The organism is Hymenobacter qilianensis, assembly GCF_014489555.1.
GTDB lineage: Bacteria > Bacteroidota > Bacteroidia > Cytophagales > Hymenobacteraceae > Hymenobacter > Hymenobacter qilianensis.
Genome location: NZ_CP060784.1, coordinates 3,387,954 through 3,618,639 on the forward strand (window position 1 = coordinate 3,387,954; position 230,686 = coordinate 3,618,639).

The 230,686-nt window shown below is 55.7% G+C and carries 176 protein-coding genes, 1 tRNA gene and 13 pseudogenes (2 of these 190 only partly in view); 74 read left to right on the forward strand and 116 right to left on the reverse strand.

What is annotated here, in order from left to right:
* Nucleotides 1-29: the 5' portion of a hypothetical protein gene (locus H9L05_RS15395; RefSeq protein WP_187731688.1), read on the reverse strand. It extends 556 nt beyond the left edge of the window; the window shows 29 of its 585 coding nt (coding positions 1-29); it begins with the start codon at nt 27-29; its stop codon lies beyond the left edge, outside the window.
* A 359-nt stretch (nt 30-388) separates the two neighbouring features.
* Between H9L05_RS15395 and H9L05_RS15400 the strand changes: the two genes are divergently transcribed.
* Entirely contained in the window at nt 389-1,387 is a 999-nt protein-coding gene (locus H9L05_RS15400) for a glycosyltransferase family protein (RefSeq protein ID WP_187731689.1), read from the forward strand.
* Between the two features lie 269 nt (nt 1,388-1,656).
* Nucleotides 1,657-4,443, forward strand: a complete 2,787-nt coding sequence (locus H9L05_RS15405; protein ID WP_187731690.1) for a PAS domain-containing protein — start codon at nt 1,657-1,659, stop codon at nt 4,441-4,443.
* 21 nt (nt 4,444-4,464) lie between these two features.
* On the opposite strand, the gene H9L05_RS15410 is transcribed toward H9L05_RS15405, so the two are convergent.
* A complete protein-coding gene (locus H9L05_RS15410; RefSeq protein ID WP_187731691.1) occupies nt 4,465-5,064 on the reverse strand; it encodes a hypothetical protein in 600 nt (199 codons plus the stop codon).
* Between the two features lie 408 nt (nt 5,065-5,472).
* Here H9L05_RS15410 and H9L05_RS15415 point away from each other — a divergent pair.
* Nucleotides 5,473-6,902, forward strand: a pseudogene (locus H9L05_RS15415) (GH1 family beta-glucosidase).
* Nucleotides 6,903-7,180: 278 nt separating this feature from the next.
* Complete coding sequence (locus tag H9L05_RS23950; protein ID WP_223284486.1) at nt 7,181-8,728, forward strand: 3' terminal RNA ribose 2'-O-methyltransferase Hen1; 1,548 nt, start codon at nt 7,181-7,183, stop codon at nt 8,726-8,728.
* An 18-nt stretch (nt 8,729-8,746) separates the two neighbouring features.
* Here the strand turns inward: H9L05_RS23950 and H9L05_RS15425 are convergent, their stop codons facing one another.
* The 3 genes from H9L05_RS15425 to H9L05_RS15435 form a co-directional block, all read right to left on the reverse strand.
* The gene (locus H9L05_RS15425) at nt 8,747-9,316 is read right to left on the reverse strand and encodes a hypothetical protein (RefSeq protein WP_187731692.1); all 570 of its coding nucleotides are present in this window, start codon (nt 9,314-9,316) and stop codon (nt 8,747-8,749) included.
* 44 nt (nt 9,317-9,360) lie between these two features.
* The gene (locus H9L05_RS15430; protein ID WP_187731693.1) at nt 9,361-11,298 is read right to left on the reverse strand and encodes a glycoside hydrolase family 97 protein; all 1,938 of its coding nucleotides are present in this window, start codon (nt 11,296-11,298) and stop codon (nt 9,361-9,363) included.
* Nucleotides 11,299-11,541: 243 nt separating this feature from the next.
* Nucleotides 11,542-12,765 (reverse strand): putative sensor domain DACNV-containing protein, encoded by a 1,224-nt coding sequence (locus H9L05_RS15435; protein WP_187731694.1) that lies wholly within the window; start codon nt 12,763-12,765, stop codon nt 11,542-11,544.
* A 109-nt stretch (nt 12,766-12,874) separates the two neighbouring features.
* Between H9L05_RS15435 and H9L05_RS15440 the strand changes: the two genes are divergently transcribed.
* On the forward strand, nt 12,875-15,634 hold the full coding sequence (locus H9L05_RS15440) for a polynucleotide kinase-phosphatase (protein WP_187731695.1): 2,760 nt from the start codon (nt 12,875-12,877) through the stop codon (nt 15,632-15,634).
* Between the two features lie 666 nt (nt 15,635-16,300).
* On the opposite strand, the gene H9L05_RS15445 is transcribed toward H9L05_RS15440, so the two are convergent.
* From H9L05_RS15445 to H9L05_RS15455, 3 genes are all read right to left on the reverse strand, one after another.
* On the reverse strand, nt 16,301-18,007 hold the full coding sequence (locus tag H9L05_RS15445; protein ID WP_187731696.1) for a M28 family metallopeptidase: 1,707 nt from the start codon (nt 18,005-18,007) through the stop codon (nt 16,301-16,303).
* 393 nt (nt 18,008-18,400) lie between these two features.
* Entirely contained in the window at nt 18,401-18,682 is a 282-nt protein-coding gene (locus tag H9L05_RS15450; protein ID WP_187731697.1) for a hypothetical protein, read from the reverse strand.
* Entirely contained in the window at nt 18,682-19,641 is a 960-nt protein-coding gene (locus tag H9L05_RS15455; protein ID WP_187731698.1) for a BamA/TamA family outer membrane protein, read from the reverse strand. The genes H9L05_RS15450 and H9L05_RS15455 overlap by 1 nt, the downstream gene beginning before the upstream one ends.
* 575 nt (nt 19,642-20,216) lie before the next feature.
* On the opposite strand from H9L05_RS15455, the gene H9L05_RS15460 reads away from it, so the two are divergent.
* Both H9L05_RS15460 and H9L05_RS15465 read left to right on the forward strand, forming a co-directional pair.
* Entirely contained in the window at nt 20,217-25,850 is a 5,634-nt protein-coding gene (locus tag H9L05_RS15460) for a carboxypeptidase-like regulatory domain-containing protein (protein ID WP_187731699.1), read from the forward strand.
* Nucleotides 25,781-26,212 (forward strand): alpha-2-macroglobulin family protein, encoded by a 432-nt coding sequence (locus tag H9L05_RS15465; RefSeq protein WP_187731700.1) that lies wholly within the window; start codon nt 25,781-25,783, stop codon nt 26,210-26,212. Before H9L05_RS15460 ends, H9L05_RS15465 begins: the two co-directional genes overlap by 70 nt.
* 135 nt (nt 26,213-26,347) lie before the next feature.
* Here H9L05_RS15465 and H9L05_RS15470 read toward each other — a convergent pair whose 3' ends face one another.
* From H9L05_RS15470 to H9L05_RS15495, 7 genes are all read right to left on the reverse strand, one after another.
* Nucleotides 26,348-27,010 (reverse strand): alpha/beta hydrolase, encoded by a 663-nt coding sequence (locus tag H9L05_RS15470; protein WP_187731701.1) that lies wholly within the window; start codon nt 27,008-27,010, stop codon nt 26,348-26,350.
* A 2-nt stretch (nt 27,011-27,012) separates the two neighbouring features.
* Nucleotides 27,013-27,948: a ring-cleaving dioxygenase gene (locus tag H9L05_RS15475; RefSeq protein ID WP_187731702.1), complete on the reverse strand. Its 936-nt coding sequence runs from the start codon at nt 27,946-27,948 to the stop codon at nt 27,013-27,015.
* Nucleotides 27,949-28,255: 307 nt separating this feature from the next.
* Nucleotides 28,256-30,016: an RICIN domain-containing protein gene (locus H9L05_RS25150; RefSeq protein WP_187731703.1), complete on the reverse strand. Its 1,761-nt coding sequence runs from the start codon at nt 30,014-30,016 to the stop codon at nt 28,256-28,258.
* A 1,141-nt stretch (nt 30,017-31,157) separates the two neighbouring features.
* The gene (locus H9L05_RS25155; RefSeq protein WP_262892547.1) at nt 31,158-33,113 is read right to left on the reverse strand and encodes a glycoside hydrolase family 127 protein; all 1,956 of its coding nucleotides are present in this window, start codon (nt 33,111-33,113) and stop codon (nt 31,158-31,160) included.
* Nucleotides 33,098-33,526: a glycoside hydrolase family 127 protein gene (locus H9L05_RS25160; protein ID WP_262892548.1), complete on the reverse strand. Its 429-nt coding sequence runs from the start codon at nt 33,524-33,526 to the stop codon at nt 33,098-33,100. Before H9L05_RS25160 ends, H9L05_RS25155 begins: the two co-directional genes overlap by 16 nt.
* A gap of 170 nt (nt 33,527-33,696) precedes the next feature.
* Entirely contained in the window at nt 33,697-36,141 is a 2,445-nt protein-coding gene (locus tag H9L05_RS15490; protein WP_187731704.1) for a TonB-dependent receptor, read from the reverse strand.
* A gap of 112 nt (nt 36,142-36,253) precedes the next feature.
* On the reverse strand, nt 36,254-37,480 hold the full coding sequence (locus tag H9L05_RS15495) for an NAD(P)/FAD-dependent oxidoreductase (protein WP_394368440.1): 1,227 nt from the start codon (nt 37,478-37,480) through the stop codon (nt 36,254-36,256).
* Between the two features lie 562 nt (nt 37,481-38,042).
* Between H9L05_RS15495 and mmsA the strand changes: the two genes are divergently transcribed.
* The 12 genes from mmsA (at nt 38,043) to H9L05_RS15550 (ending at nt 51,894) form a co-directional block, all read left to right on the forward strand.
* Nucleotides 38,043-39,317 carry a CoA-acylating methylmalonate-semialdehyde dehydrogenase gene (mmsA, locus tag H9L05_RS15500; protein WP_262892550.1) on the forward strand — a complete coding sequence of 425 codons (1,275 nt, stop codon included), beginning with the start codon at nt 38,043-38,045 and terminating at the stop codon, nt 39,315-39,317.
* Between the two features lie 204 nt (nt 39,318-39,521).
* Nucleotides 39,522-39,692, forward strand: coding sequence for a hypothetical protein (locus tag H9L05_RS23970; RefSeq protein ID WP_223285005.1), 171 nt, complete (start codon nt 39,522-39,524; stop codon nt 39,690-39,692).
* Nucleotides 39,644-40,873, forward strand: a complete 1,230-nt coding sequence (locus tag H9L05_RS15505) for an aminotransferase class III-fold pyridoxal phosphate-dependent enzyme (RefSeq protein ID WP_223284488.1) — start codon at nt 39,644-39,646, stop codon at nt 40,871-40,873. The genes H9L05_RS23970 and H9L05_RS15505 overlap by 49 nt, the downstream gene beginning before the upstream one ends.
* A 345-nt stretch (nt 40,874-41,218) precedes the next feature.
* A complete protein-coding gene (gene hydA / locus H9L05_RS15510; protein WP_223284963.1) occupies nt 41,219-42,445 on the forward strand; it encodes a dihydropyrimidinase in 1,227 nt (408 codons plus the stop codon).
* A 273-nt stretch (nt 42,446-42,718) separates the two neighbouring features.
* Entirely contained in the window at nt 42,719-43,576 is an 858-nt protein-coding gene (locus tag H9L05_RS15515; protein WP_223284489.1) for a nitrilase-related carbon-nitrogen hydrolase, read from the forward strand.
* A gap of 236 nt (nt 43,577-43,812) precedes the next feature.
* Nucleotides 43,813-45,141, forward strand: a complete 1,329-nt coding sequence (locus tag H9L05_RS15520; protein WP_187731706.1) for an FAD-dependent oxidoreductase — start codon at nt 43,813-43,815, stop codon at nt 45,139-45,141.
* A gap of 93 nt (nt 45,142-45,234) precedes the next feature.
* A complete protein-coding gene (gene preA / locus H9L05_RS15525) occupies nt 45,235-46,635 on the forward strand; it encodes an NAD-dependent dihydropyrimidine dehydrogenase subunit PreA (protein ID WP_187731707.1) in 1,401 nt (466 codons plus the stop codon).
* A gap of 64 nt (nt 46,636-46,699) precedes the next feature.
* On the forward strand, nt 46,700-48,232 hold the full coding sequence (locus tag H9L05_RS15530; RefSeq protein WP_223284490.1) for an NCS1 family nucleobase:cation symporter-1: 1,533 nt from the start codon (nt 46,700-46,702) through the stop codon (nt 48,230-48,232).
* 144 nt (nt 48,233-48,376) lie between these two features.
* Nucleotides 48,377-49,192 carry an alpha/beta fold hydrolase gene (locus H9L05_RS15535; RefSeq protein ID WP_187731708.1) on the forward strand — a complete coding sequence of 272 codons (816 nt, stop codon included), beginning with the start codon at nt 48,377-48,379 and terminating at the stop codon, nt 49,190-49,192.
* Nucleotides 49,189-50,355 (forward strand): PAS domain-containing sensor histidine kinase, encoded by a 1,167-nt coding sequence (locus H9L05_RS15540; protein WP_187731709.1) that lies wholly within the window; start codon nt 49,189-49,191, stop codon nt 50,353-50,355. Before H9L05_RS15535 ends, H9L05_RS15540 begins: the two co-directional genes overlap by 4 nt.
* A gap of 103 nt (nt 50,356-50,458) precedes the next feature.
* Nucleotides 50,459-51,571 carry an amidohydrolase family protein gene (locus H9L05_RS15545; protein WP_187731710.1) on the forward strand — a complete coding sequence of 371 codons (1,113 nt, stop codon included), beginning with the start codon at nt 50,459-50,461 and terminating at the stop codon, nt 51,569-51,571.
* Nucleotides 51,535-51,894 carry an amidohydrolase family protein gene (locus H9L05_RS15550; protein WP_187731711.1) on the forward strand — a complete coding sequence of 120 codons (360 nt, stop codon included), beginning with the start codon at nt 51,535-51,537 and terminating at the stop codon, nt 51,892-51,894. Before H9L05_RS15545 ends, H9L05_RS15550 begins: the two co-directional genes overlap by 37 nt.
* Nucleotides 51,895-51,965: 71 nt before the next feature.
* Here H9L05_RS15550 and H9L05_RS15555 read toward each other — a convergent pair whose 3' ends face one another.
* The 4 genes from H9L05_RS15555 to H9L05_RS15565 form a co-directional block, all read right to left on the reverse strand.
* Nucleotides 51,966-52,682: a GAF domain-containing protein gene (locus H9L05_RS15555; protein WP_187731712.1), complete on the reverse strand. Its 717-nt coding sequence runs from the start codon at nt 52,680-52,682 to the stop codon at nt 51,966-51,968.
* Nucleotides 52,683-52,756: 74 nt separating this feature from the next.
* Nucleotides 52,757-53,143: a hypothetical protein gene (locus H9L05_RS23975; RefSeq protein WP_223284491.1), complete on the reverse strand. Its 387-nt coding sequence runs from the start codon at nt 53,141-53,143 to the stop codon at nt 52,757-52,759.
* Nucleotides 53,110-53,601 carry a class I SAM-dependent methyltransferase gene (locus H9L05_RS23980; RefSeq protein WP_223284492.1) on the reverse strand — a complete coding sequence of 164 codons (492 nt, stop codon included), beginning with the start codon at nt 53,599-53,601 and terminating at the stop codon, nt 53,110-53,112. Before H9L05_RS23980 ends, H9L05_RS23975 begins: the two co-directional genes overlap by 34 nt.
* Nucleotides 53,602-54,180: 579 nt before the next feature.
* On the reverse strand, nt 54,181-54,474 hold the full coding sequence (locus H9L05_RS15565) for a hypothetical protein (protein WP_187731713.1): 294 nt from the start codon (nt 54,472-54,474) through the stop codon (nt 54,181-54,183).
* 412 nt (nt 54,475-54,886) lie between these two features.
* Here H9L05_RS15565 and H9L05_RS15570 point away from each other — a divergent pair, with 412 nt between their 5' ends.
* The 3 genes from H9L05_RS15570 to H9L05_RS15580 all read left to right on the forward strand — a co-directional run bounded on the left by H9L05_RS15570 (nt 54,887) and on the right by H9L05_RS15580 (nt 57,287).
* On the forward strand, nt 54,887-55,153 hold the full coding sequence (locus H9L05_RS15570; protein WP_187731714.1) for an ArsR/SmtB family transcription factor: 267 nt from the start codon (nt 54,887-54,889) through the stop codon (nt 55,151-55,153).
* A gap of 227 nt (nt 55,154-55,380) precedes the next feature.
* Complete coding sequence (locus H9L05_RS15575; protein ID WP_187731715.1) at nt 55,381-56,175, forward strand: NADPH-dependent F420 reductase; 795 nt, start codon at nt 55,381-55,383, stop codon at nt 56,173-56,175.
* Between the two features lie 65 nt (nt 56,176-56,240).
* Nucleotides 56,241-57,287: an LLM class flavin-dependent oxidoreductase gene (locus tag H9L05_RS15580; protein ID WP_187731716.1), complete on the forward strand. Its 1,047-nt coding sequence runs from the start codon at nt 56,241-56,243 to the stop codon at nt 57,285-57,287.
* A gap of 282 nt (nt 57,288-57,569) precedes the next feature.
* On the opposite strand, the gene H9L05_RS15585 is transcribed toward H9L05_RS15580, so the two are convergent.
* Nucleotides 57,570-58,280, reverse strand: coding sequence for a pirin family protein (locus H9L05_RS15585; protein ID WP_187731717.1), 711 nt, complete (start codon nt 58,278-58,280; stop codon nt 57,570-57,572).
* Nucleotides 58,281-58,284: 4 nt separating this feature from the next.
* A complete protein-coding gene (locus tag H9L05_RS15590; protein WP_223284493.1) occupies nt 58,285-58,860 on the reverse strand; it encodes a nitroreductase family protein in 576 nt (191 codons plus the stop codon).
* Nucleotides 58,861-59,319: 459 nt separating this feature from the next.
* Between H9L05_RS15590 and H9L05_RS15595 the strand changes: the two are divergent.
* From H9L05_RS15595 to H9L05_RS15620, 6 genes and pseudogenes are all read left to right on the forward strand, one after another.
* Nucleotides 59,320-60,335 (forward strand): annotated as a pseudogene (locus tag H9L05_RS15595) (2-hydroxyacid dehydrogenase).
* A gap of 108 nt (nt 60,336-60,443) precedes the next feature.
* Nucleotides 60,444-61,346: a universal stress protein gene (locus H9L05_RS15600; protein ID WP_187731718.1), complete on the forward strand. Its 903-nt coding sequence runs from the start codon at nt 60,444-60,446 to the stop codon at nt 61,344-61,346.
* Between the two features lie 81 nt (nt 61,347-61,427).
* On the forward strand, nt 61,428-62,183 hold the full coding sequence (locus tag H9L05_RS15605; protein ID WP_187731719.1) for an MlaE family ABC transporter permease: 756 nt from the start codon (nt 61,428-61,430) through the stop codon (nt 62,181-62,183).
* Between the two features lie 48 nt (nt 62,184-62,231).
* Nucleotides 62,232-62,570: a hypothetical protein gene (locus H9L05_RS15610; RefSeq protein WP_187731720.1), complete on the forward strand. Its 339-nt coding sequence runs from the start codon at nt 62,232-62,234 to the stop codon at nt 62,568-62,570.
* Between the two features lie 28 nt (nt 62,571-62,598).
* On the forward strand, nt 62,599-63,375 hold the full coding sequence (locus tag H9L05_RS15615) for an ABC transporter ATP-binding protein (protein ID WP_187731721.1): 777 nt from the start codon (nt 62,599-62,601) through the stop codon (nt 63,373-63,375).
* Between the two features lie 79 nt (nt 63,376-63,454).
* Nucleotides 63,455-64,426, forward strand: coding sequence for an MlaD family protein (locus H9L05_RS15620; protein WP_187731722.1), 972 nt, complete (start codon nt 63,455-63,457; stop codon nt 64,424-64,426).
* Nucleotides 64,427-64,482: 56 nt separating this feature from the next.
* On the opposite strand, the gene H9L05_RS15625 is transcribed toward H9L05_RS15620, so the two are convergent.
* Together H9L05_RS15625 and H9L05_RS15630 are read right to left on the reverse strand one after the other, a co-directional pair.
* Nucleotides 64,483-65,991, reverse strand: coding sequence for a L,D-transpeptidase scaffold domain-containing protein (locus H9L05_RS15625; protein ID WP_187731723.1), 1,509 nt, complete (start codon nt 65,989-65,991; stop codon nt 64,483-64,485).
* A 59-nt stretch (nt 65,992-66,050) separates the two neighbouring features.
* Nucleotides 66,051-66,875 (reverse strand): universal stress protein, encoded by an 825-nt coding sequence (locus H9L05_RS15630; protein WP_187731724.1) that lies wholly within the window; start codon nt 66,873-66,875, stop codon nt 66,051-66,053.
* Between the two features lie 472 nt (nt 66,876-67,347).
* Here H9L05_RS15630 and H9L05_RS15635 point away from each other — a divergent pair, with 472 nt between their 5' ends.
* Together H9L05_RS15635 and H9L05_RS15640 are read left to right on the forward strand one after the other, a co-directional pair.
* A complete protein-coding gene (locus H9L05_RS15635; RefSeq protein ID WP_187731725.1) occupies nt 67,348-68,166 on the forward strand; it encodes a universal stress protein in 819 nt (272 codons plus the stop codon).
* Nucleotides 68,167-68,220: 54 nt separating this feature from the next.
* Nucleotides 68,221-69,129, forward strand: a complete 909-nt coding sequence (locus H9L05_RS15640; protein ID WP_187731726.1) for a bestrophin family protein — start codon at nt 68,221-68,223, stop codon at nt 69,127-69,129.
* A gap of 372 nt (nt 69,130-69,501) precedes the next feature.
* Here the strand turns inward: H9L05_RS15640 and H9L05_RS15645 are convergent, their stop codons facing one another.
* From H9L05_RS15645 to H9L05_RS15655, 4 genes and pseudogenes are all read right to left on the reverse strand, one after another.
* Nucleotides 69,502-70,146, reverse strand: coding sequence for a hypothetical protein (locus tag H9L05_RS15645; RefSeq protein ID WP_187731727.1), 645 nt, complete (start codon nt 70,144-70,146; stop codon nt 69,502-69,504).
* A 216-nt stretch (nt 70,147-70,362) separates the two neighbouring features.
* On the reverse strand, nt 70,363-71,529 hold the full coding sequence (locus tag H9L05_RS15650; protein ID WP_187731728.1) for a phage integrase SAM-like domain-containing protein: 1,167 nt from the start codon (nt 71,527-71,529) through the stop codon (nt 70,363-70,365).
* A 39-nt stretch (nt 71,530-71,568) separates the two neighbouring features.
* Nucleotides 71,569-71,787, reverse strand: a pseudogene (locus H9L05_RS26985) (Arm DNA-binding domain-containing protein); the annotation flags it as partial.
* An 86-nt stretch (nt 71,788-71,873) separates the two neighbouring features.
* Nucleotides 71,874-72,371, reverse strand: coding sequence for a hypothetical protein (locus H9L05_RS15655; protein ID WP_187731729.1), 498 nt, complete (start codon nt 72,369-72,371; stop codon nt 71,874-71,876).
* A gap of 472 nt (nt 72,372-72,843) precedes the next feature.
* Here H9L05_RS15655 and H9L05_RS15660 point away from each other — a divergent pair, with 472 nt between their 5' ends.
* From H9L05_RS15660 to H9L05_RS15675, 4 genes are all read left to right on the forward strand, one after another.
* A complete protein-coding gene (locus H9L05_RS15660) occupies nt 72,844-73,260 on the forward strand; it encodes a helix-turn-helix domain-containing protein (protein WP_187731730.1) in 417 nt (138 codons plus the stop codon).
* Between the two features lie 502 nt (nt 73,261-73,762).
* Complete coding sequence (locus tag H9L05_RS15665) at nt 73,763-74,914, forward strand: hypothetical protein (RefSeq protein WP_187731731.1); 1,152 nt, start codon at nt 73,763-73,765, stop codon at nt 74,912-74,914.
* Nucleotides 74,915-75,338: 424 nt separating this feature from the next.
* Nucleotides 75,339-76,046, forward strand: a complete 708-nt coding sequence (locus tag H9L05_RS15670; protein WP_187731732.1) for a hypothetical protein — start codon at nt 75,339-75,341, stop codon at nt 76,044-76,046.
* Between the two features lie 281 nt (nt 76,047-76,327).
* Nucleotides 76,328-76,924 carry a recombinase family protein gene (locus tag H9L05_RS15675; protein WP_187731733.1) on the forward strand — a complete coding sequence of 199 codons (597 nt, stop codon included), beginning with the start codon at nt 76,328-76,330 and terminating at the stop codon, nt 76,922-76,924.
* 143 nt (nt 76,925-77,067) lie between these two features.
* Here H9L05_RS15675 and H9L05_RS15680 read toward each other — a convergent pair whose 3' ends face one another.
* The 6 genes from H9L05_RS15680 to H9L05_RS15705 form a co-directional block, all read right to left on the reverse strand.
* Entirely contained in the window at nt 77,068-78,633 is a 1,566-nt protein-coding gene (locus tag H9L05_RS15680; protein ID WP_187731734.1) for a hypothetical protein, read from the reverse strand.
* Between the two features lie 103 nt (nt 78,634-78,736).
* Complete coding sequence (locus tag H9L05_RS15685) at nt 78,737-79,348, reverse strand: GmrSD restriction endonuclease domain-containing protein (RefSeq protein ID WP_187731735.1); 612 nt, start codon at nt 79,346-79,348, stop codon at nt 78,737-78,739.
* Complete coding sequence (locus tag H9L05_RS15690) at nt 79,345-81,312, reverse strand: DUF262 domain-containing protein (protein ID WP_187731736.1); 1,968 nt, start codon at nt 81,310-81,312, stop codon at nt 79,345-79,347. The genes H9L05_RS15685 and H9L05_RS15690 overlap by 4 nt, the downstream gene beginning before the upstream one ends.
* Nucleotides 81,313-81,998: 686 nt before the next feature.
* Complete coding sequence (locus H9L05_RS15695) at nt 81,999-83,165, reverse strand: HNH endonuclease domain-containing protein (RefSeq protein ID WP_187731737.1); 1,167 nt, start codon at nt 83,163-83,165, stop codon at nt 81,999-82,001.
* Between the two features lie 10 nt (nt 83,166-83,175).
* Nucleotides 83,176-86,121, reverse strand: coding sequence for a DUF3427 domain-containing protein (locus H9L05_RS15700; protein ID WP_187731738.1), 2,946 nt, complete (start codon nt 86,119-86,121; stop codon nt 83,176-83,178).
* Between the two features lie 11 nt (nt 86,122-86,132).
* Complete coding sequence (locus H9L05_RS15705; RefSeq protein ID WP_187731739.1) at nt 86,133-86,522, reverse strand: (deoxy)nucleoside triphosphate pyrophosphohydrolase; 390 nt, start codon at nt 86,520-86,522, stop codon at nt 86,133-86,135.
* A 203-nt stretch (nt 86,523-86,725) separates the two neighbouring features.
* Here H9L05_RS15705 and H9L05_RS15710 point away from each other — a divergent pair, with 203 nt between their 5' ends.
* Together H9L05_RS15710 and H9L05_RS15715 are read left to right on the forward strand one after the other, a co-directional pair.
* A complete protein-coding gene (locus H9L05_RS15710; RefSeq protein WP_187731740.1) occupies nt 86,726-88,312 on the forward strand; it encodes a hypothetical protein in 1,587 nt (528 codons plus the stop codon).
* 11 nt (nt 88,313-88,323) lie between these two features.
* Nucleotides 88,324-91,008, forward strand: coding sequence for a phospholipase D-like domain-containing protein (locus tag H9L05_RS15715; RefSeq protein ID WP_187731741.1), 2,685 nt, complete (start codon nt 88,324-88,326; stop codon nt 91,006-91,008).
* Nucleotides 91,009-91,382: 374 nt separating this feature from the next.
* On the opposite strand, the gene H9L05_RS15720 is transcribed toward H9L05_RS15715, so the two are convergent.
* The 12 genes from H9L05_RS15720 to H9L05_RS15770 all read right to left on the reverse strand — a co-directional run bounded on the left by H9L05_RS15720 (nt 91,383) and on the right by H9L05_RS15770 (nt 113,322).
* Nucleotides 91,383-91,775 carry a hypothetical protein gene (locus tag H9L05_RS15720; protein WP_187731742.1) on the reverse strand — a complete coding sequence of 131 codons (393 nt, stop codon included), beginning with the start codon at nt 91,773-91,775 and terminating at the stop codon, nt 91,383-91,385.
* 179 nt (nt 91,776-91,954) lie between these two features.
* The gene (locus H9L05_RS15725) at nt 91,955-94,639 is read right to left on the reverse strand and encodes an Eco57I restriction-modification methylase domain-containing protein (protein WP_187731743.1); all 2,685 of its coding nucleotides are present in this window, start codon (nt 94,637-94,639) and stop codon (nt 91,955-91,957) included.
* 89 nt (nt 94,640-94,728) lie between these two features.
* Entirely contained in the window at nt 94,729-95,874 is a 1,146-nt protein-coding gene (locus H9L05_RS15730; RefSeq protein ID WP_187731744.1) for a hypothetical protein, read from the reverse strand.
* A 52-nt stretch (nt 95,875-95,926) separates the two neighbouring features.
* Nucleotides 95,927-98,830 carry a helicase-related protein gene (locus H9L05_RS15735; RefSeq protein WP_187731745.1) on the reverse strand — a complete coding sequence of 968 codons (2,904 nt, stop codon included), beginning with the start codon at nt 98,828-98,830 and terminating at the stop codon, nt 95,927-95,929.
* Nucleotides 98,831-98,873: 43 nt separating this feature from the next.
* On the reverse strand, nt 98,874-103,661 hold the full coding sequence (locus H9L05_RS15740; RefSeq protein WP_262892552.1) for a helicase-related protein: 4,788 nt from the start codon (nt 103,659-103,661) through the stop codon (nt 98,874-98,876).
* The gene (locus H9L05_RS23985) at nt 103,658-104,140 is read right to left on the reverse strand and encodes a DEAD/DEAH box helicase family protein (RefSeq protein WP_223284496.1); all 483 of its coding nucleotides are present in this window, start codon (nt 104,138-104,140) and stop codon (nt 103,658-103,660) included. Before H9L05_RS23985 ends, H9L05_RS15740 begins: the two co-directional genes overlap by 4 nt.
* Nucleotides 104,141-104,641: 501 nt before the next feature.
* Nucleotides 104,642-105,340 (reverse strand): macro domain-containing protein, encoded by a 699-nt coding sequence (locus H9L05_RS15745; RefSeq protein WP_187731746.1) that lies wholly within the window; start codon nt 105,338-105,340, stop codon nt 104,642-104,644.
* On the reverse strand, nt 105,337-109,245 hold the full coding sequence (locus H9L05_RS15750) for a DarT ssDNA thymidine ADP-ribosyltransferase family protein (protein ID WP_187731747.1): 3,909 nt from the start codon (nt 109,243-109,245) through the stop codon (nt 105,337-105,339). The genes H9L05_RS15745 and H9L05_RS15750 overlap by 4 nt, the downstream gene beginning before the upstream one ends.
* Nucleotides 109,246-109,343: 98 nt before the next feature.
* The gene (locus H9L05_RS15755) at nt 109,344-109,559 is read right to left on the reverse strand and encodes a hypothetical protein (protein WP_187731748.1); all 216 of its coding nucleotides are present in this window, start codon (nt 109,557-109,559) and stop codon (nt 109,344-109,346) included.
* Nucleotides 109,560-109,609: 50 nt separating this feature from the next.
* Complete coding sequence (locus H9L05_RS15760) at nt 109,610-110,185, reverse strand: hypothetical protein (protein WP_187731749.1); 576 nt, start codon at nt 110,183-110,185, stop codon at nt 109,610-109,612.
* 3 nt (nt 110,186-110,188) lie between these two features.
* Nucleotides 110,189-110,347, reverse strand: a complete 159-nt coding sequence (locus tag H9L05_RS25165) for a hypothetical protein (protein ID WP_187731750.1) — start codon at nt 110,345-110,347, stop codon at nt 110,189-110,191.
* A gap of 2 nt (nt 110,348-110,349) precedes the next feature.
* On the reverse strand, nt 110,350-113,322 hold the full coding sequence (locus H9L05_RS15770; RefSeq protein ID WP_187731751.1) for an AAA domain-containing protein: 2,973 nt from the start codon (nt 113,320-113,322) through the stop codon (nt 110,350-110,352).
* 706 nt (nt 113,323-114,028) lie between these two features.
* Between H9L05_RS15770 and H9L05_RS15775 the strand changes: the two genes are divergently transcribed.
* Nucleotides 114,029-114,463: a hypothetical protein gene (locus H9L05_RS15775; RefSeq protein ID WP_187731752.1), complete on the forward strand. Its 435-nt coding sequence runs from the start codon at nt 114,029-114,031 to the stop codon at nt 114,461-114,463.
* 123 nt (nt 114,464-114,586) lie between these two features.
* Here the strand turns inward: H9L05_RS15775 and H9L05_RS15780 are convergent, their stop codons facing one another.
* The 4 genes from H9L05_RS15780 to H9L05_RS15795 form a co-directional block, all read right to left on the reverse strand.
* Nucleotides 114,587-116,110, reverse strand: coding sequence for an AAA-like domain-containing protein (locus H9L05_RS15780; protein ID WP_187731753.1), 1,524 nt, complete (start codon nt 116,108-116,110; stop codon nt 114,587-114,589).
* Complete coding sequence (locus H9L05_RS15785; RefSeq protein ID WP_187731754.1) at nt 116,107-118,692, reverse strand: DpnII family type II restriction endonuclease; 2,586 nt, start codon at nt 118,690-118,692, stop codon at nt 116,107-116,109. Before H9L05_RS15785 ends, H9L05_RS15780 begins: the two co-directional genes overlap by 4 nt.
* A gap of 208 nt (nt 118,693-118,900) precedes the next feature.
* Nucleotides 118,901-119,224: a site-specific integrase gene (locus tag H9L05_RS15790; RefSeq protein ID WP_187731755.1), complete on the reverse strand. Its 324-nt coding sequence runs from the start codon at nt 119,222-119,224 to the stop codon at nt 118,901-118,903.
* A gap of 846 nt (nt 119,225-120,070) precedes the next feature.
* Nucleotides 120,071-120,144: transfer RNA gene (locus H9L05_RS15795), tRNA-Asp, on the reverse strand.
* Between the two features lie 278 nt (nt 120,145-120,422).
* Here H9L05_RS15795 and H9L05_RS15800 point away from each other — a divergent pair.
* The 5 genes from H9L05_RS15800 (at nt 120,423) to H9L05_RS15820 (ending at nt 124,333) form a co-directional block, all read left to right on the forward strand.
* Nucleotides 120,423-121,370 (forward strand): acetyl-CoA carboxylase carboxyltransferase subunit alpha, encoded by a 948-nt coding sequence (locus H9L05_RS15800; RefSeq protein ID WP_187731756.1) that lies wholly within the window; start codon nt 120,423-120,425, stop codon nt 121,368-121,370.
* 69 nt (nt 121,371-121,439) lie between these two features.
* A complete protein-coding gene (locus H9L05_RS15805; protein ID WP_187731757.1) occupies nt 121,440-122,282 on the forward strand; it encodes an MBL fold metallo-hydrolase in 843 nt (280 codons plus the stop codon).
* Nucleotides 122,283-122,297: 15 nt separating this feature from the next.
* The gene (locus tag H9L05_RS15810; protein WP_187731758.1) at nt 122,298-123,059 is read left to right on the forward strand and encodes a patatin-like phospholipase family protein; all 762 of its coding nucleotides are present in this window, start codon (nt 122,298-122,300) and stop codon (nt 123,057-123,059) included.
* Nucleotides 123,060-123,134: 75 nt separating this feature from the next.
* The gene (locus H9L05_RS15815) at nt 123,135-123,710 is read left to right on the forward strand and encodes a 1-acyl-sn-glycerol-3-phosphate acyltransferase (RefSeq protein ID WP_187309265.1); all 576 of its coding nucleotides are present in this window, start codon (nt 123,135-123,137) and stop codon (nt 123,708-123,710) included.
* Nucleotides 123,711-123,781: 71 nt separating this feature from the next.
* On the forward strand, nt 123,782-124,333 hold the full coding sequence (locus H9L05_RS15820; protein WP_187731759.1) for a hypothetical protein: 552 nt from the start codon (nt 123,782-123,784) through the stop codon (nt 124,331-124,333).
* A gap of 286 nt (nt 124,334-124,619) precedes the next feature.
* Here H9L05_RS15820 and H9L05_RS15825 read toward each other — a convergent pair whose 3' ends face one another.
* From H9L05_RS15825 to pckA, 5 genes and pseudogenes are all read right to left on the reverse strand, one after another.
* Nucleotides 124,620-125,279, reverse strand: a complete 660-nt coding sequence (locus H9L05_RS15825) for a DUF4159 domain-containing protein (RefSeq protein WP_187731760.1) — start codon at nt 125,277-125,279, stop codon at nt 124,620-124,622.
* Nucleotides 125,280-125,368: 89 nt separating this feature from the next.
* Complete coding sequence (locus tag H9L05_RS15830; RefSeq protein WP_223284964.1) at nt 125,369-125,932, reverse strand: RsmE family RNA methyltransferase; 564 nt, start codon at nt 125,930-125,932, stop codon at nt 125,369-125,371.
* Between the two features lie 23 nt (nt 125,933-125,955).
* The gene (locus tag H9L05_RS23990; protein ID WP_223284497.1) at nt 125,956-126,108 is read right to left on the reverse strand and encodes an RNA methyltransferase PUA domain-containing protein; all 153 of its coding nucleotides are present in this window, start codon (nt 126,106-126,108) and stop codon (nt 125,956-125,958) included.
* A gap of 127 nt (nt 126,109-126,235) precedes the next feature.
* Nucleotides 126,236-127,021 carry a S1/P1 nuclease gene (locus H9L05_RS15835; protein WP_187731761.1) on the reverse strand — a complete coding sequence of 262 codons (786 nt, stop codon included), beginning with the start codon at nt 127,019-127,021 and terminating at the stop codon, nt 126,236-126,238.
* A 117-nt stretch (nt 127,022-127,138) separates the two neighbouring features.
* Nucleotides 127,139-128,760 (reverse strand): annotated as a pseudogene (gene pckA, locus H9L05_RS15840) (phosphoenolpyruvate carboxykinase (ATP)).
* A 250-nt stretch (nt 128,761-129,010) separates the two neighbouring features.
* Here pckA and H9L05_RS15845 point away from each other — a divergent pair.
* Nucleotides 129,011-130,441, forward strand: a complete 1,431-nt coding sequence (locus H9L05_RS15845; RefSeq protein ID WP_187731762.1) for a peptide MFS transporter — start codon at nt 129,011-129,013, stop codon at nt 130,439-130,441.
* Between the two features lie 760 nt (nt 130,442-131,201).
* Here H9L05_RS15845 and groL read toward each other — a convergent pair.
* The 11 genes and pseudogenes from groL to H9L05_RS15900 form a co-directional block, all read right to left on the reverse strand.
* Nucleotides 131,202-132,845: a chaperonin GroEL gene (gene groL / locus H9L05_RS15850; protein ID WP_187731763.1), complete on the reverse strand. Its 1,644-nt coding sequence runs from the start codon at nt 132,843-132,845 to the stop codon at nt 131,202-131,204.
* Nucleotides 132,846-132,889: 44 nt separating this feature from the next.
* Nucleotides 132,890-133,179, reverse strand: a pseudogene (gene groES / locus H9L05_RS15855) (co-chaperone GroES).
* Nucleotides 133,180-133,425: 246 nt separating this feature from the next.
* Complete coding sequence (gene secG, locus H9L05_RS15860; protein WP_187731764.1) at nt 133,426-133,875, reverse strand: preprotein translocase subunit SecG; 450 nt, start codon at nt 133,873-133,875, stop codon at nt 133,426-133,428.
* Nucleotides 133,876-134,166: a hypothetical protein gene (locus tag H9L05_RS15865; protein WP_187731765.1), complete on the reverse strand. Its 291-nt coding sequence runs from the start codon at nt 134,164-134,166 to the stop codon at nt 133,876-133,878.
* 14 nt (nt 134,167-134,180) lie between these two features.
* A complete protein-coding gene (locus H9L05_RS15870; protein ID WP_187731766.1) occupies nt 134,181-135,347 on the reverse strand; it encodes a hypothetical protein in 1,167 nt (388 codons plus the stop codon).
* 170 nt (nt 135,348-135,517) lie between these two features.
* Nucleotides 135,518-136,027: an LptE family protein gene (locus H9L05_RS15875; protein ID WP_223284498.1), complete on the reverse strand. Its 510-nt coding sequence runs from the start codon at nt 136,025-136,027 to the stop codon at nt 135,518-135,520.
* Nucleotides 136,028-136,031: 4 nt separating this feature from the next.
* Complete coding sequence (locus tag H9L05_RS15880) at nt 136,032-137,345, reverse strand: sigma 54-interacting transcriptional regulator (RefSeq protein ID WP_394368497.1); 1,314 nt, start codon at nt 137,343-137,345, stop codon at nt 136,032-136,034.
* A gap of 115 nt (nt 137,346-137,460) precedes the next feature.
* On the reverse strand, nt 137,461-138,909 hold the full coding sequence (miaB, locus tag H9L05_RS15885; RefSeq protein ID WP_187731767.1) for a tRNA (N6-isopentenyl adenosine(37)-C2)-methylthiotransferase MiaB: 1,449 nt from the start codon (nt 138,907-138,909) through the stop codon (nt 137,461-137,463).
* A 151-nt stretch (nt 138,910-139,060) separates the two neighbouring features.
* Nucleotides 139,061-139,879, reverse strand: a complete 819-nt coding sequence (locus H9L05_RS15890; protein ID WP_187731768.1) for an anthranilate synthase component I family protein — start codon at nt 139,877-139,879, stop codon at nt 139,061-139,063.
* A gap of 302 nt (nt 139,880-140,181) precedes the next feature.
* Nucleotides 140,182-140,376, reverse strand: coding sequence for a hypothetical protein (locus H9L05_RS15895; RefSeq protein WP_187731769.1), 195 nt, complete (start codon nt 140,374-140,376; stop codon nt 140,182-140,184).
* On the reverse strand, nt 140,369-140,512 hold the full coding sequence (locus tag H9L05_RS15900) for a hypothetical protein (RefSeq protein WP_187731770.1): 144 nt from the start codon (nt 140,510-140,512) through the stop codon (nt 140,369-140,371). The genes H9L05_RS15895 and H9L05_RS15900 overlap by 8 nt, the downstream gene beginning before the upstream one ends.
* Nucleotides 140,513-140,704: 192 nt before the next feature.
* Between H9L05_RS15900 and H9L05_RS15905 the strand changes: the two genes are divergently transcribed.
* The gene (locus H9L05_RS15905; RefSeq protein WP_187731771.1) at nt 140,705-140,887 is read left to right on the forward strand and encodes a hypothetical protein; all 183 of its coding nucleotides are present in this window, start codon (nt 140,705-140,707) and stop codon (nt 140,885-140,887) included.
* Here H9L05_RS15905 and H9L05_RS15910 read toward each other — a convergent pair.
* From H9L05_RS15910 to H9L05_RS15925, 4 genes are all read right to left on the reverse strand, one after another.
* The gene (locus tag H9L05_RS15910; RefSeq protein ID WP_187731772.1) at nt 140,847-141,707 is read right to left on the reverse strand and encodes a hypothetical protein; all 861 of its coding nucleotides are present in this window, start codon (nt 141,705-141,707) and stop codon (nt 140,847-140,849) included. The two genes, H9L05_RS15905 and H9L05_RS15910, sit on opposite strands and share 41 nt — an antisense overlap.
* 257 nt (nt 141,708-141,964) lie before the next feature.
* Nucleotides 141,965-142,714 (reverse strand): zinc ribbon domain-containing protein, encoded by a 750-nt coding sequence (locus H9L05_RS15915; RefSeq protein ID WP_084447055.1) that lies wholly within the window; start codon nt 142,712-142,714, stop codon nt 141,965-141,967.
* Nucleotides 142,704-143,804 (reverse strand): Nif3-like dinuclear metal center hexameric protein, encoded by a 1,101-nt coding sequence (locus H9L05_RS15920; protein ID WP_187731773.1) that lies wholly within the window; start codon nt 143,802-143,804, stop codon nt 142,704-142,706. The genes H9L05_RS15915 and H9L05_RS15920 overlap by 11 nt, the downstream gene beginning before the upstream one ends.
* Before the next feature lie 72 nt (nt 143,805-143,876).
* A complete protein-coding gene (locus H9L05_RS15925; RefSeq protein WP_187731774.1) occupies nt 143,877-144,554 on the reverse strand; it encodes a uracil-DNA glycosylase family protein in 678 nt (225 codons plus the stop codon).
* 106 nt (nt 144,555-144,660) lie between these two features.
* Between H9L05_RS15925 and lpxK the strand changes: the two genes are divergently transcribed.
* The 3 genes from lpxK to miaE all read left to right on the forward strand — a co-directional run bounded on the left by lpxK (nt 144,661) and on the right by miaE (nt 148,425).
* Nucleotides 144,661-145,716: a tetraacyldisaccharide 4'-kinase gene (gene lpxK / locus H9L05_RS15930; protein ID WP_187731775.1), complete on the forward strand. Its 1,056-nt coding sequence runs from the start codon at nt 144,661-144,663 to the stop codon at nt 145,714-145,716.
* 213 nt (nt 145,717-145,929) lie between these two features.
* Complete coding sequence (locus tag H9L05_RS15935; protein ID WP_187731776.1) at nt 145,930-147,717, forward strand: putative porin; 1,788 nt, start codon at nt 145,930-145,932, stop codon at nt 147,715-147,717.
* Nucleotides 147,718-147,816: 99 nt separating this feature from the next.
* Nucleotides 147,817-148,425 (forward strand): tRNA-(ms[2]io[6]A)-hydroxylase, encoded by a 609-nt coding sequence (miaE, locus tag H9L05_RS15940; protein ID WP_223284499.1) that lies wholly within the window; start codon nt 147,817-147,819, stop codon nt 148,423-148,425.
* Nucleotides 148,426-148,703: 278 nt separating this feature from the next.
* On the opposite strand, the gene H9L05_RS15945 is transcribed toward miaE, so the two are convergent.
* Nucleotides 148,704-150,587: a glycoside hydrolase family 2 protein gene (locus H9L05_RS15945; RefSeq protein ID WP_187731778.1), complete on the reverse strand. Its 1,884-nt coding sequence runs from the start codon at nt 150,585-150,587 to the stop codon at nt 148,704-148,706.
* Between the two features lie 562 nt (nt 150,588-151,149).
* Between H9L05_RS15945 and H9L05_RS15950 the strand changes: the two genes are divergently transcribed.
* The gene (locus H9L05_RS15950) at nt 151,150-151,446 is read left to right on the forward strand and encodes a hypothetical protein (protein WP_187731779.1); all 297 of its coding nucleotides are present in this window, start codon (nt 151,150-151,152) and stop codon (nt 151,444-151,446) included.
* A 94-nt stretch (nt 151,447-151,540) separates the two neighbouring features.
* Here H9L05_RS15950 and H9L05_RS15955 read toward each other — a convergent pair whose 3' ends face one another.
* Entirely contained in the window at nt 151,541-152,818 is a 1,278-nt protein-coding gene (locus tag H9L05_RS15955) for an asparagine synthetase B (RefSeq protein ID WP_373285380.1), read from the reverse strand.
* Between the two features lie 275 nt (nt 152,819-153,093).
* On the opposite strand from H9L05_RS15955, the gene H9L05_RS15960 reads away from it, so the two are divergent.
* The 3 genes from H9L05_RS15960 (at nt 153,094) to H9L05_RS15965 (ending at nt 155,703) form a co-directional block, all read left to right on the forward strand.
* Complete coding sequence (locus H9L05_RS15960; protein ID WP_317174988.1) at nt 153,094-153,990, forward strand: ABC transporter permease; 897 nt, start codon at nt 153,094-153,096, stop codon at nt 153,988-153,990.
* Nucleotides 153,969-154,337: an ABC transporter permease gene (locus H9L05_RS26320; protein ID WP_317174989.1), complete on the forward strand. Its 369-nt coding sequence runs from the start codon at nt 153,969-153,971 to the stop codon at nt 154,335-154,337. The genes H9L05_RS15960 and H9L05_RS26320 overlap by 22 nt, the downstream gene beginning before the upstream one ends.
* A gap of 721 nt (nt 154,338-155,058) precedes the next feature.
* A complete protein-coding gene (locus H9L05_RS15965; protein ID WP_187731780.1) occupies nt 155,059-155,703 on the forward strand; it encodes a helix-turn-helix transcriptional regulator in 645 nt (214 codons plus the stop codon).
* 145 nt (nt 155,704-155,848) lie between these two features.
* Here H9L05_RS15965 and mtaB read toward each other — a convergent pair.
* From mtaB to H9L05_RS15980, 3 genes and pseudogenes are all read right to left on the reverse strand, one after another.
* A pseudogene (gene mtaB / locus H9L05_RS15970) lies at nt 155,849-157,170 on the reverse strand (tRNA (N(6)-L-threonylcarbamoyladenosine(37)-C(2))-methylthiotransferase MtaB).
* A gap of 228 nt (nt 157,171-157,398) precedes the next feature.
* Nucleotides 157,399-157,761 carry a hypothetical protein gene (locus H9L05_RS15975; protein WP_187731781.1) on the reverse strand — a complete coding sequence of 121 codons (363 nt, stop codon included), beginning with the start codon at nt 157,759-157,761 and terminating at the stop codon, nt 157,399-157,401.
* A 99-nt stretch (nt 157,762-157,860) separates the two neighbouring features.
* Nucleotides 157,861-159,525 carry an LTA synthase family protein gene (locus H9L05_RS15980; protein ID WP_187731782.1) on the reverse strand — a complete coding sequence of 555 codons (1,665 nt, stop codon included), beginning with the start codon at nt 159,523-159,525 and terminating at the stop codon, nt 157,861-157,863.
* A 420-nt stretch (nt 159,526-159,945) separates the two neighbouring features.
* Here H9L05_RS15980 and H9L05_RS15985 point away from each other — a divergent pair, with 420 nt between their 5' ends.
* On the forward strand, nt 159,946-162,135 hold the full coding sequence (locus H9L05_RS15985) for a glutamine synthetase III family protein (RefSeq protein ID WP_187731783.1): 2,190 nt from the start codon (nt 159,946-159,948) through the stop codon (nt 162,133-162,135).
* Between the two features lie 223 nt (nt 162,136-162,358).
* Here the strand turns inward: H9L05_RS15985 and H9L05_RS15990 are convergent, their stop codons facing one another.
* Nucleotides 162,359-163,012, reverse strand: a complete 654-nt coding sequence (locus H9L05_RS15990) for a TetR/AcrR family transcriptional regulator (protein WP_187731784.1) — start codon at nt 163,010-163,012, stop codon at nt 162,359-162,361.
* 83 nt (nt 163,013-163,095) lie between these two features.
* Between H9L05_RS15990 and H9L05_RS15995 the strand changes: the two genes are divergently transcribed.
* The 6 genes from H9L05_RS15995 (at nt 163,096) to H9L05_RS16020 (ending at nt 167,421) form a co-directional block, all read left to right on the forward strand.
* On the forward strand, nt 163,096-163,527 hold the full coding sequence (locus tag H9L05_RS15995) for a cupin domain-containing protein (protein ID WP_187731785.1): 432 nt from the start codon (nt 163,096-163,098) through the stop codon (nt 163,525-163,527).
* A 121-nt stretch (nt 163,528-163,648) separates the two neighbouring features.
* Nucleotides 163,649-164,077, forward strand: a complete 429-nt coding sequence (locus H9L05_RS16000; protein WP_187731786.1) for a cupin domain-containing protein — start codon at nt 163,649-163,651, stop codon at nt 164,075-164,077.
* A 107-nt stretch (nt 164,078-164,184) separates the two neighbouring features.
* The gene (locus H9L05_RS16005) at nt 164,185-164,508 is read left to right on the forward strand and encodes an ester cyclase (protein ID WP_187731787.1); all 324 of its coding nucleotides are present in this window, start codon (nt 164,185-164,187) and stop codon (nt 164,506-164,508) included.
* Between the two features lie 140 nt (nt 164,509-164,648).
* Nucleotides 164,649-164,984: a hypothetical protein gene (locus H9L05_RS16010; protein ID WP_187731788.1), complete on the forward strand. Its 336-nt coding sequence runs from the start codon at nt 164,649-164,651 to the stop codon at nt 164,982-164,984.
* Entirely contained in the window at nt 164,945-166,687 is a 1,743-nt protein-coding gene (locus tag H9L05_RS16015; RefSeq protein ID WP_187731789.1) for a tetratricopeptide repeat-containing sensor histidine kinase, read from the forward strand. Before H9L05_RS16010 ends, H9L05_RS16015 begins: the two co-directional genes overlap by 40 nt.
* A gap of 206 nt (nt 166,688-166,893) precedes the next feature.
* Nucleotides 166,894-167,421: a ferritin gene (locus tag H9L05_RS16020; protein WP_187731790.1), complete on the forward strand. Its 528-nt coding sequence runs from the start codon at nt 166,894-166,896 to the stop codon at nt 167,419-167,421.
* A gap of 137 nt (nt 167,422-167,558) precedes the next feature.
* On the opposite strand, the gene H9L05_RS16025 is transcribed toward H9L05_RS16020, so the two are convergent.
* From H9L05_RS16025 to H9L05_RS16030, 3 genes are all read right to left on the reverse strand, one after another.
* Entirely contained in the window at nt 167,559-168,173 is a 615-nt protein-coding gene (locus H9L05_RS16025; protein ID WP_262892553.1) for a DNA/RNA non-specific endonuclease, read from the reverse strand.
* Complete coding sequence (locus tag H9L05_RS23995; protein WP_223284500.1) at nt 168,170-168,442, reverse strand: hypothetical protein; 273 nt, start codon at nt 168,440-168,442, stop codon at nt 168,170-168,172. Before H9L05_RS23995 ends, H9L05_RS16025 begins: the two co-directional genes overlap by 4 nt.
* 220 nt (nt 168,443-168,662) lie before the next feature.
* Nucleotides 168,663-169,196, reverse strand: a complete 534-nt coding sequence (locus H9L05_RS16030; protein WP_187731791.1) for a GNAT family N-acetyltransferase — start codon at nt 169,194-169,196, stop codon at nt 168,663-168,665.
* A gap of 368 nt (nt 169,197-169,564) precedes the next feature.
* On the opposite strand from H9L05_RS16030, the gene H9L05_RS24000 reads away from it, so the two are divergent.
* The gene (locus H9L05_RS24000) at nt 169,565-169,894 is read left to right on the forward strand and encodes a hypothetical protein (protein ID WP_223284501.1); all 330 of its coding nucleotides are present in this window, start codon (nt 169,565-169,567) and stop codon (nt 169,892-169,894) included.
* 8 nt (nt 169,895-169,902) lie between these two features.
* A complete protein-coding gene (locus H9L05_RS16035) occupies nt 169,903-171,639 on the forward strand; it encodes a HelD family protein (RefSeq protein ID WP_223284966.1) in 1,737 nt (578 codons plus the stop codon).
* 415 nt (nt 171,640-172,054) lie between these two features.
* Here the strand turns inward: H9L05_RS16035 and H9L05_RS16040 are convergent, their stop codons facing one another.
* The 10 genes and pseudogenes from H9L05_RS16040 to H9L05_RS16080 all read right to left on the reverse strand — a co-directional run bounded on the left by H9L05_RS16040 (nt 172,055) and on the right by H9L05_RS16080 (nt 184,105).
* Complete coding sequence (locus H9L05_RS16040) at nt 172,055-173,044, reverse strand: FG-GAP-like repeat-containing protein (protein ID WP_223284967.1); 990 nt, start codon at nt 173,042-173,044, stop codon at nt 172,055-172,057.
* 146 nt (nt 173,045-173,190) lie between these two features.
* A pseudogene (locus tag H9L05_RS26990) lies at nt 173,191-173,532 on the reverse strand (hypothetical protein); the annotation flags it as partial.
* Between the two features lie 695 nt (nt 173,533-174,227).
* Nucleotides 174,228-176,201 (reverse strand): glycoside hydrolase family 65 protein, encoded by a 1,974-nt coding sequence (locus tag H9L05_RS16050; protein ID WP_223284502.1) that lies wholly within the window; start codon nt 176,199-176,201, stop codon nt 174,228-174,230.
* A 188-nt stretch (nt 176,202-176,389) separates the two neighbouring features.
* Nucleotides 176,390-176,842: an alpha-amylase family glycosyl hydrolase gene (locus H9L05_RS24005; RefSeq protein WP_223284503.1), complete on the reverse strand. Its 453-nt coding sequence runs from the start codon at nt 176,840-176,842 to the stop codon at nt 176,390-176,392.
* Complete coding sequence (locus tag H9L05_RS16055) at nt 176,743-178,155, reverse strand: alpha-glucosidase (RefSeq protein ID WP_223284504.1); 1,413 nt, start codon at nt 178,153-178,155, stop codon at nt 176,743-176,745. The genes H9L05_RS24005 and H9L05_RS16055 overlap by 100 nt, the downstream gene beginning before the upstream one ends.
* 106 nt (nt 178,156-178,261) lie before the next feature.
* On the reverse strand, nt 178,262-179,827 hold the full coding sequence (locus H9L05_RS16060; protein ID WP_187731793.1) for a RagB/SusD family nutrient uptake outer membrane protein: 1,566 nt from the start codon (nt 179,825-179,827) through the stop codon (nt 178,262-178,264).
* Between the two features lie 18 nt (nt 179,828-179,845).
* Entirely contained in the window at nt 179,846-181,924 is a 2,079-nt protein-coding gene (locus H9L05_RS16065; protein ID WP_223284505.1) for a SusC/RagA family TonB-linked outer membrane protein, read from the reverse strand.
* The gene (locus H9L05_RS24010) at nt 181,864-182,892 is read right to left on the reverse strand and encodes a carboxypeptidase-like regulatory domain-containing protein (RefSeq protein ID WP_223284506.1); all 1,029 of its coding nucleotides are present in this window, start codon (nt 182,890-182,892) and stop codon (nt 181,864-181,866) included. The genes H9L05_RS16065 and H9L05_RS24010 overlap by 61 nt, the downstream gene beginning before the upstream one ends.
* Nucleotides 182,893-183,253: 361 nt before the next feature.
* On the reverse strand, nt 183,254-183,607 hold the full coding sequence (locus H9L05_RS16075) for a hypothetical protein (protein ID WP_187731794.1): 354 nt from the start codon (nt 183,605-183,607) through the stop codon (nt 183,254-183,256).
* A gap of 273 nt (nt 183,608-183,880) precedes the next feature.
* A complete protein-coding gene (locus tag H9L05_RS16080; RefSeq protein ID WP_187731795.1) occupies nt 183,881-184,105 on the reverse strand; it encodes a hypothetical protein in 225 nt (74 codons plus the stop codon).
* 97 nt (nt 184,106-184,202) lie between these two features.
* Here H9L05_RS16080 and H9L05_RS16085 point away from each other — a divergent pair, with 97 nt between their 5' ends.
* Both H9L05_RS16085 and H9L05_RS26325 read left to right on the forward strand, forming a co-directional pair.
* Nucleotides 184,203-184,787 (forward strand): MBL fold metallo-hydrolase, encoded by a 585-nt coding sequence (locus H9L05_RS16085; RefSeq protein WP_317174990.1) that lies wholly within the window; start codon nt 184,203-184,205, stop codon nt 184,785-184,787.
* Nucleotides 184,745-184,978 carry an MBL fold metallo-hydrolase gene (locus H9L05_RS26325; RefSeq protein WP_317174991.1) on the forward strand — a complete coding sequence of 78 codons (234 nt, stop codon included), beginning with the start codon at nt 184,745-184,747 and terminating at the stop codon, nt 184,976-184,978. Before H9L05_RS16085 ends, H9L05_RS26325 begins: the two co-directional genes overlap by 43 nt.
* 275 nt (nt 184,979-185,253) lie before the next feature.
* On the opposite strand, the gene H9L05_RS26995 is transcribed toward H9L05_RS26325, so the two are convergent.
* The 8 genes and pseudogenes from H9L05_RS26995 to H9L05_RS16120 all read right to left on the reverse strand — a co-directional run bounded on the left by H9L05_RS26995 (nt 185,254) and on the right by H9L05_RS16120 (nt 194,352).
* The gene (locus H9L05_RS26995; RefSeq protein ID WP_394368498.1) at nt 185,254-187,584 is read right to left on the reverse strand and encodes a WD40/YVTN/BNR-like repeat-containing protein; all 2,331 of its coding nucleotides are present in this window, start codon (nt 187,582-187,584) and stop codon (nt 185,254-185,256) included.
* Nucleotides 187,467-188,477, reverse strand: a complete 1,011-nt coding sequence (locus H9L05_RS26330; protein ID WP_317174992.1) for a WD40/YVTN/BNR-like repeat-containing protein — start codon at nt 188,475-188,477, stop codon at nt 187,467-187,469. The genes H9L05_RS26995 and H9L05_RS26330 overlap by 118 nt, the downstream gene beginning before the upstream one ends.
* Nucleotides 188,478-188,652: 175 nt before the next feature.
* On the reverse strand, nt 188,653-189,540 hold the full coding sequence (locus H9L05_RS16095; protein WP_223284507.1) for a pectinesterase family protein: 888 nt from the start codon (nt 189,538-189,540) through the stop codon (nt 188,653-188,655).
* A 252-nt stretch (nt 189,541-189,792) separates the two neighbouring features.
* Nucleotides 189,793-190,806 carry an alpha/beta hydrolase gene (locus H9L05_RS16100; RefSeq protein WP_187731796.1) on the reverse strand — a complete coding sequence of 338 codons (1,014 nt, stop codon included), beginning with the start codon at nt 190,804-190,806 and terminating at the stop codon, nt 189,793-189,795.
* A gap of 51 nt (nt 190,807-190,857) precedes the next feature.
* Nucleotides 190,858-191,561, reverse strand: a pseudogene (locus H9L05_RS16105) (ABC transporter ATP-binding protein).
* A gap of 1 nt (nt 191,562) precedes the next feature.
* A complete protein-coding gene (locus H9L05_RS16110; protein ID WP_187731797.1) occupies nt 191,563-192,822 on the reverse strand; it encodes an ABC transporter permease in 1,260 nt (419 codons plus the stop codon).
* Nucleotides 192,819-194,000 carry an efflux RND transporter periplasmic adaptor subunit gene (locus tag H9L05_RS16115; protein ID WP_223284508.1) on the reverse strand — a complete coding sequence of 394 codons (1,182 nt, stop codon included), beginning with the start codon at nt 193,998-194,000 and terminating at the stop codon, nt 192,819-192,821. The genes H9L05_RS16110 and H9L05_RS16115 overlap by 4 nt, the downstream gene beginning before the upstream one ends.
* Before the next feature lie 181 nt (nt 194,001-194,181).
* Complete coding sequence (locus H9L05_RS16120; protein WP_187731798.1) at nt 194,182-194,352, reverse strand: hypothetical protein; 171 nt, start codon at nt 194,350-194,352, stop codon at nt 194,182-194,184.
* 264 nt (nt 194,353-194,616) lie between these two features.
* Here H9L05_RS16120 and H9L05_RS16125 point away from each other — a divergent pair, with 264 nt between their 5' ends.
* From H9L05_RS16125 to H9L05_RS16155, 7 genes and pseudogenes are all read left to right on the forward strand, one after another.
* On the forward strand, nt 194,617-195,006 hold the full coding sequence (locus H9L05_RS16125; RefSeq protein ID WP_187731799.1) for a hypothetical protein: 390 nt from the start codon (nt 194,617-194,619) through the stop codon (nt 195,004-195,006).
* A 118-nt stretch (nt 195,007-195,124) separates the two neighbouring features.
* Nucleotides 195,125-195,904 carry a lactonase family protein gene (locus tag H9L05_RS24015; RefSeq protein ID WP_223284509.1) on the forward strand — a complete coding sequence of 260 codons (780 nt, stop codon included), beginning with the start codon at nt 195,125-195,127 and terminating at the stop codon, nt 195,902-195,904.
* Entirely contained in the window at nt 195,856-198,009 is a 2,154-nt protein-coding gene (locus H9L05_RS16130) for a PKD domain-containing protein (protein ID WP_223284968.1), read from the forward strand. Before H9L05_RS24015 ends, H9L05_RS16130 begins: the two co-directional genes overlap by 49 nt.
* A 26-nt stretch (nt 198,010-198,035) precedes the next feature.
* Entirely contained in the window at nt 198,036-199,148 is a 1,113-nt protein-coding gene (locus H9L05_RS16135; protein WP_187731801.1) for a gliding motility-associated C-terminal domain-containing protein, read from the forward strand.
* Nucleotides 199,149-199,314: 166 nt separating this feature from the next.
* Nucleotides 199,315-200,195 (forward strand): annotated as a pseudogene (locus H9L05_RS16145) (PorP/SprF family type IX secretion system membrane protein).
* A 574-nt stretch (nt 200,196-200,769) separates the two neighbouring features.
* A complete protein-coding gene (locus H9L05_RS16150; RefSeq protein ID WP_317175195.1) occupies nt 200,770-202,245 on the forward strand; it encodes a glycerol-3-phosphate dehydrogenase/oxidase in 1,476 nt (491 codons plus the stop codon).
* 5 nt (nt 202,246-202,250) lie between these two features.
* Nucleotides 202,251-202,865, forward strand: coding sequence for a trimeric intracellular cation channel family protein (locus H9L05_RS16155; RefSeq protein WP_187731804.1), 615 nt, complete (start codon nt 202,251-202,253; stop codon nt 202,863-202,865).
* 178 nt (nt 202,866-203,043) lie between these two features.
* Here H9L05_RS16155 and H9L05_RS16160 read toward each other — a convergent pair whose 3' ends face one another.
* The 15 genes and pseudogenes from H9L05_RS16160 to H9L05_RS16225 form a co-directional block, all read right to left on the reverse strand.
* Nucleotides 203,044-203,265, reverse strand: a complete 222-nt coding sequence (locus H9L05_RS16160) for a hypothetical protein (protein ID WP_187731805.1) — start codon at nt 203,263-203,265, stop codon at nt 203,044-203,046.
* A 48-nt stretch (nt 203,266-203,313) separates the two neighbouring features.
* Nucleotides 203,314-204,858 carry a SulP family inorganic anion transporter gene (locus tag H9L05_RS16165; protein WP_187731806.1) on the reverse strand — a complete coding sequence of 515 codons (1,545 nt, stop codon included), beginning with the start codon at nt 204,856-204,858 and terminating at the stop codon, nt 203,314-203,316.
* A 223-nt stretch (nt 204,859-205,081) separates the two neighbouring features.
* A complete protein-coding gene (locus H9L05_RS16170; protein WP_187731807.1) occupies nt 205,082-205,879 on the reverse strand; it encodes a hypothetical protein in 798 nt (265 codons plus the stop codon).
* Nucleotides 205,880-206,015: 136 nt separating this feature from the next.
* Nucleotides 206,016-206,513: an MBOAT family O-acyltransferase gene (locus tag H9L05_RS25175; protein ID WP_262892555.1), complete on the reverse strand. Its 498-nt coding sequence runs from the start codon at nt 206,511-206,513 to the stop codon at nt 206,016-206,018.
* Nucleotides 206,507-207,448, reverse strand: coding sequence for an MBOAT family O-acyltransferase (locus tag H9L05_RS25180; RefSeq protein WP_262892556.1), 942 nt, complete (start codon nt 207,446-207,448; stop codon nt 206,507-206,509). The genes H9L05_RS25175 and H9L05_RS25180 overlap by 7 nt, the downstream gene beginning before the upstream one ends.
* A gap of 367 nt (nt 207,449-207,815) precedes the next feature.
* Nucleotides 207,816-209,009 (reverse strand): GDSL-type esterase/lipase family protein, encoded by a 1,194-nt coding sequence (locus H9L05_RS16180; RefSeq protein ID WP_187731808.1) that lies wholly within the window; start codon nt 209,007-209,009, stop codon nt 207,816-207,818.
* A gap of 555 nt (nt 209,010-209,564) precedes the next feature.
* Nucleotides 209,565-209,804 (reverse strand): hypothetical protein, encoded by a 240-nt coding sequence (locus tag H9L05_RS26335; protein WP_187731809.1) that lies wholly within the window; start codon nt 209,802-209,804, stop codon nt 209,565-209,567.
* Nucleotides 209,805-209,954: 150 nt separating this feature from the next.
* Nucleotides 209,955-210,344 carry a DUF6691 family protein gene (locus tag H9L05_RS16190; protein ID WP_308422031.1) on the reverse strand — a complete coding sequence of 130 codons (390 nt, stop codon included), beginning with the start codon at nt 210,342-210,344 and terminating at the stop codon, nt 209,955-209,957.
* Between the two features lie 32 nt (nt 210,345-210,376).
* Nucleotides 210,377-210,936, reverse strand: a pseudogene (locus tag H9L05_RS16195) (YeeE/YedE family protein).
* Between the two features lie 82 nt (nt 210,937-211,018).
* On the reverse strand, nt 211,019-211,357 hold the full coding sequence (locus tag H9L05_RS16200; RefSeq protein ID WP_187731810.1) for a rhodanese-like domain-containing protein: 339 nt from the start codon (nt 211,355-211,357) through the stop codon (nt 211,019-211,021).
* Nucleotides 211,358-211,438: 81 nt separating this feature from the next.
* Nucleotides 211,439-212,794 carry a rhodanese-like domain-containing protein gene (locus tag H9L05_RS16205; protein WP_187731811.1) on the reverse strand — a complete coding sequence of 452 codons (1,356 nt, stop codon included), beginning with the start codon at nt 212,792-212,794 and terminating at the stop codon, nt 211,439-211,441.
* Nucleotides 212,795-212,884: 90 nt separating this feature from the next.
* Complete coding sequence (locus H9L05_RS16210; protein ID WP_187731812.1) at nt 212,885-213,700, reverse strand: sulfite exporter TauE/SafE family protein; 816 nt, start codon at nt 213,698-213,700, stop codon at nt 212,885-212,887.
* 71 nt (nt 213,701-213,771) lie between these two features.
* The gene (locus tag H9L05_RS16215) at nt 213,772-214,089 is read right to left on the reverse strand and encodes an ArsR/SmtB family transcription factor (protein ID WP_223284510.1); all 318 of its coding nucleotides are present in this window, start codon (nt 214,087-214,089) and stop codon (nt 213,772-213,774) included.
* Between the two features lie 177 nt (nt 214,090-214,266).
* Nucleotides 214,267-215,568 (reverse strand): sensor histidine kinase, encoded by a 1,302-nt coding sequence (locus H9L05_RS16220; RefSeq protein WP_187731813.1) that lies wholly within the window; start codon nt 215,566-215,568, stop codon nt 214,267-214,269.
* A 222-nt stretch (nt 215,569-215,790) separates the two neighbouring features.
* The gene (locus H9L05_RS16225; protein WP_223284511.1) at nt 215,791-218,298 is read right to left on the reverse strand and encodes a zinc-dependent metalloprotease; all 2,508 of its coding nucleotides are present in this window, start codon (nt 218,296-218,298) and stop codon (nt 215,791-215,793) included.
* Between the two features lie 336 nt (nt 218,299-218,634).
* Here H9L05_RS16225 and H9L05_RS16230 point away from each other — a divergent pair, with 336 nt between their 5' ends.
* The 3 genes from H9L05_RS16230 to H9L05_RS16240 all read left to right on the forward strand — a co-directional run bounded on the left by H9L05_RS16230 (nt 218,635) and on the right by H9L05_RS16240 (nt 222,824).
* On the forward strand, nt 218,635-220,173 hold the full coding sequence (locus tag H9L05_RS16230) for a rhamnogalacturonidase (RefSeq protein WP_187731814.1): 1,539 nt from the start codon (nt 218,635-218,637) through the stop codon (nt 220,171-220,173).
* A 21-nt stretch (nt 220,174-220,194) separates the two neighbouring features.
* The gene (locus H9L05_RS16235; RefSeq protein ID WP_187731815.1) at nt 220,195-221,580 is read left to right on the forward strand and encodes a TolB-like translocation protein; all 1,386 of its coding nucleotides are present in this window, start codon (nt 220,195-220,197) and stop codon (nt 221,578-221,580) included.
* Nucleotides 221,581-221,720: 140 nt separating this feature from the next.
* On the forward strand, nt 221,721-222,824 hold the full coding sequence (locus H9L05_RS16240; RefSeq protein WP_187731816.1) for a PKD domain-containing protein: 1,104 nt from the start codon (nt 221,721-221,723) through the stop codon (nt 222,822-222,824).
* Between the two features lie 34 nt (nt 222,825-222,858).
* Here the strand turns inward: H9L05_RS16240 and H9L05_RS16245 are convergent, their stop codons facing one another.
* On the reverse strand, nt 222,859-223,548 hold the full coding sequence (locus H9L05_RS16245) for a hypothetical protein (protein ID WP_187731817.1): 690 nt from the start codon (nt 223,546-223,548) through the stop codon (nt 222,859-222,861).
* Between the two features lie 70 nt (nt 223,549-223,618).
* Nucleotides 223,619-224,979: pseudogene (locus H9L05_RS16250) on the reverse strand (glycoside hydrolase family 88/105 protein).
* Between the two features lie 332 nt (nt 224,980-225,311).
* Here H9L05_RS16250 and H9L05_RS16255 point away from each other — a divergent pair.
* On the forward strand, nt 225,312-225,842 hold the full coding sequence (locus H9L05_RS16255) for a GAF domain-containing protein (protein WP_187731818.1): 531 nt from the start codon (nt 225,312-225,314) through the stop codon (nt 225,840-225,842).
* 7 nt (nt 225,843-225,849) lie between these two features.
* Here H9L05_RS16255 and H9L05_RS16260 read toward each other — a convergent pair.
* Nucleotides 225,850-228,479, reverse strand: a pseudogene (locus H9L05_RS16260) (MGH1-like glycoside hydrolase domain-containing protein).
* A 308-nt stretch (nt 228,480-228,787) separates the two neighbouring features.
* On the opposite strand from H9L05_RS16260, the gene H9L05_RS16265 reads away from it, so the two are divergent.
* The gene (locus H9L05_RS16265; RefSeq protein ID WP_187731819.1) at nt 228,788-229,462 is read left to right on the forward strand and encodes an MCP four helix bundle domain-containing protein; all 675 of its coding nucleotides are present in this window, start codon (nt 228,788-228,790) and stop codon (nt 229,460-229,462) included.
* Nucleotides 229,463-229,467: 5 nt separating this feature from the next.
* Here H9L05_RS16265 and phoU read toward each other — a convergent pair whose 3' ends face one another.
* Both phoU and pstB read right to left on the reverse strand, forming a co-directional pair.
* Nucleotides 229,468-230,154 (reverse strand): phosphate signaling complex protein PhoU, encoded by a 687-nt coding sequence (gene phoU, locus H9L05_RS16270; protein WP_187731820.1) that lies wholly within the window; start codon nt 230,152-230,154, stop codon nt 229,468-229,470.
* Between the two features lie 57 nt (nt 230,155-230,211).
* Nucleotides 230,212-230,686: pseudogene (pstB, locus tag H9L05_RS16275) on the reverse strand (phosphate ABC transporter ATP-binding protein PstB); it runs 276 nt beyond the window's last position.

Here is a 230,686-nt window from a genome sequence, read left to right on the forward strand (position 1 = left end):
AGGCAGCAGAGGAGTAAAAGTTTTTTCATGGAAATAAGTAAGAAGGAAAAATGAGCCTGCGCTGTAGCGCGATAAAAGCAGGAGTGGAGTGCCGCCCCAAGCTGAAGCTTGACGGCATAGCCGCGCCATAGCAAAAAGCATGACAAACCTATTATAACGGGGTAACGCTGGGGTCATGGGCCGCCCTGATCTTTGCGGCGGGTCTGCTTCGGCCGATCAGGTGACTGGCGCTCCGGAAGCGGCGCTGGTCGTAGAAATCAGGATTGGAAAGTAGACTTAATGTTGCTTTATAAAGCCCGATCTACATATAACCCAAATAAATGCCGAAATAGCACGGAGCTTGCTACCTCAACAGTTGCTCTATTATTTCACGTTTAATCTCATTCTCTTGCCCCGTATTCTTTACGCCATTCAAGGCACCGGCAACGGCCACCTGAGCCGGGCCCGCGATATTATTCCGCTGCTTCAGGAGCGCGCCTCCCACCTCGATGTGCTCGTGAGCGGTCCGCCGGCCGACCTGGCCTTGCCCTTTCCGGTGCAGTATCAGTTTCACGGCATGGGCTTCGTGTTTGGAAAAAGTGGCGGTATCAGCTTTACCAAAACATTTGGACAAGTAAATGCTCCCGCTTTCGTGCGCGAGATGCGGCAGTTGCCGGTAGAGCAGTACGATCTGGTTATCAACGACTTCGAGCCGGTGTCGGCGTGGGCGTGCCGGTTGCGCCATGTGCCGTGCATTTCCCTGAGCCATCAGAGCGCTGTGCTGACCAAAAATGCCCCCCGGCCCAAGCGTCCCGACGTGGTTGGCCGTATGGTGCTACGCCACTACGCCCCCGCCACGGCTCACTACGGCTTTCACTTCGAGCGCTACGATGAAGGCACGTACACGCCCGTCATCCGGGGGCAGGTGCGCGCCCTGACTCCTGCCAATGAGGAGCACTACACAGTGTATCTGCCGGCATACGACGAGGCAACGCTGGTGGCGCGCCTGCGCTACCTCAGCCGTACCACGCGCTGGGAGGTATTCAGCAAGCACAGCCAAAAGGAAGCGGAGTACGGCAATGTGCGCGTACGCCCCGTAAGCGGCGCGGCCTTCACCGATAGCCTCGCCCGTAGCGCCGGTGTGCTGTGCGGGGCCGGTTTCGAGACGCCCGCCGAGGCACTCTTTCTGGGCAAGAAGCTGGCTGTGGTGCCCATGAAAAACCAGTATGAGCAGGCGTGCAACGCCGCCGCGCTGGCCAGGATGGGCGTGCCTGTAGTGAAAGGACTCAAAGACAAGCACCTCGATGGCCTCGACCAATGGCTGCAGTTTGGTGAGCCCATTCCCGTAAACTATCCCGACGAAACCGCTGCTGTGCTGGACAAGCTGCTGCGCGAACACTTAAAATAAGCGCTGGGGGGCTTTTTCAGGAGGCGAGTGTTACATCTGCTGCTTATATAACTTCCTGATTCTTGTAGCTGGTTAAGATAATAAGCTTAAAAAAAGTGTTCAGAACTTCGCCCTAAGCTGAGAAGTCTGAGCACTTTTTTGGTTTATGCTCCTTACAGCGCTGTTATCTTAGCTCTCCAGCTTGCGCTGTTCGTGCGGGCCCCTATGCCCGTCGCCTTTGTTTTCTCTGCCACAAAATGCTCCATTCTGACACTGTCCCGAACTCACTTATGCCTGGTCTGCATGACCTGCAGCCGCTGGATGAGGTGCTACGGGGCGTGCTCGATGTATCGCTTACCGGGCTGATTATTTATCGTCCGGTATACGATGCGGATGGCAGCGGCAGCGTCGTTGATTTTGCTTTTGCGTACGTGAACCCTGCCGCCCAGCGCATGCTGAGCCTGCCTGAGCAGCCCGCCCTGACGCACTTGCAGCACTGGCCGCGAAGTCAGGCATATGGCACGTTCGCCCTCCATCTCCACGCGTTCGAGTCCGGGGAGCCTGGGCAGCAAGATGTGCAGTACCAGGCCGATGGCTACCAAAATTACTACCGCCTGGCCGTCCGCCGCTCGGGCCAGAGCTTACTGGTAAGCCTGAGCGATACGCCCGACCAACCCCGCACCCTCATAGAAGTAGCTCAGGCCCAAGCCGAAGTTCAACGGCAAGGGCAGCAGCTGCAACGGCTGTTTATGGAAGCGCCCGCTGCCATCTGCATTCTCTCGGGGCCTGACTTTGTATTTGAGCTGGTAAACCCCGGCTACCAGCGTCTGTTGCCGGGGCGGCAGCTGCTGGGGCTGCCCTTTGTGGAGGCGGTGCCCGAGCTAGCCAATCATTCGTCGGTGGAGGTGTTCCGTCAAATTTATCAGACAGGCGTAACACACGAAGAGCTTGGCATCCTCGTTCCCGTTGCCAGGCCCGATGGGGTGCTGGAGGACCGTTATTTCAACTACATTCAACAGGCCCGCCGCAATGAGCGCGGACAGATTGACGGCATACTCGTGTTTGCCTTTGAGGTAACCGAGCAGTTTTGTGCCCGTCAGCAGGCCGAAGCACTCCAGTCGGAGCTGCGGGCGGGTGCCGAGCGCCAGGCCCAAGCCAGCAAAGCCATCTATCAGATATTCGAGCACACCCCGGCTGCCATCTGCATTCATCGCGGGCCCGAGCATCGCTACGAGTATGTCAACGCCGCCTATCAGGCTTTCTTCCCCGACCGCCAGCTGCTTGGTCTCTCCGTAGCCGAAGCATTGCCTGAAACCGTAGAGGCGGGCGTTGTGGACTTGCTGGATAACGTTTACCATACCGGAGAAACCTACTTCGGTGAGGAGTTGCCCTTGCTGATTGCCCAGCCCGATGGCCGTCCGCCCAAGCAGATGTACTTCACTTTTACCTACCAGGCTTACCGCGAAAACGGCGAGATTGTGGGCATCTCCACCTTCGCCTACAATGTGGCCGACCAGGTACTGGCCCGCCAGCGGCGCGAGGCCCAGCAGCGGCAGCTGGATCAGCTATTCATGCAAGCGCCCACACCCATCGTCATTCTCGACGGGCCTGAGCTGGTGTATCAGTTGGTAAACCCTGCTTACCAGCAAATTTTTCCCGGCCGCGACCTGCTCGACAAGCCTCTGCTGGAAGCCTTGCCTGAGCTGGCCGATACGTCCATTCCCGGCATATTAAAGCAAGTCTACCAAACGGGAGAAACCTATGTGGCGCACGAGTTGCCCCTGATGCTGGCCCGCTACCGAGATGCCCCGATGGAGGAGATTTACTGGAGCTTTACCTTTCAGGCCCGACACAACGGGCAGGGGGCCATTGATGGGATATTCGTGTTTGCTCAGGACGTAACGGCGCAGGTGCTGGCCCGGCGCATGGTGGAAGAGAGGGAAGAGTCCTTTCGCCTGATGGCCGACAACGCGCCGGCTATGCTCTGGGTGACTGATCCCGAAGGATATTGTACTTACCTCAACCAGCCCTGGTATACCTTCACCGGCCAAACTACCGCCGAGGCCCTGGGCATGGGCTGGGTGGGAGCCATTCATCCCGAGGATGCCGCCGCTGCGGGCACTGCCTTTGTAGAGGCAAACGCCAACCGCGCCCCTTACCATAAGCTCTTCCGGCTGCGGCGCCACGACGGCGTGTATCGCTGGGTAACCGACAGCGGATTGCCCCATTTTAGTGAAGCCGGCGAGTTTGAGGGCATGGTGGGCACGGTGATCGATGTGCACGAGCAGAAGCTGGCCGAGCTGGCGTTGCAGCGCCTGACCAAAAAGCTGCGCACCTCCCGCGACAAAGCCCAGGCCCTGAACGCGGAGCTGCAAACCGCCAACGACCAACTCACCCGCATCAACGTCGACCTGGACAACTTTATTTACACGGCCTCCCACGACCTGAAAGCGCCTATTACCAACATCGAGGGCCTGGTAAGTGTGTTATCGGGAGAGTTGCCCACGAAAGACCGGTCGGGCGAAGTAGACTACATTCTGGAGCTGATGCAGGGCGCAGTGGACCGCTTCAAATCCACCATCAATCACCTAACTGACGTTTCGAAGCTGCAAAAGGAGCATGGGCAGGCCGTTAGTCAGGTGATGCTGGCGGAAGTAGTGGAAGATGTGCGCTTGGATCTGGCTCCTTTGCTTCAGGAAGCCGATGCGCAGTTGAAAGTGGATGTGCTGCGTTGTCCGGTGGTTGCTTTTTCGGAGAAAAACCTGCGCTCCGTGGTTTATAACCTGCTCAGCAACGCCCTCAAATACCGCCATCCCGACCGCCCGGCGCAGGTAAGCCTGCACTGCCACGAAGAAGATGCGCACGTGGTGATGAAAGTACAGGACAACGGCCTAGGCATTGATTTGACGCGTGAGCGTCAGCTGTTTCAGATGTTTCAGCGCTTCCACACGCACGTGGAAGGCTCGGGCGTGGGCTTGTATATGGTCAAGAAGATGGTGGAGAATGCGGGGGGCAAAATTGAGGTGGAAAGCGAAGTAGGAGTGGGCTCTACCTTCACGGTTTACTTCAAGCGCTAAAAGCCAACTTGCTGTCTGGCTTTAAAAGCGGGTTTTGGTCGTGAAGCCTTTGCCGTTTGTGATGGATACCTGCTTGAAGCCGAGCTCGGTCAGCTCGCTGCGCACCTGCTCGAGCACGAAATCCTTGTTGTCTTCATTGAATGCGGGCGAGGAAAGGGTAATATTCTCGGCCTGAGCACCCGAGACGCGGGCCCGGACGTTCAGCTCATCCGAGATAGCGTCTTCGGGCAATTCCTGGGCATAGTATTTCTTGAACTCGTCGGGCAGCTGGTCGGCGTGGGCGCGGCGGGCGGCTATGGCTATCCGGTTTTCGGCGGCTCGCTGCTTGGCGGCCGCTATTTCAGCCGGGGAAGGCTGGGGAGGAGCGGGGGGCGTGGGGGGCAAAACTGGCTCCTCAGCCAGCTCCTTTTCAGCGGGCACCTCCTTTTCGTCTGGGGCGGCAGCAGAGCTTTGCGCCAGCAGGACGGCGGCCACCGAATCCTGCATTCTGGCCCGCCGGGCTACCGCTGCCGCCGATTCGGTCCGGCGGGCGCTCACTGCCCGGCTGGTGGGCTGAGGAATGCGGGCAGGAGTTGCCCGCTGGAGTCGACCAATGAAAAATGCCGCAACAAATGCGAGCATACAAAGTCCTAGGATTCCTAAAAGGACATTTTTACTCATAGCCGGGAAGTTAAATGGCGCATAAACAGCCGATTTTACTTTTCATGTCCAGTAGTAAGGCTCAACCCAAATCTGCGACTTTAACTCATGGAAGGTAAGCGAGTGCGCTGCTTTTGTACCAACCGACCAGTGTTTTTGTGGCTGCAAACCATGCTAACAGAAGCCTTCAATAATGCACGCCTCGCTGATTACCTCAGTTTATAGAGTACAGAAAACCCTGTGGTAACGCTGAAAGTTGCTTTTCAATGAAAGCCACAGCTTGATCTTCTTGCCCCGCTTACCCGTATGCGTAGCCAAAAATAAGCAGATCAGGCTAGTCACTTCTCCTGATTCGAGCGTCGGTGCCTGCTGTCCTTAGTTACTGTCTGAATGCCTGCTTCTGCCGCTGCCTTGTCGGCCGCTTTCTTTCCCGAAAATGCCCCCCAGACCTATTCGCGCGCCGATTTTGGCCCTGATTTCCGGTGGGGCGTGGCGGCCGCGGCCTATCAGACCGAAGGCGCCTGGGACGCCGATGGCAAAGGGCCCAGCATCTGGGATGACTTCGTGCGGCGTCCCAAAAAAATTCGGGGCAACACCCACGCCCGGACAGCCACCGATTTCTACCACCGCTGGCCCACCGATCTGGATTTGATGCGGCATCTCCACATCCCCAACTTTCGGTTCTCGGTGGCGTGGTCGCGGGTGCTGCCCAGCGGTACGGGCGAGCTGAATACCAATGGGTTGGATTTTTATGACCGTTTGGTAGATGGCTGTCTGGAGCGCGGCATCACGCCCTGGCCTACGCTCTACCACTGGGATTTGCCCGCCGCCCTCCAGCAGCGCGGGGGGTGGACCAACCGCAGCATCGTGGGCTGGTTTGCCGATTATGCCCAGCACGTAGCCGCCCGCCTCGGCGACCGGGTGCAGCACTGGATGGTGCTGAATGAGCCGATGGTTTTTACGGGTGCCGGCCACATGATCGGCATTCACGCGCCCGGCGGCCGGGGGCTGGGGGGCTTTTTGTCGAGCACGCACCACGCCGCTTTGGCCCAGGCCGAAGGCGGACGGGCCCTGCGCGCCACACTCCCCGCCACCGCCCAGATTGGCACCACGTTTTCCTGCTCCTACCTCACGCCCTGGCGGCCCGCCCTGCTGCGCGACCAGCGCGCCACCGCTCGCGCCAATGCCATTCTCAACCGCCTGTTCGTGGAGCCAGCCCTCGGCCTGGGCTACCCGGTAACCGAAGCGCCCGTGCTCGGCTGGCTCAGCCGCTACATGAAACCCGGCGACGAGCAGCGCCTGCCCTTTGCCTTCGACTTCTGGGCATCCAGAACTATACCCGCGAAGTGGTGCGCCATTCGCCCTATATACCGCTGGTGTGGGCCAAGCTGGTAGGCGCCGCCGAGCGCGGCGTGCCCCACACTACGATGGGCTGGGAGGTGTATCCCGAAAGCATCTATCACATGCTCAAGCAGTTCAGCGGCTACAAAAATGCCCCCCGCTTGCTCATTACCGAAAATGGCGCCGCCTTCCCCGACGAGCTCATCAACGGCCGCGTGCCCGACGCCGCCCGGCAAGCCTTTCTGCGCGCCTGCATAGCCCAGGTGCTGCGCGCCCAGCGCGAGGGCGTGCCCGTAGATGGCTATTTCGCCTGGTCGTTCACCGATAACTTCGAGTGGGCCGAGGGCTACCACCAACGCTTCGGCCTGGTCCGCGTGGACTACGACACCCAGCAGCGCACCATCAAAGACTCCGGCCACTGGTATGGCGACTTGCTGGGGGCAAAACGGTATGAGTTGAGCTCTCTGACTCTGGCCTAAGGTAGCAGCAGAATACCCCTGAGAAGAGATTATGGCCTCTCGCTATTTGCTTTGCGGAATATAAGTGTGATAGTATAATGTGTTGACTATTAATTTATAAACAAATGTTTAATGGATGTTTTACTCAAATGTATATACAAATTGTTGTTAAGAATCCGCTCTGTATTCCCCTTGATTTCAGCCCTCCTGAAACCGGATTATCGATGACAGCCGGCTAGCGGTCTTGCCCCGGCCAAGTGTATCTTGGGGGGCATTTTGTGCCGGTTTAGCTTCTCCTTATGCTGCTCACTATTACTACCACTCACCAGCCCGCCACCGATCTGGGCTACCTGCTACACAAGAATCCGGCGCGCCTGCAATCGGTGGACATTGCCTACGGGCAGGCCCACATCTTTTATCCCGAAGCCACTGCGGAGCGGTGCACGGCTGCTCTACTGCTCGACATAGATCCGGTGGCGCTGGTGCGCAACCACCGCGGCTGGGCCGGCGAAGGCTTTGCTCTGGAGCAATACGTGAATGATAGGCCCTATGCTGCTTCCTCTTTTATGAGCACGGCCCTGGTTAAAGCCTTCAACACGGCCATGAACGGCACCTGCAAAGACCGCCCCGACCTGCCCGACACGCTTCTGCCCCTAGAAGCCACCGTAGCCGCCCTGCCTGCCGCCAACGCCAGCCAGCTCCAACGCCTTTTTGCCCCCCTGGGCTACGAAATCGAAACGGAAGCCCACCCGCTCGACCCCACCGTGCCGCAGTGGGGCGACAGCCGCTACTTCACGCTCCGCCTGCGCCACCCGGCCCTGCGTCTGCGCGATTTGCTGAGCCACCTCTACGTGCTCATCTCCGTCCTCGACAACGATAAGCACTACTACATCGGGCAGGCCGAGGCCGACAAACTCCTGCACCGCGGCGCCGACTGGCTGCCCCAGCACCCCGACCGCGAATTTATCACGCGCCGCTACCTGCGAAATCTGCGCGAGTATGTGGACCCCACGCTTGAACGGCTGCTGGCAGGGGAGGTTGACCTTACGATTACGACGGCCTCACCCCCTAGCCCCCTCTCCCAAAGAGAGGGGGAACTAGATTCTAGTATTTCTAGCTCTAGTTTAACTTCTGGCCTATCTGATCTAGAATTAGCTTTAAAAGCTAGTCCCCCCTCTCCTTGGGACTCTGCGCTTAAAGCAGATGCGGGGCTAGGGGGTGAGGCCGTCGTTGAACAAGCCGAGAAGCAAAGCCTCCACGACCACCGCCTCGACCGCGTAGCCGAAGAAATCCGACGCCTCGGAGCCAAGCGCGTGCTCGACTTGGGCTGCGGCGAAGGCAAGCTGGTACGTCGGCTGCTTAAAATTCCGCACGTGGAGCACATTCTGGGCATGGACGTGTCGCACCGCGAGCTGCAACGCGCCCACGAGCGCCTGCACATCCTAGAAATGCCCCCCAAGCAGCGCGAGCGACTCACGCTGGTGCAAGGCTCCCTGCTCTACCACGACCCGCGCCTCAGCGGCTACGACGCGGCGGCCGTCGTCGAAGTCATCGAGCACCTCGACGAAAACCGGCTGGCGGCGTTTGAGCAGGTGGTATTCGCCCGCGCCCGCCCTGGCGCCGTGCTCGTCACCACGCCCAACGCCGACTACAACCAGCGTTACGAAACCCTATCTGCCGGGGAGTTCCGTCACCAAGACCACCGCTTCGAGTGGACGCGGGCGCAGTTCGCGGCTTGGGCGGCGGGAGTTGCTGAGCGCCACGGCTACCGCGTGCGCGTGGAACCGCTAGGGCCGGAGGCGGAAGAAGTAGGGGCGCCTTCGCAGTTGGCGGTGTTTGAGCGGTAAATAATTTTTTACATGGAATTATGATGTTCCGTTAACTTGTAGATCAGACAGCTTATTTTTAGTAAGGTTAACATTGACTTCCCAATAATAACTTCCACCATCAAATACTGTTGAATAATCAGAATCGTATTTAAGTCTTGTATCTAGTGAGCCTCTTATCTTGTCAACAAGAGTATATTCATCCCAATGAAAATTGATATGTATTATCTTGTCTCCCTTTTTATTAACGAATCCTACATACTGTCTAAAATATTTATTTAAATTTTTATGAATTATCGGATTATCATCTGATTGATTCATGCGACTCCTATTTACGAACTGTAGTTTTCTTGATAAGATATATTCTGCCTCTTGTAACTCCTCTAATGTTGGTGTAAACCTTTTTAGAGAATCAATATCTGATACATGTAATAAAGTAAAAGGATATTTATAAGTGAAAATAGTTCCTCTGAAATTGTTACTCTTCACGCCTAATAGTGTAGTCTTACTAGTATCAAAAACTTCTATTGTTATTTTGTGATTAATTAATCTTGGTTTACAAGATGAAAATAAAAACAGTATGACCAGGGTTAAATGCTCGATTCTCATTATATAGATTTTTACTATTGAGTTGACTGCATAATAAGCTGCTCTCAATTCAACTCCAGCACAAATCCGCCGCGCGCCTTTACCGGCAGTGTGAGCGCCGTGCCCGTAAAGCTGCGGGTGCTGAAGTCGCGGTTGGTGGTGCCGTCGGTGATGAGGGTGCCGCCTTTGGTAGCGCCCAGCTTGGATAGGTCGAGGGTGATGGTGCGGTCGGTGGGGGTGCCGTTGATGCCGGCCACGTACCATTTGTTGTTGGCTTTGCGGGCCACCACGGCGTACTCGCCGGGAAAACCGTCCAGAAACTTCACGTCGTCCCAGCTGGGGGGCAAATTCCGCATAAAGTTCACCACGTAGGGCGGCTGCTTTTGCATGCCTTCCGGCACTTCCACGTAGTGCTGAATGCCCGATTGAAACAGCACCGAAAGCGCCAGCTCGAAGCCGTTGGTGGTAAGGCGGTTAACCTTTGGGATTTCGGAAAAGCAGACGGGCGTAAAATCCATGGGGCCCACGGCGTTGCGAGTGAAGGGCAGCATCGCGCAGTGCGTGGACTGATCATCGGCATCGGCCTGGGCGAAGGTCAGAAACTCGAAGCCGCGGACAGCTTCCATAGTCATCAGGTGGGGATAGGTGCGTGTCCAGCCGCGGGGGATGGTAGTGCCGTGAAAGTTCACCAACAGCTTAGCCTGGGCCGCATCGTCCAAGAGGTCCTGGTAGTAGCCCATCATCGACTGCCCGTCGCCGCCGAAGAAGTCGATTTTCACACCTTTGATACCCATTTGCTGCAAGCGGGCAAACTCCTTTTTGCGCGTTGCCGGGTCAAAAAGCACGTTTATGGGCGTCTGGGGGGCTTTATTCCAACTGCCGTTGGAGTTGTACCAAAGCAGCAGGTCCACGTTTTTGGTGCGGGCATAGGTGGCCAGCTCCGTCATTTTATCGTACCCGATTTGCTTGTCCCACAGGGCATCAATCAGGCAGTAGCGCCACTTCATGTCGGCCGCGTAATCGACGAAGCGCTTCTGCACATCATACACCGTGGCCTCGTCCTTCAGCAAAGCCCAGCTCCAGGAGGCCTTGCCCGGCTGGATAAAGGCGGTATCCTTGATTTTAGCGGGCGCACTCACGTCGGTCGTCAGCGTCGACTCGACGATAGTGCCCAGCGTGGAACCCACCACCAGCACGCGCCACGGCGTGCTCCACGGCAGCGTCGACTCGGGCGCGGTGCTCGCCGTGGGCGTGGTGCCTTCGCGCTCCTGGGCAAAGGCGATGCTGTACTCGCCGTCGGGCGAAAGATGGGCCAGGTGGGTGCCCCCATAGCTGCGGTCCATGCCCGCTTCCGTCAGCAACACCCAGTGCCCGGCCGCCTGAAACAGCGCCGGAAACGACCAGCCTTGCCCCAAACTCGATGGGGTGCCGGCCGCCAAGCCCAGCTTGTATTTTTCCTCGTAAGAAGGCTGGGTATTCGACCAGCCCGTTTGGGCTACCGCGTGCGGATGCAGCCAGCCTTTGGCTGCGGCTGGCAGCTTAAAAGTGGTCTTTTCGGCCAGAATCCGCTGTTTCTCCTTGGATTTGCCCCCCAGCGCATACCGAAATGCTACCCCGTCGTTCGACACCTGAAACACCACGCTGAGCGTGCGCCCTTGGCTGCCCAAAAACGCAATTTCGCGCCGATTGGCCTGGTAGCGGCAGGCCGAGCGCTTGTCATTGGTGAGGGTGTAGCTGTCGGAAACGGGAGTGGTTTTGCCCGCGCTGCTCAGCTTGAGATTCTGAGTTAAGTCAGCATCGGCCAGCTGCAAACCCAGGCGGGAAGGTCCGATCAGCTTCGTTTGTCGATAAGCCACCGAATACGTGGGCACGCCCTGGTCTGTGACGCTGACCGTGACTTGCACCGCGCCGTCGGGGCTGGTCACGAGAATGGGCTCGGGTGGGCCGGCCTGGGCCAGTATAGTTGTCAGGAATAGCACGAAACACAAGGAGGCTTTCAGCATAAATGCAAACAGATAGGGGAGGCAGAATGATAGCGCGCGGGCGTACCCGCCGGGCTAAGGTAAGGCGCCTTTACTGTCTGTTCAGCATACGCAGCATTTTGCCTCATCCTTCCCGGTGCACAATTGTGCTGGGCTGGGTCAGCTGTTTGCCAAGGTCGCTTTTAATATGAAGCGGCCTGCTTATTTTATCGCTTTTAATAAATTGTTGGACTTTGATATTTTCCCAGATAATTAATTTGTCCTCTACTCTCGTAATGGCGCGAATATCCCGTCCTGAGAAATAACAAAGCCCAAGCTGCCATTATTATTCCAGCAGTAAGAAAACATAGAGCAGTGCCGGGTGCCAAATTGATTAGAACTTACGGCCGTTATTTTGTCGTCGCTCACCGTGGCGCTTTTGGCCACATACACATACGGCGGCATGGGCTTAGACCGAATAACGGTGCCGAAACCTTTAACTTTTAAATCAGTGGTGAGCACGACTAAGCCATCAATACAGGAAAGGGAAGAAATAAACCGGATAGCGCCTTTTATTTCATCACTCGTCTCATTTTTTTGCGCTTCTGATACGTTTTCGCTTACGTACAACGATACCGGAAGTAAATTTTTCTCATCTCTTGAGAACTGATCGGCTATGGCATTTGAGTATTTATAATGCGAGATATTTAGCTGAATATAATTTACAATTGCCTTAAATAATCGGTCGTATGATAGTTCGTGCTTCACAATTAAACCGGCTTTTTTATAGGGTGTCATCAAAAAAGCCCCCCCGTGATGATAATTCTGGCTTTTAAGTAGAATGCGAGATAATGATTGAATAATAGATGTTTCTATGTACTCGTCCCAGTCCTTGGGATCTTCATCTTTATAATATTTATTAATATAACTCCGTATGGCCTTTTTGTAAGGCTCAGAAAACGACTTTAATATTTTATTGACGGTTCCTTTTCTGAAAACATCGACATAATTACTGATCAGCGTATTCTGTTTTAAGGTGGCAATCAGCTCATAATCGAGCATTACATGAATGCTTCCGATGTCGGATATGGAAGTCTGGAAAAAACCAGGCTGCTCGGAGCCTGACTCGGTTTCGTAGTTGAGAAAGTCTTGGTAGTGAACCGCTTGGTCAATCATTCCCCAGATATACAGCTCATTATTGGCGTCGTAGTACACGGCCAGCGACGAGCTCCAGGGGTCGGCTGCTTTCGACAGCTTCACGATGTTCTTGACGGTGAAGGGAATGCGCTTGCGGAAGTGGATATAATTCCAGCGGTCGGCCACGATGCGTTCCGGCGGGCTGGGGTCGGGGTCTGCAGGGTCGATAAAGGTGACCGTGACCTTAATCAGCTGGCCTTCTTCTGTTTTGAGGCTGGTAAAAAACAGGTTTTCGAACAGATGAGTTAATATGCTCTCGCTGGGCTGCGGATAATTCGTCTTCGCTAGCTTCTTGTATACAAGCCTGGCCAAATCATGATAAGTGGAGTTTAAATGTGCCATCGTATCGTGCCGAATAAGCCAGAAACCCGTTAACGTTGCCAAGTAAGCTATTCCTTAAATATACGCCCGCTTTTTCCTTATGGCTCTGACTACCCTAAAACTTCCCGAACTCTCGCTGGTCCTGCTCATGGGTACGTCGGGGGCGGGGAAGAGTACGTTTGCGCGTCGCCTGTTTCGGGCCACCGAAATTGTGTCTTCTGACTACTGCCGGGCGCTGGTAGCCGACGATGAAAACGACCAGTCGGCCACGCCCGACGCGTTTGCCTTGCTCCAATACCTGGTGGGTGTGCGCCTGAAGCGCGGCCTGCTGACGGTAGTTGATGCAACCAACGTGCAGCCCGAAGCCCGCAAAGTGCTCGTGCAGCTGGCCCGCGACTACCACGTGCTGCCCACCGCCATTATCCTCGACGTGCCCGACCGCGTAGCCGAGGACCGCAACCAAAACCGTCCCGAGCGGCGCCACATGCCCCGCCACGTGGTGCCTCAGCAGCGCCAGCAGCTGCGCCGCAGCCTCAAAACGCTCAAGCAGGAAGGCTTCCGGCATATTTTCCATCTGCACGGGCCCGAGGAAATAAACGCCGTGCAAGTCATCCAGCGTGACCCGCTTTACAGCAACCGCAAGCACGAAACTGGCCCCTTCGACATCATTGGCGACGTGCACGGCTGCTACGACGAGCTGGTGCAGCTGCTCGGTAAGCTGGGCTATGCGGTGGAAGAGGAGCCGGTAGTGGATGTGCGCGATTTAGGCGTGCGGGTGACGCGCCGCGCTGAGGTGGCAGGTGGTAGAGACGCAATATCTTGCGTCTCGTCGTTGAACGACTCGTTGCAGAACAAATCAGATCAAGTCATCCAACCTAACAACATCAGCAACGACGAGACGCAAAATATTGCGTCTCTACAACCGTACAAAGGAGCAGCCGAGCGCCGGGTTATATTTCTAGGCGACCTAGTAGACCGTGGCCCAGCTTCGCCGCAGGTACTGCGCCTCGTCATGCGCATGGTGCAGGATGGCTTAGCCTTATGCGTGCCCGGCAACCACGATATTAAGCTGCTGCGGCATCTGGGGGGCAAAAATGTGAATGTGCAGCACGGTTTCGCCGAAACGCTGGAGCAACTCGCTGCCGAATCAGATACGTTCAAGAGCCAGGTGCGGCAGTTTCTGGATGGGCTGGTGAGTCACTATGTGTTGGATGACGGCCGCCTGGTGGTGGCTCACGCGGGCATGCGCGAAGACATGCAGGGCCGCGGTTCGGGCGCCGTGCGGGCGTTTGCTTTGTTCGGAGAAACGACCGGCGAGATAGACGAATTCGGCTTGCCCGTACGCTACAACTGGGCCTCTGAGTATCGGGGCCGGGCCATGGTGGTGTACGGCCACACGCCCGTGCCTGAAGCCGAGTGGCTGAATAACACTATTGACATTGATACGGGCTGCGTGTTTGGCGGTCAGCTTACGGCCCTGCGCTACCCCGAGCGGGAACTGGTAGCCGTGCCCGCGGCCCGCGTGTACTGCGAGCCGGTGCGCCCGCTGAACTACCGCGCGCTTCAGCTCTTGGAGGCCACCCAAACCGACCTCTCCGCCCAACAGCAGCACGACGACCTGCTCGACATCCGCGACGTGACCGGCAAGCAAATCATTCGGCCGCGCCTGCTGCCTTCGGTTACCATTCGGGAGGAAAACGCCATTGCGGCCCTTGAGGTGATGAGCCGGTTTGCTCTTAATCCCAAGTGGCTGCTGTATTTGCCCCCCACCATGTCGCCCACCGAAACCTCGCCGCTGCCCGACCTGCTGGAGCATCCCGCCGAGGCCTTCGACTACTTCCGCCGCCAGGGTGTAGAGCGCGTGGTGTGCGAGGAAAAGCACATGGGCAGCCGCGTAGTGGTAGTATTGGCCCGCGACGAGGACATCGCGCGCCGCCGCTTCGGCATAGTAGGCGAGGGGCCGGGCAAATGCTACACCCGCACCGGCCGCAACTTCTTCACTGACCCAACTCTGGAAGCCGCCTTCCTCACCCGCCTGCAAGACGCCCTGCTGGGGGGTAATTTTTGGGAGAAATTCCAAACGGACTGGCTCTGCCTCGATGCCGAGCTGCTGCCGTGGTCGGCCAAGGCGCAGGAACTGATCAAGAACCAGTACGCCGCTGTAGCCGCTGCCGCTGACGCGGCCCTGCCCTTGGCCGAAGCCACGCTAACCCAAGCCGCTACCCGCGGCCTCGACGGCGTGGAAGCCCTGCTGGCCCGCACCTCGGCCCGCCACACCGCCGCCACCCACTACGCCGAAGCCTACCGCCGCTACTGCTGGCCAGTCGAAAGTCTGGGCGATTTGCGCCTGGCTCCCTTCCACCTGCTGGCTACCGAGGGCCGCACCTACTTCGATAAAGACCACGCCTGGCACATGGAAACTCTGCGCGCCCTCAGCCTCCAGGACCCCGGCCTGCTCCGCGCCACCACCTACCACGTAGTAAATCTGCAAGACCCCGCCGCCGTAGAAGCCGCCACCCAGTGGTGGACCGACCTCACCGAAGCCGGCGGCGAAGGCATGGTCGTGAAGCCCTACGATTTTATTCCTGCCACCAAAAAAGGCATCCTCCAGCCCGCCCTCAAGTGCCGCGGCCGCGAGTATCTGCGCATCATCTACGGCCCCGACTACCTGCTGCCCGGCAACCTGGAGCGCCTGAAGGAGCGGGCCGTAAAAGCCAAGCGCAATCTGGCTCTGCGCGAGTTTGCCCTCGGCGTGGAAGGCCTGGAACGCTTCGTAGCCGGCGCCCCGCTGCGGGAGGTGCACCAGTGTGTGTTTGGTGTGTTGGCGTTGGAAAGTGAGGCTGTAGACCCGCGGCTTTAATTCAGCACGGTCATACTTGCTTGCGGCGTTGGTGTGGCCCGACTGCAATTGAATTATAGAACTAACCGTGTAGGATTTATTGTAAATAAATCCTGTCTCGTATTACAAACGCCGTATCAGTTCCTTTGTGGGTAGAAGTATAATCAATCTTAAAAGCACACCGCCAGATCAAAGATTGATTGTGTGTATACTGAGTATTCGGCTTTGGTTGGATGGTAAAATAACAAGTATCGAACTTTAATTCTGATTGAATTACCACTATATCAGGATCGTCTTCAAGTTGGAAATTAGTATGTAGGTAACTACTGATTCCGTTTCTCTTCGCTATTCTATAAAATGCATCAGAACCCATATATACTTTCCTTCTGTAGGGTTTCTGCTCAGCTATTGAAATGGTGTCTGGATTAGAGCCATAGAGACGAGGGCTTTCAAGATGGATAAACTCGTGGACTTTATCGTCTGAAGACTTTTCTATAATAGGGCTATCTATCGGCTCTTCCCTAGACTTATCGGAGCATGATGTTACTATAGCTAAAACGATAGTTGAGGCTACAAATGAAAATGGTTTGATCATGTTTGCTGCTCTTCGAAAGTGACTTTGACGTTGGTGGCTTAGCTGGATAATTTCATCAGTTGCTGAAGTTGCAATGCTGTTGGCTGACGATTTTACTGCCCACTCATACTCTTATCACGCGCTCCTTTAAACTCCGAACCAGCTTTCCACTGTGGAAAGGTCGTTTCACTAGCCAAGCGCTGACCTACGCGGAAGTAGAGCTGGGCGTCCTGAGTGATGCCGGATAGGTCCCATTTGGGGTCGAACTGGTCGGCGGGCTTGTGGTACATGTTAGTGGTGTAGTTCTGGCGCTGCTCAGAGATGTATTCCTTGCCGCGGGTGCGGCTCTCGAAGCCACCGCTGGCGTAGAGCGAGGGCACGCCCACGTGGGCGAAGCTGAAGTGGTCGGAGCGGTAGAACATGCCGGTTTCGGGTGTCTGGTCGGGGAGGATATAGCGGTCCTGCTCCTTGGCGGCGGCGCGGGCGTACTCCTCCAACTCTGATTGGCCGTAGCCAATGACGGTGAGGTCCTTCATCTTGCCGTAGGGCCAGAGCATGTCCATGTTCAGGTCGGCCACGGTCTTGTTGAGCGGAAACACCGGGTGCTGGGCGTAGTAAGCCGAGCCCAGCAGGCCCTGCTCTTCGCCCGTCACGGCCAGGAACACGATGCTACGGGCAGGCTTCTGGGGGGCTTTTTGGAAGGCTTCGGCAATGCTCAGCAGGGCAGCCAGACCAGTGCCGTCGTCCACGGCGCCGTTGTAGATGGAGTCGCCGGCAATAGCTTTGCCTACGCCAAAGTGGTCCCAGTGAGCCGAGTAGATGATATACTCATTGGGGCGGGTAGTGCCGGGTATCACCGCCAGCACGTTGCGACTGGTCTGACGGCGCAGCTTGTTCTGGATGCTGGCCGTGACGGTGAGGCCCGCAAGCGGGCGAGGCCGGAAGCCTTTCTGATTGGCAGCGGCGTAAAGTTGGTCGTAGTTCTGGCCGGCGGCCTGGAAGAGTCGCTTGGCCGCATCGAGCGTCAGCCAGCCTTCGATGGCGCACTTGCTGGCGCCTTTGTCAGGGGTTTGGGCGCGCAGCTTGGGGCTGATGGCCCCGCTCAGCACCACCGACCAGGGGTAAGCGGCCGGCTTGGTGTCGTGCACGATGAGTACGCCAGCGGCGCCTTGGCGGGCGGCTTCCTCGTATTTGTAAGTCCAGCGGCCGTAATAAGTCATGGCCTTGCCCTTAAACAAGGTGGTGTCGGTGCCCGCGTTGCCGGGGTCGTTTACCAGTACTACTACCGTTTTGCCTTTCACATCGAGGCCGGCGTAGTCGTTCCAGCCGTACTCGGGTGCCACCACGCCGTAGCCGGCAAATACCAGCGGCGAATTGGTAACGGCCACCTGGGGCTGCTCGCGCTGTGTGAAGGCTACAAAATCGGTCTTGTATTGCAGATTCAGGCTTTTACCGTTGCCCTTGATCTGCATGGTCGCGGCCGGGGTGCCGGTTATTTCTACCAGCGGCACAGATTGAAAGTAGCCGCCATCCGGGCCAGGCTTGAGACCGAGCTGCTTGAATTGGTCCGCGAGGTACTTAGTGCTGCGCTCCTCGCCCACGGTAAACGGCTTGCGGCCCATCATCTCATCCGATGACACTGCCTGCAAGTACTTGCTGATGCTAGCCGAACTGATGGTATCTGTAGAAGCAGCGGTTTCGGTAGCGGAAGCTGCTGGCTGGGTTGCTTCCGTGGTGTTGGAGCTGGATTGCGACTGGCAGCCGGCCAGGGCCAGGCCTAGCAGCCCGGCCGCGGCAACAGAACGAGTAGTGTGTAGCATGTGAGTATAATGCGTTATGGCTCGGTGACAAGTGTCGTAGCTGAAATATGGAAGTAATATTTAGCTACTCAATAGTAGCGGATATTTTGCTTATTCAATTCTCATCCACGACCGAAGAAATTGCCCTCATGAACAACTTCATGTAAGTAGGCCCAACCGGGAGTTTCTGCTACAAATCCGCCGGGGCGAGTTTGAGTATGAGACGCTAGTAGCGGAAGCCGAGGCGCTGGTGACGCGGGTAGAAGCTGCGTTTGCCGCCTCTACTTTGCCGGAGGCGCCAAACAGACAAGCCGCTGAGCAACTGCTGATTCGGGTGCGACGGGAGTTTTACGCGGCAGCAAGCGGGTAAGGGCAGCCCAGCCCCAAGCAGCTAGCCCAGCACTAGCGACCGGCTTAAAATGCCTCCGCCACGTTGATATAGAAATTGCCCCCCGCGTCGCCGAAGGCCGCGTCGAAGCGCAAGTTCAGGTTTTCGGCCTTCACAAGCTTGAAGCGCAGGCCCGCGCCCGCGGCCGGATGCAGGCCATTGAAATCGAAATCGCGCAGGCGCGAGGCCACCCTGCCGGCGCTGACGAAGCCCACCACTCCAAAGCGGCTGGTGAGCGGCAGGCGATATTCAACCTGGGCGGCGGCGTAGTTGCGGTCGAGGTAGCGCCCTTCGTAGTAGCCGCGCATCAGCCCACCGCCCCCAAGGCCCCGTGTTCCAGCAGCGGCACGTTGCCGCCAGTCAGGTAACCGAACACCTGATAGGCCAGCACGTGCTGGCGGTTACCCGCAATCTGAAAATACTGCCGCACGTCGATTTTGGTCAGCTCATAGCGAAATTGCCCCCCGAGTTGTTGGCCGTACCAGCCGTGGGTGATTTCGGCTAATATACCCCGCTGGGCATTCAGCACGTTGTCGCGCGTGTCGTAGGTCAGGGCCGTTTCCAAGCCCGTGCTCACGGCGCCGAGCGCGCCGGTTTCTCGCGGCTGGCCGGCGGCGTCGAGCAGGAGGCTTTGCGGAGCCAACTGCACGTCGCTCGTCCGCACGTGGCGCACGCCGCCGCCCACAAACAGCTTTCCCACGATCCGCCGCAATAGTAGCGGCTCAATTACCGTGTAGCGGTAGTCGTAAATCTCCTCGTTGGAGCTGGGCGTGTTGTTGCCCACGCCGTAGAAGAGCTGCGGAAAGCTGGAATGCCGCAGGTTGCCGCGCAGCAGGTAGTTTTCGTGGTTGAAAAAAACCGTGTAACCCGAATACAGGATGTACTGCTTATTGAGCGTGTACTGAAACGACACCGGAATGTTGGAGGTCCGGGTATCGGTACTGGCGCCTCTGGGCTTGAAGAGAAATTTGGCCCCCAGGCCCGCGCCCCAGCTGGTTTCGGGGGCATAGGAGATGATGGGGGCCAGCACCAGCCGGGTTGGGTAGGCGCCGCGCTGCGCCACCGCCTGCCGGTTGATGTCGAACTCGAACACATCGAGCACGCGGTCGAGAAACGAGCGGCTGGTATCAGCCGGGGCTGTCTGTCCGCCCGCCGTGCTGCTGCGTAGCGAGTCGGCCGGTAGCTGCTGGGCCGCCGCCGGAAAAGTGGCTAGTGTGCTTCCGGCTGCCAGCAAAACCGCCAGGAGTGCGCCCCCATATACTTTCATATATCTAGTTAACCTGATTTACCACGAAGGTAGGGTGAAGGGAAATTCAGAGCCGAGCTTGGCTTGCAACGCTGGCTACCATCGGGGGCGAACTGCGGGGTCTGGTCAAGGCAGAAGCCGCCAAGCTGGACCAAGCTAATTTTTCCGGGGATAACCAAGCGGCGTTTTTCTGCCTTACGGATAAACTGAACTGTGTAGTCGGAACAGCAGTGAATAAGCTACACGGCCGCCCGGTGCGCTCTGGCCAACGTGCCTCACCTCCCCGACGTAGCGGTAGCTGAGGCCCTGGTAACGCAAGTGTAAGCGGCCTTTGCCTCCCTTTGCCGGAGGCGCCCAACAAACAAGCCGCCGAGCAGCGGCTGACTTAAGTGCGGCGGGAGTTTTATGCGGGAGTAAGCCGGTAGCCAAGTGGCCTAGTGGTGTCACGACTTTTTCGGTCGTGGTACCACTCAGATGTTTCTGAAAATAATTTTCGCGGCGCGTGTGGAAAAAAGCCCCCAGGGCATCATCCTCCCGTCGGCCGGCGGATAGCTTGGGCCCGACCAGTTTTCTGGCCTTTCCAACCTGCCTCGCCTATGCCCCGACACCTACGCCTCGTCTTTGTATTGCTGTATTTGTTGAGCTGGCAGGTGGCCGCGGCCCAGCAGCGCCTGGCTCAGGGCCGGCAGCGCAGCTACTACACCAAAGTCTTCCGCCTCACCGACGCTAAAACGCTGCTGCTGTACCAGAAAGGTTTGAGCGCGGCCAAGGCCAGCTTTTTCATCCAGCCTGTCGACTCATTTCCGACGGACAGCCTCCGCCAGTGGCGTCGTCCGCTGCCAGTGGGCTACTACCTGGTGGCCCACACCGAGGGGCCGCGCCTGGTGTACTGGCTGCGCTCCGTGACTGACCGCGAGGTAGTGGTGCTGGACAATCAGGTGGATCTGGCTCTGGTGGTGCGCGATACGACCGGCCAGTTGCTCGACGGCCGGGCCCAGGTGCGTATAGGCGGGCGCGAAGTGCCATTTGATGCCGCTACGCAGAGCTTCCGCAAGGCGCGGGGCGGGCGCGGCGGCATTGTGGCCGTCACGCAGGGTGGGCGCACGACCTATCATCTGCTCACCCGAACGTTTCCCTCCAAAATGCCCTTCACGGCCCGCAGCGTAGCTAATCGGGTGGTGTTTGGGTTTCCGCTGGGATACCTCACGGGCCCCGTACGCAACTTTGTGCGCGGCCTCCGGCACTTCAGCTACACGACTACTGGGCTGGTGGGCTTGGTGCGGTCGGTGTTTAGCGAAGACGTGCGCGAGGAGCGTCAAAATCAGCGCGAGCAGCGGCGAGAGCAGACCTGGACGCACTACCTGGTATTTAGCAAGCCCCGCTACCGGCCCCAGGGCGACACCCTGCGGCTGAAGGCGCGGGTGACCCGGCGCGACGGCGGCCGGCTCTGCACCGCTCCGCTCACGCTGTGGCTCACCAATAATGGTAAGGATAGAAAGATAGCCGTGCTCCGCGCAGAGCGGCCTGGTTCTTACGTCTTTGAGTTGCCGCTGACCGATACGCTGGGCCTGCAAAGCAGCCGCCCCGTGTACGTGCGCCTCGACAATTCTCATGATGTGACCCTGGCCAGCGGGGAGTTTCAGCTGGAAGATTATGAGCTGAAAAACACCCGCTACACCCTGCGCGTGGCCGAAACCGAGCAGCGCCGGGGCACGCCCCAGGCTTTGTTTCTGCGCGGCACCGATGCCAATGAGTTGAACCTGCTGGATGCGCGGGTGCAGGTGGCGGTGGTGCCCACGCAGGTTACGCGCCTGGCCTCGCCCGTGGTGTTTGTGCCCGACACGCTCTGGACGTATGCTCAATCCCTTGATCCTGTTGGCGAAACCCGCCTGAATTTGCCCCCCAGTCAGCTGCCCGCCGCCGAGTTGCGCTACCGCGTAGAAGCCACCTTCCTCAACTCCGACAACGAGCGCCACGCCGAGCAGGCCCAGGTTACCTACCGCCTCGACCCCGGTCAGCTGACCGTGCAGCTCCACAACGACTCCGTGCAGCTGCGCTTTCAGCAAGCCGGCAAAAATGCCCCCCAGACCGCCACGCTGGAGATTTGGCCCCCGGATTCCGTTCTACAGAAACCTCTGTTTCGCGGCCCCGTGCAGCTGCCGCTGGATTTGCCGGTGCTGCCCCAGGCCGCCCGTTATGTGCTGCGCGATGCCGCCGGCCGCACCGCCGAGCTGCGCCTGACGCCCGCCAACGCCGCCCTGTCCCTGCGCTCCGACCGCACCCACGACTCTATTTTTGTAGAAATGGAAAATCCCCACCGACTGGCGTTCTGGTACTTCGTGTATCGGGGTAATGAGCTGGTGCGCCGGGGCTATGGCCGGGAGCTGAAAATGGCCGAGCGGGCCAGCAGTCCCGAGCCGTGGTTTGCCTCGGTGCAGTACGAGTGGGGCGGGGAGATGCGCACCGATGAATACAGTATCCCATTGAATCAAAGCCAGTTGCAGGTTCGCGCCGAGCAGCCTGCCGTGGCCTATCCTGGCCAGCGCATCCGCCTGACGTACCACGTTACCGATGGCGCGGGCGCGCCGGTGCCCAATGCCGACCTCACTTCCTATGCCTACACCAGCAAGTTCCGGCAGCCCGAGGCCCCCGAGCTGCCCAGCATTGAGCCACCTACGGTGGGCCGAAGGGCCGGGCGGCGGTTTCGGCTGGCGGAGCAGTTTGACAACAAACCCGAGCAAACCAGCCAGCAACTACTCGATTGGGCGCAGTGGCGCAGGCAGTTGGGGCTCGATTCGCTGGTGTTTTATCAATTTCTGTATCCTGATTTCGGCGTATTTGGCGAATACCGCCCCGCGCCGGGCGGCATCACGCAGGTGGCACCCTTTGTAGTCGATTCGGGCCGAGTGCAGCCGGCGGCAGCCGTATATCTGGATGGTGTGCCGATTTACATTCGCGCCATCAACCACACCGAGCCCTACGCCCTGGTAGCCGACAGTGGCTACCACACCCTGGCCGTTCGCACCGCTACTCGCCTCATCACTTTGCGCGGCGTGTACCTGCGGCCCCTGCACAAGCTCACCGTCAGCCTCGACCTGAACTACCCGCGCCCCGATATGACGGTGGAAGAGCGCCCCGCCACTTTCACTCCCCTTGAGCAAACCGAGCTGAACCGACGTTTGCTGCCCGTGAGCGTCACCAATTTGCCCCCCGGCGTGTTGCCCACGCTCCGGCAAGGTGCCCGTTTGCAGGTACTTACGTATCAGCATCGTTCCCAGCAGGACTATCGAAATGCGGTGTGGATGGGCGGGCCGTTTCGGGCCGACTCGGTGCTGTACCGGGAGGGGAGCGGGCTGCGGCAGAAATTTCTGTTTGAGCCTGCTTACCGCTACGCCTTCGCGCCGGGTCTGCTCAAGCAAACCAGCACACCGCCCTATCGCTTCGAGGGCCTGACTCGCTACAGCTCCGCCGATTCGCTGCCGTTGCGCGGCTTTGCCTACACCGAAGCCGCCGTGCGCAAGCTCCAGGAGCAGCTCAGCTTCCAGCCAACCACCCGCGCCTGGACCTTCGTGCAGCTCGATGACACCGTGCAGACCCGCGCCGGGCAGGGCCGCCTGGTGCTGTGGGCGCCACCTACGAATGCTGATATGAAACCGCAAACGCCCGTGCCCGCTGTTTTATACACCTTAATTACCCAGCAGAGCCAGCCAAAGTTTGGTCGGCTGTTGCGTGGGCTAATGCCTGTACAAGGCCTGAAGCCCGGCAAATACCGCGTGGCCGTGCTGCTGGCCGACAGCACCTGTCTGGTGCCCGCCGATGTAAACGTCCGGGCCGGCGGTACTACCTACGTGCAGCTTCAGCACTCGCATCGGCAGCCAAAAGGTCCTGCGAGCCAGCGTGTGAGGCGTTTTATTGAGATGCGCACCATCCGTTCGACGGCGGCGACTGAACAGCCGGCCGTGCGCACCTACCAAATCCGGGAAACGACGGCGGCGGAGCGGCGGGGATGGCCGCTGGTGCGGGGGCGGGTGCTCGATAAAAGTTCGGGCGAAGGTCTGCCGGGCGTCACGGTGCTGGTAAAAGGCACCAGCGTAGGAGTGTCCAGCAACGCCGATGGCAGCTTTGAGCTAAACGTGCCCTACGGTGGTACACTGGTTTTCTCTTTTATTGGCTACCTCACAGTGGAGCGCGTGGTGATTGGGCGGGAGCTGGAGGTCAGCTTAAGCGCTGATACCAAGCAGCTTTCGGAGGTGGTTGTGACAGGTTTAGGTAGCCAAAGTCTACAGGGCCGAGTGGCTGGAGTAACTATAACCAACAGTGCATCAGGTGTAAGCAGCAATATCATCAGGATTCGAGGCAACGCTAGCTTATCCATGACAAACCAACCGCTCTACATCGTGGATGGAGTGCCTTTCAATGGCCGGGTGGAAGATATCGACCCCGCTTCCATTCTTTCTACTACCGTACTCAAGGGCGCGCAAGCCGAGGCAATCTATGGCGCTAAAGCCGCGGGTGGAGTAGTTATCATCAAAACCAAAGCCACCAAAACGCCCCGTTCCCTAACCGACCCCACGGCCCCAGCCGACGCCGACAACACCCAACCCGACGGCCGCGACCCGCGCCTAGCCCTGCGCCGCCGCTTCTCCGACGTAGGCTGGTGGCGCCCCAACCTGCTCACCGATGCCCGCGGCCAAGCCACCACCGAAGCCATCCTGCCCGACGACGTAACCGGCTGGGACACCTTCGTACTAGGCTCCGATAACCACGGCCGCACCGGCAGCGCCACCGCCAGCCTGCGCTCCTTCAAAGGCCTGCTTGGCGAGCTGGCCGTGCCCCGCTTCCTGGTGGCCGGCGACAAGGCCCAGGTGCTAGGCAAAACCCTCAACTACCTCCCCGACACGGCCCAGGTCACGACAACCTTCCGGGTGGGCGCCACCGTGGCCCGCACCGCGCGCCATCAGGTTATCACGTCGGCCCTGGATACGCTTACCGTCACGGCGCCCGCCAAGGCTGATTCCCTGCAAGTTACCTTCAGCCTGCAAAAGCCGGATGGCTACGCCGATGGCGAAGTGCGCACCGTGCCCGTGCTGCCAGCCGGTACCCGCGAGCGGGTCGGCACCTTCGCCGTGCTCACCGCTGCCGATACTACTTTGCAATTGACTTTCGACCCCAAGCTGGGCGAAACCACCGTTCGTCTGGAAAGCGACCTGCTGCCCTTGTTGCTGGAGGAAATTCGCCACGTGCAGCAGTACGCCTACCTCTGCAACGAGCAGGCGGCCTCCAAACTCAAAGCCCTGTTGCTGGAACAGCGCATCCGCGAGTTTCTGCAACAGCCTTTCACCCACGCCAAGGACGTAAACCAGCTGATTCGGCGGCTGCGGCAGGGACAGCAGAAGCCGGGCCTGTGGGGCACCTGGCCGACTTCGCCCATCAGCGCCTGGGCCACGCTGCACGTGCTGGAAGCGCTGTTAGAGGCTGAAAAACAAGGCTACAAAGTGCAGCTCGACCGCAACGACGTGCAGATCTATCTGCTTAAGCAGCTGGACCTGAGCTTTGCCGAAAAACGAAATGCAGCCTTCGTGGGGGGCTTTTTTGGCACGCCCGACGACCGGTTGCGCCTCTTGCAGATTCTGCACCGCCTGGGCGTCCAAACCGACTACGCCACCTACATCATCCGCCTGGAGCGCGGCCGGCAGCAACTGGATACGTATCTGGCGCTCACGAATCTGCGTCAGGAGCTGAAGCTGCCATATCAGCTGGATAGTCTGCGGCGCCACCGCTTTACCACCCAGCTCGGGGGGGCTTTTTATGAGGATGCCCTGCGGGCGAGTGCTTACTACCGTTATCTGCTGAATAGAAGAATAGGAACTACCCTGCTGGCCTACCGCGTGCTGCGGGCCGCCGGTGGGGGAGGGGAGGAGCTGGCGCGTATCCGCACGTTTCTGCTGAATCAGCGGCGCGTGGGGCACTGGGCCAGCACCTACGAGGCCGCCCAGATTCTGGAAACCATCGGCCCCGACTTGTTTGCGCCCGGTCGGGCTACGGTGGCGCGGGTGCAACTCAGCGGCGCGCTCCAGCAGGAAGTGACGCAATTTCCATTTGAGGCCAAAATGCCCCCAGCGCCGGTTTGCTCACGTTGCGCAAGGAAGGGTTGCTGCCTGTGTACGCTACCGCCTACCAAACTTTCCAGAACCCCCAGCCCGCCGCCGTGGCCGCGCCCTTCCGCGTGACGACTACGCTAGCCGGGCAAACAGGCGCTCAGGTGAAGCTCAAGGCTGGGCAGCCCGCGGAGTTGCTGGTGACGGTAGAGGTGGCCGCCGAAGCGCGCTACGTGCTGCTGGAGGTGCCCATCCCGGCCGGCTGCTCCTACGGCGACAACAAGCCGGGCAATTCCTTCGAGGTGCATCGGGAGTACCTGCGCCACCAAACCGGCATCTTCATCGACGTGCTGCCCGTGGGACGCCATACCTTCCGTATTGCCCTGCAACCGCGCTTTCGGGGTCAATATACCCTGAACCCTGCCCGCGCCGAACTGATGTATTTTCCCACTCGCTTCGGCCGCTCAGCCAGCAAGCAGACCACAATCAACTAGGCATAGACAGTAATCATTACTCTAATAACCATCGGCTCTGAATGAAGAAAGGCCCAGAATTAATTCTGGGCCTTTCTTCATTCAAGGCTTGATAGCAAGCTGTGTATTATGCAGCAAGTCAGAGGTTTGAAAAACTTAAGCACTATGCCAAAAATGCTGCTGATACCAAGCGGCAGCTTGCGCTACATCCTGGGGCGTGAGGTTGTGGCCGGCGGGCGCGTCGTATCGGGTGAGCGCAAAGCCCCGATTGGTAAGCAGGCTCGCGTAGCGCTCCGTGGCCGCGGGGTCAACGGTCGGGTCGCGCTGGCCGGGGGCGAAGAATACGGGCACCGGATTCCGGGGGGCTTTTTGGTCGTCGTTGTTCGCCATGGGAGCGGCGGGTACTTCGCTCAACGGTTGCATGGGACGCAGCAGGGCTGCGCCGGCCAACAGCTCAGGGTAGAGCAGCAAGACGCTGCCAATGAGGTTGGCGCCGTTCGAATAACCCAGCGCCACCAGGTTCTGTAAGTCGAACTCCTTTTGGGGGGCAATTTTGCGCAGGAATTCCACCAGCTCATGCGTCCGGAACCGAACGTCGTCCTCGTCGAACACGCCCATACCCAGGCGGCGAAAGAAGCGTGGCATACCATTCTCCAGCACGTTGCCCCGCACGCTCAGCACGTTGAAGTCGGAGCCGAGCTGGCCCGCAATGGGCAACAGATCCCGCTCGTCGCCGCCGGTGCCGTGGAGCAGCAGCAAGGTTCGGGCGCCTGGCTGCTCGGCAGGGCGGTAGATATAGGTAAGAGGCTGATAGTCCATAACTAGCTGATAACGGGTAGCTGCGCTTCAATCTGGGCCCGGCGGCGTTCGTACTGAGGTGGCAGCAACAAGTGGGTGCCCAGTTCCGCCAGCGACTCGTCGATCATAAAGCCCGGATTGTCGGTGGCAATCTCAAACAAAACGCCCCCCGGCTCGCGGAAATACAGGGAGTGAAAGTACTGCCGGTCTATTTGCTCCGTGATGTTGAGGCCGCGGGCCGCAATCTTTTGGCGGAAGCGCATTTCCGTGGCATCATCGGGCACGCGGAAGGCAATGTGGTGTACTGAGCCGCCAGCTACGTGCCCACGGGCCTCACCGGGTGCTTCCACCAGATCGATGATGGCCGCGCCGGGCACCGCATCCGTGGCGAAGCGGTAGCGGTTTACGTGCTGCTCCATCAGCTTATAGCCGAATACTTCCGTCAGAATCTCGGCCGTGCCCTTAATGTTGGTCAACGTCAGGGTCACGTTATGAAAGCCCTTGGTCGCTACCGCGGCGCTCACCTCCGGCGTCGTCCAGGGCGTGCGCGGATCGGCGTTTTTAGCAACGGTCAGCTCCAGCTTCAGGCCATCCGGGTCGAGAAAGGTGAGGTAAGGCTCACCGAATTTTTCGCTGGGCTTGTTGAACGTCACGTTATGCTGCGCGAAGCGCTTCAGCCAGAAGTCGAAGCTGCCCTCCGGCACTGAGTAGCCAATTTCAGTGGCCTGCCCGGTGCCGCGCCGGCCAGGTGTCATATTCTGCCAGGGGAAAAACGTGAGAATGGTGCCCGCCGAGCCTACCTCATCGCCAAAGTAAAAGTGGTAGGTGCTGGGGTCATCAAAGTTGACGGTCTTCTTCAAAAAGCGCAGCCCCATCACTTTCGCATAGAAGTCATAGTTGCGTTGCGCATTACTGGCAATGGCCGTGATGTGGTGCAGGCCAAGGATCTGATCCGACATAAAACGTGAGATTTAAGAGTGAACAGAGGCTAAACTGACAGAACAAGAAAAAATCTAGCGTTAAAGATAAAATCCTGAAACTTCTACTGATAAGCATACGTAAAATTCATCAGTAGCGTCGCTTATGGGAGTCTGAGGCCTACGGAAAGAATAAAAGTGAACCAGAGAAGTAGTAAGAGTAAAGCTACCGTTAAAGGTTGGTCAGTACCGAAGTTGGACGGAATTATAAGGCAACAAAAAACCCCTCGCTAGGAGGGGCTTTTGTTAAGAAGAACTAAAATGGTAGGAAACGCAGGGAAGAGAGATACTACTTAACTTCTAAGCGCTGTGTGCTGATCTTTCCTTTCTCACCTACGCGCACCTGGTACAGACCATTAGCTAAGCTTTGGATATTCAGACGCTGGGCAAGTGCACCACGCTTCTCTAGAACCGTTTTGCCAGACTGAGCAACGATCTGCACGTAGTCGGTGCCGGCAGGCAGCATTACGTAATCAGCGGCTGGGTTAGGATAGATAGCAAGATCATTCGTGGTTTTAGCAGTTGCAGCGCTGCTAGCAGCAGTTACATTGCTGGTGCTCACGGCGCTCAGAGTAGCGTTAGAGCTGATGCCTGATCCGTCGCGGACTAACACCCAACGCTGAGCGGTTGTGCCGTTATCATCCCACTGCTGCACTTTAGCACCATTGTGAGAGTTGTTGTTATCTACGTCGAGCACTTTGTTGGTGCCTTTGTGCATGAGCTTGAAGCTGCCATCGCCGTTAGAAGTGATAATCCAACGCTGAGCGCTTGAGCCGTTATCATCCCACTGCTGTATTTTAGCGCCATTCTGATCGCTGTTGTTATCTACATCAAGTACTTGACCAGTACCCTTGTGCGTGAGTTTGTAGGTGCCGTCACTCTGAAGGGAAATTACAAAACGCTGAGCGGTAGAACCATTGTCGTCCCAAATCTGCACTTTGGCACCGGCACGGTCGCTGTTGTTGTCTACGTCAAGCACTTTGTTGGAGCCTTTGCCTACAAGCTTGTAGGTGCCACCTGATACAATTGCGCTGCTGCCACCTGGAGTTGGAGTTGGTGCCGGGGCTGGAGCGGGACTTGGAGCAGGTGCCGGAGTTGGCGAACCTGAAGTTGGGCCTACAACTACACCGTTGTTACGGAGTTTGGTTTCCCACATGGTGAATTCAGCCTTCTCCGTGTCGCGAGTGATCAGGAAGGGCAATTCTGTGTTCAAGGAGTAGTTATGAGCATCAGCTGCATCGGGCAGATACTGGTCATTACGCGAATTCCAATTCTTACGATTAACATAGCCTACTACGTTGTTATAAGCTCTGTTATTCTGAAAGATATCGCTGCTTGAACCACTCTTCATAATGTAGATACCTACATTATTTGCAGCTATATATGTACCATCTGCTAAGTAACCCGAGTTGATAATGCGGTTATTGAAGAACTCCATGTCGTGGCCAGCCGAGATACACAAACCTTGAGTACCGGTGCTAACGATCTGGTTATTATACGCCTTCATGTAGCCTGGTGATCTTGCCCAGTCGCCGGTGTTGCCATCACCCATGTTGATGCCGCCGCCACCATAATTAGTCTCGTTAGCCGGATCATTTGGGTAGGCTCCCTGAATGTAGTTGTCGTAGATCAGGATGGGGCTATCGGAAGTTCCGTTAGACATATAGAAGTTGATGTTCTCTTCTACACGGCTTTTATAAGGTTCGTTGATTACCTGATTCCAGGCAATTTCTGCTCCTCTGATCTGAGTTACGCCGTTGAACTGTACAAATTGTACGTACTCTTTACCGCCATTGCGATAACGGCCATCGATATTGCTAGCCTTATTGTATTTGATTTTAACCGTTTCCTGGTCAGAATGATTACCTGTGTAACCAGCTAAGTAAATACCTGAGGTGTGGTCGAGGTAGTTATGCTCTAGACGAACATTTTTAAAATTTGTCGCGTCGAAGAAGCGGCCATATCGTGTGTTGTCTTGGCTAGGCGTCAGACCGTAACCATTCACATTACGAACCGTTACATTGCTGCCAGGGGTATGGGAACGAATCAAAATGCCCCGGCTACGAATATTCGCATTTTCAATAACCACCGGCTCAGTAGTTTCAACACTAACCGCAGGTGTATTTGAGTCGTGGCTCTCCCAGTTGCCGGAATAAGTACCGCCTCTGGTAATACGTAGAGGGCCTTGATAATCTTGGGCGATGCTGGTGTGGGCAGCGCCAGTGAGGAGGAGAAGCAGCCAGGAAAACAGTGTCCAATGTGATGTTACTCGGCGTGCTGGAACGGGGGTAAGGTGTCGGATGTGCATTCGCAGAAAGGGTTGAAAGAATAAAAGTGAACAATCCAGAGTGAACAATACTGACCAGTTTGTGTGGGAGTCTACTGGTTTATAAGTGGCAATATTACTGGATAAAGTCGAACCCGAAGCATTAGAACAAAAAGTTGCACATAGTGGAAACACCATAAACCCTGCTGTGCAGCTAAGCAGGAAAAGCAACAAACGATATAGCAAAAACGCCCCCAGAGCATTCTGGGGGGCGTTTTTGCTATATTATGTAAAGTAGATCCTACTTCTTTATTACAAATAAACCGTCTTAAAATGCCTCATTATTGTACGCAGTGACATTATAAGGTTCACAGTATAGGCAATAGATTATATTGAAATACGGCGTGAAAAAATTGGACAGTAAATCCGGGAGAAAGATAATTTTAGATAGAAGGCTGTATCCATAGAATCAGGCTGTCAACAATAACACTCGCAAGCATTTTCATGAAGGCTACAGCGCCTGAACTTGGTGCTTACTGTTGAGGTTCCGTACTACCCAATTTTGAAAAGGAGCGACCTAGCTCAATTATCACTTATTAATCTTATCTGCATGCATAATAAATGAACTTTATGAAGCTCGTATTTGGTTGTATTGTAAAAATTATATTCGCCATAAAGTTTATGGTGTTTAAAAATGAGATATTATATATATATTTTATGAAATAGTAGGTATATACATGAGTTTGCGAGAGAATGAAAAAGTCTTGCTTCAATGTTTATTCTGACCTGTATTATTAAAGTAGCTGAGCTGAACAATGCGTCATAGCGCACTGCTCAGCTCAGCTACTTTAGCTGCAAATTCATTGCAGTGTGAACTACGTGAGCCAACCAAGTTGGCTGTAATGAGCTACCCAGCTAGAGTTAGCTATTCTGCTTTCAGTAAGCGCACATAATACACGCTCCCTGCCGTAGAGCCGTTATTTGCCTGGAATTTGACTGTGAGAACTTCCGGCGCAGAAGCCAGCACTTGAGGCGGGAGCTTGTAGTCCACCTCGATGAACTTTTCGCCGCCGAGGCCTTGCAAATTTTCCTGCTTAAGCAGTTTGCCATTGACGAGAATGTCAAACCGGCGGTCTTTGTCTTTGCCGTAAAACGTGACGCGCAAGGTGCGTGCGGCATTTCCAGGGTTTTTGAGATTGTAGCTAAACCAGCCTTTGGCCTGACGCCAATGCCGGTCCTTGAATACACCGGTGTCGGTTTGCTCACCCTCAAAGCCATGATCCGACTCGGGCTGCTGCTCGCCGGGCGCCACCTGATCGAGCGTACGGGCTTCCAGGGCCATCTTTTCCGCTTCTTTTAGCTGTAGGGCTTGTTTGCGTGCGACCAGTTCGGCGGGCGTGGCTACCGGCCAATAAACCATGTAGCGCGCATCGTGTATCCGGAAAAAGGGAATCAGCTCTACTTTCCGATAGCGGTCAGAATCGATAAGCGAGGCGGCGCTGAAGGTGAGCGGCTTGCCGGCCACGGGCTTTATATCGGCTACCAGGTTCTGAGGACTCGATGTAACCAGCACGGGAGCCTCGTCAAGCGGGTAGGCAGGGCCGCTGGCAATATGGCCCATACGGCTGCCATCGGCCAGTAAACCGGGCATATCCGTGGTATCGGTAATGGCGGCCAGCACAATAGGGCCGTGTACGAAGGATACCCAGGGCGATTTGTCAGGCAGAAATTCGGCCTTGGTTTCCATGGGCAAGGCCACGCTCACCACGTCGCCCGACTTCCACTTGCGCTCGATGGTCAGATAGCCGGGGGCTGAGGTTTCGTATTTGGCAGCACGGCCATTTACGAGCACTTGGCCGTCACCCGGCTTCAGCCAAGTAGGGCGGCGGATATGCAGGGCAAATCGGCGGGCTTTTTTAAGCTGAAGCTTTAAGTTAGAGGTTTCGGCAAAAGGAAAGCGCGTGTCCTGGGTAAGGGTCAGGCCGGCCTCGGGCCAGGTGAGACGGGAGGGAATAAAAAGGTTGACAAACAAGTCCTCTTTATTATGAGCATAAATCAGCTCGCCGTACTTGCCGTGATTTTCAAGGCCTGAGCCCACACAGCACCAAAAGCCATCCTGGGGTTGGGAATACACGCGGTAGTGGCGGGGCCGCATGGGGGTGAAGTACACGAAACCGCCTTTTTCGGGGTGTTGGGAGGAAAGAATGTGGTTGTAGAGCGCCCGCTCGTAGTACTCTATATAAGGAGTGGAGGCGCTGGTGAGGTACAACTGCTTGCTTAGCTTGAGCATGTTGTAGGTGTTGCAGGTTTCGGGGCCCTCCTTGCCTTCCAGCATGGCCGTAAAATTCTGAGCAGGGTGGAAGTGCTCGCTCACGCTGTTGCCGCCAATCGAGACGGTGCGGTGGTCTACTACTGTTTTCCAGAAAAAGGCAGCGGCGTTGCTCCAGGCGGTATCGCCGGATAGCTCGGCTATGCGCTTGTAACCTATCACTTTCGGAATCTGGGTGTTGGCGTGGAGACCGTTCAGCTCATCTTTGCCCCCCAGCAGCGGCTCTAATATGGAGCGGTGCGAAAACCGCCGGGCCAGGGTCAGATACTTTTTGTCGCCGGTGATTTCGGCTACATCAGCCAGCACTTCGTTCATGCCGCCGTGCTCGCTGCGCAGCATATCCTGAATCTGGGCGTCGGTAAGGGAAGCAGTCAGGTCAACGGCCCAGTTGGCGAGCTGCACCAGCATGTCTTTAGCCTTGGTGTTGCCCGCAAACAAATGCGCGTCGCGCAGGCCCGAATAGGTTTTGTGGATGTTGTACCAAGGCACCCACTTATTATTAAGGGAAAAGCTGCCCGCGTTGATGTTGCCCGCTTTTACCTGTTCCCACATTTTTTGCCCCCAGGCGTGCCGCCGAGGTAGCCATTGCCGTTGCGCTCCTGACACAGCGCCAGCTCATCTACCATATAGGTAAGCCGCCGCCCAACTTCTGCATTGCCTGTAGCGGCGTACATATACGCTAGCGCCGACAGGTAATGTCCGCCAATATGTCCATCCAGGCCCGTATTTTCCCAGTTGCCGTAGCTCGGTGCGCGTGGCGCCAGGCCCGCTTCGCGGCGATAGGGCGCCAGCAGCCGGTCGGGGCTCAGCGCCAGAATGTATTGCAGATCGGTTTGCTGAGCCGCTTGAAAGGGGCTTTCGGTGAGCGTTACCGCCGACAGCGGAAAGCTTTGCAGCGGCGTTTGGGCCTGACCCAGCGTTACGGCTACGAGTAGAAAGCCTATACTTAACCAGCTTGTTTTCATGATATTAGGTAAACAGAAGTTATAATAACTGACACTATACCAGCGACGAGCAGGCAGCACCGCCTGGTCCGCAGCCATCGGCTAAATCTACACAATCGATTGTTATAGTCTTGATCAAATGAAATTTGCCCCCCAGCACATAAAACAAGCACTGGGGGTCTAACTCAATTTTAGAATTCCAGAATAAAGCCGATGGTTGGCGTCAGGTTGGGGCTGTCATCCTGTAGTAGGATGGGGAAAGCGTTGGTGCCGTCAGGACGAACAGGTTGGCCGTCGGTGGTCAGGAAGTCTGTGTTGTCGGGAGTGCGCTGGAAGCTGTATGTTGGCAAGCCGGGCGTTTTGAGCAAAAAAGCGTTCTGCAAATCCAAAAACAGGTCGATGCTGGTGCGGCGCCAGTTGAATTTCTTATCGAGGCGGAAGTCGAACTGCTGGAAGCTGTCCAGGCGTAAAGTGTTGAGGCGGGAATAGTCGAGCACGCCTCTGCCCACGGCGAAGTAAGTAGCCTGGGAGGCTTCCAGATCAAAGGGCGTGTAGGGCGAGCCGCCCGCAAAACGGTATTTAAAGCCCATCTCCCAGCCCTTATTAAACTTGCGCCCTAGCAGGCCAGAGGCCAGAAAGCGCGTATCCCAGGCCGAGGGCTTATACTGCCCATCGATGCCCGAAAACTCTGAGCGGAAGGCAGTAAACGAAGCCACGGCGAATATTTTGCGGGTTAGCTTCTGCTGAAAAAACAGCTCGGCTCCGTAGGCGCGGCCTTTGCCCGTGCTTTGAATAGCTTCGTTGCCGAGGGCCGCAAAATCGCCCCCCAGGTTGGCCAGCGAGATACCATCGCGGACGGATACGGGATAGTGGCTGTATTTTTTATAAAAGCCTTCCAGGGTAAAACGCGAGGCGGCGGTGGGCAAAAACTCCAGGCCGGCCACGTAATGATCGGAGCGTATGTAGCGGGCATTCTGGTTGACCAAGGTGCCGGCCTCATCCCGAAAGCCCAGAATAGTGGAGGGCGGAATCTTGTAGTAGCGACCCACGGAGGCGTTGAGATTCCAGCGCTGCGCCAGCGCATAAGAGGCCGATACCCGCGGCGAGAGCGTGCGCAGCAGGTTGGCGCCGCCCGTCGTAAAGGAGTTTCCGTCGGCGCGCAGGCCCGCCGACAAGGTCAGCCGATCATCAGGGAGCAGGGTGCGGGTGAGCTGCCCAAACGCGCCAAAGCGGGCAAAGTCGATGGCCGTCTGGAAGCGCACATCTACCTGCGGCGACACCAGCTGGCCTTGCGCATCGCGCACTTCGCGCCGCACCCGGCTGAAAAAGCGACTGTCGTACTGCACGTATTGCCCCACGGCCCCGAACGCGTACTGCCACCGGCCTACGGCCTTGTTTACATCGAGGCGCAGCTTGTTTTCGGTTTCGCCGGAGCGCGTGAGCAGCACCCGCCGCGACTCTTCGGTGGTGGTGCGGTCTTCAAACTGGTCGAGTTTATTGTCGAGCTGGGTGCGGCTCAGAGCTACGTTCAGAAAGCCGTCGGGCAGGAGGTGGCGCAGCGAAAGGCCCACCGTGTAGTTCCACTGGTCTATGGTGGGCGTGGAGCGCAGGGTGTACTCCTTATCAGGACTGGATTTGCGCGGCACGGCCAGCTCGAAGTGGTCGATGGCGCCGAGACCGAGCGTAGTAAGCGTGGTTTTGGGGGAAAGCTTGGTTGTTACTTTATACTGAAAATCCCAGTAGTTGGGCCGGATAGGCAGGTCAATGGCTTTAAACAGCAGCTGCAAGTAGGAGCGCCGGGCCGAAGCCAGAAAGGTGGTGTTTTTGGCCAGCGGGCCTTCCAGGGTGCCGGCTACTTCGGTGCCACTCAGCCGCACATTGCCCTGCACGCGGTCGGGGTTGCCGTCGCGCTGCCGGAATTGCAGCACCGACGACAGGGCATTGTCGTAGCGAGCCTCAAATGCTGACGAACTGAGCGTTACGTCCTCAATAAACGACACGTTCAGAATACCGGTGGGCCCCCCGCCGGAGCCCTGGGTCTGGAAGTGGTTGATAACGGGCACCTCAATGCCGTCGAGGTAATATACGTTTTCGTTGGGCGCACCGCCCCGAATGATAATGTCGTTGCGAAAGCCGGAGGTGCCGCCCGTGCCGCCTCCGCCCACACCGGGCAGGGTCTGAATCACTTTGGAGATGTCAAAATTGCCCCCCGGATTGCTTTTTATCTCCTCCGTATTAATGCGCTGCACCGAGAGGGGCGTTTCGGCCGTGGCCACCCGGATGGCGCGGCTGCCCACTACTTCTACTTCCGCTAGCTGCTGGGTGTTGCTGGTCAGTTCCAGATTGATGATGGAGGCGTTGCCGGAGGTGATTACTACGTTGGCCCTCAGCAGCATATCGTAGCCAAGGAGGGAAGCGCGCACGTTGTAGCTACCAACGGGAATATCGGTGAGGCGGTAGCGGCCTTCCGCATCTGAGGCGACCCCCAGCGTGGTGCCTTCCAGCAATACGGTCACGCCGGGCAATGTTTCCTGGGTTTTGCGGTCGCGCACGGTACCCGTCAGTACTCCCGTCGATTGGGCTAGGGCAGAATAGGTAGCCAGCAGCAACAGCAGGAGAGAGTAAAATCTGAGCATTACCAGCTAGTGATGAGGTATTGGGTGGATGATCCTACCAACCCCCAGCTAGCCGGGATGTTTACTACGTGGCTACTGCTGCGCTTACACTCACTCTGTTTTGATGTTTTACTTACGTAATTGCCTTGTCCTGAGTGTCTTCCACGGGCGGCAGAACTTTGCGGGTGCCTATAATATAGCGCAGGCCTTTATCGTAGCTGAAATAGCTGTAAGCCCAGTTGAGCAGCACGATCAGGCGGTTGCGGAAGCTGACCAGCGAGACAACGTGCACGAAGCCCCAGGCCAGCCAGGCAATAAAGCCCCCCAGCCGCAAATCGCGGCCGAAAAGCTTAATGTCGGCCACGGCGTGGTTGCGGCCGATGGTGGCCATGCTGCCCTTGTCGTCGTAGCGAAAGGGCTGCATGGGTTCGTTCTTGAGTTGGCGCTCCAGGTTCTGGCCCAGCAAGCGCCCTTGCTGCAAAGCCGGCTGCGCTACCATCGGGTGACCTTCGGGATACAGCTCGCTGCGCATGGCGGCAATGTCGCCGAGGGCAAAAATGTTATCGTAGCCCGCTACCTGATTAAACTCATTGACGGCGTACCGATTGCCGGGCAGCAGACAGTCCTCGCGCAGCCCTTTTATCGGGCTCCCCGTCACGCCCGCCGCCCAAATAAGCGTGCGGGTAATCAGCTTCTCGCCGGTATTCAGCGTCACGGTATAGCCGTCGTAGGATTTTACGCGCCGGTCGAGCCACACCTGTACGCCAAAATGCTTCAGGTATTCCAGCGACTTCTGCGACGCTTCTGCCGACATGCCTTTTAATAAGGCCGGGCCGCTTTGCACCAAGTGAATATCCATTTCCTTGAAATTCAGCTCCCGATAGTCGCGCGGAAATACGTGGGCGCGCAGCTCGCTTAGGGCGCCGGCAATTTCAACGCCCGTAGGCCCGCCGCCCACAATCACGAAGTCCAGCAGGCTGTTGATTTTTTCCATGTCGCCGAGCTGTAGGGCCTGCTCGAAGTTGGAAAGCACGGTGTTGCGCAGCTCGATGGCATCGGCCACGCTTTTCAGTGTGATGGCGTGCCGCTGCATCTGCTCATCGCCGAAGAAGTTGGCCGTGGCCCCGGTGGCAAGCACCAAGAAGTCGTAGCGAATGCGGCCGATAGACGTTTCGAGCAGATGTTGTTCAGTATCAACGCAAATAGCCTCGGCCAGGCGGAAGTAAAAGTTGTCTTGCCCATCCAGAATCTTGCGAAACGGCGACACAATTGAGTCGGCCGCCAAGCTGGCGGTGGCCACCTGGTAGAGCAGGGGCTGAAAGGCATGGTAGTTCTGCTTGTCAATAAGCACCACTTGCATTGGGGCGTTGCGAAGCGCCCGCGCCAGCTCCAGGCCGGCAAAACCGCCCCCACAATTACCACCCGGGGCTGATTGATGTCCTCTATTTTGGCAAGGGTTTCCATATTGTAAAAGGGGGACTGAAGTAAGGCGTTAGCTGAGCTTGTCGGCGCTTAGGTTCAAGTATAGCTGGCTGAAATACGCGAAACGGGCGAAGATGGGGGTGTGGTTGCTCAGTCATTGGGAAATGTTACGCTTTAAAAAAGCCCCCCAGTCTCATTTGCTTGCCTTTAGCTGTGCCCGTTCAGCTTCTTCGGCGCCTATGCTGGCAGAGTTGCTTTTGTGCCGCAAACTCTTTACTTGCAGTAGATTAAACCCACCCTGCCATGGAAGTCGACGTTCTGAAGTACCCCGCGGTGCGCAACTATATCGCCGGACAATTTGTAGCGGACGCCAGCGCCCGCACCCTCGAAGTTTTCAGCCCCATCAGCGGCGCGGTAATCTCGACGGTACCCCTGAGCAGGATGGATGCCCTGAACCAAGCGGTGGAAGCGGCGCGGGGGCTTTTCCGGCCTGGTCGGCGATGCCAATCAAGGAGCGGGTCCAGATTTTCTACCGCTATAAAACTTTGCTGGAAAAGCACTTGACGGAGCTGACGGCCCTGGTGCGCGAGGAAAACGGCAAGACGACGGACGAGGCGCGGGCCGAAGTCGAAAAAGCCATCGAGCTGACGGAATTCGCCTGCTCCTTGCCCCAACTAGTAGCCGGCGAGATGATGGAAGTAAGCGCGGGCGTGGAGTGCCGCGTGGACCGCAAGCCCCTGGGTGTGGTGGCCTCCATCGCGCCGTTCAACTTCCCGAATATGGTTCCGCACTGGACGGTGCCGAACGCTATTGCCTTGGGTAACTGCATGATTCTGAAGCCCTCGGAGCAAGTGCCCATCAGCGCCGGCCGCATCGCCGAGTTGCTAAAGGAAGCCGGTTTGCCCGATGGCGTGCTCAACATCGTGCACGGCGACAAGGAGATTGTGGAGGCCATCTGCGACCATCCCGATATTAAAGCGGTGTCGTTTGTGGGCTCCACCAAGATTGCCAAAGTGGTGTATCAACGCGCTACTTCTAATCTGAAACGCTGCGTGGCCCTGGGCGGGGCCAAAAACCATCTGCTTGTGCTGCCCGATGCCCACGTGGACATGACTGCTTCCAATGTGGCGGCTTCAATGTCGGGTTGCGCCGGGCAGCGCTGCATGGCTGGCTCCGCGATGGTAGCTGTGGGTGCCGTGGAGCCCATTATTTCCCGCTTGGTGGAAGAAGCCCGCAAGATTGTACCGGGTAAGAACCTAGGCTCGGTAATCAGCCGCCAAGCCAAGGAGCGAATTGAGCGCTACATCACTGAGGCGGAGCAAGCTGGCGCCCATATCCTGCTGGATGGCCGCAACGCCGTAGTCGCCGGCAATGAAGATGGCTACTATGTAGGTCCCACAGTTATTGACCATGTAACGCCCGATATGGCCATTGCGCGGGAGGAAGTATTCGGCCCGGTGCTGGCCATCATTCGGGCCCACGATTTGGATGAAGCCCTTGCCATTGAAAACGCGTCTAACTATGGTAATGCCGCGTCGGTGTTTACGCAAAGTGGGGGGCTAGCCCGCTATGTGATGGAAAACGCCTCGGCCGGCATGATCGGGGTCAACATCGGGGTACCCGTGCCGCGGGAGCCGTTCTCCTTCGGGGGCTGGAATGAGTCGAAGTTCGGCGCCTGCGACATTACCGGCAAAAGCTCCATCGAGTTCTGGACCCAGCTTAAGAAGGTGACCACCAAGTGGAACCCTGAGTCGCGCACGAACTGGATGAGTTAGAAACCTAATCGATAAAGGCCGTCATGCAGAGCGGCAGCGAAGCATCTCGCATGCTGATGTTGCCAAAGTAACCGTCATGCTTGATCTGGCGTCCGCTGGTCGAAGCATCTCTGCCGCTTCGTTGAGTTTACTATTACAGTAAAGTTCCATCGGCAAGCGGACGCCAGATCAAGCATGACCAAAAACAAATAAACCTACCCCACCATGGAAACCCTCACCCACGATAAGCAGCAGATCCTACAAGATAACCTTGACTACACGCTTTTCTCTTGGTCGAAGCAGGCGGGGCTGAACCCGATAAATGCTGAGCGGGCCGAGGGGTATATGTGTACGACCGTGATGGGAAGCGCTACATTGATTTTTCCTCCCAGCTGATGAACGTGAACATCGGCCACGGCAATCAGAAAGTGACGGAGGCGGTGGCCGCGCAGATGCAGGAGCTGAGCTACGTGTATCCGGGCATGATTACCAAAACCCGCGGCGACTTAGGGCGGAGGCTGGCCGAAATAACGCCCCCCAACCTGACCAAGGCCTTTTTCACCTTAGGCGGAGCGGAGTCTATTGAGAATGCCATTAAGCTGGCACGCATATACACCGGCCGCCACAAAATCGTAACCCTTTATTTGTCTTTTCACGGTGCTTCGTACGGCGCCATCAGTGCCGGCGGCGATCCGCGCAAGCTGGCCGTGGACAGCCAGGCTATGCCGGGCGTGGTGCACGTGGAAAACCCTTATTTCTACCGCTGCCCCTGGTACAGCACCACGCCCGAAGAGTGCGCCGAGCGGGCAGCGGCCCACATGGAACGGGTTATTCAATATGAGGGGCCGGGCAACGTAGCCGCCATTCTGATGGAAGGCGAATCGGGGACATCAGGCTGCATAAAATATCCCCCAACGTATTGGCAGCGGGTGCGCAGCATCTGCGACAAGTACGGCATCCTGCTCATTGCCGACGAGGTAATGAGCGGATTTGGCCGCACCGGCAAATGGTTCGGTTCTGACCACCACGGAGTGAAAGTGGATATGATGGCCATGGCCAAAGGCATCACGGCCGGGTACCTGCCCCTAGGGGCCGTGATGGTGGACGAAAAGATTGCCGCTTCCTTCAATGACAAGCCCTTGCCTCTTGGCCTGACTTATTCGGCTCATCCCGTGTCGTGCGCGGCGGCCGTCGCGGTGCTCGACATTTACGAGGAGGAAAACATGGTGGAGAACGCGGCCAAAATGGGGCGCTACCTGGACGCCCGCATCTGTGATTTGATGGGAGAGCACCCCAGCATCGGCGACTGGCGCAACACGGGCCTGCTGGGCTGCCTGGAGCTGGTAAAGAATCGCACCACGAAGGAGCCCATGGCGCCCTGGAACGCCGCGCCCGACCAGATGGAAGTTATGAATCAGGTGGCGGCCAAGATTCGGGAGCTGGGTATGTACACCTTCGTGCGCTGGAATTATATTTTTATCGCGCCGCCGCTAAATATTACTAAAGAGGAAGTGGAAGAAGGATTAGACATTATTTCCCAGGCTATCCGGATTGCCGACCAGCATACCCACGGCTAATAGCGCGTCTGGGGGCTTTTTTCCTTGCTTTAGAGCCAGTTAAATAGTGCTGTTGAACTCCGGCTGTGGCTGGAGGTTAGGATTTGGTTTGGCTAAAACTTGGGTAAGGGAAAATTTAACCACATATAGCTATTTGAATTTGTAAAGAAAAAATGATAAATTTTTAGTCCCTATCCTCTACACTTTTCCTCTCTGAATGGCGTCTCTGCTCATTAAAAACGGCCGTGTCGTGACGGCTGATTCCGACAGTGTTTGTGATGTGCTTATCGAGGGCGAAACCATCGTCGCTATCGGCCGCAACCTGCCCGATACCGCGGATCAGGTAATCGACGCGGGGGCAAATTGGTGCTGCCCGGCGGCATCGATCCGCACGTCCACCTCGATATGCCCTTCATGGGCACCTTCAGCAGCGACACCCACGAGACGGGCACCCGCGCCGCCCTGCACGGCGGCACCACCACGGTCATCGACTTTGTGCTTCAGAAACAGGGGCACTCCCTGCGCGAAGCCCTTACGGAGTGGCAGGGGCGGGCCACCGGCAACGCCGTCGGTGACTACTCTTTTCACATGGCCGTGACGGATTTTAATGAGCAGACCAAGGCCGAAATTGCGGAAATGGTGGGTGAGGGCATCACGTCTTTCAAGGTGTTCCTGGCCTATAAAGGCGCGCTCATGATCGATGATGCGCAGTTGGTGGGCCTTATGCAGGAAGTAAAAAAGCACGGCGCCCTAGTAACGGTGCACGCCACCAACGGCGACATGATTGACACGCTTATAGCTCAGCACCGCGCCCAAGGCAAGATGTCGCCGCTGTACCACTATTTGTCCCAACCAGAAGTAACTGAGGCGGAAGCCTCCGGCCGCTTCACTGACATTGCCAATTACACAGGCGTCAATGCCTACATCGTGCACCTGACCTGCGAGGGCGCCCTGAACCAGGTGCGCGAAGCAACCCGCCGCAACCAGCGCGTTTTTGTCGAAACCTGCATTCAGTATCTGCTGCTCGATGCCTCCCTCTACGGTGAGGATTTCGAGGGGGCAAAAGTGGTGATGTCGCCGCCGCTGCGCCAGAAAAAGGACCAGGAAACGCTGTGGGCGGGCATTAATCAAGGCCTAGTGCAAGTAGTGGGCACCGACCACTGTCCTTTTCTGTGGGAGCAAAAGCAAATGGGCCAGCATGACTTTTCCAAAATCCCGAATGGGCACCCCGCCATTGAGCACCGCATGGAACTGCTGTTCTCGGAAGGCGTGAGCAAGGGTCGCATCAGCTTGCAGCGGTACGTAGCCGTGACGGCCACCAACGCGGCCAAAATTTTCGGCATGTTTCCCCGCAAAGGCACGATCAGCATCGGCGCCGACGCCGATTTAATCATCATCGACCCCGAGCGCCAGCACACCATCTCCGCCGCCACCCACCACATGAACGTCGATTACTCGGCCTACGAAGGCTGGGAGCTGACAGGCAAGATTGAAACCGTGGTCTTGCGCGGACAGGTGGCCATCCTCGATGGCCAACCTCAGGTGGAGAAAGGCTACGGGCAGTTCATCAAACGCGGGCCAACGATTTTCTAACTAACTTATACTAAGATGATAAAAGCTAAAGCGGGGGGCTTTTTCCAAGACCGTCATGCAGAGGCGGAGCCGAAGCATCTCGCTCGCGCCATTAGATTACTAACCTTGAGTCAGCACGCGAGATGCTTCGTCGCTGCTTCATGCGCAGAATGCTCTGCATGACAAACGCGAGTTGTTCTACCGCTTTGGCTAACTACCCTTAGCTCCTCCTTCGCTTTTAGCTTCGATACTCTTCCAACTCTCCAACCCTGAATCCCTCAGCTCATGCCACGAATGATTAAATCCGGTCTTATCCAGATGAGTTTGCCCATGACCGAGGGCGAAGGTTCCATTGCGGAAATCAAGGAAGCGATGGTGCAAAAGCATATTCCCTTCATAGAAGAAGCGGGTAAGCAGGGCGTGCAAATCCTGTGTTTGCAGGAGATTTTTAACACGCCTTACTTCTGTCCCGGCCAGGATAATGCCTGGTATGCGTCGGCGGAAGCGGTGCCGGGCCCCACGACGGAACGCATGGCGGAGTACGCCAAGAAGTACAACATGGTCATCATCGTGCCGGTGTATGAAAAGGAGGCCGCGGGCTTTTTGTATAACACGGCCGCCGTCATTGATGCCGATGGCACTTACCTGGGCAAGTACCGCAAGAACCATATCCCGCACACCTCGGGCTTCTGGGAGAAGTATTTTTTCAAGCCCGGCAACCTCGGCTACCCCGTTTTTCAAACCAAATACGCCAAGATCGGCGTCTACATCTGCTATGACCGGCACTTCCCTGATGGCGCCCGTGTGCTGGGGTTGAGCGGAGCCGAAATCGTATATAATCCTTCAGCTACGGTGGCGGGCCTCTCGCAGTATCTGTGGAAACTGGAGCAGCCGGCGCACGCCGCTGCCAATGGCTACTTTATGGGCTGCATCAACCGCGTAGGGGAGGAAAAGCCCTGGAATCTGGGCAAGTTCTATGGCTCGTCTTACTTCGTGGACCCCAGGGGGCAAATTTTCGCCCAAGCCTCCGAGGATAAAGATGAGTTGTTGGTAGCAGAGTTTGACCTCGACATGATTGAGGAGGTGCGCGCCACCTGGCAGTTCTTCCGCGACCGTCGCCCCGAAACCTACGAGAAGCTGGTGGAGCTGTAGGCTGCTGAGCGCCTTTATTTGGCTATCATATCTTTTTCCCTGTCATCTTTCGTCTGTCATCCTGAGCTTGCGAAGGACCTTATCACGCCAGAACGCCTAGTGTAACAACGACTCGTTCTCATCCCATAAGGTCCTTCCTTCGTCAGGATGACAGACGGAGGGAAGGATGGCCAATGGGTGACAGTAGTAAGATGATGAACAAACGAATAAGACCTTTCTAACTGATTGCCAGCCCAATGGCCGAGTATTTGCCCCCCACTTCCGAACAGGAGTTTCACGCGAACTTCGCCCAGCTTAAGCCCCGGATGAATAATACGGAGGCGCTGTACGAAAGCTCGCGCTGCCTGTTTTGCTTCGATGCGCCCTGCATAAAAGCCTGCCCCACGGGTATTGATATTCCGCAGTTTATCCGGCAGATCAATACGGGGAACGTGACTGGAGCCGCCCGTACTATTTACGAGGCCAACTACTTCGGCAACGCCTGCGGTAAGGTGTGCCCCACAGAGGTGCTATGCGAAGGGGCCTGCGTGTACAACTTGCAGGATGTGAAGCCGATAGAGATTGGCCGCCTGCAAAGTTTTGCTACGCGCCAAGTAGTTGAGAGCCACAAGTACCTTTTTGAACCGGGGCAGCCGAACGGCCGCAAGGTGGTCATTATCGGGGCGGGTCCGGCCGGCATTTCCTGCGCTTGTGAACTGCGGGCCCTGGGCTATGAGGTGGACATATTTGAAGCCAAAAGCCAACCCTCGGGCCTCACGGTGCACGGCGTAGCGCCCTACAAAATCACCAACGAGGAAGTGCTGGCCGAGATGGACTATCTCCAGGCTCAGTTTGGCTACCGGGTTCAATATAATTCGCCCATCTGCTCGCGGCCCGATTTGTTGGCGCTCGAAGAAGCTTACGATGCCATCTTTTTGGGCATTGGCCTGGGCAAAACCAACGCCTTGCTGCTGCCGGGTGAGGAGCGCGAAAACTGCGTGGGGGCCGTGGAGTTTATCGAGCAGCTTCGGCGTGAGCACCACCAGATACTGGTGGGCCGCAAGGTGATTGTGCTGGGCGGCGGCAACACCGCTATGGACGCGGCCTCCGAATCGGCGCGCCTGGGTGCGGAAGACGTGATTCTGGCTTACCGGCGCGGCAAAGATGATATGGGCGCCTACGAGTTTGAGTACGATTTGGCCAAGAGTGTGGGCGTAAAGGGCCTGTTCAATGTGGCCCCAGTCGAGATTGTGGGCAATGGCCGGGTAGCGGGCGTCCGGTTTATTCGCACGGCCACCGTGGATGGGCAAGTGCAGGCCCTGCCCGGCAGCGAGTTCGTGGAGCCCTGCGACATGGTGATCAAAGCCACCGGCCAAGCCAAACAAACGTCTTTTCTGAGCTTAATTCCTGGGTTGCAGCTCGATGGCAAAGGCCGGATTGTAGCTGATGCACACACGTATCAAACCACGAACCCCCAATACTTTACCTCCGGTGATGCCCTGAATGGCGGTGCGGAAGTAGTAAATGCTGCCGCTGAAGCCAAGGTGGCGGCTCGCGGCATTCACCACTACCTGTCGGCTAGGTAAAAAGCCCCCAACGTGTAGGCGGCGCTAGTGAAGCACTATAACTAAGTACCCAACGAGTGAGCGCTCAATGGCGCTCTTACAATTGACTCTTCCATGCCGGACCTCTCCATAAATTTCGCCGGAATTAAGTCGCCAAATCCTTTCTGGCTGGCCTCGGCGCCGCCTACCAACTCAGGCTACCAGGTAATGAAGGCCTTTGATGCCGGCTGGGGTGGGGCGGTCTGGAAAACGCTGGGCGTGCCGGTCGTGAACGTATCGAGCCGCTACGGCGGGGTTAATTACCGCGACAAGCGCTTGGTCGGGTTCAACAACATTGAGCTGATTTCGGACCGGCCACTGATCGATAACCTGCGGGAGATTGAGGAAGTGAAAAAGCATTTTCCCCACCACGCCGTCATTGCCTCTCTCATGGTGCAGAGCCGGGAAGAATGGCACCAGATTATGCGCGACGTGACCAGCGCCGGCGCCGACGGGGTGGAGCTTAACTTTGGCTGCCCCCACGGTATGTGCGAGCGGGGCATGGGCTCGGCGGTAGGGCAGGAGCCGGACGTGCTGCGCACCATCGTGGAATGGGTGATGGAAGTAGCTCAGATTCCGGTCATTGTGAAGCTCACGCCCAACATTACCGATATCACGGAGCCCGCCCGGGCCGCCCGCTTAGGCGGGGCCGACGCCATTTCCCTGATCAATACCATTCAGAGCATCGTGGGGGTTGATCTTGACCAGTTTGCGCCGTACCCCATTGTGGATGGCAAGGGCACGAACGGCGGCTACTGCGGCCCGGCCGTGAAGCCCATTGCCCTGAACATGGTGAAAAACTGCGCCCAGGATCCGTACGTGCAGCTGCCCATCTCCGGCATCGGCGGGATTGAGAACTGGCGCGATGCCGTGGAGCATATATTGCTGGGAGCCAGCTCAGTGCAGGTGTGCACGGCCGCCATGCACTTCGGCTTCGGCATCATCCGCGAGATGACGGCAGGGCTGGAGCAGTACATGACGGAGAAGGGCTTCCACACCATTTATGACATGGTCGGGAAGGCGCTGCCCAACGTGAAGCACTGGGAAGACCTCAACCTGAAGTACAAGGTTACGGCTAACATTCACGAAGATAAGTGCATCGGCTGCCAGCTCTGCTACACGGCTTGTGAAGACGGGGCCCACCAAGCCATTGGCCTGCGTGAAGGCACCCGCGTACCCGAAATCATTGAGGAAAACTGCGTAGGCTGCAATCTGTGCTCGTTGGTGTGCCCCGTTGAAAACTGCATCACCATGGAGCGCACCGACGATGGCACCGAACACCTGACCTGGAAGGAGCGCACCCTGGCCGGCACCATCCCGACCGACTTCAACGACGAGCGGGCCGGCGGCCTGCATCATTGGGTGCCCGAACCCACCGCCGCCCTTGGAAAAGAAAAGCACAAAACCCTGCCTGGCAAGGCCCGCCAACTGGGAACGCCAGCTTCAGTAGTGAATGATCTGGTAAGGAAAGAGTGACCTTACTTGCTGCTGGAGAAAGCGCGGTGTATATATAAGTAATTCAGTTATTTATACGAGTAAATTGTTTTCAAATGGAAACGACCCAGCAGCTACCAAAAAGCCCCCAGCGCCCGGCCTGACCAGTGAAGACCTGGCCCCCGTTGCCCTGGGGGAGCGCACCTGGAATACCTGGAATTACGCCGCGCTCTGGATCAGCATGAGCCTGTGCATTCCGACGTACATGCTGGCTAGCTCCCTTATTGAGGGCGGCATGAACTGGTGGCAGGCTATCCTGACTATCTTTCTGGGTAACAGCATTGTGCTGGCCCCGATGATTCTGAACGGGCGGGCCGGCGCTACCTATGGCATTCCGTTTCCAGTGTTTGCGCGGGTGAGTTTTGGGGTGCGGGGGGCAAATATTCCGGCTATGCTGCGCGCCATTATTGCCTGCGGGTGGTTTGGCATCCAAACCTGGATAGGAGGATACGCGCTGTATCAAATGGCCAAGCTGTGGGTGCCGGCGCTGGCTACGCTGCAGGCCGTTTTCCCCGCTTCGTGGTCTTTGGAGACGGGGCCGGCGCTGCTGTTTCTGCTGTTTTGGCTGCTGAATATGGTCGTGGTGCACCGCGGGGTAGACAGCATCCGCAAGCTGCTCGTGTTCAAGGCGTTCTTCCTGCCTTTCGCGGCGCTGGCTCTGCTGTTCTGGGCCATACAGGCGGGCAATGGACTGGGGCCGATATTGGCACAGCCTTCTAAATTCAGCTCGTCGGCGGAGTTTTGGGCTTTCTTTTTTCCGTCGCTGACGGGCATGGTGGGATTTTGGGCCACGCTGTCGCTTAATATCCCGGACTTTACGCGCTACGCCAAAAGCCAGCGGGCCCAGGTGGTGGGCCAGGCGCTGGGCCTGCCGCTGCCCATGACGCTTTTCGCTTTCATTGGGGTGGTGGTTACCTCGGCCACCTTTATTATTTACGGCCAAACCATCTGGGACCCGGTGGTGCTGGCGGGCCGGTTTGAGAGCAAGCTGCTGGTGAGCATCGCGATGGTGGCGGTGGCGCTTTCCACGCTGGCTACCAACATTGCGGCCAACATTGTGAGTCCGGCCAACGACTTTGCCAACCTGTCGCCGGCCCGGATCAGCTTCAAAACGGGCGGCTACATCACCGGCATCATCGGCATCCTGATCTTTCCCTGGAAGCTGATTGCCGATCCTTCGGGCTACATTTTCACCTGGCTGGTGGGCTACTCGGCGCTGCTGGGGCCTATTGGCGGTATCATGATTGCCGATTATTATTTTATCCGCAAGCAGCTGCTGCACCTGCCCGACCTCTATCAGTACGATGGGCGCTATGCTTACCAGAGTGGTTTCAACGTGAAAGCCCTGCTGGCGCTTCTGGGGGGCATTTTGCCGAACATTCCCGGCTTTCTTACCATCATTGGCCTGCTGCCCAAGGGCGCGGTGTGGCCCTGGCTGGTGGCCGTGTACGACTACGCGTGGTTTGTGGGATTCTTTATTTCGGCCGGCTCCTACCTGCTGCTCATGAGCGGGCAGAAGCAGCCGGTAGTGCAGGCGCCAACCCAACCGCAAGGCGAGTTTCAGGTAAGCTCCATCTAAAAGCGCGTGGCGGGTGGCTTTGCCCCAAAAACGGAATTTGTAAGACCCTCTGCTGGAGGTTGCTGACTGCGTCGTCTACCTTTGCGGCTCGGGTTGCGGTATCAAGATGGTGCCGGGCTCGTATAACCGGCTAGATTCGCAGCTATGGACGTCTTGAAGCGCAATAATGTAAGGATAAGTGGGGCCGGTTCGCAGGCCATGGTTTTTGTGCACGGCTTTGGCTGCAACCAGCGCATGTGGCGGCTGGTAGCTCCGGCTTTCGAGGCGCACTACCAGGTGATACTGCTTGATTTGGTAGGCGCCGGGCAGTCAGATCTGACGGCTTACGACCCCGCTCGCTACAGCAGCTTAGCCGCTCACGCGGAGGATATCCGAGAAGTACTGCGGACGCTGAATCTGTCGGATGTCGTGTTTGTGGGCCACTCCGTGAGTGCCATGATCGGGGTGCTGGCCGCCATTCAGGAGCCGGCATTGTTTTCCCGACTGGTGCTGGTGGCGCCCTCGCCGCGCTACCTCAACGATGCCGGCTATACCGGCGGCTTTGAGGCCACGGACATTGAGGAGCTGCTGGAAACCATGGACAACAACTACCTGGGCTGGTCGGCGGCCATCACGCCCATGATTATGGGCCATGCCGACCGGCCTGTGCTGACGGAGGAGCTTAACAACAGCTTTTGCAACACCGACCCGACCATTGCCCGGCACTTTGCCCGGGTCACTTTCCTGTCCGATAATCGCGCTGATCTGTCCTTGGTGCGCACCCCAACGCTGATTTTGCAGTGTGCCTACGATGCGCTGGCCCCGTTGGCCGTGGGGGGCTTTTTGCACCAGCATATACCCCACAGCCAGCTCGTGGTGCTGGATACCTCGGGCCATTGTCCGCATTTGAGTGCCCCAGAAGCTACTATCAAAGCTATCAAGGCGTATCTAGAACCGGTAACTAGCGTATCCAGCCTATGAGTGAGGCTGACGAAAAGCCATTGCCCGAACTTGATCTGCGGCTGACGGAAGAAAATCCGGATGACCTCTACGAGCACGCGCCCTGCGGCTACTGTTCCTGCCTGCCCGATGGCACGCTGGTAAAGGTAAATCAGACGATGCTGGAGTGGCTGGGATACGCGCGTGAGGAGCTGGTGGCCCGTTTGTGCCTGCAGCAGCTATTTACGGTGGGTGGGCGCCTGCACTACGAAATGCACTGTGCGCCCCTGCTCATTTTGCAGGGTCAGGTACGGGAAATAAGCTACTCGCTGCGCCGCAAGGACGGTTCCGTTCTGCCCGTGCTGATGAATGCGGTGCTGCGCCGCGATACCGAAGGCAACCCGCTGCTCATTCGCGTTACGCTGTTCGATATCACCGACCGGCGCAAGTTTGAGCAGGAGCTGGTGCGGGCAAAAGAGGAGGCCGAAAAGCAGCAGGAGCTGCTGCAGCGCCAGAATGAGCAGCTCACCCGCATCAATGCCGACCTGGACGGCTTCGTGTACACTGCCTCCCACGACCTCAAGCAGCCCATCCATAATATGGCCGGACTGCTGGCCGAGTTCAAGGCCATTGCCACCTTCCATGACCCCGAAGCCGACAAGATGATCGGCATGTTTGATCAGGCTTTGCAGCAAATTCTGAAAACTATTGAAGGCCTGACGGAGGTAGTGCAGCGGCCCCGGGAGCTGGAGCAGGCCGCTACCGAGGCGGTAGACTTGCTGCCCTTCACCGAGGAAATTGTACGCAGCTTGCAGCCCCGGGAGGTAAAGGAGGTATTTACGCTTGATTTTTCGGCCGTGCCCACCTTGCGCATTGCCCGTACCGCCCTGCAAAGTATTCTCTACAATCTCCTCAGCAACGCGCTCAAGTATGCCGACCCAAGCCGCCCGCCCCGTATTCGGGTAAGCACAAGGCTCGAAAACGAAGTGCCCGTATTAAGCGTGCAGGACAACGGGCGCGGAATTAACATTGAACGCCACAGGAGCCAGCTCTTTCAGCTTTTCCGGCGCTTTCACCCCGAGGTGGAGGGCGTAGGTATCGGGCTGTATCTGGTAAACCGACTGGTGGCGCAGGCTGGGGGGCAAATTGAGGTTGAAAGCGAGGTGGGGAAGGGCACTACGTTTCATCTGTATCTGCCGCAGTAGGTAGCGGGAGCGGCTTTTTAGCGCTACTTTAGGGTTGAGAGGCGGGCACCCCCAACGGGTCGCTTGTATCGTATACTCGTGCATTTCACGCCAACTTTCTTTTATGGCTTTTTCTACTCGTTGGCATCTGGTGCTGAGCGCTCTTCTCCTGCTAGGTTCCTTTGTGCCCGGCTTTGCCCAGCAGTTTACTCCGCAAGTGCAGGAGTTCATCAAAGTGCAGGAGCCGTCCGTGGCCCTGGTCGATGCCAAAATCATTGACGGAACGGGTCGGCCGGCGCTGCTGCACCAAACTGTATTGCTCAAGCAGGGCCGGATCGTGCAGGTGGGGCCGGTGAAAAAGGTGAAAGTGCCCGCCGACGCGAAGGTGATCAACTGCGCGGGCAAAACGCTGATTCCCGGCCTGGTGATGCTGCACGAGCACCTGTACTACACCATGCCGATGGGGGGCTTTTTCAACATCGCCCAGATGCCGTATTCCTTTCCGCGCCTGTACCTGGCCGGCGGTGCTACCACCATCCGCACGGCGGGCAGCATTGAGCCCCAAACCGATCTGGCCATCAAGCGCCTGATCGGGGAGGGCAAGCTCATCGGTCCCGACATGGACGTGACGGCGCCCTACATGGAAGAGCCGAGCCTGGATATTCCGGCCCTGAACACCATCAATGGGCCCGAGGATGCAGCCGCAAGCACGAAATTCTGGGCCGATAAAGGCTGCACTTCCTTTAAGATGTACATGCACGCCACCCGCGCCGACCTCAAGGCCGTGGTGGAGCAAGCCCACCAGCGCAAGCTCAAGGTAACGGGCCATCTGGCCTCCATCACATACCGGGAAGCCGCCGAAATCGGCATCGACAACCTTGAGCACGGCTTTATGGCCAGCTCTGACTTCATGCCCAACAAAGCCCCCGACGTGGCCGACTACCCAGCGTCCCGCCAGGCGCTGCTGCGGTTGCCGGTGAACAGTCCGGAGATGAAAAGTCTGATCAGTTTTTTGGTCAGTAAGCGTGTGGCTCTTACCTCCACCTTGCCTGTGTTTGAGCCATATACGGGCCGCGAAGTAGTGCTGGGCGGCGGGATGGAAGCCCTGATTCCGCAACTACAGGAGCGAGAGCAGGCCACCTGGCAGCAAAACCAGAATAAGGATACAGCCAGCCTGCGCCTGTTCAAGAAAGAAATGGTGTGGGAAAAGCAGTTCTACGACGCTGGGGGCTTTTAGTATCCGGCACCGATCCCACGGGCGCGGGCCGCACGATTGCGGGCTATTCCAACCGCCGCCAGCTGGAGCTGCTCGTGGAGGGCGGCTTTACGCCGGTTCAGGCCATCAAAATCAGCACCCTGAACGGCGCAATCTATCTGGGGCGCGAGAAAGAAATTGGCACCATTGAGGCAGGCAAACAAGCCGATCTGATCTTGATCAATGGCGACCCGGAAAAGGATATTCAGCAGGTGCGCCGCATGGAAATCGTGTTCAAGAAAGGCGTGGGCTTCGATTCAGCCAAGCTATTCGAGACGATGAAAGGCAAAGTAGGCCTGAACTAACAGGCTGGAAAAGCTATCTGGGGGGCAAATTTCGCCATCAACGCACCCAGCCGAAAACGCGGGCGGCGTAGCTACTCCTGGTATTGGTACTGATCGAGCAGCTCGTGCAGGTCGGGCAGGCGGCGCTCAAACTGCGCCAGCAGCGCCGGTGGTACGGGCACGGTGGTGCCGTAGCGCGTGAGCAGGTAGCGCACCAGCGCCCGCAGTGCCTGCACCTCTTCCTGCAACTGCATCCGCACCATCTTCCAGCGCGTTTCGCCATCCGGCTGGGTGCGGCACACCTGCCTTACAGCCACCGTATGACTCACCACGGCCGCCAGTTTTTCCAGCATGCGCTGCTCATCTTCACTGAAAACTCTGGGTTGCCGATCTATAATACACAGAGCACCAATGGGTTGGCGGTCGGGCATGCGCAGGGGAGCTGCTGCGTAAAACCGGAGCTGGTTGGTGCGGGCCGCCTGCGCCGCCTGCGACGTAATCAGCGGACTCTGTTCTTGTTCCACATCCTGATACACCACGGCTTTTTCGTTGAGAATAGCCGTAGAGCACAAAGCTTCCTTCCGGGGCTGCTTTTCATTGCCCGGCATGCCATGGTTGGCTTTATAAAATACCTGCTCTTCGTCTACGAGGGCAATCAGCGAAATGGGCAGGCTGAAAATGCGGGCCGTAAGGGCCACCAGCTCATCAAAAACCGTTTCGCGGAGTGCCGGCAGCAAGTCGTAGGAGCGCAGGGTGCTTAGCCGGGCGGCTTCGTCCTCGGGGAGTAGCCAAGAAGGAACTTCAGACATGAAACAGCCGGCGTTAGGTAAGCAGAGATAGAGGTGTAAGCGAAGGTAAGGCACCTTCGGCAAAGTGCAATTTTCTATTTTTCGCCTGTCACGACCACAGCTCCGTAATCAAGCGCCGCCTTCTTATCAGGATATTTCTGATCTACCAGCTCAAATACCTGCTGTTTAATCTTTTCGGTGGTGGCCTCATCCGCTTTGCTTAGGGCCGCCACTACTGGTGCCGCCACTTCGTTTATAAAACTCCAGTAGCGCTCGTTGTTGCCGCAGGCTAGCTTGCCGGTTATCTCCTTTTCCGACACGTTGTTAAATCCAGCCTGCCGAAACAGACCTGCCAGAAAGCCCGGGCTGCCGCACCGAAACATGCCCGGCGCACCATGCGCAGGAGCGGGCAGACTTATATTCTGCTGGATGGTGCCCATAATGGCCGTTACCCACACGTTTTTGTCGGGTACGCCCCACACGGCGGCGGCAATTTTGCCCCCGGCTTCAGTACGCGCCGCATTTCGGTAGCGGCCAGCAGCATATCCGGGAAAAACATAAATCCGAAGCGGCAGCTCACGGCATCGAAAGTAGCATCATCAAACGGCAGCTCACTGACATCGCACACCACTGTTTCAAAGTTGCTGATTCCCTTTTGGCGGGCCTTATCGCAGGCTACTTCCAGCATGCCTTCCGCCAGATCAGTGATAACCACTTTCCCGCGACTGGCCAGGCCGGCAATAGTTAGTCCGGGCTCCCCGGTGCCAGCCGCAATATCCAGCACCGTGTCGGTTGGCTGTATTTGCAGGGCCTGAATAATCTCATCGCCCATGGGCTTTAGCCAGTTCATGGTAAAGTCGTCCCACTTGCGCCAGCCCGGCGAAAACTTATTCCACGTTGCCTTTTGCTGCTCTCGGATCTGTTCCAGTTGCGTATCCATAGCGTTATCCTGTTAAGTGAAGTGGATATGTTGTTCGCGGGAAGGAAACAATGATGGTGGCGCGGGCTGGTATGGGTGGGTAGGGTGGAAGCTCTTGAAGATGAATGCGTAATAAGCGGTAGTGAGAAAGCGCCGTTTGCCTCACACCCGGCCTAATCTAATATAGCAGTTTTTACATTCTTATTTCAACGCTCCATTCTGAATCAACAAAGCCGTTTACAAGCAGCGCCAAAGCGGTATAGATATGCAACACCTTGCGTCTAGCCGCGCGCGTCGTACCCCTCCGTTTGCCATACTAGGGTTATATCTTTTTAAGGAAATACTTGGCAATGTGTTTGCTATCGCGCTCCTCAAATAATATAACTGCCTTGGTATATGAAAAACCAATACGATCCGAGTACCGGGGAGCTTATTGTAGAAGCCAAAAAAGACATAGCAGTGACTATGTGCCTGTTTTTGAGCTCCTGCCTGACAATAATGTGCTGGGTATAAGCAGCATGCTGCCTGGGGGGCAAAGTACAACAGGCTCCCTAGCATAAGGCAAGAGTAGTAGCGCCCTGGTGAAGCGGATGGTGGCGGTTACGCGGTTTGGTATTCTTCCATTACCTCCGCAAGCTCAATCTCTTCAAAAGGCGGTACCGGGGCAAAGCGAGACTCATGGAAGTTGGCCTCCGGAAAGCCCGGCGCTACGTCGGCATTATTGATCTCGAGCAGCGTAATACCGTAGCCCCGATGTGTATCGTACACGCCGCGCACGGTATAGATAGGGCCCCGCTTGGGCGTCTGAATATTAGGGTTTTGCACCAGCAGCAAGGTAAAGTCATCGTTGGTGCAGATAACCTGCTGGCCCGGATGGAATAATGGCGGCTTCATGCTGCAAATATAAGCTAGGCTGTTCTGTTAGGGCTAAAGTCTTGTTCCAGCGGAATTTAGTAGCTGGCTAGAAGCGATAAGACAATTTAGCGCGCTACTACACATCCATCCCCAACTACAAGAAATTCCTACTTGGAGGTTACTATGTATAAGACCGTCAACACCCGTTGGGTCGATTAGTCGGCAAGTAGACCTGGTCTGAGGTGAAAGCGAAATACCATTTCGGGTCATGTTGAGTTGGTTGAAGCATGGCGCTCATTTGAAAAAAGTCCACTTTGTAGTTTGACTACCAACCGCTGCCCCCCTCAGCTGGGCAAATAAGTAAGGAAGCGCAGAAAACTTTCGGCTGACTAGCGCTGTTGAATACATCAGCGCATGCGCATGCGTAAAAATATGGCAACTTGCCCCGGTAATGGATACCAATTCTCTCGTCAAACTAGCCAAAGCCCTCAGTGACCCGACTCGGCTGCGAATCCTGCAGGAAATCGCCAAGGGGACGAACAAGGGGTGCGCGGACTTATTTGAATTCGTACCTATCAGTCAGCCATCCATGTCGCAGCACCTTAAGATATTGGTCGAATCAGGCTTGGTCGATTCGCACAAAGAAGGCCGTAATAAGCACTTGGCCATCAACCCAGCCAAACGGCGAGAACTCGAGAGCTTCCTGCAACTGCTGTAGGAATAATAAGATGGTATCCCGCTAGCCCGCCGCATGCACTGGCGGGCTTTTTAGTCATTTTAAACATAAGTAATTGCTTAAGTGTTTATTAATGGTGTTGCCCTTCCGCGGCATGTTCTTTTCCCCGCACGAGCACCGGGGGCTGCCCTACCAGAAGGGTTTTCCAGCGCACCAAGCAGCCCCTGCGGCCTTAACAAACGGATATTTATACTTCTCTTTTTACTCCCATGAAAATCGGAATCATTGGCATCGGCTTCGTCGGTGCCCCCCTGGCCAAGTACCTGGTCGCCGCCGGCCACCAAGTAAAAGTGACCAACACGCGCCCACCCGAAGAACTGGCCCGCATGGCACAGGAGCTTAGCGCCACCCCCGCCACCCAGCAAGAGGTAGCGGAGGACGTTGACGTTTTGGTTTCTAGCCTCAACTTCAACGTGCTGGCCGCCTTGCCCCAGGAACTCAAAGACCTGTTCCGATCTTTGCCCGCCGACGTCATCGTGGCGGATACCGGCAACTACATCCCTTTCCGGGACGGCCGTATTGAGGCCCTGGAGCAGGGCCAGGTCGAGGGCATGTGGGTGGCCGAGCAGCTGGGCCGCCCCGTCACCAAGTTCCTCAATAACCTGCTGGCCGAGACGATTGCCCGCGGCGGCACGCCCCCCGGTACCCCCGGCCGCATTGCCCTGGCCCTGGCCGGCGACGACGCGCGGGCAAAACAGGTGCTGACCACCCTCGGCAACGACCTGGGCTTCGACGCGGTGGACGCTGGCAGCCTGGCCGACTCGTGGCGGCAGCAGCCCGGCACGCCGGCCTACTGCACCGAGCTCACCGCCCCGGAACTGACCAAGGCTCTGGCACTGGCCGACAAAGACGTGTCGGCCTTGGAGCGCGAGCGTGTCTTTACAGAGATCTACCAACTGCCGGAGACTGAACGCACGCACAAAGCCATCGTAGCTATCGAGCGCTCGGTACTGCATAACGCCCAGCAGCGCCCGGGTTCCTATGCCCGTCATCATGCGCGATGATCATGCCTCACTCCACTTTCAGCGGCCATCTAGACAGGATAGCCGCTGCATTACTACCAAAAACCATGTCCCTATCCGTCAACAGCACCCGTCGCGAGCAGAAGCCGCCGGTTGCCTATTCCATGCTGGAGCTGGCCATCGTGTCGCAAGGCACCACGCTGCAACAGACCCTGCATCACGCGCTGACCCTGGCCCAGGCTGCCGAAGAGCACGGCTATAAACGCTTCTGGCTGGCCGAGCACCACAACTCCGCTAATGTGGGCAGCAGCGCTACGTCGCTGCTCATCGGGTACGTGGCCGAAAACACGGCCACCATCCGGGTGGGCTCGGGGGGCATTATGCTGCCCAACCACTCGCCACTGATTGTCGCCGAGCAGTTCGGCACCCTGGCGCAGCTCTACCCCGGCCGCATCGACCTGGGGCTGGGCCGGGCGGCGGGCACCGATACGCAAACCGCGCAGGCCATCCGCTCGGATTTTATGCAGGCGGCCCAGTCGTTTCCCCGCGAAGTCGGCAAAATCCAGACGTATTTCTCGCCCGCCAACCGGCAGGCGGCCGTGCGGGCGCCCGTGGCCGAGGGCACCGACGTGCCCCTCTACATCTTGGGCTCCAGCACCGACAGCGCGCACCTAGCGGCCAAGCTGGGCCTGCCCTACGCCTTTGCCAGCCACTTTGCCTCCAATCACTTGCTCAACGCGCTGCGGATTTACCGTGCAGAGTTTACGCCGTCGGAGGCACTCCCGCAGCCCTACGTTATCGTGGCCCTCAATGCCTTCGTGGCCGATACCGACGCGGAGGCCCAGCAGTTGTTTACGAGCCTCATCCGCATGTTTGTGGGGATGCTGACCGGCGATACGAAAGCACCCGTCCAGCCGCCTACGCCCATGACCGATGAGCTGCAGGAAATGTGGCAGCACCCTTCGGTGCAGCAAATGCTGAAGTACTCCTTTGTGGGCAGCAAGCAAACTGTAAAGCACCAGCTACAGGCCTTCCTGGCCGAAACGGGCGCGGATGAACTCATCACCGCCTCGACCATGTACGCCCTGGATGACCGAATCAAATCGGCTCGACTATTTGCCGAAATTATGCGGGAGCTAAATCAAGAGAGCTAGAAAGTGTCCATAGGGGAGTCGCTTGGGGCCTAGATACGCGGCTGAACGACGCGCAAGGGGCGAGGGTGCTACCGCGTTGCTGCCGGGTAAGAATAACGGTCCTAGAAGATCTTTTATGTAAGCTTGTCAAGAAAATCGGCTGTCTCCAATATATAAAAGTATGGTATCCATTCTCAAATTCTCCAGAGCCTGAACCCTTCTTCAACAACCTAATCCAAAAACAAAAAAAGCCGGCGGTAACAAACCGCCGGCTTTTTTCTGTAATAGACTGTCAATTATAACTTAATGATTTATAGGCGCTTCAATCAGTAAAAAGCGCGTATCCGTAGCGCACTCCAAGCTAACGTGGTCCGTTTCCCAGATGCCCATGCTGTCCCGAGCCTGAAGGGTCTGGCCAGCCAGCGTGATGCTGCCGCTGATGACAAACAGAAACAGGGCTTTATTCAGCGGATTGAAACGGTAATCCACCGTTTGGGGCTCCTCGTAGTAGCCCAGGGAGAGTTTGGCGTTCTGGTTTATCCAGCAATGCGCCTGTCCTTCCTCGTTGCTGACAATCGTAGTCAGCTGGTTTTTCCGCTTGGCCTCCGGAAACTGCCGACGCTGGTAGCGGGGGGCAATATTCTGTAGCTTCGGCTCTATCCAGATTTGCAGGAAGTTTACCTCGTCATCGCCCACGTTGTGCTCCTCGTGGCGCATACCGGTGCCAGCACTCATGATCTGCACCCAGTCCTGATGCACTACTTCGGTGTAGCCCAGGGTGTCTTTGTGGTTCATGCTCCCGGCCAGCATCACGGAGATGATCTCCATATTAGTGTGCGGATGAATGCCGAAGCCGTTGCCGGGCTGCACGAAGTCGTCGTTGAACACGCGCAACAGGCCAAAGCCATTGCGCTCGGGGTTGGCGTAGCTGCTAAAGCTAAACGTGAAGTTGCTTTTCAGCCAGCCAATGTCTTTGCGGCCCCGCTCGTCGGACCTGGTGATGCTGGTTTTCATACCGTTACGGGCAACTGGTGGGCAAATACAAACTCGTCGAGCGGCTTGCGCTGGCGGGGGCATTTTCGCGGCTGCGAAGGGGTTCGTCCAGCTGTTCGGCCGGGCCGGCATAGCCCAGGGCCAAAAAGATCACGGGCTCTAGGTTTTCGGGCAAATCAAACTGCTCGCGGGTGCGGTCCAGATCGAAGCCTCCCATGGCATGCACCGACAGGCCGAGGGCGGTAGCTTCGAGCGTAAGCGTGGCATTGGCGGCGCCCACGTCGTGCTGCGCGGTACGGTTTAGGTGGCCATTATCGTAGTGCGTTTTTACCAAAGAAAGGATGAGCACAGGGGCATGTTTGGCCCAGGCCTGGTTGGCGGGCACCAGGCACTCCAACAAGCGGTTAAAGGCTTCCGGGTCCGACTGATCGGCGTAGATATAGCGCCAGGGTTGCTCATTCATGGCGCTAAAAGCCCACGAAGCAGCTTCAAATACGCGGCTAAGTTCTCCGGCGCTTACTTGCTGGGTGCTAAAGGAGCGGGGACTCCAGCGTTGCCGAATCATGTCGCTGACGGGGTAAGTAGTGGGGGCGGTTCGCATGATCAATGTTCGAGTAGTAAAATGGAGAGGATCAGAAACGGGTCCGATCTGGGTACAAACGCTATCTCAGGGCCAGCATCCACCAACAAATCGCGGACTCTTGCGCAGTATGCCTGGATTGCTGAATTGTTAAAGCGAATACAAATGTATATACATTTAATGTACATACATAGTTTCAAGCAATATTTATTCAGCCAAGCGTATATATCTCCGACGTACAAAAGAACTTCCGATCAGGGTCAGGGGCCGCGAAACCTGCGCGAAGCCGGCCGGGCGGTGTACGGCGCGGCCTGCGTTTCCCTCCGGAATTATTACCGCTGGGGGCTTTTAGTTGTATATTTAGTAAATGCAATACGATGCTGACCCCGTCCGTCAGGGCACTGAGTAGTCGCCTTGTATGCGTTGGGGGGCTGATAACATACGCGCAGACCTCCCGCTTTTACTCCTTATCCATTTCGCATGAACATCACGTTTTTTAGCTCTAAGCCTTACGATCAGCAGTTTTTCAACGAAGCCAACGCGGAGTTCGGTCACCAGCTCCGGTTTCTGGAAGTGCCACTGAACGCCCAAACGGCCGTGCTGGCCCAGGGTGCCGGGGTTGTGTGCGTATTTGTGAACGATGTGGTGAGTGAGCCAGTGCTGCACCAACTGGCCGACAACGGCGTGCGGTTGGTAGCCCTGCGGTGCGCGGGCTATAACAACGTGGACCTCAAAGCGGCAGCAGCCCTGAGTTTGCCCGTAGTACGGGTGCCGGCCTACTCGCCCTACGCCGTGGCTGAGCACACGCTGGCGATGATTCTGACGCTCAACCGGCACACGCACCGCGCCTACAACCGTGTGCGGGAAGGCAACTTCGCCCTGACGGGTCTGATGGGCTTCGATTTGCACGGCAGCACCGTGGGCCTTATCGGGCTGGGCACTATTGGCATAGTCACGGCCCGTATTCTGAAGGGTTTTGGGTGTCGGGTGCTGGGCTATGATATCAGGCCAACCGCGGAATGCCAGGAGATAGGAGTGGAGCTTACCGACCTCGATACCCTCTACGCGCAGTCCGACATCATTTCACTGCACTGCCCGCTCACGCCCCAAACCCATCATCTGATCAACGAGGAGTCTATTGCGAAGATGAAAAGCGGGGTAATGCTCATTAACACCAGCCGGGGGCAATTATTGATGCACGGGCCGTTATCAAGGGGCTTAAATCGGAGAAGATTAAATACCTAGGACTGGATGTGTACGAAGAAGAAGGCGACCTATTCTTTGAAGACCTCTCAGGCAAGGTTATTCAGGACGACGTATTTATGCGCCTGCTCTCTTTCAATAATGTGCTCATCACTGGCCATCAAGCCTTTTTTACCACCAACGCCCTCAACGGTATTGCCCATATCACCCTGCAAAATATCACCGACTTCGAGCAAGGAAAGAGCCTGGTAAATGCCGTGCCTTTCGAAAAAAGCCCCCCAATGACCGTTTAGCGACCAGCCAGACGGTTCTGATTTCTGCTGAAAAAAGTGATAAGAGTCATCTTGAAAAATGCCATTTGTCATTGCTAAACCGCGCCACATCCAGGAGCTTTAAACGCAGTGTTTTCGGTCAACTCTTTCCGTCTCCGCCATGGAACCTTCCTTTCTGGTACTCACCGATTTGTCCCCAGGTCGCAGCGGGCTGTTTATCTGACGGCGCTTCTGGCGGCCGCCGCCAATGGTCAGGTAATCCTGCTGCATATGGAGAATATGCCGACGCTCGAACCTGAGTTGGGCTTGGTTACCATTCCGGAGCAGTATTACCGGCAAGAGCGCCGCGATACGCTGGACGCGCTGGCAGCGCTGGCCCGGCACCTGCCTGCCCCAGCCATTGTGGAGAGTGAAGCCGGGAATCTGCACGATGTGTTGGGGGAGCTAATCGGCCGGTGGCAGCCTCAGCTGCTCGTGATGGGTCTGGCCGCGGAGCATGATTTGCTCGATGAGATGCTGATGAACCAGGCTCTGCCCGCGCTGCGGCAGACTGGCCTGCCGCTCCTGCTGGTTCCGGAAGAAACTGATGTTGCCCAGGACCCCGTGCTGCCGCTGCCCCGGCTGGTGGCCGTGGCCGCCGATGGCGAAGCCTTTGAGCTAGCCGACTCTTCCCTGGCATTTCGGTCGGTGCTGGAGAGCTGGTCGGCGCAGTATTCCATTGTGCATATCGTAACGCCCCAAGACCCCTCCGATGGCGGCATCAGCAAGGCGGAGGCCGCTGTGCGCCAGAGCGGGCTGCTGCCCGCTGAGGTCAAGTGCACTACCTATCAAATTCGTTCGCAGCCGCGCAGCAAAGGCATTGTGCAGGCTGCCCTTGATATTCAGGCCGATATGGTGGTGATTCTGGCCCGGCCGCGCACCTTGCTGACCAGCATTTTCAACCTGGGAGTGTCGGCCGAAGTCGTGCGTATCAGTACGGTGCCCGTGTTGCTGCTGCCCACCACAGACCGCCCCAAATCCGCGCTCGAGTAGATTAAGTGCTGGATGAAGCTGCTGAAGCCCGCTGGGGGCTTCCGGTCATGCTACCTTGGTTTTACTGACTAACGCAATGTGATGAACAGTACGATCCTTGCCGAAACAGGGGCCATTACAAACTTCGCCTGGCGGTTTTTTCGTCATGGCTTTCGGCCCCGCTACGAGGTGCAGGAGCTGCTGTATCAGTGCTACGTTGTTGGGTATCAGTCGCTGCCGCTGGTAGGCATTACAGGATTTATCATGGGTATAGTGCTCACCCTGCAAAGCCGGCCCACCATGGCGCAGTTTGGGGCTGAGTCCTGGATTCCGACCATGGTGGGGCTGACCATTGTCCGCGAAATGGGCCCCATTATCACGGCGTTGATCTTTGCCGGCAAAATCGGCTCCAGCATCGGGGCCGAGCTGGGCTCGATGCGCGTGACTGAGCAGATTGACGCCATGGAAGTAGCTGGTACCAACCCGTTTAAGTACCTGGTGGTCACACGTGTGCTGGCCACCACGCTCATGCTACCGATACTCACCCTGCTCGCCGACGCCATTGCCCTGTACGCAGCCTATATCGGCATCAATCTGAAAGGTGTCACCACGCTGGCCCTGTTTACCAACAATATCATCTCTACACTGACCTTCGGCGATGTAGTGCCCGCGGTAATCAAAACCTTCTTTTTTGGCTTTGCCGTCGGTATAATCGGCTGCTACAAAGGCTACAACGCCAACAAGGGAACGGAGGGCGTGGGGCGGGCGGCCAACTCGGCGGTAGTCGTCTCGTCGCTCGTCATTTTTCTGCTCGATTTGCTGGCCGTTCAGATAACCAGCGCCCTGGGTCTCAACTGAGCCAGAGGTAGCCCTTTAGGTATTGTTATCACGCTTGTTATCAAGGCCATGAATAAACATCTGGCACTGAGTCTCATAAAAGGGCTGCACACGCTGATATGGCTGTTTTTCAACGTCGTTATTTTTTACTTGCTCTACGCGGCCATTACCGGCCGGCTGAACCACTGGCTTTGGCTGGGCTACGGCCTAATAGCGCTGGAAGGGCTGGTACTCCTGGGATTCAACTTCTTCTGTCCGCTGACGATATTGGCCCGGCAATACTCCGAATCGGCGGCCGATAATTTCGATATTTACCTGCCTAACTGGCTGGCCAAAAACACCAAACTCATCTATACTTCTCTGGTGCTGATTAGTGCCATGATAACAGCGTACCAGCTACTCAAATAGCTAATTGAACTCTTGTTCTTGTATTCCCATGCTTCCTGATTCTGCCCCATTGTCAGCTGCTACTGCCACCTCGCCTGCCGAGGAGGTGCTCACGGTGGAGCACGTGAGCAAGTCGTTTGGCGACAACCACGTGCTGCAGGATTTTTCGCTTACCCTGCACCGGGGCGAGAATCTGGTGGTGCTGGGCAAGTCGGGCTCTGGTAAGTCAGTGCTTATTAAGTGTATTATTGGCTTGCTGCCCGTTGATGCGGGCCGCATTACCGTGCTGGGTCAGGAGGTGGGTGCTCTGGGCCACGATGAGCTGGACCAGCTGCGAACCAAAGTGGGGTTTCTCTTCCAAAGCAACGCCCTCTACGACTCCATGACAGTGCGCGAAAACCTGCTTTTCCCTCTCCGACGCCACTGGATGGCCGACCGGCGGGGGCAGGAGGAAAGTATGGTGATGCAGGCGCTCGACGACGTGGGGCTGGTCGAAACAATCGATAAGATGCCGGCCGAGCTATCGGGTGGGCAGCGCAAGCGCATTGCTCTGGCCCGCACCCTCATCATTCCGCCCGAAATTATTCTGTACGACGAGCCCACCACGGGCCTCGACCCGATAACGGCGCGTGAAATTTCCCAGCTCATCCGCGAGGTGCAGCAGAAATACACGACCTCCTCCATCATCATCTCGCACGATATGAATTGTGTGCGCCTCACCGCCGACAGGGTAGCTCTTTTGGTGGAGGGGCGCTGCTACGCCGAGGGCACGTTTCAGGAACTGCAGCAGCTGGACGATCCAATTGTGCGCGAGTTTTTCGTCTGACGCATCCCGTTAAAAAAGCCCCCCAGCTATTAAAATCAGGTATTCAAGGCTCCCGTTTTATCATTAACCGTTAAGTAAGATGCCGCAAGCTACCGCCAGTAATAATATTCGCCTGGGCTTATTTGTGGCTGTGGGAGTGGGCTGCCTGATGGCGGTTCTGTTTCTGCTGGGGCGCAAGCAGAACCTGTTTGGGTCGTCGCTGGAGGTGATGGCCGATTTTCGTAATGTATCGGGTCTGCTGATCGGCAACAACGTGCGGTTGGCCGGCATCGACGTTGGCACCGTGCGCCGCATCCATATTCAGAACGACAGCACGGTGCGAGTAATTATGCACCTGAACCGCGATGTGCAGCCTTTTGTAAAGAAGAATGCTGTGGCTTCCATTGGTACCGATGGCTTGGTGGGGAATACGATTGTGAACCTGACTGCCGTGGCTGCGCCCGCTCCGCCCATTGAGCCCGGCGACGTGTTGCTTACTAAAAAGCCCCTGGCCGTGGCCGATATGCTCAGCACACTCGACGTGTCGAACAAAAACCTGGTGGGCATTACGCAGGATCTGCGCCAGATTACGAGCAAACTCAATAGCAGCAAGGCCCTCTGGCAGATTTTGGACGACCAGCAATTGGCTGAAAATCTGGGCGCATCGCTACGCCGCGCTGCCAGCGCGACGGCCGCTTTGCAGGCTTCCGCCGTCGATCTGCAGAATATCACCAACGACGTGCGCCAAGGACGCGGCCCGGCAGGTTACCTGCTTACCGACACAGCCTTCGCCGGCCGGATGCGCTATACCACGCGCCAGCTCGCCAACTCCTCCGACACGCTAGCCGCAACGATGGCATCTCTTAAACAGCAGGTGCAAACCAGCGGTGGTCCCCTCAATACCTTGCTGGTTGATACCGCTATGAGCCAGCAGCTGCGCCGAACACTGCAAAACGTGGAAAATGGAACCGAGGGCTTCAACCAAAGCATGGAAGCTTTGCAGCACAATTTCCTGCTGCGTGGCTACTTTCGCCGTCAGCAAAAGAAACAAGCCCAAGCCGCCACGCCTTAGAAACGGTTGGATGTAGTTTAGTCACTACCCGAACAAGGTTGAAAAAGTAGGAAGCTTTACTCAATCGGGGCTGTTGGTAAGCGCGGGCTGCGCTGGGGGGCAAATAGTTGTCGCCGTAAAGCTTCGTCGCGGCTGTATATATCGGGGTAGAACTTGAGCTCGCCCGCCACAACGGCGCACGTAGCGTAACGCACATAAAAGGGCATCGGGCGCCGAAGTGTAATGGTGCGCGGCTTGGGGGCGGCTTCGCATTCAGCTTCCGAAGGTAGTGCTACGCTGCTGCTGTCGGGGCCGAGCAGATAGGCGGCCAGTTGCATTGGGCGCTCCGTGCGCAGGCAGCCGTGCCCCAAGGCTCTGTTGGCCAACTCAAAGTCGCTGGTTTCGGAGGTGGCGTGCAGATACACGGAATAGGGGTTGGCAAAGCGAAAGATGATGTTGCCCAGCGTATTGCCGCACCCCGGATTCTGCCGAATACTATAAGGAAAGTTCTTGGCGGTCACGTGTTGCCACTTCACCGTAGCCGGATCTACGCGGCGGCCTTTGGCATCGTAGAGGGAGTAGTTGTTTTCGGCCAAAAAATCGTGCTCTGACGGATATTTGGCGTTTTCCTGCAGGTAAGGCAGTATTTCAGTGGTGGCAATACTGTGAGGCACGTGCCACTCCGGCGCCACCGTAAAGGAAGTCAGCCGGCTGCTAAGCGTGGGAGTGGGGCTTTCGGAGCGGCCCACCACGAGGCGGTGGGTTTGGCGTACACGGCCATTGTCCACTACTTCCATAGCGTAGGCGGCCAGGTTTATCAGCACGTAAGTCGAATCGGGAATGGCATCCCAGCGCCAGCGCTCCAGGGTGAGGGCTATCTGCTCCGCTCGTCGTTGCCGCGCAATAGAATCAGGGCCTTTGGGGTGCTGCCGCCACCGGACCAGTGCCTGTTGGAGCTGCTGGTACTCGCGGTGGCGGGGCTGGCAACTCAGCAGCGCCGCCGCAAAGTCGGGCGCTTCGAGGGCGCGGCTTACCCATGCAACCGGGTCAAACGGCCCTTCCACCTTTTCCAAGGGCGACGGTACAAAGGCGTGTAGCCGTCCCCGGCGCAGGTGCTTGGCAAACTGCACCAAGCCATCGGTGAGCAACACCTCAAAGCGAGCCTGCTGAGCTTGCTTGCGCACAACGGACGTGGGCCAGGTCAGCGAATCGGTGAGGGCTACTAGGGCCGGCGCATGATAGGCGCTGGGCTGCAAGCCATAGTCTTCGGCCCCGGCCAGAAACGCCAGGGCAGCGCGACCAGTGGCATTAGGCTGCTGGCTGGTGCTCCAGGCCGGCACAAAACGGCGCTTTGTGTAAAAACTGCGGGCTTCTTTTGGGTCAATTGCGGGCTGCTGATGCTGAGCCCACGCTGCTTTAGGCCGTAGCAGACCCTGAATGCGGGCGGCTAGCGCTTTCGGTGCGGTTTGGCTGACCTCCGCACTGGTATTATTGCCCCCGGTATACGCGTTCGGAGCTGGAGCTGCCCGCAGGGAGGGCGGCATCGTGAGCAGCAAGGCCAGAAACCAGCGCCGGTATATATGCATAGTCAGGGTTAGGGATGAAGCCGATAGGTAGGAGTTGGCCGAAAACTGCTGGCCTACCCTTATTTAGTAGTAGGCAACACCAGCACGGGCACCGGGCTGCGGCGCAGGATCTGGGCCGTGATACTGCGGTGAAAAAGCCCCCCAAGGAAGGTGTGCGGCCGCGCCAGCATCACGATAAGCTGGGCCTTCAGCTCCGATGCGGCGTGCAGAATGCCGTCGGCCGGCGCTTCTTCGCACACCTCGTACAGGCTATTACTGGTAAGCCTACCGAATAATCCCGTGCGTTGCACCGAAGCCAGCCCCACTTCCGCCTGCGAAGGACCAGATCCGGAGGTGACGTGCACCACCGTGGTTGTAGGCTGCAGCGCCTCAAACAGCTCACCTAATTCAAGCGAAGGCGCGCTTAGCGTAAAAGGATGCGCATCGGTGGCTACCACGATACGCTGGGGCAGCTCCGTTTCGTGGTAGCTCTCAGGCACCAGCAGCAGAGGATGATGCGCATCCTGCAGGATGGGAAGCGCACGGTTGCCCACCAGTCGGTCCAGCACATTATCGGGCTCTTCCCGCCCCAGTGCCAGCAGCAAAGGGTGGTGTTGCTGCACCACGTTGGCTAATGCCGTACTTAGCACATCAACAACTACTTCGGTATCGGTCGGAACAGGCAACGTGCTGGCCCGCTGTACCATATTCGTCATGATTTCCTGGCGGCTGGTCACCAGAATAGGCGCCGCTACCATCGATACCTCCGGTTCGAGCACCGGGTCCAGAAAAACATGCAGCAGCACCAGGCGCCCATCCAAGCGTTGGGCGAGTCGGGTGGTATACGTCAGCGCCGCCTCAGCGGAGCGCGACAAATCGGTCATAACTACGAATGTCGGTTGCATAGCCAATAGGTTTGCTTGAGCGAAGAAAGTGGAGCAGAGCAGGAGTTGACCAGGAGTTGACTGTTATTTAAAGATCGGCAATTTATTCTGCCTGTAAAATGATGATCGTCAAGGGAATAAATGACTTATCTCACGTTAGTAGAATGCTGTTTTTTGCCGGGGTTTTCCTTGTCTTTTCCTTCTGGTTTTTCCTCGTATTGCACAGCCTTAAGTGATAATTACCCTGGGTTACCAGTCAAAAAATCGCCTATATACTGATGTATATACATTAATTTTTTTTAATAAAAGCCTCCTGCTATATAACTCAATGACCAGACAATCAATTATTTACACCAAGTCACAGACACATATTGTTCGCTACGGTTGAGCTTTAACGTCCTTATAATTTCTTCTTAATATCACTTTAATAGGAGCGTTTTTGCTTTGTCTGGATTCTGGGAGGCCAGTCTAGCAACAAACCAAGAACACCTATATGAAAAAAATAGTAATTCCTACCGAGCTGACACTGTACTCCCTGAATCTGGTTAAGCACGCACTCACTCTGCTAAAAGGGGAAACCTGCGAGATTATCCTGTTGCACCATACGCCTTTACCCGACTCTATTACCGAGCTGCTGCTATTGCCGCGTGAGGCTGATAAAGCTCGCGAGCCCGATGCAGAGTTTAAGAAGGCCCTGGAGCGGCTGAAAAAATCCTACGCCCTTGAGATACATAGTATTCGCGTAGTTCATCTCTGCTGCGATACTTCCCTGACGATCAAGAATTTCGTCATCGACAATCAGATTGATCTGATAATGAGTCCCGTATCGCTGACGAACCCATCGGAGGCAATGCGTCATTTCAGCAGTCTGGTGCAGGATATTCCCTTTCCGGTTCTATACATCCCCGAGTTTTTTGAAACCACTCAGTTCCGCAAAATTGCCTTTGTGCTGGATGCGGAAGTCCGTACGAATACCCTGCCCGACAAAGCGCTGGTGGACCTGCTGTGCCGGAAGGATTACCACGTTACGTTCCTGCTGGTGTTTGCTCCCGGCACCAGCACGGTCAAGCTGAAGCAGGCGCTGGATGAGCTATATGCGGCCCCCGTGCTGCAGGGCGTCGAGTTTGCCGTGCACCTGCAGCAGCAGCGCGACCTGACGACCGGCGTGGTTTCCTTTATCGAAGAGTTTGAAGTAGACCTGGTCGTTACCTGCAAAAAGCGAAGCATGCTCGACTACCTGCGCGTAGGGCGCAGCCGCAGCGTCCGTGATAAAGCCATCAACACGAAAGTGCCTTGCCTTTCGGTCGCGTAGCGAGCGCCAATCCTTGCCCATGCATTTTTGCTAACGCTTAGTAACGAGCATTTTATGTTATTAAAGACCAAAATCCCGCTTAGCTACGTCTTTGGGAAAATACAGAAGGAAGTTCTGTTTGTATTCGTCTACGCCACGTTAATCGCGGTAGAAGATCATTTTTTTCATGTCATGTCGCTCACCTTGCCGCTGAGCGTTCCCATGGTGCTCGGCACGGTGCTTTCGCTGCTGCTGGCATTTAAGTCGAACCAGGCCTACGACCGGTGGTGGGAGGCTCGCATTGTGTGGGGGGCAATTGTGAACGACTCACGCTCCCTGATCCGCCAGGTGCTCTGCTTCACCGACGCGCCCTACGCTCCGCAGGAAGTCCACGCCTGGGTGGAGCGCTTCACAAACCGGCAAATTGCCTGGAGCTACAGCCTCGGCATGGCCCTGCGCGGTAAGATGGATGTAGAGAAAATCCGCCGCTATCTGGAGCCCGAGGAACTTGCTTTTATCACTAAACACGATAACATTCCCAACGCGTTGCTGGAGTTGCATGCCCGGGATCTGCGCTACGCCTTGAACGAGGGCTGGGTGAACAGCTACCAGCAGGTAGAACTCGATGCCACCCTAACCCGGCTGACCGATTCTATGGGCAAGTGTGAGCGGATAAAAAACACCGTTTTTCCGGTGACTTACACGCTGTACACTCACTTCTCCCTGTTCTTTTTTGTGATGTTGCTGCCCTTTGCTCTGCTGGAGATATTCGGCGTGCTGGAGGTATTGATGGTGGTAGCCATCTCATCCTCGTTTTTCCTGATCGAGAAGATGGCTATTCACCTGCAGGACCCCTTCGAAGGCAAGCCCACCGATACTCCCGTGACGGCCATTGCCCGCACCATTGAGGTGAACCTGAAGCAGATGATTGGCGACAAAAATCTGCCGAAGGAAAATGCCCCCAGGCTGATGCGTACTATGTAATGTGAGTGAGAGGCTACAAAGTGCGCTTCTCAAGCCCGCTTTCAGCCTGTACTTTTGCCCCACACGCCGTCAGATCATTATTCCGACGGCGCCGCTATGGACTAATGAATTAGTCTGCGAATTACGGGGCAAACAGAAAAGCCATGCTTACATTTCATCCGACAGGGTAAGGCTTCACGCCCGGAGAAGGAGTCCAAACCGCCAAAGCCGGAGAAGTGCAGGCCATTCGACACCCCGGACCGTAGGGCTATAAATGAGCAGATACGCGCTTCAATTGAACCAATGGACGACTACTTAGTTGTTAACGCCCTGCGGCCCGTAAAAAGGCTTAAAATCGTTTTTCCGATAGAGCACAACGCCCGGGGCGTTGTGCTAAAACTTATAGATCGAGCAGAGCTTGCCTATATCTGGATTTGAAATTAACACTGGTTCTATTGTAGAGCCTACTTCTTTTGGAGGCATAACAAGTCTAACCTCACGTTGATGTATATGACGTGGTTCCTTCATCCAATAGTTATCTAAGCTGTCCCTCGTAACTATTCGGCCCTCATAAATGCAGGATTTATGCAAATAGAGGCCATGAATGAGCTTCTTGCTATACATCATTTCTTCCGCAATAAGCGTGTGGAATTTATGGTTGTCCGCTATCTCTACACAGGTGTCAGCGCCGAACGATTTCATCACGTCCTTATTCGGCTCCTTCGTGGTACAATAAATATATACATCAGGATAATTCCTGTCGTTGTGAACGTAGTTATCCTGAATAATGACTTTGCTGAAAGTCGTGCCTTCAGAAAAGAAAACAGGGAAAACACCCGCCGGAATATCCTTGCTTGAAACATTAGCTCCTGTAAAATCAGGTAATCGTCTTTCAACTGTTAGTACTCCTTCTCCAGAATCCCCAACCTCAATATTTTCGTCTTTTCTGTAGCTGTATATTGTTCCTACTCTGATAGTGCCCGAATCAAGCATTGCGCCTGCAAACTGCGAACTGATGTATTTATAGATTTTGGGCATAACCAGTTGTTAGATTATAAAAGATAAGATTGAATCTGTCCCCGCTGGTGTCCTCCGCAAAGAAAAAACCCCTATAAGTACTTGACTTATAGGGGTTTATCTCGCATTGCTGCGGTCCGGACGGGACTTTATGATGATTAGCGGAGCTTGAAGCTGCCTGCTAATATTGCCTCTACGCGCGAATAGGATAGTTTTAAACTTCTACATTAAGCTGGTTTAAGCGACCTTATGCAGTTTCGTGCCACTGTTTTCTGCCACTGTGCGTGCTGTTTTACGAAAGGTTTCAATGAGTTCTAACTCCACCACACCAAGGTAGCGGTTGAAGCTGGACTCGGTGCGGTGGCCAGTAGCCTGCATAACCTGAGCGCGTGGCACTCCCTGGCTAATCTTGAGGGTAACGAAGGTTTTGCGACCCACTTTGCTCGTGAGCTTGAAGCGGGTGAATCCAGCTAGCCGCTGTACATGCGGCAGATAGTCGGAGAGACCGTTCACTACTGGTAAGCAGGTGGGCAGGCCCAGCGGGGCATATTTCTCCACTAGGGCCACGGGTTTAAACACGTCGTCGTCGAAGTAAGGAATGAAGCATTCCTTGCGCGTTTTGGTTGCACGTAGGCGCACTAGATCACCGTTTGCCTGAACCTGGCGTGGGCTGAGCTTGTCGGCATCTGAAATGCGCAGCCCAAAATAGCAGCACTCAAGTAGCTTATCGCGCGCCCACTCTAACATGCGTAGCCGCTCGGCTACGCGATGCGGGTCGGCCTGACTGAGACGCATGGCTTTCTTGGTGTCAGCCTGGGCCCGTAACGCTGGGTTTAAACTCTCAAAATGTTCTTGCACGTAGGCGCGGGCCGCCTCTGTGCGGAAGTCCACGGCAGCCAGGCGCAGCAACTCTTCCTGGGTAAGGGCATCGGCTCCAATGTATTGGTCGGGTGCCTCAAATTTGCGGTATTTACGATTAACCGGTAACTCATGGTCTTCAGCCCAGGCTAGAAAGGACTTGATGTGGCGCATGTGCTTGCCGAAGGTATTGACAGATGTACCCCACTCACCCTTATAGAAAAACTCACTGAACCTGCTGTACCAAGCGTGGTCGACTCCTTGAAATGTCAGAAGCTCCCCAGTCTGGTCGGTAAAGTCCGCCAGTACAGCCCTACTGTTGGCAAGGCTGTCTAGATAGGACTTACTTAGTCCCTTGCCTGTTTGGTTAGAGGTTTTGCGAGTTTGCTCACCCAACCATTGGTCATAATAGTCAAGCAGACTAGGCGGAGCTAATTCCACTTCAGGCAGCGGCAGCACCTCATGACTCTCCGCCTGCGCTTCTTCACCGATAGTGAGCAGAGCGTAGCGTCGGGCTATTTCTGCGCCCATCTGCGCTTTGTCCAAAGATAATCTGGATTCGGCTGTGGCTTTATAGGCTGCCTGCGCTGCCTGTGTATAGTAGTCTAAAACTAAATTGATCTCGGCTGCAAAGTTTCCAGTAGCGGGCTTTACTTCCTCTCGCTTACGGTTCCAATGACGTGGCTCACACTTCTCCCCTGAGCCTTTGCGCAACCGCTGGCCATCCCAGCAGAAAGTCACTTGAATAGGGGCAAAGCCTTTTTTTGTTAAGAGGTCAAGCCGAAGTTGGCGGGTGATTTCCATTAAATCACTGAACAAATATTATTCGATTTATAAGTACTCCTATATAAGATGCAGATTCTTTGAGTAGACACAGGTCTAGCGAATCCTCATTTCTGGTTGTTTTGCTCCAAAAGCAATTGAATAGTACGCTGTTTATCTGCTAGTTGCCTAGTAAGCAGGGCAATTATCTCGTTGGCCACCTCCAAATCCTTAGCACACTCTGTTTGTAATGAAGGTTGAGTAATCGGCTGTAATCCTGTGTCTTTTTTGAATTCGTCTGTGTCTGGTGAGTCTGAGACAGATGCTTCGTTTTGAACTCTGCTTGCACTTGTAATTTGAAGTACTCCCCTGCCGCCAAATCCTTTCGCCTTATACTCAGGTGTCCTTAATTGCTTATTGAGTATGTCCCATACAGTAGCTGGAACCGATTGAATACCAGTGCGTACTCTGCTTATAAGATTTTCATGGATGCCCAGCTGCCGACACATTGCTCTGTCGGACTTGATGTTGAAAGCTGATTTAACTTCATCTATTATTAGTAGGAAGTGCTTGTCCCACTCTGTTCTTTCAGCTAGGCTAGCGCTTTTTTTGCTTATTTTTTTCAATTGATTTACAACAAGTTAAGGCGAGATAATTAATATTGTGTCTAAATTTAACGCGTTGACGTGTCGAAAATTGAGATTCCTGTAGTATGTTTGTTATGCATCTCGGAAAAACCCCTAAAAGTAGACACAATTAGCTTACGAGGTGCTAAAACCGACTAAACATATGATGACTGAGAAGCAAAAGTTTTACAGGTTGTTCTCAGAGGTATGTGAGTTACTTCCTACTGGAGCCATCAATTCTGCCATAACCGCAGGCTATAATGCTAATGCTGTGCATCTGATACACGTGCGTCAGGGGCGTACAATCAATCTTCCTCATTTGGTGGCCTTAATACAATATGGGTTGCCTGAATTTAATATTCCTGTGGACCTATTGCCAGAAATAGACTTGCAGCGGGGAGGAGTTAAATGATTCTGCATCAATTTTTATCTCTCCAAATTTAATGGACGTCCTCAACGCAAAGCTGCACACATGAAACGCGACGATTTAGCCACCGTTGGTTACATGGATGAATGCTTTCGCATCATGTTGGCTCACATCGCTGCTATAGCAAAAGGTCCAGCAAAACTAGAGTCAGTTGCAGCTGAGTTGCTGACTATTGAAGATGTAATGGAGCGGCTGCAGGTTAGCCGAAGCACTGTACAACGATGGGTCAAGACTGGAAAGGTCATCAAAGTTGGAAGTAAGCGACAGCAGCTCAAATTGCCCACTTTGTGGTTTACGCCTTCGGAGCCTAGAATACCGTGGCCAGCATTGCTGGCATTTGGGCGGGGCGAATCTTATGATCTTGGCCAGTTACCCGCACCTCCGCTGCCGAAATCAATCAAGGATGTCAGCCAACAAGAACCTATGCGCATGGCCTCTCGAGAGGCATTAAAATTAGTGTAGCGACAGCTTAAGGCTGGTTCCTCTAAACGCGGCGACTAAAATTTTAATGACCCTGGGGTCAAGACGGGCGAAGTGCGCATAAGCTATTCTATAGCTGAACAGGACATTTCAACCCTATTAAATAGAAAATTATCCGAGTCCATCGAGGGCGCCTGCCAAAGCGGGAAGTCTGGCATCGAAGCCAGTCGGATAGCGGAGGACCTGCAACTGCAGTCCGGTACGTGAGGCCGCCCTGGGAAGACCCGCCCTAACTGTCTCCGTGCCATTTCACTAACCTTAACCTATTTCCATGCTTCCAACAGTAGTATCCCTTCGGGATTCCCGACTCAGACTCCACTTAAAAGTCATGCGACAAAATCAGGAGCAACAGACCCGTACGCATACCCGTGTTGGGTCGGATGGCCAGACAAAAACGGTGACCACGCGACCTAAGGTTCTCTGTGACGGCGCTAAGACTACCTGTCTGCTTTTGCTACAACGAGCCCGAGTACAGACCATTCGTATGCTGGCCACCCCACTGCATTGGGGTCAATTTATCGCAACAGATACTAATGAGTTGCCCGACGTTCCCCCCATAGAAGTTAACGGTCGTGAACTGTCGGAAAAGCGCGGTCTCACTGACAGAGCCTTGCGCAACCACATAGCACAGCTTATAAAGTCAGGTGCGATTGTGAGAAAGAAATTTCGTGGTACTCGTGCAAGCTTTCACGTGTGGATGAATCCCGAACTAATATGGGAAACACCTTTTAAAGGGGCAGGAACGGCAAAACTGGCTGACGCATGTAGCACTCAAACCCTCCCTATTTCTACTCCCAACGGTAAAAAAGTTCCGGATACTGAGGTTCTAGAAACACTTGAAACTCTTAAAATAGAAATAACCAATGTTGATAAGTTAGGAGTTGCCTTACCAACTAAAGTCGAGTCAAGAAACCCCTTACTGGAAACGGAGGCCCGCAACGGCAGGGCAACTAAACGAAAAAAAAATGGGGCAGGGGGCGCGCCGGTAACGGGCACGAATGAACTTCAACCAGTAGGTGAATTCATTCATGATCAAGTCCTGCTAAAGAAGATGAAGCTCGTCACTGAGTTCTGGGAGGCTGCTAAAGCCTTAGTTTATCCAAGTCATAGATGGAGCCCAAAGCAGGAGCGTCAGGCAAAGAACGCTATTTGGAGTGGTGTCTATCATAGTTTTAATAACTATGATAAGTGCGACTGGAAGGCCATTCAACTCGCTTTGCTGCAGCGGCTGCAATTAGTTCGAAACCACCTGCAACTGCATCCCGACCGGTATGCACCATTGCCTTATAGCCAGCACAAACCGGGTTCTGGATACTTTGATGCAGAAAATGTGCGCGGCTTTCGTGGAACGGAGGCTTGGCTCAAGAAAGTGAACAAACGCAAGCATAGTCTCAAAGTAGTGCGTGCTCTTCGCCTCGCTATCACTGAGGTAAGCCAACGCAATACTATTGACAGAACATCTGGAATCCAGATAAGAACGCATGAGCGGGTGCACACCTTATCCACGGTTCAACTCATCAGGTACCACGAAGGAATACTTATAGGGTTGGGAAATGCCAAAGCCTTAGACTGCTTCTATGCAAAAGTGGCCAATAGAGTATCCAAATCAACATTTAAAACTATTTCCCCACGATGAACTCGCTGAATACATCACATCCCATTCCCCTAAACGCACAGGGCTAACGAAGTGCTGGATAGTTTGGAATAACGGATGGAAAAAAACCTACCAATCCTACGATACGAGTGGCCGCTATGAGGTAGATGACCCGCGCGAATATGGTATTCGAGGATTAAAGAAGTTGGTCGCAAAGTGGGGCGATTCTGTTGCCCAGGCCATTATTTACGATAATAAAACGGGCCAGAAAATCGAATCATTTAACCGAGGAGTATGGATTCATAACGGAGAATAATAACAACCCTAAATGATGTAGCTGATGTGCTTTCACAAGGCTACTAACCGGTTGTAACCAGTTATAACCGGATAAGTTAATCGTAACTAAATGTGAATAAAGTTCTTAACGCCAATACCGTTCTAAACGGTTACACTACTAATTAATCTCATGCAACTACAGGAACGCGAGTGCCCTCAATGTGGCGACCCATTTACTGGCCGGGCCGACAAAAAATTCTGTTCGGATGCCTGCAAGGCTCAATATCGCCGCGATAATTTGGACGGTAAATCTGTAAATGATGAGGAAGATAAAGATGAGGAGTGGGATGCAGAAAACGATGATTGGGATGAAGATGAGGAGGAAGGAAATGTGGAATCAAACATGCCCTTGTACGGGAAGGTAAATCTTTCTGAAAGTTCACCATCATCAATAACTCGGTTGGAACAAGCCAACGAAGAAGAACGCAAGCGGCAATTTCACGCTTTAGAGGTAATTCGGCTCAAGCAGCTTAGGATTGAAGCACAGCTTAAGCAAGAAGCAGCGGAGGAAGCTGAAGAGGAGGCTGAGAAGATAAGAACCTTGCATAGCCTTTACAGTACTCTGATTAAGAAATGCCTCAAGCTGGACGGACAGGAGCTTGATGAAGAAGACTTGGAAACGTGGATAGATGAACTCGATGAGGCTAGTGAGAAGTACCTGTCCCATCCAGGCTTACGTGAGCCCGATAACAAGGCCCATAAGCGGCTAAAAGACTTATACTGGTTGCGAGATACTTTTAGTGACTTGCTAACCGAATTTCATGAGGAGGGTGAACCAGTATTTCTGGAACTGCCTCCCAAACGCAAGGCGCGTTTTCGAACCAATCGCATTGCTTGAATTCTCTACTGAGCATCAATGCTGTACGTATGGTCTTGAGTTGTTACTGCCAGAATTAGAAAAGGGTGATTTCTCATTTTGGTAGTAACAACTCAAACCAACTCTTATCCTAAGAATTGCGCTTTTAGATGTCTCATAAAACGAGCGATTTCTTAAGACAACCTGACGGCCTGTTAGGCCTTGCAAAATATTCTAAACAAGCTGGAGCATATTCTTAAGTTCCTGTCTCAATAAACAAAGTCTCACAGTAAAGGCATGTGCTGACTTTCTAAGATTTGGTTATGATTTTTGGCTACGCTCGGGTTTCTACCCAAGAACAGGAATTACACTTGCAACTCGATGCACTTCGGTCTTATGGATGCACACAGGTAGTGGAAGAAAAAGCTTCGGCCGCGAAGGACAGGCCAGCACTACGTAGTCTGGTTGAACAACTGCGCTCAGGGGATACGCTTGTGGTATGGAAATTAGACCGGCTAGGACGCTCGCTAAAGAACCTTGTCGAGCTGGTTACTGGCTTTCAGGAAAAGCAAATTCAATTTATAAGCTTGCAAGACCATTTGGATACAACTTCGGCACAAGGGCGGTTGATGTTTAATCTATTTGCCTCACTCGCTGAGTTCGAGCGCGACCTAACGCGTGAGCGAACGAATGCGGGTCTGGCTGCGGCACGGGCGCGAGGACGCCAAGGGGGACGACCACCAGGGCTAAGTAAAGAAGCACGGAGCAAAGCGGAAGCGGCCAAGACCCTTTACCTGCGTAGGGATAATAGGGTAGAGGATATTGCCAAATTGCTAGGGGTTAGTCGGGCGACTGTTTACAGGTATTTAGATTTGATGGGCGTTTCAATGGGTAGTGATAAGGTTACTATACAGCATTGATAAACATATTTATGTTGGCTTAAACCAACCAGTTTGTGCGGCTAATGAAGGCAGTCTAGATACAGCACATATTACAAATATGCGCCGGCTCTTTTCACCCAATTGACATTTGAAGGTCAAAATCAACTTCTTCAAGCTGTATTTTATATCGGAAGTTGGGAAATGTTGATTAGGTCCGCTTCAAGTGCCACCTTAGCACCCACTTCTTCTAATCGGGCATCCAAAAATTGTCGGTAAGAAAGAGCTTGTGGATTGTGTTTTTTAAAAAGCTCGTACGCCCAAGGTAAAAGAGCTTTGACCTTGTAATTGGCGGAAGTCATACGATTACTAACATTCCAAAATCGGAGGGTTTGTTCATCAAAGATTGCTTGGTCTTCCGGCAGGGAATAATCGCGCCCTTCAATGTAATCAGGATAGAAATACCCTATTTGTGCACCTTTCAGCCACAACGAGATATTATCTGTTTCTGGCTCTAAGGATTGGAAATAATCGAAGAGCAGAGCCAGTAAACGCAGCTGGTTATCGAAGCTAGAATCCACTAGTAGTTTCGCAGTGGTTTTCGTTTCGTAGTACTTTCGTTTGTTATGCTCGTAGTAAGTAGCCACGTCTACATCCTGGTGCAGGAAGTCCAAGAAGAAAGCCTGGAAACCTCCTCCCGTAGTGCGAATGATGTTCGGCCAAGCGCCATAATTATACTGCTCATAGAGATAGCTTTCCCGGTCTTGTACAGTGCAGTTTCCCCACAGTAAGAGCAAGGACTGTAGTGTGCGCCTGTTTGATAAGCGGTTCAATCCCAAGGCAAAATAGCGCTGGTGGACGCGTTGCACATTCTGCAGGTTTGTCGTGGCTAAGGAATCGCCTATAAATAAGTGACCGACCTGGCCCTGATTGTAGGCATCATCTTCCAGCTGACCGAGCAAGTGTTCCATCTCTGGGCGGTCAGCTCCCGCCAGTTGGTACAGCATAAGCTTTTGCTTTTCTTCCGCCGGTAACAAAGCCAAGGATATACGCCGGCTGATCGCAATGTCAATCAAGCCTGTGATATCGCCTGTTTCCGTTTTCCCCAACTCTTGCGCTAACAAAGTGGCTTCGGCGCAGAAATCAGCTAATGGCTGAAGGCCCGCTTGCCCTACTCGGTCCAGCCGTTGCACATTATAGAAATAGCGCGCAACCCGCGTCAGGTGTTCCCACTTATCGTCTTGCTGCTTGATTCGTTCCATGCAGTACGCAAGGACGGGGAGTAGCCGGAAAAGCTCTCTGGTGCCTAGCCTAGCCGATTCCAAAGGGCCAGTTTGCGCCAGCCAAGAGAATGGGAGGAGCCCATTGGGCACCAGCCCTACGGTCTTGCTATTAGGCAGCGGAAACAGCAAACGCAGCACTTCCATAAGCCGGGCCGCGTTTTGCAGCGTAAAGCCCGTTGGCAGCTCCCGCGGAGTATCCTTAATCTGCAACGCTTGGCTAATCAGATCAGCAGCCCCCTGCTGCTCGTTCGCGATTGCAGGAGCGATAATCCGCAACCAGCGAAAGAACTCATTAAATCCCTGATCCGCATTGAGATTTTGGCCGCGGTGTTTCCAAAAAAAGTCTTGCCACTGCTCGAGTTGTAATCCCCAGGATTGCTTCAGTTCGGGGTTTGATTCCGTGGCTAGGAGCAGGGCCCGCTGATTTTCACCGGTGGACGTAATAAGCCCGGTAGAATTCAGGGACAAATACAAGTCTTCCCCCGGGCACGATCTCCGGTATCGAAGTACCAAAAACGCACGTAGTGCTGCAGAAAATGATAGTTCGGACCTTCTTGCTGAGGTTGACTCATTAAGTAGGTATAATTGTCAAGAATGTGCGCAATGGTAGGATCCTGCTCGTAGGCTCGCAAGTACCAGTATTGCTGCTTAATGGCTTCTTTAATTGCAATCCCTCCGATAGCCTGATCGGAGGGGAGGCTTCCAGGACAAAGGGGACAAACCGTTGCAAAAAGTCGTGCGTGGCCGCCCGTACCCGATAGTCTAGTCGTATTTTTCCAGTCGCCGACAGATAGTTCGTCTGAAAGCTGTCTTGCTTATTTTCCTGTACGGCGCGAGCCAGCAGCAGCAAATAGAGAGAGAGCAGCCGCTGTTGACCATCAATCAAAAAGGCCTTCCCCGTATAAGCAGAGTCGTGGTAAGCATAAATGAAGCCCATGTGGTGGCTGTAGCGTTGGCGCCGGTGATGCTCCAGAAAGGAGTCCACGACCGCTGGTAAAGCATCAGTACCGCTGACCTGTAGGTCCGGCTGGCGTTGCGCTTTGGCGAAAGTTGCCCGCAAAGAACCCAGCAGCTTGTCCAGCTGAGGTATGCTCCACACGTAGTCCCGCTGAATTTCGGGCACTAGAAACTGATCCGTTTCAGTAGACGTGAAAAGGTGATGTAGTGTAAAGCCTGTTGTCATGCAGTAGGGGTGAGAGAAGGCGTCGAAAATTCCTGCACCAGTCGCGCGAGTTGCTGGTCGAGGTAAGTGGCATGCGCACGGATGTCGGCCTTCGTCCAGTCGAAGGGTGAGGTCGATTCTGATAAAATCAGTTTACTGAAAACGCTAAAGGTATGGGGCGCCACAAAGCTGCCCTGGCGTACTCGCTGCATGAGGCGTCGGCGCTTTTCAGCGAAAGGCGCGTTGCTTACACTGGAGTTGTCACCGGAGGTGAGCAGGGCAAGATTACCCAAGCTGTGCAACAATTGATTATCCGCACGCAAGTATTGTTGCAGCTTCTGTGTTTCTTCTTCTGACCAAGTCTCCTGCATTAACAACTCCACAATGGCCGGGTCAGCCGGCTGCGAATCCTGGGCGGCGAGGGCGAGGAGGGACTCGCGTGTCCCCACCGGGGCTTGCTCTTCAGCCCAGGCAGGATGTTGTGGGTAAATGTGTTCAAGGCTCCACTTTTCAGCGCTAAACCGGGCGAAGTCAAAGGGATAGCTATCGGCTTTTTCATCGTCGTTCCCTTTGCTTCTTTCTGGAAAGACGTTCAGTAACAGCAGCAAATCGAATGCTTTCTCCGAACCTGCATCGTAAGAAAGGGCGGCTAGGTCACTTTTTAAGCACGATAATTTGCCGATTTCTTGCCGCAAGAAAGTACGAGGACCGCCGGCGAGCAGTTGTTCTTCGGCCGTTATGCGCTCCATTAACTCGCCTTTTTTCTCGTATCGCTTGCTGGCCTGCAGCGCGCCCAATTGGTTGTGAATGTCTGGAGTATTGAACCAATCGTGAAGCAGCCCACTCAAGAGTTGCAGCTCGATGAAGCAATCCTCAGCGGTGGGGGCCTGCGCTCCGAAGCTAAGCAGGTACTCAAAAAATTCATAGAGCGCAAAACCAGGGCCTGCTGCCGCGTCACGGTGTGGAACCAGGGAGCGAACGGCGGGGAAAGGAGCCGCTTTTCGCAGGGCCACTAGGCGTAGTAATTGCCATAGGGCATGTTCCGTTTTCAAGCCGTACAGCACCCGTACCCCGGGCAGCTGTAACCAACGAGCTATTTCGTCCCACTGGCGGCCTTGGGACGCGCGGAGCTCCTGCACCTGCTGAAAGGAAGAAGAGACGCTCCGGCTGGCCCGGGTCAGTAAGAGCCCCTTGACCAGTTCGGTGTCCGTTAAAGGCACGCGGTTGCTATTCAAATCGCTGAATACGTCCTCGCTGCTGATCTCTTCTTCAATTACGTTGGCAATCAACCGGCAGGAGTCAGCAACGTACAGCCCAAAGGCCGCCGCCTTAGGCCGCCGCTGCTCATCCTGCAAAAAGCTGCTAATCTTATGGGCCGCTTTGTATAGGTAGAAAATGTCCTGCTGGTCGCAGTCAAAGCTCGTAACGTTGAAGCTAGCTTCTAGAAACGCTTCCCATGAGGGCGCCTCTAAAAGTTTATGAATATTACCTTGATACACAAACTCTTCTAGAAAGTGGTCCCGAACAGCGTACTCTAATTTGCCGGCTGCTGATCCCGATGACGGGCCTGAATTTTCAATAAAAGCAAATCCAGCTCCGGCTCCATCTCCAAGGGTTTGCCGCAAAACAGCAAAAAATAAGCTCAGGGTAGTAAGGCGCTGTTGCCCGTCGATAACCTCTAGGGCCGTCCGACCCTTTGACATCAGGGCGGGTTTGAGTGTCAAAAATTGCAGGTAGTAATCGATCGGAATCCCGTCCCGGCGAGGTGCCTCAAAAGCCCGCCACAAGTCGGCCAACAACTTGTCTACCTGGCCAACTGGTGGCCCCCCCAGCTGGTTAGAGACGGGGGCAGCTGCTTCTGCAGTGCCCGATTCCCACTTGTAACCACGCTGATAAGCAGCAATCAGGTACTGGGAAGCATGATGATCCGGCAAGCAATCCGTGAAAATTCCGCGGATGGAGTAAGTTAGGTTCCGTTGGGCCATGAAGATAGAATTAATACGTAACCACGCCGCAAGGCTTCATGGTTGAGCAAACCTAGACATTGGGAAGCATACCCCTTAGATTAAATACGATTTATTTATTGAGGGTAATCAAATTGGGCTGAATTATGCCAGTATGAGGTATTCTAAATTGGATTTATTCAATGGCTTAAGTTACCGGAAACGGCTGACGACATTTCGCTATAAGGGGGACGTGAAAGTGGGCTGGTCTTGTGAAAATTGCTGAGCCTACGCCTATCTTGCAAGCGGTTCTTACTATCAAAACTGGCTTTTATGGATGTAGAAGAAGTACACGGAATATGTGAATCTTTAATTAGAGAAAATGCCTTACTATTTTAGATACTTGCGCCATTGCCCGGCTTGCTGTGCCGTCCACCACACGAGGATTAGCTTTGGTTTCTATCGCTCATCTATTATTTCATGCCGCAGTTTCTTCCCGCAATCATAGGTGAAGTAAGTAATGTAGCGTTCCTTTTTCGGAGGGATCTTGCTTAGAAGCACTGGGGCAATGGCCGGCAAGTGGATAAGCAGCAGCGGCAGAAGATAATAAGCATGCAACAACTGCCCAAAGGCTGCATAGCCGGTAGAAAGCATTCATACAAAAAGCCAACCACCAAAAGTGGCAAAAAGGACTGTAAGCACAAGTAAAAAAACGGGTCGATAAGACCCTAAAACCGGCTTATAAACCGAGCTGCAGCTACATCCTCTATGAACTGGGTGGCGCGCCGGGCCAGCTGCAGGGCGAATCCGGCGGCCGGCGGCAGACCAGGGAAACGTAAAGCCGCATCCTCCCGGATCACCCGCTGCAATCCAGGGGAGCGCAAGTAGTTCGTGTAGGCCGCTGCCAACAGATGGCTGGCTGCAGTTAGCCGCTCGTCGGATGGAACCCGGTCGCGCTTGACGTGCTGGTTAAACGCGCGGTCTACGGGCAACAAATTCCACAGCTCGTTGATGGGATACAGGGCCAGCGGGAGTAGGTGATCCAAGTCGTAGTGGTCCGGTTGGCTCAGCACTTTTTGCGTCCACGGACAAGTAAAAGGTACCTGCTCGAGCATCAACACGTCCACCTGGTTGCGCTCCCAAGTAAGGGGCCGGCGGTTGTCCGGCCGGGCGGTGAGTAGGGTATAGGCGGTCCCACGCGCACAGCTAGTCCCACCGACTTGCGATACACTTTCCGTGAACAAGCTCCACTCGTGCAAACTGAGCGCTTCGACGTACAGTGACAACCGGCTAAAGGCCTGCCAGAGGTCTGCTTTTACTACCACGCAAACCTCCTCCGGTCTGGTGCCCGGCAGCGGGTAAATTGAAGGGAGCAAGTCAAGTAGCCGAGCTGGTTTGGCAAACACCGTCCAATGTCCCACGCCGGCGTGCTTTACGGGCATGCTGATGGCCAGCTTAACGGTGCTGATGGCGTCTACATAAGCCTTCAGCAACGCCGAAGAGTAGAGCGCCCGGCGCCGGGGCGTTCGCATTTCCGAAATCAGGAAAAACCCATCAGAGGGCAGAAAGCCTACCTGCCCCTCGCTTTGCCACACCTGCTGCAGGCGCGTTAGGGCGAGGCGGAAACTCATATCGTTGCGCACTACGCCCTCGCGAACCGCTCGGGCACCCTGGTAGATGGGCGCCGCAGGGTCGGTGAACGGCCAATAGTAGCCTACCCATAACTCGGCCAGGTGCCGTAGGGGTACGGCAACGTCCCGAGCTTGATGCCCGAGCTCCGGGTGCAGCAGTACCACGTCATTTAAGGCCCGTAGCAAGGCAAGCTTGTAGCTGGTGGTTTTGCTGTCGTGCTTGAGGATGGTGGCAATGACTTGCTCACCGCTAAGAAAGGCCATTCGGTGAGCGCTAATCAAAGGCTAGAGCCTGTTGGCTGCTGTAAGCGCGTGGAAGGGACTTCACCTCGGGCACGGCGTTGCTGGCCTGCAAGGCCCGGGTGGCATCAGCTTGCGATGAGGTTAAGTAGGCGTACATGGCTTCCTCCACCGGATGGTCCATAGTGAATTGAAACTTGACCACGGGCACGGTGCCGCCCCCTCCGCTGGGCAACGTACCCGCTTCCCAATGGACGGGTTTTACGTCCCCCATGTAGTAGAAGTCCAAGCCTTCGTCGTTGCTTTTCTTAACGAACAACGGCAGCCGTAGGCCGTTGTGCGGGGCTTGCGCAATCTTCTGAATTTCCGGGCTGTTGAGGCTCCGGTTGGACTTGGACATCCAATTGAACTCGTGCGTGCTGATAAACCCGTCCTCGTAGTTCGTACTTTCGGCGATGTCCTCGGCTTTGTGGTAGTTGACGAACAAGGGACAAGTACGGTCCTTGATTTTGTAACCGTACACGGTGGAGCTTTCGTCCTTGGGCCAGTTCAGGATGCGGCAGACATCGCGGCGGGTATACTTCTGATAGAGAAAGAACCCGCTGCTGAACGGCGAGGTCATAAAGGTGCGGTACCGAGCTTTCGCAAAGTCTAGGGCATCCTGCAGAAACCGCAGGAACACCGGCTTGGCTACCATGATGGCAAAGGCCGGGGCGAAGCCCAAGGAGGCCCCGTGCTGGGTAACCACGGGCTTGGGCTTGCCCACGAAGTCGAAATTGAGGTTGCGCACGCAGGAATCGAGCGTAGCTGGGCTCGGGGTAGGTCCGTAGTAGGGCTCGAGGGCAGCTCGTAACTCCGCGGTTGACACCCGGTCCTGTTGCAACAGCAGGTCCAAAATGACTACTTCATCGATGCGCTTGGCATTGGCGAGGTGGGTGGCGATCAAGGCCAACACCTCCTGCTCTTCGGGTGTTAGGGCGCCCACCAGGCCCTTTTCCAGGCCCGCGGCAAAGTTGAAGAAGGAACCTTTGGCGCTCACGTACAGGAAGGGGTCGCGACCGGCGTGCGCCAAGAAATCCATCATCAGGGGTGACCGCCCGAGGATGGATTTGAGTAAGTTGTAGGCGTCGACCAGGTCGCGGTGACTGTTGAGCCGGGCCGCGTCGATGGAGGCGTAAATCTGCTCCTGAGCGATGCGGTCAAAGTTGATGGTGGAAACGCCGGGCAGTAGGCTGCTGCCGGCCGCCAACAGCTTGCGGAGCGTGTCTTTGTTGTAAGTAGTGTCCCCAAACAGGGCAACCGGTACCAGGTAGTTGTTGCGGTAGTTGCCGATGAAGTCGAGTACGGTGAGGTATTCCTTACCCATGGTCTTGCGGAGGCCGCGACCGAGTTGCTGCACGAAAACAATGGCCGACTGGGTGGGCCTTAGCAAAATCACCTGGTTCAGCCGCGGGATGTCGATGCCTTCGTTGAAGATGTCGACCGTTAGCAAGTAGTCGAGGCGAACCGATGCGTCGTCGCTTTCCAAACGCGTAATGGCCGTGCTGCGCTCGGTATCCGTGCTCTTACTATTCAAGTTGACGGTGCGCAGCCCCCGGGTGTTGAAGGCGGCGGACAACACCTCGCTTTCTTCGTTGCTGCGGCAGAAAATCAGCCCCCGCACCGGGCCCGTGTCGCAGCCGTAGAAGGCGGCTTGCGCCAGTATGTGGTTGATGCGGTCCTCGGCGACGAGCAGCGCGAAATCCGCGACTTCCGGCATGGGTTCGTTGTCCACAGTTAAGTCCGTGAGGCCGAAGTAGTGGAAAGGGCAGAGCATGTCTTCCGCCAAGGCGCGCTGCAAGCGAATCTCGTAGGCGATGTTGTGGTCAAACTGCTGGAAGATGTCGTAGCCGTCCGTCCGCTCAGGGGTGGCCGTCATGCCCAGCAGGAATCTGGGACGGAAGTGGGCCAGGATACGCTGGTAGCTGTCGGCGCCGGAGCGGTGGGTCTCGTCAATGGTGATGTAATCGAATTGGTCGGGGGCGAAACGCTCTAGGTGGTGGGTTTGCGCCAACGTCTGAACCGTGCAAAACAAGAAGTCCGCCGTGGTATCCTGCTGACGCCCCGAGTACAAGCTCATGGTTTTGTCCGGGCCAAACACGCGCTGGAAGGTCTGGAGCGCAGCTTCCGCAATGTTGAGGCGATGCACCACGAACAAGAGGCGGCCAGGCTTGACCTGGAGGGCGTCAAAGGCGGAAAGGTAAGTCTTGCCGGTACCGGTAGCCGAAATGAGCAGGGCTTTGCGCTGCCCCTGGGCCCGCAGCGCCGCCAGGCTCGCCAGGGCCTCGACCTGCATGGCGTTCGGTACGGGTTGGACGGTAGGGAGCGCGGCCTGGGCTGCGACTCGGAGGGCTTGCGCTTGGTAAACTTGCTGGTAGGCTTCTATGAAGGCCTCATCCACCGGCGTGGCTTCGGCGAACTCCTTGGCAAACTCGGCTAGGGTGTGGTGCATGAGCTCACCGTGTCCGTTCGCCGATACTTGCAGGTTCCACTCTTTGTTGGTCTTCAGGGCGCCGGCCGTGAGGTTGCTGCTGCCAATCAGCAAATCGTACGCGCCCACGCCCTTGCGAAACAGGTAGCCCTTCGCGTGAAAGTTGCCCGTGGTGGCGATTTTTAGCGTGATGTTGGACAGCTGCAGCAGGGCCTGCAGCGCTTCCGGCTGGGTGAAGTCCAAGTATTGGGAGACCAGGACCCGCCCGGGGATGCCGCGCCGTTCCAACTCCTGCAGGGTGCTGAGCAGGGTGATAACGCCTTGTTTGGTAGCGAAGGCCACTGTAAACCAAAACTCCTCGCATTCGCCCAGGTGCCGGAGCACGGCGCTGAGCACTGTTTTGCCGCGCGCCCGGTCGTTGACCAGAAGTTGCGGCAGGTACTTGTCCTGCGCCGGGGTGGTGTGGTCGAGGAAACCCCGGGTTAGGCTAGCGAGTAGGGGAGATGACATACGGGCCCGGTCTAAGCTTGAAGTTTAGCAACCAGAGGTAGGTCGGCGGCAGCCCAATCAAGGGAGTCCAGCTGTTCGCGGCGCAGCCAACGGTATGCTACGTGCTCATGCAAGGTAAGCTCAGCAGTGAGCGCGGTGCAAAGAAGGCCGTGCATGGTGATGCGGAAATCGGGATAGTCGTGCTCGACAGTGAGCAGGAGTGAGCCGACTTGAATACCTAGACCCAACTCCTCTTGGATTTCACGTACCAGGGCGGCTTGCTGCGTCTCGCCAGCCTCCACCTTGCCCCCGGGGAACTCCCACTTGTGGGCGATGTAATCGTACTTGCTGGGGCCGCGTTGGAGGCAGAGGAATTCGTCGCCGCGTTGAATGATAGCGGCCACTACTTCGTGATGTTTCATAGAGGGGGAATAGCGGCAGCAAGATAGGCCCGTACGGCGGGCAGTAAGCTACTTGCTAAAGCTTGGATGTAATTTTCTTTTGATTGTCGTTGTCCCCTAGGTTATTAATCATTGTCTGGGGAAAACGACCGCAGATCCGGCCAGTTAACACGGGTAAAGCTTGTATTATTAGACTCCGTTTTACCGTCGAAGACTACGCCACCGTGATACTCACCAAAAACAAAGCTCTGGTTCCGTTCCTCGGCGATAAGCTGTCCATTATTCGAGGGCTGGACCCACTTGGGCTTCAGATCACTTCCGAGTCCACCTATGGGGTGCTGCTGCCGGGCTTAACCAACGTCACCCACCGCATTCGTTACTACGGCTTCCACTGCTGGTTGCTCGACCGGTTTGCCACCCACGTGGGCAAAGCCGATCCAAAGCAGCAGCAAGACTTTGTGCGGCGGGCTGAACTCATGGTGGCCCTACTTATCCGGCTGCTCGGCGCCAAACCACTCAACATCCCGGGCAGCGCCTTTGCCGATAAGATGATAGCCAGCAATACGGACAGTGTCTATCGGCTGGATGAGGGCGCCGATTCGCGGCCGGGTGGGAATCCAGAGACGTACTGGAAAGCCCGAATGGGGGCTTTTGGTCAGTACTACGCGGGCTCGATGCGGGCCCTGGGATTGGTGGGCACCAGCGCGGCTAATGACCAAGTTTTTGTGCGTACTAGTGAGCAAGCAGGGGGCATCAGCGGACAGCAGCTCGCAGCGGCTTTTGCGGATGGTATCCCCGAGCCGGTACAGCAGCTTTTCCTACGCAACATTGAGGCGGGCCTCTTTCGAGAAGCCGACCTGAAGATCCTAGCCCCGTACTTTGACCTCTCGCAGTTGCAGGCGGGCAGTGCGGAACAGGCGTTGTACTTGCAACTGCTAACGGGCGTGGACCTACCCTTACAGGAAGACTCTGCGTCCTCGCCTTTCCATCGAAAAACCTCCCTGCGGTTGGCTCTAAGCTACCTCCACCAAGACCAGGCGCGTACAACAAGGAAGTTCCTAGCCGACAACTACCTGGCTGCAGGGGGCGAGGCCGAGGAGCTCACTTTGCGCGGTTGGTACTTCTACCAGCTGAACGAGTACTGGCAGGTAGCGTGCAGTTCCGTGCTAGCGGCTATGCTGCGTGACCAGGATAAAGATGGTGGGTATGTTCACCTGCCAACTTTTCTGGTTCAGTTTACTGAGCAAATTGGCGCGCAACTGCAAGAGGTGGTGCCCGGCTTGGAAATAAACAAACCGCTCAGCGCTTTTTTGGAGGGCGCTGACCTTCAATATCAGGAAGAGGAGCACTACGCCGTTATTTGTCGGGAATTGCTGGATTACGTAGAGCCCGCGGCGCAGGCGGCGGCCGGTCTGGCCCTAATTGGGCTGATTTACCGCCGTAACCACGCCCACTTTCTCGAGTTGCGTCAATATGCCAAAGAACGTGATTTGCTGCGCGAAGGCAACTTCTTAGCTTATTCACAGCAGCTGCTCGCCAAGCGTGATTGGACAATGACGGAGTTTGTCCATGATTTTCTGCACCGGGACATCGTTCTGCGGCATCAGTACGTGTCGATGCGCAAGATGGGCACCGGCCAGCAGTCCAGCCAAAAGTTTGAAGTGGAAGGGGAGTGGCTACGGCGCACCGACACGATGAGTGCCCGGTTTTCGGACCCCCGCCTGGACGTGTTGCTGCTCATGGCTGCCGACTTGCACCTTATTGACCAAGACAACGTGCTGACGGCTCAGGGCCGGGCCCAGATTGCTTAAGCTCAGCTCCCATGACCTTTACCAGACAGAACATTCTAGATACCCTGGGTAAGGGGCGCTACCACTCTTGCGTGCTTACCTGCTACAGCTTCGACTTTCAGTTCTTCGAGCTAAGAGTCATGCGCCAGCTGCGGGCGGCGGGCATCCAAAACATCCTGGTACTGACCGACGGCCCGTTCCTAGAATACCTAGCAAGCACCGCTTCCGGCCGAGAGTTTCAAGAATCCATTGGGTTTAGCATCTACCCGATTTACCGGACCCAAGGCGTGTTTCACCCCAAGGTGTCGCTATTCTTTGGCGCCAAAGAGGGCCTGTTTGCCATCGGATCGGGTAACCTAACCGCCTCGGGCATGGGCAACAACGACGAAGCGTGGGGATGCTTCCACGTGGCCGACTCAGCGGCGCCCAACGCCACCCTTTTTGCCGATGCCTGGGGCTACGTGCAAGCGCTCACGGCCCCGCTGCAGGGCATGGCCGCCGTGAAACTGACCTGGATCAAGCAGTTCACGCCCTGGCTAACTCAGCTGCCGAAGGCCGAGCCGGGCAGCTGGCGCCCCTTAGATAATGGCCTGAAGGTGGCACTGCTCACTAACGGGAGGGAAGGAGTCCTGCAGCAGGCGCTGGTGCTGATTGGGCAGCCCGTGGTGAAGCGCCTAGTGACGGTTTCGCCCTACTACGATCAGGCGGGCGTGGCATTGAGTCAGCTTCGGGCCTCGTTTCCCCAAGCCCGCCTACAGTGCGTGGTGGAGCACCGCTTTGGCTTGCTACCAAAAAAGCTGGACCCGCAAGTGGCCAGGGGCATCACCTTCCACAAGTGGAAGGAATGCGGCCCCTCGATAGCCGATCACGTCACTCGACTGCACGCTAAGCTGGTACACTTTACCACTGACCAGGGTGAGTACTTGCTACTGGGCAGCGCCAATGTGACCGCAGCCGGCATGGGAGGGAACGGTGTCCAGCCCGCCAACGAAGAGGCGAGCCTCTTGCTGCACCATCTCAACGGGCAGTACTTAGTCGGCTTAGGCATCAACCCGACGGGCGAGAACAAGATGACTTTGGAAACGCTCCAGAAGCTGAAGCCGCCGTTGGGCATCGAGGAGGAAGGGAGCAGCAGCCATTTCGCCAAGCTGCCGGTGGGCATTGTGCTGGCCGAGATTGAGCAGCACACGTTGACGTTGCACCTGGCTCAGGAGCCGGCCGACAAGTACCCGGTGACGGTGCGACTCTACTCAAAGCAAGGCTTTTGGCAGGCATCGGAGGAGCCAGTGCACCTAGTTAATCCGCTTCGACTGGTATTTCCAGAGGTGCCGGATACGGTGAACATGGTGGAATTGTGGGATGAGGCACAGGCCGTGGTGGGTCGGCAGTTTGTGCAGCACCCAGCAAACCAGCAGCAATACTGCCCGGACCCTAACCGGCAAAAGCTGCAGCTGGGCTTCGACGCCTTAACGGACTCGGGGTTAGAGGGCTTCGCCGAGGTGCTGCTGGATATGGTGGACTTAGAGCGTAGCGTGGCCCTAACCAAGGTAGGGGGAAACGAGGCCTCGCTCAAAGAGGATACCACGGCGAGAGTATATGAAAAACTCACCCCCGAAGAATTTAACCGGCAAAAGCAAGAAGAACTACTCCAGCAGCAGCGGCTGCTGAACTCGCCCGAGGTACACATTAGCAGTTTTCTCAATGCCCTGAGCAAGCGGCTGCTTATCGGCACGGCCGCTGAGGGCTACCGGGAAAGCAACGAGCAAGGCATCGACACGGACACAGACGAAGGCGACCAGAACACCAGCATTGACGTGGAAGAGGAGCTGCGAAAGCTACAGGCGGCGCAAAATGGCCAGCGGAAGAAGAGCATCGAACGGTTCCTGGACCGGTTGAGTAAGCAGCAAACGCAGCGGCTGGCCGCGGCCGCGGCCAGCGAAAAACCGCAGGCCATCCGGCTGACACCCCTGACCTTGATCGACTACGCTTACTTCAACATCGCCCTGCACGTGGCCGTGAAGTACATCGGGAATTCGTACTTGCTGGAAAAGGAAGGCCGCCAAGTGAAGGCTTACTTCTTGCCTGATAAAGGGGAGATAGATGACCCCAAAACCTTTAAAGGGATTTGCTCCCTCATTGGCAACTTTTTGTTGCAGTGCACCGCCGGCAAGGAGCAATATGCTGAACCACTGTCCGAGCACGAAAGCCAATTAGCAGAGATGCGACAAAACTGCTTCGAGATGAGTCTATTTCTGGTGCTCAACGCCCCTTGGCGAGCGAACGAGACCGGGATGCGGGACATTCTTCTCGCGAATATTCTACACTACCTTCGCCCTGCCGGCTGGTTGATTCAGGATCTACCTAAGCATCTAACCAAAAGCTTTGAGCACCTGCTGTCCCAAGCAAAATTCGGGACAGCAGCGGGTTCGGTACTGCTTTATCAAATCTTGCCAACCCTTGGGGCGCGAGTTCAGGCTTTACAAGCGGCACTGAACTTGTCAGCGGGTGAGCGCACTTTTCGCAGTGCCTTACAGACGCAGGTTGGAGATTGGGTATTTAGTAGCAAGTTGGGTATCTGCACTGTGGGCAATAAGTATAAAGGTGCGAACAACTTAGCCATAACCTTATTGCATCCTGGATTTCTAGCCCAAAAAGAGGGTGCCAGAGGCACTTATCGGTACGAGCTTATGCCAGGAACAAAATTACTAGTGCTATAGAGCAGCTAACGCCATTCTTTTTCTGCTTACCAGTTCAGTAAAGTGGTTTTCTCGGTATTTATTAAGCTTGTTAGTGTTTGATATCACCTGTGAAAGTAGTATGCCATTCTAGTTCCTTTATAGTAGTAAGGCCTATTCCAAATTGCTTAAGCAATGAAGCAGGGTCACCTAATTCAATACCATATAGGAAAAGATTGCAGAAATCGCTGTATAAATCCTTTGTCTTTATTAAAATAATACAAGCAATAATGAACCTTGGGCATCTGTAAGCATCATCAACTCCGCGGGCAAAAAGCACATTTTAGTAGAGCTGGTGAACAGACCTGCTAGGCTGAATGGCTGGCTTATCTTTTCGAAGCCCTTGGCTGAACCCGTCAGCCAATGGAAAATTCTTCTACCGAGTGGCTTATACTAGGGTCCGAGCCCTCGATTTCTGCAGTAAAGGCCAGTAGGGTGAGATTGTGAACACTGGTGGCATGAGCTTTAGCCAAGTAGGCATCTCGGCTTTCGTCTTTATGCGGGAATAAATTTGCCAGCCTAACTTCGGCTTTATCTTCCTTATCAAAGTTTTGCTTACCTATCATTGCGTAACGCCATACCAGATTGGAGTGCCAGTTATTGCTGCTGTCAGTTTTGAGGCAGCCATCTGCGCCGAAGTAATTACGGTCTTCGTCGCCGGTGGAGCGGCATATCTGTGGGAAAACGCAAGCGCCATTTTCCCACAGATATGCCGCTGAAGGCACTGGTGTACCTGATAAGGCTTCCAATGTGTTTCCCCAGTCTCAGCGCCTTTGATTATTGTATATAACAATAGTCTACACGATTTTAGGGTCAAGCCATATTACCAAGGGAGCCAGAAACTCAATCAGCTGACGTAAATTCTTCGGTTCGGGTCGGGGCCATTTGGCTGGCTGGGTATAGTTAAGCATGATTAAGGAATAGGCAATCAGCTTTGATTTGCCAAAACAGCCTGCTCTTCGGCGTAGCGTAAATGGTTAAGAGCAAGTAGGCCCTCAAGTATTTCACGACGGGCAGCCGGGCTGATAGTGAAGCGAATGCGGTCGTTCTCTGGTAGATATTCTTGGGCATGAAAGCCATGATCCAGGTCTATATCGGGCCAACCATAAGCATAGGCAACTTCTTTATCCATCTGGCAGTGCAGACTGCGCAGTTCTCTAAATCGGGTGCATAAATCTTCAGCAAGAATCCGGTCATTCAGTTTAGCAGCTTTAGCGATGGCAGTAGCTGTGAGGTCTGGTGTGTGGAAAAGGTTATACGTCTTTGTTAATCCAAGATTAAGGTCCTGCATCAGCTGTTGACGGAAGGTATAATATGTCAAGCCAGCTTCATGCATTTTTGGGGTGAGTTCAGGGAAAGGAAATGTTTCGAAAATGCGGTTGTTAGCATAAATAAGATCTGCTCTCATACTTGTTCGATATTTCCATGCCCACGATAAATGGAAGTTCGACTGCATCAAACCAAAAATTCCATAATCAGAAAATCGGAAAACGATGAGTTTAGCGTCCAATACGTTTTTTGTTGATGCAAAATCAAGAGAGCCTAGTTTTGATGTATGCGCTGTAACTAAGCAATGTTCAAGATCTTGAATTGCACGGTAAAGTTTAGGCCTCTTATCAGCATAGATCCACCATAATTCAGGCAGTGGGCTCCTCAATACATACTCACCATTCTCATTAAGTCGTTGTCGTTCTGGCCTAACAAGTTTTTCAACAATAGACAAGCATTCTGGATAATCTTCTGCAACTTTTCCATTGTAGTCAGGAGGAGCTGTAGCCACAACGTTACCCTTACTAATTCTTAATTCGATACGTTCACGCTCCTCGGTAGTAAGCTCCTCCCATTCAGCAGAAGAAAAACGTCGTAATGGCCAGTCGTGGAAGTTGATTACCCAGCGGCTTGGACTTTGATCTGAGGAAGAATTTAAGTCATCGCCGTTGAGGTATGGATAAATAACAGCGCTATTTTCTGGATTAGTATCGATTAAATGCCTGGCTGTTTCTGGAGCGAGTATAAATCCTGTTCCAAGCACTATTGAGCCCTGGAAACATTGATTAGCATTCGACTTTAAGAGATAAGGGTCAATGCCATTTTCATCGTCGTCTAGATAAGAAGTAATTTGAGGCACTGTCTTCCCATCTAGAAGGGCTGGCCAGCTATTAAGGGGAGCCCGTTGTAGAGTTATGAGGGAAACTTCCACGTTGGCTCTCCCAGGCCATTTCATCGAACGTACTGCATGGTGTATACGTCCTCCTTCATCCAGTAATACAGCTAAGCCTCCTTCGCGAGCATCACCCTGAGCGATGGTATTAGTTGAGATTAGGCTCAAAATGCCTCCTGGCCGTAGGAGGCGAAAAATGCGTCGGAAGAAATAAGTGACCAAATCTACAGCACCAGCTGGGGCATATTCTGTAGTGACCCAATTAAGAAACGCATCTCCGTAAGCTCCTTTTAGTCCCCGATTACCCAAGAACGGTGGATTACCTAGTATTAAATCAAATCCTCCATGTTCAACCAGCACATCTGGAAATTCGATGAACCAATGAAAAAAACGACGTTCAATACTTACTTCTGTAGCTAAATCTGTTGCGGCTGTATGCAGCTCTTGGGTACCGCGTAGATATCGACGGTAATCGGCGTCCGTGAGTAATAAGTGGGCATTATTGGCAGTCTTTGGAATGAAGAAAGGTGCCACCTGTAAATCAGCCAGCTGACCTAGTCGGAAGGTACTTGCCTGTTCACGCAAGGCACGATACGCTACGCCCTTAGCCTCCACCTCTTCGGCAGTATGATCAGGCATCTGGCGTAGATGCTCGTAGGCCACACCTAGGTTCCTGACATCAGTGCGGGACGCGGGCTCAAATTCAAAAGTAGTTTGGTTGGCCACAGTGCGCTCCTGCCTATTACGACTGCGTAAGGCGCTGGCAAAAGGCTTGTCGTCACCTTTCAGAGAAGCGAATGCCTCGGTGGCGATGCCACGTGACAAATCTTCAGGGCGCGTCAGTCCTACGATTGCATTGCCACAGCGTATGTGGTGGTCAAGAAAGTCAAGTGGCTCACCAGGGTTATGGGCTTCGAGCCACAGCGCCACCTTGCAAAGTTCCACGGCAAGAGGATTGTAGTCGGTACCGTAAAGGCATTGGCTGATGACTTGCCGTTGAGCTGCTCGTCTCGCGTTAGGTGACGGCTGCTCTTGACCCGTTTGTATCCGGGCTAGTTCGGTAGCTAACCGCCGCGCCGCGGAGAGCAGCATATGTCCTGAGCCGCACGCGACATCGGCAATGCGTAGACTTAGCAATGCATCGGTTTGAGCAATTTGAATGGCTTTGCTTTCAGCTTCCGTAGGTATGGCTCGTCCCTTAGTAGCCGGGCGTACCCCTTCTGCTGCTTCTCTCAGCTTCTCCTGAATCAATAAGTCGAGCGAATGCTGCAATAGGGGCTGTACCAGCGCCTCAGGTGTATAATGTGAACCGGAGGCAGCGCGTGCCTTACCAGCAGCCAGTGTATAGCGCCATGGCATAGCGTGGGTGGGTGGCGCGACAATGGCGTCGAACTCCAAAAGGCCTTCGTATACCGAGCCGAACTCTTCTACGTCGAGTGCCCCATAGTTCACGCGAGTATGTTGCCGAGTGGTCGGATTGTAGAAGCGCGTAAGGTTACGCAGGCAGTCGAGCAACACCTCGTTACGTAAGTCAGCGTTGGCTATAGGTCCCAGTGCGCTGCGGCCAAACAGGTCGCCAGCAAGGGGGATAGGCCTAAAGGCTGGCCAGCCTGTCCACTCTCAAAAAGCTGGAAGGTTTGGCGTAGCCCTGCCCACAAGTCATGGAAGGTCTTAGAATCTGCTGGTAGATACGGATTTTCGCAGAGGCGCCGAAGCTTTTGTAGTGAGTAATATTTCTCGTAAACCTCGCGATGCGTAGGGTTTGCTGTTTCAGGAAAGAGCAAGTCGCGCTCTTCCGTCACTAGCAAGAACAGAAATCGGTATATCAGCCGCAGCAGGTGCTGGTGATAAAGCGCGGCGGTAATTTTACCGCTAATCAGTTGTGTCCGCAGTTCATCGTTATCAGGATGTTGGAGAAAGCCATTGCCGAGCGCCAGGAGCGAGTTGTACACAGCTGCGCTCAACCGTTCACGAATGCGTGCGCCAGCTTCTAGCGCATCTTGGTGGTATCGCTCAATCAACGACTCTGCTCCCTTGCCCTCGGCAGTAGGCATTCGCGAGGCGTGCAATAGGCGCCAGAGCAGTGCAAAATCTGCAAAGTGTCCTTCAGTGAACATCCGCTCCAAGTCGAACTCTACGTATGAGAGCCTCACCAACCGGCTGCTGTCACGCAGCAGTCGTAGCTGCAGACCGTTTGACAAAAGGCCGTAGAGATGCTCAGTTAGATTCAAGTATTCCTGCACCAGCCCATGGGGAGTGGGGCGACGCCCGTTACGCCCGTCCGGGCGCGTATCTAACTCATCACGCGCACTCACTAAGTGCAAAGGGAGGCCAGCTCGACGAGCGTCAGTGTGCGATATAGCAAATTTCTTCTCACCCGCGGTGGGGGACGTGGTAAGGGGCTGCGCATCGTAGCCAAGCAGGCCCAGCAACGGTAATAGCCATTGACGACGCGTTTCGGTGGTCGCACTTCGGTCGTCGGCTAACGCATCAAGGCGACGGCGGAAGATGCGCCAATAGTCGTTAGCATCTGCCCAAGCACGTAGAATCTCGTCTTTGACCAGCTTGTTGCCGAGGGGTAAACCGAAATCGGTGGGCTTCTGACCGGCAGCCGCGCCACTTTCTAGTTGGTCTAGTAGCTCCGCTGATAGAATAGCGCCTTCGATTTGAATAGTAGGGAAGCGCATAGGGGAATAATAAGCGCGAAAAGTAAATGACAGCTTAAGTAGGCGTGAGTAGTTATGTCTTCGGTGGTAACAAGACATATTGACCCAGTACATCCATCGGCAGTACCGGGGTCACCACTTGGTAGCGCCCTCCCTGCACAACTTGTCTGAATCGCTCGTGTGCTTCCACTAGTTTAGCTGCGCGTGTCGTAGCTACTTCGTTAAATGATGGGACTAGCGCTGGAAGCTCATCGGCTGCGTCTTGCAATAGTTGCGCGGCAACGGGACGCGGTAGGTCGGCTTCTGGTACAGCCGTCAATAAAAGGATGTGGGCTTCTTCTGGCGTCAGTATATTGAATGCTTCGCCAGATGTTGGGTCACCTTTATAGCCCCAGATTAACATTTCCTCTGCTACTAATTGTTGCCGGCTTGACCGCTCCTCGATAACATTGCGTACCCGAAAGAGCAGCAGTGTAGTGCGTACAAGCACAGCGGAAGTGCGTACTACTGCTGCGCGTGCCGGAGCATCTTTTCGGTGGTGCAATGCACTAGCTAGGAGCTGTTGACATAGTTGTTCTACGAAAAGATGATTCCGCCCGAGATAATGAAATCCATCGGGGGTGGGCGATGCAAAGCACACCAGCAGCTGCGTAGGGGGAACCGTAGCTTCAGCACCAGGCAATGCCCCTCGCAGATTTTTAGGCAGGTTGGCAGTGTAGAGTGTATAAGTGTGCGCACCGCCATCGGTAGGCCGGGAAGGGTTACGCGTAATTTGGACGCCCAAAAGAGCTGGAAGTGCTTCGGTCACGAAAGCCTCTACCGCAGCTGGGTCACCTATAGCTTCATCGGCCTGCCTTAAGTCAGCCGCTACCTCGTGTGCCTTGATGGCATGCTGGGCGTAAAGCGAGCGAGAAAGCTTTTCAGCATCGATGGCTTTATCATAAGCGCTTCGTACAAGGGCCTTCTGCTTAGTTACTTCAGGTGCTTCTCCAAAATCGATGGTAAGCTGCGTAGCAAGTGCTGCGCGGCTTGCTGCTTTTGGATTCAGCAGTACAGCAGCTAAAACTGCGTCTAACACGCTTTCTGAGTCTTCTGGAAACGGGACAGTAATCCCAGTGTCCTTCCGTATCTCACGCACCTTGCGTAATAGTACACCCAATACAACAGAGTCGATATCGTTGTCCCGGCCATAGAGCAGGTATGCTTTTACAGTGGGCGCAGTTTGACCAAAGCGGTCTACTCGACCTTCGCGTTGTTCAAGGCGATTAGGATTCCATGGCAGATCGTAATGTAACACTGCTGTGAAACTATGCTGCAGGTTGATTCCCTCACTTAGACAATCGGTCGCTACCAATACCCTTAGGGGAGAGTCGGCCATCTGGTCTATGCGCTCGCGACGAACCTCATCAGGGTCTTCACTGGTGACAACCTCCACTCGCACTGCTTGGCTCCCTACTCGTGTCAATTCTTGCTTAAGCAATCCACCTAGATAAGTGGCGGTAGCAATGTAACGGCAGAAGATGACGGGCTGATAGCCCAGTTTGAGCCAGCTGTATAACAGCTTTATAGCCTGGGCTGCCTTATGGTCCGTTGATATGTTTTGAAGGCTTTCTAGCTGTCCGATGAGCCTGGAAAGCTTGGCGCGCTGGCTATCATTAATAGCAGCGCGGCTTATCACTTGACTAGGTGTAAAGTCTCCATCGAACTCATAGTCTTGGTCGAGTACTGGATTTGGGCCTTCGGCTTCTGTGGCCAGCTCCCCGTCATCGTTAGGCAGGTTACGCTGGCGGTTGCGCAGCATCTCTGCGCCGGCGGCCGGCGAGCTCATGACGCCACGCAATAATGCCAGGGCCGTCCAGTAATGAAACTTCTGTTGCCCGCCATGTAGTTCGCTACCGCGCTGGGCTAATTCCTGAGCCAGCTGTAGTACGTCAGCGTAAATACGTTGATATTCGGGGCTGAGCGCATATGATTCTTCGTCAGCCTCGCGCTTAGGAAAAGGAGTGTCCTCTCCAAGCCATTTCTCTACGTCAATACGCCGCCGCTGCACGAATAACCTTGCTAAATGCTGCTGATCCGCTTTACTAGCGTTAGGTAAATCCAGTGTTTCGAACTTCTTATCCAGTAACCCAAGCAGTGAACGGAACTCCTCTGGTTTGCCACTATGTGGAGTAGCTGTTAGTAAGACGAGATGTTGTTTAGCCCGTTTCGATAAGTCATGTACTAAATGATAGCGTTGCTGCTGGCTAACAAGCGCCCCGGCAGGCCGAGCCGCCGTATGCGCCTCATCTACAATCACTAGTTCGGGTGCGTGATGCAGGAATACGCTCCGCCTCTGGTCAGATTTTATGTAGTCAATTGAGATGACTTGAAATGGGTAGTGTTCATAAACAGGCGTATCCCCATCTACTGCCCGGTCAAGTCGAGCTTGCGTGTTAGAGCGGATAATCACTGCCTCTAGTCCAGCTTTATCGCGTAGTTCCTGCTGCCATTGTTCACATAAATGTGGTAGGCATACCACCGCGAACCGCCGAATTTCACGCCGTTCAAGTAGCTCCTTGATTATCAGAATAGCTTCAATTGTCTTGCCTACGCCCACGTCGTCGGCCACCAATAACCGCACCGCGTCGGGTGCTTGTCGCAGGGCCATGATCAGAGGCACTAGTTGGTAGGAGCGGGGGCGAAACGAGAGCCGTGCCAGTGACCGAAATGGTCCTGCCCCGCTTCGGAATGACAGTCGCGCCGCATTATAGAGCAACCGCGCCGAGGGGAAAGCCCCTAAATCCTCGGATTTTGGTCCTGGAAACGCGTGGGTTCTTACTTCATCGCCGGGCGAACGTAACGGCAGATAAATGCCGGTTGTTTCTGCTTCGTTGCCGCCCAATGGTTGCAGCAGCAATAGGTCAGGGTCGAGAGAAGGCATTACTACCCAGTCTCGCCCGCGGGCGTTGACTAGTGAGCCAGGTGCAAACTGCATAGATTGAGCAATCAGAAATTAGGGGTAGGTTAGCAGGAATGGGTTAGCGCACCTTCCGAAACAGATCTGGGCGATCTGCCACTAGGTCCTCTAATGAATTGAGGTAGTGATAAGTAATGACAGAGTCCCCACGACTCTTGATGGCCGCGCGAAGCTTCTGGTCACGTACTTTTTGCGTTGGCTCGTCATGTGGGGTCCCGTCGCAGAAAATCCAAGTGCGCATTTCGGCGTCGTTGTAGCAGAAGTCAGGCTGGCAGTATAGATCATCAACTCTTAACTGGGCCACATCGGGAAGCCTATAGTTATTAAGATAGAGGTATTCAAGGAAACGCCGTTCTGTACTAGAGGACGTATCATAAGTGTTTAGAAGATGTTTGTAGTGGTGCTCGTAGTCAGTGAATTGTGGGTTGGCTTGGAGCTCTACTTGTGCGCATGAGAGTTTATCGAGCGCTTCTTTAATCAGAAAGCGGTTTATATAGTCGTGGTCGCGTTGATTATAGTAGCTAAGTAAATCACTGTAGCTGGCCTTTTCGCAGTATTCAACTTCATCGAACCGGCATAGCTTTGCCGCCATCGTCACCACCCGGTGGAATATGTCTTTGTCTTGAACAAACTGCTTTAGTACGCCGAGACTTCCCTCCGCATTCTCGAATAGAAAAATGTTGGCAGGCTTCTTTTCGTGACGTCCCATCAGCGTAACGCCAATCTCATTGGGCTCTAGCTGAAAAACTTGCTCGATGGCCCGTTTTAACGCGTATTGCAGCGTTATAACGCCGGCCTGATCGAGTGCTAATGCTGCTATAGGTTCAATGTAAAGCGCATCCGCTGTGATAGTTGTATAGAGTTGAATGCGATGGGTTGGTTCTTTGGTGGCTGGATCAACGACCGGCATCCCCTTTTTAGGTTTCTGCTCAGCTTCGCGTTGCCATTTTCCATAGGTCATTCCTACCAGAAACCCCGTCTCCTTTGCCGACCTCCATTTTCGATTTACGTGTACGAGTTGAGCTGCCGGTAGGTAAGACACGTTAAGTAAGTCAGTCTCGCCGCTTCTTACCGTTGCGAGTTGCCGGGTATCCAGTCCACCTGGTAGGGTGAAGTAGGTGTCAATCAAAAAGCCCTCCGAACGCCGCTCCTCCTCTTCACACGAAATTCGCTCAATTTCTTCAGCGCGCGTCTCAGTCATTTCCACTAGCACGTCTTTGAACTCTTCTTTCGCATCCCCGTCCAGCGGCACCCCGCTAAACGGACAAACACTGCGGTTGTAGTCATCTCCCTGCATAAAGTAGCCCGCGCCATTGCTCACTTTCGCAGAGCGAAGACTTTGTTCAATACTAGCCACTTGTAGCTGTTCAATGCGGTATTTTGCTCCGTTGTGATACACAATATTGCGGGGCCCAAATTCACGCAGCGCAACTGACCTAGAACGCGAAATAAACTCGCCATCTAAGCTACCTTTTGGCAAGAAGGTACGGATTGGTAATCGCGTGAAATTGTATCCTGGCAAGAATCCCTCAGCCGCTAGATATCGGAATGGGTAGAACTCTGAACCAGACAGGTGACTCCCTTTTACCTCGTTGCGCAATAGATGTCGCTGCTTTATGGCTTGCCGTTCCAGACGATCGGCTTGACGTAGTTCTGGGGACTTGTCCTTATAGATGGGGTTGCTCATCACGATTTGCGCGTCGAGCAGCTGTTTATCGGCCAGCTTATATAAGTTGCGCCAGCGATCTAAGGCCGCGTCGAGGCGATTAACTACCCGGTCGAGTTGTTCTTCAATCCAAGAACCATCATAATTCTGACAATCTTTTTCTGGCAACGTAGCCAAGACCTGTTCGAAGATTTCCCTTATGCGTTTTCGAGTATCTGCAGTGGGGATAAGAGCAGCACGCACGTTCGCTCTTAGAGGTAATTCCACTAAGTTGTCGGTATCAATTATGTCGGCGAGCGAGGCATTGAACTCATCGGTCCCTAGCTCTGCAAGGAATAGAGCGTTTAGGTGCGATATGAGCAGCTCACGCTGGCCTAGGTCGAGTCTGGGTGCGGCCACCTGTCCGGCCACCATCTCAGTAGCTTTCGCAAAATAATGCCGATCATGTGGGGCGTAATTTGAACAGTACGTCACCACTAGAGCAGCTTGCCCGCTGCGGCCCGCACGCCCACTGCGTTGTGCATAGTTAGCAGGGTTGGGCGGCACATTACGCATGTGCACAACGTTTAGTGAGGCTATATCAATGCCCAACTCCATTGTCGGTGAGCAGAATAGTGCATTAATATGCCCTTCACGGAAGCTATCTTCTCGCTCCTGGCGGTCCTGCGTACTAAGTTGACCAGTATGCTCGCGTCCAATCCGTTTGCGTCCTTCTGTCACGCTTGTGCGGTATAAGTCCTGAAAGAATGAACTAGGTTTTGAGATTGGAGTACTGTCTTTATAAGCACGATTACGTACTCGATCGATGCGGATTGTTTTGCCGTCTCCACGCCGCCATATAAGTTTTGAAGCATTTAGACGATAGACCGCTACAGAGTTCTGGTCGCGGTCTTTGGCTGATGTTTTCGTCAGCCACCGTGCGCCCTCGAAAGCCCCTAAGATGCCGATAATAAGTTCCTCATAATGGGCTCGACTGCCATCAGCTTGTAGCAATGGTAAACTAGCCTTTTCCCGTTGAGCGTTTTCTTCCGCAATGATGCGTCGCAGATAACGTCCCACGTTGCTTTGCGCCCCAACGCTGGCTGTAAACAAGCTTGTACTCTTAGCCAGTGGTCTATATGTTAAGACATATGGTTCGGGGATCTCACCCTTTTGTAATCGGTATGGGTCGCGCAACTCATCATTGATAGTAATGAAACGTTGCCTCATTTTTTCCGGCGTCAAGTACTCATCATTGTGCAGAGCATATGAGGTCCGGAAGTAATCGAGTAATTGACGAACCACTTCAGTGCGGCGATCAAATGATAGCTCTGATAGTAAAGGCACTCCTGCCCATTGTAGGTTACCTAGCTCGTCGCGGTCATTGCAAATCTCACTCAGGTTTGCATAATCCACCACCAGCAGGCCGCATTGTTCGAGGTTGGGCATAATCACCCGCCACCCACGCCGCAAATCGTAGAGCGCGCAGTATATTAGATAGTCCTTTAGAGCGTTGCGTGTATCTCGCTGGGCAGCCGCAAATTGTGAGGGGTTATCCGATGCCGAGTACGCCGTGATTGGCAACGCTAGGGCTTCAAATACGGCCTGTGGCAATTGAGCGAAATCCAGTGCGTGTTCCTTTGCAAGGTCAAGTGCCCTTAGGATGCCGGCCCGTAAGTGTGCCACCTGCACAAAGTCATTAAAGTGCCCTGCCTGCAGGGCTGCATCTTGCCGGTTATCAGTGAAACTAAGGAGCTTTTCCTCCCTTTCTTCGACTCCAGCGCCAGCAAGTTGTTTCAATATTGTTGACGAGAGAACCGTAGTCGAGGTGCTACGTCCCTCGCTTCCCAAAGTCGTTAGCTTTGTGCCCTCATTGGTGCGCTGGTCGTAGAAAAGCCCGCTTGTAGGGTCGAAAAGGAGAGGCGCCCGCATCCACCAGCCCGAATATGGGTGGGCATCATCTGGCAATACTGAGAAGTCGCCATCATTATTAAACCAAATTTTTTCAGGCATGAACGGCCGTTTTTCAGCCGCGAAAGGTTGCTTTGGACTAATACTCCCATTTTTAAGCCGATTGACCCATGAGTCAGGCAATTCTTCGGCGTCAGTCTCAGCGTTCCAAACGTCGTCTCCAAGGATAAGGTAGCCGCTTTCCTGTCCGTTTTCCCCAGGTCGACGAAACTCACGTTGATGAAGTACGCCTTTCGACTCTCCTTGACGCGCAACGCAGATAAAAGCGTGCCCGGATGCGCGGCTGAATGCAACTGGATAAATCCGTTGCTCTTGGCCCGAAACCGATGATACCCGCCAGACGCCGGGGTCGAGCGTTATAATGCGCTCTGGTCCTGGTGCTAAGCTCACGTATACAGCACCAGTTTGCGATATGAATTGGTGCAGTTTGAAAGGCAATAATGTGCCTCGCTGTCCCTTGCGAGCTGCATTTAGGTAATTAAGCCAATCGAGAAGCTCCTGCAGACGAGCTTTGCAGTTCTCAATTGAGGCGCCTGATGACTTATGTAGCAAATCTGCGATAGCCGGTAACGTCATCGGCGCACCACGCACAAGAGTCTTTTCTTTAATTTGAAGCGCTACTTCATTTTCAAGCCAGGCTGCCAGGGGGTGCTTCTTTAACGCATTCTCGTCGCCGCTTTGGTCGAGGGGTTGTTCGATTACTGAGCGTAGTATATCTGGGGAAGGCGGCGTGCCGGCCGCACCAAGCGAGTAATCCAGCGTCTCATTGATGACATCCTTGGATGTAAAGGTTGTCCCGAAAATGGTACTTGCTACTGTAGCAACTTGCTCGCGCTGTTCAGCCAGAGTCCCGCCCGTGACCATAGTCGCGGAGGTCCCAATACAGGTGACTAAATGGCTAGACTGTGTCCGTAGCCGCCGAATGAGCAGGGACACATCAGCTCCCTGGCGTCCACGATAAGTATGCAGCTCGTCAAAAACTAGGAATTTCAGGTGCTCAAACAGTGTCGCGCGCATGGTCCGCTCTTGAGTTCGAGTCAGCACCAGTTCCAACATCATGTAGTTGGTCAGTAAGATGCTTGGAGGATTCTCTCGGATACTCGCCTTTTCGCCGTCTTTCTCCTGTCCAGTATATTGGCCATAGGTAATTGGAAATGGCTGTTGCGTTCGCTCTACGTATTGCCTCTCATATTTCTGGATTTCCTCGAACTGTGAGTTAATAAGGGCGTTCATCGGGTAAACGATAACTGCCCGCACCCCTGGCTTCGTGGGGGGTGAAGTAATAGGTCATTGAAAATGGTCGCCAGATAGGTAAGTGACTTACCTGAGCCAGTGCCCGATGTTACTATAAAGCCCTCGCCTTGGCTGCCCTTGCGGATTGCAGCCACTTGGTGCTCATACAGCGAGAAACCGTGGAAAATATTGGCCACTGCAGGGTGAAGTATTGCCGCATTACAGAGCGTCTCTACTGACTCACCCGCACGAAAAGCAGGGTTGAACTGTAGTAATGGGTCAGGCCAAAGCTTTCCAGCCTCTAGCTCCTTCTCAACTGTTTCGCGAATGGATTCATCTTGTATACTGATGAAACCAGTAATGTAGGATTTATAATCTTTGACCACATCAGCGTGGACGGAGAAAATATTCATTGGATTGTCAATAATACTTGGCAAGCTAGGAACAAAGGAATATAGTCTGCCGATCTGCTCAGGCACATAAATACGCACCAGGCTTCTGGCCTTTCATAGCGTGGGAATGCAAATTGCTAATTAGTAGATTTTTCCTCTATTAGGAGCGACTTTAGTCACCTGTCTACTAATTGCCTTCGAACAAACAGTGCTTTGTGGATCTAAAGCTAGCCAGTACGAAAATGCTTGCGTTAGGAGCCTAATGACCGAAACGGCCTCGGCTAATTCGCGCTGGGCATCCAACTTCACAGTTGTTTAATAAGAAGATTACTTGTATTGAAAAATGCTAAAGTATAAACAGTAATTCAAATTCAATGCTATTTTCCCAGCTCAATCCTGAAGTTTGAAACTTTACTTCTGAAAAGTAAAAATTATATTGATACAGTATATTGTTTGTAAAATATTTGAGTTTTAGTAGGCCCTTCCTGGTACTTAGCACCTAGGGAAACCGGGTCAAGAGAAGAAGGGCGCTAGTTAACATCGTTGAGGTGTAAATTCAGATGCATTTGAGATACAGCAACCTATTCTTTAAAAAAGAGAGGTTTGCTGACCTCCTGCATGTGGATTCATAACCATAGAAAAACACTTTGCTAAAGTCTTAAGGCCAATACCATCGTATTCTAGCATATCAACCAGTGAATTAATATGGCCGTTGGCCAAAACCTCTGAAATCTGACTGAGTATGGCTGTTTGTCTTATGCCTGTTACCTGCGGCAATTTTTTCGGCGGAATTGATAACCACCGACCTCGAAATGCTTCAAACAAGTTGTCGGGAGCCGCAGCGTCGTGCTCGTAGATTTCGATTGGCAAGTGACAGTCTATTAGATGTTCTTCCATGACTCGACGTACTACCTGAGGTGGTAAGCCCCCATTTTGGGCACCCAGAAGGGGAAAAGCTATAGATGTGATGTTTAGGGCTTGGTAGTTTTGCCGGAAGAACTGCAGGCCCTGCTCAATGTACTCAAGTTTGCTGGGCAACTTCCAGTGAGTTTTAGTTGGAAAGTTTAGCACGGTCGGTGTATTGACTGCGCCATGATAAAGCCACAGGTTACCCACCTGAATTTCATGATTCCGGCATTTGCGCTGGTATTCTGTAAACAGGTGTGGGTAACGTAGTCGGTATACCAGGGCAATGCCTTTGCCCATTACGCCCACACAATTGACGGTATTGACCAGCGTTTGACAGGAGGAATTAAATAGATTGCCTTTGATAAATGTGATACTCATACCTCAGCAAGCTCCTCTTTTAATTCGTTGATATATACAATAAACGAACGACGCTGCTCGTCCTCAAAAGTGATCGTGAATGGAATGTCGTGAGTAAGAGTCAACTTAAAGGGCTCCTCAAAGATTAAGTTATTGCCAACAGATTTGTAATCAGCGACTTCTATATCCTGTACAGCTCCTAAATCAGAGGCAGAAAATATCAGAGTGTAAGGCTCTGGAAATAAGCGTTCATTTTTGTGCTGGGGACTTACAGTAAGAGTGCAACCACTATACTCACATTCAACATACGCATTCTTTCTGTGGAAAATCCCATCGCAATCGGTGGTAATGTCGCGTGCAAATTTGTGATTTTCCCCCAGCAGAGAATATAAAAGGTCAGCAGTTGAATCATCACGAACAATAATATCAACCTCTTCAAATTCATTAAAATCAAGCTCATCAAGTATTAGCATTTCCTGTTGAGATGCCTTGATGTAAGGTATGTAATCAGCTCTTTTCCAATATCTTTCAGGCACTAAAAAAAGGTTTTCAAAATCGAAGCGGTTTATGACCTTTTCAACAGGCCCATAACCTGCTACGTCAGCCTGCATGTTACCATTGCTTATATGTACACTAGCGCGTTTCTTTTCGAATATCTCCTTTAGTTTAAACCTAAAAAACACAGGAATAGGGCACTTTGGAAAGTTCAGCCCTTTTGCTCTATCATATAAATATTCTAGACGGTCCATGCCCAGCCCCTCATTATAAAATTGCGTTGGAGACTGCGGACGGAAGTAAAACCGGGCGTAGCTATGTGCATCGTGACGGCGATTGACCACTGACCCTGCAGCATCTGCTAATTTGGTTGTGCTTTGTAGTGCTTTGTTGCGACTTAAGATTTTGCCAGAACGAATAATATCAAGTGCGTTGGTTAAATGAGTGAAGTGATAAGCATAGCCTTTCCAATTAGAATTCAGCATTTGAATCTGGAATTGGAAATGAAGTGCTGCATCCAACTTAATGGCTGCTTTTACTGCTTCTCTGGCGGAACTAGGTAAAGTATTATTCTGAACGAGTTGCAGTAACTCCCAACGGTCGTTAAATGCCTTCACCCAATCGGGGTTAAAACTGCTCCAGCAACGATACGGTGATGACATTGCTAGCCAATTGATCTTATGGGCGAACACCTCTAGGATATGAGTCGAAAACGACTCCGTGTTTTTTGCCGATATACTTGTCCAGTCAAGTTTATCCTGCAGGGCCAAAAGTATTTTTTTTGGCCATTTGATATCAGCGCGGAATGATAAAGAATTGAAATCCAGTGGTTTATTAGCAATCTTTATAAAAGTGGGGTCAGCGGGATCACACTCGGGACGACGCGACAATGCTGCCCAGTCCCAAGGATGATGCTCCAACGCAGCCATATCGGCGGTTGAGAGAGTCAGGGCAGTGTTAGCTGACAATGCTGCCCAGTCCCAAGGCTTTTGTTGTAGGCGGTCTAAATCGGCGCGCTTCAACGCTAATTTAGGCGAAGCCGACAAATGAGACCAATCCCACCTTTGATTGCGATACTCGAGTATGAGCTCAGGTTCGAAAACCGTATCAGTCCGGTGGCTAAATCGGTCCCACCGGATAAAACGGGCAAAGCGGTCGTAGAGAGGTTTATTCTCTTGGAAAGGCTTGCTCGGCCTTAAGAACTGGCTGAATTCAGACAAATAGTCCCAGTCCCAACGAGGCCGCAATGAGGGATGCAGCAGATAAGTTCGGTCGGTATTGACGAATTTGTTTTTTGATAATGTATGCCAGTGCCACTTGTCGGCATAGCGTTCGACGAAGCGCAATGTCAGATGCAAGCGCAAGCGTGGGTCATCGGAAAGAACCTCCCAATCGAATGGGTAATCGGGCAGAATTTGTGATTCGGATGGGGAAGTGGCAGGTGCGGCCAGTTCAGGAAAAACAACTTCCAGTGGCAGTCGTTGCGTAAGGGTACGCCAAGCTGAGTTCTTGACCTCAATGGATTGAAAAGTACTAATTATTGCGGCCAGTTTATCGAGGTCGGCCACCAGCTCACTTGGTTTGTAGTGGTGGGCTAATAAATGTGGCCAATCGAGTTGCTCATTGAGAGAGTAGTTAAAGAGCAGGTGCTGCCTTATTGTGGCGGTCGTTAAGGTGGTTCGCGTGAGTTGAGCCCAATCAACAAACGAGGTCAGTGCGGGCAGGTACGCGAGGAGCTGGGCCTCAGTGATGTGCCGACTGACAAATACCCAATCCCAGGCGAAGCGGAAAGCAGGGGCTTGCTCAAGGCTGACGGCAATGGGTAGCTGGGCCGCCAAAGGCAGAGTGAGTTGATGAATGCGCACATCACCGGAGCGCTCGAAATAAGTGCTCGCCAGTGGAAGCAAATCAATCAGATCAGCTGGTGGCATGGCAGCGGCCAGATACGACCACTCCCAGGGTAACTGAAAAGCTGAAGTTTTACGCAGAAAATCGGCCACAGCGGCGGGGTCGCGCCGGCAGATTGGAACAAGGTCTAAGTGTTCAGCATAGGTGTCGTAGTGCGTTAAAAGCACCTTGACGGGCAGTTGAGCGCTGAAGAAACTCCATGCGAGCTGCCGGTTGGCTGGGCCCGTGGCAGTAGCCAGTTCGTGCCAGTAGTGAAGCCGATCCGTCAGCTCCGTAACGCTATGGCGCTGAAGCAACCGCGGCCAATCGAGCTGTCCGCCATAGGTGGCAATGAGTTCAGTAGTCCAGACAATACGTGGATTGCTCGTCAGGGATGGCCAGTCCCAGGCAAAATCAGGGTACTGGGTTAACAGTTCACTACTATCGATATGGCCGCTGATGTACGCCCTTCCTGTTGGGGTGCTTACATTGGAATGGTAGCGGGCGAAGCAGAGGGCATCCCAAGACAGGACCTGGTTAGCCTCAAAGCCTGGTGAACTGGGCTGAGAGCCCCATCGGAGCAAGCCTTCCCCATCGAAGAAATCGATAAGCGCGGGTGTCCAACGCAGGCGGTCAGTGGTAAGAGGAAATACACGGTCCTTATTTGCCCGAATGAGGTATAAAAAGCGAGATTGGTCAAAACCCACAGGAGGCAGGCTATTAACCCCAAGCATAGCCTTGATAAGGTTTTGCCAGCTCAGATATGGATGCAGTTGGTCAATATGCTCCCAAATAAACCAGGAGGCCAACGCAGGCTGCACCTCAGACCAGAGCCATGCCCCTATTGCATTTTGTGAAAGCTCAATTTGCAGAGCAGCCTGTACGAAATCAGCACCCCGCTGGGAGAGGTAATAATGATTGAGCGGCAGTAGTGGCAGATAGGCCAGTACAAAGTCGTCGGTGAGGATATCGGTTAATAGGGACCAATCCCAATCGAAAAATTCCTCATCGCCAAGCTTCGTCCGAAAATCAGATATTAAGATTTTTTGTAGCAACTCCTCTACCGCTGGAATAGGACGGTTGGAGAGTATGCTGTAATCTAGCGGTAAAATAAGTCGCCCATTATGCTGTTCAAGAAGCTGAGCCAATAAAAATTCCTGTGTCAGCTCATTGCTCAACAATGACCAGTTCCAGTCAAACAGTGTTCTGTCTGCTGTTTGCGCCCGGAATTCGGAAGTCAGAATTTTGTCGAGCAGGGCCTCTACTTCCTGCGTTGGCCGACGGGAAAGGGTTGGATAATGAAACGGAAATGAAAATTCAGCGTTTTGCAGATCCAGCAAATGGTCCAACAAAAATTCTATGCTCAGCCGTCTGGACACGGTGGGCCAATGCCATTTGTCAGCTGGGTAATTACCCAGCGAAGCTTCAAGCAGGGGCAACGGAATGAGGTCGGAAAGTTGGGGGGAAAGGGATGACGTTATAAGGCGTTGCATTTCGTCCAAGACTCCATCACCGAACCAATCGAGCCGTGGGTCGCGCAGCAAAGCAGTAAGGTCCCAGTCGAACCTAAAGCGTCGGAGGGCAGATACCTCAATTCGTTTAGTCGAGTCACGCTGGAAGTGCTCGAATTCGCACTGATGTGCTACAACAAGCCGAAACCTAGTGCTGGCCTCGTCATTGAGCACGGCTGCCAGGGCAGGATGCGGCGCCCCCCAGGGCCAGCTAATAGGTAGTAGTCAGTGGCATCGGTAGTGGACGGCACATTGGTCGGCTTGTAGAAGTAGCCAGTGACTAATAAGTGAGCAGAGGTTTGCTTGGTCCGTGTTTCCTTTGGCTTGGTCCGTGTGTCCTTGGGCACAAGGCAGGTCAACCCCATAATTTCCATCCCGTGGTCGGCACCTGACGCCGCTAATTGCTGTCGGACGGTGAACAGACACTCGGGTCCGTTTGGCTCTTTAGCCAAGTCCGCCAGCTGCGGGGATAAGATATGAGCTGGCGTCCCCCTAAGGTAGCGGGATGGTCTAACTCGTGGAAAGGCCAATTACTGGGTTCTGGAAAACCATTGAGTTGATGATAAATACAGTCGGCCTTGTAGTAGAGGTATTTGGTCTGTGACAACAAAGCCGCATGGCCGTCAGGAGTAAGTGAAAGAATTCCTGGCTGGGGCCAACTCACTAAGCCAAAGGTCGCCAAGCTGGTCAGTAAAGCATCAAAAACAGCCTGCTCAGCCGGGTCATGGTAACGCCGCTCAGCTGGTATATCACAGATAGCAAATCCGAGGGCATCGGCCAGATCCAAAACTGCAACTTGACCACTAAAATGTGCGATGATGCGCAGGAACAGGTCGTCCTGGGCCGTGGTGGGCTGAGGACAACGATAAATGACGCCGCCTACAGTGCATTGCCAAAGCGGCAGTTCAAAGACGCTGGAATCCAGATAGGAATAGCCCGTAACGGGCAAGGTGGCGAGTTCGGGAGCAAACATGGCTCAGGCTGAGTGGTCGAGGTAGGGTAAGAGCTCCTTGTAATCAATGACGTGGCCGCAGCGCACTACGGTCTCATATACACGGCGGTAGCAATCGTTGCGGCTGAAATGACGGCTATTGCCGACGACGATAAGCAAGCGCTTGGCGCGGGAGAGGGCCACGTTTAACCGGTTGGGAAACTGGGCAAATCCCAGGCTTGTCTGGAGCGGATAACCGCCGTTGCTGGGTATGCGGTCAGGTCAGGCTGCTGAAAGCGTGACTCCATTATTTTATTGCTGCGGACCAGCGAAACCACTACAATATTGCGCTCCATGCCCTGAAACCTGTCCACAGCGCGGGCACGGGCGGGTAGTTTTTTCTTGAACTCATCGGCTACTTCCTGCAAGAGCTTAGCTTGCTGCGAGTAAAAGGTTATAAGGCCAACTTCCTGATCTTCGGGCTTATTCCAGTGCCCCTGAAATTCAGCAAACCCCTGACTGAGGGTAAGACACTTCAATATTGCCCGCACCGCTTGTACCTCGGCCAGATTGAGGCGGGAAGATATGCCGGCACACATTTCGGGCTCGTCTACCTCCACCCATATTAAATGCTGATTCGGCTGGAGTAGTTTCTCGTGGTGCAGTCCATGGTAACGGCTTAGGGGATTATTTAAATTAGGATCGTCGGCATCTGCGGCAGGAATGCCACATAGCAGTCCTCCGTCTTCCCGGTAAAACTGTTGGATAGCCTCGTTGATGTGCGGATGCATTCGATACTGAGTATTGAAGCGCGAGACTACACCTGGTGCAACACCGAGGCCTGTAAAGAGGCGTTCAAACTGGGAAGTCTCAGCATCAGCTCGTGAAAACTGTTGGGCTAATTCGGTTTCGCCTTCGTCTTCGAGTGTCGTCTTGAAGTCGGCTTCATCCAACATGGGAGGCAGCTGCCGGTGGTCGCCGATAATAATGGCTTTTCGCGCGTAAATCAACGACAGGGCCAACTCGGGAGGGGTAGCCTTACTGGCCTCGTCCATCACGACTACATCAAAACAAATGCCTGGTGCAGGTCCTTCCTTTTCAGGCCTTTTTCCTTCCCGAGCAGGCTTTTCCTCCGCACCAATCTTAGGTTCCGGGCGGTTGGCAAATACGGTCTGATATTGACGGAAGAAAGTTGTTGGAACCCCTTTTGTATTTTTCTCGCCTATTGAGCTACCGGTAGCTCCAATCACATTAACGTGGTCAAGGTATTGTTTGCGAAAGAGCCTTTTTAGGTCTTCGGGCGGAGCATCCAAAGTGGCAGCCCAAGTGGCTTGTAAATCAGCTGGCAGGGAGTTGCAAGCCGCAGAGCGACGAGCAATATTCTCTAACCATTTGCAAACGATGTTATCACGCAAATTAGGCACCATGTCGCTTTCCGCAGCATCGGCCCAAGCCTTTATTTTAGGCAGTGAGTAGCGGGAGCCCTCGTTTTCCAGATTTTTTTCACTGCCAATACGAATGGGCTTAACTAAATTGTGGTGACGGTTCTCAAGCTTCTCTAATGCATTGTCTACTGCCATGTTAGTTTCCGAGGTTAGCAGCAGGCGTTCGTGCGGATTACGCCGCACATGATGCCAGATAATCTGAGATATAGCAGTTGATTTGCCAGTACCAGGCGGGCCTTGCACCAAAGCCAAATCGGGAACCAGCAGGGTCGAGACAATGGCTTGCACCTGCGAATCATTCAGGGGCAGAAATGAGTGGGCGGCTACCTCATTCCAGGTTTGGGAGCCGGGCAACAATTCATCAGGCAGTTCGGCCCCACGCGCCGCGGCCGCGTCATACAGGAATAACCGGGTCTGGGGATTGGGCAGCGGAGCTTTGGGGTCTGCAATGATGCGTAAAGCATCCGTTAACCGTGCAAGCTTTTCGCGGTCACCTGTCAGGTTTGGCTGTAAAATGCCCTTGCTCAGTGCCTCCAGCAACACTTTGGGTGTAGCGGCAGGGACTCCGGGCTGGTCGGGGAACAAACCAATACGAAGCGCTGGGTACTTGACTCTTTCGAGAACACCAACTCGCACCCTTCCAGGCCCTTGACCTATTTCAATTTCTGCCCCGATTAACTTGGATAGCCGGTCGGTCTCATACTGAAGCCGGGCTGATTGGTTGTCTGCAGCTTTAAATTCAAGCCGAGTGCTACCCGCCAGTTCAAGAGTAAATTGTTGGATAAACCAATTGGCTTCGCGTAGTTCCTGCATGTAGTTGCAGAAACGAACGTAGTGCTGTTCTTTTTCCTCAAAGGGTAAAAAATAGCGGAAGCATACTGTCTCACCGTTATTGAGCAATTGGACTTCTAACTGTGGAAACGCAGAGCGCAGCTGCTTCAGTAAACCCTCAAATGGGGCTAAACCTAACTGGATAAGGGGGTAAAAGTCTACAGGGAGGGAGAATTTATAGAGTAAGTCATAATACTTGACGCGCGTGTAGCCCTGGGCACGCAACTTTGTGGCGCCGTGGAGGGAGACACCCGCAAGGTTGTTAACCTGGAATGTATGTAATTCAGGCGGTTGCCCAGGCTTGTTGGCCCTGAGTATGGCTTGTAGCCCTCCATAAGTGAAGCTATTATCAGATAAAAACTGAAGAATCTCCTTCTCAGGTAAGTCCACGTTGCGTACCAGCACCCAGAGCTTTTTCCCTGTATCATCCAGGCCCGATTTAACTATAATGAGGCGCCCGTCAAGGTCTGCCTCGATGAGTTGCTGGTTAACATAGCTCTCAACCGGAGGAGCAGTGTTGCCGCTGATAAGCGTAATGTGCCCTTCGAGAAAGGGGTCGGGCTCATAGTCGAAATTACACTCATCGGCTACCAACTTAAATCGCCGAAGCTGACCGGGCTGAACTGAGGTTTCCCAGTCAAGCCAGAACACCCCACGCTCAGGGTCTATGTCGGCGGGCTTAAGCTGAAAATTGGCCTCTAATTCCTTATAGAATTTGTTTCGCTCATTGGGGGGCGCCACTTCCACCCGGAGCTCGGTATCAGTCAGGCTTTCGGGTGATATTGGCTTTATGCGAATGGGCAGTTCATGCTTGCCAACCAGCGCGTATTTAGCTTTAATGAACAGGTCCCAGCTTTGCTGCTGAGCATTCTCATTGAGCAGTTTTTTAGGAACGGCAGGCATCTGTTCTGAAAAAGATGGGTGGTATTGCAAGTCGGTAAAGTGACACTGACCCTCGTTGTTAAACGATGTCCCATGCGTTTCTTTTTACCTTTATCCTCCCAAGAAGCTCTGGCAAATACTATACACGAGGCCGTCAATGTGATTTTAACCTTATGTCAAAGTTTAGTCCAAATATTACATAACCGACCTGTTTTTCCGCGCTTTTGGTTCCGATTTCCCGCATCAAGCGGCTTTGCTGAAGCCGATGACCCTGTTTCTGTTCGTCGACGTGGGTGGGGCCGAGAAAGATATTTACCGGGTGCCACCCTTGCAGGCGTCATCGGTCCTCGCCCCGACAGTCGGGCAGTTGCTGGGGATGGCTTTCTTAGCAGTGATCGGGTGTGGCCTAGCCGAGTGGTGACTCAGCACCCAAAGCACCGCCGTATTTTGGGGTGGCCTGCTGGCCGGGCTCGCAGGCGTAGGGGCAGGCGGACTGGCCTTGCTCACGTGGGGGCTCCGCCTGCACTACGCGTTGCGGGGGCAGGGTGCCCAGTTGCCGGGGTTAGTGCTCCCCCGGCTGGCGCGCTTAATCCTGTCCGAGCTGGGGCTGCGACTGTGCGGCCAAAGCACACTCAAGCTTTTTACCCACGTCTTTATGCGCTGGGTGCGCAGCCAGAACTACGAACAACTATAGCGTTCCCCGAACGAGACCAAGCCCGCTTACCAGGTGCTCAGCAGTATTATTGGCACGATTGCCACCGACTATGAGCGCCAAGGCACTCGCCCCAGCAAAAAGTGCCCAGCAGCGGCCGCCAGCACAGGAAAGATATCCCAACAATTGGCAGCGGTGTATCCCACGATTGCGCGGGCTCGGCAGATGGGCACCACGCTGTGGTGGCAGCAGGACAAAGGGCGGCTACCAGCCATTGTGGCCAGCGCTGAGATCACCTTGTGCTACCAGCTGTTGCGGCGCTTTGAGAAAACGCCCCCCGGCCGGTACCCAGGAAGCAGACGTGCTGCGCCGCGCGCAGCTGCTATGGGGGCGTACCAGCGGGGTGGCAACGGTTTCATCTTGCCGGTGGAGGCGCTGCGCATCGTGCAGGATCCCGCCGGGACAGTGGAGCAACTGCTCGTCGGCCAAAGCAAAGTAGATACCGGTTAACATTGACCTTAAGGGTTGCTTGACTAGCAGCGGTCCGCATACCGCTTTGCTCCCTATTCAATTCCAATAAGAATCACTTGTCGGCACTAAGATGATGTGAAATTAATACCCCCTAAACCATAACTAAGAAGTAATACATCGTCTGGCAATTTCGAAAAGGCTATTAGCAGCAATTACTTCAGGCTCCAAGTCACTTTCAGGAATATAAGACCTTAATGCAACTGAAGGATGAATGTTGTTTCTCCATTCGCGCAATGCATGTTGAGGTTCGAAAACTCTTCCTGTTTTAGTGATAAATTTTGAAACCTTGATTAGGTTGACAAACCGCCATGTAAGCGGATCAGTTTGTATTTCATGAGGGGGGTTAAAAGAAACTCTATCTGTTCCTGCTCTTGAACTCGTAGCATTTGTAACTGCTGTAGCTAAATCAGTAGCCGACTGTTGTTTTAACCAATCAATTAACATGCCTTCAAGTGCACAACCAAATCCCGTAAGACTTAATCTGTAACTACCAACATTAAATGCTAATACAGCGCCTTTGTGGGCATTATAAACAATTTCTCTAGTGTTATTGTCAGTTATAAAACTAAAACTACTCTCAGTTAATTCAAAAAGGTGTGCTCCAGATACGATTAAACCTGGACTTTCAGATATTTGTGGACTATTGCTTGCAACTTCAGAATAAAGTTTATTACGAAACACTAACTTATTGCCGCTTTGTTTCGCTATTCCTATAACTTTTAAAAATTTAAAGTTGTCATTCGCAGGTTCGTAAGCAACTTGACCAGTAGATATCATTCTTGCAACAATCAAACGAAGATCTTCATCATTTATAACTTTTCTAAAAATATTAACTACATGTGGATCGTCACCATTAGAAAAGCGCAGTTTAATTTTCTCAAATTGTTTATCTCTTTCTGTTTCCTCAGACTGTGCAACAGTAGCAAATATTTTTTGTAGCAAATACGGTTGGCCATCTACAAAATCAAAAGCCTTATTTACAATATCTATCGCCTTATCTCCAAGAACCTTTTCTGCTATCTCTATTCCTTGACCTTCTGTTATATCTTCTGTTTCTATTAATTGACAAACATTAAATGGCGAATTGAGCTCATCTACTAGCTTTTCTTGACGAAACGTTCCAGAAAATGCGAAGACTAGCCTAGAAGGTAAACCCCCGTCTTCTGAAGACGCGCGACGGCTTGCAATTGCGCGGATTTGCCCATAAAATGCATTTCTCCATTCATCATTGCTAATTCCAGATGCTTCGTCAATAATAATTACAATAGGGTCTTTTCCATCTGGAACAACTCTTTCTAAAGCAACAGACACTTCATCGTAAGATTCTGTAGATGAAGTACTGTAAGCCAATTCCTTAGATATCTCAGTAGCAAACCAAGACACTAATTCTGTATATGATTTCAAAGGTGGAAGCTTTTGTAGGTCTACAAAAGCACATTTAATTCCTGCTTCAATAATATTAAGCTTGATGCGGAGAAGAGCAGATGTTTTACCATGTTGTCGCGGGCCAAGTAAAAGCACCCAGTTTTTAGAAAATAATTGAGCAAGCGTTTCTTGCTCAAATTCTCGGGCAACGTAAGTATCTGCGCTAATGGGAACAGGGCCTTGGGTAAAGAATTGACTCATTTAACATTGTTAATAAAAAGCGTGGTTAATTCAGAAATGCCTCCGTAAAAATCTACAGCTTGGCTGAACCAATCTAGCTTAGATGTATACCCGAATCCATCCGCTAGTATGATGCCATAGAGGTCTAACATCCTTAATGCATCTGATATCTCTTCTCTAGTGATGCTCAGACCAAATTCTTTTATTGTGTGCTCGATAATTGTAGGTGTGAATGTTTCCTCTCTAATTAATAAACTTATTAATTTTTCTAAATGGGTTGCTTGGCCCCAATACGTTGCTAAATAGTTTTCAGCATATTCATAGTTCTCAGTGACTTGAATAATATCATTAACCGATAGTTCGGTATTTAGACGGTTAGAGCGTGTATTAATTGAGCTGATAAGCTTGTCACCTATATACTGTAATAGTCTTGGATGGCCACTTGTTCTCCTCCATGCCTCACTCAAGAATAATGCTTCATTTATAATAGATATTTGCAAAATTCTGAGTGGTTCAATTAATAAACGTTCAGAGGCACTTCTTGAAAGTTGTTGCAAAAAAAGGCTTTTACTAAAATTCCAGTGTGGCGAATGAGGATTCCACATTTTTTGAGAAATCGTTCTTTCTCCAGAAAAAACAAATTCAGCCAACGATTCTTGAGAAATAGCTCTGCATGCTTTAAAGAACCCTTCGGTTACTTCATTATCAGTATGTTGTTGGTCCCAGTATAGTAATTGATCTACTTCGTCAAGTAAAAGCACAACCCTTTTACTACTTCCTTTTTTCAATTGCTCAATTATATCAAAAAGGTGATGAGGCTTAAACTCGTTTGGTACTTTAATCTTCCATTGCCGAGTTGCCATTTTCCCGAAATCAGACCAGTTTTTGACTACTTGGCAATCGCCAAAATATGCAAGAAATCCAGATTCTGTTAATCTACTCTCAACATGTCTCATCAACGATGTCTTACCAATTCGCCTGCCTCCTAAAAGAGCTATGCTATTAGTGCTAAGGGTAGCTAACATTGTTGCATGTTCTTCCTCTCTACCAAAGAACATGCGCTCTGGTGTGACACTATTTACAACGAAAGGAGAAACTTTAGTTAAATCACTTTGGTCAAGTATAATTTTTGCTAGTGTATCTCGCGTAGATGATGAGCTAGTCGCCATTAGATATAGGCTGTCCACATCTAATACTACAACGTTAACTGCCATAACTCTCTGCTGTTTACGTAGAGCAGTTATATCAATAATGCTTGAAAAGCTTGGGATTATTAATATTGATATTAAGTTATTAGGGTATTTATTTATTGTTTGTTTAGCAATCTCTTTAATAGTATCTCTACTTGCTTTTTGCTGAGCGATGCTTAAAAGCTTAGAGGGGAGCACAGAGTCGGCTTGTATCGTTATCTCAACTTGCGCGTCAAAGCCATTGTTTTGTATAACAAAGTCATTCGGTGTGTAATTTCCTTTTAAAAGTAGTGTGAGTATATTTAAAGCTAGTACTGCATCAAAATTCTTCTTTAACCCAATAACAAGTTCAACTTCTTGTTTTCTTCTCCAAGATAAAGCTTCTCCCCCTGGCTCAAGGTCTAAAGCCAATTCTGGATGTTTAACTCTAAAACTAGCCAATGAAAGTTTTGCATCATTTATTTTAGCAGGAAGGTCTTTCGCCTTCAAACTAAGGGTACTTATTACTGTACTGTTTATTATAGTTTCGAGAGACTCTCGTTTTTCTTCAATCTGCAGTGATTTTTCATTTATTATCTTTTCAATAGAGGCATTTAGGCCACCACTTTCAGCTTGCCTAATAGTCATGCAAGCAGAAATTCCTGAAAACAACTTTTCTAGTACTTTGTCAGGAGTTTCTGATATACCCTTACCATCAGCTATTAGAATTAGGTTTATGTTATGCTCATTAAGCTCTTCTTGCAATGAAGGGTATGTTAAAGTCAAATCGCGCTGTTGTCTACCTCCGGAGTTATTTTGAAATACAGAGGCTATAGCGATTCTATTGACTCCATCAACTTGTAATAAATAATCAACCCTACGCTGCGCAAAACGGGGCATCATATTTCGATCAGCTATTTTGACTCTAGAATTAACATTAAGGCTAATAATACATTGCTGTATTATTGATGTTATCCTATTGTTGATTTTGTTTGTAATTCGAAATCTTCTTTTGGGGGCGTCAGCAGCTATAAGTGAGACTTTAACTAAATCACCAATGTGCGGTGATTTGATTAAATTAGATATGCCAATTCCAATTAAAATGTTAGCAATCTCAATAGCTGATTGCTTTGTTTTTGGTGGTTTAGCAAGTAAGTTTCGTTTATTGCCAAGATCTATATCGTTTGATATAGCTAACAATTTCTTAATTATTTCTAATATAGTGGGTTCCGAGAGTAGAGAATTGCTTAAGGTTTTTACATCTAAACTATCCTGCTCGCATAAGGTATCTAATAATTCAATGCCTGGTTTTAATATCACTATTTGCTCCTCAATATCTTCCCAATCGACTAAGTCGTTCGGTTCATATATTCCTGGAGTAATTGAATTTTTGAAATCGCTAATTTCTGAACTTCCAAAAAGATCCATTGTCATATAAAAGGGTCATTCGTCCAAAGCGATGATAGCATCGTAGAGATGGCGTTATCATCACTTTGCCTTGTGATGTTATACAAGGTGAGGCAAAATTTACGAAAGTCAATAAGTTATAGACCAAGTTTACTGGATGGATTATGCTGCCCCACATTGTCCAGACGGGTATAGCGGCGAATCATCCCACTAGTTTTGTGTTTGGTCTGATTCATTACTTCCGAATCATCAGCCCCGCCAGCTTTGCTACCATTACAAAGGAAACACGTAGCGAGTGAGCTGAATACTTCTGACCCATATATCTCTGCACAATCAAATTTAAATGTTTGTCCGTCAGACGACGCTCAGTGAGCCGTTCTCCTTTGCGAAAGGAGACAAACACCGGCCCCGATGTACGGTCCAATCGTTGCACCCAGATCTGCAGCGTGCGGATAGGACACATTTTAAAGTCTGGCGAATATAAGATAGCCTTTTCCTCCACCGCACTGTATTGATTGGTTTTGCTCTTGGCCAAGTTCACAATCAATCCTTCCTCCAAGAATGATAAGTTCTCCACATTAAGCCCTGCCAGCTCGGAGCGGCGAAAGTTTGCACACTGGCACTACCAACAGTCGTGGGATGGTCGTATTCACCGGCCTGCAAGCGAAGCTTTATTTTGCCGCAGTTCTAGCGCCCAATGGACGTGACTCCCTCACAAATGTTTTGAGCACTACTACCCTGCAGGTGGGGCCGCTGACGGCTGGCGGCGTAAGTCAGCAGCTAGTGGTCACTCAAAGCAGTATTCATCCTACTAGTCCGGAGGTACCAAGCTTGCGCATCACGGAGGTCGACGAGAATAATATTGTCCTACCTACTTCTAGGGTATGCCTATATCCAGCGTTATCATTTTTGGACTCCAGTGGCCTAGATTGCTGTAGTAGCCTACGCAGTGATTCCACCTCTATTCTAGCGCAGGTCACTTTCTCGAGTCTGCAGCCAAACACTACAACTACGTGAAGGCCGTTAAGGTCTTAGGGACCAGCACGCTGACCAATTTGGGCATGAACTCTCTAAAAGCGGTTTCTACGGGCCCTTAAGGTTTTGGGGCAGCGACTATTATAGTCAGACCCTAAATTCAGCTAGTATAGAAGAATGAGGTAACTATAACAAGCAGCGGTTGTGGGCAACGTGCAGCTTTCAGTAGTTGTATACGAGGCTCAAACCCGATCCTTACCATTCAAAATTGCCGGCCGATTCTGGTAGACCAGCGTGAGGCGTGAGCTAGTTAAGCTGGCCTAGCGGGGCCCGTAACCTATTTTGGCAGGTTGGTCTGCCACTGAAATTGCCACTGAAAAAATAAAAAGGCTATTTCCGATAAGGAAATAGCCTTTTTGATAAGCGTAAGCGGTCCGGACGGGACTCGAACCCGCGACCTCCGCCGTGACAGGGCGGCATTCTAACCAACTGAACTACCGAACCAATTACTTCGTGGGTGAACCGTTTGTTTTCCCTTAAAGTGCTGCAAAGGTAGGAGCAGGATTGAGACTGCACAACATAGGGGGCTTTTTTTCTGTAAAAAAAAGCCATTCTGTACGGTTGTAGCTGTTTTTCAGCGACATTGTTTTTTCTAAACCCAATTCAGAGCCGCTGATATAGCGGGTGGAGCGGTTTCGATTACCTTTGCCAACTCTGGCTTGAGGCATCTTTGTCTGATCTCAATCCCTTTTTTCGTTATCTGACGCCTATTTTACTCGGCAATGCTCCTCGATTTCGAACAACCCATAGCCGCCCTCGAAGGTAAACTCCGCGAAATGCAGCAGCTGGCGCTTGATAGCCAGGTAGATGTGTCGGAGGCCGTTGCGGCGCTGGAGGCCAAAATAAAGGCCCTCAAAAAAGAAACCTACGCCAACCTCACCCGCTGGCAGCGTGTACAGCTCTCTCGTCACCCCGACCGCCCCTATACCCTCGACTATATCGACGGTATGGCCAGCAAGTTTATTGAACTGCACGGCGACCGCACCGTAGCCGACGATAAGGCTATGGTAGGCGGTTTTGCCGACCTGGATGGCCGCTCGGTGATGTTTATTGGCCAGCAGAAGGGCCGCAATACCAAGCAGCGGCAGTTTCGGAACTTTGGCATGCCCAACCCCGAAGGTTACCGCAAGGCTTTGCGCCTGATGAAGCTGGCCGAGAAGTTTAACAAGCCTATCGTCACGCTCATCGATACACCCGGCGCATTTCCGGGGCTAGAGGCTGAGGAGCGGGGGCAGGGGGAGGCCATTGCCCGCAACCTGAAGGAAATGTTTCTGCTGAAGGTGCCTGTTATCTGCGTCATCATCGGCGAGGGGGCTTCGGGCGGGGCGCTTGGTATTGCCATCGGTGACCGGGTGCTGATGTTGGAAAACACCTGGTACTCAGTTATTTCTCCCGAATCGTGCTCCAGTATACTGTGGCGTAGCTGGGATTATAAGGAGCAGGCCGCTGAAGCCCTGAAGCTCACGGCTACGGATATGATGCAGGCCAAACTAGTGGATGGTATTGTGAAAGAGCCGCTGGGTGGTGCTCACACCAACGTGCCCAAAATGATTGATACGCTAAAGAAGACGCTGATCAAAACGCTGGATGAGCTGAGTGCGATGCCAACGGAAGAGCGCATTAGCCAGCGCATTGATAAGTTTTCGGCCATGGGCGTCGTGGCTGAATAGGGTAAGTCATGTTGCCTAGAAGTGGCTTTTTGGTGTGCCTAACTAGTGTACTAGTGTACTGCGTAGCGTATGAACCTCTATACTATTGATACCGGCCTGTTTAAGCTTGACGGCGGCGCTATGTTTGGCGTCGTGCCCAAAAGCATGTGGCAAAAGCTGAATCCGCCCGACGCCAACAACATGTGCACCTGGGCCATGCGCAGCTTGCTGATTGAGGATGGCAACCGCCTCATTCTCATCGACAATGGTATGGGCAACAAGCAGGATGAGAAGTTTAGGTCGCATTTTTACCCACATGGCGATGATACGCTAGAGAACTCACTGCGTCAGCGGGGTTTCACGTCCGCCGATATTACCGACGTATTTCTGACCCACTTGCACTTCGACCACTGTGGAGGCTCGGTGGTGCGCACGCCGGGGGGCAAATTGGAGGTGGCTTTCCCGAATGCTACCTATTGGTCGAACGAGGCGCACTGGAACTGGGCCGTGACGCCGAATGCGCGGGAAAAAGCCAGCTTTTTAAGGGAGAATATTCTGCCGATTCAGGAAAGCGGGCACTTGCAGTTTCTTGCGCCGGGCGCGGCTTCAGAGTTGCCGCAGTTTCGGGAAATCATCTTCGCCGACGGCCACACGGAAAAGATGATGGTGCCGGTGCTAGAGTACAAAGGCCGTACGCTGGCGTTTATGGCCGATTTGCTGCCTTCCGCAGGACATATTCCGTTGCCGTACGTGATGGGATATGATGTACGCCCACTGGAGACATTGAGCGAAAAAGAAGCCGTGTTAAACCGGGCTGCAGCCGAAAACTGGGTGCTTCTGCTGCAACACGACCCCACCAGTGCGGCCTGCACCGTGCAGGCCACCGATAGAGGGGTGCGCCTGGCGGAAACGCTACGCCTGGAAGATCTTTAACCGCTGCCATACCAGATGCGGGAAATAGGGGTAGCGTTATCAGGAGGTGGGGCGCGGGGTATTGCGCATCTGGGCGTGCTGGCGGCGCTGGACGAGCTGGAAATTCCGATCGGGCGCCTGGTAGGCGTTAGCTCAGGGGCAATTGTGGGGGCCTTTTATGCCGCTGGTTTCAAACCGGCTGAGGTGTTGCGCCTGTTCACGGCCATGCCAATTACCCGCTTGCTGCGCCCGGCATTTAGTCGGCATGGGCTGCTGAACCTGGATGCTGTAAAACAACTGCTGGAAGAGCACTTGGGGGGCAATTTTACCTTCGCCGATTTGCAGCGCCCGCTCACGCTGGTGGCTACTGATCTGGTGGAAGGCGTGTCGGTGTACTTTTCGGAGGGGCCGCTGTTGCCGGCCTTGCTGGGGTCGTCGGCGGTGCCGGTGCTTTATCGTCCAGTGGAGTATCAGGGGCGGCAACTGGTAGATGGTGGCTTGCTGAATAATCTGCCCGTAGAGCCGCTGCTAAATCAGGATGTCATCGTGGTGGGCGTGCACTGCAACCCCGTAAATCCGGCGGCGCGTATCACTACGTTTCGGAGTCTGGTGGAGCGCACATTGCTGCTGGGCATTAATGCCAATACGCCCGCCCGCCGCCTGCATTGCGACTTGCTTATTGAGCCGCCCGAGCTGCGCAACTTCCGCACGCTCAGTTACCGCAGGGCCACCGAACTCTACGATATCGGCTACCGCTACACAATGAGTATGGCGCCGCAGCTGCGCGCCCTGCAATAGCTAGCGCGTTGCTCAAAAATTACCTAGTTTTAACCCTGGGGGGCTTTTTCTCGTTGGTCACCCAAAAAATTCCTTATGCCAAGAGCCTCTACTACGCCTTTCTTCTGGTATTACTTCTCTAAATTCTGGTTTTGGATAACCGGCTGGAAACTGGTTTCGCGGGTGCCGCCGGGCATTACCAAGGCCATGATGATTGCGGCCCCGCACACCAGCAACTGGGATATTCTCTACGCCCGCGCCTCTTTTTTTCTGATGAATGTGCCCGTGCGCTTCACCGTCAAGAAGGAGTGGGTTGATAATCCCTTTGTCGGCTGGCTGATGCGCTCCCTGGGTGCGCTGCCCGTTGACCGCAGCCGCAACAACAGCCTCGTGGATGGCATGATAAAGCTGTTCAATGAGCGCGACGAGCTGGTGATTCTTATCACGCCGGAGGGCACGCGCCAGTATCAGCCCAAGTGGCGCAAGGGCTTTTATTTCGCGGCCGAGGGGGCTAACGTACCGATTCTGCTGGGCTTTTTGGACTATAAGAACAAAGAATCCGGCGTAGGCGGACCCATTTATCCCACGGGGAATTACGAAGCCGACTTAGAGCAGATTCAAGCATTTTATCGGACAAAAACCGGTAAATTTCCGGAGAAGGGCGTTCGCTAACAGGGGCTTCCCTTGCTCTTTACAAATAATAATACGACCAGCTTTTCCACTATTTACGCACCTGCCTCACTATGGAAAAGATTCAAACCTTACTCATCATCCTGTTGGGCTTAGGCGTTTTTGTGTGGCGCATGGTGCAGAAAGCCCGCGAAATGGCGGCCCGCGAATCGCGCGAGCGGCCCGCGCTGCCGAAGGCTCCTGGTTTGCCTCCTACCTCGTTTCAGGATTTGCTGGAGCAGATGAAGTCGCAGAACAAAGCCGGCAATCAACCGCAGCCTGCCACCAGCCAGCCCACCACGCCGGCTGGTCGGCCACTGCCCCGCGAGCAGGCGGCACCCGTGGCGCGCAGCCTAGAGCGCACGGAGGTTGACCCCCGATCCTTGGAAACCATGCCGACTGCACGCTCACTGGAGACCCCCACGCGGACGCCGCGACTGGCAGCCAGCATGCCCCGCACCACGGCCTTACCCACTCGCGAAGATTACTGGACCCGCCAAGCGTCGCACAGCACCGACGAAGCCCGTCAGGATGCTCGCCGCCGCGTGCAGGCCATGTTGCGCAGCCCCGCTGATTTGCGCGCAGCTTTTGTTCTCAGCGAAATTCTTAAGCCGAAATACGAGTAGCGGATACCGCGCTTGTCAGCATTTGGGGGCTTTTATAATATATGGGCCAGCCCCCAGCAGACCGTCATGCAGAGCACCGCGAAGCATCTCGCTCGCGGTCGTTGCAAGATTAAGCATGACGTTCTTCTTGGTTGAGTTTAGTAACCCAACTAAACACGCGAGATGCTTCGCGGTGCTCTGCATGACCGCCTTTTCAGAACGGCTGCCATTAATATAGTGATGACTACGAGCAAGATGCTTCGCTGCCGCTTGATGCAGTAATGCTCTGGATGAGGTGATACTTAGTTTAGTCCTGCGTTAGTGCGTAAGCCACAAGGTTGGCACCCATGCGTAGGGCCGTTTCGTGGGTGGCTGGCGGATCGTCGTAGGTGCCTACATCTTCCCAGCCGTTGCCCAGGTCGCATTCAAAGGTATAGAAGCAGACCAGCCGACCTTTGTAAAGCAGGCCAAAGCCTTGAGGGCGTTTGCCTTCGTGCTCGTGCACTTTCGGCAGGCCTTTCGGGAAGTCGAACTTTTGGTGGTAGATGGGGTGGGAGAAAGGCAACTCCACAAATTCCAGCTCCGGAAACACCTTCTTCATTTCGGGGCGGATAAACTTGTCGAGGCCGTAGTTATCATCAATGTGCAGAAAGCCGCCGCCGGTAAGGTAGCGCCGCAGGTTTTTAGCCTCTGCGTCGGTAAAAACGACGTTTCCGTGGCCCGTCATGTGGATGAAGGGGTAGGTGAACAGCTCGGGGTTGTCCAGCTCCACGGTGGCTTCGTCGGGCGCGATGTTGGTTTTAAGCGTCTGATTACAAAACTGAATCAGATTGGGCAAGCTCGTTTTGTTGGCGTACCAGTCGCCGCCGCCGCCGTAGTGCAGCTTGGCAATGCGGAAGCTGGGCGCTACAGGCGCAGCGGCCGTTGTCAGGAGAAAAGTAACCGCTAAAAGAAGGTGCTTAAGCATAAGGTGACAAGATTTCTTACCAGGGTAACGCGGAAGCAAACAGCGGTCGTTCAATGAAGCGGCAGCTTGTTAGGATACGTAGCCTGAATTTACCGCTTATTAGTCTGACTGACGTTCGCGGCTGCGTAAAATTCATGTGCGATATGTACCGTATGGGCAGCCGCCAGCGCCGCCGTTTCGGTGCGTAGGCGCGACTCGCCCAATGTCACGGGCCGAATGCCGCGCTCTAGCGCCAGATTTATCTCAGCCGGCGTAAAGTCGCCTTCGGGCCCGATGAGGACGCAGCAATTTGCCCCCCGCGCCGCTACCTGCGACAAAGCCGTCCGCTCGCCTTCGGCCAGGTGCGCAATAAAGCTGGTGGCCGGCTCTAGCGTAGGAATAAAAGCGGCGTAATCCGTGAGCTCATCCAACTGCGGCAGCCACGTCTGCCCCGACTGCTTCAGGGCGCTGATGGCGATTTTCTCCAGTCGATCCAGCTTCAGTTCGCGGCGTTCGGAGCGGGCGCAGCGCAGGAAAGTGAGGCGGTCGAGGCCAACCTCGGTGGCTTTCTCCACCAGCCACTCCATACGGTCGAGGTTTTTGGTGGGCGCGACGGCTACGTGCACTGAGTAGGCGCGGCGCGGCACGCGCTGCTCATTGGTTATGCGCAGCAGGCAGCGTTTGGGGTTCGCATCGGCTACTTCGGCCTGAAAAAGGCCCCCACGCCATCCAACAGTTCCACAGCGTCGCCCGGAGTAAGGCGCAGCACACGAACGGCGTGCTTGCTTTCATCTTCGGGCAGCAGATAAGTTGCCGAGGTCAGGTTGGGGGCATAAAAGGTGTGCGGCATGCGGCAAAGATAGGTTTACCCGCAAGGAAAAACCCCACCGACCTAAGGCCAGTAGGGTTTCGGAATAGTAGACGCAATTGGATATCAGGCTTTACTTTTCAGCAAAGCGCATACTACATAGCCGCTCTTAGCTGAATGCCTTATTAAGCATACCAGCCAGCCGCACACCAGCTTCGGTGATGCGCTGCTGCATGAGGTCGGCGTGGGCGGGGTAGTAGCGATAGTCAACGTCGGCGTTGTTGGGCGTGTCCTGATAGATCTGGTTACTAGCCTGATACGATTCCCAGAGCCATTGCTCCGGTGCCGCTGCCTGCATCTTACGAATTGCCCGGCCCCGCAACTTGGAGTTGTAGGCAGTAGCCATTTCGGTGTAAGTAAGACCCTGATAATCAAGTAGGCCGCTATCCCAAAGGCTATGCAAATTCGTGTCTTTGCCCCGATACTTTACCTTGATGTCATTGCCGCCTTTGTCCTCGGCGTGGCCCGCATGCAGCGGCTGATGCACATCGCCCACCAGATGCACGACATACTTAAGAGCGGCTACCCGTTCGGCTTGCGGCTTGCTCTCATCCTTCAGAATAGCCAGCTGAGCAAGCATGGCGCTGTAAGCGTTCGGAACGGTTTGGGCCTTGAGCTGCTGTATGTACTGCTCCTGATTGAGGCCGCTGGGCGTGTTTACGTAGTGCCAGGGCGCGGTTTCCTTGAACTCGGGGTAGTAGCGCACTTCGTCGGGCCAGGTACTCACCATGGTCAGCGTTTCTGTATTTAGCAGCTTTTGAATTTCGCGCTTGGCACGGCGGGAAAGGTGTTGTTCGGCAATTTTGCCCACGGCCCGGTGCCCATCGGCGCCCCAGGCCCACAGGCTGAGCGGAGTGAGCAAAAGCAGGAGCAACGGGAGAAGACGCTTACACATGATGCTAAGAATAGGAGGTGTGAATTAAAAAGTAAAGCTAGCAGATTTGGAGCGAATGTGACAAAAAAGCCCCCAGACAATAGCTGGGGGCTTTTTTGCAAACCAAATGGCGCGGCTTTATACGCTGGCTTCCACGGCTACCTTGGGAGCCCCAGCCAGAATTTCCTCGTTGGCGAAATCGGCATACTTCTTAAAGTTGCTTACAAACTTCTCGGCCAAAGAGGCAGCGGTTTTATCGTACGCCTCCTTGTCAGCCCATGTGTTGCGTGGGTCCAGAATCTCGGCTGGCACATTGGCTACGGAAGCGGGCACTTCCACCCGAAGATGGGGTGTTTGGTAAACTCCACGTGGTTCAGGTCGCCGTTGAGCGCGGCCGTAATCATCGCGCGGGTGTAGCTCAGCTTCATGCGCGAGCCGGTACCGTAGCTGCCGCCGGTCCAGCCGGTATTGACCAGCCACACATTCACGTCGGGGTGCTCATCCATTTTCTGACCCAGCATCTCGGCGTACTTCGTGGGGTGAAGGGGCAGGAAAACGGCACCAAAGCAAGCCGAAAACGTGGTCTGAGGCTCGGTAATGCCCATTTCGGTGCCGGCTACCTTGGCCGTGTAGCCCGACATGAAGTGGTACATGGCGTGGCTCTTATCCAGCTTGCTGATGGGGGGCAAAACCCCGAACGCATCGGCCGTCAGGAAGAAAATGTTCTTGGGAGAATCGGCTACCGACGGCTCAATGGCGTTGTCGATGAAGTTGATTGGATAAGCCGTGCGGGTGTTTTCCGTTACCGACTTATTAGCGTAATCCACGGTGTGGGTGCCGGGAACAAAGCGCGTATTCTCCACGATAGCGCCGAACCGGATAGCATCCCAGATCTGAGGCTCTTTCTCGCGGCTCAGGTCGATGACTTTCGCGTAGCAGCCGCCTTCAAAGTTGAAGATGCCCTCATCGGGAGTCCAGCCGTGCTCATCATCGCCGATAAGGCCGCGGTTCGGGTCAGCGGAAAGGGTGGTTTTGCCCGTGCCCGAAAGGCCGAAGAAAATGGCAGCGTCGCCATCCTTGCCCACGTTAGCGGAGCAGTGCATGGGCAGCGTGTTCTTTTCGTGGGGCAGCAGGTAATTGAGTACGCCAAAAATGCCCTTCTTCATCTCGCCAGCGTAGCCCGTGCCGCCGATGAGAATCATCTTCTTAGTGAAGTTCAGAATGGCAAAGTTGGGCTGACGGGTACCATCTACCGCAGGGTCGGCCTCGAAGCCGGGGGCGCAGATGATGCTGAAGTCGGGCGTCCAGGTGGTGTCCTCGCCTTCGGATGGGCGCAGGAACATGTTATAACAGAATAAGTTGTGCCAGGCCAGCTCGTTTACTACGCGCAGATTCAGGCGGTAATCAGGGTTGGCGCCAGCATAAGCCTCGCGCACATAAATTTCTTTATCGGCCAGGTACTGCACCATCTTCTCCTGAAGCTGGTCGAACTTATCGGCATCGAAGGGAATATTGATGTCGCCCCACCACACGCTATCCTGCGTGTTCGCGTCCTTTACTACGAAGCGGTCCTTGGGCGAGCGGCCGGTGAAGTTGCCGGTATCGGCCATGAGCGCGCCAGTGTCGGTGAGGGTGCCTTCGCCGCGGCGAAGGGCTTCTTCCACTAGTTCGGCGGGGGTAAGGTTCAGGTGTACCTGGGCCGCCTGGGTAAATCCTAGGGGCTGGAGGCGATGAAGAGCTTGGGTGGCAGTGTCCATCATAAGCCAATAAACAATAAATAGGGTGGGTGGGAAATGGGAATTCTTAAAACAAAAGTAGTCAAAAAACCGAGCCTGCCACGGCTGTGCTGCGGTTTGATCCGGCCTTAGCGAAAATTCGCTATCCTATTATTTAGCTAATACCAGCTTGGGGGGTAAAAGTTGGCAGTTGCGAAACTTTTGTAGCTTTACAAACCCCCGATCGCTGTTTCGGATCGGTTTCTCTTCCACCTCCATCTTTACCTTCTCTTACATGCAATCAGCCTCCGTCGTGCCCGATCAGCCACCGGTTGCCGCGCAGCAAGGACATCCCAAGGCACTGTATCTGCTCTTCTTTACTGAACTGTGGGAACGGTTTAGTTACTATGGTATGCGGGGCTTGCTTACACTTTACCTGACCAAGACTATCCTGGCTGGTGGTTTGGAAGTGCCCGCCGCAACTGCCACCCTTATATACGGGTACTTCACTGGTTTCGTGTATTTTACTCCCATCATTGGGGGCTGGATTGCCGACCGTTTTATCGGGCAGCGCCGCGCAATTCTTATCGGCGGTACCCTGATGGCCCTGGGGCAGTTTTCTTTGTTTTCCACTACTCCCGGTAGCCCGGCTGTGGCCTTTGGCCTGCCGCTGACTACGTGCCTGGGCTTGCTGCTGCTCATCATTGGCAACGGCTTCTTTAAACCCAATATCTCCACGCTGGTAGGGCAGCTCTATGAGCAGGGCGACCCGCGCCGCGACTCGGCGTTCACCATCTTTTACATGGGAATCAACATCGGTGCCTTCCTGGCGCCGCTGGTGTGCGGTTATTTTGCCGAAGACTTATTCGCTACCAAAACCGTCGTTGATGGTGTGGAGCAGGTAAGCAATTACGGTTTCCGCTATGGCTTCCTGGCCGCTGGTCTGGGTATGGTGCTGGGTCAGATTATCTTCAACCTGTTTGCCCCCCGCTTGCTTGGCCCGATTGGCTTGGCTCCGGTGAAGGTGGTAAAGGACAAGAACGCGCCAAAAGAAACCCTGTCGAAAGAGGAGACCGACCGCATGGCGGTGATTTTCATTATCACGCTGTTCGTGGTGTTCTTCTGGGCGGGCTTCGAGCAGGCCGGTAGCTCCCTAACCTTGTACACCGATAGCTATATCGACCGCGAAGTATTTGGCTACCTGATTCCTACGTCCTGGTTCCAATCGGTAAACCCGCTGTTCATTGTGGCGTTGGCCCCTATTGTGGCTAGCATCTGGCTGAGCCTGGGCCGCAAGGGCAAGGACCTGAGCATCCCCGTGAAAATGGGTTTAGGCATGGTGCTGCTGGGTATGGGCTTCCTGTTTATGGTGGGCGCCGTAATGGAGCGCGGCGGCGACGTGAGCGATACAACGGTGAAAGCCAGTATCCTCTGGTTGCTTGCTACTTACTTCTTCCATACGATCGGCGAGTTATGCTTATCGCCAATCGGCCTTTCCATGGTAACGCGCTTGGCCCCAATCAGCTATACCTCCGCGCTCATGGGCGTATGGTTCCTGGCTCCCTTCGTTGCGCAGATTGCCGGTGGCTACATTGCTGCTTACGTGGAAGAACTCGGTGCTTTGAAGGTATTCGGTCTCATCGCCGGCTTCGTTATTCTGGCTGGTTTGATTCTGATTGCCATTGCCAAGAAGCTGTTCCACATGATGCATGGTCGCGGAAACTAACTTATTGTATATAAAAAAGCCCCCCAGACTAACCTCTGGGGGGCTTTTTTATGTTGTAAAAGTGCATTTGCTTAATATTCCTTATTGAGTGCTTCTTAGTAGATACGTCCGGAGCCGAATTCGTAGCACAGTTGCTCAAGGACAGTAGTTACCTAGCCGAGCGACTGTGGGACACTTGAAGCCGAATCATCATTAAGTAGACTTCTCTGTAATCAATGAATCATGCGAATGTTTTTAATAAACATTGTTTTAATAATTAGTAGTAGTGCAATTGCTGCTTGGCTACGCATGTTTGACCAAAGACTTTTCTTACAGTCTTGGTCTAATTTGATTGGGGAATCCATTAAGCTATGGGTTGCAGGATTTTTAATAAGTCCTTTATCTGAGTTGTTTAACTTATGGCCTATTTATGTGATTTATAGTGCATCTTATTTTTTGATAATAAATAAGATGCACAATGGAAAACCCACGATACGGCAAGCAATCATGTTAGGAGTATTATTAAGCTCAGCTATGTATATTGCTATAAATACCCTAAGCCATCAATGGATTATGCATGACTATAATCACCATTTTAAGCTCTTTATTATTTATTCGTTTTCTGCTCTGATATATGGACTTTTGTATTACTACTTGTTAACAAAAAGAACTTATATAGATAGCGCAGTTCAAAATCAACTATAAGTAAAAAAGCCCCCAGAACATATCTGGGGGCTTTCTACATATTATGCGAACAGCTTAGTTAGCTGCGCGGCTGATATTACATCATGCCGCCCATGCCACCCATGCCGCCCATGCCGCCGGCACCGCCAGCAGAAGCTTTCTCATCTTCTGGCTCATCCGAGATAACACACTCAGTGGTCAGGAGCAGGCCGGCGATAGACGCAGCATTCTCCAGAGCTAAGCGGGTTACTTTGGTTGGATCGAGGATACCAGCAGCCATCAGGTTCTCATAGCGGTCTTCGCGGGCGTTGTAGCCGTAGTCGCCGGATCCCTCACGCACCTTCTGTACTACTACCGAGCCTTCGCCACCGGCGTTGCCTACGATGCAGCGCAGCGGAGCTTCCAGCGCCGTGCGGATGATGTTTACACCGGTACGCTCGTCGCCGTTTAGCGTGTCAACAGCAGCCAGCGATTCGATAGCGCGCACCAAAGCAACGCCACCGCCAGGTACTACACCTTCTTCAACAGCCGCACGAGTTGCGTGCAAAGCATCGTCAACGCGGTCTTTCTTCTCCTTCATCTCTACTTCCGTAGAAGCACCGATGTAAAGGATAGCTACACCACCTGACAACTTAGCCAAACGCTCCTGCAGCTTCTCCTTGTCGTAGTCCGACGTAGTAGTCTGAATCTGAGCTTTGATTTCGTTGATGCGGGCCGTGATAGTAGCCTTCTCACCTTTACCATTGACGATGGTCGTGTTGTCCTTGTCAATGATGATTTTCTCAGCAGTACCTAAGTACTCAATCGTAGCGCTGTCGAGCTTGTAGCCGCGCTCTTCCGAAATCACGGTACCACCAGTCAGCACCGCAATGTCTTCCAGCATCGCCTTACGACGGTCGCCGAAGCCGGGAGCCTTTACGGCTGCAATCTTCAACGAACCACGCAGCTTGTTAACTACCAGCGTAGCCAAAGCCTCGCCATCAACATCTTCGGAGATGATAACCAGCGGCTTACCAGTCTGTACTACCTGCTCCAGTACGGGCAGGAGCTCCTTCATGGTGCTCACTTTCTTGTCATAGATCAGGACGTAGGGGTTCTCCAGCTCCACTTCCATCTTCTCCGGATTGGTCACGAAGTAAGGGGAGAGGTAACCACGGTCGAACTGCATGCCTTCAACCGTTTTTACTTCGGTTTCCGTGCCGCGCGCTTCTTCCACGGTGATAACGCCTTCTTTGCCCACTTTGTCCATGGCATCGGCAATCATCTGACCAATTTCCGAGTCGTTGTTGGCTGAAATAGTGCCTACCTGGGCAATCTCCGAAGAGTTTTCAATCTTCTTCGACTGCGACTTCAGGTTAGCAACTACAGCGTGTACCGCCTTGTCGATGCCGCGCTTCAGGTCCATGGGGTTAGCACCAGCAGCTACGTTCTTCGAACCAGCCGTGTAGATAGCCTGAGCCAATACGGTAGCGGTAGTGGTACCGTCACCAGCCTGGTCAGCGGTCTTGGAAGCAACTTCTTTTACCAGCTGAGCACCCATGTTTTCAACGGGGTCAGTCAGCTCAATTTCCTTGGCTACAGTTACACCGTCTTTAGTGATGGTGGGTGCGCCGAATTTCTTGTCGATAACCACGTTGCGACCCTTAGGACCGAGGGTTACTTTCACGGCGTTAGCCAGCTTATCTACACCGCGCTTTAGCTTGTCGCGGCCGTCGGTATCGAATTGGATGTTCTTAGCCATCTTATTTTAAATAGAGAAGTAATTCAGGAAAAGAAAAGGAAACCCTACAGAACGGCGAAAATGTCAGACTCACGCATGATGAGGTAATCTTCCCCATCCACGGTGATCTCAGTGCCGGCGTACTTACCATAGAGTACCTGGTCGCCCACTTTTACCTGGGGGCAATGAGAGTACCACTGTCGGCTACTTTGCCTTCGCCTATGGCCACTACTTCGCCGCGCTGGGGCTTTTCCTTGGCCGTATCGGGGATGATGATGCCCGACTTGGTTTTCTCCTCGGCGGCGGCTGGCGCGATAATTACGCGGTCGGCCAGCGGTTTCATGCTAAGTGACATATTGTACGTTTTGGTTGAAAGATATTGAGTGAATAAACCCGTGCGCCGTTCCCGACACTTCTTATGCCAGCCCACCCAAACCTGACATAATGGTCGTGAATGTGAACTTTTTTGTGCCCTATACTAAGACTTAGCTGCCAAACATGTCAGATTCAGACAGACCTGACACGTAGAGTAAGGCACAAAAAAACGATGGCTTCCAAGCAGGAAACCATCGTTTTTTATTGTAAGCAAGATCAATGAAGTTTACTCGTTGTCGGTTGTTGGCGCTGCGGCCGGAGCCGGAGTTGTGGCGGGCTGTTGATCTGCGGCAGATGCTGCCCGCTCATTAGGAGTGGCCGTACCGGAAGCTGCTGGAGCAGTAGCGCCAGGAACTGTAGCACCAGGGGCAGTAGGAGCCGGAGTGGCAGGAAGCTGCGTTTGAAGCGCACGCTCCTGGTTGATGCTGCGGGCCGGACCATCCGTACCGCCGCCAATAATCATGTGGGTACCCAGTGTAAGCACCATCAATCCTAAAGCAAAACCCCAGGTCAGGCGCTCTAATAGGTCGCCGGTACGCTTTACACCCATAAGGTTAGCAGCACCGCCCGAACCGAACTGATTCGACAGTCCACCGCCCTTTGGGTTTTGGGCCAATACAACGAGGGCTAGGAGCAAGCAAACGAAAATAATCAGGGCAATCAGGGCAATATACATCTACTCGAAGGTTTGCAATTGTTGAATTTGGTCGGCAAAATACGCCTTTTTTTCCGGCTGACGCACTATCAGCCGTTCATATATTTCGATAGCCTTACCAATTTTGCCCTGCCGGGCCAGAATCCGCGCCAGACTTTCGGAAGCCAGACTAGGCTCTGCCAGCGTACTGCGCACCGATAAATCAGCTTGAGCTTCAGTAGTGGGCGGCAATGGTAAAGGGGCTCTGAAGCGGGGCTTGCTGCGCAAAAACTTGTCAATCAAATCAATGCTGGTTGGCACGGGCGGCGGCACGGGCTGGTGCTGCTTTAAGTGCTGAAGCAGCAGGGCATCGGGCTCAAAAAAAGCGCTGGGGGCAAATCCAGACTGTATTCGTCGTGGGCTTGCAGACAGAAGCCCAGCCGGCTACCTAAGCCCGGCGCGTAGCCAACTTCTTCGTCAGCCCAAAAAGGAGGAATGACAGCGGTTTGCTTGGCTGCTTTCTCGACCTCGAATAAATTATATGTCGGAACGGGCAGGGTTTGGGCCAGGCCAAACTCGAAACGGGAGGAACCAACTTCCGCCGGAGGGCGGATGGGTGGGGGTGACAGTGGCAATTCCTCCTCGGTAAACTCCGGCTCTACCTCTAGCTCAGGAGCAACGACCGACTCTTCCCTTTCGCCTGTCGGAATGAACGGCTGCTCAATAGGCTGCTCTAAAGTAAGTTCTGGCGCCGCTGCGTCAGATTCTTCTGTTGAGGCCGCTATATCAGCTTCAACCTTAACACTCTCCTCTACAGGCTCTTCCTCTGCTGGTAAGTCTGCATTTATGATAGCCTCATCAGAGTCCAAAAGCTCTTCGGGCAATTGTGCATCGACTTCATGTAACGGCGTCTCTAATTCGTTAGCTGCCTCTACACTTGCGTGCGCCCGAGTTTCCGGGGTATCGTTAAGCAATGCAGCTTCTGAGGCCGAAGGCTCTGCCGGTGCCTCCTCTGCTATGGCTAAATCTGCTTCTAATTCAGTAGTAGTGGAGGAAGTATCCTGGACATCAGTCTCTCCCGTGTCATAAGCGCCATCAAGCGGCTGATTATTCGGTGAGTCGGTTTCTGGGCTGGTGATATAGTCAGCAGCTTGTAATAATTCTGGTTCAGCAGTAATAATATCAACCGAAGGAGGTACAGCGAGTGCAAGTTGAGCAGTGGCTACGGCTTCTGCTTGCTCTTCCTTGGAAGGCGTAAATGCTTCGGCAAGCGTCTGCGGCGCAGGCAGCTCAATGAGCGCGCGCAGCTGCTCCCGGTCTACCGCGTAGGTGGCGGCGCGGCGCAGTCGCTGGGCTGCCAGCATGCTGCCCCGATCATGAGCAGCTTTAGCCAGCAGCAAATGAGCGGTCTGGCAGTACGGAAAAGTAGCCGCCAACTGCTCCAATTCCTGAACTTCCGTCTCCGAAATGCCCCCCAAATTGTCCAGAATATGCAGCAGCGAGGCGCGGGTCATGATATGCGGTACTAATTATAAGGTGGCTGAGAACTGATGTTCAGCTTAAAAATGGCGGCAAATACGAAAAGAACCTAGCGGCGCCAGCGTTTTTCGAGCCGACAACAATACGGCAATTTATTCACTAAACAGGCGCAGCAGTAAAGCTAGCAAGCCCGACACTAGAGTAATTACCAGTTGGCTACCGACTTATTAAAAACGTCGGTGATGATGTTGTTGGTGATGACGCGGACGCGCGGGTCGTTATTGATGGTCGTGATGTCCTCCGTAGCCGAGAAGCTGTCGCTGCTTTGGAAGGTCTGCTCCAGGTCCTGCAATGGGTCTTTCGTATTCACAAACTTCACCTGCACCTGAATAGTCAGCCGGTTTTGGCCAGCCTGATCGACATTTCCTTCGCGCTGAATGGCCGCCGGCGCGAAATCATACGCCGTGATGGCACCTTCAAATTGTAAGTCGCCATCGCGGGGCACGAGCTTGAGTGTGGTGTTGCGCTGGAAATAGTCTTTGAAATCCTCCGTAAAGCGCTGAGCCAGAAAGGATGGGCCGTTGCTGGCGTTGTTCTGAAACGTGGCTATGGAGATGGTTTTTACTGCGGGGTCGATGTTGGTGCCCGTAAAGGAATACACGCTGCACCCGGCCAGCAGAAACAGAAAAAAGCCCCCCAGTAACCAGCTAGTCAATCGGTTAGAGTTGCTCCAGATCATATTGCTTGAGTTTGCGGTACAGGGTACGCTCCGAAATGCCCAGGTCGTGAGCGGCGTACTTACGCTTGTTATGGTGCTTTTTGAGCGCCTTCATAATCATTTCCTTCTCCTTCGCTTCCAGCGACAACGTTTCCTCTTCCGTTTCGTGCGGAATATCTTCTACCCGCTGAGCTTCATCGTCGTAAGTCAATTCCTCGTCGCTGTCGTTCAACTCATTAACGGGGCGCGGCGTAATAAAGTACTCCCCAGCAGCTTCGGTAGGCGCAGGACGATTCAGACGGCCACCTTCGTAGGAGGAAGCAACGTTCAGGTTATTGAAAAGATGACTGTTTTGCCGTAAGAGTTCCTGCGCCTCGGCGGGGCGCTGCCCGGCAGCCAGATCCAGAACCAGCTTCTTCAGGTCGGTCATGTCGCGGCGCATATCAAACAGCACCTTGTAGAGCAGGTCGCGCTCCGAGTACGTATTGTTTGCACCTGCGCCATCAGGGTTTGCGGCGCTAAGCAACATAGGCAAGCGGCTGCTCTGATCGGCTGGCAGATACTGGCGCAGACGGGCGGCATCCAGCTCGCGCTCCATTTCCAGCACCGACATCTGCTCGGCAATATTCTTTAGCTGCCGGATGTTGCCCGGAAACCGAAAGCGCTGCAATTCAGCAACTGCATCGGGGGTAAGGCTAATTGGCTTTACGCGGTAACGTTCAGCAAAATCGGTTGCGAACTTTCTGAATAGTAAGTAAATATCGTCTCCGCGTTCACGTAACGGTGGAACTGTGATAGGTACTGTGTTGAGCCGATAGTAAAGGTCTTCACGGAAGCGGCCTTCGCGCACGGCATCCAGCAGATTTACATTGCTAGCCGCCACTACACGCACATCCGTCTTCTGCACTTTGCTGGCGCCCACCCGGATAAACTCACCGTTTTCGAGCACGCGCAACAAGCGGGCCTGCGTTCCAAGCGGCATTTCCCCGATTTCGTCTAGGAACATAGTGCCCCCATTCGTTACCTCAAAGTAACCCTTGCGTGCCTCATTGGCCCCCGTAAATGAGCCTTTCTCATGCCCAAACAACTCAGAGTCAATGGTTCCTTCAGGAATTGCACCGCAGTTGATGGCGATAAACTGCCCGTGCTTGCGGGGCGAGAGGGCATGAATAATCTTGGAGAAAGATTCCTTACCTGAGCCGCTTTCCCCGAAATAAGCACGGTCATGTCGGTGGGCGCCACTTGAGCGGCCACTTGGATGGCATAGTTCAGCGCCGGCGCGTTGCCGATGATGCCAAACCGTTGTTTGATTGATTGTATTTCGCTAGGAGTCAAAGTCAGTAGGTGGGTTTCGTAAGAAAGACGAAAAGCAGCTGCGTTTACTTTAGTTACTGGGTAGCCGCCTGCTTACATAAGAGTAGATGACACTCTTAAATTGCGTTGCCGAATAGCGTACTGGCTGTGCAGTCATGCACCAGCACGTTCACATAATCGCCTTTCTGGAAGGTTTGTTTTGGAAAGAGAACCACTTTGTTCTGGTCATTGCGGCCACTCAGAAACTCATCAGAGCGCTTGGAAAAGCCTTCGACTAAGACCTTGTGTACCTGTCCGATGGCGCGCTGGTTGCGGATGAGATTGTGCTTTTGCTGCACGGCAATCACTTCGGCTAAGCGGCGCTTCTTTACTTCCAGGGGTACATCATCTTCCAACTTACGAGCGGCCAGGGTGCCGGGGCGCTCCGAGTAGAAGAACATATAAGCCATATCGTACTGCACCTGCTCCATGAGGCTCAACGTATCCTGGTGCTCCTCCTCGGTTTCGGAGCAGAAGCCCGAAATCATGTCGGTGCTGATGGCGCAGTCGTCGCCCAAGATGCGGCGGATGGCCTGCACCCGATCCTCGTACCAGGCGCGGTCGTATGTACGGTTCATCAGCTTGAGCACCCGCGAGTTACCGCTTTGGGCGGGCAAGTGAATGTAGTTGCAAATGTTGTCGTAGCGAGCCATAGTGTGCAGCACCTCGTCGGTAATATCCTTGGGGTGAGACGTGGAAAAGCGCACGCGCAACTCGGGGCTGAGCAACGCCACGCGCTCCAATAGTTGGGCAAAATTTACCTGCTCCAAGCCATCTTCCGAAGCCCATTTATAGCTGTCCACATTTTGGCCTAGCATGGTAACTTCCTTGTAGCCAGCAGCTATCAAGTCGCGGCACTCCTGGACAATGCTGTGCGCATCGCGGCTACGCTCGCGGCCACGGGTGAAGGGCACCACGCAGAAGGAGCACATGTTGTCGCAGCCGCGCATGATGCTTACGAAGGCTGATACGCCATTGGAATTAAGGCGAACCGGTGTGATATCAGCGTAAGTTTCCTCCCTAGAGAGCAACACGTTCACCGCTTTTTGCCCCCCATCCACTTCCTGAATCAGGCGAGGAAGGTCGCGGTAAGCGTCGGGTCCAACTACGAGATCAACAATCTTTTCTTCTTCTAAAAACTTGGTTTTCAAGCGCTCAGCCATGCAGCCGAGTACACCGACCAACAGGCCGGGATTGCGCTTTTTATGCCCGTTAATCTGGGAAAGCCGCATGCGTACTGTTTGCTCAGCTTTTTCACGAATGGAACAGGTATTAAGCAGTACCAAATCGGCGCCTTCCAACTGTTCAGTAGTATCAAAGCCTTCCTGAAACAGGATAGAGGACACTATTTCGGAGTCAGAAAAATTCATCTGACAACCATAGCTTTCAATATAAAGCTTGCGCTGCCGGCCGGTGCTGGTAGCGGCGCTAACCCGCACCTCGCCGCTTGGGGTATGTGCGTGATCAGCAGGGGCGGTGGGGGCCGGAGTATCTAGAAAATCGAGAGTAAGAATGGGCTGCGACATAGCGGTCAAACACGAATAAGGAGGGCAAAGGTAGGCTTTTTAGGGTAAAAATGACAGAATGGCAGAGGTAAGGATAGGTAAGATTTGGGCACTTTCAGATAAGATTGTTTGCGTAAAAACGAGCTGTTGTGCCTTCTTGTGCGTCTGGCCGTCAAACAACCGTAGCGCCCAAAACCTCCAACATTGCCTTGGCCTTTAGCAAGCACTCATCATATTCTTGCTCCGGTACTGAGTCGTAGGTGATGGCAGAGCCAACCTGAAAGGAGAGGTAACCAGTAGCGGCGTTGAATTGCAGACTGCGGATGACCACGTTAAAATCGAAGTCGCCGGAGGGCCAGATGACGCCGAGGCTTCCGCTGTATAGGCCCCGGCCGCTATGCTCATACTGCTCAATGAGTTGCATCGCCCTAATCTTGGGTGCGCCCGTCATGGAGCCCATCGGAAAGGTCGCGCGCAGCGTATCCACCAGGTCACAATCGGGGCGGCGCTGTGCCTGTACAGTTGAGACCATCTGCCAGACGTGGCGAAAGCTGTAGAGGCCAAACAGCTCGGGCACCTGCACTGAGCCAGTCACGGCCACGCGGGCAAGGTCGTTGCGTACTAAGTCCACAATCATCAGATTTTCAGCCTGTTCCTTTTCGTTGTGGCGTAGCTGATGGCGCAGTTCCTCGTCCTGCTCCGGGGTGAGGCCACGACGAATGGTGCCTTTAATCGGCTGAGAAATAAGAACATCGTGTTGCTGGCGCAGAAATCGCTCGGGCGACGCGCAGAGTAAGTACTGATCCTGCCATTTATAGAATCCGGCGAAGGGGGTAGGCGATGCGGAATTAAGCTGCAAGAAGGTTTGAACGGGCTCAATCGTGACGTGTTCAGCATAAAACTCCTGACACAGATTTAGCTCGTAAACCTCACCATTCAGAATATCTTCCCGGATAGATTCAACAGCGGCGAGGTAAGCGGCTTTGGGCATTCGGGCGCGCATCTGGGGCACCGAAGCTGCCGCATTTGATGGTACGGAAGCCGCTAAAATCTCATCTAAAATTCCCCCCGGACCGTGTATTTCTATTGAATCTGTATGCCAGATCAACCGGATTTCTGGCTCAAAAAAATGAATATCCGGAAAAGATAACCCGCTGGAATGTTCGCTGTTGAGGGCTTCTATTTGATTCTTAAGTTCATAGCTAAGAATGCCGCAGCGAGGCGCTTGGGTAGGCTGTTGCAGCCAGAGTCGCAGCTCACTTAAAGCAGCGGGTGCTTGCACAGGTGTGTTGCTCACTGCCAGCAGCCGAGAAAAAGCCCCCGCGGATACGGCAGATCGTTGGGCTCGTAGTAGGCACAATACTGAAAACGGGCAGCCCAATGCAAGGCATTCGCCCGAAACTCGGCGGGCGCGATAGGTAAGCTGGACAGCGGAACGACTAACACGGGGCGAAGGTAATGGTCGGGAAAGCTTCTGTTATTAGTCAAGCTCGGCCAGCGCCACTTTTGCCTTCATATCTGTGCTGTTTTTGTACTCGTGCTTGGGATACTGAAGCGCCTGCCGAAAGTATTTCCGGGCAAGTTCCATTTGGCCCGCTGATTGGTGCAGATAGCCTAGCTGCAAGGCGGCCTGGGGGGCAAAGTAATAAGGTGCCTGTCCTTTAGAAAGCGCGATGGTGCGAGCGTAGAAGTAGCGAGCCGAATCGAGCCTGTCGAGGCCATGATAGGCGCGGGCGCGGCGGTAAGGCGCTTCTAATTGGTCTCGCAGGGTCGTTTTGCTGGTCGTGGAGAATGTTTTCAGCGTTGAGAGAGCCTCTTGGTAGTAGCCGCCGTCGAGTTGGAGGCGGGCGCGGGTCAGAATGGGATGCAGGGGGCTTTTTTCCTCAACAAAGCGCTGAGCATACGTGTCTTCCTCTACGATGGTGCGGCCTCCGGCGGCAATCTGCTGGCGGTAATAGTCAGCAGCCGAGAGTTTGCCCCCAGCCAGGCCGCCAGATAAAGCTTGAAAGCAGCGGCCTTGCGGTAGTGCTGCCCCGGTAGAGTTGTAGAAACCTCAGATTTTCGCGCTCCGAAGCCGCAAACTGACCTTGGTACAGCAGCAAGTCAGCGGCCATATGATGGAGATAGGCTACGGGCAAATAGCTGGAGCCAGTAGGGCGGGTCCGGAAAGCCGCCAGCGCATGGTCGGTGCGATGCAGCTTCTTGTTCTGGCTGATAACCAGGAAATTAACCAACAGATTGTCTGGCTGTTGGGCGGCCAAACGAGTAACCAGCTGCGTCGTTTCGTTGCTGCGCCGATAGTATGTTTCTTCAACCAACGCCAGAATAAGCTGACTTTCCAATTGAAAATCGTGAGGACGCTGGGCGGCAGCGCGTAAGTGCTGCAAGCCAGATTCTACGCTGCCACTTAAGCCCAGCAGTCGCAGAAACCAACGATACCCTTCTGGCAGTGAACCGATAGCAAATTCCAGCATCCCCAGCGACTTGCGGGCGGGTAGAAAGCCGGGGTAGCGTTTCGAAACTCCCTGCATCTGCTGATACGCCTGCCGCAGATTCCAGGCTCCTTGGACTTCATGTTCGAAAACCACCTGTAGCACTGCCTGATGAAGCCGAAGCTGGGCGCTTGAATAGTCGCGCAGTGGGCTCTGGGGGGCTTTTTCTAACGTTTCCAGACGCTTATTCTGCGCTTCCAACACAGTCGAATAGAGCTTCGCATCCTGGCTGATCAAAATTTCCACCATCTCCAGGCAATCCGCTACCAGCACAGTGCCGACGTTGGTTGGATCTTCGGTGCGCAGCAGGGCGCGGGCAGCGGGCACGCGCAGTTTTATTACTTCAGCGTAAGCACGGGCTTGCGAAGGGGTAAGGGCAGAAGATACAGGCAGCGTGGCGGATTGTAAAGGCTCGCTAAAGCAGGCGCAAAGGGTAGCAACGAACATCAGCAAGACCAAGACTAGCCGCTGTGCTCCTCTGCGTAACCAAATATGCTTTTCGGCCGAAAATCTCATCTGCATTTAAACAAGAAAAGGAACGACGCCGGGCCGTTCCTTTTCCACAATCAGTGCTTTACTTAAAGTTATGCAGCTTTCAAGTCTACATCAGCCAAAACCCGTCCGCAGTGCTCGCACACGATGATCTTCTTGTGTGAGATGATATCGGCCTGGCGCTGTGGAGGTACTGTATTAAAGCAGCCACCGCAGGCATCGCGCTTCACCGTCACCACGGCCAGGCCGTTGCGTACGTTGCCGCGGATACGCGTGTAAGCCATGAGCAAACGCTCCTCGATTGGCTTCACTGCGCCGTCGCGCTCCGTCATGAGCTTTTTCTCGTCGGCTTCGCTTTCACCCACAATGGTTTGCAGCTCGCCCTGCTTGTTTGTGAGGTCTTTACGACGCTCATCGAGGCGCTGCTTGGTGCCGGCGATGTCGTTGTTCTTTTGCTCAATCTGGTACTGAGCTTCTTTTATTTTCTTCTCCGAAATCTGGATTTCCAGGCGCTGCAACTCGATTTCCTTGGCAATTGCCTCGTACTCACGGTTGTTGCGCACGTTTTGCTGCTGCTCCTCATACTTGCGAATAAGACCTTCAGCGTCTTTAGCGGCCTGCTTGCGCTGCTTGATCTGGTCATTAAGTCCCGAGATTTCCTCGTCGAACTTACCTACCCGCACTTCATAGCCGATAATCTCATCTTCTAAGTCACGGACTTCCTCGGGTAAGTCGCCGCGCACGCGCCGAATTTCATCGAGCTGCGAATCAATGCGCTGTAGGTTCAAAAGGGCCTCCAGCTTGTTGGCAACGGGGGTTTCCGCGGTAGGGTTAGAAGTCATAACGGACGGGGTTGGTGAGGGTCTCTGCGATTAAGACCGCAAAAGTACTCGAAAACGTTGAGGTTAGCAATTCCTGAAACAGCTCACTGGTGAATTGTTCGCTCTCAAAATGACCCACGTCGCAGAGCAGTAAATCGCCTTCCGGGCCAAAAAACTCGTGGTACTTTAAGTCGCCGGTCACGTAGGCGTCGGCGCCGGCCGCACGGGCTTTGTTTAAAAGGAAACTGCCCGCGCCCCCGCACAAAGCCACACGGCGGATGGGTTGGTCATACTCGGTGTGCTTCACGACGGGCACGCCCAGAATAGCGCGTAGCTGCTGCCGAAAAGCTGCCGGCGTTAGCTCCTGCGGCAATTCGCCAATCATGCCAGCGCCTACCTCCTGGTTTTCGTTTTCGAGCTTCACGATTTCATAGGCAACTTCCTCGTACGGGTGAGCCTGCTGCAGCGCCCGTAGCACTGGCTTCTGCCGGTGCAGGGGCAAAAGTACTTCCACACGCTGCTCGGCAGTGGTTTCGGGCTGGCCCGGTTTCCCCTGAAAAGGCTGAGTAGCAGAACCGGGCGTGAACGTGCCCACGCCATCGGAGCGAAAGCTACAGTCAGAATACTCACCAATTTGACCAGCTCCGGCCTGGTAAAGAGTCTGCAAAACCGCGTCGGTGTGCGTTGGCGGAACGTAGGTAATCAGCTTGGCCAGATTGCCGCTTGTGGGGGCCAAAATGCGTAGGTTCTGCAAGCCAAGCTTCTCACCAAGCTTGCGATTTACGCCGTGGCGCACGTTATCGAGATTGGTGTGAGCGGCGTAAATGGCGATGTCATTTTTCAGCGCCTTTAATAAAGTGCGCTCCACTTCGGTAGCGCCGGTCAGACTTTTTAGGGGGCGAAAAATGACGGGATGGTGAGCCACGACTACGTTGCAGCCTCGGCTCAGAGCCTCGTCGAGGACGGCGGGAGTGCAGTCGAGCGCAATCAGGACGCCGGTTATTTCCGCTTGAGAATCACCACATTGCAGACCGGCATTGTCATACGATTCCTGGTAGGCGAGGGGCGCCGCCGTTTCGAGGGCGCGGGCAAGGTCAGCGACGGTAGGCATTTTTTAAGGAAAAGGTAAAGAAGGGCGAAGAACGGACAAACAAAAAAAGAATGTCATGCTAAGCTTTATTTACTAGTTGGTTACATCCGTAAGCACATCCACGTAGCGCGCTATATGCGCGGACAAATCGCGCCGCTTGTATTGCATCAGATAGCGTGGATGGTCCAGAATATGAATCTGGTCAAACAGCTGAAGCTCCTTGTTCCACCGCGTGAAATATTCTCCGTTGCGGCGTCCCAGACAGATGGCAGCGTCGCGGCGCAGACCTACTTCGTGTACCTGTAGCTGCAAAGAAAGGCGGATGGCCGGATTCAGCGCGGCGGTCAGGGCAGGCGAGTCGTAATAGTTGTAGTTGCGGCCCTCGCGCAAAAGTACCAAGGGGTAGAGCGAGCCCAGATAAAAGCTGTCGAAGAAAACCGTCGGGCCGCCTAAAGCCCTGATTACTTCATGTATAAACTGACTTGATGGCTCGCGCTGCTGGGGCAGCTCATTCGGGATTCCGCAGGCGGTCAGGGCTACAGGATCGGTGAAAGCTACGCCGGTGCGGCCATTGCCCAGCCGGCCCGGATTAATGCCTAGCAGCGCCACCCGAGAACGATTGTCGGCGTAGTAGCGGCTGGCAAACTGCGTGAGCAGCGTCTGGGGAGCCTCCTCCTGGTAAGGGCTGAAAGCCAGCACGTTGTCGGGCAGTGAGGTAGGCAGGGGAAAGCTGGTCAGAAAGTGCAGAAGGCGGGCGCCGAAGGTGGACATAGTAGCAGGACAGTTAGCTGTGCATACGTATGACTTGCCTGAAACAGTAAAAGTGGCGTACTCTGCATTTCCGCGTACTTTTGCCCCCCAAGCTTTATTATTCTCCATGCCACCTTTCTTGGTCTTGCTGCTGCTCCCGTTTGCCTGGCTTTATGCCGGGGTGATGGCAGTGCGCAACTGGTTGTATGATAGAGGCTTGAAATCGTCTTTTGCTTTTGACACCCCGGTAATAAGTGTCGGTAACCTACGCGTGGGGGGCACGGGCAAAACGCCTCATGTAGCTTGGCTGGTGGCTGAGCTACAAGCCTGGGGGGCAAAACCTGCCATTTTGAGTCGGGGCTACGGGCGTAGTACCAAGGGCTTCCGCCTAGCCGATGCTGCTGCCACCGCCGCCGCCATCGGCGACGAGCCGTTGCAGCATTATCAGGACTTTGGGGGGCAAATTCCGGTGGCCGTGGCCGAGGATAGGCGGGCGGGCTTAACCCAACTGCTGGCAACTCGCCCTGACCTGACGACTGTGGTACTGGATGATGCCTACCAGCACCGCCGCGTCCGCCCCACGCTCAGCATTCTGCTTACCGAGCAGCAGCGCCCGTTCTATACCGACTATGTGCTGCCCGCCGGGCGTCTGCGCGAAAGCCGCGCCGGAGCCCACCGCGCCGATGCCGTGATAGTTACGAAGTGCAGCGAGAAGCTGACTCCAGCCGAGCGCGAAGAAATAACCCGCAATGTTCGGCGCTATGCTCGGCCTCATGTGCCGGTTCTTTTTTCAACCTATACCTACGGCGAGCCCATAGCGGTAGGCAGCCAAAAAAAGCCCCCCGGCATTGATATCGTGCTGCTTACCGGCATTGCGCAGCCCGAGCCGCTGCGGGCATATCTGGCGGCGGCCGGCTACCGTATCAGGCACCACGCCAGCTTCCATGACCACCACGCTTTCACGGCGGCTGAGGTGGCTGCGGTAGCGGCACAATTACAACCGGGCCACTGCGTTTTTACCACCCAGAAGGATGCCGTGCGCCTGCTGGAGCCTGCCTTGCGGGCGGCGGTGGTGCAGCTGCCTGTTTTTTATATCCCAATTACCGTTCAGTTTCTGGCCGATGACGCCACCCGGCTGCGGCAGTTGCTTTCTCCCTACTTTCAGCCCCAAGCTGTTGTCTGACATTTCGCTGTTCTCGTTGTTCTCTACATCTGTGCCCAACTGTTTGGTATCTGTCCATGCGCTGCCAGGTAGCCGGCTTTCTCGCTGGCTTACAGGGCTGCTGCTGCTGCTGGGGGCTTTTTTGACCCACGTACCACGCAGGCTCAGGTCGTCGACGATACTACCAAAACCCTGTACGGTCCCAAAACCACCCTCGTCATTCGGGAGGCCGATGTGCTACGCGAAAAGCACGAGGGCCGCATGGTAGATACCACCCTGGTGGGGATGCAGCAGGCCCGCAACTGGTACCACGACAGCACATTTCAGCAGGACCTGGGCAACGGCGGCACGGCCTCACGCCGTCTGCTTTGGGAGCCGAATACCCAGCTGGGCGCGCGTCTGGGCCGCAATGTATTTGATAAGTACATGCGCAACTCGGCCACCATTCCGTACTACGATACTCGCTCGCCCTACACGTTTTTTCGCTTTGTGCAGGGCGGCACCGGCGAGCAGGTATTTGAGCTGTCGTACAGCCGCAGCATTAAGCGCAACGCCAATGTGGGCTTCGCCTACGAGCGGTTTGCCTCAAATAAAATCTTTACGGATGTAGGTTCTGAGGGCCTGACCAAGCACTCGGGCGTGCTCTTTTTCGTGCGCTATCAAACCACCGATGACCGGTATCACTTGCTGTTCAACGTGAATACGGCCCGCCATGAAGCCATTGAGCAGGGCGGTATCGTACCCCAGCCCGAAGATATCGGCGACGACAACCGCATCCTGACCCAAAACCTTTTGGAGTATGATGATGAGCGGGTATGGCTAACGCAAGCCAGAAACCGCGACGACCGCGACCGTATCCATCTGGCCCAAACCTATCGGCTGCTGGGTAAAGGTCTCACGGCTTTCCACGTGATGGACATAAGCCGCCAGACCAATCGCTACAACGACGACGCCATTCCGCGCGGCCCCACCGACCCACTTTACTACCCGCGCACCCGCCTTAGCCCTAATGTTACGAATGATCGGGCGACGTTCGAGCAGGCCGAGAATAGCGTAGGGGTGCTGGGAGCCACGAAGCTGGTAGAATATCGGCTGTACGGCCGCCACCGCTTGGCGCGCCTGTCGGCCAGCAGCCAGATTGAGGAAAGTGTTCAGGAAGATAATGTGCCTATACGCACCTTCAATCAGATATTTCTGGGGGGCAATGCGGCATTTAAGTACCGCATATTTGGGGTGGAAGCCGCTGGAGAAATAAAAGTGCCTGACATTTCGGCGCCCGGCGAGGCGAGCCGCGTACCCGAGTATTGGGGAAAAGCAGCCGCGCGTACCGGCCCAATTACGGCCGAGTTCTACAGCGCTTCTTATGCCCCAACGCTCACGGAGCGCGAATTCAGCGGCAACCATTACGTGTGGAACAACTACAGTCGTTTCGAAAATACCTTCGTCAATCAACTTACCGGTCGCCTCGATCAGACCCTGGGAAAGCAGCGGCTGCAAGCATCGGTAGCAGTGGCCAATATTTCGAGCCTCGTTTACTATAACCAGCAAGCGGAGCCCGCCCAGCTCTCCGAGCAGCGGCAGTTGGTTATCGTTGGGGTGCGGCATCGCTTTCAGGTCGGCAACTTCTTTGCCGACAACCAGGGCACCTACACGCTGGGCGGCGACCAGGAAGGACTACGCATTCCCAGCCTGGTGGCGAACGCGAAGGTGTATTATCAAGGCTACATCTTCAAAAAGGCGCTGTTCGGCCAAATTGGAACAGAGTATTATTACCAGTCGCGCTTCCGGGCCTACGATTATAGCCCCAGTACGCAGCAGTTTTTCGTGCAGGATCAGTTCAGAATCCGGCGCTATTCCCTGCTCGATGCCTTCGTGAACATCGATATTCGGACGGTATCGGTATTCCTGAAAATGGCTTATCTCAACCAGGGCCTGCACCGCAATGGTTATTTCACCACGCCCTATTATACCGGGTTGCCCCGCCGCTTTGAAGTGGGCCTGAAGTGGCAGTTTTTTGATTAGAAGTAATGGTTAAATGGTTGGGGGTTAAATGGTTGTTCGTTCTGGCAGCCTTACTAATCGAACAGCCATTCAACCCCCAACCATTTAACCATGTATCCCGTGGAACAAGAGCCGAAAGAAAAAACCATCCTCAAGCTCAAGCTCAATACCGACCCGCGTTGGGTGGATATTGCCAGCAAGAACATTGAGGATATTCTCGTCGACCATGCTTATTGTGAGCAGAAGGCGGCCAGTACGGGCATCAGCCTGATTGTGAAGTATCCCGAAAAAACGCGGCTGGTCGATGAGCTGACTGAGCTGGTAGCCGAGGAGTGGTCTCACTTCGAGCGGGTGCTGCACGAACTGCGCAAGCGCGGCCACGAGCTAGGCCGTCCGCGCCGCGACGAGTACGTGGTGCAGCTCATGGCTCATGTGCGCAAAGGCGGCGCCCGTGAGCGGCAGCTGATGGATCAGCTGCTGGTAAGCGCGCTGATAGAAGCCCGTAGCTGTGAGCGGTTTAAGCTGTTGTGGAAACACATTCCGGACCCCGAGCTATCGAAGTTTTACTACGAGCTAATGGTATCGGAAGCCGGGCACTTCGTCAGCTACGTGGAGCTTGCCAAGGAATATTGCGACAAGCAGGAGGTAGATGCACGCTTGCAAGAGCTACTGCAAATTGAAGGCGAAATCGTAACCAACCTCCCCGTGCGCGACGACCGCATGCACTAGCATGCGGCTACGGTAACTACGGCTGAAAGCTTCATGAGCTGGTAAAAAGTAAACACCCACCAAAAAAGCCCCCAGACAACTTCTGGGGGCTTTTTTGGTGTGGCGATAGGAAGTTGTTTGAAGTAGGGCTTAAAGTGACAGAACGCGGTAGAGACGTAACATTTTGCGTCTCGCCGTTGTACAATTGGCGCTAACGACGAACCCAAACGGCGCAGACGATAAGACGCAAAATCTTGCGTCTTATCGTCTGCGCCGTTCCTGTTAACTTAAAATACCTTTTAAGAAATCTGTTTTTCAATAGGCTGAGGCTGACCTTCTTGTTCCTCTGAGTGAGAAGCCAGCAGGCCCGGTGGCACACTTAATTCACCGGTTTGCGCGTCGATGAGGCCATTGCGTTCCTCCTCAATGTTGGTAGCTTGGGTATACACGTCGCCGGCGATGGGGCGGGCGCGCAATTCGCGTTTGAAATCGCGAATGCGCTCCGTGCGCTCATTTGCGTCTTTGGGGCCACCGTAGTCGGGAAAGCCGAAACCACCCCACTCACTAACGATGAGTGGTACCTGGCGGCGGAAGAAAAACGGGTCGCCCACGACGAGCGGAAAGGCGGCTGTGCCTTCCATTTCGCCCGCAACAAGGCGGTCGAGCAGCTCGCGCCAGCGGTCCAGGTCGGGCGTGTAGAGGTGGGCCGTGAGCAGGTCGGACTTCAGGCGGCCGGTGTGCGAAATGTGGTGCCAGCCATCGTTATCAACCACCAGAAACTGCGGGTGCGCAATTTGCATATAGTGGTACATATCAACGATATAAGACCGCGTTTCGGGGTTGGTAGCAATATCCTGTGCGCCCCAGTCCTCATTATACAAGCTCCAGATGACGACTGAAGGGTGCGTTTCAATCAACGCCACCATCCGCAGCAGCTCGGCCTGATGATTTTGGCGGCTGCGCGGGGTAGAGCTGTGCGGGCTAGGTACTTCCACCCAAAGCAGCAAGCCCAGCTCATCGGCTAGGTTATAGATACGCGGATCGACACCGGCGATGTGCACGCGCACCAGGTTGCAGCCCAGCTCCTTCATCGCATACATATGACGTCGCATTTCCTCGTAAGTGGCCGTGCCCGGCTGGTACAGAATCCCATCGAGGTAGATGGGCTGGTTATTCAGGTACACATAGCGACCTCGGGCTTCTATTTTGCGCAGCCCGAAATACGTCTCAATTTGAGCCGTGTACTGCTCAGAGTCAATAAGCTGGGCCACGATACGATACAGGTGAGGCGAGCTGGTTGACCATAGCTTCGCGCCAGGCAGCTCCAGCACCACTCGCTGCGATTTCTGGCCGGCCTCTAAGCGCAACGGAAAATCGGAGGTAGCTAGCGGAGTGCTGTCGTCGGCCATATCGCGCTCAAATACCTTGAGGCGCAGGGTATAGCAGCCGGGGTCATGGACACGGGTGGTGAAATTGAAGCGGACCAGTTGGTCTTCCACTATGCTCACTACACCCACGCGGGAGCGAAGACGGTTGCGCTCAACTACTTCCAGCCATACGCTGCGCACCGCGCCGGTGTAGGTTTGGTACCAGATACCGCCGCGCTTATACACGTGCGACTCCTGCTTGCCGCGTGGGGTCTCGGCATCCATCGTGTCGGCAATGCGCACGGTAAGGCGATTCACTAGGTGCAGATTTTCCTGGCGCAGCTCGTAAGAAAATGACGTGTACTCGCCGTAGTGCACATCTTCGCCCTCAATGGTGCGAAGCAAACGGCCATTCAGCCACACCCGTGTTTCGTAGCCGCAGGCCCCAAACGTCAGCTGGAGCATGGTGCGCGACTGTTCCAAAGACTCGTCCAGCTCCGGCAGGGTGAATTCACGCTCATACCAGGCTACGATCTTATCGTTCCAGCCAGTGGAGTGGGGGTGTTCTTTGGATTCTATCATGTGCTCCTCGATGGAGCCCGGCCATTGGGCCGTGTGCTTGTAGTCGTAGCCCAGGTGCCAGCCTTCATGCAGGCCCGCGTCGGCCTCGTCGATGGCAAAGCGCCATTCGCCGTCGAGGAGAGAATAGGAGTTAAATCGTAATACCGCCCGGGGCAGGGGGTTGGCGAGGTCTTCGGGCAGGCGGTCTTCTTCTTTGCTAGCCGAAAAGCCGTAATTGGAATGATCAAGATCCATACGGACGGGGTTAAGGGTAGTCGGGGCGAACGTAAATCAGGGGCAAGTGTAGGCAGGGTTCCGAAATTTGCCCCCCAAGTCCTCCATACGGCCTAATTCGTTTCGTGTATGAATATACGGCAAAGAACCTGTGCTTTCGCGCCGGCTTGCCTTCCGGCGGGTACAGTGGAGCCTGGCTCAACCTTACAAAACACCTGAAAGATGAATGTGAAAATATAGAGGCACACTGTTTGTAGAAATAAATTAAATTTCACTGAAGTCAGTTCAGCAGATACGTCAAGACAGACAGTAGTTTGTGCGTTACTGAGTTGAATATTTTTGTGATACCTGGATAATGCGCATATTTATAGCCATGAAAAGCATTTGTACTCTCGTTTTGTTGTTTTGCTCATCCGTGGCCTTTGGTCAGACAGCAGCACCAGCCACACCTCCTACGCCGACGCCCTCGGTTAACTTTTGTGGACAGAATCTAGAAGTTGCAGAGGGCTGCACGAGCACAAGCCCGTACCAGATAAAGTGCGATAAATACGACATGACTTGGATTTACATGGATTACGCAGTCATGAAAACGGCGCCAGAGGAATTTGCCAGGCAAATGAAGAGAGAGCACAAGCGCACCGACATGGCGCCCTTTGAGTGCTACATAGCCGGCAAGCCGGCTAAAGGCTTTAAACTAAGCTATATGACGGATGCAGGCGGCATGGCCTACCAGCTCATCGTATCGGGGGTGGCCAATGGGCAGCCCGTACTGGTGCAGCTGACGCTGGATATCGACCCTTATAAGAACGAAGACATCCCGGCGCTGCCCCGTCAAATTGTGCAGCTTACCCCAACAGCCCAGCTTACTACCGCAAAGTAGTAGCAGCGTAATGCATCAAAAAAGCCCCTCAGAAGTTTTCTGGGGGGCTTTTTTGATGCTTGAGTTTTCGCCCAGCGTGTTAGGTCAACGTTTCTCAGGTCTTCTGCTTTTTCTTCTTAGCGGCCGGAAACAGGATGTTGTTCAAAATAAGTCGGTAACCGGGTGAGTTAGGGTGCAGGGCCAGGTCGGTGGGCTCCTCTTCCACCAGGTGCTGGTAGTCTTCGGGGTCGTGGCCGCCGTAGAAAGTCCAGGTGCCTTTGCCCAGCGTGCCATGCATGTAGCGCACCTCGTTGGACTGCTTGTTTTCGCCCATCACAATGACGTCGGACTTCACCAGGCTTTTACGAAAAGCGGTGGTTTGGCCCATAAAACCCTTCACCGTTTTCTCGTGGTTCTGGGTGAGCATGGTGGGCACCGGGTCATATTTGGCCGAGAAGGTGAAGAGCTGAAAATAGTCGTTGTCTTCGTACACGCCGCGCTCGTAGGGCTGCATGTCGATGCTGGAGTATTCGTACTGATATGGGTCGCGCACGAGCTGGAAGTCCTTGAAAGCCAGCGTGCGGTTGAAGTTGAGCTTAGTCTGGGCCGTAGGATCGGCGGGGTCACCATCGTACATGCTTTCTACCATATCGAGGCCCAGGCCAGCCAAAGCAATATCATAGGAGTCAGTGGCCGAGCACATGGCAAACAAAAAGCCCCCGCCGGCAATAAACTCCTGCATTTTCACCGTTACGGCCCCCTTCATCTGGCTTACTTTGGCGAAGCCGTTGCGCTTGGCGGCCGCTTCCGAATCGCGCTGCTGCTGCTGATACCAGGGGCGGTTGCGGTAAGAAGCATAAAACTTGCCGTACTGACCCGTGAAATCTTCGTGGTGCAGGTGCAGCCAGTCGTACTTGGGCAGGTCGCCGCGCAGCACTTCGTCGTCGTAAATCTGGGTGTAGGGAATTTCGGCGTAAGCCAATACCATAGTCACGGCGTCGTCCCAGGGCTGCTTATCCTTGGGCGTGTACACCGCGATTTTGGGCACTTTCTCCAGCTTCATAATGTCCATATTGGCATTAGGATCAGCTATTTCTTGCAAAATGCTGCCGTACTGAGCTGAAGAAATCACCTGAAAGCTCACTCCGCGCACAGTCAGCTCATTTTCAATGCCCGGCGCTACGGCACAGGAAAAAGCCCCCCCGCGATAGTTGAGCAGCCAATCGACCTCCACCTGCTTGCTGAGTAGCCAGTAAGTGGCGCCGTAGGCTTTCAGGTGCTCTTTCTGCGCCGCATCCATCGGAATCAGAATCTGGTTGGCCCAGGCGGCCAGCGGAGCCCCCAGCCACAGGGCCGCCAGCAACAGAAGAAGCGAAAAGCGTTTTAGGATCATCAGATGCTTGAAGTCAAAGAGTGAGCAGACACAATACAGGCTATAACCGGGATAGGCAGATAACGATTAATCAGGCAAAGACGGATACAGAACGAAAAAAGGCAGCGCTTAGCCATGATTTAAAGGTAGCAAAACCCGGCTGGAATCTGCCCAAAACCGGCTAACTTGCATCACCAGGCATCGGCCCAAATCAAGGCTGCCAGCTAATACAGGCCGATTTGAAAGGTTTTTTCTCGGTCTTCTTCTTTTCGTCTTGTCGCCCTCAGGCCGCTATTATGCACTTGCTAGAAAACATCCGCGAGGCTTTCCGTTCCATCCAGAGTAACCTGCTGCGCACCGTGCTCACGGCCCTTATCGTGAGCATCGGCATTATGTCGCTGGTGGGCATTCTCACCGCCATCGACGCCATCAAGTCGTCGCTGACCAACACGTTTGCCAGTCTGGGGGCCAATTCTTTTGAGATGACGGCCAAGGGCTACAACAACCGCTTTCGGCGCGGCGGCGTGCAGGGGCGTACCTATCCGGCCATTAACTACTTACAGGCCCGCCAGTACAAAGAGCGCCTCGGCGACGATGCACAGGTGGGCATTTCCGCCTTCATCACCGGCGCTACCGAAGTAAAAGCGGGTGGCCTCAAAACCAACCCCAATATGCAGGTGGTAGCCGGCGACGAGAACTACCTGCGCATTCAGAGCTACAACCTGGAGGCCGGGCGCTCGTTTTCGCCCTCTGAGCTGGAGGTGGGCGCCAATGTGGCCATTGTGGGTACCGAAATCAAGGACAAGCTATTCCCCAATCAATCCGCCATCGATCAGTACGTGTTTTTTCTGGGCCAGCGCTTCCAGATAATCGGGCAGCTCGAAGCCAGCGGCAGTGGCATGGGCGGGGGCGGCGGCGCCGACCGGCTCGTGCTCATCCCCCTGATTACCGGCAACCAGCTGCCCCGGCAGCGGGCCCTCACTTTCGACATCAAAACCGCCACCACCGACCCCGACAACCTGAATTTTATCATGGGCCAGGCTACCGGCATCATGCGCGCCGTGCGCGGCGACCGGCTCGGGCAGGAAGACTCATTTGAGCTGGAGCGCAGCGACTCCGCTGTGGCTACCCTCGATAGTTTGTCGGGAAACCTGCGGATGGGGGCTTTATTGTGGGCTTTATTACGCTGTTAGGCGCCAGCATCGCCCTCATGAATATCATGATGGTATCGGTGACGGAGCGCACCCGCGAAATCGGGATTCGGAAGGCTCTCGGCGCCACAGCCCTGCAGATTCGCCAGCAGTTCCTCATTGAAGCCATCGTGATTTGCGTGATGGGCGGCGCGCTGGGAATTGTGCTGGGCGTGGCTGGGGGCAATGCTATTTCGCTCTTTATTCCTGGTGGTGGGGAATTTTTGGTGCCCTGGCTGTGGATGATAATTGGCCTGGTGATCTGCGTAAGTGTTGGCCTGGCCTCGGGCTATTACCCCGCCAGCAAAGCCGCCGGCCTCGACCCGATTGAGTCGCTACGCTACGAATAGGAGCGGAGGCCTTGGCTTCGCCAGCCTGACTGAATAATAAACGCCCGCCTCTGGATACCGGAGGCGGGCGTTTGCATAAGACAAAACCGGGCTCTTGTCTGTCGAAATTTGCTTCGAACTTGCTCCTAGTTATCCGCACCAGCTTACCTGTGGCCGCCACGCCACACGAACTGTGCACTTACAAGTGCCACGCGAGTTACGGCCTTGAAGCGCGTTATCATTGCTGTTCCAGCATCGGTATAAAAGCTGAAATGAAGATCGATAGTTGAGCAGCGCTGCACTGACAGCAGGCTTTTATAGAAGTCGCGATAGTCAGAATTTGAAATAAGAAAATTGCCCCTCAGAATTTACCAAAGAAGAAAATGCTCAGCTTCTGCACATCTCTACCGAATCAGAGCGCAGAGACAATAAACAAAAAAACGGTCATGCAGAGGCGGAGCCGAAGCATCTCGCGTGCTGACGCAGGATTAGTAACCTCATGACCGCAAGCGAGATGCTTCGGCTCCGCCTCTGCATGACCGCCTTTTGTTAGTAAAAAATCCTCACAGTCCGCGTAGGCTCGCTAATCATCTTTATAATAAGAAGTGTATTACTCACCTAATTCTGCACTGAATATCCCCCTCAAGTTGAAAGAAGATAATGCAGCAAAGTTTAAGTAAAAAAGGATGCTTTTATTCATTTGGTTATATCTTGCGAATTATAACGCAACAACCTTTTGAATATGGCTGAAAATGCAACTGTTGGTCAGCGCTTTGCGCAATTTATCGCCTACCTGGGTATCTCTAAAAATGCCTTTGCTGCGTCGCTCGACAAGACAGCTACCGTGATTCAGCACTTGGTAGATGAGCGAAATAAGCCGGGGTTTGACCTTTTGTGTAAGGTATTTGAAGTATATCCAAATCTATCAAAAGACTGGTTGTTGCAGGGTGTGGGGCCAATGGTGGCGGAGCAGGCGGAAGAAACGCATGATTCTGCGCGTATGGAACCCGCCTCAGCCAAGCCGGCGCCAGCCAGAGAAAAGCCCCCCGTAGCCGCTGCGGCCGCTGCCCCGCTGGCTGCTTCCATTGCAAAACCCGCCGCCGAAATTTCTTCACCTAAAACCCCAACTGCGCCCGAGGCCGAAGTCGCCGCCCCGATAGCGGCTCCAGTTGCCGCTGCTCCCGCGCTACCACCCACGCCAGAAACGCCCACAGCAGTTGCATCAGCAGCAACACCCCCAAACCCCGTAGACCCCGGCTGGCAAACTGCTCTTTACACGCAGCAAATGGCTCACCAGCTGGCCATGGCCGAGATGCGTAATCATCATCTGCAGGAGCAGCAGCGGCTGATGCAGCAGATGCTGGATTTGATGCGTAAAGCCATCTAAATCGCGGATTCGCCGGATTTCGGAGACGATTTGATTGACCTAAAAAAGCCCCCAGATTAGTTCCGGGGGCTTTTTAGGTCAATAAATGTGGTGAGTGTAGTAGTAATTAATCGTCACCAAAATCCGATGAATCCGCGATTCTGAATCAGGCAAACACGCCTACTTCCTCTGCTTCCATTTGCCCTTGTGGGTTAACTGCCGTGAGCCGTAGGCGCTTCAGTTCGCCTACCATTAGCGGGTCGTATTTGGCAGCTACGCGGATGTAGTTGGGCGTAAAGCCTTCCATTACGCCATTGGTCACGTCGTCTTCGAAGAGGACTTCCGCTTCCAGACCTGCGTGCTGAGCGTAGAAATGACGTTTTTTCTTTTCCGACAGGCTGCGCAGCTGCGTGGTACGCTCGTGGCGCACGCGGTCCTGCACGCGGCCGGGCAGGGTGGGCGCCAGGGTATTTTCGCGCTCCGAATAAGGGAAAACGTGCAGGTAGCTGATATCCAGATCGTTCAGGAACTGGTAGGTTTCCAAAAAATCCTCCTCCGTTTCGCCCGGAAAACCTACGATTACATCTACGCCGATGCAGGCGTGGGGCATTACTTCCTTAATGAGGCGCACCCGGTCGGCGTAGAGAGCGCGGCGGTAACGGCGTCGCATCAATCCCAGAATCTTATCCGAGCCGCTTTGCAGCGGAATGTGAAAGTGCGGCATAAACCGCCGCGACTGCGCCACAAAGCGAATCACGTCGTCGGTAAGCAGGTTGGGCTCGCAGCTGGAGATGCGGAAGCGGTTGATGCCATCCACGTTGTCCAGCGCTTGCACCAAATCGTAAAAGTTTTCCAGCCGCTCCCGATTTGCCCCCTGCAAACCGAAGTCGCCCAGGTTTACGCCGGTGAGCACAATTTCTTTTACGCCAGTAGTCGCCAAACCCTGCACGCGCTCTACCACGCTCTGCACGCTGCCGGAGCGACTGTTGCCGCGAGCCAGCGGAATGGTGCAAAACGAGCAGGAATAGTCGCAGCCGTCCTGCACTTTCAGAAACGTGCGCGTGCGGTCACCGAAGGAGTGGGCGGCGTGAAACTCGGTGGCGGCGCTGATGGGGCTGGCGTACACCTGCGTCTGGGGGCTTTTTCGAAGCCGGCCAGAATATCCACGAGCTGGAACTTCTCGGCCGCGCCCAGCACGGCATGCACGCCTGGAATCTCGGCTATTTCCTGGGGCTTAAGCTGCGCATAGCAGCCCACAATGGTCACGAAAGCCTCCGGATTGTGCTTCAGAGCCTCTTTTACCACTTTCCGGCACTTGCGGTCGGCGTGGTCGGTGACGGAGCAGGTGTTGATGACGTAAATATCGGCCGCGTCCTCGAAGGGGACTTTGCGGAAGCCGCGCTCCTCAAACTGCCGCCCAATGGCGGACGTCTCGGAGAAATTGAGCTTGCAGCCCAGCGTATAAAAAGCAACTTTCTTGGTTTCCATAAGAAGCCGCAAAGGTACGAAGGAACACAGGTTTTAGCACTGATGCACAATGCAATTGCCCAAATGCCCCACCAGAAGCTACCCTGCCCAAATGGTGTAGAGACACAATATTTTGCGTCTCATGGTTGAACGACTGGAACCACGCCACCTAAACAACATCAGCAACGACGAGACGCAATATTTTGCGTTTCTACATTGTTCTGCTATTCTGGAGGTTTAGCGTCGACATTAGGCAGTTTGTGTTGCTTGTTGTAGGCGCTGCATTAGCTCTGGCAAACTCAGTGGAGCCATTTCAGTGGCCGTTAGCAACGGAATCAATTCGTGAGAGCCATTTTCCCAAAATACAGCTGGCAACTCCTGCTTGCTGTGTGCCGGGAACTGCTGCTGAAACTCGTCGCGGTGCAGGAAACGAGCTTCTACGGGCAAGGCCTGCAAAAATTCCTTCCATTCAGCCCGCATGCTGGTGAGGCTGTAGGTGATGCCGCACAGAGAGCAGGCGTAGGTGCGGGGCGAAAAGATTTTGTGCGCCGTATCCAGCAAGGCATTGGCTAAGCCTGCATCGGCATTATAAACGAACAAAAGCTTTTTCATGGCGAGGCCGTTATTTCTGCAGATAATCCTCGAACGATACCTGCTGATACGCCTGGCCTTGCTGCACCTGCGCCTCGGGTACCTTCGCCCCCCGCGAAATCACGCGCCGCGCGACGTGGTCGTAGGTGACGGCGCCGGCCGGCGTGAGCATGCCAAAACCATCGTTGAAGTTATAAAACGCGAAAGATTTGCCCCCGGCCGCAGCAAATCGCGGCCCCAAGCGTACTCCTGGGTCGGCAGATTGAGCTGCGACAATAAGGTGGTAGCAACGTCAGTTTGAGTTCCAAAGCTGGCAACCACGCGGCCCCGCGCTTCCGGCCGCAACGCGCCGCCCGCCAGCACCAGTGGAATATGAAACTTGGCCGGACTTTCATTGGAGGAGTTGCCGGGCAACGGGTGGCCGTGGTCTGCCACCAGCACCACGAGCGTATTGTCCCACCACGGCTGCTGGCTGGCCTGGCGCAAAAAGCGGCCCAGGGCCCAGTCGGTGTAATAAATGGAGTTGCGAAACAGCGCCGTTTCATTGGTGCCGGGAAATTTCTTCGGAATCGGAATATCGAAGGGTTCGTGGCTGCTGAGGGTGAAGGCCGTGAGGAAGAAAGGTTGGGTGGCGGGCCTTTGGTTTAAATCGGTGAGAATGCGGTTGAAAAGGATGTGGTCGTGGGCGCCCCACTTGGAGTTTTGCTCCTGGGGGGCAAAATCCGCGCGCTCGGTGAGTTGGTCGTAGCCGGCGGCCACGAGGTAGCTTTTCATGTTGGCAAAGGCCAGCTCGCCCCCATAATAATAGGCGCTGCGGTAGCCGGCCTGCTGGAAGGAGCGCGCCAGGTGGGGCAGGCGCTCCGTTTTGCGCGGCACCTTAATAATGCTGCCCGTGGGCTGGTTGGGGTAGCCGCTGAGCAGCGCCACGAGGCCTTTCTGGCTTCGGTCGCCGCTGGCGTACACGTTTTTAAACAGCACGCCCGTGCGGGCCAGACTGTCCAACGTTGTCGTTACGCCCCGCTCGCCGCCCGTGCTGGCCACAAACTTTGCGGTGAAGCTCTCCAGAATGATAAACAGCACGTTAGGCCGAGGCGTGCGCAGAATATTGTTGCCCGAATCGGCCCCGGTCGCGGTAGTCGGGGCCGCATAAAGCTGCTTTACGATGCGCTGGGCTATAGAATCGGGCATGAACTGGTACGGATTCGGGCCCGTATTCTTGAGCATCAGCGAGTTGAGCACGTTCCAGGGCACGTTTACGGCCGCGTGGTTGGCAAAAGACTGGCTGGAGAAATACACGTCGCTCTGATTAATCGGAATTTGCTGCACCCCGCCGCGCATGGGCACCACCAGCAGGGCCAACAGCAGCAGACTAACCAGCGCCGCCCGCAGCCGCCCAAAGCCGGCCGGCAATGCTGGCAGACGACCCACCAGTTTTTTATATAACACCCAGCCCAGCACCAGCAAAGCGCCAAAAACGCCCCCCAGTAGCAGCACGGGCGCACTGCCAGCCGAGGCCATCATTTCCGCAGGTGAGTCAATATACTGTAGGGGAGTAGCATCGAGGCGGAAGCCCCAGGCGCGGTACAGCTCCAGATCGGCCACGGTAAAGGCACTGACCACCACGCCCATTACGGCCGTGTAGAAGCGAATCAGTCGGTCGGTGGGGAAGCGCGGACCGGCCAAATTGCCCCCCAGCAGCAGCACAAACGGCAGAATACACAAATACGCCGCTGTGGAAGCATCCAGCCGCAGTCCGTAGCCAAAAATGCCCCCACGGTAGCCCACGACAACTCAGCCGTTTTGGCCGTGTGGTAACCCAGAAAAATAGCCTTCGCGGCCACAAAAAAAACCAGCCAGAACAAAAAATACCATGGCTGGAAGGCAAAGCGGTTTCTCACGCCGCAAAGGTAGCGCCGTAGGGAGAGAATGAAAGCAGAGCATTTTCCCTGACAGTTGCTGCCACCAGAACATCATGCAGAGGCACAGCCGAAGCATCTCGCGTGGTGACGCAGGGTTACTAATCCTGATGAACATGCGAGATGCTTTGGCTGTGCCTCTGCATGACGTTCTTATAATATTTAGGTGTATTTTATCAAAAGCAGCTGTTATTTTCCAAAATGACCCTGAATTTGAAGGTGTATTTGGAAAATAAAGCATCATTACTATACATTTGCCATAGAAATACTAACCCCGCTCAAACTTTACATGGCAATTCTCCGCTTTAAAGCCCTCGAACTCGTAGATCAGCGCCGGCCTATTCCGGTGGTTCAGTCTGGGGAGCGTCGCTCCGATACGTTCGGCCGCAATGTGTTCAATCTGGATGCCATGCGCGCCACTATGCCGGGCGAGTATTTCAAAAAGCTACAATCGGCCGTAAAGCAAGGCACGCCTGTAGAGCGTAGCGTGGCCGACGCCGTGGCCTCGGCCATGAAAACCTGGGCCATGGCCAAGGGCGCTACCCACTACACCCACTGGTTTCAGCCCCTGACCGGCGCCACCGCCGAAAAGCACGATTCATTTTTCGACCTTAACTCCGACGGCCGCCCGATTGAGAACTTCAAGGGCTCAGCATTGGTGCAGCAGGAGCCCGATGCGTCGAGCTTCCCCAGTGGTGGTATCCGCAATACCTTCGAGGCACGCGGCTATACTGCCTGGGACCCAACTTCGCCGGCCTTTATCATTGAAACCGCTGGCGCCAAAACGCTGTGTATTCCCACTATTTTCGTGGCTTATACCGGCGAGGCCCTCGACTATAAAGCGCCGCTGCTCAAGTCGCTAGCTATTCTGGAGCAGGCTGCAGTTGATGTATGCCAGTACTTCGACAAGGACGTAAACCGGGTAAATACGACCCTCGGTATTGAGCAGGAGTATTTTCTGGTAGATAGAGCCCTCTTCGACGCCCGTCCTGACCTGGTAATGACCGGCCGCACCCTCTTCGGGCACGCGCCCGCCAAAGGCCAGCAGTTGGAAGACCATTATTTTGGTTCGATTCCGAGCCGGGTACACGCCTTCATGCTCGACTACGAGGAAGAGGCCAACCGCCTTGGTATTCCGTTGCGGACCCGTCATAATGAGGTGGCACCCAACCAGTTTGAGTGTGCGCCAACCTTCGAGGACGCTAACCTGGCCGTCGACCACAACCAGCTCCTGATGGACATCATGGAGCGGGTGGCCGAGCAGCACAACTTTAAGGTGCTCCTCCACGAGAAGCCTTTCGCGGGCGTAAACGGCTCCGGTAAGCACAACAACTGGGCTATGAGCACCGACACCGGTGTGAACCTGCTGGCGCCCGGTCGTCGTCCGAAAGAAAACCTTCAGTTTCTGGCTTTCTTTATTACGACTATCAAAGCCGTGCACCGCTACGCTGATTTATTGCGTGCCAGCATCGCTTCCGCCTCCAACGACCATCGTCTGGGTGCCAACGAAGCTCCCCCGGCTATTATGTCGGTGTTCGTAGGCTCGCAGCTCAACTCCGTACTGGATGAGTTGGAGCGTACCGCTAAGCTGCCCCTCGACAAAGGCGACAATATTTACCTCAAGCTTGGCATCGACAAGATTCCGGCTATTCTACTCGACAACACCGACCGCAACCGCACTTCGCCGTTTGCCTTCACCGGCAACAAATTTGAGCTGCGTGCCGTGGGTTCTTCAGCCAACTGCTCCTCAGCCATGACAGTGCTCAACACCATCGTAGCTGAGCAGCTGATCAACTTCAAAGAGTCGGTAGATGAGCTGATTGAGCAGGGCAAGAAAAAGGAAGTAGCCATTGTGGAAGTGTTGCGCGAGTACGTGATTTCATCCAAAGCAATTCGCTTCGAAGGCAACGGCTACTCGCAGGAGTGGGAAGATGAAGCTAACCGTCGTGGTCTGGCCAACGTGCGCACCACGCCGCTAGCCCTCGACGCCCTGATTCGCGAAGACGCGGCGGATCTGTTTGGTCGTCACCAGATTTTCTCGCCCGTAGAGCTGCACGCCCGCCACGAGATTCTGCTGGAAGACTACATCAAGAAAATTCAGATTGAGAGCCGTACTATGGGCGACCTGGCCATCAATCACGTCATCCCGACGGCCATCGCTTACCAAACCAAGCTGATCACCAACATTAGCGGTCTGCGCGAGCTGGGCCTCGACGATGAGTTCTCGCAGGTGACGGTGGACACTATTAAAGCTATCTCGCGTCATATTTCAACTATCAAAACCACTGTGGTGGAGATGATTGAGCGCCGCAAACGAGTAAACAAAATTGAAGATACTCGCGCCCGGGCCATTGCCTACTGCGACGAAGTAAAGACATGTTTCGACGCCATCCGCCGCTCCACCGACAAGCTGGAGTTGATGGTGGCCGATGAGGACTGGCCGCTGGTGAAGTACCGCGAACTGATGTTCCGGCACTAAGCCTAGCGAACAGGATCGGACCGGGGTTGGGTGGGAATTTTCTCCGGTTCCGATACTAGTAAAAAAGCCGTTTCCGGGTGGGGACGGCTTTTTTGTTTGGGTGCTTAGCCAAGCTTACCATAAACATCTGTTTTGAAGCGTAGTATGGCTTTTTGTCGCTAAAGTTAAGTTGCATTAAGCACGCGTCTGCCCGGCGGCTGCCGCGCGCGAAAGAGGACGCAGGCTAGCTATTGCTGGCTTTCCCAGACGCGCCTGCCGTCCCGGTTCCAACCTTTTCTGCTTCCAGGCCCTTGAGAATCATTTGCAGCGCCCACTGCAACAGATCATTGGAAGCGTCATTCGAGAGGCCATTGACATCCTTGTTGACAATCATGGGCTCGATGCCCGTCAAGACGGAGACCGTCTGCTTAAGGCGCTCGTAGTTTGCGGGCTCAATCTGGGCAGCGTAGGGCCGCATCACCGCTTCTAGCGCGTCGAGCCGGCGGGCACCCCGCAGCGACGCACCGCTGCCTTGCTTCACCGATTCAGCCAGGACTACGCTCAGGTATTTGCGGAACGCGGGCTCGTGGCGTTGCGCCAACCCATTGTAGTAGGCTTGCACGTAGGCCAGCGAATCGGCTAGGCCCAGGTGCTGGGTATCCAGCACAAAATCGGCGGGTTGTTTGACCTGGAACGAGAGAGCAGCCTCCGCGCAGAGCAGATCCACGTCGGAAAAATAGCGGTAGATAGTGGCTCGGGAGATACCCAAGGCCTGAGCCACGTCTTCGAGGGAAAAGGCGGCTTGGGTTTGCAGCAAGCGCTGGGCCGTTTCCAGAATTTTGGTGCGGGTCGCTCGTTTCTGCTGGATTCGACCAGTGGTGAGCGTTTTATTTTTCATGAGACAAATATCTCATAAAATTTGCAAACGGGTTAATTTTTTGGTTATGTTTGTGAGACAACTATCTCATAAACTATTTCCTCATGAAAAAAGAAATTATTTGCCTGGGCCACACCCTGACCCTGCACGCATCCTCGGGCGACTACGATTTGCTCGAAGGTGTCACCCTGCCGCAGGTACCCGGCCCGCCGCCCCACCACCATGCCCGCTACCACGAGCTGTTCTACGTGCTGGACGGCCAGCTTGAGTTTCTGGTGGATGGCCAGCCCGTGCCGGTGCGGGCCGGCGAATCGATTGATTTGCCCCCCAATACCGTGCACACCTTCAGCAACGTGGGTGCCGAGCCCTGCCGGTGGCTGAACGTGCACAGCCCCAAGGGCTTTCGAGCGTTTTTTGAGGAGTTCGGCATTGAGGCGGCTCGGGAAGGCGCCTTTGCGGCCTCCGTGGACGCGCAGGTAATTCAGCAAGTAGTAGAGCGGGCTGCTAGCTTCGATATGCACCTCGCCCGGTCCTAAGCTGGTGGCCACACGACTCGGCTCGCGGCAGGAGACAGATCGTCCCGCTCAAGGCCTTGCTCTGTAGATGAAGGCAGTTGATAAACACTTACCAAATCGAAGGAAAATTACTACCTCCGACATGCCAGAACCCAAAGAAATTATTCGCGTGGGCGCCCTGGAGCTGCGCTTTTTGCTCGATGGCGACGATACCGACCAGCGCCTGGTCATGTTCGAGTTTTCGGTGCCGCCCGGGGCGAAGGTGCCCGCCCCGCACTACCACGAGGATGTGGACGAGCTACTCTATGGGCTGGCGGGCAGCATGACGACTACCGTGGCTGGCCAGGTGCGGGCGCTGGGCGTGGGCGAGTCGTGCTTTATCCCGCGCGGCGTGGTGCACCACCACGCCAACCTGGGCACCGAAACGGCGACGGTACTCACCGTGCTGACCCCGGCCCGCATTGGCCCGGCTTATTTTCGGGAGCTGGGGGCCCTGCTACAAGCCGGCGGCCCGCCAGACCCGGTCCGGGTGCAGGAAATTATGGCCAATTACGGGCTAGTCGTGGCGTAAACTCCGCGCCGTCGTGGCGGCTACCGCAGGCTGGGGGGCTTTTTCTGGCTGCTGGTGCTGAAGCCATTACGCAAAATCAATCCTTTCCTACCTACATCCTGAACGCCATGGCTGCCGCCGAAAACAAAGAATTTATGACTCATTTTATTGAGGAAGTCATAAACAAGAAGAACCTCCATGCCATCGACGATCTAGTTGCGGAAGACTTTACGGAACAGGTGCCGTTTCCGGGCCAGGGACCGGGCAGAGAAGGATTAAAGTTTGCTATTACAGCTATGCTCGCCGGCTTTCCTGACATGCACTGGACGGTGCAGGAACAAATTGCGGAAGGGGAAAAGGTGGTAACCCGATTCACCTGGACGGGAACGCACGCCGGGGCCTTTATGGGCATCCCCCCACGAATAAAAAGGTGGAGGTGTGGGGAGTGGTGATGGACGTAGTGAGGAATGGCCGCTTTGCTGAAAGCAGGATACTCATGGATACCGTTGGGTTATTGCAGCAGGTAGGGGTGTTGCCTCCAGCGGCAGCGGAGTAAGGCCAGCTAAAATAAAATGACAACAAGCTGCTGGCCATGCGAACGTTATTGCTGCTCACCCTGCTTTCCACCTGTTTATTCCTAAGCCTGCTTGGGCTGCCGCAGCAGGCGCGGGCGCAAGACAGACCGACCCTGCCGGACAGCCTGCGCCAACGCTTACTATCCCAGCCCAACGATACCAACCGGGTGATGCTGCTCATCGACCTAGCGTTTAACTATCGTAATACCCGGCCTGATACGGCCTACCGGCTCGTGCAGCAAGGGTATGCGCTGGCCCGCCGCTTGAGCTATCCATTGGGCCAGGCGCATGCCCTCAATGTCATGGGGCCATTATGGTGCAACTGGGCGATTACCCCCGCGCCATCCGGCTGATGCAACAGTCCGCGGATCTGAGTGAGTCATTGCTTAATCTGCGCCGGCAGTCGGTAGCGCACAATAACATGGCGGTAGCCTATATCGACCAAAAGGACTACGCGCAGGGCCTGAAGCACCAGCGGGAGGCCTTGCGGTTGTTTAAGCTGCATCAGCAACAGGCCGGTCGGCCGCCCGACTCGCTGCTCCACGCTATCCAGTACTGCAACCTGGGGGAGCTGTATGCCAATAGCGGGCAGGTGGATTCAGCCGAAGCATACCTACGTCTAGCCTTAGTATTTACACGAAATCCAGCCGCCCAGATGGTGCTGCCCAACACGCTGTACGTGCTGGGGGATATTCGCAAGCAACAAAACAATGTGGGCGAGGCATTGCGCCTGTACCGATGGGCCGGGCGCCTGACTCAGGACCCAGCTGAACAGAATATCATTTACTTGCGGCTGGCCACGCTGCATCAGGCAATGGGGGCACGCGACTCCAGCCTGATCTATGCCCGGCAATCACTCCGGGTCGCGCAGCAGAGCCAGTTTCTGACCGGCATTTTGCCAGCCAGCCAACTGCTGGCCCAGCTTTACGAAGGCCGCGACGACACCCAGGCCCTACGTTACTACAAGGTAGCCGTGGCCGCCAAAGACAGCCTGTTCAGCCAGCAAAAGGTGAAGCAACTGCTCACGATCCGCTTTGAGGAGCAGCAGCGTCAGCAGGAACTGGCGGCCACCCGCCAAGCGTACCGAGAACGCTTGCGCAGCTACGGCCTGGCCGTAGCTGCGGGCGTTGGGCTACTGGTGGCGCTGCTACTTTGGCGCACAACGCGGCGGCAGCAGCGCAGCAATGCCTTATTGAGTCAGCAAAAAGGGGAGCTGGACGCCCAGCGCGCCCACGCCGAGCAGGCCTACCAGGTTCTGCAAACCACCCAAGCTCAGCTCATTCAGAAAGAGAAGATGGCCTCCTTGGGCGAGCTAACGGCCGGCATTGCCCACGAGATTCAGAACCCGCTGAACTTCGTCAACAACTTCTCGGAGGTCAGCGCCGAGCTGCTCGACGACCTAGCCGCGGAGCATCAGAAACCCACCCCTGATGCGGCCTGTGAAGCGGCGCTGCTGGCCGATCTGAAAGCCAACCTACTCAAGATCAACCACCACGGCCGCCGCGCCGACACCATTGTGCGGGGCATGCTGGCCCACAGCCGCCAAGCTGCCGGCACCAAACAGCCGACCAAACTCAACCAGCTTACCGATGAGTATCTGCGCTTGGCCTACCAGGGCGCACGCGCCAAGAATCCCGATTTCCGCTGCGACTTGGTAGCGGAGTACGACGAGCGACTTGGTTCTCTGGCCGTCGTGCCCCAGGACATCGGGCGGGTGCTCCTCAACCTATTCAGCAATGCCTTTTACGCGACCCAGCAGCGCTCTGAGCAGCAGGAAACGGGCCATGACTACCAGCCCCAAGTACGGGTGCGGACGCGGCGCGGCGCACAGACCGTGGAAATCCGCGTGTGGGACAACGGACTCGGAATACCGGCGGGGGTTCAGGAGAAAGTGTTTCAGCCGTTTTTCACGACCAAGCCGCCCGGGCAGGGCACCGGCCTAGGTTTGTCGCTGAGCTACGAGATCATCACCCAGGGCCACGGCGGCACCTTGCAAGTGCGCTCGGAGGAGGGGCACTACACCGAATTTAGCCTGCATTTGCCCCCGAGCCGGTAAGGCCGGAGCCAGCACAATCCTCACGGCAGTTCCCCGCGATTCTTCTTCCGGTGCTGATACCCCTTCTCTGGTGAGTTACTCTCGGGCTGATAAGCCGCCGCGCTTGGACAGCCTTATCCTTTCCAGGCCCTGTTCCCGTATAGGATAGCAGGTGGGACCGGGCGGGCCGCACCGTTCCTGTTTCGTGGTGTTAACCCAGCTTTACGATGCTCACAGCTCCGCTGCAAGACGCGCTCAACCAACAAATTGCCCTGGAGGCCCAGTCCTCCCAGGCCTACCTAGCCATGGCCTCTTGGGCCGAAATTCAGCCCGGTCTGGACGGGGTAACGACTTTTTTCTATCAGCAAAGCCAGGAGGAGCGGGTCCATATGCTCAAGCTCATCCGCTACGTCAACGAGCGCGGCGGCTTTGCCCTAGTACCCGCCCTAGCGCAACCGGTTCTTACCTTTCAATCCCTGCAGCGGGTCTTTCAGGACTTCCTGCACCACGAGATGGCTGTCTCCGCCAGTATCAACGATCTGGTGGGCCTGGCCCTTCATGAGCGGGACTTTGCCACCCACAACTTTTTGCAGTGGTACGTCTCGGAGCAGCTGGAGGAGGAAGCACTGGCCCGCACCCTCAACGACAAGCTCGAGCTGGTGGGTGACGACAAAAGCGGCATTTACCTATTCGATAAAGACATCCTGCTCTTTCGCAGCCACGTCGCCGCCAAGGGCAACGCCGCCCCCAGCTAAGGGCCACTCGGCGCGGGAAGTGGCCCGACCAACAAAGGTGCGGACCAGCCGCCAGCAGGTGCAGAGATACAACAACTTGATGGGCACAAAAAAGCCCCCACCCGAGGGGCGAGAGGCTTTTCGTGCCTCCACCGGCCTTAGCTTGTCGGCCCGGCGTCCACTCTTGCCTCGACGGTGCTCTGCACGGTGCTCGAGACGGCCGAGAGAATGTTGTAGCCCGTGGCCGCTTCAATGGCATCGACCGTGGTGCGGTAGCTGCCCCAGCTCGTGCTGAGGGTGTTCGTGTTGGGCATATCCACGGCAATCACGCGCGTGCCGCTGCTCACCCGACTCGCGTCTGAGGAGCCCTCGGGCAGCACGACCACAACTTTCCAGGTGCGTGCAGGCACCGTCACGCGGCCCGCATCCAGTGTCGTCTTGTAGCCAGCGGAGCCCGTGCCCCCCTTGCCATAGCTGCCGGCAATCACGTACAGCTCGTAGCCCTGACCCACCAGTGTGCGGCAGTAATTCTCCAGATTTGCCCAGGTTTGCTGGTTGTTGGTCGGCGCCTGGGGCATCATATTGGTCATTTTAAAGGTGGCCGAGTTATCGGCAATCGAGGCCGTGCGATCCGCCGATGGGCACAGGTGACCCCGATCGAAGCCCGAGCCGGAATAGCTGGTGCTGGTCACGCGGTACCAGCCCGTGGGCAGGGCGGCGTCCGTGGAAAAGTTGTCCTGGCGCGGGGTGCTGCCCAGCCAGGCGCTGCTCAAGTGCCAGCTGACCCAGTTCGGTACCCCCGGTCGCGGTGGTAAGACATGGTAAACTGAGATTTCACGAGCAGGTAGTTCCAGTAGTAATACGGGTCGGCGATGGCGCCGCTGGGATTGCCCAGGGCCAGATGGCTGTCGCGGGTAGCATCCTGGCTACTAGGCGCCGCGGTGGGCGAGGGAACGGGGGCCACGAGCTCGTCTTTTGAGCAGGAAACGGCCAGGGTTAGCAGCACCAGCAGGGTGCTCAGGCGGGTAACAGTACGCTTCATAGAACAGGGGTTAGGGGATGGTGGCAAGGTCAGGCAAAGGTCTTCCGGCTAGCCTGAACTAGGCGGCGTCCTAGATTAGGGATTTATTATCAATTTATTACCACTTGACCCGGCAGTTGCCGCACCAGCCACCCAACAGCCGGCAGCTGTACCCTGGACTTTTTTAATACATGCCCATTGCCGATTCGGTCATCCAGACACGAGTATTGGGCCGCAAAACTCACGCAGTCCAGGTCGGTTTTTCTATTGCGTACACAAAGTTGAGCTGGGGCGACTCGCCGTAATAGGCCACTTCCTGCTCGGCAACCTTGGTGGCGCCCAGCCGCTGGATGGCGATTTGTGAGCGCACGTTGCCCGCCCCAATGTGAAACCGGACCGTATCCACGAACTGAAACACATAATCCAGCAGCAGGCGTTTCACGGCATGGTTGACGCCGGTGCCCCAGGACTGCCTGCCGTAGAAGGTGTAGCCGATCAGGATGCTGTTATCGGGGGCATTGTAGTCGTAGAGGCGGGTGCTGCCCAGCGTGGCGCCCGTCGCTTTATCCACCACTTTAAAGGCCCCGCCGCTCTGCATGGCCCCCTCGAAAAAGGAGGTAAATACCTCTTGTCGCCAGCGGTCCTTATTGGGGTGCTGTTCCCAAATCTTAGGGTCGGCCGCAACGGCGTATAGGTCCGCAAAGTCTGCCGCCTGCAAGGGCAGCAGCCGGAGAGTATCGGTTTCTAAGTGGGGTTGCAGTGAGAAGGGAGGCATGGCAGGAAAAGATGAAGGGTAGGGAATCGGGCGCGCAGGCGCTAACCAAAGCTGGGGACGAAGATTGGAAAAGTACGTTTTATACGACGCTTTTGGCGCTATTCGGTCGCGGGCTATTATCTACGTCTCTTGAGAGAACTTGTAGGAAGGCAGTGCTATGGGTGCGGGGACGCCGAAGAACGCCTGGGGGCTTTTTTCTAAGAGGCTGCCTCCCATACGGTTTGCTAACGCCGCCCTTCTTGAACTCTAAGGCTGCGTGTTGATAGTTTAATAGCTTCTGAGGAAAAAAGCCCCCTAGCGTCATTGGAGGCCCCGCCACCTAATAAAAGAGGCCGGATGCTTCAACCGACCGGGATTTGAGGCCACCTTTGCCGTCCACTGTCAAAAAGCCCCCCAGGATGAACGCAACGGAGCAAGAAGAGAGAGAATACCTGGAAGTAATTAAGGAGAAGCTGACCGTGGCCATTCGGCGGGTCGATGATGCCGTCAAGCAATTTTCCCACGAGCTTCGGGAGAAAAAGCAGTACCTCCACGAACACCAGTCCAGCCTGGACGACGCCGACATGGTCGCCGCCGACCAATCCATTAACCGCATGGCTTTTACGGGCGAAGCGGCCGTGGCCCGGAAGCACAAGCTCCTCAAGCTAGGGCAGTCGCCCTACTTTGGCCGCATTGATTTTGCCCCCAGAATAAGGTAGCGTTGCCCGTGTACATCGGGATGTACTCCTTCGTCGATGAGCAACAGCGGCAGGGCCTGATCTACGACTGGCGGGCCCCCATTGCCTCCCTGTTCTACGACTACGAGTTGGGGGCCGCCTCCTTCACCACCCCGTCGGGCCCCATCCGTGGCACCATTGCGCTAAAGCGGCAGTACAAGATACGGGACGGCCGCCTGGAGTTTATGATCGACAGTGACGTCAACATTCACGACGACGTACTGCAGCGGGAGCTGGCCAAGTCCTCCGACGATAAGATGAAGAACATCGTCGCCACCATTCAGCGGGACCAGAACGCGGTGATCCGCAACGAAACCGCGCAGGTGATGGTCATTCAGGGCGTGGCCGGCTCGGGCAAAACCTCCATTGCCTTGCATCGCCTGGCCTTCCTGTTGTATCGCTATCGGGACACCATCAAAGCCAAGGATTTGCTCATCATCTCGCCCAACAAAGTTTTCGCCGACTACATCTCCAACGTCTTGCCTGAGCTGGGGGAAGAGCACATCCCCGAGCTAGGCATGGACGAGCTAGCGGCCGACTTGCTAGAAGGCAAGTACCCGTTCCAGTCCTTCTTCGAACAAGTGTCCGCGCTGCTGCAGGACCACGACCCGGCCTTCATCGAACGCATCCGCTTCAAGTCTTCCTTCGACTTCCTCAGCCAGCTAAACCAGTACCTGCTCCACATTGAGAATCACTACTTCGCCGCTACCGACCTGCGGGTGGGCCCCACCCTCGTCCCCGGGGCGTTTCTGGTGGCCAGGTTCAAAACCTACCACCGGGTGCCGCTCTTAAAGCGATTGGCGCTGGTTGCCGAGGATGTGCGCGCCTATGTCCGGGACGCCACCCGCCGGAAGCTAACGGGGCGGGAGAAGGCAACAATCGGAGAAGCGATTTTCCGCCTGTTCAGGTTTCAGCAGGTGCTGGATTTCTACCGGGATTTTTATCGCTGGATCGGTCGGCCCGAGCTGTTTAGGTACGACCAGCGCACGCGCTTGGAATACGCGGATGTCTTTGCCCTGATCTACCTGCGCCTGCGCCTGGAAGGCCTGAGTGCCTACGACCAGGTCAAGCACCTGCTGGTGGACGAGATGCAGGACTATACCCCCGTGCAATATGCCGTGTTGTCGCGGTTGTTCGCGTGCCGCAAAACCATTCTGGGCGATGTCAGCCAGACGGTGAATCCCTACAGCGCTTCCTCCGCCGAAACCATCGAACGGGTCTTCCCGCAGGCCGACGTAGTAAAGCTGTACCGCAGCTACCGCTCCACGGTCGAGATAACGACCTTTGCGCAGCGCATCACGTCCAATCCTCACATCATCCCGCTGGAGCGGCACGGACCGGAGCCCGTCGTGGTGCGCTGCGGCAGCCCAGCCGAGGAGTGGCAGACCATTCAGCAGCTGATCACGGACTTCCAAGGCTCCAGCCATCAGTCCTTGGGTATCATCTGCAAAACCCTGCGGCAGGCTCAGGAGGCCTATCGAGTGCTGCAAGCCCCCGCGGTTCATTTACTTACCGAGGAATCCACTTCCTTCACCGAAGGCATCGTCATCACCACGGCCCATCTGGCGAAAGGACTGGAATTCGACGCGGTGCTGGTTCCTTTTGCTTCCGCCCCGACGTATAAAACGGAGGTAGATAAGCGCATGCTCTACGTAGCCTGCACGCGGGCCATGCACCAGCTCACCCTGACGCATACCGGGGAGCTCACCGCCTTCTTGTCCGTCTGAAACGCGGTCTAGGCTACTCCCTGGCCGATAAAACCCACGGGGCCACGATTCCGCGTATTAGCACCGGCGCGCCGTGCGCGCCGGTGCCATTAGTGAGTTAGCCGGGATGTGCCCGCCAATACCGTTGTGGCAAGCACCCCCGCCTAAGTGATTGAAGCCATTGACGCGGTTGGGGCAAGCTAGCAGGTGTTCTCCTGACCACGGAGCGAAAAAGGATGCACCCGCTAGCTGCGGCCGGCTACTCCTCAGTCCGCTCAGCCGCTGATCGGCCATCGGATCAGGCTGGCGCCGTGGCTTAGAAATGCCCCCTAGCAATACGCCACCTAGCGCCTATGCCCCTAAGTGCGGGGTTTCCGCCCACAGGTGATGACTGGTTGCCTTCCAGGGGAATTTGGGTAGAAAAGAGGCCAGCACGTTACTGGTTGAAAGCGATGCGAATGAGGGAGGAAGCGGATTCCACGCCTGCCACGAAATCCACGTCGGCGTCGCCATCTAAGTCGCCAATTGCCAGCCCGTGAACAGTCCTTCCCAACGCCACCTCCGACCCGCCGGCAAACGTGCCGGCGGTGTTAAATCGCACACTGACGTTGCCGCCCTGCAAATTGCCGGTGAGCAGGTCTAAGTCGCCGTCGCTGTCCAAATCGGCTAGGCGCAGCTGCTCGGGGTAATTCCCGACCGAAACGGAAGCGCCCGTGGGGGCAAACTGTCCTTGTCCGTTGTTGAGTCGGGTTTCGACGGTATTGCTGCCGGCGCAGCCCGCCAGCAGGTCCAAGTCGCCATCCCGGTCCAGGTCTGCCAGCGCCACCGCGGCCGGATTGTTGGGCATCAGGGTAGCAGCCGCAGGGCCGAAGGTGCCATTGCCCTGGTTGCGGCAAGTATAGATGTACCCCGACGAAAAACCCGTGGTAAGCAGGTCCAGGTCCCCATCATTGTCTACATCGCCCAGGGTAAGGGCGCCCGTGCCGCCGGCCACCGCCACTTCGGAGCCCCCGCCAAACATCCCATTACCCTGGTTGAGACGAACGCTCGCCACGGTTTGCCCGTTGCTGTTCGTGTGCACGACCAGGTCCAGGTCGCCGTCGCTATCCAGATCGGCCGTGGCCAGGGAATAGGCTGTAACCAGGACGGGCACTTCCGAGCCGCCCCCGAAATTGCCGCGTCCATCGTTGAGGCGCACACTAACCGCATTGCTCCCGCCGCCCGCCGCCAGCAGGTCCAGATCGCCATCGCTGTCCAGATCGGCCGTCGCCACCGCCCAGTCGCCGCCGCCATTGCCGACCCGCACAGCCGTGCTGCCGCTAAACGTACCCTGCCCGTCGTTGAGGCGCACCGCCACTTGGTTCGAGGAGACACCCAGACTGCCGCCCAAGGGAAAAAGCAGGTCGAGGTCGCCATCGCTGTCAATGTCGGCGAGCGCCTCCCCCCTGAACCGTAATTCCGGGGGACACTGCTTCCCGTAGTGAAGGTGCCCCGGCCCGGCCCGGTGGCCGCTGTCGTAAACTGCAGCACCTGCGGTTGTACTGCCCGCCCGTTGGTGCCGCGCACGGTGGCCGGTACGCTCACGCTCACGGGCTCGCCGGCAAAGAAGCCTCCGGCCACCGCCAGCGAAACTGTGCGGCCCGCAACCGTGGCCGTCGTTGCACGCCGCCCTTGGCGCTGGGTCCCGAGCACCGTGATGGCACCCGCGGTGGCGGGGTCTATAGGGGAAGAAAAGGTCAGGGGCAGCGGCGCGGTGTGTGGTACCGACGGCGCGTTGCGTAAGGGCGTATCCGGCAGCAGGTACGGGGCCTGAGCATTCTTGGGGGGCAAAATATAGTCTTCCAGCAAGTCACAGGAGGAGAGTAACAGGATACTACTGGATAAGAATAGGAGCGGGTAGAGTAGGCGTTTCATAGAAGTAACGAGTTAACATTGTGCTAATTATATGCTAAATATGTGGCCGAGAACTATCGCAGGGCTCAAGCGCGCGGGTGTGGTTAGCGTGAGCTGGCACCTCACTCGATGGGGTCGGTGCACAGGAGAACGGGGTTGTCATCGCGAGCCAAGGCGCTCAATTACCAAACCGACGGGCTGGGAACAGACGGGAACCAAGAACTTATTACTAGCATAATATACAGAAAGTATATAATAAAATTGGCAACGTACCGCCTATCCTTAAGCCTTCTGGTTGCTACCTGGCATGACCCCGCGAGCTGGGAGCTAAGTGCCTCTACTTCGAGTAGCACGCAGGTAGAGGATAAAAATATCAGGCGGCGCGGTGGTTACGGCTCGTTGCCAGAGCAGGTGGCCCAAGGGACAAGATAGACGAGGCAAACACCAAGAAGGGTACCTACTGTGCCGTGACTTAACTCGCTTTGTACCAACAGCTCAGTATCTGACAAAGCGCAGGGCTGTAGCTGTCAAATTCTGCTTTTCTACTCTTGGGTACATCAACATATCCATCAGCAACTGTGGCGGCCGGGCCGCGGAGCGGCCTTAGCGGCCTACAGAATAGGTTTTGCGCTGCGTGCCCACGCCCGTAATCTTGACGGACTGCCAGCCCGCGGGCAAGGTGGTTTTGCTTTGCGTGATGCCGGTGGGCGTAATATTTAGCCCCCAAACCCCATGAGTACGGCCTGCAAAACGCCCCCCGCGCCGGTAGCGAAGTAAGGGTTGGTGCCTCCCTTGGTTTCGGCAATGACCCGAAAGGGGGGCAGTAGATTAGGCTCGTAGGCATCTTTAAACCAATGCCGCGCCTTGTCGGCGTCGCCGAGACGAGCGTAGAGCAACGCGAAAATGCCCTGTGTCATGGCAGGCGTGCCTTCATTGGGAACGCGGGTTTCATAGTATGCAAGGTCCTTTTTGATCTGGGCTGGGGCCGTAATGACGTTCAGCGGGTAGGCCAGCAGGTTCACGTCGCCTTGCTTGATGCCTTCGCCTTTGTAAGTGGCATGCTCCCGGGTCACGCCGTCGGCCATTTTCAGAATCGGGATGTTGCGGGCCACGTGCAGCCAATCGGCGTTGGCCTTCAGGCCGAGCAGCCTGGCGGCGGCCGTGGCATTTTGCAAATTTACCTGGGCGGCGGCGTTAGTGAAGGCATCGTTGTCCACGTTTTCGGCCCACTCGTCGGCGGCTACCACGTTCTTGATGTCGTAGCGACCAGGGCCGTTGCGCTCCACGCGACTAGCCCAGAAATCGGCGGTGGCCGACAGGATGGGCCAGCCTTTTTCGCGCAGCCACTCCTTGTCCTGGGTCACGCAGTAGTACTGCCAGGCGGCCAGGGCCACGCAGGCGGAGATATGGTGCTCAAACGGGCCGCTCAGGGCCCAGACCGGGGTTTCCTCCACGCCCGTATCGGCGCTTTCCCAGGGGTACATGGCCCCCTGGTAGCCGTGGGCGAAGGCGTTGCGCCGGGCCGCCTCCAAGCGTTGGAAGCGGTACTCAATCAGGGACTTAGCGATTTGCGGGTGCATGACCGCCAGCACCGGAAACATCCACACATCGGTGTCCCAGAAAACGTGGCCATTATAGCCCAGCCCCGACAAGCCCATGGGCGAGGGCGAGTAGTCGGTGCCGGCCCGCGAAAAGCTGTAGAGGTGGTAGAGCATGCTGCGCACATCCTGCTGGGCCTGCGGGTCGCCCTCAATCTGGATGTCGCTCTGCCACAGCTCATTCCAGGCTTTGGTATGAAACGCTAATAAGCGGTCCTTGCCTTCGAGGCGGGCAAAGATGGTCAGGCGCTCGGCCTCATTCAGCGGGTCGGCGTGGTGGGCGCTGGTGATGGAGGAGCCGGTCACGGCGTAGGTGTAGGTCTGGCCGGCGGGCAGCTTTTTGCTGAACTTCATCAGGTGCATGTTGTTGTCCCACATCTCATGGATCACCCGCGGCTCCTGCCCGTGCGCCTCATTGAACAAAAAGCTGTTGGACGCGCAGAGCTGCAGCTTGCCCGTGGGGCTTTGGGCCGAGGAAGTGAGCAGGCTGAGCGTGACGTGGGGCCGGTCAATCTCGTTGTAGTAGTTCTGGGCGTCGCGCAGGGCGTCCGGGGTTTCCATTACGCTGGCCGCCGTCAGGGCAAGGTCCTTTTTGGCCGTTATCGACACATCCAGCAGCACCGTAAACGGCAGGTGGCGCAGGGCGTAGTAAGTGTAGCTAATGGTGGCCTTGTCCTGGTAGTCGAAGGTGGTGGTGAGGGCCGCGCGGCGCATGTCCAGCTCCTGGCGGAAGTTGCTTGCATCCTGGGGGCCTAGCCGCCGGTCGTCCACTTCCAGGTACATATTCAGCAGGTTGAAGCTGTTCAAGAAATTGCTCACCCGCCCCCGCCCGTACTGGTCGTAGGCCCCGGCCAGCACCACGTTCTTGACCTGAAACGGTGCCGGCGACGACACAATGCCGATCATGCCGTTGGCCACCGTCACGCCGTAGTAGTTGCCCGGGTCAATCTTATTCGCCGTAATGCGCCACGGGTCGGGCGTCTGGGCAAGAGTGGGGGGCAAAATCAACAGGCAAAACAACGCCAGCGCGCATAGGCCAACGAACCGCTTTTGGGGGGCTTTTTTGGGAAGCTGGGGGGCAAATTCCGGCATTTGGGAAGGGAAACGTGGGGTGGGAAGTAGTTGACTAAGAAGGTACCTGCGTTAGCTCATAAAATGCTGTAATGATGTAGAGACGCAATACTTTGCGTCTCTTCGTTGAACAACTGCCATACGGCGCGGGCGAGGAGACGCAAAGTATTGCGTCTCTACACGCGAATATGCACTAGCCAACTTAGGCGCTACCGCAGCGGCACCACCACGGCCTGCCACGGCTGCAGCGCCAAAGTAGCGGCCGGCGTGAAGGTAGGATAGTTGTTAAGCCAGGGCTGGCCACCGAGCTTCAGCGTAGCGGGCAGCGCCCAAGTGCGCTTGTCGGAGGAGAAGTTTAGCGCCACCAGCACCCGTTCCTGGTCCAGCGTGCGGGTGTAGGCGTAGATGTGCGGATTGGCTGCGTCGAGCAGCTGGTACTGGCCGTACACCAGCACTTTATGTTGGCGGCGGACGGCCGTAGCCCGGCGGAAATGATTTAGAATGGAATTGGGGTCTTTTTCCTGGGCGGCCCGGTTTATCTGCCGGTAGTTGGGGTTCACTTTTAGCCAGGGCCGGCCGGTCGTGAAGCCCGCGTTGGGGGAGGCATCCCACTGGAAGGGCGTGCGGCAGTTGTCGCGGGCGGTGCGCTTGGCGGTGGCCAAAAAGCCCCCAGGTCGCCGCCCTGGTTTTTTACCTTCTGATAGCCGTTCAAGGTCGCCACATCGCGGTAGTCCTCGATGCGGTCGAAGCGAATGTTGGTCATGCCTAGCTCGTCGCCGTTGTAGCAGTAGGGCGTGCCGCGCATGGTCAGGATAAACGTGTTGAGCAGCTTAGCCGAGGCCGCCCGAAACGCGGGCCGGTCGTCACCGAACTTGCTGACCATGCGCGGTACGTCGTGGTTGGCCAGAAAAATAGAAAGCCAGCCTTTCCGGGCAAAAGCGCTGTCCCAGCGGGTGTACACCTGCTTGAAGTCGGTGAGCTTATAGCCCTCGGGCCCGTTGCCGATGTCCATGCCCTCGAAGTGGTAGGCCATGTTCAGCTCCCGGCGGGCGGGGTCCACAAACTTCATGGCCTCGGTGGGCGAGTCGCCCGCGCCTTCGGCCACGGTCATCACGGGGTATTTGCTGAGTACCTCGCGGTTCATCTCCTGAATGTAGGCGTGCAGGTTGGGGCCGCTGCTGTAGTATTTCAGAATCTGCTTTTCGTAGCCGGCCGGAAACGCCGGGAAGGTCGTGTCCTTGGCCACGTACTGAAAGGCGTCCATCCGAAAGCCGTCGATGCCCTTATCCAGCCAAAAGCGCATGATGCTGTGCACCTCCTGGCGCAGCTTGGGGTTTTCCCAGTTCAGGTCGGGCTGCTTGCGCGAGAAGTAGTGCAGGTAGTAGGCGTTGGTGAGCGAATCGTATTTCCAGGCGTCACTGTTCACGTCGAAGAAGCTGTAGCGCGGCGTGGGCTTGCCCTTCTCGGCCGGCCACCAGTGGTAGTAGGCGCGGTACGGATTCTGGCGCGAGCTGCGCGCTTGTTTAAACCACTCATGCTCGTCGCTGCTGTGGTTTACCACCAGGTCCATCACCAGCTTCAGGCCGCGCTCATGCAGTCCCTTGAGCAGCGCATCGAAGTCCTGCATGGTGCCGAACTCGGGCTGAATCCGGCGGTAGTCGGAGATGTCGTAGCCGTTGTCGTCGTTGGGCGAGGCGTAGATCGGGTTCAGCCAGATCGTCTCCACACCCAGGCTCTGGAGGTAGTCGAGTCGGGAAATAATGCCGCGCAAGTCGCCCACGCCGTCGCCGTTGCTGTCCTGAAAGCTGCGCGGATAAATCTGGTAGACCACCGTTTCCTTCCACCATTTCTCGTTTTGGCTTTGGGCCGTCGGCTTGGCCGCTGGGGGGCTTTTTTCAGTGCTCTCCTGCGCCTGGCCGCAGCCCCATAGAGCCAGCAGTAGCGTGGCCAGCAAGCTTATCGCGAGGATTTTCATACCGAATGCTCAAGGTGTCAGACCACAAATAAAACCGGCCGCTGGCCGCTGCCGTTTTGCAGCACCCAACGGCCGGTTTTATTTGCTACTGGCTCGTAGTTAATGGTTAATAGCCCGGATTCTGGGTGATGTTGCGGTTCACATCCACCTGCGTCTGCGGCACGGGATAGATCAGGTACTTCGGGTCGCTCTGGGGCTTGTCTTTACGAGCCAGCAGAAACTTGCCGAACCGGATCATGTCCTGCCGCCGCCACGACTCGCTGTACAGCTCCCGGCCCCGCTCATCGAGCAGCACGTCAAGATTAAGCGAGGTCAGGGCGCCGGCAGTGCGCGAGGGGTGAGTGCGCAAGGAATTGACGATGGCCAGCGGCGTGGCCCCGTACGGTCCGGCGCTGGTAGGCGTGCCGCCCCGCAGAATGGCTTCGGCCTTCATCAGCAGCACGTCGGCCAGCCGGAAGCTCACATGATCATTTTCGGCCCCGTTGCCACCTCTGGCCTCGCTGGCATAATCCACGGGGTATTTTATGGGCCGGATGCCCTTCGCTTCGAGGTCGGCGCCGGTTTCAAACAGGTTAATTTCCTTGGTGAAAGCCAGCGGCGCCCCGCCCCGCGTGGTGAGCGGAGCATCGGTGAGCAGGTTGTACTGCTGGCCAATGAGATAGCCTACATTGATGCGCCGGCCCGGATTGGCGGGGCCGCCCGGTACGTCGTACGCTATACCCCGGCGCTTGTCGGTGGGCCCAAACAGGTCGTACGCCTCGGCCGTAGCGGCCGGGCCATTGTAGCCATCCACGGGCCGCATGTTGTAGTGCGACACGAATTTCCACAAGTCGCGCAAGGGGCCGCTATTGCCGAAGGTATTGGCCTGGGTGAAGATGTTTTCCCGGCCAATTGTCGAGTTGTTGGGCGCGAAGTTGTCGAAATAGTTATCCGTGAAGGAGTACTTGCCACTGTTGATTATTTCGTCGGCCAGCTTAATCACCTGGTTCATGTCGGCCGCGGCGAAGGTCGGGGCCGCGCGGTTGGCATACACGCCCTTGTTGAGGTAGCACTTCATCAGCAGCACCCGGGCCGCGTCCTTGGTGGCGCGGCTGACGGGGGCGTCGGGCAGGTTGGCCTGAATGGCGTTCAGCTCACTTACGATGTAGTCGAGGGCCTCGGTGCCCTTGCGCACCCGCGCCAGCTCGCTCAGATTCTCGCCTGGTTCCCGGTAGAGCACCTGGTCGTAGAGGTCGAGCACCAGATACATGGCCCAGGCCCGCAGAAACCGCGACTCGGCCTCCTGCTGCGGGTTAGGAGAAAAGCGCAGCAGGTCGGTGGAGGCGTAGATAATGCCATTGAGCTGGGTGTAGGTTTCGCGCACCCGCTCGTTATTGGCATCCCAGGTATGGTTGTAGAGGGCGCGCCACTTACCGTTGTCGTCCCAGTCGGGCCCGCGGGTGGGCATGATGCGGGCATCGGTGGACACTTCCTGAAGGGCAAACACGCTTACGTGGCCCTGAATGGGTTCGCGCTGGGAATTATACACGCCCTGAAGCAGTGATGTAAGCTCGCCGCGCCGAACCTGGCTTTCCGTCAGCTGACCTTCCAGGGTTTCGTCAATCTCACAACTAGTCGCCGCCTGTAATAAAGCCAGAACGGCAGCCGCACAGGCAATCTTGGAGTATCTCATGGTGGGAAAAAGTAGAGGTTACAGATTGAAATTAACGCCGAACGTGAAGGTGCGGGCGCTGGGGTAGGGCAGGTAGTCAATTCCCACCGAAGGCACTTGGTTGGCTCCGCGCTTCACCGTGTTTACTTCCGGGTCAAACCCATCGTAGTCGGTAAGCACGAACAGGTTCTGACCCGTGACATATACCCGGGCACCCTTCATGAAGGTGCTCACGTCGCCGATGGCATAGGAAAGCGTCAGGTTGGACATTTTTAGGAAATCCCCTTTTTCCAGGTAGCGCGTAGTGGCTGCCGACGGGTTGCCGGTTGCTTCTTTAATTGGGTTTTCAAACGTGGAGAGGGCAATATTTTTGCCGGCCCCAATCTGGCCCACGTTGCCTACCGCGTTGATCGTGTTGTTGTAAACGTACTGGCCGAATACCCCCGTCATGTTCGCAATCAGAGAGAACTTGCCGTAACGGGCGTTGGCGCTCAGGCCCAGCAGTGTGCGCGGATTAGGACTGCCCGAATAAGCTATTGCCCCGAACTCATTCGACAGGCCATTTTCGTTGAGGCCGTTGTACTGGGGCAGGAAGAAGGCGTTGATGGGGTAGCCGTTGGTGATGAGCTGCGACAAGGCCCCCGTCAGGCCTTGCCCGTTGATGGCTCCGGTCGGAATGGCGGCCCCTACCAGGTCCGATACTTCGTTGCGAATGAAGGTAGCGTTGACGTTGAGGCCTACTTCCACTTGCTCGTTGGTCACCAGCGTGGTTCCCAAGGCCATCTCTACGCCTTTGTTTATAATCTTAGCGTCGAGGTTGTCCCAGCGAATAGCCGCGTTAGCGGGACGGGGCTCGCCGGGGGTAGTCGGAAACAGGATGTCGGTGGTCGTTTTGTTGAAGTAGTCAGCCGAGAAGGTGAGGCGGTTGTTGAATGCCCCGATATCAATGCCAATATTAAACTGGCGGTCTGCTTGCCACTTCAAGTCATCGTTCGCGTCGTTGAGCGGCGACTGGGCCCCGTTGTTGTCCAGAGTGTAGCGAAACTGAGCTGCGCCGGCTGGAAACTCCTGGTTGCCGGTGAGGCCGTAGCCGGCCCGCAGCTTCAGCTGGGTCAGGCGCTCGGCCGGGAAGAAATCTTCCTGGCTCAGGTCCCAGGCTGCGGCAAACGAAGGGAAGTAGCCCACCCGGTTATTCGGTCCGAACTTGGTGCTTTCATCCCGGCGCAGCGTACCGGTCAGTACGTAGCGGTCTTTATAGCTGAAGATGGCCCGGCCAAAAACCGATTGCAGCTCCGACGACGGATCGAAGAAGGACGATACCTGGCGGTTGCCGGCGGCCGAATACTGAATGTAATTGGTATAATCGAGGCCGAAGTTGCCAAAGCCCCCTTCATCCCGATTACCAAAAGCATTCACATTGGAGCCCGAATTACTAAACTTTGTGTACTCGTAGCCCAGCACCGCGTTCAGATTCAGGTCAGTAGCTACGGCTCGGTTGAAGTTAAGCGTGTGAACGATCTGCTGGGTTGTCAGCTCGTTGTTGCTGATGGCGGCAAAGCCCTGCCCTTCAATGCCGGGATAGTTTATCAGGCGCTGATCAATGGAGGTGCGCCGCTCGCCGTTGTTGTAGTTTACGCTCAGCAGCATCCGGTACTCGAGCCAGTCGGTAAACTTATACGAAGGCGCGATGCTGGCCAGGATGGTGTTTACCCGCGAGTCATCGTTGTAAAGCTCCTGGGATGCCAGAGGGTTCACCACGTCGCCGGCCTGAATGAAGAGCGAACCATCCTGATTGCGCAGAGGCTGGGTGGGGTTCCACTGCAATGCCTGCCCGATGAGGCTACCGCGGAAGCCAGCGTCGGTCGTAATGTTGGCCAACTTTTCGAGGAACTGGCTGGTCGCGATGTTTACATCCACGCCCAGCTTCTTGCTTTCCAGAAATTGCAGATTGGTGGAGAAGTTGGCGCTGTACTTCTTGAAGCCGGTTTTGCGCACAATGCCATCCTGGTCGAGGTAGCCCAGGGAGAGGCGGTAGCGGCCGGTTTCACCGCCCCCGCTCATGGCCACGTTGTAGTTTTGCAGGTAGCCGGTGCGCAGAATCTCCTCCAGCGCGTCCACGTCGCCCCCCTTATCGTTGGCGGCCGGTGCCCCATAGTAGGCGATGGCCTCCCGATACTGGCCGGCGTCGAGGAACTCAGGCCGGCGCAGCAGCGTCGAGAAGCCGGTAGAGGCCCCACGCTGAGTATTGGGGCGCCCGTGCGGCCTTTTTTGGTGGTAATAAGAACTACCCCGTAAGCGGCCCGGGAGCCGTAGATAGCCGTGGCCGAGGCATCCTTGAGCACAGTGAAGGTCTCGATGTCATCGGGATTGAGGAAGTTAAGCGGGTTGCTGTCGGCACCGGCGCCCACGTCGGCCGAGGCCACCAGACCGGGCCGGGCTGTGCGGCCATCGAGCGGCACGCCGTCAATCACATACAGCGGCTGGCCAGTACCGGTCACGGCCGAGTTGCCCCGGATGCGGATCGTGGACGGTCCGCCGGGCTGCCCGCTGTTGTTGCTCACCTGCACCCCCGATACCCGGCCCTGAAGCAGCTGGTCGGGGGAGGTGAATGTGCCTTTGTTGAATTCCTTCTCGCCAATTACGGCCACAGCCCCGGTCAGATCTTGCTTTCGCGTGGTACCATAGCCCGTTACGACCACCTCGTTCAGCCTCTGGGTATCTTCCTGCATGGCTACCTGCACCGTCGATTTGCCTGCAACATCAATTTGCTGCGAGGTGTAGCCGATAGACGAGAACGAAAGTGTCGTTGTACCCTCGGGCACGGTTAGCTCGAAGGTGCCGTCGGCGCCGGTGCTGGTGCCGGTAGTGGTGCCGGGAATGATAACTGTGACCCCAGGCAAGGCGCTAGCATTGGCATCGACCACCTTGCCCGAAACGGTCCGGGTAGCTTGCGCCTGGCCCAGGAGGGGAAAGAGCAGGAGCAGGACGCCTACGATCAGCATCCGGAGCCAGGTCGGGTGCTTGCCGCCAGGCGCAACGGCTTCTGCTGGCGCCTTCACGGTGTACTGTTTGTACAGGTTGTTCATAAGTGAAAAAGTGAAATGGTGGGAATTTTTACAGGACCGGGCGCCAAAAAGGGCGGCAACCGCGGCGGTACCCGGGGAAAGTGTTCGGTAACCTAGTGCTGGCCATGCTTCCCAGAGCCCGTATCATAAGGCAGCTGGGTGCCGCGTCAGTAGCCCGAAGCAGCCCCGGGGCAATAATCGGGTCGGCGGGGTGCTACCCAAAAATGGATCAATGTGCCCGGGCCGATTGGTGGCAGGGTAGCGGCGTCAGACCCGGATCAGGGCACGCCAGGACGAAGCGAAAAGGAAGGGTTTTGTCATGTGGGGGGCTTTTTTAGGTATACAAAGAGCAGCTAATTGGTGAGGGGAGAAGCGGCGGTAGTTATGGCGCGAGCCTGAGCAGGGGCGCTGGAATAATTGCGCACACTGCCCCCGTCAACCAAGCAATGGACTTGGTAAAACCTAGATGAAAAGCAGAAAGCAATGGCCCATTCTCCGCTCCGGAAAAGTGCCGGGCCCCGTACCGGGAACCCACGGTGGTACTTATGCTCATGCCCGGCAGGCAGGCTATCCGGACCTGAGTGGAGGGCGCGTTAGGGAAGTAAGGGAAAGCAAAGACGGCCGCCCCGCCTGCGCTCAGGGCCAGGCCAATGGAAGGCCGGAATGAAAGAAATTGCCCCCCAAGCGTAAGAGCGCTACCCAGCAGCACAACAAGCCAGTAGAACGTTTTTTTCATACGCCTGAGTTGATAAGCCTAGTCTTACTGGCAGCCCGCTATGCAGCCTAATGTAGTGACCATTAAGTATATGAATTTTTTTTAGTATATCTACTTATTGTGCTATAATGTTTTAGAATAGTTCATAAACTTGTGTCCTTTGCACGGCAGGGAATGGGTAAAGTGGTACAGAATGGAGGCTATCCTTACTTACCTTCTCGGCTGCTTCTGCTGCGCAAAGGCCCGCAAAAAGCCCCCACAAGGGTTGGGGCGTGTCAGTGAGACTCCCTTGGATTAGCCGACGGGTTTCCGGCGCGGGCTTACGCATAAATAAACTGGATACCGGGCCCCGGCATCCTTGTTGGTCGAGGCCGGGTTGATCATCTGATTCACGCTGACCATGTTCAGACTTTTTACCACATGAGCCTGCGGCCGAGCCCGCTGCGCCTGCTCGCCCAAAGAGTCGGTGAGCCCCACTGGTAGCCGGGCCGAAAGCTGGCCTGAACTTGCAGCGGGCAAAAAGGTTATGGTAATGGTTTTCGGCGGTGGCTACTTATAAGAGGCCCTACTGCTGGAAAAAGCCGGCACTACTTCTATCCTAACAAACGGAAAATTGATGAAAGTCACCCTACTTCTCACGGCTGCGCTGGCGGCTTTTGCACTTCAGGCGCCGGCCCAAACCGCTCCGTCACGCGTAGCCGCTGACCAGATACCGACCCAAAAAGGTCCGCTAACGGTGCAGCCCATCACGCACGGCAGCGTGGTGTTTACCTGGAACGGGAAGACTATTTACGTAGATCCCTACGGCGGGGCGCAGGCTTATGCTGGGCTTGCCGCGCCCGATGTAATCCTCATCACAGACATTCACGGGGACCATCTGGACCCGAAGACACTGGCGGGCCTCTCCGTGGGCAAGGCCCTGCTGGTGGTGCCCCCAGCGGTGGCGGAGCAACTGCCAGCGGAGTACCAGCCGCAGATACGCATCCTGCGCAACGGCCAACGGCTCGATACGCTGGGGCTGCGCGTGGCGGCCATTCCCATGTACAACCTGCCCCAGACGGCCGACGCACGGCACCCCAAAGGCCGGGGAAATGGCTACGTGCTGACCCTGGGGGCAAAAATGTCTATCTGTCCGGCGACACGGAAGACATTGCCGAGATGCGCGCCCTCAAGGGCATCGATGTGGCGTTTGTGTGCATGAATCTGCCCTACACTATGGACGTGCCGCAGGCCGCCCAGGCCGTGTTGGCCTTTCAGCCGGGCATTGTGTACCCCTACCACTACCGGGGCCAGAATGGCCTGAGCGACGTGGCCGCCTTCCAGAAAACCGTGAATGCGGCCAATCGGAAAATCGACGTGCGGCTGCGCAACTGGTATCCGGCCACCAAATAGAAGAACGTAATAACGAAAATGGCCGGCCGAGTAACTGGCTCAGCAGGCCGTGCTGGTGGAGTAAAGCCCAGCCGAATGCTCCTGTCTAAACAAAGTCACCCTCATTCAAGGGGCAACCGAATTTCACTTCCTACGAAAAAGCTGCTGATCCTTTTGCTAACCAGGAAAAGTGAGGGCACGCGCCATTTACACGAAATTGAGCATGGTAATCGGTAGCCGCAAAAAAGCCTAGATCTAACATTAGATCTAGGCTTTCTTTTTCAAACACTATTTCCCTACAAGCTGCTGGGAGCGGTGGGGGCGGCCGGCGGTAGCGTAATGGCATCCACGTTCTTGTCCCGAATAAGCTTGTTCAGGGCCGGCAGGTCTTGCTCCCTGATCATTTTGAACTGACCAAGCTGCTGATTAATCTGCTCGGTCACTTCCTTCTTGAACCCTACGGCCTGCTCCGTAGGCCGGTAGTCGCCGGTGCTGGCCTGCCCGACCAGGTTCGCTAGCTTGTTGTTCAGGCGGATGGGAAAGTTCAGGGGGTCCTGCCCGCTTTTGTTTTTGGTTTGGTACAATGCCTCTTCAATCTGGGTGATTTTCTTGTCGATGGCGCTGGCCGACTCGACGATATCCTTAGCCGGCGCCTGGTCTTTCAACGGACCCGTGATCGTGTTCAACTGGCCGCGCAGGGTGCGGATGTCGCGGATGGCCTCGTGGGTTTCCGTGAGCTTCTGCTGCACATCCTGCAGGAAGTCAAACTGGGCCTGCAGGTCCTGCGGGGTGGCTTTGCTGCGCGGGTCGGGCAGGACGGTAAAGGTTGTTTCCTGGGTTTGCTGGTTGAGTGTGAGGCGCGCTTTGTAGGTGCCCGGCACGGCCCGGGGGCCCTGCGTGCCGCCGCCCCACAGAATCAGGCCTTCAAACTGGCGGGCATCGGGGTAGCTCAAATCCCAGACAAAGCGGTTCATGCCCCGCCGGGTGGGCAGGAGCTCGCGCTTGATCTTGGCTTTTTCCGCTTTCGTCAGATTTTTGCCCCCCAGGTCCTTATCCGTGTTGGCGAAGGTGCGAATAACCTGGCCCCGCGCATCAAGGATGTCGAGCTTCACGGTGCTGGTCGAATCGTGCTTTTGGGCGAAGGAGTAGTAGAGCAGAACCCCGCCCGGATGATTCTGGCCCGCCGTAGGGGAAATCGTGGCCGAGCCGCGGCCCTCCATCCGGTAGCTCGGGGCGGGCGTGTACAAGTGAAACTTGCTGGCGGCCACCGGCGCGCTCAGCTGGTGCAGGGGCGTTAGGTCGTCGAGCAGCCAGAACCCCCGCCCTTGGGTAGCGGCAATGAGGTTGTCGTTTTTGATCGTCAGGTCCGTGATGGGCGTCGGCGGCAGGTTGAGCTGCAGGGGCTGCCACTGCTGGCCATCGTTGAAGGAAACGTACAGACCGTATTCGGTGCCAGCGTAGAGCAGCCCGGCGCGCTTGGGGTCGGCCCGCACCACGCGGGTAAAGTGCGTGTCGGGAATGCCGGTGGTGATTTTTGTCCACGTCTTGCCGTAGTCCATCGTCTTGTAGAGGTAGGGCCGAAAGTCTCCGGACTTATACATGGTGGCCGCCACGTAAGCGGCTCCCTTCGCCGTGGGGTGGGCGTCAATGCTGTTGATTTGAATCCACTCAGGCAGGCCCTTGGGCTGCACCTTCGTCCAGGTCTTGCCCTGGTCGCGGGTAAGGTGCAGCAGGCCGTCGTCGGAGCCCGTCCAGATCACCCCGGCCTCCACCGGCGACTCAGCGAGGGCGAAGATGGTGCCGTAGTACTCCACGGCCGTGTTGTCCTTGGTAATGGGGCCGCCGGAGGGGCCCAGGGTCTTCGGGTCATTGCGGGTCAGGTCGGGGCTGATCACCTGCCAGGACTGGCCTTCGTTGGTCGTGACGTGCAGGTGGTTGGAGCCCGAGTACAGCCGCTTGGGGTCGTGGGGGGAAAACAGCAGGGGGAAGTTCCACTGAAACCGGTACTTCATGCCCTCGGCGCCGTGCCCCATGGGGTTGTCGGGCCACACGTCGATGGCGCGCTCCTGCCGGGTGTCGTGGTCGACGCGGGAGAGGTAGCCGTCGTAGCTGCCCCCGTACACGATGTCGGGGTTCAGCGGATCCACGGCGATATGGGCGCTTTCGCCGCCGGCCGTTGGCTCCCAGTCGCGCTCCTCGATGCTGCGGCCCGCCGTGCGGTGCGGAATGCGCACCGTGGAGTTGTCCTGCTGGGCTCCGTAAATGCGGTAAGGGAAATGGTTGTCGGTCACCACCCGGTAAAACTGCCCGGTGGGCTGGTTGTGGTAGGTGGTCCAGTTCAGGCCCCCGTCGGTGCTGACCTGAGCGCCGCCGTCGTCGGCCATGACCATGCGGTTGGGGTTCTCGGGCGCAATCCACAGATCGTGGTGGTCGCCGTGGGGGGCATCATAGGCCTGGAAGGTGCGGCCCCCGTCCTTGCTTTTGTGGTAGGAAACGTTGAGCACGTACATTACGTCCGCGTCCTTGGGGTCGGCATAAATGCGCGTGTAGTACCAGGCCCGCTGGCGCAGGTTGCGGTCATCCGACAGCTTCTGCCAGTTCTTGCCCCCGTCGTCGGAGCGAAACAAGCCCCCTTTTCGGCCTCCACCATCGCCCACACCCGGCTGGAGTTTACCGGTGAAACGGCTACCCCGATGATGCCCAAGGTGCCCGTGGGCATGCCCTCAGCGCGGGAGATATCCTGCCAGGTGTCGCCGCCATCGGTGCTTTTCCACAGGCCCGAGCCAGGTCCACCCGAGGAGAAGTTATAGGGCGTGCGCCGCACGTTCCAGGTGCTGGCGTAGAGAATGCGCGGGTTGGACGGGTCCATAATCAGGTCCACCGCGCCAGCGTCCTGGTTGGCAAACAGCACGCGCTCCCACTTCCTGCCCCCATCTTTGGAGCGGTACACGCCGCGCATCTCACTCGGCGCGTACAGGTTGCCCATGGCCGCGACGTACACCAGATCCGGATTCTTGGGGTGGATGCGGATACGACCAATGTGGCGCGAATCCTTCAGGCCCACGTTGGTCCAGGTCTGGCCCGCATCCATCGATTTCCACACCCCAAAGCCGGACGACACGTTGCCCCGCACGGTTTGCTCGCCCTCGCCGGCGTACAACACGTTGGGGTCCGATTCGCTGACGGCCACGGCCCCGATGGACCCGCCGAAGTAGCGGTCGGAGATGTTGCCCCAGGTGCCGCCGCCATCGGTGGTGCGCCACACGCCGCCCCCGGCCGTACCCATGTAGTATAAGTTGGGGTTGCCGGGCACGCCCGTCGCCGTGCCGGCCCGTCCGCCCCGGTAGGGACCAATGGAGCGCCACCGCAACCCATTGTATAAGGTGGTGTCGTAGACCGCGGCGGTGCCTTGGGGGGCTTTTTTCCGCTTGGCGCGCTGCTGCGCCTCGGCCGAGGTTGTGAGCAAGAGGAAGAGCAGCGCGCCGATGAAGGCGGTATTCCAGGGTAGCGAATGTTTCATACGCAAAGGGTTGACGGGAAAAGGGCATGGCATAACGGCGCCCCGCCAGTGATGACGGGGCCCAGGACCACGTTGGCCTCCAGGCTAGCCAGAACTCGGGTTTAATGTAGGGAGAAACCCGCTAACCCACGCGGCGATTTTGCGAGTAAAGCGCAAAAAATCAGCCTGAGGTCACTTAATCCGGCGTCGGCAGCCACGGGGCCGGGCCCGCAAAAATCCGGGCCAGGGTATAGCGCCGGGCTTCGCGGGCGCGCAGTTGCCGGGCCCACGGCACGCGTCCGGCAGCTGCGGAGCCTGGCCCCGTGGACTGGTACTCGGCGTAGAAGGCGGTTTGCTCGTTTTTGGGGTCGCGCCAGTTGTCCCAGCCGGCGGCAGTGATGTGGGCGCCTAATTCTGAGTGCAGAAACACGGTGCGCGCGTGCGGCCGCCAGGGTCGGCCTAGATACACTTTCTGCGCCTCAGGGGCCGCCGTGAGACGGCAGTGCCGGAACACCAGCCCGTAGGCCTGGCGCGGCGTGGTGGAAGCGGCCGTGATATAGGAGTTGCTTTTGCTGTGAATTACGCAGCGGTCGAATACGGCCGTGCTGGCGCCGAAGATAAAGTCGGTAGTGCCTTCGATGTAGCAATCCTGATAGTACTGGCGGCTGTTTTCTATGGCCAGAAACAGCGTGTCCTGGTGGCCCAGCATGCGGCAGTGGCGGAACACGGCCCGGTCGCCTTCCACGTGCAGGGCCACAGCTTGGCCGACCGGTCCGGCTGAGTTTTCGAAGGTGATGTTCTCAGCCCAAAAGTCGTTGCCCTGGACACGGACCGTGTGGGATGTGTAGGTGGTATGCCCGGCAGCGTCGCCCGAGTAATCGCCGTAGGTGATAATGACTCCGTCGCGGCTTTCGCCCAGCAGGGTAATGTTAGTTTTCTGGGCGGGGATGACGAGTTTTTCGCGGTAGGTGCCGTTTTTAATAAAGATGGTGGCCCGCACCTGCATGAAGTCGCGCACGGCCATCACCGCCTCCTGAATGGTGCGGTAGTCACCCAAGCCGTCGGGCGCCACAGTCAGGCGCACGGGTTGCGAAAATGATGGCGGGGAGGCAGCTTTAGGCGGATTGGCTGGTGGAGTAACTTGGGCAACCGCGGCCGGGCCACCCAGCAGCAGGACGCTCCCTAGCACTAGAAGCTGGAACGGCCTTAGGGAGCGTAAGACAGATGGTAATGGCTTGGGCACAGGCTAGTTCAGTTTAGGATGAGGCCAGCAAGGTCGGGCTACAAAATCAAGCGGCGGTGCTTCAAATTTGCCCCCCAGCGGCCATGGAGTTAGCTAAGGCCGAGGCGGGAAAACCTTGGCCAGAAACGCGGCCGTATAGGTTAGGGTTGGCTCAAACCAGGGGTGAAACAAGGGAAACGTGTGCGGCGCCCTGGCAAAGGTGTGCGTCTCGTGGTAGATGCCGAAAGCGTCCAGCTTTTTGGTCATGTCGTCGCGGCCCGCGTGCATGCGGTCCAGAACGCTGTTCAGAAACAGGATAGGCGGCGTCTGGTCCGAAACGTGGTTCAGGGCGCCGGCTTGGTGCCACAGAGCCAGGTTTTCCGTCTTAGACGCCCCAAACCAGCGCGTAGCGGCTGACAGCCCTTTACTATCATCACCCTCCCCCGATTCGGGGTGGATGAAGGCTAGCGTGCCATCTACGTCAATAATGGCCTGAACTCGGCTGGAGCGGCTCGTATGACAGGCCTCGCCCTCCAACTGCGCGTCGCCGTTGGTAGTGCCCAGCAACGCGGCCAGCTGTCCGCCCGCGGAAAAGCCCCAAACCGCAATCCGGGTGGTGTCGATGGGGTAGGTGCCGTCCTGGGCCCGCAGCCAACGCACGGCGGCCTTCAGATCGGTCACGGCGGCCGGGTACCGGGCTTCGGGCGACAGGCGGTAGTCTGCTGTGACCGTCACGTAGCCCCGGGCGGCGAGCTGCTGGGCTATCGGCACGTGGTGGGAGCGGTCGCCGGAGCTCCAGCCCCCACCGTGGATCAGCAGCACGGCCGGGTAGCCCGCGGGTCGCTTCGCTTTTGGGTAGAAGATATCGAGCTGCAAGGCCCGTCCGCCCACGGTGCAGTAGGTCAGGTTTTGCCGGGCCTGAATGGTGGTGGGAACGGTGGGCCGCGCCAGGGTAATGGTCGGGTGTGTTTTACGGGCCTTACGCAGGGCGCTGGCCACGGTAAAGGACGTGTCGCGCGGAGCTAGGGTTGGCTGGGCCTGGGCCGCCAGGGTGCTTGCTCCCAGAACCACCAGAAGAATGGCTACGACCAAGCGACGAAGTAGCCAAGGAAGGCGAAATAGAATCATCGGCAGGTATAAGATAGATCAACGGCTAAGATAAGCTGCCTGGGGCTTGCATCAAGCTGTAATTCCCGCGGCAGTTGCTCCATTGCTTATTCGGCCATCTTCCATTTCGATGATACGGTGCGTCTGGGCCGCGAACTCCTGGTCGTGCGTGACGATGAGCAGGGCCTGGTGGTAGGTTTCGGCCAGCTCTTTGAAAATAGCAAAGACTATTTCGCTGTTCTTCTTGTCGAGGTTGCCCGTGGGCTCGTCGCCCATGATGATGAGCGGGTCGTTGATGAGGGCGCGGGCAATGGCTACGCGCTGTTTTTGCCCCCAGACAGCTGGTAGGGCTTTTTAAGCGCTTCCCCCTCAATCCCCAGAATTTTCAGCTTCTCGTAGGCTCGGCTTTCGATTTCCGCCACCGAGTATTTGCCCAGCTTTTCCCCCGGCAGCATCACGTTGCGCAGTACCGTAAACTCATTGAGCAGGTAGTGAAACTGGAAGACAAAGCCGATTTTCTCGTTCCGCACCCGGGCCAGCTCAGCCTCCTTTTTTTGGCCCATTTCCACGTTGTCAATCAGGAGGGTGCCCTCGTAGGCCGTGTCCATGGTAGACAGGATGTAGAGCAGCGTTGATTTGCCGCAGCCTGATTTGCCCACCACGCTGGCAAACTCACCGCGGGCCAGCGAAAAAGAAATTTCGCGCAGCACTTGCACCCGCACGGGGTCGTCGAAATACTTGGTGATGAGGCGGGCTTCCAGAGCAGGACTGTCCATCTTATTTGCCGCGAATGATGACGACAGGGTCGATCTGACTGGCCTTGCGGGCCGGGAAGAAACCCGCCAGATACGTGGTAATCAGGGAAAAAGCGGCCGCGATACCGTAGAAAACCGGATTAAAAACCACGGGATAGGTCTTGACCGTGGGCAGGGAGGGAGGAGTGAAGGGTAGCTGGGAAATTAGCGCCGACAGCCCCAGCCCGCAGATCAGGCCCAGGGCCCCGCCAAACAGCCCGATGGACAAGGCCACCATCACAAACACCCGCCGAACATCCGTGCCCGAAAACCCGACGGCCTTGAGAATGGCAATGGTGTCCATCTTCTCATAAATCATCATGTTGAGGATGTTATAAATCCCGAAGCCGGCCACCGTCAGCAGCGTGATGCCCACGGCATACGAAATCAGGGTGCGGATAAACGTGCCGGTCTCAAAATCTGAATTAGCGGTCTGAATATCCAGAGCCTGCACCTCGTACAGGGCCGCGTACTCTTTTGCCAGGCGGGGCGCCAGCGTCATGTCGTGGAGTTTTACCTGTAGGTCGGTGACATAGTTATTGGATTCGCCCAGCAGCTTTTGGGCCGTGGCCAGCGACGTGTAGCTCTGCACTTTGTCGATTTCCAGCAGCCCCGACTGAAACAGCCCCACCACCTTGAGCGGCACGTGGTCGCCTTTGGGCGTGGTAATCTGAATTACGTCGCCCAGCGTCACCAGCATCAGGTCGGCTGCTCCTTTGCCGAGGATAATGCTGTTGGCCACGGTGTTGAGGCTCCGATAATTGCCCCCCACCACGTAGTCGCTAAACGCAAACAGGGCATTTTCCTGCTCCGCCTCAATGCCGCTGATGGTGCCATTGAGCGTGACGGTGCCCACGTTGTAAAATACCTGGGCCTGAGTTTTGGGGGCTACGCCGCGCACCCGCGGATCGCGGCGCAAAGCGGCCAGAATAGCGCTGCTGTTGTGAATGCGGGGCAGCTCGTTGCGGGGCTTAATGGAGCGGATAAAGTTGTGCTGGCGCTGCCCGCGGGTGTAGCGGTCTACGGGCTGCTCGGCGGCGGGCTGCAATTCGTTGTAGAGGCGTACGTGGGGAGTGCGGTTGAGCACCAGCCCGTCCAGCAGCTGGTTGAGGCCCGACATAAAGCTGAGCAGGGTGATGAACATGGTGATGCTGAACGTGACACCGATGGCCGCCACGAGCGTCTGCTTACCGCGGGCCTGCAGCAGCGCTGCCGCCACGCTATAGAGTAAGGGCATTTTCATGAGCCAGGGGCTTGCAGTTCGTCGTCGGGGGTAAGGCCCGCTACTACTTCCACCATCTGGTAGTCGCGCAGGCCAATCTTAATCCGCACGGCCTGCCCATCGCTTTTCAGCACCGTGGAGTCGTTGACCAGCAGGCGGCGCGGAATGAGCAGCGCCCTCGCCTTAGTCTGCAGTACAATGTTGGCTTCCACGCTCACGAAAGGATACAGAACGGAGGGCTGCTTCACGAAGGCTGCTTCCACCAGAAAGGTCCGGCTGCTCGTGTTCATCATGGGCGAAACCGTGGTAACCTGGGCGGTAAACACCTGGCCCGGATAGGCATCCAGGGTTACCAGTACTTGCTGGCCAGGCTTGATTTTGACGATGTCGGATTCATCGACCTGCAATTCCAGCACAAATTGCCGGGCATCGCCCAGCAGGGCCAGCGGCGTCTGGGGGGTAATGGCCTCGCCAGGTTCCTGATACAGCTTATACACCACGCCGTTGATCTTGCTGCGCAGGATAAAGTCGCCGGCCTGCTGTTGGGCTATCTGCAGGTTCTTGCGGGTTTGGGCGGCGGCAAATGCCAGCTCTTTTTTCAGATTTTGATACCGCAACAGTGCGGACTCATACGCCGTTTTCGACTGCTCGTACGCCAGCTCCCGCTGCTCGAGGGTCTGCCGAGTGCCGATGGCTTGCTGCCAGAGCCGGCGCTGCCGGGTAAGCTGGAGCAAGTCGTTTTGCATGGTGCGGCGCTGCAGGGCAATTTGAGCCTGGGCTTCCCTCAGTTGGCTTTGGTTGGCCCTTATATCGGCGTTCCGGGCTGCCAGGGCCGCATTTTCCTGGTTTAGCTGCGATACTTCGCTGGCAATTGCCAGCAGCGGAGTGCCCACCTTCACCGAGTCGCCTTCCCGCACCTGCACTTCCCGAATGATGCCGCCGACCCGGGCAAACGCCTGGTACTGCTGCCCGCTCTTGACGGTGCCAGCTGCGTACACCGACTCAGAAATGGAGGACAACACCGGTTTGATGCGCTCCGTTTTCGGCTGGCAGCCTATCAGCCCTAGCATGGTTAGCAGAAACCAGTACACCACCATCCGGATCCTTCCCCCTGATAAACCCTGGTATGCCCGCTTGCCAGCGGTCATCTCTGGCTGCGGGGCTGTCGGGTAAGGCGGCGGCAATGGGTGGATGTTCATAGCACGCAAGAAACGGCGGCGCTGGGAGGAGCCGCGCGGTGCTAGCTGCTCCTCCCAACATTCAGTAACTGCTTTTACACAGGTCCGTACGGACACTTCGTGAATATAAGGCGGCAACCCCAAATTCTACCGGAGCCGCGTGGTAAGATATGAGCCTGATCAAGTGATATGGTGAGTCATGTCATCGAATGGCCACGCCTAGCTTCATGCTGCTACACTGGCCGGAACCTAGGTTGGCTGATGGAGAGGGGAACGAACTGGTAAAAAAGCCTCCCAGAATCGTTGCAATCATCCAGCCCGCCGACGAATCAGTCATTGCCTTGTTGGCGAAGCGCTGAGTTGACTGATTCATTCCGTTGATGACTGGTTAAGACTTGCATCACTATTCGGGCATTGGCTTGCACAAAGCTGGCGGGCAGTGCGTAGCTTTACTAAAACCAGTTGACAGTACTTTTTTTAGTTCTAACTGGCTATTTAACCAGGGTCCGTTCCTGCTGAGCGGCGAGTTATAATTATCTTTCTGAGTACCTGCTGACCAGTTCGCCCACTTTCCTGCTCCACTATGCCCGCAGCGCTAGCGCATTCTGCCCTTTTTATTAAAATTCCTTCTCGACCGATGGCTGCGCCCAGCCTAGTGACGAGTTGGCTGCTGACGCTCCTGCTCTTGCTGCTGAGCGGCGCAGCTACCACGGCTCTCGCACAGGCGACGCCGCCCCCGGAGTGTAGCGAGGATGAGAAGTTCATCAATCAATGGTATTTCGGCTACCGGGCGGGGCTGGACTTCAACGAAGCTAGGGACACTATTCCGCCCAAAGTGCTGACCGATGGCCGCATGGTGGCACCCGCCGGCTCCGGGGTAATGTCGGATGGCAATGGCAGCCTGCTCTTCTACAGCAACGGCGATACCGTCTGGAGCCGCGACCACAACATCATGCTCAACGGCACCGGCATGGGGGGCAACCGTCTGGCCACCGACGGCCCCTGGCTATCAAGCGGCCGGGCATAGTTCTTCCGGGCGCCCCCAGGCGGTACTTCATCTTCACCCAAGACGCCCAGGGTGGCCCCAAGGGCTTGAGCTACTCGGAAATTGTAATTCCCCTGCCGGGACTGCAGGGCAAGGCGAGGTGGTAGCCGCCACCAAAAACACGCTTCTTACCCGCGGTACAGCCGAAAAGATGACGGGTGTATTCCACAAAAACGGCTGCGACATCTGGATAATCGTGCACGGCTGGGGCGAGGCAACCTCCGGCACCGAGAACCGCGGCGACTCTTTTCTGGCTTATCGCGTGACGCCGGCCGGCGTGCAGAGCCCGCCCATTATTTCGACCGTGGGGGCCCGGCACGCGCCGAGCGTGTCGCCCCAGGGCTACCGCGGCCAGATGAAGGTGTCTCCCGACGGCGAGCAGCTGGCCGTGGCCCGCTACAGCGAAACCCTGGGCGACAACAGCAGCACAGTCGAGCTGTTTGCCTTCGATGCCGAAACGGGCATAGTCAGCAACCCGCAGATCGTCGACCAGGGGGCGGGTCGCTACTACGGCGTGGAGTTTTCGCCCAGCCGCAACTACCTCTACGCCACGGTGCAGAGTCCGCCCCAACTGCTGCAATTTGATTTGAGTGCCACCAACATAACAGCCAGCAAGCAGGTCATTCCGCTCAATCAAAATCCCCGGTTAATCTGGGCTCCATGCAGGCCGCCCCGGACGACAAGATTTACGTGGCCCGCGAAAACGCGCCCGGCCTGGGCTTTATCACCTACCCCGATTCCTTGGGCGCGAAGGCCGCCTACGCCGACGACAGCTTGGCGCTGGGCGGGCGTCGCAGCGGGTTGGGTCTGCCCAACTTCAATCAAAGCTCTTTGCTGCGCGTCGGAATCGGAGCGCAAATCACGGCTTGCCGCGAGATAAGCTTTCAAGCCAGCTTCGCCGTTCAAACCCCCGATCTGGTGTATGCCTGGGATTTTGGCGACGGGACTACCCTGACAGGCGGTGCTTCAACAGCAGAAAAGCCCGTTCATACCTACGCTACGCCCGGCGACTACACCGTTACACTGCGCATCACCAACGATTGCTTTTGCCGCGAAACCCGGGGCATTATTCGGGTGCCCGCCCTGCCCCAGCCGGGTAGCATTGGCAGCCCTCAGACGCTGTGCGCCGGCACAGCGCCGGCCGCTCTTACCAGCACTACCAATGCCTCGGGCGATGCCGGCCTGCCGCTCGTTTACCAGTGGGAAACGTCCTCGGACAACGTCACCTTCACCGCTATCGGCGGCGCTACCGGTGCCAGCTATTTGCCCCCCAGCACGTTGCCAGCCGGCACGACCTATTTCCGGCGGCGCGCTCAGTTGCTGCTGCCTAATCAATCAGGGCCTTACTGCACCCCCAGCTTTACCGCCCCCGTAGCCATCACCGTCCTGCCTGCTCTGACGGCCGGCACCATCGCCGCCGACCAAACCGTTTGCGCTGGCAGCCCCGTTGCCCCGCTGACAAGTACCGTCGCCGCCACTGGTGGCACGGGCACGTTCACGTACCAGTGGGAATCATCATCGGACAACACTACCTGGGGGGCAATTTCCGGCGCCACCGGCGAAAGCCTCACGCCCGGTCCGCTCACGGCCACTACTTATTTCCGGCGCCTGGTGCGCTCCGGGCCGTGCGCCTCCTTATCCAGCACCGTTACAATAACCGTGGCTCCCGCCTTAACGGCTGGTAGCATTGCTGCCAACCAAGCTCTCTGCGCCGGAGGAACCCCGGCTCCGCTCACCAGCGAAACGCCGGCCACAGGCACCGCAGATAACATCGCGTATCAATGGGAGTTATCGGCGGATAACACAACCTGGACGCCTATCAGCGGTGCTAATGGGCCAGCTTACGCGCCAGGTCAGTTGAGCGCTACCACTTATTTCCGGCGCCGGGCCAGTTCAGGCACCACTTGCGCCCCTGTCTTTTCCAACGTCGTTACTATTACCGTAGCCCCGGCGCTGACGGCCGGTACCATTGCCGCCGACCAGACCGTGTGCGCCGGCGCTCCTGTTGCGCCACTCACCAGCACGGCCCCGGCCACGGGTGGAACGGGCACGTTTGCTTATCAGTGGGAGTCATCCGGAAATAACGCGGACTGGGCGCCTATCGTGGGGGCCACGAGCGAGACCTTTGCACCTGGGCCGCTTACCTCTAACACCTATTTCCGCCGCCGCGTAGCGTCGGGGACCTGTGCACCGCAGTATTCACCCTCCGTCGCCGTTATAGTGTTGCCGAACCTGACGGCCGGTAGCATTGCCTCTAACCAGACCCTCTGCGCCGGAGGAACCGCAGCTCCGCTCACCAGCACCAGCGAGGCCGGCGGCGCGGGCAATATCGTCTACCAGTGGGAGTCAACCGTGGATAATGGAGCCTCCTGGACGCCTGTTAGCAGTGCCACCGGATCAACGTATGCACCGGGCACGCTCAGTGTTACCACTTCCTTCCGCCGGCAGGCCAGTGCGGCTGGTGCCTGCGCTCCAGTCTTTTCTAATGTCGTGACCATCACCGTCCTGCCTGCCCTTACGGCCGGCACTATCGGCACCGACCAGACGCTGTGTCCGGGCGCCACTCCCGCCTCCCTCACCAGCACGGCAGGTCCTGGCGGGGGCACGGGCACGTTTGCTTATCAGTGGGAGTCTTCTGGAAATAACGCGGATTGGGCGCCCATCGTGGGAGCTACCGACGCCGGCTTTGCACCCGGCCCGCTTACGTCCGACACCTACTACCGGCGCCGGGTCACGTCAGGCACCTGCGGATCGGTGGTTACGCCCTCTGTCTTTATACGGGTACTACCGGCGCTGACCGCGGGTAGCATTGCCGCTAATCAAACCATCTGCGCGGGCGCTACGCCGGCTCCGCTCACCAGCACCGGCGAGGCCAGCGGGGGCACGGGCACGTTTGCTTATCAGTGGGAATCGTCGGCTGATGGTGTTAGTGCCTGGGGGCAATTCCGGGCGCTACCAACCCGACTTTCGCACCCGGCCCGCTGACGGCCACCACCTACTACCGCCGCCGGGTGACGTCGGGCACTGGCACCTGCTCTATCAGCTTTTCCAACGTCGTGACTATCCAGGTACAGCCCGTTGTGACGCCTAGCGTGAGCGTAGCGCCGCCACCAGTGCAGTGCCCCGGCACGGCCCTGACCTTCACGGCCGTAGCCACAAATGCGGGCCCCGCGCCGACGTTCAGCTGGCTGGTGAACAATGTAGCCGTTGCCAGTGGGCCCACGTTCACCAGCAGCACCTTGGTCACGGGCGACCAGGTGCGGGTAGAGGTAACGCCCACGGCGGGTCTGTGCAGCGCGGCTCCGGCCGTGGCAACGGTTACGGTGACGCGCACCCCGACGCCGCTGCCCACGCTGGCCATTGCTGTGCAGCCGGGCGGGCCCGTGTGCCTGGGCGCGCCACTTACGTTTAGCGTAGCCAGTGTAACTGAGGCTGGCCCGGCCCCAGAGTACCAGTGGCAGATCAACGGCAACGACGTGAACGGCGCCACCGGCCCGGTCTTTACCAGCACGACGCTGCGCGAAGGCCAGACCGTAACTCTGCGCCTGCGCACGATCAATGCCTGTGGCCAGCCCGTTACGGCCGTATCCAACGGCGTGCCTGTGCGCATCCAACCGCCGGTTGACGTGGATGCCGGTCCCGACAAGGAGATTCTGGCCGGCACCTCGGTTATCCTGGAAGGCCGCGCCGGCACCTACCCCGTGACGTGGACGCCGGCGACGGGCCTCACGATTTCGCCCAACGACCCACTACGGCCGCGGGCCGCGCCCACGGTGACCACAACCTACACCCTCTCGGCCGGAGAAGGCGGCTGCGCCGATAGCGACCAGGTGACGGTGACCGTGCGGCCGGCTATCCGCATTCCCAACGCCTTCACGCCCAACGGCGACGGCCGCGACGACACCTGGCAGATTGAGTTCATCGAGCAATACCCCGACAACACCGTGAACGTGTTTAACCGCTGGGGGAACAAGGTTTTCTCGGCTACTAATTATAGCCGGGCTAATGAGTGGCGCGGTGATATGAACGGCCAGCCCGCGCCGGTCGGCACTTACTACTACGTCGTCGTCACGAAAGGCCCACTGGGCAAGTCCTATAGCGGGTCGATTACGATACTGTACTAATCAACTGGCTGGTGGCGACCAACGCCGCCAGTTCACCTTTCTTTTTTGCTGGACTTATAAGGCAAACCCTGTTATGAAAAGAGCTCTATCTCTACTGCTGCTGCCGCTGCTGCTACTGGTGGCGGCGCCCGCCCGTGCCCAGCAGCAGGCGCAGTACAGCCAGTACATGAACAATAATTACATTCTGAACCCGGGCGCAACGGGCGTAGAGGATTACATCGATATCAAGTTCAGCTACCGCACCCAGTGGACGGGTCTGGAGGGGGCGCCCAAAACTTACTACGTCAGCGGCAGCTCCTCGCTGGGCAAGTGGCGCACCACCACCAAACGTACCCTGCGCGACCGGCGGCGGCCGTTTCACGCCCTGGGGGCCTTGTGTACAGAGACGAAACCGGGCCCACGAGCCGGACCGGCGCCTATGTTTCCTATGCCTACAATCTGGTGCTCCGGCCCGACCTGCGGGCGGCGCTGGGCGTGTCAGTCGGCATGCAGCAGTTTGCCGTCGATGGGCAGAAGCTGCGGTTCTTCGACCCCACAACCCAGGCGGCCAGCGCCGCCTCGCAGGTGCTGGATGGGTCGGTGGGCCTGTGGGTGTACAGCTCGAGATTCTACGTGGGCCTATCCAGCGCGCAACTGCTAGCCAATAAGCTCGACTTTTCCTACGGTCCTAATCAGCTGGGTGAGGGCGCGCCCGGCAACTCCCTGAAGCGGCACTACTTCGCCACGGCCGGGGTGCGGGTGCCGCTTAGCCGGGAGTGGTCGTTGGTGCCGTCGGTGCTGGTGAAGGCCGTGAACCCGGCCCCGCTTTCGGTTGACATCAATGCCAAGCTCAAGTACCAGGATTTGCTGTGGGTGGGCGTGTCCTGGCGCGCCTTCGACTCGGCCGTGGCCATGGTGGGCCTGAGCTACGAGCAGCTTACCTTGGGCTACTCCTACGACGCCGGCCTCTCCGAACTAGCCGGCTACCACGGCGGCAGCCACGAGGTGCTGCTGGGATTGCGCCTAAAGAAAAAGGCTCAGACGGTGTGCACCAATCGGTTCTGGTAATATTTGCCCCCCAGCGCCTCCGTAGCCAATTATCCTTGCCGGGCCCGCGCCTTTAGCTGCTCACTGCACCTCCTACTTGTGGAGTGGATGCAGGCCAGGGTAGGGGAGTAAGAACCCGAGCGTGCTGCCACAGATGGTAGGGAGGTTGAACAGGTGCAGCCAGAATTCTCAGATCCTGAGGGCTGAAAAAGCCCCCAGCTGCTAGCAGAGACCGAAAGCTAAACTAGCAAACGCGGGAGGTATTGGAATACATAACCAGGTAGGAGGCAGTACGCGGAGGAAAAGACAGCCGGGCGCCATGCTGCAAGTAAAAACGGTGGCGGCGAAGTAGGTCGGCGCTTACTTGGAGCTTTTAAATGCAGAGGCAACCTGCTGCCTTATACCCATCGGTGGCCGCATTCCGAGTGGGGGCTTTTTCCTTCTGCTGTCAAGCTTTGTCCGCGTAACCCAATGCCATGCCTCCTCCCTCTGACGCTACGGTGTTTCACCGCTCCACTCTGCTCACCCAGCTCGCCGGCCAGCCCAACTGGGATTTGATCGTCATTGGGGCGGAGCTACGGGCCTGGGCGTAGCCCTGGACGGGCTCAGCCGGGGCTACCGAACGCTGCTGCTCGAGCGGGTGGACTTTGCCAAGGGCACGAGCAGCCGCAGCACTAAGCTGGTACATGGCGGCGTGCGCTATCTGGCCCAGGGCGACGTGGGGCTGGTGCGCGAAGCACTCATGGAGCGGGGCCTGTTGCTCCAAAATGCCCCCCACCTGGTTACCAATCAAGCTTTTCTTATTCCCGTCTACTCCTGGTTCGATGCGGCCTTCTACACCGTGGGCCTGAAGCTCTACGACTGGCTGGCCGGCTCGCGCAGCCTGGGACCGTCGGAATACCTGAGCCGGGCCGAAACGCTGCAACGCCTGGGTAATGTACGCTCGCAGGGCCTGCGTGGCGGCGTGCGCTACCACGACGGGCAGTTTGACGACGCCCGCCTGGCCGTAAACCTGGCCCAGACGGCCATCGAGATGGGCGGCACAGTGCTCAACTACATGGCTGTGCGCGGGCTGCTAAAAAATGCGCAGGGCCGCGTGTGCGGCGTGCAGGCCACCGACGAAGAAACCGGCCGCCCCTACGAGTTGCGGGGAAACGTCGTAATCAACGCTACCGGCATTTTCATCGATGAGATCCGGCAGCTTGACACACCTGGCACGCACCCGCTGGTGCAGCCCAGCCAGGGCGTGCACCTCGTAGTGGACCAGTCGTTTTTGCCCGGCAGCGATGCCCTGCTGATTCCCAAAACCGATGACGGCCGCGTGCTGTTTGCCGTGCCTTGGCAGGGACGAGTGGTGCTGGGAACGACGGATACGCCCCTGAAAGAGCCCAGCTGGGAGCCGCAGGCCCTGGAAGCCGAAATCGAGTTTATCCTGCGCACCGCTGGCCGTTATCTGGCGCGCCCGCCCGGGCGCCACGACGTGCGGAGCGTATTCGCGGGCCTGCGCCCCCTGGCCGCCGCGGCCGGCGCCACCCCCACCAAAGACCTCTCGCGTAAGCACCAGATTCTGGTTTCTGCCGCGGGCCTGATTACCATCAGCGGCGGCAAGTGGACCACCTATCGCCGCATGGGCCAGGACGCGGTAGATCAGGCCATTGTGGTGGGAAATTTGCCCCCGCAACCCAGCCGCACGGCCCAGCTGGCCATTCACGGCTCCCAGGCTACGCCCGACCACACCCACCACCTCGCCGGCTACGGCCGCGACCGGCCCGCCTTGCAGCGCCTCCTGGAAGAGCGGCCAGCGCTGGGGCAGCGCTTGGCGCCGGAGCTGCCATTCCAACAGGTACAAGTGGTGTGGGCTGCCCGCTATGAGCTGGCCCGCACCGTTGAGGATGTGCTGGCCCGCCGCGTACGCGTACTTTTTCTCGACGCCGCCGCGGCCGTGCACTGCGCCCCCGTAGTGGCAGCCCTGCTGGCTGAAGAACTAGGCCGCGACGCCCAGTGGGAGCAGCAACAGGTGGCGGCCTTCACCGCCCTCGCCCGATCTTACCAACTCATCACCCCGGAATGACTTCCATGAATGTAATCTATGTGACGGATTTGATCGGAACCGGCGTATTCGCCATATCCGGTACGTTAGCCGCTTTGCATAAAAAGAAAGACCACGATATTCTCACCCTGTTCATCTTCGCGTTTGTAACCGCGGTTGGCGGAGGCACCCTGCGCGACGTCATCATCCACGCCTACCCGGTGACTTGGATCAGTGACGCCAACTACCTGATAGTCATTCTGGCCAGCGCCCTGATTGCCATTGTTTGCCGCCGCTGGTGGTTGGGCATCCTGCAACGCCCCTTGCTGGTGTTCGATACCCTCGGAATCGGAATTTTCACTATTCTGGGCCTGGAGAAAGCCCTGCACGCGGGCGTGAATCCGTGGGCGGCGGTTTTGCTGGGTATCGTTTCGGCACTGTTTGGCGGCGTTATCCGCGATACGCTCGCCAATGAGGTTCCCTTGGTATTTGAGCGACAATTGTATGCTACTCCCTGCCTGACAGGCGCACTTCTGTATGTTTTGGCCCTCAGGCTGCAAATAGACCCAACCGTTACTTTTCTGGTGTCGGTTGGCGTGATTACGGGCTTTCGACTACTGGCCGTGAAGAAAAGCTGGTCGTTGCCGCCAATTCGGGTGTAACGTAGCTTTTACTATTGTTTTACCTATCCGGTAGAAGGGGAGACGTTCGCAGCCTCTTGCCGCGCGGCCCATACGATGCCTGGGGGGCTTTTTCAGCATAACAATTGAGGCTGAAACTGGGCAAAAAAGCCCTCCATATCTACACTATGTCTCCTGCAAGCAGTTTACGCCCTTTTGCTTAACCCGGAAGATGCAGTTGAGTAACGATCAGTAGTCCTAATTCGGCTCCCATCAGGAAGAGCACCATCTGCCACCAATACAGGCGCTTGAAGTAGCCTCCCGGCTGGGGCCACCACAACACTACCGGCAGAAATAACGGGACAAAGCTTTCACTCAAGGTGTCGCCCGTCGACCGCAGACTTAGACTCGTGACGATGGCCAGTCCGGCGCCCGCCAGCAACAGATACTGCTGCTAGCGGGGAATCTCGGGAATCATGATACGGGCCGGTTAGTACGTCTGGTTGGCCCCCGCCACCGTGTAGATCGGGTCTTCCATAACATTGACGTCAATGATGGATCTGGCATTGTCCAGCAGCTTCCGACAATCAGGACTCAGGTGACGCAGGTGCACCTTCTTGCCGGCCCGGTGGTAGCGCTCCGTCAGTTTGTTTAAAGCTTCAATGGCCGACATATCGGCCACCCGGCTTTCTTTGAAGTCGATGACGACTTCCGAGGGGTCGTTCTGTACATCAAACTTCTCGCTGAAGGTTTGCACCGAGCCAAAGAACAGCGGCCCGAACAGCTCATAGTGCTTTACACCGGCTTCATCGTTGTACTTGCGCGCCCGGATGCGGGTGGCGTTTTCCCAGGCAAAGACCAAGGCAGCAATGATAACGCCGATGAGCACGGCCAGGGCCAGGTTGTGCAGGGCTACGGTAATGCCCGTCACCAGCACCATCACCAGTACATCGGAGGCGGGCATCTTACCAAACGTCTTCAGCGAGGCCCACTCAAACGTGCCCACTGATACCATAATCATCAGGCCCGTGAGGGCGGCCATGGGTACCCGCTCAATAAAAGAAGCCCCGAACATGATGAAAACCAGCAGCATAACTGCCGCCACAATGCCGGAAAGGCGGGCGCGGGCACCCGACGAAATGTTGATCAGACTCTGGCCAATCATCGCGCAGCCGCCCATTCCAAAAAAGAAGCCCGAAGTAATATTGGCTACGCCCTGCGCCACGCACTCTTTGTTGGTGCGGCCCCTCGTTTCCGTGATTTCGTCAATAAGGTTCAGGGTGAGCAGGCTTTCAATCAGGCCCACACCTGCCACGATGGCCGCATAGGGGAAAATCAGCGCCAGCGTTTGCAGATTGAACGGCACAGCTGGAATATGGAAGGGCGGAAAGCCGCCTTTAATGGAGGCAATATCTCCGACGGTTTTGGTATCAATACCCAAGCCGATAACCAGCGCCGACACCACCAAAATAGCAGCCAGAGAAGCTGGAACGGCCTTCGTCAGGCGCGGCAACCCTACGATAATGGCTATGGTGAGACCCACGAGCCACAGCATAGTAAGTAAGGGCGTTCCCGTTAGCCAGTGGCTTACCCCAGCAGCGTCCATCGTCTGAAACTGCACGATCTGGGACAGGAAAATAACAATGGCCAGCCCATTGACGAAGCCAAACATCACCGAGTGCGGCACCAGGCGAATGAACTTGCCCAGCCGAAACACTCCGGCCAGTATCTGCAGAATACCGGCCAGCACAACGGTGGCGAAAATGTACTCTACCCCGTGGCTTTTGGCCAGAGCTACCAACACCACGGCAACTGCCCCCGTCGCCCCGGAAATCATGCCTGGCCGGCCACCTAGCAGGGAGGTAACGAGCCCCATCACAAAGGCGGCATATAAGCCCACCAAAGGCGGTACTCCCGCAATGAGGGAGAAGGCCACCGCCTCCGGAATCAAGGCCAGGGCTACTGTGAGGCCCGAGAGAATTTCATTCTTAAAATTTATTTGGTACTGAGTGAAGTATTGAAGTACTTGTTGCATAAAACGCACTGAGAATGGACAAAAGGAAATCTGTCTGCTTTCAGTTGAAAGCAGGGAGAAGAATATCTAAAGCCAAACTTCAGGGCGGAGTAAGCTGAAAAATGGAGGCGTGATGCAGGGGCATAAGCAGAGAAGAAGTGCCTGGAGGTGAATGTCAAGCGAACCCAATCAGGCTAACACTTCGAAGGATGACTCTGACAGTTTATTTTTGAATGATGGGCATTTAGAGCAGCGGCTTCCGGGCTCGCACCTCGGCCACCCGGCGGGCCAGATCCTGACTATGCAGCGGAATACCCCGCGCGTTTAAATGCGTCGCATCGTGCCAGTACCGCAGGTTGTTGGAAAGCTCGGCAATGGGCTGTTGGGCATAGTTGATATAGAGAATAGATTCAGCCCGCAGCACAGAATCAACCAGGGCGGAAGTGGCCGCCAGATGGCGCGGCCGCTGATAATAGGTGGCGGTAAAGCAAATCAACTCTATCTGCTCCTGTTTGCAAATGGCAATAAACTCGCTTAGATACCGCAGATGGGCCCTATTGAGGTAGGGAGGTTCCGCGTTAAGCTTTTCCAGCGCATAGAGCGTGCGTGCGCTATCCTGAGGTGAGGGCGTTTCTGGCTCATAGCCTTGATTAAGAGGCGCATCGGGCTTACTGCTCACGTAGTTCTTGGCGAGGCTCGCCACGTTGCTGTTATGGCGGTACAGCGCAAAGCTGAACTTCAGCGGCGCCAGCCACGTCCATTCGTTGGTATAGGCCGTCACAAGCGGGTTTTGCCCATAGTAATACTTCAGATACTGAATGTCTTCCGGGTAGCTGGGACGCAGATACTCATCCAGATCGACGTGCAGCAGAATCGTGCGGGGCAGCTTTTGCTTTTGCCGCAGGACACTCAGCAGGGCCGTATGAAAAATCTGCGTGGTGCCATGATGGCCAAGGCTGAACGTGCCCGGGCCCAGACTATCAGGGCAGATATTAGACACCAGCCGCGAGTCGCCCATCAATACGATGGGGGGCGGAAGCAAGTCCAGGTAGGTATTGACTAGGCCTCCTCGCTGGCCGTTGCGGACCCGCTCGTACAGATTATCCAGCAGCCACGCGCCGCCGCGATCCAGCGAAAAAAGCCCCCCATAAAGAGCAAAAAGAAGATGGTGAAGTTCTTCATAACGAGTAGACGAGGAGGTTAAAACTGAAAATAAATAAATTGCCCCCAGAGCTGACACCGAAGCACAAGAGCACAACGACCAGCCCCAGGGACACAGCCAGCGGCTTGGCCCACCCGTTCGTCGGAGCCAGCAAGTGAAAATCGTGGCGGCGGAGGAAGGCATATTCGAGCAGCAGCAGCACGGCTACGCGAGGCATAAACGTGCCCAGCTTTTCCAGGTCTAGCGCGGGTGGCGCCGTGTGCAGCACCTCCGTCACGTGGGTCACGACATACCATGCTTGCTCAAAGGTAGTCGCGCGAAAAAACACCCAGGTCAGGCAAATAAGGTGGAAGGTGAGGAGCACCCGCAGGAGTTTAACAGGCCAGCTTAGCGGCTCGCCAACACGTACGCCGAGAAGTTTTTCTACGCTCAAATACAAGCCATTGAGAAAACCCCAGATGACGAAATTCCAAGAGGCTCCGTGCCATAATCCTCCCAGCAGCATGGTTAGCATGAGGTTGCGGTAGGTAAAGATTTTGCCCAACCGACTGCCCCTAGCGAGATATACAAGTAGTCGCGCAGCCAGGTAGAAAGGGAAATATGCCAGCGCCGCCAGAACTCGGTGACGCTCTTGGCAAAGTACGGTAGGCGGAAATTCTCCATTAGCTTAAACCCCATTACCTGCGCCGAGCCCAAGGCAATGTCGGAATAGCCGGAGAAGTCGCAGTAGATCTGGATGGCAAAGGCATAGGTAGCCAGCAGCAAGGACCACCCGGAGTGCATTTCATAATTATTATAAACTGAGTTGACGTACCCGGCCAGCACATCCCCGACCACTACTTTCTTGAACAAGCCCCACAGTATACGTTGTAAGCCCATCACCACCTCATTGAAGTCGAAGTGCTTTTCCTCGTGAAACTGCGGCAGCACGTTCTGGGGCCGCTCAATTGGCCCGGCCACGAGCTGAGGATAGAACATGACGTACAACGAGTACAGGCCCAGATGACGCTCCGCCGGAAAGTTGCCCCGATACACTTCAATGGTGTAGCTCATGGCCTGAAACGTGTGAAACGACAAGCCAATGGGCAGGATAATGCCTAAGTAGGGCAGCTCATATTGCGTGACGTGAAGCGAGTCGAGCAGGGCCCCCACGTTATCGAGAAAGAAATTGTAGTACTTGAAGATGGCCAACACCCCCAGGTTAGCTATTAAGCTAAGGATAAGAAATTGCTTGCGCCGCGGTCCGGTAGCCTTTGCAATCTGTATACCTGCTACATAGTCGATGAGAATGGTGAAAAACAGAATCAGGATGTAGGCCGGAATAAAGGCCATATAAAACCCGCAACTGGCTCCTAGCAACAGCCACCATCGATGACGGTGGGGAAGGATGTAGTACAGGGTGGTGACAACCACGAAAAAAACGAGGAACTCAAAGGAATTAAAAAGCATAGCCAGTCAAGGCACGGCTGCTGGAGCTGCACCAAGTATGAAATTCAAACAGGTAATAGAATAAAGCTTTTAACTGCCTACGCCCGCAGGCACGGCAAAGCAGGGCCACCAGGAACGCCTAGCTAGCCGGTATTAAATAACAGGCTCCCTTTACAGGAGCCTACCGCGTCAAGGCGGGGTAAAAAATAAGATGTGACTAAGCAACATTAATAATAATATGTTCGGGAAATAGGGAGTACTGCAGTAGAGAATGCTACAGGACGATTCGTAAAGATGCAAAAGTAGGCTGAACGAATCACTAAAAAATGTATAATTCGGACTTCCTGGTATTTCTACTTAATCTGCTACCGGCTCTGGTTTCGCCCGGTCAGTGTTTAATGAAGCGCACACGCCTGGTTCCTGCCTGAAGGTAGTAAAGCCCCTGACTAAGCTGGGAGATATCGAGCGTGATCTGCGTACCCTCGGCCACCTGACGGTCGACCACTTGACCGCGTCCGTTCCAGATAGTAATCGGCGTTTGGCTAACAATACCGCTCACCGTTATTATTCGGTCCGCCGGGACCGGACTAACAGTTAATTCAGACTGATGAATCGGCGAGACCGTTACGACGCCGGAGAATCTAACGACCCCATTGGTATCGGTTTGGCGCAGGCGGTAATAAATTTTTGGATGGGTAAGCGCAGTAGCATCTAAAAAGGAATAGCTACTTCGACTAGCAGTAGTACCCCGGCCTACTACTTGCCCTACGGCAGCAAATTCAGTTCCCGTCGTGCTCCGTTCAATTGTGAACCCAGCATTATTCTGCTCGCTGGCCGTGACCCACTGCAGCTGTATGCCATCCGGCACCGCCCGAGCGTCAAATTGGACTAGGCTAACTGGTAGCGGCCGCCCTAGCAGCGCGTTGGATTTTAAGGCTGCTAGCCAGCGCTCTGCCATTTTTTCCTCCCCTTGCTCGTTTGGATGCAGCTTATCGTAAAGGTCCTCTGAACCGAAACCTGTATAATGATCGACGATAATTATCGACGACTCATCTGTGGTTTTCGCGCTTGCTAAGGCCGGAAGCAAGGCGTTAAACGCAGGTATCTTATTTTGAACGTCATTGTTTGTAAGATCGGTTGGTAATACCTGAGCTACAAGTACACTCACCTTCGGGTTAACCGCGCGCAACGCATCAATCAGTTTGCCTATATCGTCGCGGGTATCCTCCACACTAGAGGTACCTAAAAGGTCATTGGTACCAGCATGGAGGAGCACAATGTCAGGCTGAGCGTAAGCCGCCCATTCCGGGATATAGGGGAGCAATTCATCCGCTCGCAGGCCCGAGGCTCCGTCATGGTTGGGGTCAAAGTCCTGGAAGATAGTAGCCCCTCCCTCATTCGTGTTTTTAGAACCCACAAAATCGACGTCATACTTCTCCTCCTGCAACTTGAGCCACAGAGGACGACGATATGTAGTGTGCTCCGGGGTTCCGTGGGTAATCGAGTCGCCTAAGAGCATTATCTTGACTTGCGCTCTGCTCTGCAGCGCTGGCAATACCAAAAAACATACTAGGAATACCATTAAGGAGCATAAACTCCTTCGGATTGGGGCAAGCAGCGAAGTAGAATTATACGGGACAGGGGTCACTGTAGTGGTTTGTCGGCGTCGTAGCAAAAAGGGCAGCTCCCTATACGAAGTAAAAGTGTAAATGGCTCGTTTTAGAGTCTCTTAGTCACCTGTAAGGCGTTTACCGATAGTATAGCCTAATTTATGGGTGGTATGTAAAACAAGCCTGCCGCAGGCATGCAGTGCATACTAGAGGAGGGTAAAAGACCGCAAGTTGAAGAAAGTTTATCCAAACTTAATCAACTGCAGTTTTATGAAAGAGGATTTAATAGGAAAGCTCCCGTCATCAATAAGTACTGCTATAAGGTGTAAGAAGGGTTAGATAATAAGTCATCCTATGATATGAATTATATATTATATTTGTTTAGTGATATGAGTTAGTCGTCTGCCTTCCTTTAGCTTAACCATATGAGAGCAAAATTCAGTGACCATCCTTTAACAAGACGACATAAGCGGCTAAGCTATCGGCTAAGGTTAGGGCTTGTTCTTGTCATTGGGTTTATGCTAATCTTAGCCATTGCCTACTTGGTAAATCGGGGCTATCGCTATCCAGACAAGCGGACCGATTGGCGAAGTGAAGTGCCACGTGATTAGGTGCGTAAGAGAAACGGTTGTTATAGATACCTTATTGCGGTGGCTTTGGTCAGTCAGCCAAAACACCACGATGAAGGACAGAATAGCCGAACGGGCCACCAAATGAACTTCCTGCTCGGCCAGCTGGGGCAGAATTGTGCGTTCCAGCCCTACCATGCCGCCCTAACTGGCATTCACTAAAAACAGGAGGATAAATTGTTGCCAGTTTTCGCGCAAGCCGAGTCGAGGAGACATGGGGCACTTGAAAGGAGATAAAGCAGGAAAGCCCGACGCGGGTCGGAGGCAGGCGGCCGCGGCCAGACCAAGTTAATGCGGCAGCTTTTCGCGCAGGGCGCTGTAGGTCCAGGTGCCGGCCAGGGCGGCCAGAATCAGCACCGCCGCACCGGCCACCCCACTGCCCAGCTGCGCGAACAGCGGGCCGGGGCAGGCGCCGGTCAGGGCCCAGCCCAGCCCGAAGATGATGCCGCCAATCCAGGTGCCGTGGTTGTACTTTTTATCAGCAATGGCGATGGGCTCCCCGTTGAGGCTTTTCACGTGGTTGCGCTTGATAAGCTGAATGGACACCAGGCCCACCAGAATGGCCGAGCCGATGATGCCGTACAGGTGAAAGCTCTGGAAGCGGAACATCTCCTGGATGCGCCACCAGCTGATGACTTCGCTTTTGGTCAGGATGAGGCCGAACAAGACGCCCAGCACCAGTTATTTCAGATTTTTCATGGAGGGGGAGGTTAAAACAGCAACGGGTAAAACACCCAGGTCATGAGCAGGCCACCGATAAAGAAGCCGATGACGGCGACTAGCGACACCCACTGCAGGTTGGAGAGGCCCGAGATGGCGTGGCCCGAGGTGCAGCCCCCGGCGTAGCGGGTGCCGAAGCCGACCAAAAAGCCCCCCAGCACCAGAAACACCCAGCCTTTCCAGTTGGCCAAGTTTTCCAGGGCAAACAGCTCTTTGGGTAATAAGCCCGAGAAGTCCGTCAGGCCCATCTGGGCTTTCAGGTCGCGGACCGTTTCGGCCGAAATGGCAATGGTATCGGGGTGGCCCAGCACCTGGTAGCCTAAAAAGCCCCCCACCGCAATGCCGAGCACAAAAAACAGGTTCCAGATTTCGGCACGCCAATTATAAGTCAGAAAGGGAATGCCCGCGGGCACGCAGGCAGCGCACACGTGGCGCAGCGAGGAGCTGATACCCAGGGCTTTGTTGCCGATGAGCAGCAACGCGGGGACGGTCAGCCCGATCAGGGGCCGGCCACGTACCAGGGCCAAGGCTGGCGAAGTAACTCAAGCATAAAGCAGAAAAATCAAAAGAAAAACAGGGAAAAAAGTGGCCTGCGGCATGGGCTGTCAGGCCGGCGGGCAAGGAGCCGGGGGCTAGCGAACCAGCTTCTCGGGCCAGTCCATGACGCCGCCCAGCAGGTTAGCGACGGTCGTAAATCCGGCGCCGGTAAGCTGGGCGGCGGCCGTGGCGGAGCGGGCTCCGCTGCGGCAGTACACGTAAGTGGGCTGAGCTTTATCCAGCGCGGCCACGCGCCGGGCAAACTCAGGGCTGGTCACGTCGAGATTGACGGCCCCGGGCAGGTGGCCGGCGGCAAACTCATCAGGCCGGCGCACGTCCAGCAGCAGCGCGCCGGGCTGGCGCAAGCCGGCGGCAAACTCGGCCGGTTTTAGGTTTTGGTAGGCTTTCGAAGTTGAATTAAATAGACCGAACATGGCTGGGGTAGGTTAGAAGGGTTAAGTGCAGGAAGCAGGCTGCCGCCCCGCCGGGCCGGACGGCAGCTCACGCTGGCAGAATTAGTGGGCCGCGGCTGCGGTCTGGAAGGACTTTACGGCCTCGTTTAAGTCCAGCACCTTCGTGCCCGGCAGGGCCGGCGCCACGATGCTGGCCCCGGCGGCCGAGCGGTAGCCGCCGGCGCAGTGCACCACGACGGGCTTCCCGGCCGGGATTTCCTGCACCCGCTCGCGCAGCTCCGGCAGCGGAATGTTCAGGGCGCCGTCAAACAGCGGCTCGGCCTGGGCTTCGGAGGCATTGCGGATGTCCACGATGGTGTAGGCTTCCGGGTGCTGGCGGAACTGCTCCACGTCCAGCTTCGGCAGGGTTTCATCGTTGGCAGGCGTGCCCACCAGCGCACCCTTTATCAGGGCTTCGTAGCCGATTTTGGCGGTTTTCTGAATCAGGTCTTCCCGGGCCGCCTCATCGGCTGCTACCAGGTAAAACTTCTCCTCGGGGCCGACAATGGAACCCAGCCAGGTTTCAAATTTGCCCCCCAGCTGAATATTGAGGGCACCGGCCGTGTGGCCTTGCTTGAACTCGGCTTCGGGGCGGGTGTCCACCACCAGCACGCCGGGCTCCGGTTGAACGTCGGCGGCAAGGCGTGGTACCTGCTGCACGCTGAGCGCATAGGCCGGGGCACCGGCTTTATTCAGGGCCACATCGTAGCCGAAGTACTTGGGAATGAAGGGCTGATCAGCCAGCAGCTCCTGCACAAATGCCTCCTCGGTTAAGGGCCGCAGGGCATAGTTGCCGATTTTCTCGGCCCCGATGGTGCTGCTGTTGGCCCCGCTCAAAGCTTTGCCGCAAAGCGAGCCCGCGCCGTGGGCCGGGTACACCAGCACGTCATCGGCGAGCGTCATCAGCTTTTCGCGCAGACTGTGGTACATCTGCTTGGCCAGCTCTTCGCGCTTGGCCATAATGTTGCCGGCCTTTTCGCGCAGGTCGGGGCGGCCCACGTCGCCGATGAACAGGGTATCGCCGGTAAACACGGCCACATCCTGGCCTTCGCGGCTGAGCACAATGCTGATAGAGTCGGGGGAGTGACCGGGCGTATTCAGAGCCCGGAAAGTCAGCTTGCCTACCGTGAACGAGTCGCCTTCATCGAAGGCCTCAAATGCATAATCGGCTCCCAGCAGCTTGCTCACCCGGATGATGGCGCCAGTTTGCTGGGCAATTTCCAGGTGGGAAGAGACAAAATCGGCGTGAGGGTGGGTTTCAATGACGCTGACAATCCGGGCCTCATTCGCCTTCGCGTAGTCGTAATAGGGCTGCGGGTCACGCGCGGGGTCAATGAGCACGATTTCGCGGGCGCACTCACTGAGAATAGCATAGGAGAAGTGGGCCAGGCCCTTGTCTTCAAACTGTTCGATTTTCATAATAGGAGTAGTTGGGAGGTGAGGAAAGCAGATGAAAAAGCGGTGATGGCAGGAAATGAGGGGGAATCCAAAAAGCAGCCAGAATTGAGCTTAGGTGGTAAAAACCAGTTCGCGCAGCAGAATAAAGGCACCCATGGCCAGAGTAAACCAGCCGAAAGCCGGCTTGAGCTTGGCGCCCGGGATGTAGCGGGCCAGGAAGGTGCCCAGCACAATACCCCCCACAGCGAAGGCCAGGAAGCCGAGCAAAAAAGGCCAGGCAATGGGGGTGCCGGCGCTCAAATCCCCGGTGAACCCGATGAGGGAGTTGACGGCAATGATGACCAGGGAGGTGCCCACCGCTGTTTTCATGGGCAGGCGGGCAAACAGCACCAGGGCGGGAATAATCAGAAAGCCGCCGCCCGCGCCCACAAAGCCCGTGAGTACGCCCACTACAGCGCCCACTGCCAGGATGAGCGGGTAGTTCACGCGGTGCTTGTGGTGCATGTCGTCGTCCAGGATTTCCTCGGCCTGCTTGCTGCGGATCATGGAAGCGGCGGCCACTACCATGAGCACGGCAAAGGCCACTAGTACCAGCAGATCTTTGGTGAAGGCAATGCTGCCCACCGTAAACAACTCGTGCGGAATGGCGGGCATCAGGTACTTGCGGGTCATAAATACCGACACCAGCGAAGTGGCCAGAAACACCAGGGCCGTGGGAATGGACACCAGGCCCTTGCGGAAGTAGCCCGAGGCGCCCACCACCGAGGTAGAGCCCACCACAAACAGGGAGTAGGCCGTGCTCAGCACCGGGCTCACGCCCATCAGATACACCAGCACCGGCACGGTGAGAATGGAGCCGCCCCCGCCCATAATGCCCAGGGAAAGGCCGATAAAGATGGCCGCGAAGTAGCCGACGAGGTGTAACATGCGAGCTTATGTGAATGTATGTAATTATGAAAAGATGTTCATGTATATGGTCAAAAAAAGGCCGGCTCCGATTACAGGAACGTGCAGCTGGCCAGGCACTGAATCACGTCCACTACTTCGCGCATTTTCAGCGAATAAAAGATGTTTTTGCCGTCGCGGGTGCTGCTCAGAATGCCCTTGAGCTTCATGCCCGTCAGGTGGTGGGAAAGCAGGCTTTGCTCCACGCTCAGCTTTTCGCTGATATCAGTAACCGAGAGGCTCTCCTGACCCGAGAGCAGCTGCACAATGGCAATGCGGGTAGGGTGGGCCGTGGTCTTGAGGATGAAGGCCACCTTCTCCATCTTTTCGGTGGTCAGATTTAAGTCAGTGGGCGCGGTAGTGGGTGTCATATGGCGCTTCAAATGTATGATCATTTGTTCATGTATACAAAGGTCCCGGGTGTATTGGTTCCAATGCTGTTATTTTCCTCTCGGGAATGCTGCCAAGCTTTCGCAGAAAAAGCCATCGAGTTACCACTCCCCATTGTCATTCGCCTGGTCGGATTCATAGCACTTTAACAGCTAGCACTACTTCACGCCCTTGCTGGGCAACGCCACGATAAAGGTGGAGCCCTGGCCCGGCTGGCTTTCCACCCGGATGCTGCCCCCGGCCTGGTCCACGATTTTTTTGACCAGGTACAGGCCCACGCCCGAGCCTTCCACGTGGGTATGCAAGCGCCGGAATAAGGTAAAGAGCTGCCCCTGCTGCGCCGTATCTAGGCCCAGACCATTGTCCTGCACGCGCAGCACTATCTGGCCCTCGGTGCGCTGGCTGCTCACCCGCACCAGGGGAGGGCGGTCGGGGTGGCGGTACTTGAGGCCGTTGCTGACCAGGTTGAAGATCAGGCTGCGCAGGTTCTTTTCCGAGAAGACCAAGGAGGGCTCACCCGCAAGGTCTACCTCGATCTGGCCGCCCGAGGTGGTGAGTAGGGGCTGCAGGTCTTGGCGCACGTCCTCGACCACGGCCGCTAATCTGACGACTTGCCGCGAGTGGGTGACTTCCTCCTTCATGGTCCCGATTTCGGTCAGGCTGTTGAGCGTATGGCGAAAGCGCTCAATCGCCTGCTTCATCATCTCCAGGATGCCCGGTACCTGACCCGCTTGCTGGGCCGCGGGGGCCAGTTCCTGGGTTAAGGTCAGCACCAAGCTTTCCAGATTCACGATGGGCGCTTTCAGATCGTGGGAGGCGGCGTAGACAAAGCTGTCGAGCTCCGCATTGGTCTGCTCTAGTAGGGTATTGGCCTCCAGCAGCTCTTCGTTAGTGATGCGCAGCTCTTCGTTGACCACGGCCAACTCCTCGTTGGCGGCCTGTACCTGCTGTTGCTGCTGCAGCTGCTGCGCTTCGAGGTGTTTGCGGGCCGTGATGTCTTCCAGGGTCGTGTAGCCCCAGTCTTGCCCGTCCTCGGTGAACAGGACGGAGGTTACCCGGCACCAAAAGTGGAGACCATTAGCCCGTATAAAGTAGCTTTCGAGCACATAGGAGGGCAGGTGGTGAGACCATAAGGCTTCGCGCAGGCGGTTCCAGTCGGCTTTATAGTGAGGGTGAACGAAGTCCAGGATAACCCGGTCCAGCAGCTCCTCGGGGCTCTTGAGACCCAGCATAGCCGCAATGGCCGGGTTGGCCTGGCGGATAGTTAAATCGGGGCCAATGATTTTCTGGCCTAGCGGGGAGGCTTCAAACACACTGCGGAAGCGCACCTGGCTGTGCTGGTAGGCCTCAGCCAGGGCCTGATACTCGGCCTGGACGACGCGCTGGGCCTTCAGGAGCGCTATTTCGGCCCGAAGGGCTTGGTTTTCCACTTCCAGGGAAGGGCGGTCAGAGAAAGACATAGCAGAGTGAAAAGCAACGTCAGGGAAGCCAACAGAAGATACTAAAGGAAGTGGTACGTAACGGATAAACGTCCGGACGCTACCCAAGCATAACTCAAAAATAAAAATACCAGCTACGCGCCTCGTTTGTGCAAAGGTATTTCAGGCATAAACCTGCAACCTTTCTAAGGAAAATAAGCTGGAACCCGGCGTAGGATTCGACGGACAACTAATCCAGAAAGCTCATGGATGGCATGCCGATGGGAGCTCCGGGGGCATTTCTGCCGCCGGTGGGGCGGTGAACGACTTTGGGTCGGCGCGGAACTGCTCGATCTGCGACAAGCCAAAAAGCAGGTTGGCTTGCTGCGGCCCTTTGCCCCGCTTGGCTTCCTTGCGCATCCACTGTTGTAAGTCGTCTATGGCCAGCAAGGCCTGTCCGCGCACGCTGGCGGAGGCTCGGTTGTCGGCCGCGAGCTGTAGCAGGTACTTCAGGGTCAGGTTGTTGACCACCGTTTGGAGCGCGCCGGCGTAGCCGGTTTCGGGCTTGGCGCGCCAGGTACGATCCACCAACCGCTCAACTACGGGCAGGAACCCAGGCTGCCGACTGTCGCGGGCCTGGTATTCGATAAGGCGCGCGGCGCGCTGCGGGTTGAGCAGGGAGGCGATAGTTGGGCCGGCGGCGGCTTCGGCGGCAGCCAGCGGATCGAAGGTGGGGCCGGTGTAGCCCGCAAAGGTTTCCAGCGTCTTGGGGTAGCCCGATGGCCGGGGCGGAATTTTGGCAATCAGCGCCTCAGGCAGCTGTAGCGCGGCCGGCGTGACAGTGGTTAGCAGCGCCTCAAACGCCTGCCACTGCACGGCCGGGTCCACCATCTGGGTCGGAGCCTGACCATCGTTTTTCACGGCGTGAGTGAAAAATTGCCCCCCAAGCGATTTGGCCACAGCTTCTACCTGGTAGCGGTGGAGCAGATACATGGGCACCAGCACTTCTTCCAGCGTAGCCATGGGCGCCTCGGAGCGGATGGCTTTTTCAGAAAACTGGTCGAGCACGTGGCGGCGCACTTTCATCAGCGTGGCTAGCTGAGCAATTGGGTCGGTGCCGTCTTCCCACTGGTTGGCGGCCGGGTGCGCGTAGCCACCAATGTCGGGGATGAAGCGGTGGCCCTGCTGCAAAGTCTCCTGCATGATGCGCTCGAGCGCCTGGTTTTCGTCGGTGCCCTTGGGGAAATCGGCGTATCCCCATGTTATGGCGCGCTTGTCCCAGCTGCCGATGCCCACGGCGTAGGCCTGCGATAAGTCGAGGGTGCCGTCGGGCTGCAGACTGAATCGCGGAAACGGATAATCCATCACCGAAGCGCGGTCTTTGGTGCTGGCGGTAAAGTTGTGGTGCAGCCCGAGCGTATGACCGATTTCGTGGGCCGACAGCTGGCGAATACGAGCCAAAGCCATCTGCTCCATTTTGTCGGATACGGGCTTGCCATCTTCGTAGGGCTGCAATAAGCCCTCAGCAATAAGGTAGTCTTGCCGGTGCCGGTCGGCGCCCAATGACACGATGCCTTTGATGATTTCACCCGTGCGCGGGTCCACGTAATTGGCCCCGTACGAATAGGCCCGCGGCACGCCCGACCGGTTGATCCAGTTGACCATATTGTAGCGGATGTCCATAGGGTCGGCGCCCACCGGCAGCTCTTTTATCTGGAAGGCATCCTTGTAGCCAGCTGCCTCAAAGGCCTGATTCCACCACGCGCCACCATCCAGCAGGGCTTTTTTGATGGACGCCGGCGCTCCCCGATCGACGTAGTACACAATAGGCTTCACGGCTTCGCTGACGGCGGCCGTGGGGTCCTTCTTTTCGAGGCGGTGCCGCACAATGAAGCGCTGCGCCAGCGGCTGACTCATGGGGGCGGCAAAGTCCAGGTAGCTAAAGTCCTGGAAGCCGGAGCGGGGGTCAAACTTGCGGGGGCGAAATCCCTTTTCGGGTAGCTCAATGAAAGCTTGGTGCATCTGCACGGTCACGGCGTTCGGGTCGGGCGCAATGGAGTAGTCGGCGCCGCGGCCGGGCGTGCTCGTAAACGTAATCATGGCCTCGAACTCCGTGTTCTTGGGGAAGTTGCGCGTGTTTTCCAGGTACACAGCCGAGCGCGACTCGTCGACTTTGTAGGGGATGGGTTGCCCGGTGCCGGGGCCGCCCATCAAACTGGAGCCGGGCCCCTGATACCCGCGGCTGCCCAGCCCTTCAGCAATTTTCTGGCTGTCGCGCACCAGAAAAGGCGTGAGGTCGATCAGCACTTTCGAGCCTTCCGTGGCCACCGGCGCGAATCCCCAGATAACGGACTTAGCAAAGGCATTATCTACTGCGCGCTGCTCGTCGGCGTTGTCGGTCACGGCCCGGTAGTCGTAGTTGGGCTCGATGAGCAGGATTTTGCCCCCCACCCGAATAAACTTGGCAATGGCCGAGCTGCTCTGGCCCCGCTCAATGCCTTTGCCCACGCTGCTGGCCAGGGAGCCGAAGTACAAAAACTCCTGGTCGAACCGCTCAACTTCCAGGAAAATTTTGCCCGTTTTCTGGTCGTAATAGAAAGGAAAGTAGCCGTCGAACTTCTGCATGCCTTTGACCTGCGCGGCCAGCGAGCCGGTGGGCTTGGCGGCGGCTTTGGTGGCCGGGGCGGCTTGCTGGGCAAGCGCTGCCGGTCCGTGGAGGGCCAGCAAGCCGATGATGAGAAGTTCGAAAGAATTGCGTGTAACGTGCTTCATGCAGGAAAGGAGTAGGGACGCGAGGTAAGGCAAGTAAGGTTACAATAATTTAGGGAAGGAACCCAATTATCAGCGTTTTAGACATCGTGGGGGGCAAATTTGGCTAGTAGTCCTGCCAGCTTACTGCGCAGAGCCGCGCCCCGATCCTGAAGCACAAGCAATGCCGGTTCGAAAGCAGGTCAGGTTCCGATTTATCATAACAGTACAGGAGAGTCGGGGCGGGGAATTACTGCTCCTTACACTTGCAAATGCTTTTCTCGCCTAACGTCCCACACTCGCCTGCGCCGCACCAGAGGTATACTTAAGGGTACATGCGGCTGTGCCAATCCTCACAACATGGTTCTGCGCTACGTTTTTCTGCTCCTGGGGCTTCTGGCTATCAGTCTGCAATCGGTTGCTGCGCCGGGGGGCAATTTTAACATTCGCGACTACGGAGCCAAAGGCGACAGCGCCACCCTCGATACCGACGCGATAAACAAAACCATAGAGGCGGCCGCCAAGGCGGGCGGGGGCACGGTGTACTTTCCGGCCGGCACTTACCGCAGCTATTCTATCCGGCTGCAAAGCCGCATTTCGCTTTATCTGGATCAGGGAGCAACGCTGCTGGCCGCCACGCCGGTAGGCGAAATCGGCTACGACGCGCCGGAGCCGGGCGCGGGCAACAGCTTCCAGGATTTTGGGCACAGCCACTGGCACAACAGCCTCATCTGGGGCGAAAACCTGACCGATATTTCCATTCTCGGCCCCGGCACCATTTACGGCCACGGCCTGACGCGGGAAGGGCCGCACCGGGCGCCGGTGGGCAATAAAGCCATTGCCCTGAAGCTCTGCCGCAATGTTATTTTGAAAGATTTCACGATGCTGCTTGGGGGGCATTTTGCGCTTCTGGCCACAGGCGTCGACAACCTCACCATTGATAATCTGAAGATTGACACCAACCGCGACGCGCTGGATATTGACTGCTGCCGAAACGTGCGCATTTCTAACTGCACCATCAACTCGCCCTGGGATGATGCTATCTGCCTGAAAAGCTCGTTTGCGCTGGGCTACGCCCGGGCTACCGAAAACGTCACGATCACCAACTGCCAGGTCAGCGGCTACGACCGGGGCACGTTGCTTAACGGCACCTGCCAGCGCAAAGAAGCGCACCTAGTGCCTGACAAGGAAGGCCCTACCGGCCGCATCAAGTTCGGCACCGAGTCGAACGGGGGCTTTAAGAATATTGCCATCAGCAACTGCGTGTTTGAGTACTGCCGGGGGCTGGCGCTGGAAACCGTAGATGGTGGTCTGCTAGAAGACGTGACCATAAGCAACATCACCATGCGCGACATCATCAACGCGCCCATTTTCCTGCGGCTGGGCGGGCGGCTGCGGGCCCCGGCCGGCACCGAGATTGGCAAGTTGCGCCGCATCAACATCAGCAACGTGAACGTGTACAACGCTGATTCGCGCTTCGCCACGCTCATCAGCGGTCTGCCGGGCCACCCCATCGAGGATGTCCGGCTCAGCAACATCAACATCTGGTACAAGCTTTTGGAAGCAGCTGATGCCAGCGCTATACAAAAGGTTGTGCCGGAGCATGAAAAGGACTACCCGGAGCCCCAAAAATTTGGGGTGATACCTGCCTACGGCTTTTTCATTCGGCATGTGAAGAACATCGAGCTGAGCAATGTAAGCGTGAAGTTTCTGGGTCAGGAAACGCGACCTGTCCTTCTGCTCACCGATGTGCAGGGGGCCACGCTGCGAAACGTAACGACCCAAAAGCCCCCCACGGCCCCCACGCTGGTCCTTAGCGACGTGAGCAACCTGACGATTGCAGACAGTGAGCATCTGAAAAATCAGAAGCTGCGCCACGTAAAATCGAAGGCATTGTAACGTAAAATTTGCCCCCCAACTATGAAAACGTATGTTACGCTCGCCTTTCTCAGCTGCGCTGTTTTGCTCACCGACGCGGCTCAGGCCCAGATTGGCCGGCGCTTTCCCTCGGAGCGCAAGGTGGTGAAAGACCCCGTGACAGGCACCATGCTCACTTTCCTGACCAGCACCCCGGCCGGCGACTCCAAGATTTACCCCACCCACAACCAGTGGACTTCCGATGGGCAGTGGCTGATTTTTCGCTCCGGCCGGGTGGAAGGGGAGGCCATGGCAGTGAATGAGAAAACCGGCGACATGGTGCAGGTATCAGAAGGCGGCTACACGGGCATGCTGAATGTGGCCCGCAATGCCATGAAGCTCTACTTTATGCGCCGTCCGCCCGGCAAGTCTGCCCCCACTAAAGATGCCGCAGCGGGCCCGCCAGCGCCAACATCTCTGCAAATTGTAGAGGTGGATCTGGCTAAGCTCTTTGCCGACAGCCAGGCCGGTAAAGTGAAGTCGGCCAAGACCTACCAGCGCGTGTGCGGCACCACGCCCGCCGCCATACAAGCCGGTGGCGACATGGCTCTCGACGGCGACGAAGCCTGGGCCTACTTTCGCGTAGGGAAGGAAGAAGCCGCCCGACATTTGCCCCCCGAAACGAAGCTGGAACCCAATTTTGGCCCTCGCAACATGGGCGCTGGGCCATCCGGCATTGCCGCCATGAACATCAAGACCGGCGCCATCAAGCACGTCGTGTCGGTGCCGTTTCAGATTGGGCATATTCAAACCAATCCGTGGGTGCCCGGCGAGCTGGTTTTTTGCTGGGAAACCGGCGGCAAGTCGCCCCAGCGTACCTGGACGGTGCTGGCTGACGGCACCGGGCTGCGCCCTCTGTACCCCGAATCGGAGTACGAATGGGTGACGCACGAAGCTATTATTTCCAAAGATGAGACGGCCATGGCCATTATGGGCCACCGTAAAATACCGGCCGCCGCTACAGAAGTAGCCGCAGGTACGCCTGTGAGCGGGGCCAATCCCGGCCAGGAAGCCGCTTGGGGGCCATCGGGCACCCGCGAAAAACCAACTGGCCTGGCCATCGTCAACTTTCGCACCCGGGAAGTGGTGATTGCCGGTCAAACACCCAGCGGCAGCGGCCTCTGGCACGTAAGCGGCTCGCCCGATGGCCGTTGGGCCGTGGGCGACGACTTCGCCCGCAACGTCTACCTGATCGACCGGCACACCCGCGAAATGCTGCTGCTCTCCGCCGGCCACAAACAAACCGCCGCCGACCACCCGCACCCCACCATGAGCCCCGACGGCACCAAAATCGAAATCCAATCAGCCATGCTATCCGATGACAACAAGAGCATGAATATCTGCATCATCCCAGTGCCGGAGGAATGGCTGAAACGGCAGTATAAGTAAGCCTGGGGGGCTTTTCGTAAATAAGAACGTCATGCAGAGCGGCAGCGAAGCATCTCGCGTGCTGACGAGAAATTACTACTCTAATGGCGAGCGAGATGCTTCGCTGCCGCTCTGCATGACGTTCAATTGATGTGCGCTATATGAAGGCTTTTGACTTCTGGAAAATTGTCTCAAAAATCATTTTTGGCACTTGTGCGCTTACTCTGGCAAGTGCAGCTCCGGTTTTTGCCCAGGAAGACCGGGGCTACAAAGTCTACCAGTTTCCGGCCAACATGATTCCTCGCATTGATGGTCAGACTGATGATTGGGACAGCTTCCCCAGCGAGTACGTAGTCGGCACCGACCAGCTGTGGGACGACTCAAAGCGCTACCCCAAGCCCGACGCTACCAACCTAGACGTGAAAGTGCGCGTGGCCTGGGTGAAGGGCCTGAACCGGCTTTATTTCTTGTATGAGGCCTACGACAACTACTGGGACTTCACGCTGCCCGGCCTGCACAACGACACGTTCGAAATCATCGTCGACGGTGACTTATCCGGCGGCCCGCTCATTGCCGAGCAGCACCCCAACCAGAACTTGCCGCTGATGGAGCGGTACTTTGACTTTCACGGCGTGCACGCCCAGAACTACCACATTTTCACGCCGGCCGTGGGCAAAGACTGGGCTCTGGCCTGGGGCAGTCAGCCCTGGATTAAAGAGCTGCCCTACGCCAACATTGCTTATTCCTATGACTTCAAGCCCGGCCAGCCCGGAAAGCTGGTAGCCGAGTTCTGGATTACCCCTTTCGATTACGCCGGAACCGAAGGACCCGCGCGAGCCGTGGAATCGGTGCTGACCGACAACAAGAAAATCGGCCTCACCTGGGCCGTGATTGACTACGACGACGTAAACGACGAGCGTAAAAAAGGCTTCTGGAACCTGTCCAAAAACCACAAAATGTACGGCAATTCCAGCCTGGGGACCATTTTTACGCTCCTGCCGCTGGCCGAGAAATACCAGCCGAAGCTACAGGCCCAATGGTCATTCAGCGTGACTGATATGGCGCAACGACAAGTAACCTTCAGGGACGAAAGCCACGGCAGCATTAAGCGCTGGCACTGGGATTTTGGCGACGGCACCACATCCAAGGAGCAAAGCCCGGTGCACCGCTACAAGGAAGCCGGCAAGTACATCGTCGTCCTGAACGTGGAAGGACCGGATGGTAAATCCCGTATGGCGAAGGTGTGGGATGTGGCGGTGAAGTGAATCTTAGTCAGCTATGGAATAGCCTAGAAGAGTATTAGCGAAGATTGATTACTTGCTTTAATGGGTTGTCGTTATCCACAAGGTACTTCTTATCAATCTGTAGATTGCCAATGATGTCTCGGAATAAGTCACCTCGGTAATCCTTAAGCCGGTCCTTACCGAAAAGGATACGAAACTGATATAATTTACTGTCGTTCACATACACCAAGCAATAGCCCTTGTACGTCTTACCATGCGCAAATAGACCCACGTTTCGTTCGATGGCAAAAGCTTTTTGCATTACCAATTTCTTCAGTGTATCACCTTCGACTACGCGAAAATTTGGAAAGGCACTCTTCGCCAATTCCTGGGCAAGTGCAGGGTAGTCCAGAGAGGAGTTGTCCTTTATCAAGCGGCTAAAAGTGACGCGCTCAATACTATCGAGACTGTTGGGCGGCAGCAGGACTAATTCTTGGCCGCTATCTTGATTAACCAAATGTGCCTTCCAATTAGGAGGTACACAAATTACTTCCCGACCAGACTCAAAAACTGACCAATTAGCTAATTCGAGGCTATTGTCTCGCTCTATATTAAAGGAAGTGACAGTTGCCGTGTCAACCTGCATTTGTGTTGCCGCTTTTAATTGTTCATCGCTGACATTTGGTCTGCATTGTGTGCAGATAGAGGCTATTGTAAGTAATAGGAGTATGCGGAAGAGCGAAATGCTATTTAAGAAGTAAGTCATTTTACGGTAACTGGTTCTGCCCGTAAAGATTCATTAAATCAGTAAAGCATTCCAGCTTCTCAAGTTATAACTACTTCAACGTCTGCACTGAGCTGTCATTGATGCCATACGGGTGCTGCTTGAGTAGCTGGATAGTTTCAGCCCCAGCTAACAGAACCGGGCCGTAGCCGTGGGCAGCGTACAAATTCACTGGTCGGTAGTAGTAGAAAGCGGGGTCGAAGCCCATGCCGGTGCCTACGCAGGTGCCTTCTACCTGTCCCTGGGCGTTTACTTTAGTGCTGACCGCGTTCCAAGCCAATAGAGCCATGGGGCCGTAGGCTTTGGCATCGAGCCAGCCTTGGTTGATGGCGTGGGCAATGGCGTAGGCGTAGATGGCGGTGGCGGAGGTTTCGAGGTAGGAATCGGGGCGGTCGAGGAGCTGGTGCCAGAAGCCGCTGCCGGCTTGTTGGGCGGCGAGGCCGCGGGCGTGGGCGCGCAGCAGCTCCAACACGGCCGGGCGACCGGGATGGTCGGCGGGCAGCACGTCGAGCAATTCAACTTTTGTCAGCAGTGCCCAGCCGTTGGCGCGGGCCCAGTGAAACTCCGGATGTACGCTCATTTCCTGCACCCAGCCGTGCATATACAGCCCTTCGACTTATTGAACATACGGGGGGCAAATTGGGTGACTTGCTTCACAGCCTCGTCGTAGTAGCGCCGCTCGCCGGTGAGCTTGCCCATCTGGGCCAAAGCCGGCACGCTCATGTACAAATCGTCGAGCCAGAGCGTGTTCGGCTGGGGTCGGTTGCGGGCCAGGGTGCCGTCGGCCAGGCGGAACTCCTTGGTCATGATGAAGTCCATGAAGTTGTTAATCATGGGGCGCAGGTCGGCCGAAGTGTTGGCGCGCTGGGTTTTAATCATGGCGGCGCACAGCGAGCCGGCATCGTCCAACGCTTTCGGATACAGCACTGAGCGCATGGGCGTAGGGGCCTCGGGGTTGGTTTTCTGATAGGCACTAAAGTAGGGGCCTAGCTCGCTCAAAAACTTCAGGCGGCTCACAGTATAGGCCGCGTACTTTGGGTCGCCGGTGGTTTCGCTGGCCCGCAGCATGCCCGAATACGTTACACCCCACTCGTAGCTGGTGAGGCGGAAGTCGCCGGGGCGAATGATGGCGTCGGGCGAGAATTTGCGCCGGTCGGTGATGGGCGCGTTCGTGTTTTTATCGACCAGCTCAGCGGGCGTGGCGGTGTTCAGGTAGTTGTACACACGGTCCAGCACTTGCTTTACTTCCTCGGCTTTCACCTGCCCGTAGGGTATCGGGTAATCAGGCTTGAGCAGGTGCAGCGGCGTGGTGGTGTCGTTGGTTTTGGGTGGGGTGGTTTGCGCCAGCAGGGGCGCAGTGTTCAGCAACAACGCCAGCAGGGGCAGTCGGGAAAGCGTAGAAGAAAGGCTCATGCAGTTTGAGGCAGATAGCGGAAGAAAAAACCGATTGTTTTGCATTCCTCCGACAACATCCCAACGAAGCCCGGCGAGGGAGGCAGGGCTCGTTGCAGTGGTCTGGGGGGCATTTTTTAACCCAGAGAATGCACTACTACCGCAGGATAGACAAGAAATACCGGCCAACATACCTGCACCGTACTGTCGCTGCCGATTACAGCTATTCAGCGGGTATATATCACGCGCACTTTTGTGAAAGCAGAGGTAGAAAAAGTCGTACTTATATTAAGGTGCAATCTTCAGTCAGTCCTTCCTATTCACCTTCCAAAGTCCCCAGCCGTTCTACTCCCATGACTACGATATCACAACATGAACTGGCGGCGGCGCTGGCAACCAATACCCCACCGGCTGAGCGCCTGCAGCGCGCCCTCGATCTGGTAGGGCCACATTTGCTGGTAGATCGGTGCTTTCTGTACGTGCGCGACCCGTCGCAGGGGCGCGGCCGCATTGCCTTTGTGTGGCGCAAGAACGCTACTGTGCCCGATCCGCGCCACGACTGGCAGAATGATACGGGCGACTTGCCCCAGGAAGATCCGCTGTTTCGGGCCGCGCTGGCTGCCCGGCCTTCGGTTTACGTCGAAGATGTCACTCAGGCGGGGCCGGACGTGCTCAACCAGGACTTTGAGCGCCGCACCTTCGGCCACCGGGCCCTGGTGCACGCCCACATCACGGAGCAACAGCAGCTGTGGGGCATTTTGCAGCCCTGCGTATTCGGTGCCCCGCGGCCCTGGACGCCCGCTGACCGGGAGTACATTGAAGCTGCCATTCCCCTCTTGCTGCCAGTCATTCAGGACTATATACGCTCGCTGAGTAAGGTGTAGCCATTCGTTAAGCGCGGGGCTGCAACAGCTTCGCAATGAGGCCCGTCCAGCCGGTTTGGTGGCTGGCGCCCAGGCCCTGGCCGGTGTCGCCGTGGAAGTATTCGTGGAAGAGCAGATAGTCGCGGAAGTGCGGATCCTGCTGCAGGCGCTCGTCAGCGCCCAGGGCCGGCCGGATGCCCGCTTCGTTGCGCAAAAACAGCTGGGTTAGGCGCGCACTCAACGCATCAGCAATTTGAAGCAGAGTGCAGTACTGGCCCGATCTGGTAGGGTATTCCACTTGAAAATCGTCGCCGTAGTAGTGGTGGAAGCGCTGCAACGACTCGATGATCAGGAAGTTGATCGGCAGCCAAATTGGCCCCCGCCAGTTGGAATTACCCCCGTACATGCTCGTTGACGATTCGCCCGCTTCGTAGCTCACTACCAAGTCCTGACCGGCGCAGTGAAATTCATAGGGGTGATCCAGGTGGTAGCGGGACAGGGAGCGGATGCCGTACTCCGACAGAAACTCCGCTTCATCGAGGGCCCGGGCCAGCAGGCACTTCATGCGGTGGCCGCGCAGCAGGGAAAGCAGGTGCGTGGCTTTCCGGCCCGGCTCATGCCAGCGCGACACCAAACTGGCCAATTGGGGCCGGTTTTCCAGAAACCAGCGGAGCCGGGTCCCAAACTGGGGTAAAGATTGGAGGAGCTCGTCGTCCAGCACTTCCACCGCAAAGAGCGGAATCAGGCCAACCAGGGAGCGGGTTTTCAGCAGCTGCAGGCCATTGCCGGGGGTGTGGAGGGCATCGTAGTAAAACTCGTCTTCCTCGTCCCAGAGGTCCTTGTGGGCCTGGTCCATGTTGGTCATGGCACCGGCGATGTAGAGGAAATGCTCGAAGAACTTGCTGGCCAGATCCTGATAAATCGGGTTGGTGCGGGCCAGCTCCAAGGCCATGCGCATCATATTGAGGGCGTACATGGCCATCCAACTGGTGGCATCGGCCTGCTCGAGGCTGCTACCCCCAGGCAGTGGGGCCGAGCGGTCAAACAAACCAATATTATCCAGTCCTAAAAAGCCCCCCTCAAAGATGTTGCGGCCGCTGCGGTCTTTACGGTTCACCCACCAGGTAAAGTTGAGCAACAGGCGGTGAAACACCGTGGCCAGAAAGTCGGTGTCGCCGGGGCCGCCGCTGTGCTTCTGACACATCTTGTACACGCGCCAGGTGGCCCAGGCATGCACGGGCGGATTCACGTCGCTTAGGTTCCACTCGTAGGCCGGCAGCTGGCCGTTGGGGTGCATATACCAGTCCTGACAAAGCAAACGCAGCTGGTGCTTGGCAAACTCGGGGTCAAGCTGGGCCAGGGGCAGGCAGTGAAAAGCGAGGTCCCAGGCCGCGTACCAGGGGTACTCCCATTTGTCGGGCATCGAGATGATGTCGGCATTGTTCAGATGCGGCCAGCACGCGTTGCGGCCGTGTTGGCGCTGGGCGGGCGGGGGAGGCGTGGCCGGATCGCCTTCCAGCCACTGCGGCACATCGTAGTAATAAAACTGTTTGCTCCAAAGCATACCGGCAAAGGCCTGCCGCTGCACGCGGCGAGCGTCGGCACTGGGTAGCGCGGCCTGCACGACGGCGTAATACTGGTCGGCTTCCTGGCGCCGCTGCTGCAAAAGCTGATCAAAGTCGGCGAAAGGTTGCGTTTGCCCAGCCGGTCCCAACCGTACGCGCACCAACTGCGAGGCGCCGGCCGAAATAGTAAGCGGGTAGTGGGCCGCCGCCTTAGTACCGACCTGCGCCGTATTGATAGTGGCCGCTCCGTGCACCAGGTAATCATTGATGCCATCCTTAAAATACGCTGTTGGCGCCATGGGGGGCGTTTTGTAGAGGCGCTGGGTGTTTGTTTCGTTGTCGCAGAAGAGCAGCGTCGGCTCCTGGTCGCAGTACAGGCACATCTCGTCCAGCTTATGATGATGCACCGCAATAGCGCCGCCCGCCGGCTCGGCGGCCAACTGGGGGCGGTAGTCGTTAAGGCCCCAGGCCCAGGTATTCCGAAACCAGAGCTGGGGCAGCACGTGCACGGTGGCCGCCACGGGCCCCCGGTTGTGCACCGTGATTTGCAGCAGGATGTCGTCGGGAGCTGCCTTGGCGTATTCAATGGACACGTCGAAATAGCGATTCTCGTGAAAGGCCTCCGTATCGAGCAGCTCAAACTCGGGCTCGTGGCGACCCCGGCGGGCGTTTTCCTGCACCAGCAACTCGTAGGGAAAGGCGTGCTGCGGATACTTGTACAGCTGCTGCATGTACGAGTGCGTGGGCACGTTGTCGAGGTAGTAGTACACCTCCTTTACATCTTCGCCGTGGTTGCCCTCCGGGCCGCTCAGCCCAAACAGGCGCTCTTTCAGAATGGGGTCGTGCCCGTTCCACAACCCCACCGCGAGGCAAAGCAGCTGCTGGTCATCGGAAATGCCCCCAGGCCGTCCTCGCCCCAGCGGTAGGTGAAGGAGCGGGCCATATCGTGGGTGCAGTGCTGCCAGGCCTGGCCGTCGGCCGAATAGTCTTCGCGCACCGTGCCCCACTGGCGCTCCGATAAATAAGGCCCCCAGCGGCGCCAAGGGGCGCGGGCCGTCGGGGCCGCCGCCAATCGTTCGTGTTCGGCCGTCATACGGATATAAGAAGCGTGCTGAAGGAAAGTTTGAAACAGGCCGGAGAGAATCCTGGGCCAGGGTGAATGTAGGGAAAAGGTCGTGCTTCCGGGCGCTGCCTCCACTATACGCTTTTTACGGCGCTTGGGCAGGCTCGGCACAGACGAAGAAGTAGCCTCTGCGCCAGCCGTGAGGCAATTCTTCGGGGCCCCCAGGGCGTGCCTTCCTGCTGAGCATCAGGGCAAAGCATGCACAAGAATGCGCATGCTTTGCCCTTTTATTATTATCTTATAATGATTTTCCCTCCTCGTTCCCAAAGCCCCACCCCATGAATATGCTGTCCGGAATTCACCATAAAACCAAGCTGGCGTTTCTGTTTCTCGGTATCGTGCTGACGATGGTTGGCAGCAGCCTGTGGGAAACCCGTCAGCTGCACGACATGAACACCGCCGTCGCCTCCCTCTATCAGGACCGACTCCAGCCTGCCGCGGGCTTATTTGCACTCAACGACCGTATGTATGCCAAGCGACAGCTGCTGGAAACCCATCTGGCCGCGCCGGCCGAGGCAAGCCCCCGCCACACTCAGGCTCAGCTGGCCAGTCACAACCAGGTAATTGACTCCCTGCTGCGCAGCTACGAGGCCACTTACATGGTGGCCGAGGAAGATCAGGTATTTCAGTCCGTGAAGGCCAGCCTCACCCGCTATAACCTGCTGGAAGCTAAGTTGCTGCGCGCGGGTGCGCCCACCTCCGCAGCCCTAACCCAAGAGCTGGCTGCGCAGTTTGACCGCATTCATGCGGATGTGAGCCGCCTCACCCAGATTCAGCTCCAGGTGGGCAAGCAGCTCTCCCGCGGCTCGGCAGTAGCCGATGGACAAGTCACGCTGCTCAGTCAGGTCAAAATCGCCCTGCTGGTGGTTCTCACGCTGGCCATTCTGCAGGCCATAGTGATGGATAAACACCCATTGCTACCCAAAAACCTCAAAAACTTCCGCCTCAACTAAGGTAGCTACTGGCCCCGGTGCTTGCCCGACCGATGGCGCAACACCTGCGCCTCCAGGTAGAAGATGATTTCCTCCGCAATATTCTTGGCCTCATCGCCAATGCGGTCGAGCTTACGCACGAGCAGCAGAATCTGCAGAGCCTGCTGCACCTGCTCCGGATGATCCTGAATATAGGCCGCTAGGGCAGAGTGCGCCTGTACATTGTTGTCGGCCAGCACTTTCACCTCCCTGAACATGCGCCGGGCCAGCTGGCTGTCTTCCTGCTCAAAAGCCCCCTGAACCATTTCCAGCAGCATCGTGGCCTCCCGGCACATCTCATCTAGGCGGCTGATGGCCAGCAAATGAGGATCAAATTTTTCCTCGGCCTTCAGCACAAAACGCCGAACAAACTGGGCCATGGCCTTGGCCGCGTCGCCTACGCGCTCCAGACTGGTGTTGATTTTCAGCACGGCCAGCACAAACCGCAGATCGATGGCGACCGGCGTGTGCAGGGCGATGATGCTTTCGCAGTGCCGCTCAATTTTCAATTCCCCGGCATTGATGCGCTTTTCCTGCCGCGACACCTCCTTCACCAGCGCCGAATCAGGCGTATGCAACGCCCGCTGGCTGCGGTGCAGCTGCTCCAGTACCAGCCCCCACATGGCGTGAACCTCCTGTTTAAGCTGCTGAATTTCAAGTGCTAAGTGAGCCATTTTGGTAGTAGATGGTGGAAGCCCTGCTGACTGCGGCGGCTGACGCTAACCATGAAATCAGCCAAAGCGGCCCGTGATGTAGTTCTGCGTCTGCTCGTGGCTGGGCTGAGTGAAAAGCCGGCCCGTATCATCGTATTCTATCAGGTGGCCGTAGTTGAAGAAGGCCGTTTTATCGCTCACGCGGCCGGCCTGCTGCATGTTGTGCGTCACGATAAGAATGGTGTATTGCTGCTTCAGGTCATAAATCAGCTCCTCGATTTTGGCCGTGGAAATTGGGTCCAGGGCCGAGGCCGGCTCGTCCATGAGCAGAATACGGGGCTCCACGGCCAGCACCCGCGCGATACACAGGCGCTGCTGCTGCCCCCCGACAAAGCCAGCGCCGACTTGCGCAGATCGTTTTTTACTTCCTCCCAGAGCGCGGCCTGACGCAGCGATTTTTCGACCACCTCATCGAGCACGGCCTTGCTGCGCACGCCCTGCAGCACTAGCCCATATGTGACGTTGTCGTAGATGCTTTTCGGGAACGGATTCG

Bases quoted from the DNA above. Each gene is read 5' to 3' on its own strand.
- H9L05_RS15405 (WP_187731690.1), top strand. From the start codon at position 1,657: ATGCCTGGTCTGCATGACCTGCAGCCGCTGGATGAGGTGCTACGGGGC.
- H9L05_RS15410 (WP_187731691.1), bottom strand. From the start codon at position 5,064: ATGCTCGCATTTGTTGCGGCATTTTTCATTGGTCGACTCCAGCGGGCA.
- H9L05_RS23950 (WP_223284486.1), top strand. From the start codon at position 7,181: ATGCTGCTCACTATTACTACCACTCACCAGCCCGCCACCGATCTGGGC.
- H9L05_RS15425 (WP_187731692.1), bottom strand. From the start codon at position 9,316: ATGAGAATCGAGCATTTAACCCTGGTCATACTGTTTTTATTTTCATCT.
- H9L05_RS15430 (WP_187731693.1), bottom strand. From the start codon at position 11,298: ATGCTGAAAGCCTCCTTGTGTTTCGTGCTATTCCTGACAACTATACTG.
- H9L05_RS15440 (WP_187731695.1), top strand. From the start codon at position 12,875: ATGGCTCTGACTACCCTAAAACTTCCCGAACTCTCGCTGGTCCTGCTC.
- H9L05_RS15445 (WP_187731696.1), bottom strand. From the start codon at position 18,007: ATGCTACACACTACTCGTTCTGTTGCCGCGGCCGGGCTGCTAGGCCTG.
- H9L05_RS15450 (WP_187731697.1), bottom strand. From the start codon at position 18,682: ATGCGCGGCTACTACGAAGGGCGCTACCTCGACCGCAACTACGCCGCC.
- H9L05_RS15455 (WP_187731698.1), bottom strand. From the start codon at position 19,641: ATGAAAGTATATGGGGGCGCACTCCTGGCGGTTTTGCTGGCAGCCGGA.
- H9L05_RS15460 (WP_187731699.1), top strand. From the start codon at position 20,217: ATGCCCCGACACCTACGCCTCGTCTTTGTATTGCTGTATTTGTTGAGC.
- H9L05_RS15470 (WP_187731701.1), bottom strand. From the start codon at position 27,010: ATGGACTATCAGCCTCTTACCTATATCTACCGCCCTGCCGAGCAGCCA.
- H9L05_RS15475 (WP_187731702.1), bottom strand. From the start codon at position 27,948: ATGTCGGATCAGATCCTTGGCCTGCACCACATCACGGCCATTGCCAGT.
- H9L05_RS25155 (WP_262892547.1), bottom strand. From the start codon at position 33,113: ATGTGGGAACAGGTAAAAGCGGGCAACATCAACGCGGGCAGCTTTTCC.
- H9L05_RS25160 (WP_262892548.1), bottom strand. From the start codon at position 33,526: ATGAAAACAAGCTGGTTAAGTATAGGCTTTCTACTCGTAGCCGTAACG.
- H9L05_RS15490 (WP_187731704.1), bottom strand. From the start codon at position 36,141: ATGCTCAGATTTTACTCTCTCCTGCTGTTGCTGCTGGCTACCTATTCT.
- H9L05_RS15495 (WP_394368440.1), bottom strand. From the start codon at position 37,480: ATGCAAGTGGTGCTTATTGACAAGCAGAACTACCATGCCTTTCAGCCC.
- mmsA (WP_262892550.1), top strand. From the start codon at position 38,043: ATGCCAATCAAGGAGCGGGTCCAGATTTTCTACCGCTATAAAACTTTG.
- H9L05_RS23970 (WP_223285005.1), top strand. From the start codon at position 39,522: ATGGAAACCCTCACCCACGATAAGCAGCAGATCCTACAAGATAACCTT.
- H9L05_RS15515 (WP_223284489.1), top strand. From the start codon at position 42,719: ATGATTAAATCCGGTCTTATCCAGATGAGTTTGCCCATGACCGAGGGC.
- H9L05_RS15520 (WP_187731706.1), top strand. From the start codon at position 43,813: ATGGCCGAGTATTTGCCCCCCACTTCCGAACAGGAGTTTCACGCGAAC.
- preA (WP_187731707.1), top strand. From the start codon at position 45,235: ATGCCGGACCTCTCCATAAATTTCGCCGGAATTAAGTCGCCAAATCCT.
- H9L05_RS15535 (WP_187731708.1), top strand. From the start codon at position 48,377: ATGGACGTCTTGAAGCGCAATAATGTAAGGATAAGTGGGGCCGGTTCG.
- H9L05_RS15540 (WP_187731709.1), top strand. From the start codon at position 49,189: ATGAGTGAGGCTGACGAAAAGCCATTGCCCGAACTTGATCTGCGGCTG.
- H9L05_RS15545 (WP_187731710.1), top strand. From the start codon at position 50,459: ATGGCTTTTTCTACTCGTTGGCATCTGGTGCTGAGCGCTCTTCTCCTG.
- H9L05_RS15555 (WP_187731712.1), bottom strand. From the start codon at position 52,682: ATGTCTGAAGTTCCTTCTTGGCTACTCCCCGAGGACGAAGCCGCCCGG.
- H9L05_RS23980 (WP_223284492.1), bottom strand. From the start codon at position 53,601: ATGGATACGCAACTGGAACAGATCCGAGAGCAGCAAAAGGCAACGTGG.
- H9L05_RS15565 (WP_187731713.1), bottom strand. From the start codon at position 54,474: ATGAAGCCGCCATTATTCCATCCGGGCCAGCAGGTTATCTGCACCAAC.
- H9L05_RS15570 (WP_187731714.1), top strand. From the start codon at position 54,887: ATGGATACCAATTCTCTCGTCAAACTAGCCAAAGCCCTCAGTGACCCG.
- H9L05_RS15575 (WP_187731715.1), top strand. From the start codon at position 55,381: ATGAAAATCGGAATCATTGGCATCGGCTTCGTCGGTGCCCCCCTGGCC.
- H9L05_RS15580 (WP_187731716.1), top strand. From the start codon at position 56,241: ATGTCCCTATCCGTCAACAGCACCCGTCGCGAGCAGAAGCCGCCGGTT.
- H9L05_RS15585 (WP_187731717.1), bottom strand. From the start codon at position 58,280: ATGAAAACCAGCATCACCAGGTCCGACGAGCGGGGCCGCAAAGACATT.
- H9L05_RS15590 (WP_223284493.1), bottom strand. From the start codon at position 58,860: ATGCGAACCGCCCCCACTACTTACCCCGTCAGCGACATGATTCGGCAA.
- H9L05_RS15605 (WP_187731719.1), top strand. From the start codon at position 61,428: ATGAACAGTACGATCCTTGCCGAAACAGGGGCCATTACAAACTTCGCC.
- H9L05_RS15610 (WP_187731720.1), top strand. From the start codon at position 62,232: ATGAATAAACATCTGGCACTGAGTCTCATAAAAGGGCTGCACACGCTG.
- H9L05_RS15615 (WP_187731721.1), top strand. From the start codon at position 62,599: ATGCTTCCTGATTCTGCCCCATTGTCAGCTGCTACTGCCACCTCGCCT.
- H9L05_RS15620 (WP_187731722.1), top strand. From the start codon at position 63,455: ATGCCGCAAGCTACCGCCAGTAATAATATTCGCCTGGGCTTATTTGTG.
- H9L05_RS15625 (WP_187731723.1), bottom strand. From the start codon at position 65,991: ATGCATATATACCGGCGCTGGTTTCTGGCCTTGCTGCTCACGATGCCG.
- H9L05_RS15630 (WP_187731724.1), bottom strand. From the start codon at position 66,875: ATGCAACCGACATTCGTAGTTATGACCGATTTGTCGCGCTCCGCTGAG.
- H9L05_RS15635 (WP_187731725.1), top strand. From the start codon at position 67,348: ATGAAAAAAATAGTAATTCCTACCGAGCTGACACTGTACTCCCTGAAT.
- H9L05_RS15640 (WP_187731726.1), top strand. From the start codon at position 68,221: ATGTTATTAAAGACCAAAATCCCGCTTAGCTACGTCTTTGGGAAAATA.
- H9L05_RS15645 (WP_187731727.1), bottom strand. From the start codon at position 70,146: ATGCCCAAAATCTATAAATACATCAGTTCGCAGTTTGCAGGCGCAATG.
- H9L05_RS15660 (WP_187731730.1), top strand. From the start codon at position 72,844: ATGAAACGCGACGATTTAGCCACCGTTGGTTACATGGATGAATGCTTT.
- H9L05_RS15665 (WP_187731731.1), top strand. From the start codon at position 73,763: ATGCTGGCCACCCCACTGCATTGGGGTCAATTTATCGCAACAGATACT.
- H9L05_RS15670 (WP_187731732.1), top strand. From the start codon at position 75,339: ATGCAACTACAGGAACGCGAGTGCCCTCAATGTGGCGACCCATTTACT.
- H9L05_RS15675 (WP_187731733.1), top strand. From the start codon at position 76,328: ATGATTTTTGGCTACGCTCGGGTTTCTACCCAAGAACAGGAATTACAC.
- H9L05_RS15685 (WP_187731735.1), bottom strand. From the start codon at position 79,348: ATGACAACAGGCTTTACACTACATCACCTTTTCACGTCTACTGAAACG.
- H9L05_RS15690 (WP_187731736.1), bottom strand. From the start codon at position 81,312: ATGGCCCAACGGAACCTAACTTACTCCATCCGCGGAATTTTCACGGAT.
- H9L05_RS15695 (WP_187731737.1), bottom strand. From the start codon at position 83,165: ATGGCCTTTCTTAGCGGTGAGCAAGTCATTGCCACCATCCTCAAGCAC.
- H9L05_RS15700 (WP_187731738.1), bottom strand. From the start codon at position 86,121: ATGTCATCTCCCCTACTCGCTAGCCTAACCCGGGGTTTCCTCGACCAC.
- H9L05_RS15705 (WP_187731739.1), bottom strand. From the start codon at position 86,522: ATGAAACATCACGAAGTAGTGGCCGCTATCATTCAACGCGGCGACGAA.
- H9L05_RS15715 (WP_187731741.1), top strand. From the start codon at position 88,324: ATGACCTTTACCAGACAGAACATTCTAGATACCCTGGGTAAGGGGCGC.
- H9L05_RS15730 (WP_187731744.1), bottom strand. From the start codon at position 95,874: ATGCGCTTCCCTACTATTCAAATCGAAGGCGCTATTCTATCAGCGGAG.
- H9L05_RS15735 (WP_187731745.1), bottom strand. From the start codon at position 98,830: ATGCAGTTTGCACCTGGCTCACTAGTCAACGCCCGCGGGCGAGACTGG.
- H9L05_RS15740 (WP_262892552.1), bottom strand. From the start codon at position 103,661: ATGAACGCCCTTATTAACTCACAGTTCGAGGAAATCCAGAAATATGAG.
- H9L05_RS15745 (WP_187731746.1), bottom strand. From the start codon at position 105,340: ATGAGTATCACATTTATCAAAGGCAATCTATTTAATTCCTCCTGTCAA.
- H9L05_RS15760 (WP_187731749.1), bottom strand. From the start codon at position 110,185: ATGTTTGCTCCCGAACTCGCCACCTTGCCCGTTACGGGCTATTCCTAT.
- H9L05_RS15770 (WP_187731751.1), bottom strand. From the start codon at position 113,322: ATGCCTGCCGTTCCTAAAAAACTGCTCAATGAGAATGCTCAGCAGCAA.
- H9L05_RS15780 (WP_187731753.1), bottom strand. From the start codon at position 116,110: ATGAGTCAATTCTTTACCCAAGGCCCTGTTCCCATTAGCGCAGATACT.
- H9L05_RS15785 (WP_187731754.1), bottom strand. From the start codon at position 118,692: ATGACAATGGATCTTTTTGGAAGTTCAGAAATTAGCGATTTCAAAAAT.
- H9L05_RS15800 (WP_187731756.1), top strand. From the start codon at position 120,423: ATGCTCCTCGATTTCGAACAACCCATAGCCGCCCTCGAAGGTAAACTC.
- H9L05_RS15805 (WP_187731757.1), top strand. From the start codon at position 121,440: ATGAACCTCTATACTATTGATACCGGCCTGTTTAAGCTTGACGGCGGC.
- H9L05_RS15810 (WP_187731758.1), top strand. From the start codon at position 122,298: ATGCGGGAAATAGGGGTAGCGTTATCAGGAGGTGGGGCGCGGGGTATT.
- H9L05_RS15815 (WP_187309265.1), top strand. From the start codon at position 123,135: ATGCCAAGAGCCTCTACTACGCCTTTCTTCTGGTATTACTTCTCTAAA.
- H9L05_RS15820 (WP_187731759.1), top strand. From the start codon at position 123,782: ATGGAAAAGATTCAAACCTTACTCATCATCCTGTTGGGCTTAGGCGTT.
- H9L05_RS15825 (WP_187731760.1), bottom strand. From the start codon at position 125,279: ATGCTTAAGCACCTTCTTTTAGCGGTTACTTTTCTCCTGACAACGGCC.
- H9L05_RS23990 (WP_223284497.1), bottom strand. From the start codon at position 126,108: ATGCCGCACACCTTTTATGCCCCCAACCTGACCTCGGCAACTTATCTG.
- H9L05_RS15835 (WP_187731761.1), bottom strand. From the start codon at position 127,021: ATGTGTAAGCGTCTTCTCCCGTTGCTCCTGCTTTTGCTCACTCCGCTC.
- H9L05_RS15845 (WP_187731762.1), top strand. From the start codon at position 129,011: ATGCAATCAGCCTCCGTCGTGCCCGATCAGCCACCGGTTGCCGCGCAG.
- groL (WP_187731763.1), bottom strand. From the start codon at position 132,845: ATGGCTAAGAACATCCAATTCGATACCGACGGCCGCGACAAGCTAAAG.
- secG (WP_187731764.1), bottom strand. From the start codon at position 133,875: ATGTATATTGCCCTGATTGCCCTGATTATTTTCGTTTGCTTGCTCCTA.
- H9L05_RS15870 (WP_187731766.1), bottom strand. From the start codon at position 135,347: ATGACCCGCGCCTCGCTGCTGCATATTCTGGACAATTTGGGGGGCATT.
- miaB (WP_187731767.1), bottom strand. From the start codon at position 138,909: ATGTCGCAGCCCATTCTTACTCTCGATTTTCTAGATACTCCGGCCCCC.
- H9L05_RS15890 (WP_187731768.1), bottom strand. From the start codon at position 139,879: ATGCCCAAAGCCGCTTACCTCGCCGCTGTTGAATCTATCCGGGAAGAT.
- H9L05_RS15915 (WP_084447055.1), bottom strand. From the start codon at position 142,714: ATGACTTCTAACCCTACCGCGGAAACCCCCGTTGCCAACAAGCTGGAG.
- H9L05_RS15920 (WP_187731773.1), bottom strand. From the start codon at position 143,804: ATGCCTACCGTCGCTGACCTTGCCCGCGCCCTCGAAACGGCGGCGCCC.
- H9L05_RS15925 (WP_187731774.1), bottom strand. From the start codon at position 144,554: ATGTCCACCTTCGGCGCCCGCCTTCTGCACTTTCTGACCAGCTTTCCC.
- lpxK (WP_187731775.1), top strand. From the start codon at position 144,661: ATGCCACCTTTCTTGGTCTTGCTGCTGCTCCCGTTTGCCTGGCTTTAT.
- H9L05_RS15945 (WP_187731778.1), bottom strand. From the start codon at position 150,587: ATGGATCTTGATCATTCCAATTACGGCTTTTCGGCTAGCAAAGAAGAA.
- H9L05_RS15950 (WP_187731779.1), top strand. From the start codon at position 151,150: ATGAAAACGGCGCCAGAGGAATTTGCCAGGCAAATGAAGAGAGAGCAC.
- H9L05_RS15955 (WP_373285380.1), bottom strand. From the start codon at position 152,818: ATGATCCTAAAACGCTTTTCGCTTCTTCTGTTGCTGGCGGCCCTGTGG.
- H9L05_RS15960 (WP_317174988.1), top strand. From the start codon at position 153,094: ATGCACTTGCTAGAAAACATCCGCGAGGCTTTCCGTTCCATCCAGAGT.
- H9L05_RS15965 (WP_187731780.1), top strand. From the start codon at position 155,059: ATGGCTGAAAATGCAACTGTTGGTCAGCGCTTTGCGCAATTTATCGCC.
- H9L05_RS15975 (WP_187731781.1), bottom strand. From the start codon at position 157,761: ATGAAAAAGCTTTTGTTCGTTTATAATGCCGATGCAGGCTTAGCCAAT.
- H9L05_RS15985 (WP_187731783.1), top strand. From the start codon at position 159,946: ATGGCAATTCTCCGCTTTAAAGCCCTCGAACTCGTAGATCAGCGCCGG.
- H9L05_RS15990 (WP_187731784.1), bottom strand. From the start codon at position 163,012: ATGAAAAATAAAACGCTCACCACTGGTCGAATCCAGCAGAAACGAGCG.
- H9L05_RS15995 (WP_187731785.1), top strand. From the start codon at position 163,096: ATGAAAAAAGAAATTATTTGCCTGGGCCACACCCTGACCCTGCACGCA.
- H9L05_RS16000 (WP_187731786.1), top strand. From the start codon at position 163,649: ATGCCAGAACCCAAAGAAATTATTCGCGTGGGCGCCCTGGAGCTGCGC.
- H9L05_RS16005 (WP_187731787.1), top strand. From the start codon at position 164,185: ATGGCTGCCGCCGAAAACAAAGAATTTATGACTCATTTTATTGAGGAA.
- H9L05_RS16010 (WP_187731788.1), top strand. From the start codon at position 164,649: ATGCGAACGTTATTGCTGCTCACCCTGCTTTCCACCTGTTTATTCCTA.
- H9L05_RS16015 (WP_187731789.1), top strand. From the start codon at position 164,945: ATGGTGCAACTGGGCGATTACCCCCGCGCCATCCGGCTGATGCAACAG.
- H9L05_RS16020 (WP_187731790.1), top strand. From the start codon at position 166,894: ATGCTCACAGCTCCGCTGCAAGACGCGCTCAACCAACAAATTGCCCTG.
- H9L05_RS23995 (WP_223284500.1), bottom strand. From the start codon at position 168,442: ATGAAGCGTACTGTTACCCGCCTGAGCACCCTGCTGGTGCTGCTAACC.
- H9L05_RS16030 (WP_187731791.1), bottom strand. From the start codon at position 169,196: ATGCCTCCCTTCTCACTGCAACCCCACTTAGAAACCGATACTCTCCGG.
- H9L05_RS16050 (WP_223284502.1), bottom strand. From the start codon at position 176,201: ATGCCGGAATTTGCCCCCCAGCTTCCCAAAAAAGCCCCCCAAAAGCGG.
- H9L05_RS16055 (WP_223284504.1), bottom strand. From the start codon at position 178,155: ATGAAAATCCTCGCGATAAGCTTGCTGGCCACGCTACTGCTGGCTCTA.
- H9L05_RS16060 (WP_187731793.1), bottom strand. From the start codon at position 179,827: ATGAGATACTCCAAGATTGCCTGTGCGGCTGCCGTTCTGGCTTTATTA.
- H9L05_RS24010 (WP_223284506.1), bottom strand. From the start codon at position 182,892: ATGAACAACCTGTACAAACAGTACACCGTGAAGGCGCCAGCAGAAGCC.
- H9L05_RS16075 (WP_187731794.1), bottom strand. From the start codon at position 183,607: ATGAAAAAAACGTTCTACTGGCTTGTTGTGCTGCTGGGTAGCGCTCTT.
- H9L05_RS16085 (WP_317174990.1), top strand. From the start codon at position 184,203: ATGAAAGTCACCCTACTTCTCACGGCTGCGCTGGCGGCTTTTGCACTT.
- H9L05_RS26325 (WP_317174991.1), top strand. From the start codon at position 184,745: ATGCGCGCCCTCAAGGGCATCGATGTGGCGTTTGTGTGCATGAATCTG.
- H9L05_RS26330 (WP_317174992.1), bottom strand. From the start codon at position 188,477: ATGAAACATTCGCTACCCTGGAATACCGCCTTCATCGGCGCGCTGCTC.
- H9L05_RS16100 (WP_187731796.1), bottom strand. From the start codon at position 190,806: ATGATTCTATTTCGCCTTCCTTGGCTACTTCGTCGCTTGGTCGTAGCC.
- H9L05_RS16110 (WP_187731797.1), bottom strand. From the start codon at position 192,822: ATGAAAATGCCCTTACTCTATAGCGTGGCGGCAGCGCTGCTGCAGGCC.
- H9L05_RS16115 (WP_223284508.1), bottom strand. From the start codon at position 194,000: ATGAACATCCACCCATTGCCGCCGCCTTACCCGACAGCCCCGCAGCCA.
- H9L05_RS16120 (WP_187731798.1), bottom strand. From the start codon at position 194,352: ATGAATCAGTCAACTCAGCGCTTCGCCAACAAGGCAATGACTGATTCG.
- H9L05_RS16125 (WP_187731799.1), top strand. From the start codon at position 194,617: ATGGCTGCGCCCAGCCTAGTGACGAGTTGGCTGCTGACGCTCCTGCTC.
- H9L05_RS16155 (WP_187731804.1), top strand. From the start codon at position 202,251: ATGAATGTAATCTATGTGACGGATTTGATCGGAACCGGCGTATTCGCC.
- H9L05_RS16165 (WP_187731806.1), bottom strand. From the start codon at position 204,858: ATGCAACAAGTACTTCAATACTTCACTCAGTACCAAATAAATTTTAAG.
- H9L05_RS25175 (WP_262892555.1), bottom strand. From the start codon at position 206,513: ATGCTAACCATGCTGCTGGGAGGATTATGGCACGGAGCCTCTTGGAAT.
- H9L05_RS25180 (WP_262892556.1), bottom strand. From the start codon at position 207,448: ATGCTTTTTAATTCCTTTGAGTTCCTCGTTTTTTTCGTGGTTGTCACC.
- H9L05_RS16180 (WP_187731808.1), bottom strand. From the start codon at position 209,009: ATGGTATTCCTAGTATGTTTTTTGGTATTGCCAGCGCTGCAGAGCAGA.
- H9L05_RS26335 (WP_187731809.1), bottom strand. From the start codon at position 209,804: ATGGTAGGGCTGGAACGCACAATTCTGCCCCAGCTGGCCGAGCAGGAA.
- H9L05_RS16200 (WP_187731810.1), bottom strand. From the start codon at position 211,357: ATGTTCGGTCTATTTAATTCAACTTCGAAAGCCTACCAAAACCTAAAA.
- H9L05_RS16205 (WP_187731811.1), bottom strand. From the start codon at position 212,794: ATGAAAATCGAACAGTTTGAAGACAAGGGCCTGGCCCACTTCTCCTAT.
- H9L05_RS16210 (WP_187731812.1), bottom strand. From the start codon at position 213,700: ATGTTACACCTCGTCGGCTACTTCGCGGCCATCTTTATCGGCCTTTCC.
- H9L05_RS16215 (WP_223284510.1), bottom strand. From the start codon at position 214,089: ATGACACCCACTACCGCGCCCACTGACTTAAATCTGACCACCGAAAAG.
- H9L05_RS16220 (WP_187731813.1), bottom strand. From the start codon at position 215,568: ATGTCTTTCTCTGACCGCCCTTCCCTGGAAGTGGAAAACCAAGCCCTT.
- H9L05_RS16225 (WP_223284511.1), bottom strand. From the start codon at position 218,298: ATGAAGCACGTTACACGCAATTCTTTCGAACTTCTCATCATCGGCTTG.
- H9L05_RS16230 (WP_187731814.1), top strand. From the start codon at position 218,635: ATGGTTCTGCGCTACGTTTTTCTGCTCCTGGGGCTTCTGGCTATCAGT.
- H9L05_RS16235 (WP_187731815.1), top strand. From the start codon at position 220,195: ATGAAAACGTATGTTACGCTCGCCTTTCTCAGCTGCGCTGTTTTGCTC.
- H9L05_RS16240 (WP_187731816.1), top strand. From the start codon at position 221,721: ATGAAGGCTTTTGACTTCTGGAAAATTGTCTCAAAAATCATTTTTGGC.
- H9L05_RS16245 (WP_187731817.1), bottom strand. From the start codon at position 223,548: ATGACTTACTTCTTAAATAGCATTTCGCTCTTCCGCATACTCCTATTA.
- H9L05_RS16255 (WP_187731818.1), top strand. From the start codon at position 225,312: ATGACTACGATATCACAACATGAACTGGCGGCGGCGCTGGCAACCAAT.
- H9L05_RS16265 (WP_187731819.1), top strand. From the start codon at position 228,788: ATGAATATGCTGTCCGGAATTCACCATAAAACCAAGCTGGCGTTTCTG.
- phoU (WP_187731820.1), bottom strand. From the start codon at position 230,154: ATGGCTCACTTAGCACTTGAAATTCAGCAGCTTAAACAGGAGGTTCAC.